The 186,229-nt window shown below is 63.4% G+C and carries 170 protein-coding genes and 1 tRNA gene (1 of these 171 running past the window's edge); 77 read left to right on the forward strand and 94 right to left on the reverse strand.

Annotation, left to right across the window (positions count from 1 at the left end; all coding sequences use genetic code 11):
* Window positions 1–432: the 5' end (the start) of a ketopantoate reductase family protein gene (locus JQ558_RS18800; protein WP_212294516.1), read on the reverse strand. It extends 630 nt beyond the left edge of the window; the window shows 432 of its 1,062 coding nt (coding positions 1–432); its start codon is at window positions 430–432; the stop codon falls past the left edge of the window.
* Window positions 433–645: 213 nt separating this feature from the next.
* Between JQ558_RS18800 and garD the strand changes: the two genes are divergently transcribed.
* A complete protein-coding gene (garD, locus tag JQ558_RS18805; protein WP_212294517.1) occupies window positions 646–2,190 on the forward strand; it encodes a galactarate dehydratase in 1,545 nt (514 codons plus the stop codon).
* A gap of 257 nt (window positions 2,191–2,447) precedes the next feature.
* A complete protein-coding gene (locus JQ558_RS18810) occupies window positions 2,448–4,889 on the forward strand; it encodes a hypothetical protein (RefSeq protein WP_249142535.1) in 2,442 nt (813 codons plus the stop codon).
* Between the two features lie 32 nt (window positions 4,890–4,921).
* Here JQ558_RS18810 and JQ558_RS18815 read toward each other — a convergent pair whose 3' ends face one another.
* The 4 genes from JQ558_RS18815 to JQ558_RS18830 all read right to left on the reverse strand — a co-directional run bounded on the left by JQ558_RS18815 (window position 4,922) and on the right by JQ558_RS18830 (window position 9,851).
* Window positions 4,922–5,560 carry a 2-dehydro-3-deoxy-6-phosphogalactonate aldolase gene (locus JQ558_RS18815; protein ID WP_212294518.1) on the reverse strand — a complete coding sequence of 213 codons (639 nt, stop codon included), beginning with the start codon at window positions 5,558–5,560 and terminating at the stop codon, window positions 4,922–4,924.
* 12 nt (window positions 5,561–5,572) lie between these two features.
* The gene (locus tag JQ558_RS18820) at window positions 5,573–6,481 is read right to left on the reverse strand and encodes a 2-dehydro-3-deoxygalactonokinase (protein ID WP_212294519.1); all 909 of its coding nucleotides are present in this window, start codon (window positions 6,479–6,481) and stop codon (window positions 5,573–5,575) included.
* Window positions 6,478–8,811, reverse strand: a complete 2,334-nt coding sequence (locus JQ558_RS18825; protein ID WP_212294520.1) for a xanthine dehydrogenase family protein molybdopterin-binding subunit — start codon at window positions 8,809–8,811, stop codon at window positions 6,478–6,480. Before JQ558_RS18825 ends, JQ558_RS18820 begins: the two co-directional genes overlap by 4 nt.
* 113 nt (window positions 8,812–8,924) lie before the next feature.
* Window positions 8,925–9,851, reverse strand: coding sequence for a DMT family transporter (locus JQ558_RS18830; RefSeq protein ID WP_212294521.1), 927 nt, complete (start codon window positions 9,849–9,851; stop codon window positions 8,925–8,927).
* Window positions 9,852–10,008: 157 nt separating this feature from the next.
* Between JQ558_RS18830 and JQ558_RS18835 the strand changes: the two genes are divergently transcribed.
* Window positions 10,009–10,383, forward strand: coding sequence for a helix-turn-helix domain-containing protein (locus JQ558_RS18835; protein WP_212210912.1), 375 nt, complete (start codon window positions 10,009–10,011; stop codon window positions 10,381–10,383).
* Between the two features lie 35 nt (window positions 10,384–10,418).
* On the opposite strand, the gene JQ558_RS18840 is transcribed toward JQ558_RS18835, so the two are convergent.
* From JQ558_RS18840 to JQ558_RS18870, 7 genes are all read right to left on the reverse strand, one after another.
* Window positions 10,419–11,729 (reverse strand): HlyD family type I secretion periplasmic adaptor subunit, encoded by a 1,311-nt coding sequence (locus JQ558_RS18840; RefSeq protein WP_212294522.1) that lies wholly within the window; start codon window positions 11,727–11,729, stop codon window positions 10,419–10,421.
* A gap of 3 nt (window positions 11,730–11,732) precedes the next feature.
* Entirely contained in the window at window positions 11,733–13,481 is a 1,749-nt protein-coding gene (locus tag JQ558_RS18845) for a type I secretion system permease/ATPase (protein ID WP_212294523.1), read from the reverse strand.
* A gap of 143 nt (window positions 13,482–13,624) precedes the next feature.
* Window positions 13,625–23,095, reverse strand: a complete 9,471-nt coding sequence (locus tag JQ558_RS18850) for a choice-of-anchor I family protein (RefSeq protein ID WP_212294524.1) — start codon at window positions 23,093–23,095, stop codon at window positions 13,625–13,627.
* A gap of 320 nt (window positions 23,096–23,415) precedes the next feature.
* Window positions 23,416–24,663, reverse strand: a complete 1,248-nt coding sequence (gene dinB, locus JQ558_RS18855; protein ID WP_212294525.1) for a DNA polymerase IV — start codon at window positions 24,661–24,663, stop codon at window positions 23,416–23,418.
* Between the two features lie 108 nt (window positions 24,664–24,771).
* Entirely contained in the window at window positions 24,772–25,971 is a 1,200-nt protein-coding gene (locus JQ558_RS18860; RefSeq protein WP_212294526.1) for an adenylate/guanylate cyclase domain-containing protein, read from the reverse strand.
* Window positions 25,972–26,096: 125 nt separating this feature from the next.
* On the reverse strand, window positions 26,097–27,107 hold the full coding sequence (gene pdxA / locus JQ558_RS18865) for a 4-hydroxythreonine-4-phosphate dehydrogenase PdxA (RefSeq protein ID WP_212274073.1): 1,011 nt from the start codon (window positions 27,105–27,107) through the stop codon (window positions 26,097–26,099).
* Window positions 27,104–28,387, reverse strand: coding sequence for a four-carbon acid sugar kinase family protein (locus JQ558_RS18870; RefSeq protein ID WP_312015004.1), 1,284 nt, complete (start codon window positions 28,385–28,387; stop codon window positions 27,104–27,106). The genes pdxA and JQ558_RS18870 overlap by 4 nt, the downstream gene beginning before the upstream one ends.
* Window positions 28,388–28,787: 400 nt before the next feature.
* Between JQ558_RS18870 and JQ558_RS18875 the strand changes: the two genes are divergently transcribed.
* Window positions 28,788–29,960: a patatin-like phospholipase family protein gene (locus JQ558_RS18875; protein ID WP_249142541.1), complete on the forward strand. Its 1,173-nt coding sequence runs from the start codon at window positions 28,788–28,790 to the stop codon at window positions 29,958–29,960.
* Window positions 29,961–30,010: 50 nt separating this feature from the next.
* Window positions 30,011–30,628 carry a PepSY domain-containing protein gene (locus tag JQ558_RS18880; RefSeq protein WP_212294528.1) on the forward strand — a complete coding sequence of 206 codons (618 nt, stop codon included), beginning with the start codon at window positions 30,011–30,013 and terminating at the stop codon, window positions 30,626–30,628.
* A gap of 127 nt (window positions 30,629–30,755) precedes the next feature.
* Here JQ558_RS18880 and JQ558_RS18885 read toward each other — a convergent pair whose 3' ends face one another.
* Both JQ558_RS18885 and JQ558_RS18890 read right to left on the reverse strand, forming a co-directional pair.
* A complete protein-coding gene (locus tag JQ558_RS18885; RefSeq protein WP_312015005.1) occupies window positions 30,756–31,454 on the reverse strand; it encodes a DUF2270 domain-containing protein in 699 nt (232 codons plus the stop codon).
* A gap of 530 nt (window positions 31,455–31,984) precedes the next feature.
* Window positions 31,985–32,061: transfer RNA gene (locus JQ558_RS18890), tRNA-Pro, on the reverse strand.
* A 62-nt stretch (window positions 32,062–32,123) separates the two neighbouring features.
* Between JQ558_RS18890 and JQ558_RS18895 the strand changes: the two genes are divergently transcribed.
* The 4 genes from JQ558_RS18895 to JQ558_RS18910 are packed head-to-tail and all read left to right on the forward strand — an operon-like array spanning window position 32,124 to window position 35,628.
* The gene (locus tag JQ558_RS18895; RefSeq protein ID WP_409410545.1) at window positions 32,124–33,122 is read left to right on the forward strand and encodes an L-threonylcarbamoyladenylate synthase; all 999 of its coding nucleotides are present in this window, start codon (window positions 32,124–32,126) and stop codon (window positions 33,120–33,122) included.
* A 26-nt stretch (window positions 33,123–33,148) separates the two neighbouring features.
* On the forward strand, window positions 33,149–34,576 hold the full coding sequence (locus tag JQ558_RS18900) for an FAD-binding oxidoreductase (RefSeq protein ID WP_212294610.1): 1,428 nt from the start codon (window positions 33,149–33,151) through the stop codon (window positions 34,574–34,576).
* A complete protein-coding gene (locus JQ558_RS18905; protein WP_212294531.1) occupies window positions 34,573–35,034 on the forward strand; it encodes a GNAT family acetyltransferase in 462 nt (153 codons plus the stop codon). The genes JQ558_RS18900 and JQ558_RS18905 overlap by 4 nt, the downstream gene beginning before the upstream one ends.
* Window positions 35,035–35,046: 12 nt before the next feature.
* Window positions 35,047–35,628, forward strand: a complete 582-nt coding sequence (locus JQ558_RS18910) for an NUDIX domain-containing protein (protein ID WP_212294532.1) — start codon at window positions 35,047–35,049, stop codon at window positions 35,626–35,628.
* A 147-nt stretch (window positions 35,629–35,775) separates the two neighbouring features.
* Here JQ558_RS18910 and JQ558_RS18915 read toward each other — a convergent pair whose 3' ends face one another.
* Window positions 35,776–36,534 (reverse strand): SOS response-associated peptidase, encoded by a 759-nt coding sequence (locus tag JQ558_RS18915; RefSeq protein WP_212294533.1) that lies wholly within the window; start codon window positions 36,532–36,534, stop codon window positions 35,776–35,778.
* Window positions 36,535–36,596: 62 nt separating this feature from the next.
* Here JQ558_RS18915 and JQ558_RS18920 point away from each other — a divergent pair, with 62 nt between their 5' ends.
* The 5 genes from JQ558_RS18920 (at window position 36,597) to JQ558_RS18940 (ending at window position 39,201) form a co-directional block, all read left to right on the forward strand.
* Window positions 36,597–37,112 (forward strand): hypothetical protein, encoded by a 516-nt coding sequence (locus JQ558_RS18920; protein ID WP_249119608.1) that lies wholly within the window; start codon window positions 36,597–36,599, stop codon window positions 37,110–37,112.
* A 90-nt stretch (window positions 37,113–37,202) separates the two neighbouring features.
* Window positions 37,203–37,622 (forward strand): NUDIX hydrolase, encoded by a 420-nt coding sequence (locus tag JQ558_RS18925; protein ID WP_212210948.1) that lies wholly within the window; start codon window positions 37,203–37,205, stop codon window positions 37,620–37,622.
* A gap of 137 nt (window positions 37,623–37,759) precedes the next feature.
* Window positions 37,760–38,137, forward strand: a complete 378-nt coding sequence (locus tag JQ558_RS18930; RefSeq protein ID WP_212210950.1) for a TIGR02301 family protein — start codon at window positions 37,760–37,762, stop codon at window positions 38,135–38,137.
* Window positions 38,127–38,843: an HAD family hydrolase gene (locus JQ558_RS18935; protein WP_212294534.1), complete on the forward strand. Its 717-nt coding sequence runs from the start codon at window positions 38,127–38,129 to the stop codon at window positions 38,841–38,843. The genes JQ558_RS18930 and JQ558_RS18935 overlap by 11 nt, the downstream gene beginning before the upstream one ends.
* A gap of 91 nt (window positions 38,844–38,934) precedes the next feature.
* Entirely contained in the window at window positions 38,935–39,201 is a 267-nt protein-coding gene (locus JQ558_RS18940; RefSeq protein WP_192735255.1) for a hypothetical protein, read from the forward strand.
* A gap of 127 nt (window positions 39,202–39,328) precedes the next feature.
* Here the strand turns inward: JQ558_RS18940 and JQ558_RS18945 are convergent, their stop codons facing one another.
* Window positions 39,329–40,663: a dihydroorotase gene (locus tag JQ558_RS18945; RefSeq protein ID WP_212294535.1), complete on the reverse strand. Its 1,335-nt coding sequence runs from the start codon at window positions 40,661–40,663 to the stop codon at window positions 39,329–39,331.
* A gap of 162 nt (window positions 40,664–40,825) precedes the next feature.
* On the opposite strand from JQ558_RS18945, the gene JQ558_RS18950 reads away from it, so the two are divergent.
* The 6 genes from JQ558_RS18950 (at window position 40,826) to JQ558_RS18975 (ending at window position 47,212) form a co-directional block, all read left to right on the forward strand.
* Window positions 40,826–41,707: a folate-binding protein YgfZ gene (locus JQ558_RS18950; protein ID WP_212294536.1), complete on the forward strand. Its 882-nt coding sequence runs from the start codon at window positions 40,826–40,828 to the stop codon at window positions 41,705–41,707.
* Window positions 41,708–41,717: 10 nt separating this feature from the next.
* Window positions 41,718–42,344, forward strand: coding sequence for a DNA-3-methyladenine glycosylase I (locus tag JQ558_RS18955; RefSeq protein WP_212210958.1), 627 nt, complete (start codon window positions 41,718–41,720; stop codon window positions 42,342–42,344).
* Entirely contained in the window at window positions 42,341–42,952 is a 612-nt protein-coding gene (locus JQ558_RS18960) for an HD family hydrolase (RefSeq protein WP_212294537.1), read from the forward strand. The genes JQ558_RS18955 and JQ558_RS18960 overlap by 4 nt, the downstream gene beginning before the upstream one ends.
* Window positions 42,953–43,218: 266 nt before the next feature.
* Complete coding sequence (locus JQ558_RS18965; protein ID WP_212294538.1) at window positions 43,219–43,407, forward strand: DUF3606 domain-containing protein; 189 nt, start codon at window positions 43,219–43,221, stop codon at window positions 43,405–43,407.
* 440 nt (window positions 43,408–43,847) lie between these two features.
* The gene (locus JQ558_RS18970) at window positions 43,848–44,354 is read left to right on the forward strand and encodes a tyrosine phosphatase family protein (RefSeq protein ID WP_212210962.1); all 507 of its coding nucleotides are present in this window, start codon (window positions 43,848–43,850) and stop codon (window positions 44,352–44,354) included.
* A gap of 137 nt (window positions 44,355–44,491) precedes the next feature.
* Entirely contained in the window at window positions 44,492–47,212 is a 2,721-nt protein-coding gene (locus tag JQ558_RS18975; protein ID WP_212294539.1) for a DUF2339 domain-containing protein, read from the forward strand.
* A 183-nt stretch (window positions 47,213–47,395) separates the two neighbouring features.
* Here JQ558_RS18975 and JQ558_RS18980 read toward each other — a convergent pair whose 3' ends face one another.
* The 6 genes from JQ558_RS18980 to ppdK form a co-directional block, all read right to left on the reverse strand.
* Window positions 47,396–47,629, reverse strand: a complete 234-nt coding sequence (locus tag JQ558_RS18980; RefSeq protein WP_212294540.1) for a DUF6894 family protein — start codon at window positions 47,627–47,629, stop codon at window positions 47,396–47,398.
* Window positions 47,630–47,767: 138 nt separating this feature from the next.
* Window positions 47,768–48,355 (reverse strand): hypothetical protein, encoded by a 588-nt coding sequence (locus JQ558_RS18985; RefSeq protein ID WP_212210968.1) that lies wholly within the window; start codon window positions 48,353–48,355, stop codon window positions 47,768–47,770.
* 164 nt (window positions 48,356–48,519) lie between these two features.
* Complete coding sequence (locus JQ558_RS18990; RefSeq protein WP_212294541.1) at window positions 48,520–49,506, reverse strand: MDR family oxidoreductase; 987 nt, start codon at window positions 49,504–49,506, stop codon at window positions 48,520–48,522.
* Between the two features lie 42 nt (window positions 49,507–49,548).
* Window positions 49,549–50,793 carry an MFS transporter gene (locus tag JQ558_RS18995; RefSeq protein ID WP_212210970.1) on the reverse strand — a complete coding sequence of 415 codons (1,245 nt, stop codon included), beginning with the start codon at window positions 50,791–50,793 and terminating at the stop codon, window positions 49,549–49,551.
* Window positions 50,794–51,135: 342 nt separating this feature from the next.
* Window positions 51,136–52,623 carry a cell wall hydrolase gene (locus JQ558_RS19000; protein WP_212294542.1) on the reverse strand — a complete coding sequence of 496 codons (1,488 nt, stop codon included), beginning with the start codon at window positions 52,621–52,623 and terminating at the stop codon, window positions 51,136–51,138.
* A 448-nt stretch (window positions 52,624–53,071) separates the two neighbouring features.
* Window positions 53,072–55,780: a pyruvate, phosphate dikinase gene (gene ppdK, locus JQ558_RS19005; protein WP_312014693.1), complete on the reverse strand. Its 2,709-nt coding sequence runs from the start codon at window positions 55,778–55,780 to the stop codon at window positions 53,072–53,074.
* Here ppdK and JQ558_RS38150 point away from each other — a divergent pair.
* Window positions 55,773–56,111, forward strand: coding sequence for a hypothetical protein (locus JQ558_RS38150; RefSeq protein ID WP_312014692.1), 339 nt, complete (start codon window positions 55,773–55,775; stop codon window positions 56,109–56,111). The two genes, ppdK and JQ558_RS38150, sit on opposite strands and share 8 nt — an antisense overlap.
* Here the strand turns inward: JQ558_RS38150 and JQ558_RS19010 are convergent, their stop codons facing one another.
* A complete protein-coding gene (locus JQ558_RS19010; RefSeq protein WP_212210978.1) occupies window positions 56,112–56,267 on the reverse strand; it encodes a DUF3096 domain-containing protein in 156 nt (51 codons plus the stop codon).
* A 234-nt stretch (window positions 56,268–56,501) separates the two neighbouring features.
* Between JQ558_RS19010 and JQ558_RS19015 the strand changes: the two genes are divergently transcribed.
* Complete coding sequence (locus tag JQ558_RS19015; protein ID WP_212210979.1) at window positions 56,502–56,861, forward strand: DUF1236 domain-containing protein; 360 nt, start codon at window positions 56,502–56,504, stop codon at window positions 56,859–56,861.
* 227 nt (window positions 56,862–57,088) lie between these two features.
* Here the strand turns inward: JQ558_RS19015 and JQ558_RS19020 are convergent, their stop codons facing one another.
* The 7 genes from JQ558_RS19020 to JQ558_RS19050 all read right to left on the reverse strand — a co-directional run bounded on the left by JQ558_RS19020 (window position 57,089) and on the right by JQ558_RS19050 (window position 63,551).
* Window positions 57,089–57,691 (reverse strand): methyltransferase domain-containing protein, encoded by a 603-nt coding sequence (locus JQ558_RS19020; protein ID WP_212294543.1) that lies wholly within the window; start codon window positions 57,689–57,691, stop codon window positions 57,089–57,091.
* Window positions 57,692–57,694: 3 nt separating this feature from the next.
* Window positions 57,695–59,899 carry a glycine--tRNA ligase subunit beta gene (gene glyS, locus JQ558_RS19025; RefSeq protein ID WP_212294544.1) on the reverse strand — a complete coding sequence of 735 codons (2,205 nt, stop codon included), beginning with the start codon at window positions 59,897–59,899 and terminating at the stop codon, window positions 57,695–57,697.
* Window positions 59,899–60,834, reverse strand: coding sequence for a glycine--tRNA ligase subunit alpha (locus JQ558_RS19030; RefSeq protein ID WP_192735210.1), 936 nt, complete (start codon window positions 60,832–60,834; stop codon window positions 59,899–59,901). The genes glyS and JQ558_RS19030 overlap by 1 nt, the downstream gene beginning before the upstream one ends.
* Window positions 60,835–61,018: 184 nt before the next feature.
* The gene (locus JQ558_RS19035) at window positions 61,019–61,210 is read right to left on the reverse strand and encodes a hypothetical protein (protein ID WP_192735211.1); all 192 of its coding nucleotides are present in this window, start codon (window positions 61,208–61,210) and stop codon (window positions 61,019–61,021) included.
* 114 nt (window positions 61,211–61,324) lie between these two features.
* Window positions 61,325–62,236: a S49 family peptidase gene (locus tag JQ558_RS19040; RefSeq protein ID WP_212294545.1), complete on the reverse strand. Its 912-nt coding sequence runs from the start codon at window positions 62,234–62,236 to the stop codon at window positions 61,325–61,327.
* Window positions 62,237–62,506: 270 nt separating this feature from the next.
* Window positions 62,507–63,286, reverse strand: coding sequence for a methyltransferase (locus tag JQ558_RS19045; protein WP_312015006.1), 780 nt, complete (start codon window positions 63,284–63,286; stop codon window positions 62,507–62,509).
* Window positions 63,287–63,323: 37 nt separating this feature from the next.
* A complete protein-coding gene (locus JQ558_RS19050; RefSeq protein WP_044540085.1) occupies window positions 63,324–63,551 on the reverse strand; it encodes a DUF2007 domain-containing protein in 228 nt (75 codons plus the stop codon).
* 133 nt (window positions 63,552–63,684) lie between these two features.
* On the opposite strand from JQ558_RS19050, the gene JQ558_RS19055 reads away from it, so the two are divergent.
* Both JQ558_RS19055 and JQ558_RS19060 read left to right on the forward strand, forming a co-directional pair.
* Window positions 63,685–64,692 carry a polyprenyl synthetase family protein gene (locus JQ558_RS19055; protein ID WP_212294546.1) on the forward strand — a complete coding sequence of 336 codons (1,008 nt, stop codon included), beginning with the start codon at window positions 63,685–63,687 and terminating at the stop codon, window positions 64,690–64,692.
* Window positions 64,693–64,809: 117 nt separating this feature from the next.
* Complete coding sequence (locus tag JQ558_RS19060) at window positions 64,810–65,442, forward strand: LysE family translocator (protein WP_212294547.1); 633 nt, start codon at window positions 64,810–64,812, stop codon at window positions 65,440–65,442.
* Here the strand turns inward: JQ558_RS19060 and JQ558_RS19065 are convergent.
* The 3 genes from JQ558_RS19065 to JQ558_RS19075 form a co-directional block, all read right to left on the reverse strand.
* Complete coding sequence (locus tag JQ558_RS19065; RefSeq protein ID WP_212294548.1) at window positions 65,439–66,323, reverse strand: 4-(cytidine 5'-diphospho)-2-C-methyl-D-erythritol kinase; 885 nt, start codon at window positions 66,321–66,323, stop codon at window positions 65,439–65,441. The two genes, JQ558_RS19060 and JQ558_RS19065, sit on opposite strands and share 4 nt — an antisense overlap.
* A gap of 39 nt (window positions 66,324–66,362) precedes the next feature.
* The gene (locus JQ558_RS19070; RefSeq protein ID WP_212294549.1) at window positions 66,363–68,144 is read right to left on the reverse strand and encodes a tetratricopeptide repeat protein; all 1,782 of its coding nucleotides are present in this window, start codon (window positions 68,142–68,144) and stop codon (window positions 66,363–66,365) included.
* Window positions 68,145–68,425: 281 nt separating this feature from the next.
* Window positions 68,426–70,087 carry an electron transfer flavoprotein-ubiquinone oxidoreductase gene (locus JQ558_RS19075; RefSeq protein ID WP_212294550.1) on the reverse strand — a complete coding sequence of 554 codons (1,662 nt, stop codon included), beginning with the start codon at window positions 70,085–70,087 and terminating at the stop codon, window positions 68,426–68,428.
* A 133-nt stretch (window positions 70,088–70,220) separates the two neighbouring features.
* Here JQ558_RS19075 and JQ558_RS19080 point away from each other — a divergent pair, with 133 nt between their 5' ends.
* On the forward strand, window positions 70,221–71,054 hold the full coding sequence (locus tag JQ558_RS19080; RefSeq protein WP_212294612.1) for a uracil-DNA glycosylase family protein: 834 nt from the start codon (window positions 70,221–70,223) through the stop codon (window positions 71,052–71,054).
* Window positions 71,055–71,151: 97 nt separating this feature from the next.
* On the opposite strand, the gene JQ558_RS19085 is transcribed toward JQ558_RS19080, so the two are convergent.
* From JQ558_RS19085 to JQ558_RS19100, 4 genes are all read right to left on the reverse strand, one after another.
* Window positions 71,152–72,660 carry a glycosyltransferase family 39 protein gene (locus JQ558_RS19085; RefSeq protein ID WP_212294551.1) on the reverse strand — a complete coding sequence of 503 codons (1,509 nt, stop codon included), beginning with the start codon at window positions 72,658–72,660 and terminating at the stop codon, window positions 71,152–71,154.
* A gap of 142 nt (window positions 72,661–72,802) precedes the next feature.
* The gene (locus tag JQ558_RS19090) at window positions 72,803–73,570 is read right to left on the reverse strand and encodes a ribonuclease HII (protein WP_212274048.1); all 768 of its coding nucleotides are present in this window, start codon (window positions 73,568–73,570) and stop codon (window positions 72,803–72,805) included.
* Between the two features lie 82 nt (window positions 73,571–73,652).
* On the reverse strand, window positions 73,653–74,102 hold the full coding sequence (locus JQ558_RS19095) for a VOC family protein (RefSeq protein ID WP_212294552.1): 450 nt from the start codon (window positions 74,100–74,102) through the stop codon (window positions 73,653–73,655).
* A 101-nt stretch (window positions 74,103–74,203) separates the two neighbouring features.
* Entirely contained in the window at window positions 74,204–75,364 is a 1,161-nt protein-coding gene (locus JQ558_RS19100) for a PA0069 family radical SAM protein (protein ID WP_212294553.1), read from the reverse strand.
* 159 nt (window positions 75,365–75,523) lie between these two features.
* On the opposite strand from JQ558_RS19100, the gene JQ558_RS19105 reads away from it, so the two are divergent.
* Window positions 75,524–76,096 (forward strand): glycosyltransferase, encoded by a 573-nt coding sequence (locus JQ558_RS19105; protein ID WP_212294554.1) that lies wholly within the window; start codon window positions 75,524–75,526, stop codon window positions 76,094–76,096.
* 131 nt (window positions 76,097–76,227) lie between these two features.
* Window positions 76,228–77,157, forward strand: a complete 930-nt coding sequence (locus tag JQ558_RS19110; protein ID WP_212294555.1) for a helix-turn-helix domain-containing GNAT family N-acetyltransferase — start codon at window positions 76,228–76,230, stop codon at window positions 77,155–77,157.
* 278 nt (window positions 77,158–77,435) lie between these two features.
* Here JQ558_RS19110 and moaB read toward each other — a convergent pair whose 3' ends face one another.
* The gene (gene moaB, locus JQ558_RS19115) at window positions 77,436–77,999 is read right to left on the reverse strand and encodes a molybdenum cofactor biosynthesis protein B (protein WP_212035440.1); all 564 of its coding nucleotides are present in this window, start codon (window positions 77,997–77,999) and stop codon (window positions 77,436–77,438) included.
* Window positions 78,000–78,173: 174 nt separating this feature from the next.
* Window positions 78,174–79,109 (reverse strand): neutral zinc metallopeptidase, encoded by a 936-nt coding sequence (locus JQ558_RS19120; protein WP_212294556.1) that lies wholly within the window; start codon window positions 79,107–79,109, stop codon window positions 78,174–78,176.
* A gap of 379 nt (window positions 79,110–79,488) precedes the next feature.
* Here JQ558_RS19120 and JQ558_RS19125 point away from each other — a divergent pair, with 379 nt between their 5' ends.
* The 3 genes from JQ558_RS19125 (at window position 79,489) to JQ558_RS19135 (ending at window position 81,998) form a co-directional block, all read left to right on the forward strand.
* Complete coding sequence (locus JQ558_RS19125; protein WP_212294557.1) at window positions 79,489–80,622, forward strand: site-specific DNA-methyltransferase; 1,134 nt, start codon at window positions 79,489–79,491, stop codon at window positions 80,620–80,622.
* 178 nt (window positions 80,623–80,800) lie between these two features.
* Window positions 80,801–81,127 carry a hypothetical protein gene (locus JQ558_RS19130; protein ID WP_212294558.1) on the forward strand — a complete coding sequence of 109 codons (327 nt, stop codon included), beginning with the start codon at window positions 80,801–80,803 and terminating at the stop codon, window positions 81,125–81,127.
* A gap of 178 nt (window positions 81,128–81,305) precedes the next feature.
* Complete coding sequence (locus tag JQ558_RS19135; RefSeq protein WP_212294559.1) at window positions 81,306–81,998, forward strand: glutathione S-transferase family protein; 693 nt, start codon at window positions 81,306–81,308, stop codon at window positions 81,996–81,998.
* A 62-nt stretch (window positions 81,999–82,060) separates the two neighbouring features.
* On the opposite strand, the gene JQ558_RS19140 is transcribed toward JQ558_RS19135, so the two are convergent.
* From JQ558_RS19140 to JQ558_RS19150, 3 genes are read right to left on the reverse strand one after another with little or no spacing between them, the layout of a single operon-like run.
* Window positions 82,061–82,462 carry a RidA family protein gene (locus JQ558_RS19140; protein ID WP_212211016.1) on the reverse strand — a complete coding sequence of 134 codons (402 nt, stop codon included), beginning with the start codon at window positions 82,460–82,462 and terminating at the stop codon, window positions 82,061–82,063.
* A 15-nt stretch (window positions 82,463–82,477) separates the two neighbouring features.
* The gene (locus JQ558_RS19145; RefSeq protein ID WP_312015007.1) at window positions 82,478–82,786 is read right to left on the reverse strand and encodes a DUF1127 domain-containing protein; all 309 of its coding nucleotides are present in this window, start codon (window positions 82,784–82,786) and stop codon (window positions 82,478–82,480) included.
* The gene (locus JQ558_RS19150; RefSeq protein WP_212211023.1) at window positions 82,713–83,135 is read right to left on the reverse strand and encodes a nuclear transport factor 2 family protein; all 423 of its coding nucleotides are present in this window, start codon (window positions 83,133–83,135) and stop codon (window positions 82,713–82,715) included. Before JQ558_RS19150 ends, JQ558_RS19145 begins: the two co-directional genes overlap by 74 nt.
* A 91-nt stretch (window positions 83,136–83,226) precedes the next feature.
* Between JQ558_RS19150 and JQ558_RS19155 the strand changes: the two genes are divergently transcribed.
* Window positions 83,227–84,150, forward strand: coding sequence for a LysR family transcriptional regulator (locus tag JQ558_RS19155; protein ID WP_212211025.1), 924 nt, complete (start codon window positions 83,227–83,229; stop codon window positions 84,148–84,150).
* Between the two features lie 150 nt (window positions 84,151–84,300).
* Here the strand turns inward: JQ558_RS19155 and JQ558_RS19160 are convergent, their stop codons facing one another.
* The 3 genes from JQ558_RS19160 to JQ558_RS19170 form a co-directional block, all read right to left on the reverse strand.
* Entirely contained in the window at window positions 84,301–84,921 is a 621-nt protein-coding gene (locus JQ558_RS19160; RefSeq protein WP_212211032.1) for a glutathione S-transferase family protein, read from the reverse strand.
* Between the two features lie 77 nt (window positions 84,922–84,998).
* The gene (locus tag JQ558_RS19165; RefSeq protein ID WP_212274035.1) at window positions 84,999–85,475 is read right to left on the reverse strand and encodes a nuclear transport factor 2 family protein; all 477 of its coding nucleotides are present in this window, start codon (window positions 85,473–85,475) and stop codon (window positions 84,999–85,001) included.
* Window positions 85,476–85,495: 20 nt separating this feature from the next.
* Window positions 85,496–86,320 (reverse strand): helix-turn-helix domain-containing protein, encoded by an 825-nt coding sequence (locus tag JQ558_RS19170; RefSeq protein ID WP_212294560.1) that lies wholly within the window; start codon window positions 86,318–86,320, stop codon window positions 85,496–85,498.
* 110 nt (window positions 86,321–86,430) lie between these two features.
* Here JQ558_RS19170 and JQ558_RS19175 point away from each other — a divergent pair, with 110 nt between their 5' ends.
* A complete protein-coding gene (locus JQ558_RS19175) occupies window positions 86,431–86,805 on the forward strand; it encodes a nuclear transport factor 2 family protein (RefSeq protein WP_212294561.1) in 375 nt (124 codons plus the stop codon).
* An 88-nt stretch (window positions 86,806–86,893) separates the two neighbouring features.
* Entirely contained in the window at window positions 86,894–88,159 is a 1,266-nt protein-coding gene (locus JQ558_RS19180) for a flavin-dependent oxidoreductase (protein ID WP_212294562.1), read from the forward strand.
* Here JQ558_RS19180 and JQ558_RS19185 read toward each other — a convergent pair.
* Together JQ558_RS19185 and mutY are read right to left on the reverse strand one after the other, a co-directional pair.
* Window positions 88,156–88,578 (reverse strand): PaaI family thioesterase, encoded by a 423-nt coding sequence (locus JQ558_RS19185; protein ID WP_212211042.1) that lies wholly within the window; start codon window positions 88,576–88,578, stop codon window positions 88,156–88,158. The two genes, JQ558_RS19180 and JQ558_RS19185, sit on opposite strands and share 4 nt — an antisense overlap.
* A 132-nt stretch (window positions 88,579–88,710) precedes the next feature.
* Window positions 88,711–89,811: an A/G-specific adenine glycosylase gene (gene mutY / locus JQ558_RS19190; RefSeq protein WP_212294563.1), complete on the reverse strand. Its 1,101-nt coding sequence runs from the start codon at window positions 89,809–89,811 to the stop codon at window positions 88,711–88,713.
* Window positions 89,812–90,032: 221 nt separating this feature from the next.
* Between mutY and JQ558_RS19195 the strand changes: the two genes are divergently transcribed.
* The 10 genes from JQ558_RS19195 (at window position 90,033) to JQ558_RS19240 (ending at window position 100,558) form a co-directional block, all read left to right on the forward strand.
* Window positions 90,033–90,320 (forward strand): HigA family addiction module antitoxin, encoded by a 288-nt coding sequence (locus JQ558_RS19195; protein ID WP_212211069.1) that lies wholly within the window; start codon window positions 90,033–90,035, stop codon window positions 90,318–90,320.
* Between the two features lie 40 nt (window positions 90,321–90,360).
* Window positions 90,361–90,840: a DUF721 domain-containing protein gene (locus JQ558_RS19200; RefSeq protein WP_212294564.1), complete on the forward strand. Its 480-nt coding sequence runs from the start codon at window positions 90,361–90,363 to the stop codon at window positions 90,838–90,840.
* A gap of 117 nt (window positions 90,841–90,957) precedes the next feature.
* A complete protein-coding gene (locus tag JQ558_RS19205; RefSeq protein WP_212294565.1) occupies window positions 90,958–91,617 on the forward strand; it encodes a DsbA family protein in 660 nt (219 codons plus the stop codon).
* A 264-nt stretch (window positions 91,618–91,881) separates the two neighbouring features.
* Entirely contained in the window at window positions 91,882–95,346 is a 3,465-nt protein-coding gene (smc, locus tag JQ558_RS19210) for a chromosome segregation protein SMC (RefSeq protein ID WP_212294566.1), read from the forward strand.
* Between the two features lie 135 nt (window positions 95,347–95,481).
* Entirely contained in the window at window positions 95,482–96,486 is a 1,005-nt protein-coding gene (locus tag JQ558_RS19215; RefSeq protein ID WP_212294567.1) for a small ribosomal subunit Rsm22 family protein, read from the forward strand.
* Window positions 96,487–96,695: 209 nt separating this feature from the next.
* Window positions 96,696–97,256: a LemA family protein gene (locus JQ558_RS19220; protein WP_212209282.1), complete on the forward strand. Its 561-nt coding sequence runs from the start codon at window positions 96,696–96,698 to the stop codon at window positions 97,254–97,256.
* Window positions 97,257–97,289: 33 nt separating this feature from the next.
* Complete coding sequence (locus JQ558_RS19225; protein ID WP_212294568.1) at window positions 97,290–98,489, forward strand: M48 family metallopeptidase; 1,200 nt, start codon at window positions 97,290–97,292, stop codon at window positions 98,487–98,489.
* Between the two features lie 157 nt (window positions 98,490–98,646).
* Window positions 98,647–99,405 (forward strand): hypothetical protein, encoded by a 759-nt coding sequence (locus JQ558_RS19230; RefSeq protein WP_212209277.1) that lies wholly within the window; start codon window positions 98,647–98,649, stop codon window positions 99,403–99,405.
* 59 nt (window positions 99,406–99,464) lie between these two features.
* Window positions 99,465–100,133, forward strand: a complete 669-nt coding sequence (locus JQ558_RS19235; RefSeq protein WP_212033234.1) for a hypothetical protein — start codon at window positions 99,465–99,467, stop codon at window positions 100,131–100,133.
* Window positions 100,134–100,225: 92 nt separating this feature from the next.
* On the forward strand, window positions 100,226–100,558 hold the full coding sequence (locus JQ558_RS19240) for a GIY-YIG nuclease family protein (protein ID WP_212274018.1): 333 nt from the start codon (window positions 100,226–100,228) through the stop codon (window positions 100,556–100,558).
* A gap of 42 nt (window positions 100,559–100,600) precedes the next feature.
* On the opposite strand, the gene JQ558_RS19245 is transcribed toward JQ558_RS19240, so the two are convergent.
* Together JQ558_RS19245 and JQ558_RS19250 are read right to left on the reverse strand one after the other, a co-directional pair.
* Window positions 100,601–101,140, reverse strand: a complete 540-nt coding sequence (locus tag JQ558_RS19245; RefSeq protein ID WP_212294569.1) for an adenine phosphoribosyltransferase — start codon at window positions 101,138–101,140, stop codon at window positions 100,601–100,603.
* 141 nt (window positions 101,141–101,281) lie between these two features.
* The gene (locus JQ558_RS19250; RefSeq protein ID WP_212294570.1) at window positions 101,282–103,444 is read right to left on the reverse strand and encodes an anthranilate synthase component I; all 2,163 of its coding nucleotides are present in this window, start codon (window positions 103,442–103,444) and stop codon (window positions 101,282–101,284) included.
* Between the two features lie 345 nt (window positions 103,445–103,789).
* Here JQ558_RS19250 and JQ558_RS19255 point away from each other — a divergent pair, with 345 nt between their 5' ends.
* Window positions 103,790–104,800 carry a VOC family protein gene (locus JQ558_RS19255; protein ID WP_212294571.1) on the forward strand — a complete coding sequence of 337 codons (1,011 nt, stop codon included), beginning with the start codon at window positions 103,790–103,792 and terminating at the stop codon, window positions 104,798–104,800.
* Window positions 104,801–104,939: 139 nt separating this feature from the next.
* Here the strand turns inward: JQ558_RS19255 and JQ558_RS19260 are convergent, their stop codons facing one another.
* The 5 genes from JQ558_RS19260 to petA form a co-directional block, all read right to left on the reverse strand.
* Complete coding sequence (locus JQ558_RS19260) at window positions 104,940–105,110, reverse strand: hypothetical protein (RefSeq protein WP_212294572.1); 171 nt, start codon at window positions 105,108–105,110, stop codon at window positions 104,940–104,942.
* A 35-nt stretch (window positions 105,111–105,145) separates the two neighbouring features.
* Window positions 105,146–106,042, reverse strand: a complete 897-nt coding sequence (locus tag JQ558_RS19265) for an NAD-dependent epimerase/dehydratase family protein (RefSeq protein ID WP_212294573.1) — start codon at window positions 106,040–106,042, stop codon at window positions 105,146–105,148.
* 174 nt (window positions 106,043–106,216) lie between these two features.
* Window positions 106,217–106,891 (reverse strand): dienelactone hydrolase family protein, encoded by a 675-nt coding sequence (locus JQ558_RS19270; RefSeq protein WP_211999025.1) that lies wholly within the window; start codon window positions 106,889–106,891, stop codon window positions 106,217–106,219.
* Between the two features lie 277 nt (window positions 106,892–107,168).
* Entirely contained in the window at window positions 107,169–109,241 is a 2,073-nt protein-coding gene (locus JQ558_RS19275) for a cytochrome c1 (protein WP_212209267.1), read from the reverse strand.
* A 65-nt stretch (window positions 109,242–109,306) separates the two neighbouring features.
* Window positions 109,307–109,837, reverse strand: coding sequence for a ubiquinol-cytochrome c reductase iron-sulfur subunit (gene petA / locus JQ558_RS19280; RefSeq protein ID WP_212209265.1), 531 nt, complete (start codon window positions 109,835–109,837; stop codon window positions 109,307–109,309).
* Window positions 109,838–110,115: 278 nt separating this feature from the next.
* Here petA and JQ558_RS19285 point away from each other — a divergent pair, with 278 nt between their 5' ends.
* From JQ558_RS19285 to JQ558_RS19310, 6 genes are all read left to right on the forward strand, one after another.
* Complete coding sequence (locus JQ558_RS19285) at window positions 110,116–110,586, forward strand: tRNA (cytidine(34)-2'-O)-methyltransferase (RefSeq protein ID WP_212294574.1); 471 nt, start codon at window positions 110,116–110,118, stop codon at window positions 110,584–110,586.
* A 21-nt stretch (window positions 110,587–110,607) separates the two neighbouring features.
* A complete protein-coding gene (queE, locus tag JQ558_RS19290) occupies window positions 110,608–111,240 on the forward strand; it encodes a 7-carboxy-7-deazaguanine synthase (RefSeq protein WP_212209293.1) in 633 nt (210 codons plus the stop codon).
* 32 nt (window positions 111,241–111,272) lie between these two features.
* Complete coding sequence (locus tag JQ558_RS19295) at window positions 111,273–111,638, forward strand: 6-carboxytetrahydropterin synthase (RefSeq protein ID WP_212274013.1); 366 nt, start codon at window positions 111,273–111,275, stop codon at window positions 111,636–111,638.
* 4 nt (window positions 111,639–111,642) lie between these two features.
* A complete protein-coding gene (gene hemF, locus JQ558_RS19300) occupies window positions 111,643–112,530 on the forward strand; it encodes an oxygen-dependent coproporphyrinogen oxidase (protein WP_212274011.1) in 888 nt (295 codons plus the stop codon).
* Window positions 112,521–113,273, forward strand: a complete 753-nt coding sequence (locus tag JQ558_RS19305; protein ID WP_249119315.1) for an HAD family hydrolase — start codon at window positions 112,521–112,523, stop codon at window positions 113,271–113,273. Before hemF ends, JQ558_RS19305 begins: the two co-directional genes overlap by 10 nt.
* Before the next feature lie 201 nt (window positions 113,274–113,474).
* Window positions 113,475–113,735: a YodC family protein gene (locus JQ558_RS19310; RefSeq protein WP_212209259.1), complete on the forward strand. Its 261-nt coding sequence runs from the start codon at window positions 113,475–113,477 to the stop codon at window positions 113,733–113,735.
* Between the two features lie 64 nt (window positions 113,736–113,799).
* Here JQ558_RS19310 and JQ558_RS19315 read toward each other — a convergent pair whose 3' ends face one another.
* The 5 genes from JQ558_RS19315 to JQ558_RS19335 are packed head-to-tail and all read right to left on the reverse strand — an operon-like array spanning window position 113,800 to window position 117,424.
* The gene (locus JQ558_RS19315) at window positions 113,800–114,570 is read right to left on the reverse strand and encodes a TSUP family transporter (RefSeq protein WP_212294575.1); all 771 of its coding nucleotides are present in this window, start codon (window positions 114,568–114,570) and stop codon (window positions 113,800–113,802) included.
* A gap of 10 nt (window positions 114,571–114,580) precedes the next feature.
* A complete protein-coding gene (locus JQ558_RS19320; protein ID WP_212274008.1) occupies window positions 114,581–115,852 on the reverse strand; it encodes a CCA tRNA nucleotidyltransferase in 1,272 nt (423 codons plus the stop codon).
* Window positions 115,849–116,127 (reverse strand): DUF6111 family protein, encoded by a 279-nt coding sequence (locus tag JQ558_RS19325; protein ID WP_212274006.1) that lies wholly within the window; start codon window positions 116,125–116,127, stop codon window positions 115,849–115,851. The genes JQ558_RS19320 and JQ558_RS19325 overlap by 4 nt, the downstream gene beginning before the upstream one ends.
* Window positions 116,124–116,786 carry a CoA pyrophosphatase gene (locus JQ558_RS19330; RefSeq protein ID WP_409363283.1) on the reverse strand — a complete coding sequence of 221 codons (663 nt, stop codon included), beginning with the start codon at window positions 116,784–116,786 and terminating at the stop codon, window positions 116,124–116,126. The genes JQ558_RS19325 and JQ558_RS19330 overlap by 4 nt, the downstream gene beginning before the upstream one ends.
* An 8-nt stretch (window positions 116,787–116,794) precedes the next feature.
* Window positions 116,795–117,424 (reverse strand): DUF1285 domain-containing protein, encoded by a 630-nt coding sequence (locus JQ558_RS19335; protein ID WP_212274005.1) that lies wholly within the window; start codon window positions 117,422–117,424, stop codon window positions 116,795–116,797.
* A 229-nt stretch (window positions 117,425–117,653) separates the two neighbouring features.
* Between JQ558_RS19335 and JQ558_RS19340 the strand changes: the two genes are divergently transcribed.
* Genes JQ558_RS19340 through JQ558_RS19355 form a run of 4 tightly spaced genes read left to right on the forward strand, consistent with a single transcriptional unit; the run spans window position 117,654 to window position 124,477 of the window.
* On the forward strand, window positions 117,654–118,655 hold the full coding sequence (locus JQ558_RS19340) for a MoxR family ATPase (RefSeq protein WP_212209252.1): 1,002 nt from the start codon (window positions 117,654–117,656) through the stop codon (window positions 118,653–118,655).
* The gene (locus JQ558_RS19345; RefSeq protein ID WP_212274003.1) at window positions 118,655–119,599 is read left to right on the forward strand and encodes a DUF58 domain-containing protein; all 945 of its coding nucleotides are present in this window, start codon (window positions 118,655–118,657) and stop codon (window positions 119,597–119,599) included. Before JQ558_RS19340 ends, JQ558_RS19345 begins: the two co-directional genes overlap by 1 nt.
* On the forward strand, window positions 119,599–122,409 hold the full coding sequence (locus tag JQ558_RS19350) for a DUF4159 domain-containing protein (protein ID WP_212294614.1): 2,811 nt from the start codon (window positions 119,599–119,601) through the stop codon (window positions 122,407–122,409). The genes JQ558_RS19345 and JQ558_RS19350 overlap by 1 nt, the downstream gene beginning before the upstream one ends.
* Before the next feature lie 4 nt (window positions 122,410–122,413).
* Entirely contained in the window at window positions 122,414–124,477 is a 2,064-nt protein-coding gene (locus tag JQ558_RS19355; protein ID WP_212294576.1) for a hypothetical protein, read from the forward strand.
* A gap of 18 nt (window positions 124,478–124,495) precedes the next feature.
* On the opposite strand, the gene zigA is transcribed toward JQ558_RS19355, so the two are convergent.
* The gene (gene zigA, locus JQ558_RS19360; RefSeq protein ID WP_212274001.1) at window positions 124,496–125,704 is read right to left on the reverse strand and encodes a zinc metallochaperone GTPase ZigA; all 1,209 of its coding nucleotides are present in this window, start codon (window positions 125,702–125,704) and stop codon (window positions 124,496–124,498) included.
* A 324-nt stretch (window positions 125,705–126,028) separates the two neighbouring features.
* Between zigA and JQ558_RS19365 the strand changes: the two genes are divergently transcribed.
* Both JQ558_RS19365 and JQ558_RS19370 read left to right on the forward strand, forming a co-directional pair.
* Window positions 126,029–126,439, forward strand: a complete 411-nt coding sequence (locus JQ558_RS19365; RefSeq protein ID WP_212274088.1) for a DUF2946 family protein — start codon at window positions 126,029–126,031, stop codon at window positions 126,437–126,439.
* Window positions 126,440–126,545: 106 nt separating this feature from the next.
* Window positions 126,546–128,924, forward strand: coding sequence for a TonB-dependent receptor (locus JQ558_RS19370; RefSeq protein ID WP_212294577.1), 2,379 nt, complete (start codon window positions 126,546–126,548; stop codon window positions 128,922–128,924).
* Between the two features lie 24 nt (window positions 128,925–128,948).
* Here JQ558_RS19370 and JQ558_RS19375 read toward each other — a convergent pair whose 3' ends face one another.
* Entirely contained in the window at window positions 128,949–129,461 is a 513-nt protein-coding gene (locus tag JQ558_RS19375; RefSeq protein WP_212209245.1) for a GNAT family N-acetyltransferase, read from the reverse strand.
* A 118-nt stretch (window positions 129,462–129,579) separates the two neighbouring features.
* A complete protein-coding gene (locus tag JQ558_RS19380) occupies window positions 129,580–130,068 on the reverse strand; it encodes an NUDIX domain-containing protein (protein ID WP_212273998.1) in 489 nt (162 codons plus the stop codon).
* Window positions 130,069–130,183: 115 nt separating this feature from the next.
* On the opposite strand from JQ558_RS19380, the gene JQ558_RS19385 reads away from it, so the two are divergent.
* Window positions 130,184–131,071 (forward strand): metallophosphoesterase, encoded by an 888-nt coding sequence (locus JQ558_RS19385; protein ID WP_212273997.1) that lies wholly within the window; start codon window positions 130,184–130,186, stop codon window positions 131,069–131,071.
* Here the strand turns inward: JQ558_RS19385 and JQ558_RS19390 are convergent.
* The 3 genes from JQ558_RS19390 to JQ558_RS19400 all read right to left on the reverse strand — a co-directional run bounded on the left by JQ558_RS19390 (window position 131,068) and on the right by JQ558_RS19400 (window position 133,693).
* Window positions 131,068–131,619: a hypothetical protein gene (locus JQ558_RS19390; RefSeq protein ID WP_212273996.1), complete on the reverse strand. Its 552-nt coding sequence runs from the start codon at window positions 131,617–131,619 to the stop codon at window positions 131,068–131,070. The two genes, JQ558_RS19385 and JQ558_RS19390, sit on opposite strands and share 4 nt — an antisense overlap.
* A gap of 203 nt (window positions 131,620–131,822) precedes the next feature.
* Window positions 131,823–132,032, reverse strand: a complete 210-nt coding sequence (locus tag JQ558_RS19395) for a hypothetical protein (RefSeq protein ID WP_108522535.1) — start codon at window positions 132,030–132,032, stop codon at window positions 131,823–131,825.
* 23 nt (window positions 132,033–132,055) lie between these two features.
* Complete coding sequence (locus JQ558_RS19400) at window positions 132,056–133,693, reverse strand: isocitrate lyase (protein WP_212294578.1); 1,638 nt, start codon at window positions 133,691–133,693, stop codon at window positions 132,056–132,058.
* A 220-nt stretch (window positions 133,694–133,913) separates the two neighbouring features.
* Between JQ558_RS19400 and JQ558_RS19405 the strand changes: the two genes are divergently transcribed.
* The gene (locus JQ558_RS19405) at window positions 133,914–135,359 is read left to right on the forward strand and encodes a short-chain fatty acyl-CoA regulator family protein (RefSeq protein ID WP_212294579.1); all 1,446 of its coding nucleotides are present in this window, start codon (window positions 133,914–133,916) and stop codon (window positions 135,357–135,359) included.
* A gap of 174 nt (window positions 135,360–135,533) precedes the next feature.
* The gene (gene sbmA / locus JQ558_RS19410; protein WP_212209240.1) at window positions 135,534–136,754 is read left to right on the forward strand and encodes a peptide antibiotic transporter SbmA; all 1,221 of its coding nucleotides are present in this window, start codon (window positions 135,534–135,536) and stop codon (window positions 136,752–136,754) included.
* A 980-nt stretch (window positions 136,755–137,734) separates the two neighbouring features.
* Here the strand turns inward: sbmA and JQ558_RS19415 are convergent.
* Together JQ558_RS19415 and JQ558_RS19420 are read right to left on the reverse strand one after the other, a co-directional pair.
* Window positions 137,735–137,995 (reverse strand): GlsB/YeaQ/YmgE family stress response membrane protein, encoded by a 261-nt coding sequence (locus tag JQ558_RS19415; RefSeq protein WP_212209239.1) that lies wholly within the window; start codon window positions 137,993–137,995, stop codon window positions 137,735–137,737.
* 24 nt (window positions 137,996–138,019) lie between these two features.
* Window positions 138,020–138,475, reverse strand: a complete 456-nt coding sequence (locus tag JQ558_RS19420) for a YidB family protein (RefSeq protein WP_212294580.1) — start codon at window positions 138,473–138,475, stop codon at window positions 138,020–138,022.
* 266 nt (window positions 138,476–138,741) lie between these two features.
* On the opposite strand from JQ558_RS19420, the gene JQ558_RS19425 reads away from it, so the two are divergent.
* From JQ558_RS19425 to JQ558_RS19440, 4 genes are all read left to right on the forward strand, one after another.
* On the forward strand, window positions 138,742–139,059 hold the full coding sequence (locus tag JQ558_RS19425) for a hypothetical protein (protein WP_212273991.1): 318 nt from the start codon (window positions 138,742–138,744) through the stop codon (window positions 139,057–139,059).
* A 12-nt stretch (window positions 139,060–139,071) separates the two neighbouring features.
* The gene (locus JQ558_RS19430; RefSeq protein ID WP_212209237.1) at window positions 139,072–139,692 is read left to right on the forward strand and encodes a hypothetical protein; all 621 of its coding nucleotides are present in this window, start codon (window positions 139,072–139,074) and stop codon (window positions 139,690–139,692) included.
* 123 nt (window positions 139,693–139,815) lie between these two features.
* A complete protein-coding gene (locus JQ558_RS19435) occupies window positions 139,816–140,238 on the forward strand; it encodes a CopG family transcriptional regulator (protein WP_212294581.1) in 423 nt (140 codons plus the stop codon).
* Window positions 140,239–140,242: 4 nt separating this feature from the next.
* Window positions 140,243–141,412 carry a PHB depolymerase family esterase gene (locus tag JQ558_RS19440; RefSeq protein ID WP_212294582.1) on the forward strand — a complete coding sequence of 390 codons (1,170 nt, stop codon included), beginning with the start codon at window positions 140,243–140,245 and terminating at the stop codon, window positions 141,410–141,412.
* Between the two features lie 319 nt (window positions 141,413–141,731).
* On the opposite strand, the gene JQ558_RS19445 is transcribed toward JQ558_RS19440, so the two are convergent.
* Window positions 141,732–142,067, reverse strand: a complete 336-nt coding sequence (locus JQ558_RS19445; RefSeq protein ID WP_212294583.1) for a hypothetical protein — start codon at window positions 142,065–142,067, stop codon at window positions 141,732–141,734.
* Between the two features lie 342 nt (window positions 142,068–142,409).
* On the opposite strand from JQ558_RS19445, the gene JQ558_RS19450 reads away from it, so the two are divergent.
* The gene (locus tag JQ558_RS19450; RefSeq protein WP_212294584.1) at window positions 142,410–143,486 is read left to right on the forward strand and encodes a flavodoxin family protein; all 1,077 of its coding nucleotides are present in this window, start codon (window positions 142,410–142,412) and stop codon (window positions 143,484–143,486) included.
* 20 nt (window positions 143,487–143,506) lie between these two features.
* Here JQ558_RS19450 and JQ558_RS19455 read toward each other — a convergent pair whose 3' ends face one another.
* Complete coding sequence (locus tag JQ558_RS19455) at window positions 143,507–144,658, reverse strand: DJ-1/PfpI family protein (RefSeq protein WP_212294585.1); 1,152 nt, start codon at window positions 144,656–144,658, stop codon at window positions 143,507–143,509.
* 318 nt (window positions 144,659–144,976) lie between these two features.
* Between JQ558_RS19455 and JQ558_RS19460 the strand changes: the two genes are divergently transcribed.
* Complete coding sequence (locus JQ558_RS19460) at window positions 144,977–145,363, forward strand: response regulator (protein ID WP_212273984.1); 387 nt, start codon at window positions 144,977–144,979, stop codon at window positions 145,361–145,363.
* An 11-nt stretch (window positions 145,364–145,374) separates the two neighbouring features.
* Here the strand turns inward: JQ558_RS19460 and JQ558_RS19465 are convergent, their stop codons facing one another.
* Complete coding sequence (locus JQ558_RS19465; protein ID WP_212294586.1) at window positions 145,375–146,508, reverse strand: mandelate racemase/muconate lactonizing enzyme family protein; 1,134 nt, start codon at window positions 146,506–146,508, stop codon at window positions 145,375–145,377.
* Window positions 146,509–146,735: 227 nt separating this feature from the next.
* Between JQ558_RS19465 and JQ558_RS19470 the strand changes: the two genes are divergently transcribed.
* From JQ558_RS19470 to JQ558_RS19485, 4 genes are all read left to right on the forward strand, one after another.
* On the forward strand, window positions 146,736–147,113 hold the full coding sequence (locus tag JQ558_RS19470; RefSeq protein WP_192738521.1) for a VOC family protein: 378 nt from the start codon (window positions 146,736–146,738) through the stop codon (window positions 147,111–147,113).
* Window positions 147,114–147,376: 263 nt separating this feature from the next.
* Entirely contained in the window at window positions 147,377–147,736 is a 360-nt protein-coding gene (locus tag JQ558_RS19475; protein ID WP_212209229.1) for a PRC-barrel domain-containing protein, read from the forward strand.
* 236 nt (window positions 147,737–147,972) lie between these two features.
* Window positions 147,973–148,260 (forward strand): hypothetical protein, encoded by a 288-nt coding sequence (locus JQ558_RS19480; RefSeq protein ID WP_212209228.1) that lies wholly within the window; start codon window positions 147,973–147,975, stop codon window positions 148,258–148,260.
* 49 nt (window positions 148,261–148,309) lie between these two features.
* On the forward strand, window positions 148,310–149,299 hold the full coding sequence (locus tag JQ558_RS19485; RefSeq protein WP_212294587.1) for a tripartite tricarboxylate transporter substrate binding protein: 990 nt from the start codon (window positions 148,310–148,312) through the stop codon (window positions 149,297–149,299).
* Window positions 149,300–149,406: 107 nt separating this feature from the next.
* Here the strand turns inward: JQ558_RS19485 and JQ558_RS19490 are convergent, their stop codons facing one another.
* The 4 genes from JQ558_RS19490 to JQ558_RS19505 all read right to left on the reverse strand — a co-directional run bounded on the left by JQ558_RS19490 (window position 149,407) and on the right by JQ558_RS19505 (window position 152,482).
* Window positions 149,407–150,150 carry an enoyl-CoA hydratase/isomerase family protein gene (locus JQ558_RS19490; protein WP_212294588.1) on the reverse strand — a complete coding sequence of 248 codons (744 nt, stop codon included), beginning with the start codon at window positions 150,148–150,150 and terminating at the stop codon, window positions 149,407–149,409.
* Window positions 150,151–150,264: 114 nt separating this feature from the next.
* Complete coding sequence (locus JQ558_RS19495; protein ID WP_212294589.1) at window positions 150,265–151,680, reverse strand: Mur ligase family protein; 1,416 nt, start codon at window positions 151,678–151,680, stop codon at window positions 150,265–150,267.
* Window positions 151,681–151,781: 101 nt separating this feature from the next.
* Entirely contained in the window at window positions 151,782–151,925 is a 144-nt protein-coding gene (locus tag JQ558_RS19500; RefSeq protein WP_212262579.1) for a hypothetical protein, read from the reverse strand.
* 131 nt (window positions 151,926–152,056) lie between these two features.
* Window positions 152,057–152,482 carry a hypothetical protein gene (locus JQ558_RS19505; protein ID WP_212209223.1) on the reverse strand — a complete coding sequence of 142 codons (426 nt, stop codon included), beginning with the start codon at window positions 152,480–152,482 and terminating at the stop codon, window positions 152,057–152,059.
* Between the two features lie 515 nt (window positions 152,483–152,997).
* On the opposite strand from JQ558_RS19505, the gene JQ558_RS19510 reads away from it, so the two are divergent.
* Window positions 152,998–154,104 carry an acyltransferase gene (locus JQ558_RS19510; protein WP_212294590.1) on the forward strand — a complete coding sequence of 369 codons (1,107 nt, stop codon included), beginning with the start codon at window positions 152,998–153,000 and terminating at the stop codon, window positions 154,102–154,104.
* 124 nt (window positions 154,105–154,228) lie between these two features.
* Here JQ558_RS19510 and JQ558_RS19515 read toward each other — a convergent pair whose 3' ends face one another.
* From JQ558_RS19515 to JQ558_RS19530, 4 genes are all read right to left on the reverse strand, one after another.
* Window positions 154,229–154,954 carry a 2-keto-4-pentenoate hydratase gene (locus tag JQ558_RS19515; RefSeq protein WP_212294591.1) on the reverse strand — a complete coding sequence of 242 codons (726 nt, stop codon included), beginning with the start codon at window positions 154,952–154,954 and terminating at the stop codon, window positions 154,229–154,231.
* A gap of 417 nt (window positions 154,955–155,371) precedes the next feature.
* On the reverse strand, window positions 155,372–157,636 hold the full coding sequence (locus tag JQ558_RS19520; RefSeq protein WP_212294592.1) for a xanthine dehydrogenase family protein molybdopterin-binding subunit: 2,265 nt from the start codon (window positions 157,634–157,636) through the stop codon (window positions 155,372–155,374).
* Window positions 157,637–157,653: 17 nt separating this feature from the next.
* Window positions 157,654–158,130, reverse strand: a complete 477-nt coding sequence (locus JQ558_RS19525; RefSeq protein WP_211997762.1) for a (2Fe-2S)-binding protein — start codon at window positions 158,128–158,130, stop codon at window positions 157,654–157,656.
* A gap of 5 nt (window positions 158,131–158,135) precedes the next feature.
* The gene (locus tag JQ558_RS19530) at window positions 158,136–159,005 is read right to left on the reverse strand and encodes a xanthine dehydrogenase family protein subunit M (protein WP_212294593.1); all 870 of its coding nucleotides are present in this window, start codon (window positions 159,003–159,005) and stop codon (window positions 158,136–158,138) included.
* A gap of 283 nt (window positions 159,006–159,288) precedes the next feature.
* Here JQ558_RS19530 and JQ558_RS19535 point away from each other — a divergent pair, with 283 nt between their 5' ends.
* From JQ558_RS19535 to JQ558_RS19550, 4 genes are all read left to right on the forward strand, one after another.
* The gene (locus tag JQ558_RS19535) at window positions 159,289–160,683 is read left to right on the forward strand and encodes a lytic murein transglycosylase (protein ID WP_409410543.1); all 1,395 of its coding nucleotides are present in this window, start codon (window positions 159,289–159,291) and stop codon (window positions 160,681–160,683) included.
* Between the two features lie 264 nt (window positions 160,684–160,947).
* A complete protein-coding gene (locus JQ558_RS19540; RefSeq protein ID WP_212294595.1) occupies window positions 160,948–161,451 on the forward strand; it encodes a DUF1993 family protein in 504 nt (167 codons plus the stop codon).
* A 97-nt stretch (window positions 161,452–161,548) separates the two neighbouring features.
* Window positions 161,549–162,409 carry an SDR family NAD(P)-dependent oxidoreductase gene (locus JQ558_RS19545; RefSeq protein ID WP_212294596.1) on the forward strand — a complete coding sequence of 287 codons (861 nt, stop codon included), beginning with the start codon at window positions 161,549–161,551 and terminating at the stop codon, window positions 162,407–162,409.
* Between the two features lie 99 nt (window positions 162,410–162,508).
* Window positions 162,509–163,609, forward strand: a complete 1,101-nt coding sequence (locus JQ558_RS19550; protein ID WP_212294597.1) for an alkene reductase — start codon at window positions 162,509–162,511, stop codon at window positions 163,607–163,609.
* A 181-nt stretch (window positions 163,610–163,790) separates the two neighbouring features.
* On the opposite strand, the gene JQ558_RS19555 is transcribed toward JQ558_RS19550, so the two are convergent.
* From JQ558_RS19555 to JQ558_RS19590, 8 genes are all read right to left on the reverse strand, one after another.
* Window positions 163,791–165,587 (reverse strand): ABC transporter substrate-binding protein, encoded by a 1,797-nt coding sequence (locus JQ558_RS19555; RefSeq protein ID WP_211997756.1) that lies wholly within the window; start codon window positions 165,585–165,587, stop codon window positions 163,791–163,793.
* Window positions 165,588–165,661: 74 nt separating this feature from the next.
* Window positions 165,662–165,988, reverse strand: a complete 327-nt coding sequence (locus tag JQ558_RS19560; protein WP_212209214.1) for a DUF2160 domain-containing protein — start codon at window positions 165,986–165,988, stop codon at window positions 165,662–165,664.
* A 69-nt stretch (window positions 165,989–166,057) separates the two neighbouring features.
* The gene (locus JQ558_RS19565; RefSeq protein ID WP_212209289.1) at window positions 166,058–166,864 is read right to left on the reverse strand and encodes a carbohydrate ABC transporter permease; all 807 of its coding nucleotides are present in this window, start codon (window positions 166,862–166,864) and stop codon (window positions 166,058–166,060) included.
* A complete protein-coding gene (locus JQ558_RS19570; RefSeq protein WP_212209213.1) occupies window positions 166,864–167,766 on the reverse strand; it encodes a carbohydrate ABC transporter permease in 903 nt (300 codons plus the stop codon). Before JQ558_RS19570 ends, JQ558_RS19565 begins: the two co-directional genes overlap by 1 nt.
* Window positions 167,766–168,851 carry an ABC transporter ATP-binding protein gene (locus JQ558_RS19575; RefSeq protein ID WP_212209212.1) on the reverse strand — a complete coding sequence of 362 codons (1,086 nt, stop codon included), beginning with the start codon at window positions 168,849–168,851 and terminating at the stop codon, window positions 167,766–167,768. Before JQ558_RS19575 ends, JQ558_RS19570 begins: the two co-directional genes overlap by 1 nt.
* Before the next feature lie 12 nt (window positions 168,852–168,863).
* Window positions 168,864–170,009 carry an ABC transporter ATP-binding protein gene (locus JQ558_RS19580; protein ID WP_212294598.1) on the reverse strand — a complete coding sequence of 382 codons (1,146 nt, stop codon included), beginning with the start codon at window positions 170,007–170,009 and terminating at the stop codon, window positions 168,864–168,866.
* Window positions 170,006–171,547, reverse strand: a complete 1,542-nt coding sequence (glpD, locus tag JQ558_RS19585) for a glycerol-3-phosphate dehydrogenase (protein ID WP_212294599.1) — start codon at window positions 171,545–171,547, stop codon at window positions 170,006–170,008. Before glpD ends, JQ558_RS19580 begins: the two co-directional genes overlap by 4 nt.
* A gap of 219 nt (window positions 171,548–171,766) precedes the next feature.
* Complete coding sequence (locus tag JQ558_RS19590) at window positions 171,767–172,084, reverse strand: helix-turn-helix domain-containing protein (protein WP_212273964.1); 318 nt, start codon at window positions 172,082–172,084, stop codon at window positions 171,767–171,769.
* 104 nt (window positions 172,085–172,188) lie between these two features.
* Here JQ558_RS19590 and JQ558_RS19595 point away from each other — a divergent pair, with 104 nt between their 5' ends.
* Window positions 172,189–172,896, forward strand: coding sequence for a glutathione S-transferase family protein (locus JQ558_RS19595; RefSeq protein ID WP_212294600.1), 708 nt, complete (start codon window positions 172,189–172,191; stop codon window positions 172,894–172,896).
* A 70-nt stretch (window positions 172,897–172,966) separates the two neighbouring features.
* Here the strand turns inward: JQ558_RS19595 and JQ558_RS19600 are convergent, their stop codons facing one another.
* A complete protein-coding gene (locus JQ558_RS19600) occupies window positions 172,967–173,350 on the reverse strand; it encodes a RidA family protein (protein WP_192738495.1) in 384 nt (127 codons plus the stop codon).
* Between the two features lie 174 nt (window positions 173,351–173,524).
* Window positions 173,525–174,355, reverse strand: a complete 831-nt coding sequence (locus JQ558_RS19605) for a DeoR/GlpR family DNA-binding transcription regulator (protein WP_212209204.1) — start codon at window positions 174,353–174,355, stop codon at window positions 173,525–173,527.
* Window positions 174,356–174,593: 238 nt separating this feature from the next.
* On the opposite strand from JQ558_RS19605, the gene JQ558_RS19610 reads away from it, so the two are divergent.
* Window positions 174,594–175,736, forward strand: coding sequence for a hypothetical protein (locus JQ558_RS19610; protein WP_212209203.1), 1,143 nt, complete (start codon window positions 174,594–174,596; stop codon window positions 175,734–175,736).
* 48 nt (window positions 175,737–175,784) lie between these two features.
* On the opposite strand, the gene JQ558_RS19615 is transcribed toward JQ558_RS19610, so the two are convergent.
* Window positions 175,785–178,514, reverse strand: a complete 2,730-nt coding sequence (locus JQ558_RS19615; RefSeq protein ID WP_212294601.1) for a bifunctional diguanylate cyclase/phosphodiesterase — start codon at window positions 178,512–178,514, stop codon at window positions 175,785–175,787.
* 235 nt (window positions 178,515–178,749) lie between these two features.
* Complete coding sequence (locus JQ558_RS19620; protein WP_212273960.1) at window positions 178,750–178,941, reverse strand: hypothetical protein; 192 nt, start codon at window positions 178,939–178,941, stop codon at window positions 178,750–178,752.
* 245 nt (window positions 178,942–179,186) lie between these two features.
* Here JQ558_RS19620 and JQ558_RS19625 point away from each other — a divergent pair, with 245 nt between their 5' ends.
* Window positions 179,187–179,621: a BA14K family protein gene (locus tag JQ558_RS19625; RefSeq protein WP_212209200.1), complete on the forward strand. Its 435-nt coding sequence runs from the start codon at window positions 179,187–179,189 to the stop codon at window positions 179,619–179,621.
* Between the two features lie 19 nt (window positions 179,622–179,640).
* Here the strand turns inward: JQ558_RS19625 and JQ558_RS19630 are convergent, their stop codons facing one another.
* Genes JQ558_RS19630 through JQ558_RS19645 form a run of 4 tightly spaced genes read right to left on the reverse strand, consistent with a single transcriptional unit; the run spans window position 179,641 to window position 185,712 of the window.
* On the reverse strand, window positions 179,641–180,066 hold the full coding sequence (locus tag JQ558_RS19630) for an acyl-CoA thioesterase (RefSeq protein ID WP_212294602.1): 426 nt from the start codon (window positions 180,064–180,066) through the stop codon (window positions 179,641–179,643).
* Window positions 180,063–182,159, reverse strand: coding sequence for a 3-hydroxyacyl-CoA dehydrogenase NAD-binding domain-containing protein (locus tag JQ558_RS19635; RefSeq protein ID WP_212294603.1), 2,097 nt, complete (start codon window positions 182,157–182,159; stop codon window positions 180,063–180,065). Before JQ558_RS19635 ends, JQ558_RS19630 begins: the two co-directional genes overlap by 4 nt.
* A 2-nt stretch (window positions 182,160–182,161) precedes the next feature.
* On the reverse strand, window positions 182,162–183,445 hold the full coding sequence (locus JQ558_RS19640; protein ID WP_212294604.1) for an acetyl-CoA C-acetyltransferase: 1,284 nt from the start codon (window positions 183,443–183,445) through the stop codon (window positions 182,162–182,164).
* Window positions 183,445–185,712 carry an acyl-CoA dehydrogenase gene (locus JQ558_RS19645; RefSeq protein WP_212294605.1) on the reverse strand — a complete coding sequence of 756 codons (2,268 nt, stop codon included), beginning with the start codon at window positions 185,710–185,712 and terminating at the stop codon, window positions 183,445–183,447. The genes JQ558_RS19640 and JQ558_RS19645 overlap by 1 nt, the downstream gene beginning before the upstream one ends.
* Window positions 185,713–186,229 lie beyond the last annotated feature (517 nt).

Genomic DNA, 186,229 nt, shown 5'->3' on the forward strand with positions numbered 1-186,229 from the left:
GCCGGGCTCCGGCAAATTGACCGTGATGCTGCTGGCGATGCACCCCAGCGTCTTGCCCCAGCCGACGATGCCGGCGATGGTTTCTTCATTCATGCAGTTCTGCAGCGACACGACATAGCCGTCCGGCGCCAGATATTGCCGGATCAGCATGGTGGCCCAGGCGGTGTCGTAGGATTTCATGCAGACGAAGGCGATGTCGACCGGCGCCTCCTTCGCAAGCTGCTGCGCGTCCGTGACGTGCAGCGCGCGTACCGGAACCGAGAATTCCGGAACATCCATCGCATGGGTGACGCGCAGGCCGTGCTTGCGCATGTGCTCGACATGCTCGGGCCAGGGATCGATGAACGTCACGTCCTCGCCCGCCTGCACCATGTGGGCGCCGGCATATCCGCCGACGGCACCGGCTCCGACGATCGCTATCTTCTTGCCCATGCTTGCCCCTTCGTTTTCTCTTTGGCGTTTCTTGGTACATTTTCTTGGCACCGAGGCTAGCGCACTGGCCCGCCCCGTCACAATGGCTGAAGGCATGCGGTAGCTGATCGCCGCCATGACATCAGGTACGTGAGTTTCATATATCAGCCAAAACGGCCTATACTTGTCCGGCCTGGCGCGGGATGCGGCAGGAGCACGCTTAAGGAGAATTGTGTGACGGGAACTGCGACGGCGCAGGCCTTTGAACCGCGCTACATCCGGCTCGACCCCAACGACAACGTTGCGATCGTGGTCAACGATCTCGGGCTGCCGGCGAAGAGCCGCTTTGCCTGCGGTCTCGAGCTGCGCACCTTCGTGCCGCAGGGCCACAAGGTGGCGCTGTCGGACATTCCCGAGGGCGAGCCGATCCGCCGCTACAACGAGGTGATCGGCACCGCGGCCCGGCCGATCCTGGCCGGCGAATGGGTCGACGAGGCGCGCATCGACATGCCGACGCCGCCGGAGCTCGACAAGCTCGAACTCGCGACCGCCGTCTCCGCCCCGCAGGCGCCGCTTGAAGGCTACACGTTCGAAGGCTTTCGCAATCCCGATGGTTCGGTTGGCACCAAGAACGTGCTGGCGATCTCGACCAGCGTGCAATGCGTCGCCGGCACGCTGCAATTTGCGATCAAGCGCATCAAGGCCGAACTGCTGCCGAAATATCCCAATGTCGATGACGTCGTCGGGCTGACGCATAATTACGGCTGCGGCGTCGCAATCAATGCGCCGCTGGCGATCGTGCCGATACGGACGCTGCAGAACCTCGCCTTGAACCCGAATTTCGGCGGCGAAGTCATGGTCGTCGGCCTCGGCTGTGAGAAGCTGGTGCCCGAGCGGCTGCTTCCGGAAGGGACAGACAGCAGCGTGGTGCGGATGCAGGACGAGGCGTTCGACGGGTTTGGCGCCATCGTCGACGCCGTCATGGAAATGGCGGACGCGCGGCTTGCCGTCCTCAACGCCCGCCGCCGCGAAACCTGCCCCGCCTCCGACCTCGTGATCGGCCTGCAATGCGGCGGCTCCGATGCGTTTTCCGGCGTGACCGCCAATCCCGCACTCGGCTTCGCCGCCGATCTGCTGGTGCGCGCAGGCGCAGCCGTGATGTTTTCCGAAGTCACCGAAGTGCGCGACGCCATTCATCTGTTGACGCGGCGCGCCGCCAATGAGGATGTCGGCCGCGCGCTGATCCAGGAAATGGACTGGTATGACGGCTACCTCGCCAAGGGCGACGCCGACCGTAGCGCCAACACCACGCCCGGCAACAAGAAGGGCGGGCTCGCCAACATCGTGGAGAAGTCACTGGGCTCGATCGTCAAATCAGGCACCAGCCCGATCGTCGACGTGCTGTCGCCGGGCGAGCGGGTGCGCACAAAAGGCATGATCTTTGCGGCCACGCCCGCCAGCGACTTCATCTGCGGCACGCTGCAGCTTGCGTCGGGAATGACATTGCAGGTGTTCACCACCGGACGCGGCACGCCCTACGGGCTCGCCGCCGCCCCCGTCATCAAGGTATCGACGCGCACCGAACTGGCGCGGCGCTGGAAGGATTTGATCGACTTCGACGCCGGCCGCATCGCCACCGGCGAAGCCACGATCGAGGAGACGGGCTGGGATCTGTTTCGCCTGATCCTCGACGTTGCGAGCGGCCGCACCAAAGTGTGGTCCGACCGCTGGGGCATTCACAACGATCTCACGCTGTTCACGCCGGGACCGGTGACGTGAGGCGCGTCCGCTTCGCCGCAAATTGCCATTAGGCCTGCGTTAACCATTGCGCCGGGAGCGATATGGGCCGTGCTTGCGCGCAAGCCATCGCGTCCGTTGCGCCCGGCGCTTCAAATCATGCGATTTATTTAAGCGAACATTACGGAATCTAGCATAGGCAAAGGGGCAGCAGCGCGCATTGGTTGGCGTCATTGAGGAGCCCTGTTTTGCAGCCCTTCCCAAAAATTACTGGCCGCCACTATTTTGCGATTTTCGTATTGGCATCGGTCACGCTATCCTACCAGATCCTGATCACGCGGTTCTTCAGCGTGATGCTGTATTACCATTTCGCGTTTGCGGCGATTTCGCTGGCGATGCTCGGGCTGACCCGCGGCGCGATGGAGGTTTACAACAACCCCACCCGCTATGCGCCCGAACGCGTCGGACCGGAATTCGCGCGCCACGCCTCCTGGTTTGCCGTCACCGGCGTCGGCGCCATGATCTGCTTTTTGTGCGCACCGGTGCTGGTACCTGTTGAGTATCTGTGGCTGGCGCTGCTAACCACGACGATCGCCTTCGTGATCCCGCTCTCCGCAAGCGGCGTCTGCATCACGCTGCTGCTCACGCGCATGCCCTATAGCGGCGGCTGGCTCTACGCGGCTGACCTCGCCGGTGCCGCCGTCGGCTGTCTCGGCATCATCTTCGTGCTGCTGGTGATCGATCCCGTCAGCGCCACGCTGGGCATCGGCGCGATGGCCGCAGGTGCCGGCTGGATGGTGGTGCGCGGCAGCGGCGACGTTCGCACACTGCGTCTCAGCGGCGCCGTCGCGCTGTCGCTGGGAGCCGCCGCGATGGTGCATGCGGCGCTGGATGTTTCCGGCAAGAGCCATCTCGGCGTGTTCTGGGCCAAGGGCACGCAACAAACCGGAACGTTGTTCGAGCGCTGGAACACCTATTCACGCGTCCGCGTGACGGCGATGGGCGAATCCGTGCCGTTCGGCTGGGGCTTTTCGCGCGCGCCGACGACCAAGATCGATCAGAAATATCTCGACATCGACGCCGATGCCGCCACCGTCATCACCCGCTTCGACGGCGACCTTGGCAAGCTCGGCTATCTGAAGGACGACGTCATCAACGGCGCTTATCTTGTGCAGCCGACGGCCGATGTCGCGGTCGTCGGCGTCGGCGGCGGCCGCGACGTTCTTTCCGCGCTGCTGTTCGGCGCCAGGAAAGTCAGCGGCATCGAGATCAATCCGGCGATTTTCGAGGTTCTCACCGACAAATTCGCGGATTTCTCCGGCCATCTCGACAAACAGCCCGGCGTATCCCTGATCAATGCCGAGGCCCGCAGCTACATCAACCATTCCTCCGACCGCTACGATCTGGTGCAGATCTCGCTGATCGACACCTGGGCGGCGACCGCCGCGGGCGGACTGACACTCACCGAGAACCGGCTCTATACCGTCGAAGCATGGGGCGATTTCTACCGCGCCCTGAAGCCGCGCGGCATGCTGTCGGTCTCGCGCTGGTACGATCCGAGTACCCACCGCGGCGAATTCTATCGCCTGGTTTCGATCGCGGCCGAAGCCCTGCAACGCAGCGGCGTTCCCGCCGCCGGACTGAAGGATCACCTGATCGCGCTCAACGTCGGCAACATCGTCAACGTAATTACGCGGCCCGATGCCTTCACCTCGGCCGAATGGCAGGCCGCGCGCACGCGACTGGAGGCCCAGGGTTTCAGGATCCTGATGGGTCCGGATGTCGCCTTCGACGCCGTGACGACAAAACTGATTTCCGGTACCGCCGATGCCGCCTACTTCGCCTCGCTGCCGGAAAACGTCACGCCGTCCACCGACGACAACCCGTTCTTCTTCTACACCGCGCGCTTTGGTGATTTCGTCGCAGCCCCGATGTCGGCGCGCACCCACAACAACACCGCGATCACCATGACGCTGGCGCTGATCGCGGTGGCGCTGGTGGCCTGTCTGTTCTACGTCGTCGGGCCGTTCATTCGCCTCGCGCGCACAACGCCGCTGGCGACGCTGACGCCGCCGGTGACGTTCTTCTGCGCGATCGGCGTCGGCTTCATGCTGATCGAGATCTCGCAGATTCAGCGACTGATGGTGTTTCTGGGCCATCCGGTCTATGGGCTCAGCGTCGTGCTGTTCACCATCCTGCTGTTCGGCGGACTAGGCAGCACCACGGTCGGCGCGCGTTCGCCCCGAACCCGCGAAGTCATCACCCGGCTGGTCGCACTGCTCGCGACGCTCGCGATTGCCGGACTGCTGACGCCAACATTGACGACCTGGGCACGCTCGGAAACCACAAGCATGCGCATCGTGCTGTCGATACTGCTGCTGGCGCCGCCCGCGTTCTGCATGGGCATGATGTTCCCGCTGGGGCTGAGCATCTGGCGCCGCCAAAGCGAGCTCCATCCGTACTTCTGGAGCGCCAACGGCATCATGTCGATGCTGGCGTCGGTGCTGGGCATGGCGCTATCGATCGAGTTCGGCATCGCCAACACCTACGCGCTCGGCGTCGCTCTCTATGTCGTCTGCGCGTTGATGATCGTTGTCGCCGGCCGCCAGATGAGCCGTATGGCGCTGTTTGCGGCAAGGCCGGCGATCAGCCCCGCGATGGTTGCGGATGCGCCGTCGATCCAGCCGAAGCAGGCCGAAACGCCGGCAGTGCCGGCGCGCACCAGCGAGGTCGCCGGCTGACGGCGATGCGGCGGACGGAGGCGTCCGCCGACCTACTTCGATTCCTGCATCGCCGCATCATAGCCGCGGATCGTTGCCCTGGCGCGTTCGGCGACTTCGGCCGCGGTCATTCCCGGCTTGTAAAGGCTGGTGCCGAGACCGAAGGCATGAATGCCGGCCTTGGTGTATTCCGCAAAATTCTTGTCGGAGATCCCGCCCACGGCGGCGATCATCAGGCCTGCGGGAAGAACGGCGCGGATCGCTGTTATCCCCGAGGCCCCAAGGGTGCCGGCCGGAAAGAATTTCAGCGCAGAAGCCCCAGCCTTCGCCGCCAGCAGCGCCTCCGTCGCGGTGAAAACGCCGGGCATCGTGACCATGCCGCGGTCCCAGGCGCTGGCAATGACTTCCGGATCGACGTTCGGGGAAACCATCAGCCGCCCGCCGACGTCATGGAGCCGCTCGACATCCTCGGGCGTCAGCACGGTGCCCGCACCGATCAGGATATCGGCAGTGGCTTTCTTCACGGCGAGCTCGATAGAGCGGAACGGATCCGGGGAGTTGAGCGGAATCTCGATCGCCGTCATGCCGTGTTCGATCAGCACGTCGACAATGCCCTCGGCCTCTTCGGGTTTCACGCCGCGCAGGATCGCAACCAGCGGACGCTTCATCGGCGGGAATGCAACAGGATTCACGCGCTTATCCTTCTACAATGTCCAGATCGCCCTGGCGGCCAAGGCAAGACCGCGTCGGACCGCATCATCTGAATCGATGGATTGGACCGCAACGGAAAGGCTGTCAAACGCCAATCGATACAGCGCCTCGAGCCTGCCTGACGAAACCAGGGTGATGTCGCGCCTCGACCGATCGCCAGCCAGTCCCGCCGCCAGTTCGAGACCGATCAGGGTTCCCGATATTTTCTCGCGGGCCGAGGCCGGGCTGCCGCCATATAGAAGCTGACCCGAGCGCACCTGGAACAACAGATTGGCCGCGAACGCAGGCGCCTCAAAGGCGGCAACGACAGCCGATTTAAAGGCTTCGGTATCCACGGCTTCGTCCGCGTTCGCCACGGCCAGCGACAGGATCGTCCCTTGCGATACGGCGCTGAAGAGTTCGCCGGTCATGAACGTGGTGAAGTGTTCGACGGTCCCACCCCGGACGCTCGCCCATTTCGAATGGGTGCCGGGCATGCAGACCAGCGCTTCCCCATCTGCGTCGAGAGCCCCGAGAAGTTGGGTTTCTTCGCCGCGCATCACGTCCGGCGCTTTGGGGTCGCGCTGCGCGATGCCTGGAAGGATGCGGATATCACGCGCCCCTCCGGGAGCCGGGACGGCACGCTGCAAGATGGATGTGAGGCTTGCCGGCGTGTCGATATATCCCGCTTCAACCCAGCCCTGCCGGGCACCCGCCATGCCGCAGATGATGACAGGCAGGTGATCGGCGGCGCCGACGGCATCGAGATGCGATTGCAACACGGCGGCAAAGCCGGTCTTGGCGGCCGCCATCATGCCTTCATCGCTGCGTCGTTCCGACAGCACGTCGCCGGCTTGATTCATCAGCCACAGCCGAAAGCTGCTGGTGCCCCAATCGACGGCGACATAGGCGGCCTGGCTCATTTCGAAATCCGTCCTGATGTTCGTGCTTTCTGAATGGCGCTCCACACCAGATACGGCGTCGCCGGCATGTCCAGTTCATCAATGCCGAGCGGCGACAAGGCGTCGAGCACGGCGTTCATGATGGTTTGCGGCGCGGCGATGCTGCCGGCCTGCCCGGTTCCCTTGACGCCCAGCGGATTCGACCTGGTCGGCGACGATTCATTCAGACCGCCGGCAAAATTCGGCAGATCCTGCGCGCGCGGCAGCGTGTAGTCCATGAAGGAGCCGCTGAGCAGCTGCCCCTCCGGGTCGAACACGATGTGCTCCAGCAGCGACTGTCCGATACCTTGCGCCACCCCGCCATGCACCTGGCTGAGAGCCACGCGGGGATTGATGAGGCGGCCGAAATCATCGACGATGGTGTAGCGATCGAGCCGCACGACGCCGGTGTCGGGATCGATCTCGACTTCCGCGACATGGCAACCGTTCGGAAAATTGTAGAGATCGGAACTGTTGGTCGCGCTTCCTTCGAGCCCCGGCGTCAATCCCTCCGGCAGATTGGCGGCATCCCGTGCGGCATCGGCTACCTTGCCGATCTCGATGGCGCGCTCGGTGGATTTCACGACAAAACGGCCATCGGCAAACACCACCTGGTCGGCGGGCGCCTGCAGCAGATGCGCTGAAATCAGCTTTCCCTTCTCGATCAGCTTTTCAATCGCCATCACCAAAGCGGTGCCGCCCATATGCATCGAACGCGCGCCGCCATGGCCGTTGCCGCCGGGCAGAAAATCCGTGTCGCCCTGCTGGAAGCGGAATGCATCGATCGGCAATCCGAGCAGGTCGGCCGCGACCTGCGGATAGGCCGTCTCATGCCCCTGCCCGTTGGACTGCGTACCGACCGCCAGCGACACCATGCCGTCGGTCTCGAACGCGGCCCGCGCCATTTCCAACGGCACACCGCGGGAGGTTTCGAGGAAGCAGGCAATCCCGAGGCCGCGCAGCAGGCCGGCTTTGTCAGATTGTTTGCGGCGCTTGCGAAAACCGTCGCGATCGGCGAGCGCGATCGCGTCGTCCAGATTGGCCTTGAAGCGGCCGCCGTCGATCTTCATGCCCATCGCGGTGCGATGCGGAAACGTGCTGACGATGTTGCGGCGGCGCAACTTGACGGCATCGATACCGGTCTTGACCGATGCGAGATTCACCAGCCGCTCGATCAGATAATTGGCCTCGGGCTTGCCGGCGCCGCGATAGGCGTCGATCGGCGGCGTGTTGGTGAAGGCGCCGCGCACCTCGTAAAATACTGACGGGATGTCATAGACGCCGCCGATCGCGCTGCCGGCGGCATTGGTGGAGCTTATGGGACCGCTGGTCGACAGATACGCGCCCATATTGGCGACCGCTTTGACTTCGAGCGCGAGAAACCGGCCATCTTTGTCGAGCGCGAGCCGCGCGCGGGAAAAGAAATCGCGGCCATGCGCCGAGCTGACGAAATCTTCTGATCGTTCGCAGACCCAGCGCACCGGGCGACCGAGCTTCCTGGCCGCCCACAGCACCAGCGCATATTCGGGATAGACGTAGTTCTTCATCCCGAATCCGCCGCCGACGTCAGGGACCACCACGCGAAGCCGTTCGAGCGGAATCTTGAAGACGGCGCCGGCGAGCACCTTGCGGGTGTCGTGAGCGGCCTGGCCGGTCACCGACAGCAGAAACTGATCCGTCTTGCGATCATGGAAGCCGATCGCCGCGCGCGTCTCCAGGGGAGCCGCCACGACGCGGCTGTTGAACAGGTCGCATTCGACGATATGCGCAGCCTCTGCCATCGCCGCGGCAACCGCCGCCGCATCGCCCTTCCGGAACAGGAAGGCGGAATTGCCCGGCGCCTCTTTCCATAACAGCGGGGCATCCGGCTTCAGCGCCGCGGTCGCCACGGTGACGCAAGGTTGCGACTTATAGGCGATGTCGACCACTTCGCCGCCCGCCACCGCCGCTTCCAGCGTCTCCGCCACAATGAGCACCACGGGATCGCCGACATGCCGCACGAAATCACGGGCCAGCGCGGGGCGCGGCGGCGCGATGATCGGCTCGGCCGCGTCGATCACCGTGACGCAGGGCAACTCGCCGATGCCATCGGCAGCGAGATCAGCTTCACAGAGGACTGCGACCACGCCGGGAAGCGCACGGGCAGCATCCAGGTTGAGCTTGATGATACGCGCGAAGGCGTGCGGCGAGCGGACCACATGGGCGTAAAGCACATCAGCCACATGATCATTGGCGACATAGCTGCCGCGCCCGGTGAGGAAGCGATGATCCTCCAGCCGGTTCAGGGACTTGCCTTGATAACGCTCGCGCAACCGCTCACCTCCTTGGCATAGAACCAAGGGTTATATTGGGCCATTGCGGGGACCGCCACCCTTCTCGCCCTGTCGAACTTGCGTTGCGGACCCTGTCGACCACTTCGCGCACTCTAGGGGGCCGAACCCGATGACGTCTGCCGGGCCCAATTCCTATTGGCCGAGACGACACCGGTGCCAATCAGGATCCCGACGAGAACGAGTGCCATCCCGGCGACCAATTCCACCGTCAGCGATTCGCCAAGCATCGCGATGCCCAGCGCCATCGCCGTGATTGGATTGAGCGTCAGGTACAAAACGGTTGTCGTCGGCGGCAGCCAGCGCAACGCCCACATGAAAAGTGAAAACTGCACAACGCCGGCGACTGTTCCAAGGAACGCCACCGCGAGCCATCCTCTTGCGCTGAGCGCCGGCAAAGCCGCGCTGCCTTGCTGGAGACCGACAACCGGCAATAAGGCAGCGACGGCGAATGCCATCGCCAATGCCGTCACGAAAATCGGCCCGTGGCGCATCAGGGTCGCGCGGCTGAAAACGGAGTAGATGGCGGCGCAGAGGACGCCCAGCAGCATCAGGGCGTCTCCGACCATGTAATCGGCATTTCCCCGCCCGAATGCAGCGGTGCCAAACGCCACCGCAATGCCGGAAAACGCCAGCACGACACCTGCCACCTTCGCGGTGGTCAGCTTCTCTCGGCCGAAGGCAGCTGCGACGATCAGGGTCTGGATCGGTATCGTCGCCAGACCAACCGCGCCACGCGCAGCCGGCACGTACTGGAGCGACGCATTGAAGGCCCAGGGAAAAAGCACAAAGAAGAGAATCCCGAACCCGGCGATCTTTGCACATTCGGATAGCGCAAGGCCGCCGCGCGGCCACATCGCCAGCAGAAACGGCGCAAAGCAGGCGATCGAGATCAGATAGCGGTAGAAAACCAGCGAGATCGGGTCGATCTCTCCAATGACGGAGCGCGTGGCTACGACGGCAGCCCCTGCGATCAAGGCGGCTGCCGCCGCGGCGGCATGGGCAAGCACAATCCTGTTCATGACGTCGCGACCTCGATCAGCCGCCCGGCGCGGCCAGTCGCTTTAAAATCGAAAGTTACACTAGCCATGACACTTTAAAAATGCAAGTCGGTCTGCTAGATTATCGAGGGGCACCGTTCCGGGCAGGTCCGGTGCCGGAAACGCGGGCACGTTCGCCATGGCAAAACATGACTTCCGATCGACATGCTCCATCGCGCGCGCGCTGGAAGTCGTGGGCGACAAGTGGACCCTGCTCATCGTTCGCGACCTGATGTGGCACGGCAAGCAGACCTTTCAGGCGCTGCAGGACAGCGCTGAACGGGTCCCCTCGAACATCCTGTCCGAACGTCTCAAGCGGCTTGCGGAATGGGGCCTGGTGAAACGCGACCCCTACCAGCAAAACCCGGTCCGATACGCCTATCAGCTGACCGACGAAGGAAAGCGCCTGGAGCCCGTCCTGCTGCAGATCATGAATTGGGGCCACGAGCACCTCGGCGGCGGGCGCTACGACCCCAAATCAGGCAAGAGCTTCAAAGCTCGAACTGGGTCTTAAACGCGCGGCAACGCCGCGCTCACCAACCGGAAGAGCTATCGTTCGCGAAAGGCGCGGGCGACCTGGTCGAACATCGGCTTGGTCAAGTAGGAGCCAACCGTCCGATCCGCTGTCTTGATGAACGCTTCGACCGGCATGCCGGGCACGAGCTTGACCTCGCCGAGGCGCGCGAGCTCTTCGGGCGCAATGGCAATGCGCGCGGTATAGTAGGTGACGCCGGTGCGCTGTTCCGTGGTCACGTCGGCCGATATCCGGCTGACGACCCCATTGATCTCCGGCGTCGTGCGCTGGCTGAAGGCGGAAAAACGCAGCGCGGCAGCCTGCCCGACCCGCACCTGATCGATGTCCTGCGGCGCCACCCTCGCCTCGACCGTCAAACGCTCGGAGTCCGGCACGATCAGCATCAATTGCTCGCCGGCACTGACGACGCCGCCGATCGTGTGGACGTTCATTTCGTGGACGGTGCCTGAAATCGGGGCCCGGATGTCGATCCGCCGCAACTGGTCTTCGGCCGCCACTTTCCGCTCGGCGTATTCACCCGCCTTGCCGTCGATTTCACGCATTTCACGGCCGACTTCGCTGGCCAATTCGCGGTCGATCTGGGTGATCTGAAGTTCGATCTCGGATACCTTGCCGCGTCCCTGCGCCGCCGCCGCGATCAGCTGTGCCCGTTCGCCATCGAGCCGGGCCGCTTCGCGCTCGAGCGCCGTCAGGCGATTGATCTGGATCAGATGCTTGCTCCAGAGTTGCCGCACCCCCTCCAGCTCACGGTTGACCAGATCCAGTTCCTGCGATTTGGCCGCCTGCTGGGCAGTGATGCCGACCGCTTCCTCGTTGAGCTGAGCGATCCGCTCGCGCAGCTGTCGCTTTTGACCAAGCCGCGTGGTGTTGCGCAGTTCGAACAGACGCTGCTCATCGGTCATCAGCTCGACAACGCTTTCCTCCTGCCGCCGGTCCTTGAACGCCGAGGGCCATGACACTTCCGCTGCGCCGTCGCGTTCGGCACGCAACCGCGCGCGGCGCGTCGTCATTTCATCCAGCGTCTTCGACACGATCTGCAGATTGGCCCGCGTCATGGTTTCGTCGAGCCGGACCAGGAGGTCGCCGGCCGTCACGGCTTTGCCATTGGTCACCGCAATTTGCCCGACGACGCCGCCGGTCGGATGCTGAACCTTCCGTGCGTTGGATTCGACCACGACACTCCCCGGCGCAATCAGGGCGCCCGAAATTTCGGTGGTTGCCGCCCATCCGCCGATGCCGCCGGTGACGAGCATGATGGCGGCCAGCCCGACCGCGATGTGTCCGCGAATGGACGAACGAGGGTCGATCAAATCAGCGTCAGACATCGCTCATCCCTGGACGGCTTGAACAACTTTGGGCGCGCTGACAGGCCCATCGCGCCGCAGCACCTTGGCCAGCACCTCGTCCTTGGGGCCGAAGGCTTGCTGTCGTCCGCCGCTCATCGCGAGCACGTGATCGACGCCCGACAGTGCGCTCGGCCGGTGCGCGACCACGATCACGATCGCGCCGCGGGCGCGGACGCCCAGGATCGCCTGCGTCAATGCCTCGTCGCCTTCGGCGTCAAGATTGGAATTCGGCTCGTCGAGCACGACCAGGAACGGGTCGCCGTAGAGCGCCCGTGCCAGCGCGACGCGCTGCTGCTGGCCGGCCGACAGCGCGGAGCCCTGCTCGCCGATCTCGGTGTCGTAACCTTGCGGCAACGACAGCACGAGCTCGTTCACGCCAGCAGCTTTCGCCGCCGCGATGATCGCCTCCGACGAGGCGTCGGGATCGAACCGCGAAATGTTCTCGGCAACGGTCCCTTCGATCAATTCGACGTCCTGCGGCAGATAGCCGATGTGGCGCCCGAGTTCATCGGGCACCCATTGGTCCAGCGTCGCGCCGTCAAGCCGGACGGCGCCACGTGCGGGCGCCCACAGTCCAACCAGAACCCGGGCCAGCGACGATTTCCCCGACGCGCTGGGGCCGATCACGCCGAGCCCGTTACCGGCCTTCAGGGCGAACGTCACCTCGTGCACGACCGCACGCTGGACGTCCGGCGGCGCCGCGCTGATATTCTCGACGCTGAGACCGCGTTGCGGCTTCGGCAACGAGGTCGGCGTTCTCAGTTCCGGCAGCAACATGAGCAGCTTGTGCAGGCGCTGGCGCGCCTGTCTGGCGCCGACGAAACTGCGCCAGTGGGAAATCGCAAGATCGACCGGTGCGAGCGCCCGCGCCGACAAAATAGACGATGCAATAATGACACCCGCGGTGGCCTGCTGGTTGATCACCAGATACGCGCCGACGGCAAGCACGCCGGACTGCAGCATCATCCGGAATGCTCGCCCCATCGCGCCAAGGCCCGCGGCAAGATCACTCGAATCGACCTGCCCGGACAGGAATTTGCGGTTCAACGACTGCCAGCGGCGCGAAATCCATCCGGTCATGCCGAGCGCCGTCAGAGCCTCGGCGTTGCGACGGCTGGTCTCCGCCAGCCGCGCGCGTTGATTGCCGATGCGATTGGCGTCAAGCGCCGACTTCTTCGCAAGCAGTTCCGACAGCAGCGTCAGCGAAACCAGGACCAGCGCGCCTGCCAGCACCGTGACCCCAATCCAGAAATGGAAGGCAAAGCAGATTGCGAGATAGAGCGGAACCCAGGGCAGATCGAAGAAGGCCGTTGGCCCCGGGCCGGACAGATAGCCGCGGACGGTATCGAGGTCGCGCAGCGGCTGGATCGACTCGCCGCGCTTTGGCGCCTGGATCGGCAACCGCATCACCGTCGCATAGACCCGATCCGACATCTCCTGGTCAAGACGGAGGCCGATCCGAACCAGTAACCGGCCGCGCAGCGCGTCCATAAACCCCTGAAAGACGTACAGGATCAGCACCAGCGCCAGCAGGCCGAGCAGCGTCGGCACGCTCCGGCTGGGCAGCACCCGGTCGTAGACTTCCATCATGAAGAGGGAGCCTGTCAGCGCCAGAATGTTGAGGATGGCGCTGAATCCGGCGATCGCAAAAAACGCCGAGCGACAATGCGCGAGCGCCTTATCCAACTCGCCGCGGGCAGCATCTGTGGGTTGTTGCCGGCTGGTGGTCAATGGTCGCGCTCACTCGTACAGCCTTGCTCGTACAGCCTTTGCTCGTACAGTCTTGGCGGTAGCCGAGAATTGTTACAGTTATCTGACAAAAAGAAATGGGGGCGCGTGCGCCCCCACTCGTATGACCAATTCGGCATGGATCATCAGGCGAAGCGGAAGTCATCCACCGTCAGCGTCGCCTTGTTGACCCCGATCAGGGTGATGCTGGACCCGTCAGCGTACTCGACCTCGGTGCCGATCTGGCTGTTGGTTACCGCGCCCGACGCCATCAACGCGTTGAAGTCGGCGAATGCGCTGGCGTCCAGCTGGAGGACATCGTCCGAGCCGGCGCCCGACTTGAAGTCGAATGCCAGATCGCGTCCGCCGCCCTGCTGGAATATGAAGGTGTCGTTGCCCAGACCGCCGAACAGCTGGTCATTGCCCTGGCCGCCGGCCAGCGTGTCGTTGCCGTCCTCACCAAACAGGATATCCCGGCCGGCCTCACCGCGCAGGGTGTCATTGCCAAGACCGCCGAACGCGAAGTCATCGCCGGTTCCGCCATTGACGATGTCGTCACCGCCCTGGCCGAAGGCAAAGTCAACCGAGCCACCCGCATTGATGAGATCGACACCATCCGTACCGAACAAGAGGTTGGTGCCGTTGGTGCCATTGATCACGTTGGCATCGGTATCTCCGTTGACCGTCAGCGTGAAGGTTCCGGTCGACACAGCGTGGGCACTGTCTTGCGCCGTATAGCTGATCGAGACGGTGGCGCTTTCGCCGGTGTTCAGGCTGTCGAACAGGTTGCCCGGATTGAACTGCAGCTGGCCGCCCGGATTGATCGAGAAAGCCGTCTGGGCGTTCGCGTTGCTCAGATTGATGCCCGAGACGCCGGTCACCTCGAAGGCCGACAAGGTCGGGGATACGCCATCCTCGACGTCGGTGTCGTTGGCCGTCAGGTCGAAGGCCATCGACTGGTTTTCGCCTACGGTCGCGACGTCGTTCACCGTGACCGGCGCATCGTTCACCGCGGTAACGGAGAAGCCGACCTTGCCGGTATCCGACCCGCCGTTGCTGTCGCTGAGGGTGTACTCAAACGAGGCCGGCCCGTTGAAGTTGGCCGTCGGCCTGAACCGGATGCCACCCGCTACGATCTCGGCCGTGCCGCCCACGACATTTGCGAGCGCGGTGATCGAGAGCGCGTCAAGGTCGGCATCGGTATCGTTGCCGAGAATGCTGGCGAACGGAATGACGAACGCCGCCGCATCTTCCGCCACCGTCGCTGCGGTGTCGTCAAGGGCCACCGGCCCGCGATTGACGATCGCACTGTTGATGCCGCTGCGATCGAACTCCTGGCCATCGGCGAAGGTCACCTTCTCGACGCCGCCGCCAACCCGCTGATCCTTCAACGTGATCACGCTGCCGTTGGACAGCTCGATCTGAGTGTCGTTGCCAAACCTGCGGAACGTAACATTCGCAGCGTTCTGATCAACGAGTGCCAGCGTATCGGTGTCGGCCGGTGTGTTCGCCGCTTCGGTAATGATGTCAGAACCGTCGCCCAGCTTGTAGGCATAAGCGTCCGAACCCGCGCCGCCGTTGACATTGTCGTTGCCAGTGCCGCCGACCAGCTTGTCGCTGCCGTCATTGCCGCGAAGCCGATCGTCGCCGGCGCCGCCCAGCACGGTGTCATTACCTGCATCACCGAAGACGAAGTCGTTGCCCTCGCCGCCCTCGACACGGTCGTTGCCGTCGCCACCCTCGATGACGTCGTCACCGCCGCCGCCCAGCACGAGATCGTCCCCACCGAGGCTGCGAACGCGATCGTCGCCGTTCTTGGCAAAGATCGAGTCCTTTCCGGCGGTGCCGGAGAGATCATCCTCACCGTCGGTTCCCATGATCGGAAGGACGGTATCGTTGCCGCCGTTTGCAACCAGATTTTGGATGCGCTGATCCTGGGCCGGGGTCGTATCGGCCTGCGCGAACGGGGTTGTGGAGAAATTTGCCGCGAAATATTCGGCCAACGCATCCTGCTCGAAGCCGTCGTCGGTGAATGTTGCAGCGCCCGTACGGGTAGCCACGTCGTCTGCCGGCAAATTATCCGGAGACAGATCGACGCGATTGGCAAAGGCCGAGTTGGCAGCGATGTACTCGGCGAACCGGAAGCCGTCAGGCCGGTTGAACCCGCCCGGGGCGTTGGGATTTGCCCCACCGATCAGGAAGCTCAGCGTCACCATACGGATCGCCGCCGGAGCATCCGCAACCACGTCACCGTTTTCGACGACGACCGCGATTACATGTTCGTTCTCGTCGACCAGCGTGACCGAGCGAACCCGGTCACCCGCAGCGCGGGTCAGATCATAGCTGAACCGAAGGCCGCCGACCTGGGCAAAGATGCCGCCCGGGTTGGAAACACCGTTTTCCAGCGCTTCGAGCAGTTGCTGTGGCGTCAGCGTGACAAGGCTGAGCGCGTTGTTGAAGCGCAGCGAATTCTCGACGTCGAGCTGGCTGACCTCTCCCGCTTCCTTGCCAACCTCGGGGTTTGCCGCAGGCGGAAGCTCGGCACCGTCGCCCTCGGAGCTGATCGAGCCGATGGAGTCGCGGATGCCACCGCCGTTCTTGATCGAAATCTGAACGGCGCTGTCGTATTCCGACTTGGCGTACCACAGGTTCGCGTCGGCGGAGAGGTTTCCGAGATTGGTTTCCTGCGAACGCACCTCACCACGCCGACCCTCAAGATAGACGTCGGTACGGCCGAAGGTGACAGCATCCTTCTGGGTGATAATGCCGTCGATTGCGGTGGTGAGATCGCGCACGATATCGCCGCGTGAACCCTCGGCGAACGGATCGATGCCGGAGCCTTCGTAAACACGGGCCAAACCCGCATCGTCAGTGGCATAGGCGCCGTTCACGCCCGGATCGAGGCTGGCGGGAATGATGTCGCCGTTGGCATCGAACTCGAGCACCAGTCGGCCGACATATTTGTAGTTCCCGTCGGTGTTGACGAGAACCGTGTTCTTGCCGCCTGCGTTGGTGATGATCTGCGCGTACTCGCCTTCGCTGACGTCGCCCGGACGGAGAACATCGTTGCTGTCAGAGAGCAGCGCGTTCGAGCCGCCGCCGATCACGACGTCGACGCCGTGCAGGAAGCTGATGAGCTTCTGCTCGTTCTTCAGCTCCTGCAGCTGCGAAACGATGATGACCTTGTTCACACCCTGGGCGATGACGGCATCGATCGCCGGCTGAATGATCGCGGCAAGCGCGATGAAGTCGGCATCGGTTTCCAGCGTGCGCGGGCCGATGATCCGGACGCCGCCGGGCGTCGTGATGTCCTCGAACACCGGAGTCGTGACACCGACCACGCCGATCTTCTCGCCGTTTTCCTCGAGAATGGTCGAGGGCGCGATGCGGCGTCCACCGCTTGCACCGACACCGAACGTCGCTTCGGTGAGCGGCGTGGTCTGGGCATTGGGCGCCAGGTCCGGCTCGCCGGCGAAGTTCAGGTTGGCGGCGAGATAGGCAAACCGGGTTCCTTCGTAGCCGCCTAGCGGGCCGGTACCGTCGGGATCTGCAAGCGGACGGATGAGGTTCTGCACATCGCGCGGGCCCGGATCGAACTCGTGGTTGCCGATAACCGAGGCCTCGATCCCGATCGTGTTCAGGATGCGGATATCGGCGCGGCCGATGCTCGGCTGGAAGAACGATGCCAGGCTCGGGTCGCTGGCCGCGTTGAAGAACGGGCTCGGAATGTAGTTGTCGCCCGACGCCAGGGTGATCGAGTTGGCAAACGTATCTTCGAGCCGGTCCACGATGGCTGCGAAGCGCGGTGCGTCGTCGATCGCCTTCAGGCCTGCCTCGAAATCCGACGCGTGCAGGATCTGAAGCTTGTAGGTTAGCGGCGCGGCGACGGTGAAGTCGAGGTCGTTCTGCGCGATGCCGCCGAACGCATTGCCGGCAACGTCGGTGATCACGCCCGAGGCCAGTGTGACGTCGTAGGCGGCTCCGGCGGCCAGATCGGCGGTCGGATTGATGGTGACAATGTTGCCGGAGATCGTGACCTGCGACGCATCGCCGATCGCGATGGTGCGGATGTCTCCCGCGCCGTTGCTGATGACGATGTTTCCGGACCCTGCCGCGACGGCTTCGTCGAATGTCAGCACGATGTTGCTGCCGGCGGCGACCGCAGTCGCGTTGTCGGCAGGCGTGGCCGCGGTGAGGACCGGCCCCGTTGCGTCAAGCAATTGCGCCGCGGTAAGCGTGCGGTCCGTAAACTCGAACCGTTCGACGTTCGTGACGGTGTCAACGCCGTCGGCGGAGCCCGCGCGGGTATCGGTGATGACGAACGAGCCACCCTGCTGGGTGATCGTGTAGTTGCTGCGCGCGCCGGTGTAGACGGCGACGTCGCCGGCCGCACCGTTGGCGCCGCCATCGACGGCGTCATTGCCGCCACCAGCGGCAATTCGATCATCGCCGCCAAGGCCGTCGATTGTGTCATTGCCCGCGAGGCTGCCGCGCACGCCAAACGTCGCAGTGTATGCGGCCTGGTCGAACACGTCGTTGCCGGCGGTGGCGATCGCAGCCGAACGGGACATCACCAGCGACGACACCGACGGATCGTGATCTGAAAGCTGGTCGATGAACTCCGAATTCATGTGCACGATATCGAACTGGGCGCTGTCATACAGGTTGTTCGAAACCAGGATGTGATCCAGCGCCTGAGCATTGCCGTCGAAAATGTAGGAATAGCGCTCGTTTTCCGGGAGCTTGCTGATCAGCTCGGAGAGCACCGCGGTACCGGGCGCGAAGACGCTGGGGGTCCCGTCAGGGTTGGCGGTGGTGCGGGTGAGCGCGCCGGTGACGAGGTCGACGACCGGGAAGAACTGGAAGTCGTTCAGATCGCCCAGCACCACGATGCGGTCATCGGTCGCCGACGCGTTGGCCAGCAGGCCATCAACAAACGCGTTGATCGTCTCCGCCTGTCCCTCGCGCTCGTTCGACGAACCGGTCTGCTGCGCGGACCCGTTGATCGGGTCGGCATAGAGCGGCAGATCCAGCAGCGTGGTGTAAAGCGGCGCCGAACCGCCCTTCGAGGAGAGATGGTTGTTGACGGTCCAGAACGTGCCGCCCTGCTCGTCGGTGTAACCTACCGGCGACCATTCCATCGGGAGCGATTTGCGCGTGGCGGTGAAGTCGGTATTGCCCTGCCCGATCTGGCCAGCGCTGGCAAAATGCTGCACCTTCACGCCGTCAGCGTCGCTGACGGTGTCGGTCAGGCCGTTGCGGGCGCTCGGAGATACCGCCAACGGGTCGTAGAGATAGGCGACACGCTGATTGCCGCCCGGGATGCCGCCGATGTTGTCGATCGGTGCGGAGTCGATCGCCACATAACGCGGTCCACCGGCAGCGACAATGGCGTCGATCAGCTGCGACAGGGTTTCCGAAGCGCTCGTGGTGCTTGAGCTGGTGGCGCCGTCATTGTCCAGCACCTCCTGCAGTGCAATGATCTCGGGTGCCTTGAGGTTGTTGACGATAGCAGCCGCGAGACCGGCGAACTTGCTCGCCGGCGTCGGCACGCCATCCACCAGTTGACCAACCGGCGCCAGGTTCTCGACGTTGAAGGTGGCCACGCGAATCCGGTCGAGATTCTCGACGATCGTGGTGGTTTCCTTCTGCAGGTTCGCCGCGGTCACCGGGCCATAGGCCTCGGTCGTGTTCACCTCATACTGGCCGTTGGCGTAGTTGACGACGCCGGTCACATCACCCAGGCGGTCGCCGGTCTGAAGGTTGGTGGGTAGCGCCACGCCGGCTTCGTCGTCCAGCTGAATGCGCTCCGGATTGAAGTCGAACACCTTGTCGGCGGGCTGCGTCGTTCCCGGCGTCGTGTCGCTGATGGTCAGGCCGCCGCGCGGATTGTTCGAGGGGTTGGCGCCGACGTTCGGGGTGACGAACTGTTCGTCAAAATTCGAGTGGAACGGCGTGGTGACGCGCACATCTTCCAGCGTGACGCGCATACCTTCCAGGGATTCCCAGAAATCCGACCCCTGGGTCACCGGGTCATAGATGCCGCCCGGAGCTGATGTATCGACGTCATCGTCACCGAGCGACACCAAAGCCGGTTTGCGTTCGAGGCCGGTCGCGAGGTTGTCGACATCGCCGACGCGCACGGCGGTCGGCAGCGCATTGCCCGTCGACAAAATGCTGGTCGTGCCTGCTACCGGGTTGAGCTGCGTCGTCGACAGCTGGTTGGTGCTGGCGAACTCGCTGACGGTTGCGGTCAATTGCACTTCCGCACCCACGACGATCCCGGCCGGGATCGTGGCGCCGGCACCGGTCCCCAGGAACACAAAGACGCCGTCCGAAGTCCGGTAGTCGCCGTCGCCGACCGCGTCCTGAATGTAGTAGCCGACCGGGTTGTTGCTGCCATTCTCCGTGCCGGAGGCGTCAATCGCCGTGACGATGCCGCGCACCGTCACCTGCTGGCCGACGAATTCCGAGCGATGTCCGGCGCCCTGAACGTCGTAGATGTGCATGGCGTCGTCGTTCTGGATCGTGCCGGTGGCGACCGCCTGGGTGGCGCTCACGGCAGCGGTGACGCCGGGCTGCGTCGTCGACGCGCCGGTCACCGTCAACGTGAAGGTCTCGTTGGCTTCGAAGGCGGCATCGCCAGCGACGTCCACGGTCACCGTCACCGACGACTCGCCGGCCGGAATGGTGGCGTTGATGGTCTTCGGCAGCGCCGCAACACCGGAGAAGTCACCGGTGTTGGCCACGGCGGATCCGAGCTGCAGCGACACGTCGACCGCACCGATGGTGCCGTTGGTGCGCTCGATCACGAACGAATAGGCGGTTGTGCCGCTGTTGCCTTCTGCGTGCGAGACGCTGGTCGACGACGAGGCGACGCGGACCTCCTGGGTATAATCGTCCGGCAGCGCGGCATAGACCGTCAGGCCCGAGCCGGTATAGGCGCCCCCTGTCGAATTCCCCTCATTGGCGGTAAGCACGAGCGCCGTCCCGGTCGGCGAATCCGCGGCGCTGATGAACTTGGTCACTTCGGGCGCATTGCCTTCGCCCACGCCCGGCGGCTTGTACCCCACGAACGATGCGTTGGCGGGATCGGTGATGTCGTAGATCATCACACCGCCCGCGCGCTCGAGGCTGACGAACGCATATGTCCGTCCGTCGATGACGCCGATATCGACGCCCTCGGGCTCCGGCCCCTTGTTGTCGGACCGGGTGTCGAAGCCGCCGCCTTCGGCGGTGTCGATGTTGTGTCGCGTCGCCAGGTCCCGCGCGATGATCGCTTCGAATTCGCCGCCGGTGTCGCGCACCTTGGTGATGGTGCCGTCGGCATTCTGCTTGAAGATCGACAGGCTGCGGCCGCCATAGGCGTAGATCTGGTCGATGTCGCCGTCGCCATCGGTGTCGCCGAGATCCTTTCGGATTCGCAGGCGGCCGAGATCGGCGTTGGCCCTCATCGCGGCTTCATCGGGATAGGCCGTGTTGTCGAGATCGATGGTGAATACGCCGCCGCTCTGTTCCGCGAGCGTCGCCTCGTCGTCGAGCAGCACGCGGGCATCGCCTTCATTGGCAGTGACGAAGTAGGTGTCGTTGCCGACCTTGAAGGTGGCGATGGCATCCGGTTGCAGCAGGCTGATGACGTCGGCGTTGCGAAGATTGATGGCCTGGCCGTTCGATGGGCCGTCCCGGTCGCTGGCATCGAACTTGTTGCCGGCCAGGGTGTGGTCGACGCCGCCCAGCGGCAGGATCGCAAGCGGCTTGGTTGCCGCCGGATTGGTCAGATCGATCACGGCGACCGCGTTGACCTCCTGCAGCGTAACGTAAGCGCGGGTGCCGTCCGGCGACACCGAAATGTATTCCGGCTCGATGTCTGCCGATGCCGTCTGGCCGGTCAACAGCGCGACGCCGGCCTGCTTCAGCACGGTCTCGTAGCCGTCGAGCAGATCGAACCCAACCGTCGTGGCAACCGTGGCCGCTGCGGCGCCGCCGGACAGATCGAGAATCGAAACGCTGCCTTCGCGATTGATCAATTGCGTGCCGCCGCCGGGCAATGTGATCTCTCCGGGCTCGCCTTCATTGGCGACCAGCAGCTTCGAACCGTCGGCGGTGAACACCACCTGATCGGGACCCGCCCCGACTTCCACGGTGTTGACGAGCGTACCGTTGGCGTCGAACAACGCGACAAAACCGTTGGCGCCGGTCAGATCGCTGGCGTAGGCGACGGCAAGCACACCGTTCTTGATCGCGACCGAGTTTGCCCCGTTGAAACCGGCGAGTGCGGTCAGGTCGATCGAGGACACGAGGTTCACGGCGCCGCTGGCGCTGATCGAAACGATATCGATGGTGTTGCCGATGGTGTTGAGCAAGTAGGCCCGGCCGGTCGACGGATCGAACGAAACCACTTCGGCGTTGGTGCCGGCGGCGGGCGCGTAATTGCCGAGGCGAACCAGCTGAACCGTATTGGTGGCGGTCGGCGTTACGGCGTCGCCCTGCAGCGACGGCGCCTGATCCAGGATCGTGATGCCCTCGATCACGTTTCCGGGGCCGGCGGCATCGTCGTTTTCGATCGTTCCGGTCGCCGTCGTTTGCGCGCCGAGCGAGGTCGAAACGGTCGCGTCGCTCTTGACGACCGTCTGAAGTGCCAGGTTGAAGTTCTCAGTCGGCTCGAACGTCGTGTCGCCATTGACCTGGACGGTTACGACCGTCGAGTTCTGGCCGGCGGCAATGCTGCCGTTGAAGGCGAACGGCGGAGGCGTTGCGCCATTGAAATCGGCGGCATCAGCCGCCGCCGAAGTCAATTGGCCGCTGAAGCTGACGTCACCAATGGTGCCGCCGGTGCGCTCCACCGTGAAGCTGAAGGCGGTCGTTCCGGCATTGCCTTCGACCTGCGAGACCGAAACAGAACCTGAGGCGAAGCCGACAATCTGCGGCGGTATGCCTGACTGGATGGTGAAGGTCACACCCGCGAGCGGAGACTGCGCATCGGTGAGGAACGGCGCATCGGGAGTGGTGCCGTCGCCATCCTGGTCGCCGCTACCGCTTTGCGCGACAAAATTGGTCGTCGTATTGAACGCGACAAGGGCGTCCGCGCGCGATGCGAACGAGCTGCCACCGAAAGCCGGGTTGTAGGCGGCGACATCGGCGCCGTCGGTCCGGGGCAGCACCAAAGCCGTGGAGCCCGCGACGAGCCCGGTGCCTGCGAGCAAGCCGCTGACATTGGCGTCGGTGAAGCCGCCATTGTTGTTGGTGACCGCAGCCAGGAAGGTGGTCGGGGCGGTGTCAGAGGTTCCGACGAAGGCGTAGATCGACTCTTCCGAGTTACCCAGCGCAAAACCTGCGCCAGTGACTGTACCGATATTGGCGGTGCGGCCGGCCACGGAGGTGTTGAGGAGTTCGACAATCGTGCCGGCAGCCAGATCGCTTCCGCCATTGGTCCAGGTCAGCCCGCCTTCGCCGGTGTTGAAAGCGCCATCAGTTCCGATTGCCAGACCGTTCCATTCTTTGTCGCTGAAACGGATGACCGTCCCCGCAGCAATCGGGTCGATGACAATGAACGCTAATCCGTCAGTTCCGTCCGCGTTGAAACCGACGAAAGCGATCGAACCGGGACCAAGAGCCATCGATAATCTCCATGATAAAAAAAGGCAAAGCAGGCCGCAGCGGCACGAGGGGCTCGCGCAGCGTTGAAGGTGGGGAATCGCGTGTTGTCGCGCGGGGCGCGTCAGCGGCCGGAATATAAACCGGCGTTAATTACAACGCGGTGACGGTTTATTAACCATCGTCCATCGTCCACCGGAAGCGCCCCGCGACGCGGCAGGCATCGTGTCGCGAGCTAACCGCTTGCAAAATCCCCGTTTTAGTTCTCAGGCGACACACCCCGTTGAGTCTGTGACGGCGCGTGCACTGCGTAGGCTTTGGGCGCGCGTTGGACGCGTGACGGTCACAGGTCCTTTTCAGCGAGTTTGCGAAACGCGTCGGGAACGGAAGAAGAGACACCCGGCGCCACCGATCCATATCCGATCGCATCCCATCCGAAGCGATCGCGGATTTTATCGACGGCATGGTCGGCCGCCGAACGCGCCATGCCTCTTTTGCTGCCGGGGCGGCGTGCTTCATCGCCAAGTCCGAGCGGGAGTTCGAGCTCCACATCCCGCTGCTCTCCAAGATGCGACACGGAAATCGCCAGGAGCGAGATGGTTTTCTCGTGAGGATGATCGGCGAGGACAGCGCGCACCAGGTCCTCGGCGACCTCGGCCAGAATCAGAGTCGCAGAGACCGGTGCGTCGAGCGTGACCGAACGCGTGACCGAGTTCAGATTGACGAAGCGAACGCGGACCGTCACAGTCCGCCCAGGCCTGGACTTGGCGCGGAGCCGGCTGCCGATTCGGTCAGCAAGGTGAAGCAGCGTGGGTCGAACAACCCGCTCTTCGGCGGGCTTCCTGCCAAGCGCCGATTGCGCTCCTGCGGATCGAGCGCGGCGGTGCGTCTTGATTTCCCGGGGGTCACGATTCCACGCCAGCGCCGAAAGCTTCGTCCCTGCCGCGGAACCAAGCACCCGCTTGAGCGAGCCTCCCGGTGTCGTTGCCAGTTGCCCGATCGTGAGCACGCCGATTTCGGCCAGCCGTGCCCGCGTCGCCGGACCGACGCCCCACATCAGCTCAACCGGCAGGTGGTGAAGAAATCCGAGCTCCGTGTCGGGATCGACAACGACGAGCCCGTCGGGTTTGGCCACTTGCGAAGCAATTTTCGCCAGATGCTTGGTGCGCGCGACACCGACCGAGATCGGAAGGCCAAGCTCGGCGCGCACGCGTTGGCGGATGGCCATCGCGATTTCGGCAGGCTGACCGAACAGATGGGTGCAGCCCGCGACGTCGGCAAAGGCCTCGTCGATGGAGATCCGTTCGACGAGCGGCGTGAAATCGCCGATCACCTTGATGGCGGCATCGCCCAGCCGTTGGTATTCCCCGAAATGTCCGCCGACAAAAATGAGCTGCGGACAGAGTTCGCACGCTTGCCGTCCCGGCATGCCGCCGCGGACCCCGAAGGCCTTGGCCTCGTAAGACGCGGCAAGCACAACCCCGCCACCGACGGCAATGGGTTTGCCGCGCAGCGAAGGATCAAGCAGCTGCTCTACCGAGGCATAGAACGCATCCAGGTCCGCATGGAGGATGGTGGCTGTCGTTGCCATCCGACCGTTCGCCCATGACGTTTTGACGAGGTTCACGCAGAGTGAACATAATGAGAACGAGGACGCCCTATGTCAAGCGATCGGAGACGCACGGGCGTAGGTCGGCATTCAGCCGTGATACGCGAACAGCTCGATTGGGTCGTTGAAGCCGCGCACCGGATGTTCGCCGACGCGTTCGAGATCGAAATCGCTCTCGACGAAGTCTGCGAACGCGCGGGACAGCAGCACCGTTTTCCCCAATTGCTTGGTGAGGGCTTCGAGGCGCGACGCCATGTTGACCGCCGGACCGATAACCGTGAAGTCGAGCCGGCTGCGCGACCCGATATTGCCGTACATGACGTCGCCGACGTGAACGCCGATGCCGTAGTTCAGCGGCGCACGGCCGGTTTCGCTGTTCTTTTCGTTCAGCGCCGTCATGGCCTGACGGGCCTCAGTCACGGCACGCAGCAGGTTTGCACAGGCCTGAGGTTCGCTGAGCGGAAAAATGGCGAGCAGACCGTCGCCGATGAATTTCAGTATTTCGCCGCCATGACGCGCGATCGGCTCCGACATCGCGTCGAAATAGCCGTTCAGGAGATCAATGACGTCATCGCGCGGCCAGTTGTCGGAGATCCGGGTGAAATCACGTAAGTCGCAGATCATGATGGCGGCGCGCACCGTGGTTCCGGTTCCTCGCCTGGTGGCACCGGCCAGAATGAGTTCGCCGGCATGCGATCCGACATAGGTTTCCAGCAGCGTACGCGCCAGCCGGTTCTTGACCCGGATCTCACTGACCAGCGCCAGCACCGGCAGCAATCTCTGCAGGGCGGCGATATGCGTGGCGTCGAAACCGCCTGGCCGGTCGGTAGCAAAGGTCACGATGTGCCGCTTGCCGAGCGTATGGTACAGCGGCCACGCCACATAGTCGCTCAAGCCTTTCGCCCGCATCTCGTCATAGACGGCGTGCTTGCGGCCGAGCGCTGGATCACGCTCGAGATTCTCGCGCACCTCGGTGACACCGTCATGGATTTCGTTGGCGGGACTGCCGATATATTCGGAACGCTCCTGGACATCGTAATCAACCCGCGCAATCTCGGCCTCGCGCATCCCGTCTTCCCACATGATCCGGGCGCCAAGCCATTGCGGATGGTGGATCAAGATATGAAGCGACGCCCGCTTGACGGGAATGTCCGCTTGCTGAAGCCGGATGCACATTTCGGCAAAAATATTGTCGATGAAGCGCTGATCGCGCGTGCCGTTGGTCAGCCAGTGCACGACGTCACCGCCGGATTGCGCTGTGACGGGATCGATATTCGACGGCGCGTCCATACTTACTCCTGAGCGGTAACGTGGATCGATGGTGCGGGATATGTGTTCCCGCTCGACAACGTCAATGGAGGCCGCCGCAATTTGCCTGCGCGATCGGGAACGCCGGCTTAATCACCCATACTTAGTCACACACGATCGCGGAGATCCGCGTCCGGCGCCAGATCGGCCGCCTGCCGCAGCGCCTCGATCAGGCTGCGCTCATCCGCGATACCCTTGCCCGCAATGTCGAAAGCCGTGCCGTGATCGACCGAGGTCCGGATCACGGGCAAGCCGACCGTGATGTTAACGCCCGCTTCCAGTCCAAGCACCTTGATGGGGCCGTGACCCTGATCGTGGTACATGGCAACAACCATGTCGTAGTCGCCGCGGCCGGCCAGGAAGAACAGCGTGTCCGCCGGCAGCGGGCCGCGCACATCCCAGCCACGGCGCTGGCAGGCATCAATCGCGGGCGCGATCTTCGCCGCTTCCTCGCCACGACCGAACAACCCGTTTTCGCCGGCATGCGGATTGATCGCACAAACACCAATTCTTGGATTAGCGATACCGGCGCGTACCAGTACGCCGTGTCCGCGCGAGATCACGCGTTCGACGAGGCCGGGCTCGATCTTCTCGATCGCATCGAGAAGACCGATATGCGTGGTGACGTGGATGACGCGCAGCTTCGATGACACCAGCATCATCGAGACTTCGGGCGTTCCGGTGAGATGCGCCAGCAATTCGGTGTGGCCCGGAAACTTGTGGCCGGCTGCGTGAAGAGCTTCTTTCGATAGCGGCGCGGTGCAGATCGCCTGCGCGTCGCCTGCCTGCACCACCTCGACGGCCTTTTCGATGCAGCGATAGGCGACCTCGCCTGCTGCTGCCGACACCTGGCCGAACGGCAAATCGTCCGGCACCAATTTCAGGTCCAGGCATTGCACGGCGCTTGCGGCAAAGTCCGCCTGCTTGGCATCGCCGAGTGCATCGACCGCAACCGACGCGCCGACAAGCCGGCCTGCCTTGCGCAGCCGGTTGGCGTCGCCGATCACGAGCGGATTGCAGATCGCCCGCGTCGCCTCCTGGGCCAGCGCCTTCATGATCACTTCGGGGCCGATGCCGGCGGGATCGCCCATCGTGATCGCAATCGTCGGGCGGCTCATGCAAAACTTCCTCTCGTTCGAACGGCGTGAAGGCGCTCGTTGATGCGTACAAGACTATCCGCGTCGCCGAATGCGCCCGCCTTGGTGACGACAGGAACGGACAGCGAGCCCAGCGTGAGGCCGAGCGACACGCCGGGCTCAATCTCGTCGGCAAGACGGATAGCGTTGACACCAAGGCCCGACAAGAGCGCTGCCGCGGTTTCGCCGCCCGTTACCGCAATCGCACCGATCACGGGCGCGGCGACTTGCAGCGCTGTCGCGAGATTGTGGGCCAGAAGCGGCCCTGCCGACATGTTTGGAGAATCGTTCAGCGATATCTCGACGAGAGCATCGCCACCATTAGCAAGACGCGCCATCACTCCGGAAGCAAGTTCCGCGCGATCGACATCATTTCCAGCCAGGGCTTTCGGCTCGACCGGAAAATATGCGGCCGTTCCCGTCTCTCTCAAGCGGCGCGCCGCGATACGGGAGGCACCGGCGAGCGAACCGACGACAGTGAGCGTTCCGAACTTGCCGGCGGGAATACGCAGCGTTTCGCTGCCGCCGCTCCGCTCCAGATACGCCAGCGCATGCGCAAGACCCGCGCTGCCGATGAAGACGCTCGCGGGCGATGCATGCAGCCCCGCCTCCGCGATCAGGGCCAGATCATTCTCGGTCTCGGCGTCACAGATGGCAACCACGGTGGCCGACCGATCCGCCATCGTTGCGAACCTGGCTCGCAGATCGCCCCCACGCACAGCGGCAAGCGTGACCTTCTCGCCGCAAATCCCGGCGGCAGCGAGAACGTCGTCGAGATCGGCGTTCGGATAGGTGTGATCGCGCCGCCATAGCTCGGTTTCTTCCAAGGCCGCGCCATGAACGAGGACTCGGCCATCGACGGTGGTGCGACCGGTCGCCGGGAAGGCTGGTGCCAGCACGCCAAATATCCGATCGGCGCCTGACTTCAAATGGGCAAGCGTCGCGGCCAGTTCCGCCGCGGGCTGTCCCCGCAACGTTGAATCGATTTTCTTGAACAGCGCACGTTCGGACATCGGCAAGCGTGCCAGCACGCCGAGATGGCGCGCCGCAGCGGCCTCGGACGAAAGACCGCGGCTTGCGACGTCATGGGCCCAAACAGCTGCCTGGCGATGCGACGGCTTTGTGGCGTCGCCCCACGTCACGACCGCCTCACGCCCCATCCTGCCGAAGGCAATGGCGCAGTCGGCGGCTCCGGTCAGATCGTCTGCAAGGATCAGCCAGTGACGGGCCATCCTTGCGCGGTCGGTGATATGCTTCGTCACTCCCAGACCCTACCCTATTTGCCGTCTGCTGCCGTGCGCAGAGGCTGGATCCTTTCATCAAACAAGGTAATTTAATACCGCAAGCTTGACCCACTATTGACTTCTGAGCCAGTCAACTTTAGTAAGTGATTACTCACTTGATTGGTTTGGATGTGTCTTATGGCGTCAAAGTGGCCCTGTCTCCGGCGATGCGGCCGGATGCGTACAAGGGAATCCGGTCCAGGCGGGAGCCGCGGCGGTCCAGCAATCGCGGGCGCCTGACGGAGCGAATGGTCGCGGCATCCCGATGGCCCGAATGGCGAAGCGACTCGCGATGCCCCGCGGGTTGCCCCTGAGCGCTCCCTTCCAATCCGGAAATGTCATGAACTGCATCGGTCTTCGGACACCCGTAGCCTTGGCCATGGTTTCAGCGCTCAGCCTTATCACCGCCGGATGTTCGTCGCTGCCGAGGACGCCGCACAGCGTTGCGGAGGCATCCTCCGCGCGCGTGCTCGGTCTGACGGATCTGCGCCGCTACGCCGACGAGCCCGCCGCCACATTCCGGCAATATCCCGCACCAGCCGTGCTGCGCGGACCGCGCACCTATCTTGCGTTATCCGGTGGCGGGGCCGACGGTGCCTATGGCGCCGGTGTGCTGATCGGCTGGACCGACACCGGCAGGCGTCCCGCGTTCTCGATCGTGTCTGGTGTCAGCACCGGCGCGCTCATCGCCCCATTCGCGTTCCTCGGTCCCGGCTATGACGCGACCTTGCGTGAGCTCTACACCAGCGGCATCGCCGAGAGCCTTCTCGACGCACCGAACCCGTTCAATGCCATCTTCGGGGCGGGCCTGTTCGGCAACGCCCGGCTGCGCGAACTGGTGGCCAAATATATCGATGCCGATTTCGTCGCGGCGGTCGCAGCCGAACATGCCAAGGGCCGGCGGCTGCTCGTCGTCACGACCAATCTCGATTCGCAGCGCACCGCGATCTGGGACATGGGGCGCATCGCCTCGCTCCGCACGCCCGCGGCGCTGAACCTGTTCCGGGACGTCGTCGCCGCATCGGCCAGCCTGCCCGTGGTGTTTCCGCCGATGCTGGTAACCGCGGAAGCCAACGGCAAGCGTTTCGAGGAGATGCATGTCGACGGCGGCGTGACCGCGCCTGTCCTGACGCTGCCGGAGGCCTACCTGCTGCACGATGCCAAGCCGGGCAAGCTGGACAATCTGCAGCTCTACATCCTGATCAACAACAAGGTAGAGCGTGAATTCAAGCTGGTTCGCAATGCCACCGTCGAAATCGCCGCGCGGTCGTCGTCGACGATGACGAAAATCCAGACCCGCTCGATTCTGTACAGCACCTATATCTTCGCCCGCCGCAACAAGTTCGGATTCAACCTGACTTACATCGAGGGCGATCAGCCGGCTTCGCCGACCTCCGGCTTCGACACCGCCTATATGCGCGCGCTGTTCCAGTACGGTTACGACAGGGCGCGCGGCAACCGTCTCTGGTCGGTCTCCCCGCCGCCCGACGAATTGGAACCTGCGCCGATGTCCGGCGTATCAATCAGGCGGCAACTCGCCAGCGGCAATTGATGTCAGCCCCGACTTTTACCCCCTGCACGTGCGAACAACGAAAGCAGCCGATGTCAAACAAGCAACGATTTGCGGTCATCCTTCTCTCCCTCCTCGCGCTTGTTCCGCCATATGCGATACCCCCGTTATCGGCCACGCAGGCCGCTCAGGAGGAAGGCGCGGAGGGCGAGCGCATTCACCAGGAGGCGGTGAACCGCGAGCTCGAGGCATTCCGTGCGGCACAGCTATCGCTGCGCCAGGCGATGGGAATCGCTGAAAAGCGGCACGCCGGTTCGAGAACCGCGGATATCAGCTTCGATGGCGCCTCGGGCTCCCCGGTTTATCGTGTCAAGACGGTCCAGGATAACCGTCTCTGGGAACATGCGATCGATGCAAAAACCGGGGACACGATCGGCGCGGAAACAGTGTCACACCTGAAGGACCTCAATCCGGATGACCGGAACAACGTCATGGCATTGCGGACCGTCCGGCAAGAGCTGTCGGACGCCGTCATCATCGCGGAACAAGTAGCGTCGGGACGAGCCATTGGCGGAAGCCTGATGGACGACAACGGGAAACTCAATTTCGTCATCGTCGTGGTGAGCGGCGGCAGCGATCTGAAGCAGGTCGTTCTCGAACCTCCGCAAGCAAAAGGCCGGGGATCGAACGCCCGCCATGGATCGCGATGATTCAATCACACCACGGCGAACACCATTCGATCCCGTCGCTGCGCGAAGGTCGTGCAGAAAAAATCTGCTGACATCGATTCGTTGCTTGCAGCCCCACCTCCAGGATCGAAAGACATGCCTGCACGCCTCACACGTGAGCATCGCCATGCGCGAGTTCGCCCTGGCGGCCACCAGTCCTCAATGCAGCGATGACGATCCAGCCGTAAAAAGCCAGCATGACCGCCGATATGATCCAGCCGGAAACCGGACCCACGCCGGCATTCCTTACCCAATCGTGGAAGGTGAGAGCCGGCGGGACCTCGCCGCTGAAGGAGGGAAAGGTCACTTTGAGCGCCCATGCGCCCAGCAGGATCAGGAATATCCAGATGTAGTTGCGTCGCAACCTTCGCGACACGGCCTCTGCCATCGACATCGCGAATGTCGGCGCCAGGAGATCGGCAGCCATGATGCGCTGCCAGTCCTCCTCCGCTTTCACGCCGGGATCAAACAGTTTGGCGTAGTAATTGCGCTCCAGCCGGCGCACGCGAGACCGATAGACGTCGAAGAAGCGATAGCGCCGCGACTCAATCATCAGCAGGAAGAATGCCAGCACCATCGCAAACATCAGCACGCTGTGGTGCGCATTCGACGTCGAAAGCGAGACCGAGAGCATCGCGGCGACTAGCGTAATGGCCCAATTGGTGGTCCGGTCGATGCGATCTCGCCATCCGGCCATGCGGGCAATCTCGGCCCGATGGAAATGAGCGAATGCAGTTATGAACTCGCTGGGAGATGAAGGAAAATAGATGCGGCCGATTTCGCGTCTTTCCGGTTCCTGCATTTTCATCTCCCTGTTTCGAATTCATCACGGCGATCGGCCGGCAACAACGGCCCATCAGCGTGTCAGGCACCGATGCATCATCGATAAGCTCGCGATCGAGATCAGCCGCATCGTACGCTTCGCTTAAGGGACGTGCAGGCCAAAATCCCGGACTTCGGTTTCGAGCCGCTGGGTGACACGACCGAACCCTTCGCGGCGTTTGCGAAAGCCCAAGCGTAGCGCTGGACAGCGGCCGTCAAGGAAGTAACACCGGGTGGGGGATGCGATGACGGCTTCATCATTGATGATGACCGCATCTTGGTGAAGAGCGCCGGTCTCGAGGACCGCATCAACGCAACGTTGATTCGCCATACGCTCGGAGAACGTCGCGTGGGTGCCCGGACTCAATGGGCTCCTGACGACCTTCTCCTGCACCATCGGGCGGGTGATGAAGACCGTCTCGTGCGCCCCGAAAATGCTGCGTGCATTTTGCGTGCAAAACCGGGATTTTTGGTCAATAAGAAGCCGCGAGAAGGTCGCGCAAGCCGTTGATTTAATGGTCGGAGTGGCAGGATTCGAACCTGCGACCCCTGCGTCCCGAACGCAGTGCTCTACCGGGCTGAGCCACACTCCGACTAAGAACGCGGCTTATAGCTGCCGGTTTCGGTCACCGCAAGGCACCGATTTGAGGAATTAATCCCTGTGAATACAAGCCCGAAAACGTCGGTTTTGCCCGCCAATGAGGCCGCGGTGGCCTCTGCCGCGCATTGTTTGCGTGAAGGCGGGCTGGTCGCCTTCCCGACCGAGACGGTTTATGGGCTGGGAGCGGATGCCACCAATGCGGCTGCAATCGCCCGGCTATACCAGGCCAAGGGCCGGCCGGCCTTCAATCCGCTGATCGCCCATGTCGACGATCTCGCCGCGGCGCGCGAGAACGGTCGCTTTGACGCGGCCGCCCTGCGGCTGGCCGAAGCGTTCTGGCCGGGTCCGCTGACGCTGGTGCTGCCCAAAACGGAGCATTGCGCGGTCGCCGACCTCGCCACTGCCGGCCTCGACACGGTCGCGATCCGGATCCCGGCGCACCCGGTGGCGCGCGACATCCTGCGCGTGTTCGGCCGGCCGGTGGTGGCGCCGTCGGCCAATCTGTCCGGGCACGTCTCGCCGACGACGGCGGCCCATGTGCAAAGCGACCTGGAGGGGCGGATTGACCTGATCGTCGATGGCGGCGCGGTCGCGGTCGGCGTCGAATCGACCATTGTCGGGATTTTCGACGAACCGATGCTGCTGCGGCCGGGCGGCCTGCCGCGCGCCGACATCGAGCGCGTGCTGGGCCGCGCGCTGAAGCAACCGCCTGCGGACGCCGAGAGCGACAGCGCCCAGCCGCTGGCGCCGGGCATGCTGGCGTCCCATTATGCTCCGAGAACACGTGTGCGGCTCGGTGCAATTCAGATCGAGCCCGGCGAAGCGCTGCTGGCGTTCGGCAGCGATGCAGTTTCGGGAATTGACGCCGCCGCCGCGGTGATGAATCTGTCCCTGCGCGGCGACCTCAGCGAGGCCGCCGCCAATCTGTTCGGCTTTCTTCGCGCGCTCGACAGCAAGGCTGCGCAAACCATCGCCGTGATGCCCATTCCCAACGACGGACTGGGCGAGGCCATCAACGACCGGCTGCGCCGCGCCGCAGTCGGGCGGGAGTGAATCGGACGGGAGTGAAAGACCAGACCATGAATATCGTGCAGCCTGCCGCGCCACAGTTTCCGCCCGAACTGATCGCGAAATTCCGCGCGATCGTCGGCGACAAATATGCGGTGACGGATGCTGCCGATATCGCGCCCTACGTCACCGAGGAGCGCGATCTGTTTCATGGGCGCTCGCCGCTGGTGTTGCGGCCGGGATCAACAGCGGAAGTCTCCGAAATCTGTAAACTCGCCACCGCGCATAAAATCGCGCTGGTTCCGCAGGGCGGCAATACCGGGCTGGTCGGCGGCCAGACGCCGCATAATGGCGAGGTCGTCGTCTCGCTGCGGCGGCTCGATAAAATCCGCGAGGTCGATGCCGCCTCCAACACCATGACCTGCGAGGCCGGGGTGGTGCTGCAGGTCGCCCAGCAGCGCGCCCGCGACGTCGACCGGCTGTTTCCGCTGTCGCTCGGCGCCGAAGGAAGCTGCACCATCGGCGGCAATCTCTCGACCAACGCGGGCGGCACGGCCGCGCTCGCCTACGGCGTGGCGCGCGAGATGGCGCTCGGCCTGGAAGTGGTCTTGGCCGACGGGCGGATCCTGAACTCGCTGTCGAAGCTGAAAAAGGACAATACCGGCTACGATCTGCGCAATCTCTTCATCGGCGCCGAAGGCACGCTCGGCATCATCACGGCGGCGACGCTAAAACTGTTCCCAAACCCGCGTGCGATCGAGACCGCCTATGTCGGCCTGCAATCGCCGGCGCAGGCGCTGAAGCTGCTCTCGATCTCGCAGAACGAGGCAGCCGGCAGCCTGACCAGCTTCGAATTGCTGGCCGATATCGCGGTGGATTTCAGCATCCGTCACGGCATCGACATTCGGGATCCCCTCGAGAGCAAGCATCCCTGGTACGTGCTGATGGAGTTGTCGTCCTCACGCGATGATGCCCGCGACGCACTGGAATCGATCCTGGCCAAGGGCATGGAAGAAGGCATCGTCGATGACGCCGTGATCGCGGCGAACCTCAGCCAGCGCTCCGCGTTCTGGAAGCTGCGCGACGAGATGTCGGCGGCGCAGAAGCCGGAAGGCGGCTCGATCAAGCACGACATCTCCGTGCCGGTCGCCGCCGTGCCCGATTTCATTGCCGAGGCCAACGCGGCCGTGGTGAAGTTGATCCCGGGCTCGCGGCCGGTGCCGTTCGGCCATCTCGGCGACGGCAACATCCATTACAATGTCAGCCAGCCGGTCGGCGGCAACACTGCGGACTTCCTGGCGCGCTGGCACGAGGTCAACGAGGTCGTGTTCGCGATCGTGCTGCGGATGGGCGGATCGATTTCCGCCGAGCACGGAATCGGCGTGCTCAAGCGCGACGAACTGCCTGACGTCAAAGACAAGGTCGCGATCGAACTGATGCGGAGCATCAAGGCGTTGCTCGATCCACTCGGCATCATGAACCCCGGCAAGGTTCTGTGAACGCATCAGCGCCTAAGCCGCTTCCGCCACTCGCCATCGCGCCGATCGCGGACGCCGACATTCCCGCCGTCGTCGCGCTGTGGCAGGCGTGCGGACTGACGCGGCCGTGGAACGATCCGGCATCCGACATCGCGCTGGCGCGGCGCGGGCCGAATTCGACCGTGCTGATCGGCCGCGACGGCGGCGCCATTGTGGCGACCGCCATGGCCGGCCATGACGGCCATCGCGGCTGGGTCTATTATGTCGCGACCGATCCGGAACGCCGCGGCCGCGGCTATGGCCGCGTCATCATGAACGCGGCTGAAGATTGGCTGCGCGCGGCCGGCATGGCCAAGGTGCAATTGATGGTCCGGCGCGAAAACGCCCAGGCCGGCGCATTCTACCAGTCGATCGGCTATGCCGAGGCACAGACGATCGTTTTCGCCAAGTGGCTCGACGGCCGCGCGCCTACGCCTTGATCAAGGAATGCCATGACCATCTCCGACCGCATCCGCATCAAAGACGAGCGTGTCCTCTCCCATGCCCGGTACCTGTTGAAGAGCATCACGCTCGACTACCGCCGCGGCAACGGCGAATGGCAGACGCAAACCCGCGAAGTCTATGATCGCGGCAACGCCGCGGCCTTGCTGCCGTATAATGTTGCCTTGCGCACCGTGGTCCTGGTGCGGCAGTTCCGTTTGGCGGCCTATGTCAACGGCCATGACGACCTCCTGGTCGAAGCCGCCGCCGGCATGCTCGACGATGCATCTCCGGAGGAACGAATCCGCGCCGAGGCCGAAGAGGAAACCGGCTATCGCCTCCACGACGTCAAGAAAGTGTTCGAGGCCTTCATGAGCCCGGGCGCGGTGACGGAGAAACTGCACTTCTTTGTCGCCGAATATGAAGCCTCGATGCGGATCGGCAGTGGCGGCGGTCTCGCCGACGAGGGCGAGGACATCGAGGTGCTGGAATTGCCGATTGATCAGGCACTCGCGATGATCGCCGATGGCCGCATCGCGGATGCCAAGACGATCATGCTGTTGCAATATGCGGCACTGAATATTTTCAGGTGAGTTGTCGCTCCGGAGTAGCTGTCGTCCCGGCCTTGCGCCGGGACCCATACTCCGCGGCGTTCGTTACTTTAGAGGTCTCTAACACCTTTGCTCTTGCCGATAGAGCACGGCGTATGGGTCCCGGCTCAAGGCCGGGACGACGCGGAGTTAGAACAAACTCCCCTGCCCTTCATCCTCCTCCGCCACCGCCGCCGCCTTGCGCACAGCCTTCGGCTTCGGCGCCTCCGCCGCACGCTCTTCTTCCGTGATCGGCAGCAGCAATTGTGCGTCGTCATTGGCGACGCGATTGACCCGCGTCGAAATCTCGTGCCAGGCGAATTCTCCTTCCGCGGGGCCGGTCAACAACGCCATGACGTCGTCGGCGTCAAAGGCCCGACCGTCGAGCCAGCGTTCGAATTCATCGGGCGCGATCGTCACGGGGACGCGGTGATGCAGCGCCGCCAGATCGCGGCTGGCCGGCGCGGTGACGATCGCAACGCTGTCGACCTCCTCGCCATTCGGCCCCATCCAGGTCTCGGCCAATGCGGCAAAGCCGACAGGCTTGCCATCGCGGCGGTGAATGAAGAACGGCCGTTTGCGGCCGCTCGAATCCTGCCATTCGTAATAGCCGTCGGCCGGGATCAGGCAGCGCCGCCGCTTGATGGCGTTCTTGAAGGCGGGCTTTTCCCGCACCGTCTCGGAGCGGGCGTTGATCAGCAGCGAGAACTTGCGTGGGTCCTTGACCCAGGCCGGCACCAGGCCCCAGCGCATCAGCCGGAAATGCCGGCCGCCATTCTCCAGCATCACCACCGGAATCGGCTGGGTCGGAGCAATATTGTACCGCGGCGGGAAATTGGGCTGCTCAACGTAGCCGAAAATCTGCCTAAGTGCCGCCGGCGGCGAGGTAATTACGAAACGTCCGCACATAATCTAACCCGAATGGGGGTACGTTTAATCCCTTTTAACCCCAGTTGTTAACACTGGAACAGATGAGCTTACCGGCCGCCACAGAAGCGCGACCCGATCGCCCGACACCGCCGCCACGCACGGGCCCCATCGATGAGGCCCGCGCCGCGCTTCTGCGCGCCGCCAACATCAATCCCCGCACCGGGCTGGCCACCGACTATCTGAATCATTTCAACGAAGCCATCATGTTGCTCGAGATGGTTCCGGATATGCCGGAATGCGCCGAGGACTTTCTGACCTGGAGTCCGCTGTCCTACGCCGAGCATTTCTGGGCTTCCAATTTCAAGGCGCGCGATCTCGCGATCGAGGCCTATGAGCTGGCCGACCCCAAGATTCGCACCGAGTTCGACAAGGTCGCCAACACCATGACCTCGATCCTGACCGCGGTAGGCTCGGCGATGCGCGAAGCCCGCCAGGACAAGACCCGCGCCACGCTCGCCGAGCAGGCCACCGGCTGGGTCAAGCCGCTGGTGGCGCAGGCTGGCGGCATCATCAATGGCGCCACCGAGGCCGACGTCGAAACCATCATGTCGAACTAAGACTCGACCTGACGGCAGTGCATTAGACCTCCGCGCATCGATCGGGCATGATCCGGCCCGAAACCGTCCACCAATTTTCCGGATCACGCCTTGGACTCCTCCCCGCCACCCATCCGCCCGCAACTCGCCGTCAGCGGCGCGATCTTTCGCGACGGCAAGGTTCTGCTGGTCCGGCGCTCGCGCTCGCCGGGCAAGGGCTTCTATTCGTTCCCCGGCGGCCGGGTCGAATTCGGCGAATCGCTGCATACGGCGCTGCATCGCGAGGTCGACGAGGAAACGGGCTTGCGAATCGAGATTTTGGAGCTGGCCGGCTGGCGCGAAGTGCTGCCGGGAACCGGCGGCGGCGGGCATTATTTGATCATGTCATTCGCGGCACGCTGGACCGCCCGGGAGCCGGTCCTGAACGACGAGCACGATGACTTTGGATGGTTCGACCCCGATGCGCTCGGCGATCTCAAGGTCACCGGCGGCCTCCTGGAGGTCATCGCAGCGGCACGGAAGCTCATTTAGGCCCGAATTGTCTCGGCTCCTTGTTTCGACGCGTTTTTTTGACGCGAACCGGCACCCACTTCGCTCGAAAACGCTATGTTCCCCGCCTTGCCACCGGCGCATTGAGGGGGCATATCGGGCGGGTTCTGGACCCCCAAATGCGCAAGCACTTTTTCGCCGTCCTCATCCTCATCTCGGCCTGCCAGCTGGCGCCCGCGCGGGCCCAGGATGGCGCCGCGCCGTTCGACCGCGATTTGCAGCGGCTGGCCGAAATCCTCGGCACGCTGCACTATTTGCGTGGCATCTGCGGCAACAATGAAGGCGCGAAATGGCGCAACGAAATGCAGGCGCTGGTCGACGCCGAAACGCCTTCGGGCGAACGCCGCGCGCGCATGATCGCCGGCTTCAACCGCGGCTATAACGGCTTTCAGCAGACCTATCGTACCTGCACGCCCGCCGCCTCGATCGCGATCCGCCGCTACATCGAGGAAGGCTCGAAAATCTCGCGCGACCTGACTGCCCGCTATGCGAACTGACCTGCCCCTCGACGCAATCTATTTCGATCTCGACGGCACGCTGACCGATCCAAAACCCGGCATCACCCGTTCGATCCAGTATGCGCTGCAAAAGCTCGACCATCACAGCGTCCCGACCGAGGACGAACTGACCTGGTGCATCGGCCCGCCGCTGCGCGCCAGTTTTGTCAGACTGCTGGGCGCGGAAGATTCCGCCGACCGCGCCGTGTCGCTGTACCGCGAGCGGTTTTCCGACGTCGGGCTGTTCGAGAACGGCGTGTATGACGGGATCAGCGAAGTGCTGACGAAGCTCCGCCAGTCCGGCCACCGGTTGTTTGTCGCCACCAGCAAGCCGCATGTGTTCGCGACGCGCATCGTCGAGCATTTCGGGCTGCGGCATCATTTCGAGCATGTGTTCGGCTCCGAACTCGACGGCACCCGTGTCGACAAGTCCGATCTCCTGGAATACGCGCTGAAGACTGCTTCGGTCGATCCGGCCAAGACGCTGATGATCGGCGACCGCAGCCACGACATGATCGGCGCCAGGAACAACGGCATGCAGGCGATCGGCGTGCTCTACGGCTATGGCAGCAGGGACGAACTGATCGGAGCCGGCGCGCGGCATGTCTGCGCCACGCCGCAGGCCATACTCGACTGCATTTCCCGGGATTTTTCTGCGGAACCCGCGAGCCCGTCAAATGCCGGGAGCGGCGTTAACCTTTCTTAAAGATGTGGCCTAGCAGGCCCTGCGGCGCATGCTACAGCTTGGCGATCAGATGCGCTCCGCTGGGGAACGCGCGCAACGTCTGTCGAGTTTCATGAGCCATCCTGCGTCCTATTCGCTTCACCGCGATCCGCTGCCCGACCACGAACAGAAGCAGGCTGCGCTCAGCTACCTCCATGAGGCCTGGGCCGAGGCGCGCCACGATGGCGTCGACGGCGACTGCCTGGCGCAGGCCAGCCTGTTCACGGCGCTGGCCGAACTGGTCTCGACCTATGGCGAGGACGCGGTGGCGAAATTCGTCGAAGGGCTTCCCGCGCGGGTGCGCAACGGCGAGTTTTCGCTGTCGCTGGCGCGGCAGTAAGCCATCACACACTCCGCTGTCGTCGCCCGCGAAGGCGGGCGACCCAGTATTCCAGAGACGTCAGCGATTGAATCGATAAGCCGCGGCGTACTGGGTCACCCGCCTTCGCGGGTGATGACAAGTGTGGCTACACCCTCAACGTCTCCAAAAACCGCACCGCCTCGCCGGTCGAGGGCGCCGTCAGTTCGCCCTGCCACATCACGCGCTTGCCGCGCACGAAGGTGCCGACGGGCCAGCCGGTCACGCGCATGCCGTCATAGGGCGTCCAGCCCGCCTTCGAGGCCACCCATTTGTTGGTGATGGTCTCAGAGCGCTTGAGATCGACGACGGTGAAGTCGGCATCATAGCCGGCGGCGATGCGGCCCTTGGTCGTGATGTTGTAGAGCCGCGCCGGACCGGCGCTGGACAGATCGACGAAGCGCGCCAGCGACAGTCGCCCGGCGTTGACGTGGTCGAGCATGACAGGCACCAGCGTCTGCACCCCCGTCATGCCCGAGGGCGACGCCGGATAGGTTTTTGACTTCTCCTCCAGCGTATGCGGCGCGTGGTCGGAGCCGAGCACGTCGATGATGCCCTGCTCGATGCCGTACCAGATGCGGTCGCGGTGATCGGCCGAGCGCACCGGCGGGTTCATCTGGGCGTGGGTGCCGAGCCGCTCGTAGCATTCGGGCGCTACCAATGTGAGATGATGCGGCGTCGCCTCGCAGGACGCGACGTCCTTGTGGTCGCGCAGATAGTCGATCTCCTGCTTGGTCGAGATATGCAGCACGTGAATCCGCTTGCCGCTCTCGCGTGCAATATTCACCAGCCGCTGCGTCGCCATCAGCGCCGCGGTCTCGTCGCGCCACACCGGATGCGAACGCGGATCGCCTTCGATGCGCAGCGACTTGCGCTCGTTGAGGCGGTATTCGTCCTCGGCATGGAAGGCGGCGCGGCGCTTGATGACCGCAAAGATCCGCCGCAGGCTTTCGTCGTCCTCGACCAGCAGCGCGCCGGTCGACGAGCCGATGAACACCTTGACGCCGGCGCAGCCCGGCGCGCGTTCCAGTTCCGGCAGATCGGCGACATTGTCGCGGGTGCCGCCGATGAAAAACGCAAAGTCGCAATGCATGCGATGATGGGCGCGCTTGATCTTGTCGCTGAAGGTCGCCTCGGTGACGGTCAGGGGATCGGTGTTCGGCATTTCGAACACCGCGGTAACCCCGCCCATCACGGCACTGCGCGATCCTGTTTCCAGATCTTCCTTCTGGGTCAGGCCCGGCTCGCGGAAATGCACCTGGGTGTCGATCACACCGGGCAGGATGTGCAGGCCCTTGCAGTCGATCGTCTCGGCGGCGGACGCCTGCCCGAGCCCGCCGATCGCGGCGATCCGGCCATTGGAAATGCCGATGTCGCGGATGGCCTCGCCGTCCTGATTGACCACGGTGCCGGATTTTAGAATGGTATCAAATCGCTGATTCATCGGTCCTCGACGCCCGTTTTAGGCTGCCTCTCGGGCTTGTTGACGGCACCTTAGCGCCTTAACTTCCCATGTGATATCCGCCACCTGTGTTTCCCCAGGAACTTGAACGAGTACTTGAACGAGAAGTTCGAGAAGAACCTCCAAAACAGGCCTTTTCAGCGCATGAAAGCAGCGTTTCTTACCGACCGGGGCGTAATCAAGGTCTCAGGCGAGGACGCCCGCAATTTCCTCAATGGCCTGGTCACGACCGACGTCACGCTGCTGCGGCCGGGCCTTGGCCGGTTCGGCGCGCTGCTGACGCCGCAGGGCAAGATCACCGCCGATTTCCTGATCACGGAGGCTCCCAGCGGCCATGGCGGCGGGTTCCTGATCGACGTGCCGCGCCCCTTGGCAAAAGGCCTCGCCGACAAGCTCGGCTTCTACAAGCTGCGTGCCAAGGTCGCGGTGGAAAACCTCTCCGACAGCCTCGGCGTGCTTGCGGTGTGGGACGGCGAACCTGACATGAAGCCCGATCTTTCGTTTGCCGACCCGCGCCACGAAACGCTCGGCTGGCGCATCCTGGTTCCCGAAGAGCTCAAGCAGAAGGTCGCCGATCTGATCGGCGCAGAGCTCGTCGATGAAGCCGCCTATGAGGTGCATCGCATCGCCATTGGCGTGCCGCGCGGTGGGCTCGATTTCATGTACAGCGACGCGTTTCCGCACGAAACCAACATGGACCGCCTGCACGGCATCGATTTCGAGAAGGGCTGTTACGTCGGGCAGGAAGTGGTGTCGCGGATGCAGCACCGCGGCACGGCGCGCACCCGCGCGGTTCGGATCACGCTGGAAGATTTCTCGCCCGAGGCCGGCATCCCCGTTGTCGCCGGCGACAAGCCGGTCGGCACCATGGGGTCGACCGCCGGCGGCCACGGCATCGCGCTGCTGCGGACCGACCGCGTCGCCGACGCGCTCGACGCCGGCCTAACGTTGTCGGCCGGCGGGCTCGCGATCCGCCTCACCGATCCAAACGACGTGCGCACGCCGCCGAAGCAGACCGTCGCATGAGAAAAATCCTATGAGCCGCTCCGCACGCCTGCACACCGACGGCAAGACCCGCTGCCCGTGGCCGGGCGAAGATCCGTTCTACATGGCCTATCACGACACCGAATGGGGCGTGCCTGAGTATGACGACCGCGCGCTGTATGAAAAGCTGATCCTCGACGGCTTTCAGGCCGGCCTTTCCTGGATCACGATCCTGCGCAAGCGCGAGAACTTTCGCAAAGCGTTCGACGATTTCCAGCCGGAGAAGATCGCGCGCTACAACGAGAAGAAAGTCCACACGCTGATGAACGATGCCGGCATCGTTCGCAACCGCGCCAAGATCGAAGGCGCCGTCAACAGCGCCAAGGGCTATCTGAAGATCATGGAAGAAGGCGCGGGCTTCTCGAAGTTTTTGTGGGACTTCGTCGACGGCAAGCCGAAGGTGAACCAGTTCAAGACCACCGCCAGCGTGCCGGCATCGACGCCGCTGTCGATCAAGATTTCCAAGGAGCTCGGCGCGCGCGGATTCAAGTTCGTCGGCCCGACCATCGTCTACGCCTTCATGCAGGCCACCGGCATGGTCAACGACCATCTGGTCACGTGCTTCTGCCACGAGACCTGCAGCGGCCAACATCGCAAGCCCCGCCTCAAGGTCAAATGACGACACGAAAATCGGCTGATGTCTCGACCCGAGCCTGGCAGCGGATGCTGTCGGGACGGCGGCTCGATCTGCTCGACCCCTCGCCGCTCGATATCGAGGTCGCCGATATCGCCCATGGCCTGGCGCGCGTCGCGCGCTGGAACGGCCAGACCAGCGGCGCGCATATTTTTTCGGTGGCGCAGCACACGCTGCTGGTGGAAGCGGTGCTGCGCGAGCAGATGCCGCGCGTCGATCTCAAATTCCGGCTTGCCGCCCTGCTGCACGACGCGCCGGAATATGTCATCGGCGACATGATCTCGCCGTTCAAGGCTGTCATCGGCGGTGATTACAAGGTGGTGGAGAAACGCCTGCTGGCGGCGATCCATATCCGCTTCGGCCTGCCGCCGGTACTGGCGGATGCCATCACGCAGGCGATCAAGGCCGCCGACCGCGGCGCGGCCTATCTCGAAGCCACCCATCTGGCAGGCTTTGCCGAAGCCGAAGCCAAACGCCTGTTCGGCAAGGATCCCGGCCTGCCCGAACCAACTGTGCGCGAATATCTGACACCATGGACCGCAGCCAAGGCCGAGAAGCAGTTTCTGGCGCGGTTTGGCGCGGTGGCATCGTAGGCGTTGCGTTCCGAACTCCATCAACGCGTCGTCCCGGCCTTGAGCTCAGATGCGCAATTGCGCATCGGGGGACCCATACCGCGTGATCTTTCAATAGAAGCTCTGTAGCAAAGACCTTCCGCAAAACTTCTTGCTGTGATTATGGGTCCCGGCTCAAGGCCGGGACGACAGCGGTGCTGTTGCACCGTGGAGGCCCTTCTTCGGCATAGTTCGCGTCAATGGGAACCGAGCGTCCATAGCGCCGTTTCATTCCGTGGAGGATGGCTATGAGCGGTCTTACGAAAAAAGAACGACCCGACCGGTCCAAGATCAACATGCGCGATCCGTGTGAGGTCAAATACTGGGCCAAGGCGCTTCGCGTATCCGAAGAGGAGCTTCAGAAGGCGGTGGAGAAGGTCGGCAATTCCGCGGCCACGGTTCGAAAGGAGCTCGGGCTCATCGGCAGTTGGCACTAGCAGCCGATGGGCTCTCGAGCTGGTTCGCTCCGGTGAGGGAAGCGCTTTTTGTCCTGATGAAAAGCGCACTCGCCGGGAACGGGTTAGATGTCAGCGCGTACCGATGCGTTGGTGTCGCAGGCAGAAACCGGAAAAATGCCCACGTCCATCATTCTCCGTTGCGTCCGGTTGACACCCAGCAAGTGCCTTTCTCAACGCTGCTTGATCGATTTGGTTCTCCGGTAGAGCGATCGGTCGATGGGTGAGTGAAATTGCCTCTCCTTGCGCCTTGCCGCATCGCAGCGTTGCAGAACAAAGAGTTCAACGGGCAACTTCGGATGATTTCGCGGCTCTGAAGTCAAAACGCCCGGCGGAACCCGCTTTGACCGGTCCCCACCCGGGCCTATAATGGCGACTCCCCAGGGACGGTCCGCAATGGACACCTCCCCAAGAGGATCGCCATGCTTCACGTCTGCTCGCTCGCCGCCCTTCCCGAAACCGTCAAGGCCACCGGCGCCAGCCATATCCTCACCGTGATGGCCAATGTCGATCAGGTGCAGCGGCCGGCCTCGGTGCTCGAGGCCAACCATCTGCGCGTGTCGATGGACGACATCACCGAGGTGATGGACGGCTTTCTGGCGCCGTCGGACGCGCATATCGAGAAGGTCTTGAACTTCGTGCGCGGCTGGGACCGCAGCGCGCCGATGGTGGTGCATTGCTATGCCGGCATCAGCCGTTCGACCGCCAGCGCCTTTGCCGCCGCCTGCATGCTCAATCCGCACCGCGACGAGATTTCGATCGCCCGGCAGATCCGCGCCGCCTCGCCGATCGCCCAGCCCAACCGGCTGATCGTCAGCCTCGCCGACAAGGCGCTGGGGCGCGACGGGCGGATGCTGCGGGCACTCGATGAGATGGGCCCGGGCAGCATGACCGTCGAGGGCCGCCCCTTCCGCGTGGATCTCGAATAATCTTCTTCGGATAACGTGCTAAAATGCCGCCTCCTAGGGGGGCGGTTTGAACTTTTTCCGGGCAAAACTGCACTCACAGCATTGCGACGGGCCGCATAGAGGCGGTTAACGTTTCTGCGTGCCCGCCTGGAGGCCTGATGCTCGACGAGTTTGTAATTCTTCCGTTCCTGTTCGCCATTGTCGCCGTTATCATTGCCGTCAAAGCGATGAACGAGATCGGGGAGTTGCGAAGGCGGCTGGACAGGATGGAAGCGGCGGCAGCGCTCGCCAGGGCCGTTCCGCCACCGCTTCCCCAGATGTTCGAGCAAGGCACCGCGCCCGCCTCTCCCGGCGTCGTGGCCGAACCGCCGCCGATCGCGCCGGAGGCTGAATGGACCCCTCCCGCCGCCGGACCGCAAACCGAAGCGCCGACCGAGACGACAGCGGAAACGGCTGACGGCCCGCCCGCCGCGCCGCCGCCGCCCTTGCCGCAACCCGATCGCGGTTTCGAGGAAACCATCGGCACCCGCTGGGTGGTGTGGATCGGCGGCCTGACGCTCGCGCTCGGCGGCTTCTTCATGGTGCGCTATTCGATCGAGGCCGGCCTGCTCGGCCCCGGAGTGCGTGTGCTGCTCGGCGGCCTGTTCGCGCTGGCGCTGCTCGCTGCCGGCGAATGGACCCGCCGCAAGGAGAGCATCTCCACGATCGAAGCGACGCCGATCGCCAACATCCCCGCGATCCTGACCGCCGCCGGCACGGCCGTGGCCTTTGCGACCGTCTACGCAGCCTATGCGCTGTACGGCTTCCTGGTGCCCGCCACCGCGTTCATCCTGCTTGGGCTGGTGGCGATGGGCACGCTGGCCGCGGCACTGCTGCACGGGCCGGCGCTGGCCGGGCTCGGCATCGCCGGAGCCTTCGTCACCCCGGTCCTGGTCTCCTCCGGCAAGCCGGACTTCTGGGCGCTCTATGTCTATCTCGCGATCGTCACCGCGGCCGCGTTCGGCCTGGCGCGGGTGCGGATGTGGCGCTGGCTCGCGGTCACCACCATCGTGTTCGCGGTGCTCTGGACGCTCCCCTGCCTGCAATGCGGACCGTCGATGGTCGCGCCGCATGTGTTCCATGTGATCGCCGGTTTCATCCTCGCCGCATTGCTTGTCGTGTGCGGCTTCATGTTCGGGCCTTCGGCGCAAGAAGGCGAGATCGAACCGATTTCGTCCGGCTCGCTCGCGGCTTATCTGTTCGGCGCGACCCTGATCGTGCTGAACAGTTCTCATGCCGACGCCGCGATGGTCGCGTTCGGCCTGCTGGTCGCCGGCAGCCTGTTTGTGGCCTGGCGCACCGAGGCCGCGGTCGGCGCGGTCGGCGCCGCCGCCGGTCTCGTCTTCATCGTGTTCGCCGAATGGGCGATCCGCGCCAACCCTGACATGCTGGTGCTGCCCGGCGGGCCGATCGCGGGCATCGGGCCGAGCGCCACGGATGGTTCTGTTTCGCTGCACCTGATCTCGGCTGCGATCTTCGCCGCCGGATTTGGTGTCGCGGGATTCCTGGCGCAGGGCCGCTCGGCCAGCGCCGTCATCCCTGTGGTCTGGTCGGCTACGGCCGTGTTCACGCCGCTCGCACTGCTGGTCGCGCTCTATGCCCGGATCGCGAATCTCGACCGCTCGATCCCTTTCGCGATCCTCGCGGTAATCCTTGCCGCCGCCTATGCTGCGGCGACCGAGATCCTGACCAAGCGCGAGGACCGTCCGGGCCTGCAGGCCTCGATCGCGCTGTTTGCCACCGGCGCGCTCGCAGCACTGGCGCTGGCGCTGACATTCGCGCTGGAAAAAGGCTGGCTCACGATCGCGCTGGCGCTGATGTCGGCAGGCACCGCCTGGATCTCGATGCAGCGCCCGATCCCGTTCCTGCGTTCGCTGGCCGCGATCCTCGCCGCCATCGTGGTGCTGCGGATCGGTTACGAACCGCGCATCGTAGGCCACGCCGTCGGCACCACGCCGATCTTCAACTGGCTGCTGTGGGGCTACGGCATTCCGGCGCTATCGTTCTGGGCCGGCAGCATCTTCCTGCGCCGCGGCGGCGACGATGCGCCGCTGCGCATCGTTGAATCCGCTGCCATCCTGTTCACGGTGCTGCTGGCGTTCATGGAAATCCGCCATGCCGTGAATAATGGCGACGTCTATCGCCCGAGCGCGGGCCTCGCCGAAGTAGCGCTGCAGGTCTGTGTCGCGCTGGCGATGGCGATCGGGCTGGAGCGGCTGCGCCTCCGCACCGGAAGTGTCGTTCACAATGCCGGCGCAATCCTGCTCACCGCCTTTGCAGGCCTGACTTCCGTGTTCGGGCTGCTGGTGCTGGAGAACCCGATGCTATGGTCGATGATCGATGTCGGCGGCGTCGTCATCAACCTGCTGCTGCTGGGCTATGCCCTGCCCGCGGTGCTGGCGCTGCTGTTGTCCTATGCGGTGGCGGGGCAGCGTCCGGTCGAATACGCCAACACGATCGCCGCAGGCGCGCTGATTCTGGCGCTGGCCTATGTGACGTTTGAAATCCGCAGGATCTATCACGGTCCGGTCATGGCCATCGGCCCGACCACGGGTGCCGAGCAATACACCTACTCGATCGCCTATCTGGCGTTCGGCGTCGTCATGCTCGGGATTGGCATCCTCTTCAACTCGCAACGCGCGCGGCTGGCGTCAGCGGTCGTGATCGCGCTGACGATCCTGAAAGCGTTCCTGATCGACATGTCGACGCTGACCGGGGTCTACCGTGCGCTGTCCTTTATGTGCCTGGGCCTGGTGCTGGTGGCGATCGGCTGGCTGTATCAGCGGATCCTGTTCCGCAGGCGGGCGGCTACGGCGCCCGCGGTGCCGACAGGGAGTTGATCGGTCAGGGCGCGCACCGAACGGAGGAACTTGCCGATCGAAACTAGAGCTTTGGTTCTGATTGAATCAGAACCAAAGCTCTAGACTCTTGTTTTGACGCGTTTTCTATCGCTGATAAGTCTACGCAATCTGCGCAAACTTGATTGCTATGCGAACCGGTATCCACTTCGCTCGAAAACGCTCCTAGGTGACGGATTCCGCCACGAGGCGGATCCTGAACACTGGCTTCTTGGATTCGTCCAGCATTTCCATCTGCCATTCGGCATTCTGCTTCATGCTGCGCGAAATGCTGCCGAGCAGGTTGCCGGACACCTTGGTCATCTCGGCCCAGGCGGCTTCGCGGCTTTCGAATTCGGAGCCCTGGTCGGATGCGCCAGCGTAGCGCCCGTTGCTGATCCGGAAAAAATACAGCGGCATAGTTGATCTCACGTATGAGCCGCCCCCAGGCCGTCATTGGCCGTCACGGTGGGCTAGACTCGCTACCAAGACGTGAAAACGCCAGCCCGTATGACTACGGGCACACTTTCCCAACTTTGGGCTTCATTTCGCCTGATATCACTCGGTGGAACGGCGCAGCTCCGGCGCGCTTTCGGCCTTCGCCGGCTCCGCCTTCACCGGCTCGAGCTTCGCGGCCTCAACCGCCGGCGTCTCGACGCGAGCCGAGACCTCCGTGCGCGAGGCGTCGGCCGAGCGTGTCTGCGCCGGCGCATGCAGCGAACGCGGCCGTGCCACCGAGCGGGCCATCAACATCTGCTGCGCGCCCTGGTGACGGAAATCGCAATAGGCGAAGCCCATGCCCGACACCGATCCCCGGAAGGAGCGGTCATCGCGCTTGTCGAGATTGAAGCACGGCTCGAACGGAAGACCCTTGATGGAAGCGCAAACCGCCTGGCCGCGGATCTGCAGCGTGTTGCCGGGCAGACGCACATGGCGGGTCGGCCCCGCGCCGCTGAATTGAATGGATCCGGCCGCCCCGAGATCGTCGAGCACGCGGCCCGCGCCGCGGGTGCCGTCGAAACAGGTGAAGGCGAAAACCTTGCCGCTCACAAACTTACGGGCTTCATCGGCATTCATCATCCCGGCCAGCGCCGGCACCACCATCGACGTGGCCGTGACGGCCCCCAACACCAAACGCGCAAGCATGCAGCAACTCCACCCTACTGAGCGCGGGCACCCGCCTTGCTAGACATGACCTCCGCGGAAACCCGGTATCCCGTTTTCCGGATCATGCAGGCCTCTTTACCCGCTGCTTACCATACGAACCGTGGCAACATTGGAGCAGCATGGTTGGTAAAGTCTGAACGCCGTTAGAGAATTTTTACCACGATTCGACCGCGGACCTCGCCCGCGAGGATTTTGGCACCGGCGCCGATGACTTGGTCCAGGCCAATTTCATGAGTAATATCAGCTAGTTTGCCGTGATCCAAATCGCTGGCAAGGCGGCTCCAGGCAAGCTTGCGCTGCTCGATCGGGCACATCACCGAATCGATGCCGAGAAGGCACACTCCGCGCAAAATGAACGGCGCCACCGACGAGGGCAGGTCCATGCCCGCCGCAAGGCCGCAGGCGGCGATAGCGCCGCCATATCTGGTCATCGAGAGCAGGTTGGCGAGCGTGGTCGACCCGACGCTGTCGATGCCGCCGGCCCAGCGCTCCTTGGCCAGCGGCTTTGCCGGGCCTGACAATTCGTTGCGGTCGATCACCTCGGCGGCGCCGAGACCTTTCAAATAATCGGTTTCCGACACCCGTCCCGTGGAAGCGATGACGTGATAGCCGAGTTTCGACAGCACGGCGGTCGCGACCGAACCGACCCCGCCCGCAGCACCTGTCACGACGACGGGGCCGCTTTTGGGCGTCAGGCCGTGCTTCTCCAGCGCCAGCACCGACAGCATCGCGGTGTAGCCGGCGGTGCCGATCGCCATCGCGTCGCGGGTCGAGATGTTGTCGGGCAGCCGCACCAGCCAGTCGCCCTTGACGCGGGCCTTCTCGGCGTAGCTGCCGAGATGGGTCTCGCCCATGCCCCAGCCGTTGCAGACCACCCTGTCGCCGGCCTTCCACTGCGGATGGGTGGATTGTTCGACGACGCCTGCGAAGTCGATGCCGGCGATCATCGGGAAGCGCCGCACCACCGGGGCCTTGCCGGTGAGAGCCAGGCCGTCCTTGTAGTTCAGAGTCGACCATTCGACGCGGACGGTGACGTCGCCTTCCATCAATTCGGCTTCGTCGAACTGCGTTAGCGCGGCGGAGGTACCCTTTTCCGCCTTGTCGATCCTGATGGCCTTGAACGTTCCCACGGCAACCTCCCCGAACTTTGTATGTCCGGGGTTTTTACCGGATCAGGCGGGCTGCGCAACCGCCCGCGCGACCGGCTGTTCCACGATCGGCAAATTGATCAACGCCGACAGCACGCCGAAGAAGATCGAGAGCCACCAAAGCGGCGTATACGACCCGAACTGCTCGAATACGATGCCGCCAAGCCATACCCCAAGGAAACCGCCTACCTGGTGGCTGACGAAGGCAAAACCATACAGCGTCGCAAACCAGCGGGTGCCGAACATGATCGCCACCAGCGCCGAGGTCGGCGGTACCGTCGAGAGCCAGGTCAGACCGGTGGCAGCGCCGAACATGATCGCCGAGAAAGTGGTGATCGGGAATGAAATGAACGCCAGGATGGTCAGTGCCCGGGCAAAATAGAGCATCGAGAGGATGTAGCGCTTCGGATATTTGTTCTGCAGCCAGCCGACGCTGAGCGAGCCGATGATGTTGAACAGGCCGATGGCGGCGACCACCCAGCCGCCGGTCTGCGCCGAGACGCCGCGATCGGACAGATAGGCCGGCAGATGCACCGTGATGAAGGCGAGCTGGAAACCGCAGGTGAAGAAGCCGAGCACCAGCAATACGTAGGAGCGGTGGCCGAACGCTTCCGCCAGCGCGGTCTTGAACGATTGCTGGTCGGCGGCGGGAACGTTGGACGACGTTGCGGGCGGTGTCGCGATCGCCAGCGACAGCGGCACGATCAACAGCATCAGCAGGGCAAACACGGTCAGCGCCGGCTGCCAGCCGAAATTATCGATCAACGCAACGCCAAAGGGCGCGAACAGGAATTGCCCGAACGAGCCGGCGGCCGTGCCGGCGCCGAGCGCCAGGCCACGCTTCTCCGGCGGTAGCAATTTGCTGAACGCCGACAGCACCAGGTTGAACGAACAGCCGGAGAGTCCAAAGCCGATCAGGACGCCGGCACCGAGATCGAGCGAGGCCGGCGTCGAAGCGTAGCGCATCAAAAGCAGTCCGCCGGCGTACAGCAGCGCGCCGATGACCATCACCCGCAGGATGCCGAAGCGGTCGGCGATCGCGCCAGCGATCGGCTGGCCCAATCCCCACAACAGGTTCTGCAGCGCCAGCGCGAGGCCGAACACGTCGCGGCCCCAGGTAAACTCCTTGCTCATGGGCTGGATGAAGAAACCAAGGCTCGATCGCGGCCCGAAACTGAGCAGCGCGATCGCGCATCCGCAGATGATGATCACCAATGGCGTCCGCCAGCTGGCTTTGGCCGGGCGAAGATTGTCTGCGGTGACAGCCATGCGTTTCCTCGATGCTTGGCGCCCGGGCCGGAGGGGACAGGCCGGGTGCGCCGGGAGGAGTTAATGCATTCGCATGGAAATCCCAAGAGCGGCGGAGAAAATTTTTCCACTGCAGGGCAGCCCTGCAAAATCGTCGAGTGCAATTTGGGGGAGCAAGCTGGTGCACGGAGCCAACCGCGCAATAACTCGTCGTCCCGGCCTTGAGCCGGGACCCATAAACACAGGACATTGTGAGCTAAGGAAGTCGTCGACCACCGTCTCAATCAGCACGGCCGCAGCGTATGGGTCCCCCGATGCGCAATTGCGCATCTGAGGTCAAGCCCGGGACGACGGATGAGAGACCTACCTTCTGAAGCTCGCCTGCTCGGCCGAGCTCTTTGCGGCTTCGGCGAGCTTGGCGGAAATTTGCGCCGTCTCCGCCGCCGTGCCCCAGCTTGGCGCGTCGCTGCCGTCGCCCCAGTTGCGGGGCCGGTAGAAGGTGTGCACGCCGGTCTTGTACATCTTCTTCATCTCGCTGACCCAGGACGGACGCACCCAATAGGCATGGTAGTGCGTCGACTTGTCGACCTCGGGCAGCCAGAGCTGGCCGTCCAGCATCGCCTTTGCGATCCGTTGCGCGCGATCCCACATGTCGGGCTCTTTGACGACGTCCTTGTTGTTGTCGCAGGCGAAGGTGAACTGGCAGGCCAGATGGCGGTGCTTGTTCTGGTAGACCACGCCACACACCGTATCCGGATATTTGCCGGAGAAGGCGCGGTTCAACACCACTTGCGCCACCGCGATCTGGCCCCGCACCGCTTCGCCGCGGGCTTCGAAATAGACAACTTCGGTCAGACATTTTTCCGACTTGGCGCGCGACTTCTCGTCGAACAGGCCGAGCCGCTCAGCCGGGGTCTTGGCGCGCTGGTTGTCGGAATTGACCTCGCCCTTCGGCGCGACGCTGACGCCCATCTCGCCGGCCTTGACCGGGCCGTCGGCGTCGACCGGCAGCGAGGCCATGATCTTCATGTCGGAATCGGCCACCACCGCGCTCGGCAGCATGATGATGGGCTCCTCGCCCGGCCGCCAGCGCTCGATGGTTTCGGGCGAGCCGAGGGAAGAGCCAAAAAACAGGCTCGAGGTCTTGAAGGAGAAATTGTCGCGCGGCGGCGCGGGCGCGAGCGCCACTTCTGGTGCTGCCGAGACGTCCTTTGGCTTACCGAGCGGCTTGTCGTCGAGCGACAAATCTTCGCGCGGCCTGGCTTCGAGTGACATCGACACATCGAATTGCGGCAGCGGCGGCGCGCGCAGCGCGGCCTGAAGTTCGGGATCGAGCGGCGCGGGCCCACCTGAAGGTAGCGTGACGGCGGTCTTCTGGCCTTTGACGGAAGCGTTTGAAGTCGAAGGATCTTCGATGGCCGGCGCGCTGCCGACGGGGATTGAACTCTCCGCAGGCGCGGACGGCGCGATGACAAGGCGATCGCCCTTCATGGTGCGATCGACCTTGGGGAAATCGGCGGCAAGATAACGCGGCGGCGGGGCGATGATCGGGTTGCGCGTCACTGCGCCGGTGATGTCGATGCCCTGATTGTCGAGGCTGGCGAGCCGAAAGGTTGCGGTCTGCGGCGAAGAGGTTCCGATCGGACGGCCGAAGCTGAAGGTCGCGACATGGATATTGCCGGCGGTGGAGAACACCCGCTTCTGCCAGCGTTCGGCCACGCCCGGCTGCCGGGCCAGCAGTGACGCGATATCCTGATATCCGATCTCGGTCGGCATCAATGCGAAGATGCAAAGACCGAGACCGAAGGACGCGAACCGCGCGCCCTTCGGCTGGTTACGCAACACATTCATCGATACGCTCTACGCAACGCTTACAAAAAACGACCGAACTCAGTACATCCGTGCAATTCGATCTTTATTGTTGGTATCGAATTTAGGTTGCCGGGGAGTTAATCGGCGTGGCCTGCGTGCACCACGCAAGATTTCGCGCGCATTTGCTGTGGCGCTTGAGAAAGCTTGGTAAACGGGAGCGCGATGAAAGTGGTAAACATCCCGTCAACGAAGATGATGAAGAAACTGTTGCGGGTTCACCGTGTTGCTACGGGGCTGGTGATCGCAGCCTAAGCCCCGTCATTGCGAGCGAAGCGAAGCAATCCATCGCACGGCATAACGGATGGATGGATTGCTTCGTCGCTGCGCTCCTCGCAATGACGAAGGGCCTGCGCGCCCAAAAACGTTCATGCCCGGGACAAGCCCGGGCATGACGACGTCTCTGTTAATTCTCAGCGTTGAGTAAAAACTACGCCTGGCTGGCGACCGTCTTGCCGAGCGCCGCTTGCGCCGCGGCGAGCCGCGCGATCGGCACGCGATAGGGCGAGCACGAGACGTAGTCGAGGCCGATCTCGTGGCAGAACGCCACCGAGGCGGGATCGCCACCATGCTCGCCGCAAATCCCGACCTTGAGATCGGGCCGCGTCTTGCGGCCGCGTGCGACGCCGATCTTGACGAGTTCACCGACGCCATCGCGGTCGACCGAGATGAACGGATCGATCTCGAGGATACCCTTCGCCACATAGGTGCCAAGGAAGCTCGCCGCGTCGTCGCGGCTGATGCCGTAGGTGGTCTGCGTCAAATCGTTGGTGCCGAAGGAGAAGAACTCGGCGGTCTGCGCCACGTCGCCGGCCATCAGGCACGCGCGCGGCAACTCGATCATGGTGCCGACCTGATAGACCAGTTTCTTGCCGGTCTCCTTCATCACCGACTGCGCGGTGGCGTCGATCCGCGCCTTGACCAGGTCGAACTCGGCCTTGGTCGCGATCAGCGGCACCATCACTTCGAGGCCGACGGCCTTGCTGGTGCGCTTCTCGGCCTCGACCGCGGCTTCGAAGATCGCGCGCGCCTGCATCTCGGCGATTTCAGGATAGGCGATCGCAAGACGGCAACCGCGGAAGCCCAGCATCGGGTTGAACTCGGCAAGATCCCTGGCACGGTCCGCGAGCTTGCGCGGATCGGTGTTCATCGCACGCGCGACTTCCTCGATCTCGGCCTGGGTGTGCGGCAGGAACTCGTGCAGCGGCGGATCGAGCAGACGGATCGTGACGGGAAGCCCCTTCATGATCTCGAACAGCTCGACGAAGTCCGCGCGCTGCATCGGCAGCAGCTTCGACAGCGCCGCGCGGCGTGACTGTTCGTCCTCGGAAAGGATCATCTCCCGCACGGTACGGATGCGGGTTTCCTCGAAGAACATGTGCTCGGTACGGCAAAGGCCGATGCCCTCGCCGCCGAACTTGATCGCGGTGCGCGCGTCTTCCGGCGTATCGGCGTTGACGCGAACGCCGAGCTTGCGAACGGCGTCGGCCCAGCCCATCAGCGTGCCGAATTCGCCCGACAGTTTCGGCTCGATCATCGGCATCCGTCCGGCCAGCACCTGGCCGACCGACCCGTCGATGGTGATGACGTCGCCGGTCTTGAAGGTGCGGGTGCCGATGCTCATGGTACCGCGGCCGTAATCGACGCGGATGGTGCCGCAGCCGGAGACGCAGGGCTTGCCCATGCCGCGCGCGACCACGGCGGCGTGCGAGGTCATGCCGCCACGGGTGGTGAGAATGCCCTCGGCGGCATGCATGCCGTGAATGTCCTCCGGGCTGGTCTCGACCCGCACCAGAATGACCTTGCGGCCATCGGCCTGCAGTTTCGCAGCTTCATCGGACGAGAACACGATTTCGCCGGAGGCGGCGCCCGGCGAAGCCGGCAGGCCGGTCGCGATGACGTCGCGCTTGGCGGCGGGATCGATGGTCGGATGCAGCAACTGGTCGAGCGAGGCGGGATCGATCCGCATCACCGCGTCCTTTTTCGAGATCAGTCCTTCATTGGCAAGCTCGACCGCAATCCGCAGCGCCGCCTTGGCGGTGCGCTTGCCGCCGCGGGTCTGCAGCATCCACAATTTGCCCTGCTCGACCGTGAACTCCATGTCCTGCATGTCGCGGTAGTGCTTTTCCAGCAGCGTGTAGATCCGCGTCAGTTCCTTGAACGCGTCGGGCATCGCGGTTTCCATCGACGCCTTGTCGGAGCCGGATTCCTGGCGCGCAAATTCGGTGATGTCCTGCGGCGTGCGGATACCCGCCACCACGTCTTCGCCCTGCGCGTTGATCAGGAATTCGCCGTACAGCTTGCTCTCGCCGGTCGAGGGATTGCGCGTGAACGCAACGCCGGTCGCCGAGGTCTCGCCCATATTGCCGAACACCATGGCCTGAATGTTGACAGCGGTGCCCCAGGATTCCGGGATGTCGTGCAGGCGGCGGTAGGTCACCGCGCGCGCGTTCATCCAGGACGAGAACACCGCACCGATCGCGCCCCACAATTGCGCGTGCGGATCCTGCGGGAAGTCCGCGCCGGTCTCGCGCGCCACCGCATCCTTGTAACGGCCGACCAGCTCGACCCAGTCGTCGCCGGTCAGATCGGTGTCGAGCGTGTAGCCCTGGCCGTCCTTGAAGGTGTCGAGGATGTCCTCGAAATGATGATGCTCGAAGCCGAGCACGACATCCGAATACATCGTGATGAAACGCCGATAGCTGTCATAGGCAAAGCGGCGGTCGCCGGACAATTCGGCGAGCGCTTCGACGGTCTCATCGTTGAGGCCGAGATTGAGCACGGTATCCATCATGCCCGGCATCGACGCGCGGCCGCCGGAGCGCACGGACACCAACAGCGGATTTTTGGGATCGCCGAACGACTTGCCGGCGAGCTTGCCGACGTGCTCCAGCGCCTTCTCGACCTGAGTCTTCAGCGCAGCCGGATAGGATTTGTCGTGGGCGTAAAAATAAGTGCAGACCGAAGTTGGAATCGTGAAGCCCGGAGGCACCGGCAGGCCGAGATTGGCCATTTCGGCGAGATTGGCGCCCTTGCCGCCGAGCAGATCGCGCAAGCCGGCTTTGCCCTCGGCCTTGCCGTCGCCAAACGTGTAGACCCACTTGCCGGATTTTACCGCTTCGACGGCCGGCTTGCTCACCTTCTTCGCCGTCTTGCTGGCAGGCTTGTTCGGAGCCTTCGCAACTACTTTGGCAGCTGCCTTGGCAACTGGCTTCGTAACCGCCTTGGGTGCCGGCTTCGCAACTGCCTTCGGTGCCGGAGCCTTCGTTAGCGTCTTGCGCGCCGAGGCCGCCGGCGCGGCTTTGCCCGGCGCCGATGACTTTGATTTCGCTACGATTTTCACAAGGTTTTTCTTGGACTTCGCAACCGCTTTGGCCATGGCAGATGACAATCCGAAAAGAGAGGAGAAGATGCGCGCCTTACACCACTTTGAGGGGTTCCGCGCAAGCCGCGAAACCCCGCTTGCCTGACTAGAAGCGCAGCATCTTGAACACGCCGAGCCCGGCCAGACCGACGATGATCAGGTAAATCGCGACGATGAAATTCAGGAACCGCGGCATGATCAGGATCAGGATTCCCGCAATCAGGGCGACGATCGGGGAAATATGCGCGGCGGTGATGGTCATTTGAAATTTCTCCGGATGATGAGGGGAAGCTCGAATCGAGGGCGGCAACTTAACCGCTGGCGCGGTTCCGGAATAGGAGACGCCTGTCGCATCAATGGGTTCCGGCGTTCGCAAAAATTGCCCGAAATTGCCGCGTTTGAGGCAGTCGTTTTTCCGGAACTATGCCGCGCGGGATGAATTGGCCCCGGATTGTACGCTGGCTAGCCGGCGTTCTTCTGCACGAGGGAGTACACTATGCAGAATAGACTACTTGCCATCGCAGCTATCGCCGGCGTGATGGCTGCACCGATCGCAGCACAGGCGCAGAGCGGCACCGTGGGTGTCGGTGGCGGCGGCACCGTGGTGATCGGCGAGCATGAGGGCATCTCCGTCAACCAACGCCCGGCGTTCCGGGAATATGTCGTGCGTGAGCGCGTGCCGACTTTCACCATTCCGGATCGCGTGACCGTGGGCGGTGTGCTGCCGGAAGCCGGCATCACCTATTACGACGTGCCGCAGACCTATGCGGCAACGCCCTATCGCTACACCGTGGTGAACGGCCAGACGGTCCTGGTCGAACCGCGTTCGCGTCGCGTCGTTCAGGTGGTCGACTAATCCCACTAGCCTGAACGACAGTCCGGGCGCCGCGCAAGCGGATGTGCGCGAGATACGACCGGACAAGAAAGCCCCGCCCGGTTTCCCCCCTGGGCGGGGCTTTTCTTTGTTTGTTTTCGTCATTCCGGGATGCGCCTCTTGGCGCAGGCCCGGAATCCATTCATCGACGTAACCTGCCGGTTAATGGATTCCGGGCTCGCGCTGCGCGCCCCGAAATGACGATTTGCCTATTCCCTGATCTCCAGGCCCGGCTTCTTGGCGACGAGACGGTGAATCTTCTTGCCCGAGGAGGCGCTGACGACCTCCTCATCGAGCAACAGCGCCGCCGACTTCAATTCCGCCAGCACCAGCGCCGCATCGAACGCCGCGTAGAGACGCCCCTGGGAATCGCGCAGGTCGGAATTGTCGGTAATCCGCCAGCTCAAATAAAGAATGCCGCTGGGCTTGACCGCGTTGAGCAGCCGGCGAACGGCGACCGCTATCTGCGCGCGATCGAGATGCATGATCACCGTCTCGCACAGCACGTTGTCGTAAGTGCCGATGCCCTTCAGGTCGGGCAGTCCGGCATGTGCGAACTTCAAACCGGGATAACGCTGCCGCGCCTCCGCCAGCAGGCCCTCCGAGGCGTCGAAACCGGTGGCGGAAAAGCCGTTGGCGTTGAGCCAGGCCACCTCGCGGCCGCAGCCGCAGCCGATATCGGCTGAACTGCCGCCGCGCACGAAGAAGCGCTCGACGATTTCGTGCAGGTCAACGGGCGCCGGCTGGTCGTGCCAGTCCCTGGCGAACGCCGCCGCATCTGAATCGTAAGCGGCCAGCGTCTTCTGATCCACGTGTCAGCCCTCGATCTTCGAAAAGTCCGCCACCGCGCGCGTCGCCGCGCGGATTTCGTTCAAGAGCTTCAGTCTGTTCTCGCGCACTTTTGGTTCATCGTCGTTGACCTTGACCTTGTCAAAGAACGCATCGACCGCCGGCCGCAGCTTCGCCATCGCGCCCATCGCGACGGCAAAATCTTCCTTGGCCACCGCAGCACCCGCCTCGCTCTTCACCTGATCGATCGCCTTCGCCAGCGCCTTTTCTTCGTCGAGCTTGTAGAGCGAGACGTCCGGCGCGCCGTCGAATCTACGCTTGTCCTTTTTCTCTTCGATCGAAAGAATGTTGCTGGCGCGTTTTGTCCCCGCGAGCAGGTTCTTGCCGTCGTCGGTGTCGAGGAATTTGCCGAGCGCCTCGACGCGGCGGACCACGGTAAGCAGATCATCTTCTTGCTGAAGCGATCGCGCAGCCTTTATGAGGTCGTGCCGCGCACCAATCGCTCGGAATTGAACTTCCAATCGATCAACGTGAAAGTCGAGGAGGCCGAATATCCGATCCCGCGCCGCTCTGCTCTCTTCCACCGTCGCTTCACCAGAAAACCCTTTGCCCTTCATATCCAGAAAGACTTCGATGTCCGCCAATTGAAATACATCGGTCAAAGAAATCTTGACCTGGTTATCGAGAATCAATCGTATCACGCCCAGCGCGGCTCTCCGCAACGCATACGGATCCTTACTTCCGGTCGGTTTCTCATCGATCGCCCAGAAACCAACCAACGTATCGATCTTGTCGGCAAGCGCCACGGCAACACTTACCGGATCGTTCGGCACCCGATCCGCCGGACCCTGCGGCTTGTAGTGATCTTCGCTTGCGGCAGCGACTGACGAATATTCGCCCTGCGCCAGCGCGTAATACTTGCCCATCAAGCCCTGCAACTCCGGAAACTCGCCGACCACCTCAGTCAGCAAGTCCGCCTTTGCAAGCCGTGCGGCACGACCGACTTTTAGGATATAATCCTGCTCGTCGGCAAAATCTTCAGGCTTGAACTGCTTGCCGTCGAAGAACGTCTCGCGCTGAGCCCACAGGAGCGGCGCGACCTTTGACGCCAGATGCTCGATCCGTCTGATACGCGCTGCCTGCGTGCCGAGCTTCTCGTGAAACACGATGTTCTCGAATTTCGGCAGGCGCTCTTCGAGCTTCGTCTTCAGGTCTGTCTCGTAGAAAAACTTCGCATCGCTCAACCGCGCGCGGATCACGCGCTCGTTGCCGGCGATGATGGCCTTGCCGCCGTCCGTCGCCTCGATGTTGGCGGTGAGGATGAATTTGTTAGTGAGCTTTCCGGTCTTGGGATCGCTGACCACAAAGCATTTTTGGTTGTTGCGGATGGTGGCGCGGATCACCTCGCCGGGGATCGACAAAAACTCTTGGTCGAACGATCCCATCAGCACGACAGGCCATTCGACGAGGCCTGACACCTCGTCGAGCAGCACCTGGTCCTCCACCAGCTCAAAGCCTTGCGCGAACGCCAGTTGCTTGGCATCGGCTAGGATGATGTCTTTGCGCGCCTGCGGGTCGAGCACGACCTTGGCGGCCTTCAGCTTGGCCTCGTAATCCTCGAAGCGGCGCACGGAGATCGCCGATGGCGCCAGGAAGCGGTGACCATAAGTGGTCTGGCCGGCCTCGATGCCGTCGATCGAGAATTTTACGATTTCCGGTTCTTCGGTCTCCGGGCCGAAGGTCGCGATGATCGAATGCAGCGGCCGCACCCAGGTCAGCGCGCCTGATTTGGCCGAGCGTTCGCCCCAGCGCATCGATTTCGGCCATGGGAAGGTGCGCACGATCACGGGCAGAATTTCCGCGATCACGTCGATCGCGGCGCGGCCGGGCTTTTCGATCAGCGCGATGTAGAAATCGCCCTTCGGGTCGCGCTGGATCTTTGCCTCGTCGAGCGAATTAAGGCCGGTCGCTTTCAGAAAACCCTGAACGGCCGCATCGGGCGCGCCGATTTTCGGACCCTTGCGTTCGGTCTTGAGATCGGGCTGCCGCGCCGGAATGCCGTGCACCGTCAGCGCCAGCCGCCGCGGCGTCACGAAGGCTTTCGCGCCCTCGTAGACCAGCCCTTCGGCGACGAGCTTGTCGGTGACCATGCGGCGCAGATCGTCGGCCGCCTTCGCCTGCATGCGCGCGGGGATTTCTTCGGAAAACAGTTCGAGCAAAAGATCAGGCATCAGGACGCCCTGCCCGCTTCGGTGTGGACCCAGGCGTCGCCGCAGGCTTTTGCGAGGTCGCGCACGCGCCCGATGTAGCTTTGCCGTTCAGTCACCGAGATCACGCCGCGGGCATCGAGCAGGTTGAAGACATGGCTCGCCTTGATGCACTGGTCATAGGCCGGCAGCGCCATCAGGTGTTCCTTCTGGTTGCTGCCACTCTTCCAGCCGGCTGCGAGATACTTCTTGCAGGCCTCTTCGGCCATCACGAACTGCTTGAACAGCATTTCGGAATCGGAATGCTCGAAATTGTGCAGGGAATATTCCTGCTCGGCCTGCAGGAACACGTCGCCATAGGTCACCTTGTCGGCGCCCTCGCGGCCGTTGAAGTTGAGGTCCATGACGTGGTCGACGCCCTGCAGGTAGCAGGCGAGCCGCTCCATCCCATAGGTGAGCTCGCCGGCCACCGGCGCGCATTCGACGCCCGCGACTTGCTGGAAATAGGTGAACTGGCTGACTTCCATGCCGTCGCACCAGCATTCCCACCCGAGACCCCAGGCACCCAGCGTCGGGCTTTCCCAATCGTCCTCGACAAAGCGGATGTCGTGCAGGCTGGAATCGAGGCCGATCGCGGCGAGCGACTTCAGGTATAATTCCTGAAGGTTCGGCGGCGATGGCTTCATGATCACCTGATACTGGTAATAGTGCTGCATCCGGTTCGGGTTTTTGCCGTAGCGGCCATCCTTGGGCCGACGCGAGGGCTGCACATAGGCGGCCCGCCACGGCTTTGGCCCGAGCGCACGCAAGGTCGTCGCGGGATGAAAGGTGCCCGCGCCCATTTCCATGTCGTAGGGCTGCAGGATCACGCAGCCCTGTTCGGCCCAGAACCGCTGCAGAGCGAGAATGAAGCCCTGGAACGAACGTTCCGGGCGCATGTGGGCAGGCAATTCGTCCATCGGCAGAATCGGTCTCGCGAGGGGGTTTTGGGCGCGCGGGACCGTATCGGCGGGGAAGCGGGGAATCAAGGCGATGTGCTGTTTCCGTCATGCCCGGCCTTGTGCCGGGCATCCACGTCTAAAAGCACGGAGAGAAGAAAGACGTGGATGGCCGGGACAAGCCCGGCCATGACGCATTTTCAAGCTACCCCGGCCGATAGGCCCCGGTGACGGGATCCCGCCGCAGGGTCGGAATTTCGCTGGTTTGCGCAGATTCCGAGACGCGGGCCAGCCTCGCTTCTTCCAGCTCCCGGTTGATCCGGACGGCAGTCTTGTAAGCCCAGCGGACCACGGCGAGCCCACCCAGGGCCCCTGCGAATGCGATCAACGGTGGCATCGGTCGATCCTTGTCGTTCACGTCGGTCACGCCCCCAATGGCTGCATTCTCGCGCAAGCCGGGCTGCGCCGCAATTCCCGCCTTTAGGACTAAATGGCGCGCCTCTCCCGGGTTCTAAAACCCGAATTTGGCCCAAATTGCCCTGGTTTCGAGCGCGGAAATCAGCTCATCCGGCAGGCTCCCGATGCCGTCGAGGGCGCCCATGGAGCCCGCCCCCGGCGACCGCCGCCCTAGCAGGCCGGACAGCATTCCGCTGGCGGGCGCGACCACGGGGGTCAGCACCTTGTCGCCGTAGCGGGTGCGCAGCGTCGAACGCAAATCGCCGATCGCATCGGCAAGGCCCAGCGACACCGAGGTTTCGCCGGCCCAATATTCGCCGGTGAACAGCGTGTCGTCCGCGCCCTTGAGGCGGCTGCCGCGGCTCTGTTTGACCAACGCAATGAAGATGGCGTGGATCTCGCGCTGGAGCGCCTTGATGCGCGCCACGTCATCGGGGTTTTCGGGGAGGAACGGATCGAGCGTCGCCTTGTGGGCGCCCGCCGTATAGAGCCGTCGCTCGACGCCGATTTTCTTGATCAGCTCCTGGAAGCCGAACGTGCCGCCGACCACGCCGATCGAACCGAGGATCGAGGACGGATCGCAGAAAATCTCGTCGCCGGCACAGGCGATCATGTAGCCGCCGGATGCGGCGACGTCCTCGACGAACACCAGCACCGGCAAATTCTTTTCGGCGGCGAGTTGCCTGATCCGCAAATAAATCTGGCGCGATTGCACCGGCGAGCCGCCGGGTGAATTGATCACGAGCGCAACCGCCTTGGCATTCTTGGTACCGAAAGCGCGCTCCAGCGTCTTGGCGACACCGGCGAGCGACATGCCCGGCCGCAGCGGCGTCACCGCGCCGATCACGCCGGACAACCGCACCACCGGCACCACCGCGACCCCGCGGCGGAATTTGGCCGGGACCCATCCCTTCAGCCGCTCGATAAGGCCCGGCAATCCCACGCGATCACTTATTTGTTCACTCATGCGGATACCTCGAATTAACCATTTTTTATCACGCCACTGTCATTAGAAGGGCTGGAACGAATTAGGGCTGGAAGGCCTTTTGCAACGTGGCCGGTACGGCTGCAATGGCGCAGCGGAGAGTGACATGAAAATCTACCTGCTGATATTGTTGATCGGCACCATCCTGACCGCGGTTCACTTCACCAACACTCCGAAACGGCAGTCGGAAACCCTTCCGCAATAGGCTTTTCCGCTTCGCCTCGCGTTCGGGACATCAGTTCTCGGCCACCTCTAGGGGGTTGCCAGCGGCAATATCCCCCTCCCCGCTAAAATCTCCTGCACCTCTTTATTGGGCACCCCTCGCTCACCATTGAGCATCAGTCCGGCATGAATTCGAGTCGGCGCGCGACCGCCCTTGATGGCGCGAACCAGGATTCGATTCGCAGGCGCCTTCACATCGCCGTGAATGGGCAAAATTTCCAGACTGCCAAAACCGTGATCGAGCGCCGCCAGCACCTCGGCAATCCCGTCGGCGCGCCAGATCAGCGTCAGCATGCCCCTGGATTTGAGGATGCGGCGGGCTGCATGAATCCAGTTTGAAAGCGTGGTGGATGTCGCGACATGCGCGATCCCGCGCGCGCGGTCCGGCGAGACCCGATGCCGCACGGAATCGTTGAACGGCGGATTCATCAACACGACATCGACGCTATCAGGATGCAAATTGACCGCGGCGTAGGCGTCGGCGGCCGCTTCGACGTCGAGCACGATGACCTCGGCGGCAAGCGCGTTCGCCTCGGCATTGGCGCGCGCCAGGCTTGCGAGATCGGCGTCGATCTCGACCAGCGCGAGATCGATTTCCCCGACGCGCCTGGCCACCGCCAGCCCTGCCGCACCAACACCGGCGCCAAGATCGGCCACACGATTGCCTGAACGTGCCGCCGTCGCCGCAGCCAACAGCATGGCATCGTGCCCGGCGCGGTGCCCCGATCTCAGTTGCCGCAAGCGCAAGGCGCCGCCGAGAAACGCGTCCTCGGTGACATCCAGATTATTGTTTTGACGCGTTTTCTTCACGCGAACCGGTTCCCACTTCGCTCGAAAACGCTATGCCTTACTCATCCGCCCGCAATTCGTGGGCAAGCCCGGCATCGGTCAGAAGCTGGCGCGCCTCGCGGTTGTCGTCTTCATGGACCAGGATGCGACGTGGCAGCACGCCGAGCGATCCCTCGATGATGCTCATGTTCTGGTCCAGCACCAGATGATGGATATTGGCGCCGTCGAGCAGCGCGCCGACCGCGGAAACCAGCACAATATCGTTGGTCCGAACCAATTCCCGCAATTTGCGCCCTCCTTAGGCTGGCCCGGTCCGAGCCCGGCCGGTACCTGTCAACCACTACGTGCCCTTGCCGCTTCAGCCTGCACTTTCTATTGTAGATAAGGATAGTGCAGATTGGCCAGATTTGGAGACCCGCGTGGCGGTTATTGTACCCTTCGAAAGCCCAAACGCTTCGATCGATGGGCTGGTCGGGCTTGTCGCCGCCGACATGGAGCGGGTCAACGCCACGATCCTGTCGCGGACCGGTTCCGAAGTGACCATGATTCCCGAGGTCGCCAACCACCTTATCTCCTCCGGGGGAAAACGGCTGCGCCCGATGCTGACGCTGGCGATGGCCGGCCTCACCGGCTATTCCGGCGACGGCCATATCAAGCTCGCCGCCTCGGTCGAGTTCATGCACACCGCAACCCTGCTCCATGACGACGTGGTCGACGAGAGCGAATTACGGCGCGGCAAATTGTCCGCGCGGATGCTGTGGGGCAATGAGGCGAGCGTGCTGGTCGGCGACTTCCTGCTCGGCCAGGCCTTCCGCATGATGGTCGAGGTCGGCTCGTTGCGGGCGCTCGACATCCTGTCTTCGGCGGCCGCCACCATCGCCGAGGGCGAGGTGATGCAGCTCGCCGCAGCAAAGAACACCGCGACCACCGAGGACGAATATCTCGCTGTGATCCGCGGCAAGACCGCGGAATTGTTCGCAGCCGCCTGCGAGGTCGGCCCCGTGATCGCCAACCGGCCGAAGGCCGAGCAGACCGCGTGCCGCTCGGTCGGCATGAATCTCGGCATCGCGTTCCAGCTGGTGGACGACGTGCTGGACTACGGCGGCAAATCGGCAAAACTCGGCAAGAACGTCGGCGACGATTTCCGCGAGGGCAAGATCACGCTGCCGGTGGTGCTGGCGTTCCGCCGCGGCAACGCCTCTGAGCGCGCGTTCTGGGTCAAGGCGCTGGAGCGCGGCGAGATCGGTAGCAACGATCTCGATCACGCCATCGGGTTGATGACCAAGCATCGCGCGCTGGAGGATACGATCAGCCGCGCCCATCATTACGGCGCGATGGCCGTCGATGCGTTGGCGCTGTTTCCGGCTTCCCCGATGAAAACCGCGCTCGAGCAGGTGGTGGCGTTCTGCCTGGCCAGGTCGCATTGATGGCTTCGCAGGCTTCGTAGGATGGGTAGAGCGCAGCGAAACCCATCACTTGCGATTTTGCGGAGAGGCGATGGGTTTCGCTTCGCTCTACCCATCCTACAGGTAGGATCGCACTAAATGAGCGGCACGAATTTTTCGCTCTTCCTGGTCGCCGCGCTGATCATCGCCTTCGTGCCTGGTCCCGGGATCTTCTACGTCGCCGCGAGGACGCTGTCGGGCGGCCGCAAGACAGGTATTGCCTCGACATTCGGGACCGCGCTTGGCGGGCTCGTGCATGTGATCGCAGGCGCGCTGGGGGTGTCCGCGATCATCCTGGCCAGCGCCGAACTTTTCACGGTGCTCAAACTTGCCGGCGCGCTCTATCTGGTCTGGCTTGGCGTCCGGACGTTTCGCGAGGGCCGACAGGCGATGGTGGAGGCGATCAGCCCGGCCGGCGCGCGACAGGCGTTTCGCGAGGGCGTGCTGGTCGAAGCCCTGAACCCAAAAACCGCGGCGTTCTTTCTGGCGTTCATTCCGCAATTCATCGATCCCGCCGGCAGTCATCCTGCGCTGCAATTCGTGGCGCTCGGCCTGATCTCGGTCTTGCTCAATACACTCGCCGATGTCGTCGTGGTGATGATGGCCGCGACCGCGCGAGCGGGCCTGGTGAGCAGACCATTTCTCGCTCAACGCCTGCGGCAGGGCTCGGGGCTGTTCATCGCCGGGCTAGGTGTTTCACTGGCGCTGGTGCGGCGGCCCGTGGCGAGCTAGCTCAACGTTCCCGCGTGCACCCACCAGCCGGGGTGCTCGCGCCGGATCTTCTCCGCGGCGCGGCCGGCGTCGGCGGTGTTTTCATAGATCGCAAAACAGGTCGCGCCCGAGCCCGACATCCGTGCCAGCCAGGCGCCATTGGTGGCGTTGAGCGCGGCGATCACCTCACCGATGACCGGCTGAATGCGCATCGCCGGCGCTTCCAGGTCGTTGGTACTGGCCGCCAGGACTTCGACCCAGTCTTCGACCGAGGCGCCGGCTTCCGGCCAGTCGATGCCCCGGAAAACGTCGGTGACGCCGACCAGCAATTCGCCGCTACGCAGGCCGAGTGCCTTGAATACGTCCTTGGTCGGAACGGGAACGCAGGGGTTGATCATCACGCACGGCATGATCGGTAGGCTGAGCGGCGTCAGGGTATCGCCGACCCCGGTCATGTCGCAGGCGCGCGACGCCAAGCAGACCGGCACGTCGGCGCCGGTCGCAAGCGCTACCTCGCGCAGCCGCTCGTCATCGAGCGATAGCCCGTTCAATTTTGCCAGCAGCCGAAGCGCGGCCGCCGCATCCGCCGAACCACCGCCGATGCCTGCCGCGACCGGCAGCACCTTGTCGAGCGTAAAACTGCCGGACTTCAGGCCCGGCACCCGCTCTGCCAGCAGGCGCGTCGCCTTCAGCACCAGATTGTCCGACGTCTCGCCGCAGGCCTGCGCCAGCGGTCCGGACATTTGCAATGTCAGCTCGGAACCCGGCGTCAGCGTCAGCCGATCGGCGCAGTCGGCAAACGCCACCACGCTTTCCAGGTCATGAAAACCGTCGGTGCGGCGGCCAACCACCCTCAAGGTCAGGTTGACCTTGGCACGCCCCTCATCAATCAACGCCAGCATAGCCGAACAAGCCCCCCAAGCCTTCGATCTAGCCGCCCTCTAACCACCCCTGCCGTCTTCTTTTTTCTTGTCGGCGGAAGCCGCAGACGACGTGTCCTCGGGCAGGCCGTTGGCGATCTTGGCCTCGATCTTCGGCAGTTCTTCCGCCTCGGGCTTCAGGTCGCGGGCGTGGGCCCACTGGAACTTGGCTTCCAGCGTGCGGCCGACGCGCCAATAGGCGTCACCGAGGTGGTCGTTGATGGTCGGATCCTCGGGCTTCAGATCGATCGCGCGCTCGAGGTTCTTCACCGCGTCCTCGAAATTGCCGATGCGGTAGAACGCCCAGCCCAGCGAGTCCACGATATAGCCGTCGTCGGGACGCTGATCGACGGCGCGCCTGATCATCTTCATGCCTTCGTCGAGATTGATGCCCTGATCGATCCAGGAATAGCCGAGATAGTTCAGCACATGCGGCTGTTCGGGCTGCAACTCGAGCGCCTTGCGCATGTCGGCCTCGGCCTTGCTCCACTGCTTGGAGCGCTCCTGGCAAATGCCGCGATAGTAATAGGTGACCCAGGTGTTCTTGTCGGTCACGCCGGGCATCACGTCGATCGCCCTGGAATAGGTCGTCGCGCAATCGGCGAACTTCTTGCGGCCGCGCTCGATATTGCCGAGCGCCATGATGGCTTCGATGTCCTTGGGGTCTTCGGCGGTGACGTCCTTGAGGATCTTGATCGCCTGCTCGCTGCGATCGGCGGCGTCGAGATTGGTGGCGAGCTGAATCTGCGCGTTGCGCTTCAGCGGCGAACTCGCCGGCATGCGCTCATAGATCTTGATCGCCATCGGCGGCTTCTTCACCGACTCATAGAGATCGGCCAGCGAGAGCAGCGCCAGCGGATGGTTGGGCTGCAGATATAGCGAGAGCTGCAGATAGACCAGCGCCAGATCCTCGCCGCCGCGGCGGGTCAGCGTGGCCCCGATGCCGTACAGCGCCTCGGCTGCACCTGCCTGCGCCGATTCGATCAGCGGCGGCATCTTCTTGCCGGCCCGCGTCTCGCGCAGCGCCTCCTGTACCAGGGGATGCCGTGGCAGCTTCTTGTCGAACGCCTCGTAGATGCCGATTGCCGCCGCCGAGTCCTTGTTGCGCGACAGCCAGCGCCCATAGGCGTCGGACACGCGCAGCATGGAATCGTCGAGCTTGTAGGCGCGCTCGAAGCGGGCGCCGGCGTCCTTTTCCTTGTTGGCGAGTTCCAGGATCATGCCGGTGTGCAGATCCTTGAAGATCGGATACCACTCCGGTCCCGTCAGCTTGTCGATATTGGCGACCGCCGCTTTGGAATCACCCGCGCCGAAGCTGGCCCAGCCCGACAACAGCGTCGCGACCAGATCGGTGATCGGTCCGCGGATCGACTGATTGATGTTGATCTGGGCGGTCGCGTATTTCTTCTGCTTCAGGTCGCGGACGCCGACGACCAGCCGGGCCACGCGATTGGATTTGTCCTGCGTCAGGATGCGGTCGGCGAGCTTGACGGCCTCGTCGATGTCGCCATCCGCGAGCGAGGAGATGAAGGCGCGGTCGAGCAGTTCGTTGTTCTTGGGATCGGTGCGCAGCGCCGAACGATAGAACGCCGCGGCCGAGCTGGCGTCGCGTTCGACGCTGGCATGACGCGCGGCCAGATAGCTGCCGGACGTGGTCAGCGATTTCAGATCGCTCTTGCTCGGAAACTGCGCCGAATTGTCGCCGGTATGCTCGGGCGTCTGCGCCAGCAGCGAGCCGGGCGCGGCAAGCGCGGCGACGGTGACAGCGGCGATGGTCCAGCGATTGAAACGAGTGGAAAGCATCACGGTTCGCCTAGCTCCAGGATTTATGGCGGAATCTTTTCGATCGCTCTCGAATGCGGACATACGCGGCGGCATCAAGGCCCAGCAACAATGCCGCTTTTGGCGTTCAACCGCAAGGATACGAGGTGGCGAATCGATCGCAGCAGGGTCCCCGTCCGCCGTCGTTCCACCCCTTTTGGCCAGCAGCCCCGGAAGACGCTTGTACTGTGGCGGTATCGTGGCCGGCGCCGGGGTTACCCGGACACCTGCGCGCCCTCCGCCAATATCTCACGTAATCGTGGTCACATCGCCTGGTAATTGGGCCCGCCGCCGCCTTCCGGCGGAACCCAGGTGATATTGCCGTTCGGGTCTTTGACGTCGCAGGTTTTGCAGTGGACGCAGTTCTGGGCGTTGATCTGGAAGCGCGGACCGGAGGCCTCCTCGACCCATTCGTAGACGCCTGCCGGGCAATAGCGGTTGGACGGACCGGCAAAGACGTCGTGCTCGGAGGTCTTCTGCAGGGTCATGTCGGCGACCTTGAGGTGGACCGGCTGGTCCTCCTCATGGTTGGTGTTGGACAGGAATACCGACGACAGCTTGTCGAAGGTCAGCTTGCCGTCCGGCTTCACCGGCGCGATCGGCGTGTGAGCCTTGGCTGGATCCAGCGTCTTGCGGTCCGGTTTGGCGTGCGACAGGGTTCCGAACAGCGAGAAGCCGAACAGCGTGTTGGTCCACATATCGAGGCCGCCGAGCGGTACGCCGATCAGGGTGCCGAACTTCGACCACAGCGGTTTGACGTTGCGGATCGGGTAGAGGTCCTTGCCGACCTGCGAACCGCGCCACGCATTCTCGTATTCGGCCAATTCATCATTGGCGCGGCCGGCGGCGAGCGCGGCCACGAGGTGTTCGGCGGCGAGCATGCCGCTGCCCATCGCGTTGTGCACGCCCTTGATGCGCGGCACGTTGACAAAGCCCGCGGCGCAACCGATCAGCGCGCCGCCCGGAAAGCTCAGCCGCGGCACCGACTGGTATCCGCCCTCGGTGATCGCGCGCGCACCATAAGCCAGCCGCTTGCCGCCTTCGAACACGGTGCGGATCGAAGGATGAGTCTTGAAACGCTGGAACTCGTCGAACGGCGACAGATAGGGGTCGTCGTAATTGAGATGCACAACGAATCCGACCGCGACCTTGTTGTCGTCGTAGTGATAGAGGAATGACCCGCCGCCGGTCGAATTGTTGAGCGGCCAGCCGAACGAATGCTGGATCAGGCCCTTCTGATGCTTGGCCGGATCGATCTCCCAGACTTCCTTCAGCCCGATGCCGAATTTCGGCGGCTCGCTGCTCGCGTCGAGCGAGAACTTCGCGATCAATTGCTTGGAGAGGCTGCCGCGCGCGCCTTCGGCGAACAGCGTGTATTTGCCGAGCAGTTCCATGCCGCGGGTGAACGAATCCTTGTGGCTGCCGTCTCTGGCGATGCCCATGTCGCCGGTCGCAATCCCGCGCACCGCGCCCTTGTCGTCGTAGAGCACTTCGGTCGCGGCAAAGCCCGGATAGATCTCGACGCCGAGCGCTTCGGCCTTCGGCGCCAGCCAACGGCACACATCGCCGAGCGAGCCGATATAGCAATGATGATTGTCCATCAGCTTCGGCATCGCGAAACCCGGCAGCCGGATCGATCCGCCGCCCGTCATCCAGTAGAAGCGGTCGTCCTTGACCTGCGTCTTCAGCGGGCAATCGGCGTCCTCGCGCCAGTCCGGAATTAGTTTGTCGAGCGAGACCGGATCGATCACGGCACCCGACAGAATATGTGCACCGACTTCGGAGCCCTTCTCCACCACGACGATATTGAGATCGGCATTGAGTTGCTTGAGACGGATCGCAGCCGCCAGGCCGGACGGCCCGGCGCCGACGATCACGACGTCAAATTCCATGGACTCACGCGGCGGTAATTCTTCGGTGCTCATGTTCTGGTCTCAGCCCAATTGAGAACGGCTCTAAGGTTCGTTTGTTTCCGATTTTTGCGCCGAGAACAACCATCGAAATGAAATCTCAGGCATTTCGCTGCCACCGAATACATCCTAGATTGGAACGATGTCCATCGCGCCCGAACCCTCCCCTACCGTTCAGCAATTGCTGGCCTTTTATCTGGAGGCCGGGGTCGATTGCGCGTTGGCCGATGAGCCGATCGACCGGCTTGCCGAGCCCGACAGCGCTACCATCGCCGCGCCACGCGAAGCCGCGCCACAAAGACTGGTGCGGGAAATGCCCGCGGCGCCGCCGGCAGTTTCGCGCAGCGAAATAGCGCCGGCGCCGGAAGCCGCCATCGCCTCGGCGCGGGAAATGGCCCGAACCGCGCCGTCATTGGAGGCGCTGCGCGCGCTGCTGGAGAATTTCGACGGCTGCGCGCTCAAGCACACCGCAACACGGCTGGTGTTCTGCGACGGCAATCCGCAGGCGCGAATCATGTTCGTCGGCGAAGCCCCCGGACGCGACGAGGACATCGAGGGGCTGCCGTTCGTCGGCCGTTCCGGCAAATTGCTCGACCGCATGATCGCGGCGATCGGGCTCGACCGCAGCAAAGCTTATATCGCCAACGTGATCCCATGGCGGCCGCCCGGCAACCGCACGCCGACGCCGCAGGAAACGCAAATCTGCCTGCCGTTCATTCAGCGGCAGATCGAGCTGGTCAATCCGGACGTGCTGGTGACGCTCGGCAACCCCTCGACGCAGACGTTGCTGTCGACCCGCGAGGGCATCATGAAGACCCGCGGCAAATGGTTCGATTACGACACCGGCACCCGCTCCATCCGCGCCATCGCGACGTTCCACCCGGCCTATCTGCTGCGCTCGCCATCGTACAAGCGGATGTCGTGGCAGGATCTGCGCGCGATCGCGAAGGAATTGGAGAAGGCAGGAACTCCCTCATCCTGAGGAGCCCGCACTTGCGGGCGTCTCGAGGGATGAGGCCCGGGTGTTGCCTCATGGTTCGAGACGCGCGAAGACGCGCTCCTCACCATGAGGATCGGGTTCAAGGCGCCTTCGGCCGCACGATCGCCCAGCCGACGCGCAGCAGCGGCTGCCTGCCATTCACCATCCATTCGAACGCGCGCGGCACTTCCGGCACGAGGCCCGGAAACCGCCGCGCGATCTCGGGAGGCGGCGCGCCTGACGTGTCCGATGCGCGCCAGAGCACGACGCCGCCGGTTTCATTGAACTTCGCGAGCGAAAGCCACGGTGTGCGTTCCGGCGTGGCGTCGAGCAACAGATGCGGCCGGCCCTTATCCATTGCGACGAAGCTCGCGAGCTGCGGATCGCCGGCCACCGCGCGCAGCCGCTGGTTGGTGCGCCGCTCAAAACTGTCGCCGAAGAAATGCGCGATCGTCCGCGCCGGCAGCGAGGTCGACACTTCGGCGCCGCTGGTCCAGGGCAGAAACAGCGTGGCCGCGATGGCCACGAAAGCCGGTGCCGCGACCGCCGCGGCCCAGACCGTGCGGAGCAGCCGCTGGCGCCGCAGATACACCAGATCGCCGGTCGCGACGATCACGGCCAGCCCCGACATCAACAGGGCAACGCCGGCGCCGCCGGTGACGCGCTCGAGGTTGAACACGCCGGCAATCAGGCTGCCAAACAGCGCCGGGGCGATCGCGAACGTGTAGACGAATTGGCGCGCCAGCGGATCGATCTGCCGCCGATAGATGATCGGCGCTTCCTCGGCCTTGCGGACAAACGCGCCGGAGTTGAGGATCACCATCAGCACGATGCCGGTCGTTGCCAGCAACAGGCCGCCGAGCAGCCCGCCCCAGTGCATCGCCCGGCCCGAGAGATCATCGATGGCAGGCAAGGGCGGCATCGCCAGCACGTCGGCGCGAACGACCCAGATCAGATAGGGCAGCACCAGTACGACGATCACCAGAAGTGCATAGAGCGGATCGAGCGACATCAAGGTGCGCCGCCCGCGCGCGGTGGCGACGGCAAATCCTGCGATCAGCAGCAACAGCCCGAGCGCGGCCGATGTCGTCAGCAGCAACAAGCCTGCCTCGATCGACCATGCGAACCAGGCGCTGCGCCGGTTCTGGCCGATCAGTCGCCAGGAATGCAGCAACAGCAGCGCCCACAGCGGGCGCGCCAGCACCAGCGGGCCGAATTCGACGCCGGGCGAGCTGAAGGCCACCACCGTCATGCTCAAGAGCACCGCGAGCACCGCCTGCTGACCACCGACGATGGCGCGCGCGAGCTGATAGAAGCCCCAGAAGGTGACGACCGCGCAGATCTGCGCCAGCAGATAGACCCCGAACACATGATTGCCGGCCGCGCGGAAGGCGATGTCGGCAAGCCAGAACGCCAGCGGCGGGCCGAACCAGGTCCCGACCTGATATTCCCTGCCGAACGCCAGAACGGTGGCGATATCGCCGGGTGGGCTGCGATAGAGCAGCATCGGCAGGATCAGCCACATTGCCGCCTGCAGCAGCACCACGAGCCAGACCACCAGCCGCGGCCGGGCGCGGATCAGTTCGACAACCAGGGAGGTGAAACGCATGAAACGTCCGAAATGCCCCAGCCGATCCCATGGGTCCGGCCTATTCGAGACCATTTGATAGAGCGCGCCAGCCGCCGAGGCAACTAGCGCGTTTTCAAGCGAGGTGGATACCGGCTCGCGTCAGGAAACGCGGCAAGGTGCGTTAGAGAGCCGCCGAGACATCCGCATCGATTTGCGTTTCGACCGTGAACAGATCGGGCTCGACCGTGCCGGGCTGATGTTTTTCGCGCGCGGCGATGACGGGCGCGAAGAAGCGGCGGTGGTGGACGCTGGGACCTAACCGGTCGAGCGCCTCGCGATGTTCCGGCACGGCGTAGCCCTTGTGGGTCTCGAAGCCGTAGCCCGGGCAATCCAGCGCCAGCGCGCACATCAGGCGGTCGCGCGTCACCTTGGCGATGATCGAAGCGGCCGCGATCGACATCACGATGCCATCACCGCCGATCACGGCGTCGCAGTCGCATGGCGCCTCGATCCGGTCGCGGCCGTCGACGAACACATATTTGGGGATTTCCGGCAAGCCCCGCACCGCGCGCGTCAGCGCCCACAGCGAGGCGCGCAGGATATTGTCGCGGTCTATACGCGCCGGCGAGGCAAAGGCGACCGCAAACGACGAGGTCGCGCAAATCTCTTCGAACAGTTCCTCACGGCGCTCCGCAGTCAGCCGCTTCGAATCGTCGATGCCTTTGGGAATTCGTTTGGGATCGAGAATCACGGCAGCGGCCACCACCGGGCCTGCCAGCGGACCACGCCCGGCCTCGTCGCAACCGGCGATCGGCCAGACGCCGCGCTTGATCAGCGCGCGCTCGCGGCGAAAGCTCGGCGGCGCCACCGCGATCACGCCGTTCGGCAGTTTTGCCTGTTTGGCGACCGATTTGGTCGCTGGTTTCTTGGACGACTTATCCCGAATCATGCCGGGATGGTGGGCAAGCACGCGCCAGCGCGCAACCTGGAACTAACCCCAATTCCCGCTATTCAGTCACGACAGGCTTCCCCTAATCCGCCAAATGCAACCGCCGGTCTTCGCCGACCTCGATGCCGGGGGCGACCACGACTTCCCAGGGATGATTGTCGGGGTCGGCGAAATATCCGGAGTAGCCGCCGTACGCCGTCTCATGCGCCGCCTTCAGCAGCGAGGCGCCCTTGGCGGTGGCAAACTCCAGCACGGTATCGACTTCCTCGCGTGAGGCGCAATTCCAAGCCAGCGTCACCCCGCGGAAGGTGCTGGGCCGCGGATGGTCCGGCAGCGTCGCGTCCTGTGCCAGTTGATCCCACGGAAACAGCGCGATCACCGGGCCGCCGGTGTCGAAGAAGGCAACCGCCTCGCCGGTCGAGCGAACTCTTCGCGCAAAACCCAGCGCTTCATAAAAGGCGATGCTGGCGCGCATGTTGGTTACGCCGAGCGTGATGACGGTCAGTCGTGGGATTGGTGGATTCTTTTTCATGCAGTTCTCCTTTCGTCATAGCGAGGAGCGCAAGCGACGAAGCAATCCCTTCTTCTTTGTCCGGACATGGATTGCTTCGCTTCACTCGCAATGACGAACACTCAGAACAAACTCAACTGCTGCCCGCTCCGCTTCGGCTTAACGAAATGATCGGTGGTCAGTTTCAGGCGCCGCTTGTTCAGTCCAAGTTTCTCGCAGGCGATTTCGAAGCGGCGTCCGATCATCCAGGCCATCGGCCCGGTTCCCTTCATCCGGGTTCCCCATTGCGAGTCGTAGTCGCGGCCGCCGCGCATGTCGCGGATCAGCGTGAAGACGTGGCGATAACGGTCGGGATAATTGGCCATCAGCCATTCGCGGAACAGATCGCGCACTTCCGGCGGCAGCCTTAGCAGCACATAACTTGCCTCTTTCGCGCCGGCATGCGCCGCGGCATCGAGGATGCGCTCGATCTCGGAATCATTCAGCGCGGGGATCACAGGCGCGACCATCACGGTTGCCGGAATGCCGGCTTCCGCCAGTTGCTTTATCGCCTCCAGCCGCTTCGGCGGAGTCGATGCCCGCGGCTCCATGGTGCGCGCGAGTTTCGGGTCGAGCGTCGTCACTGACAGTGCGACCTTGACCAGATTGCGTTTTGCCATCCGCTGGAGGATGTCGATGTCGCGCGTTACCAGCGCCGATTTGGTGACGATGCCGACCGGATGGCCGGCACGCTCCAGCACTTCGAGAATGCCGCGCATGATCTTGTATTTGCGCTCGATCGGTTGATAGGGATCCGTATTGGTGCCGATCGCGATCATCCGCGGTTCGTAGCCCGCCGCCGCCAGTTCCTTTTCCAGCAACTCCGGCGCATCGGGTTTGGCAAGCAGCTGGGTTTCAAAATCAAGCCCGGGTGACAGCCCGAGATAGGCGTGGGTCGGCCGCGCGAAGCAGTAGACGCAGCCATGCTCGCAGCCGCGATAGGGGTTGATCGAACGGTCGAAGCCGATATCGGGCGAGTCGTTGCGGGTGATGACCTTGCGCGAAGTGTCGAGCCCGACCGTGGTCTTGAACGGCGGCAGGTCTTCGAGGCTCTGCCAGCCGTCATCGAAGGCGACGCGCGCCTCGGCCTCGAAGCGGCCGCTGTCGTTGGACTGGGCGCCGCGGCCGCGCCGCCGCTCGCGTTCGATCGCGACATCAAGCTCAGGAAAAGGAGTAGCACCCGCCGGTTCGGAGGGCGCCGTGACCGGCGGGTGCTTGAGGGCATGAGAGGATGCTCGGCTCATGCCTGGAACGTAACACGTCTTTAGAACAAAGCAAGAACATCGATTGACAAATGCACACGAGAGCTGCCTCAAAAATCCGCAAGGCAAAGGCTGTTTTGAATGTGACAAGGTGATAACAAACGGCGTTTTTCACCGTCTGAGCCCCAACGAAGCCTCATTATGTTGAGCGTGATCATCCCTACTGAAGGCGTCGAACAGCCCGCCGTCGCCACCCTGGCGGCGCTGGTGCCGGGCGCCGCTGCCGGCTTGATCCGCGAAGTGGTGCTGGTCGACCGTTCCGCAAGCAGCGTGATCGAGCGGGTGGCCGACGTCGCCGGCTGCCGCTTCATGGCCTTCGAGGGGACGCGCGCTGCGGCGCTCGCCGCCGGTGCCCGCCAGGCGCGCTCACCCTGGCTGATGTTCCTGCATGCCGGCGCCGTGCTCGACTCGGGCTGGATCGAAGAGACCGCGCAATTCATCCAGAGCGTATCGAGCAGCGGCCGGCCTCGCGCCGGAATCTTCCGCTATGCCCGCTCGCCTTATGCCGATGCCGGCTTCCGCGATGGCCTCAAATTCATCGCCCGCATGATCACGGGGCCCTCGGCAGAACAGGGCCTGCTCATCGCGCACGACCATTACGACCGGCTCGGCGGCTACCGGCCAGATGTCCGCCGTTCCGAAGCCCGGCTGCTGCGCCAGCTCGGCCGGCGCTCCCGCACCTTGCTGCGCAGCCGGATCATGGTTGTCGCCTAGGCGCCTCTCCCAAGGTCAGACACAAAATCGCGAAAGCAACCCCATGCAAAGTAAACGGGGTCCGGTTCGCATCAGAATTTACTTGCTATAGTCAAATAATTATATGACAATGGCAACTATTGAGGTGCGCCATGTCCGAGAATAATTCCGATGAAGCAGTCGCGGCGGTCCGCGCCTTCAACCGCTTCTACACCCGCAAGCTCGGCGTGCTCGACCAGCAACTGATGAAGAGCCCGTTCTCGCTCAGCGAGGCACGGGTGCTGTACGAACTTGCCTATCGCGAAGACCTTTCGGCCAAGCAGATCGGCGCCGAACTCGGGCTCGACGCCGGCTATCTCAGCCGGATCGTGCAGAACTTCGACGAGAATGGCTTGATCACCCGCAAGCCGCTGCCGGCGGACCGGCGGCAATTCCAGCTCGCCCTGACGGCCAAGGGACGCCAGACCTTCGCCAAACTCGAACGCAGCATGCAGGACGACATCGGCGCAATGCTGGCCGCGTTGCCGCGCGGCGGCAGCGCGAGGCTCGTCGGCGCGATGGCCGCGATCGAGCGGCTGCTCGGCGTATCAGGGGCGGCGGCGGCGCCGGCGATCCTGCGCACCCACCGCCCCGGCGACATGGGCTGGGTGGTGCAGAGCCACGGCGCGTTCTACGCCAGCGAATATGGCTTTGACTCCTCGTTCGAAGCGCTGGTGGCGGAGATCGCGGCGAAATTCCTGACCTCGTTCGACGCCTCGCGCGAGCGTTGCTGGATTGCCGAGCTTGATGGCGTCCAGGTCGGCTCGGTGTTTGTGGTCAAGCACAGCGACGACATCGCCAAGCTGCGCCTGCTGCTGGTCGATCCGGCCGGACGCGGCCAGCGATTGGGCCAGCGGCTGGTCGCCGAATGCGTCGCCTTCGCGCGGGCGACCGGCTATCGCAGGATGACGCTGTGGACCCAGAGCATCCTGGTCGCCGCGCGCAAGATCTATCAGGACGCCGGCTTTGAGCTGGTCGCGACCGAGCCACATCGAAGTTTTGGCCAGAGCCTTGTTGGCGAGACCTGGGAACGCGAGCTGTGAAGCCGGGGCGTCGCGACACGCCGCGGCGCGTCACGTCGGACCTGCTCGCTTTTTATAAGGGAAGGGCGCACGAGCTACGTGCGGAAGCTTACCGTGACATGTGGCGTGGAGTTTGGCGTCTTTTGATCAAGATGACGCGGCCGCGCTGACGGCCACCAGCCCCGGACTCGTAGGATGGGTTGAGCTCTTCGCGAAACCCATCAATCACGCAAAGAAAAGATGATGGGTTTCGCGAAGAGCTCAACCCATCCTACGCGACACCCATCCTACGGATACGGCTAAACCGACGCGCCCTTGGCTTTCGGGCGGCGCAGATGCTCGTCGAGCCGCGGCATGATCTCGACGAAATTGCACGGGCGGGTGCGGTAATCGAGCTGGGCGGCGAGGATGCCGTCCCAGCCGTCACGGCAGGCGCCGGGCGAGCCCGGCAGGCAGAAGATGAAGGTCGCGCCGGCAACCCCGGCGGTGGCGCGGCTCTGCACCGTCGAGGCGCCGATCTTGGCGTAGCTCAGCATGTGGAACGCGGTGGAGAAACCGTCCATCCGCTTTTCGAACAGCGGCTCGACCGCCTCCGGCGTGACGTCGCGGCCGGTGAAGCCGGTGCCGCCTGTCGTGATGATGGCATCGACACCGGGATCGGCGATCCATCGGCGGATGATGACGCGGATCGCATCGACGTCGTCGACGATGATTTCGCGCGCCGCGAGGTGATGGCCGGCGGCGACCAGCCGCTCCGCCAGCGTCGCACCGGACTTGTCATCGGCAAGCGCGCGCGTGTCCGAGATCGTCAGCACGGCGATATTGAGCGGTACGAATTGCTTGGTTTCGTCGATGGAGGACATTTGAACTACCCTTTGCCTCTCACTCCGACGTCATCCTGAGGTGCGCGCTCTTGCGCGCCTCGAAGGATGGCTACGAGCGCTTTATCCTTCGAGGCTCGCCGAAGAGGCGAGCACCTCCCGAGCGAACGCAGGTGCGTTCCTCCGGGGATGACGCGTTCTACAGCATAACTCGCGCTACAACGCCCCTGCGGCAAACGTATTGCAGGACTGCACGGTGCCCTGCTTGTAGCCGGTCATGAACCATTGCTTGCGCTGCGCCGCGGAGCCGTGGGTGAATGAATCAGGCACCACCCTGCCCGTCGCCTTGCGCTGCAGCGTGTCATCGCCGATCGCGGTGGCCGTGGTCAGCGCGGCTTCGATGTCGCCGGGTTCGACGAAGCCCGGACGTTTCTTTTCCTCGCGGTTGACCCAGACGCCGGACAGGCAATCCGCCTGCAACTCGACCTTGACCTGGAGCGCGTTGGCTTCCGCCTTGCTGCCGGCCTGCTCCTGCATGCGCTGCACGCGCGGCAGAATGCCGAGCAGGTTCTGGATGTGATGGCCGGCCTCATGCGCGATGATATAGGCGGTGGTGAATTTGCAGGAGCTGCCCGAACAGCCGCGAAACTTCGTCTCGACGTCGCGGAAGAATTGGGTGTCGAGGAAGATCTGCCTGTCAGGCGGGCAGTAGAACGGCCCCATCGCCGACTGCGCCATGCCGCAGCGCCCGCCATTGGTGGCGTTGCGGAACAGCACGATGCGCGGCCCCTTGTAGGTTTGCCCGCTGGCCTGGAAGATCTCGTTCCAGCGATCGTCGATCTCGCCGAGCACGCCGGCGATCATGCTGCCCATCTCGTCCTTGGGGGCGCCTGTGGTGGCCGGGCCCGACCGGCGGTCGGTCTGGTAGGTCGGCGCCTGCTGGCTGCCGCCGGTGAGAATTTCCGCGCCGCCGATCAGGATGCGCGGGTCGATACCGAAGGCATAGCCGACCAGGCCGAGCACGATAATGGTGCCGATGCCGAGCCCGCCACCGCCGCCCATCGGAATGCCGAAGCCGCCGCCACCACCGCCACCGCTGTCGTCGCGACGGTCGTCGATAGAGTCGCTGCGGCGGAAGTCATCGTAACGCATGGCGCAAATTCCTCATCCCGGCGGATTGCCCTTGGATACCCAACGCGGCACAGACGTAAAATTTCCATTCCATTAATCAATAACCCGCCCGGCAATTATTGCCTAGCGCCGTTTCCATTCCGATTGAATCGGAACGGGGCGCCAGATTCTTGATTTGACGCGTTTTCCTGACGCGAACCGGCATCCATCCCGCATCAAGTGCGGGACAGGCCTCGCTGCAAATCGCTTTGGTGCGCTTAAACGCTAATCAGCCCCGGCAAATCTGTCCGAGCAGCAATACTGATTAAGTCGATTTTTACTTTGCCCGGTCAATGTAACGCCAGTCGGTTGTTTAGTCCCGCGTCGCCGACAGCGTCGCCTGAGTCAGAGTAATTGAGTCATGGTAGTGTCGCGTCGCGGGGCGTCTGCAAGGGCGCCCCGCACTAAATTCGAGTCCGAAGAGAGTGTTCGTATCGTCGTAGGCGATTGCGTCGCCGAGATGTCGAAGCTTCCGGCAGGCTCCGTCGATCTGGTGTTCGCAGATCCGCCGTACAATCTGCAGCTCAAGGGCGATCTCAAGCGTCCCGACGAATCGCATGTCGATGCCGTCAACAACGACTGGGACAAGTTTTCATCCTTTGCCGCCTATGACGATTTCACCCGCGCCTGGCTGCTCGCCTGCCGCCGCGTCATGAAGCCGTCGGCGACGCTGTGGGTGATCGGCTCCTACCACAACATTTTCCGCGTCGGCTCGATCATGCAGGACCTCGGCTTCTGGGTCCTCAACGATATCGTCTGGCGCAAGACCAATCCTATGCCGAATTTCCGCGGCCGCCGCTTCACCAATGCGCACGAGACCATGATCTGGGCGGCGCGCGACGAGAAAGCAAAAGGCTACACCTTCAACTATGAAGCCCTGAAGGCCGCCAACGAGGACGTGCAGGCGCGTTCCGACTGGCTGATTCCGCTTTGCACCGGCGACGAGCGTCTGAAGGGCGACGACGGCAAGAAAGTGCATCCGACCCAGAAGCCCGAGGGCCTCCTGGCGCGCGTGCTGCTGTCGTCGTCAAAGCCCGGCGATCTCGTGATCGATCCCTTCAACGGCACCGGCACGACAGGCGCCGTGGCAAAACGTCTCGGCCGCCGCTACATCGGCTTCGAGCGCGACAAGACCTATGCGGCTGCGGCCGAAGCCCGCATAGCTGCGATCGAACCGCTGCCCGAGGCGACGCTGGCGCCCTTCATGACCGCCCGCGACGCACCCCGCGTGGCGTTCTCCGAACTGATCGAGCGCGGCATGATCTCGCCCGGCACCAAACTGGTCGATTCCAAGAAGCGCCACGGCGCTTTGGTCCGCGCCGACGGCGCCATCATGCTCGGCGACAAGGTCGGCTCGATCCACCGCATCGGCGCGGTGGCCCAGGGCTCCGGCGCCTGCAACGGCTGGACCTTCTGGCACGTCGAGACCAAGAAGGGCTTGCGGCTGATCGACGAGCTGCGCGCCGAGATCCGCTCCGGAATGGCGGCGGGTTAACCCGCCGTTGCGGATTTTTTGATCCTGCCTTCAACCTGGCCATGGCGTCGCAACCCGCGAGATACCAGCCCTGCGATTTACGCTGTCTGCCGCCCCCTGTTTTGCCGTGATTCGTAGCTATATTCATTGCTTGCTTAACCCATACAGGCCGTTATTTGCGGCCACAGCGAGCCGTCCGATGCGCTCCCAATCCGATTCATTACTGGTGTTGCCACTGCTGCCGATCTTCCTGATCGGCGTGCCCCCGATCCTGCTGTTCACCTTGCTGGGCTTTGCCGGCTTCGTCATCCTCGGCGTGCTCCTGATCTGCGTCGGCCTGACCGAGCGGCTGGAAGCGAACAGCGATTTCAACCAGCAGATCATCGTCCACGGCTATGCGCGCCGGTCGGAGCGGATGATTCAGGCGTCGAACCTGCACTCGGCCATTCGCTTCGCCACCATCATCGACCTGGCGGGCGCGGGATTGATCGTTGTCGGGCTGGTGGGTTTTTTCTACCTCGGCTGATCGGCTTAGCTGAGCTGAGCGCCGCGGTGGGCATCTTTGCCGCGCCGCGCCCTGCCTCACAGACTCGTCGGTTGCGCTGCTTCGAAAAATTTGAGCATGGACATGCCGCGCTGCGGTAGGGTCACCCGCGCCCGGCTCGCAGCGCTGGCAGGCAAGAAGCAAAGGGATTTTTCCAAAAATGCTCAAATTCTATTTCAACGGCTCGCCCAACCCGACCAAGATCGCGCTCTTCCTCGAGGAAGCCGGCATCGCCTTTGAACCTGTCGCGGTCGACACCCGCAAGGGCGATCAGTTCAAGCCGGAATTTTTGAAGATCAATCCCAACGCCAAGGTGCCGGCGATCGACGACGACGGCGTGCTCGTCTTCGACAGCAACGCCATCCTGCTCTACCTCGCCGAGAAAACCGGCAATTTCCTGCCATCGAACACGCCGCAGAACCGCGCGCAGCTGCTCTCATGGCTGATGTTCGTCGCGACCGGCATCGGGCCCTATTCGGGCCAGGCGGTGCACTTCAAGCACTTTGCGCCGAAGGACCAGAACCACGACTATGCCCATAACCGCTACCAGTTCGAGGCGCAGCGCCACTACGCCGTGCTGAACGATCACCTCGCCGGCAAGAAGTATATGGTCGGCGACACCTACACCGTTGCCGACATGGCGCTGTGGGGCTGGGCGCGGATGGCCGCCTTCGTGATGAGCGACGAAGCCGCCGCGAAATACGCCAACGTCAAGCGACTGGTCGATGAGATATCGGCGCGTCCCGCGGCGGCCAAGGCGATCGCGCTGAAAGACAAGTTCACCTTCAAGGCCGAGATGGACGACGAGGCGCGCGGCAACATGTTCAAGCACCTCTCTACCAAGGCGGCCTGATCCGCAAAAAACTGGCCAAAGCAAAACGGCGCCCTTCGCGGGCGCCGTTTTCGTTTCACGCATTAGTCGATCGCCGCCACCACCTCGATTTCGATCAGCCAGCCCGGCCGCGCCAGCCGGCTGACGACCACGAGCGTGCTCGCCGGCGGCTTTTCCTTGTTCAGGTAGCGGTCGCGTATCGCCCGCATTTTCGGCAGGTCGTCCTGGCTGACCTCGGCGACGAGATAGGTGTTCAGCTTGACGATGTCGGCCATGGTGGCGCCGGCCGCGTCCAGCGCGAGCTTGAGGTTCTTGAACACCTGCTCGACCTGCGCCTCGAAATTGCCTTCGCCGACCATCTTGCCGGATGCGTCGGCCGAAACCTGACCCGCCACATAGACCAGCGTGCCCTTGTTGACCTTGGCGACGTGCGAATAGCCGGTCGGCGGCGGCAGCGTCGCCGGACTGAAGATTTCCTTGCTCATATCGATCTCCCTTTATTATTTCCGCCAGAACGGCTTGCCGACTTCGCAGCCCAGCTCGGGCCGGCACAGTCCGATATCCTCTAGTTCGCGCGCGCTCATGACAGAGAGTTGACGCCGGGAACGGCGGCGTTCCCGCCACACCCGGACGAGAGCGATGATAGCCGCGATGACCGCGCGCGTCGAACGGGGGCGTGTTCGCACCTGCTGGCGTCGATGATGCCGGTCGCCGGCGCAAACGCTGCTCAACGCGTCAACCCGCAAGCTTGCGCTCCTGCGGGAACGGCCCGAGCACGCGCTCGCACAAGGCCGAGTCGTTGTACTCACGGATTTCGCGAATCTTGCCGTTCTCGATCCGGTAGATCAGGCAATAATGGTTGTCGTAGCGCTCGCCGGCGTGGGTCACCATGTCGCCCCGCGCTTCCACCGCGACCCATTCATCGTCGGCGATGATCCGGAACGGAACGGTGCGGCGATGCTTCAACAGGGAAGAGACATAGCCGTGCAGGTCACGGAGCACGGATTCCTTGCCGTGAAAGGTCTGCGACCACGAGTACTGACCCGTGACAGTCATGGTGACGTCAGCGGCCAGGGCATCGGTGAACGAAGTCCGATCGCCGGCGGCAACGCCGGCAAAGATCGTCTCCATCAGTTTCTTGTTGGCTGCGGCGCTCATGGGGGCTTTCTCCTGTGATCTGATGATTCAGATCATCGCTCGCCCTAGCGCATTCTTCCAATCGATAGGAGATATGGTATATATTCACCCAATGAATTTGAAATCGCTTGACCTCAATCTGCTGGTCGCGCTCGACGCGCTGCTGCTTGAAGGCAATGTCAGCCGGGCCGCGATGCGGATCGGGCTGTCGCAGCCGGCCACCAGCCACGCGCTGCAGCGGCTGCGCGACCTGATCGGCGATCCTCTGCTGGTGCGCAACGGCGCCCGCATGGAGCTGACGCCGCGCGCGCTGGCGTTGCGCGGCCCGCTGGCGCAGGCGCTCGACCAGGTGCGCTCCCTGTTCATATCAGACGATTTCGACGCCGCGCGCAGCGAACGGCATTTTCGGCTGATGATGCCGGATCTCGCGGTCGAACTCCTGATGCCGCCCCTGATGGAGAAGATCACCAAACTGGCGCCGAACGCCCGGATCGACGTTGTGCCGTGGCGGGGGCCTGCGATCTTCACCGCCGAATTCGCCCGCACGCTCGATCTCGTGATCTCAATCGGCGACGCCTTTCGCGGCTTTCACCGCCAGCGCCTTTACACCGACAGTGATGCGCTGGCGGTGCGCCGCGGCCATCCCGCCGCCGCCAAACTGAAAAAGCGCGACGGATTTCTCGACGCGCGGCATGTCGCCGTCGTGATTCGCGGCCAGAGCGAGGATCTGATTGATATGTGGCTGCGGCCCAAAGGCATCGAACGCAAGATCGCGCTGGTCGTGCCCGGCTATATCGAGGCGCTGCACGTCACCGCGCGCACGGATCTGGTCGCCTTCGTGCCGCGCCGCCTGATCGGCGCATTATCGAAGCAATTGTCGCTCGCGACCATCACCCCGCCGTTCGATCCCGGGATCGACGAGCAGTTCATGTTCTACCCGACCCGCGCCCAGATGGATCCCGGCTCGATCTGGCTGCGCAACACCATGCTCGGCATCGGCCGCGAGATGGAGCGGGAGAAGAAGAAGGTCGCGTAGCAACCCTTAAACCCTCATGGTGAGGAGCACGTCTTCGCGCGTCTCGAACCATGAGGCCACAGACGGGCCTGCATCCTTCGAGACGCGGCCAAGAGGTCGCTCCTCCAGCGATGAGCTTACGCTCACGCGGGGATGAGGTTTGACAGATGCTCACACCTTCTCTTCCGCCAGCGCCTTCTGTACGGCGGGCCGGTCCTTCATGCGCTTGAAATGGTCGGCGACCTTCGGCAGTGTCGCGATGTCGACGCCGTCGCCTTCCAGCCATCCCGTCAGCGTGAACAGATAGGGGTCGCAGATCGTGTAGTTCTCGCCCATCATCCATGGGCCCTTGAGCATCTTCTGCTCGAGCAGCGCAAAGACCGCGCCCATGCTTTTCGGAAGCGTCTTCTTCATGTCGGCAAAAGAGGATTCTTCCGTGGCCCAACGGTAGCCGCGGCCCTTATGGGAATGCGCCACGTGTACCGTCGAAGACAAATAGCTGTTGATGGCCTGCACCTGCGCGAACGCAAAGGGATCATCGAGCGGCGCCAACTTCGCCTTTGGAAAACTCTGCGCGATGTAGGCCAGCATCGCCACGTTCTCGGTCAGGACGCCGCGATCGGTGACCAGCGCCGGCACGCGGCCTTTCGGATTGATCGCCAAATATTCCGGACTTTGCTGCTGGTTGGTCTTGAAGTCGATCCGCTCGGCGGTGTAGTCGGCGCCGGCTTCCGCCAGCGCGATGTGGGTGGCGAGCGCGCAGGTGCCGGGGGCAAAATAGAGCTTGAGCATGTTGATCCTCACGGGTGATGCCTCAGGTTAGCGGCGCATTGCTGCGCCGTCTATCCCAGGCGAACCCTGAGTGGGACTCACGCCGCGCGGGGCTGCAGCTTTCCCTCGATATAGACGCTGACGATGGTGTCGTCGGCGGGATAAAACTCGGGCGCCACCGCCTGGATCTGGGCCTGGATGCATTTCCACGCGCCGTTCTCGAACAGGTAGGTGTCGGTGTACATGGTCATCCCGGTCACTTCGTTGCCGTCGCTGCGACGGGTGGCCTTGTTGGTGGAGCGCACCAGCGCGACATCGCCGATGACGGTGATGAGTTCGTCGCGGACGTCCCAGTACGGGATCAGCTTCGGATCGAAGGCGGTCGCCCAGTATTTCAGATAGGTCGCCCGATCCCAGCGCTTGCCGGTCGGCCAGATGCTGATGAAGGCGGGGTGCAGGATGGCGTCGTGCGAGGCGACATCGTTGGTGACGAAATTATGGATGAAGCGGGCGTTCAACGCGCGCAATTCGTCCATTGTCTCGGCGGATTGATCCTTACGTGTAGCGAGTTGCATCGTCATCTCCTCTGGTTTTGTCAGAGCGCCATCGTGCGCGCCATCTCTGCGGTGGCGTCATCAGCCGGAAAAAAGCATTCGATCTTGATCTGTTGCAGCGCCGCGTCCGTCGGCATCGCGAGCATCGTAAAGGTGGAAAAGAACGCGAGCCGGAAATCATCTTTGGCGAGTTGCATGATCATCACGGGCGAACTGGCGTGCGAATGGCGCGGAAGGCGCCATTCGGCCGGCAGCCCGGGATAGGCCATGATCTCGTCGAACAGCCGGACGGCGGCGCGGCTGCCCTGCGCGACGTCGCGGTGCAGGATCTGGATCATCTGGCCGGCGAACTCCTCCCAGTTCACGATGAACTGCCGCAGGCCTTTTGGATGGAAAACGACGTGCATGGCGTTGTCGGCAACGCCGGCTTCCATCTGGTACGAATCGCGAAACGGCTTGAGCAGGCGCGCGGACCCCTGGTTGCGCATCCGAACGTCCCAGTGTCCGTCGACCACGATCCCCGGATAAGGTTCCTGCTGCCGCAGCATGAAATCGAGCGCCTGCTGCACCGGCTGCAGATTTTCAGCCGCCAGCCCCTTGTCGCCATAGGGCGGCACGAAGCCCGCCGCGACATGCAGAGCATTGCGCTCCTCGAGCGGCAGATCGAGCGCGCTGCCGAGCAGTTGCACCATCTCGCGGCTCGGCTGCGACCGGCCGGTTTCCAGAAAGCACAGATGCCGCGCCGACACGTTGGCATCGCTTGCCAGCTCGATCTGGGTGAGACGGCGCACGCTGCGCCAGTGCTTCAGCAGGCTGCTGAAATGCCCGGCCGTGGTATCCTGTAAACCCAGTACTGGTGTGCCCATGTGCCGCAATCTAGACCATCAGATCAGAACGGCAATTACCTCGGATGTAAGTGACAAGCCGACAACCCCTTGCGAGAGTTGGGCATGGATTTGATCGTGCGGAGAGCATCATGGACGGCAACGCAATCAAGCAAGTCGTGACGCAGTACATGGCGGCATGGAACGAGCCGGAGGCTGCCGCACGGCAGGCGTTGCTCGCGCAATGCTGGAGCGACGGCGGCGTCTATCTCGATCCCAGGGTCTCGCTGACGGGGCGGGACGAACTCGCCCGCCACATCGCCGCGATGCAGGCGTCGCGGCCGGGCGCGCGGCTGGCATTCATGAGCGGCATCGATGTGCACCACAACGTGTTCCGCATCCTCTGGCGCCTGGTGCGCGCGGACGGCAGCTGCGGCGACATCTCGATCGATTTTGGCGAGGTCGGCCCCGATGGCCGACTGGTCAAGAACATCGGCTTTTTCGGCGCGCCGCCCCCGCTGCCGTAAGATCTCGGGGGAATATCTGCCGGCTTTTCGCAGTTGCCCCCTGCCGCCCCTCATGTCATGACGCCCTTGATCTAACAGGGGCGTAGACATGACCGTACTCATCGCCGGCGGCGGCATTGGTGGGCTGACGCTGGCGCTCAGCTTGCATCAGATCGGCGTTCCCGCACGCGTCTTCGAAAGCGTGCCCGAACTGCGGCCGCTCGGCGTCGGTATCAACGTGCTGCCGCACGCGGTGCGCGAGCTGATCGAGCTTGGCCTGCACGACCGGCTCGACGCGGCCGCGGTCCGCACCAAGGAACTGGCGTATTTTTCCAAGCACGGCAAACCGATCTGGAGCGAGCCACGCGGCGTGGAAGCCGGTTACAAATGGCCGCAATTCTCGATCCACCGCGGCACGCTGCAGCAGATCCTGCTCGATGCGGCAACCGAACGGCTCGGAAAAGAGAACATTCTCACCAGCCATCATCTCACCGGCTGGACAGAAAGCGCCGATGGCGTCCGCGCCGAGTTCATCGACAAGGCGACCGGAAAAGCTGCCGGCCACCAGGACGGCGTGTTGCTGATCGCCGCCGACGGCATTCACTCGGCGATCCGCGAAAAGCTTTATCCGCAGGAAGGCCCGCCGATCTGGAACGGCCGCATCCTGTGGCGCGGCATCACCACGTCGGACGCCTTCCTGTCCGGCCGCACCATGATCATGGCCGGTCATGAAATCCTGAAATTCGTCTGCTATCCGATTTCGAAGGCGCCCGACGCGTCAGGCAAATCTAGCATCAACTGGGTGGCCGAGCGGCACATGCCGCCGACCTATCAGTGGCGCCGCGAGGACTATAACCGGACCGCAAACCTCGACGAATTCCTGCCCTGGTTCAAGGACTGGAAGTTCGACTGGCTCGACGTGCCCGGCCTGATCCGCGATTGCCCGCATGCGTACGAATATCCGCTGGTCGACCGCGATCCGATCCCGCAATGGACCTTCGGCCGCGTCACCCTGATGGGCGACGCCGCGCATCCGATGTACCCGATCGGCTCCAACGGCGCCTCGCAGGCGATTTTGGATGCCCGCGTCATCACCCGCGAAATCCTGGCGCACGGCCCGACCAACGCCGCGCTCGCAGCCTATGAGGCCGAGCGCCGGCCCGCGACCACTGACCTTGTGATGCTGAACCGGCGCAACGGGCCGGAACAGGTGATGCAGATGGTCGAGGAACGCGCCCCCGACGGCTATGAGGTCGTCACCGACGTGCTGTCGCTGCAAGAGCTGCAAGACATCGCCGCCAACTACAAGCGCGTCGCCGGTTTCCAGGTCGAAGGCCTCAACGCCAAGCCGCCGATCGTGCAGCTGGGGCGCTAACGACCTGATAGTTTCGCCGTCTCGACCAGCCGCGCGCTGGTGGTGGCCGTTGCCAAGACGGTGCCGTCTTCGGACATCAGCCTGCCCTCGACGAACGCGATGGTCTTGCCAAGCTGCGTCACGGTCGCTTCACCAACAATCTTGCCCGGCTTGGCCGGGGTTAGAAAATTCACGGTCATGGTGATGGTTGCGGTGTAGAGTTTTCCGTCGGTCATCGCGAACACCGCCGGCCCCATGGTGTCGTCAAGCATCGCCGAGAGAATGCCGCCCTGCACGAAGCCGGCCGGGTTGCAGAAATCCTTGCGGCCGTCGAAGCCGATCCGGACCCAGCCTTTCTCGGGGCGTGCATCGAGCAGGTGCCAGCCGAGCAACTTTGAGGATGGCGGGGGCGTGAGATGGTCGAGCGCGGTTGCGATCATGGGAACCTCCTGATCGCAGCGTTGTAGCCGAGGCCTGCTGACAGCATGGTGTCAGCAGCCATAGCGTTTTCGAGCGAAGTGGGTACCCGGTTCGCGTGAAGGAAACGCGTCAAATAAAGATAACACCGTTCCTTAGAGATCCAGCCCGTGCGCGATCGCCTTGCGCATCACATTGGGCAACGCTTCGCCGGCGAGCGTCGCGATCGGCACCCAGCGCATGCCCTCGGGCGCACGCGTCCGTGCGGCCACCTTCGCCGTGTAGATCACGAGCTCCAGCGGAAAATGCGTGAAGACGTGCGTCACCACGCCCACCTTGCGATGCCATTTGGCGATGCCCTTGAGCGCCGGCGCCTGCGCCAGGGCCGCCTTGTCGCCCTGTCCGGCGAGCCAGTCCGAGCCCGGCACTTCGGTCATGCCGCCGAGCAGGCCCTTTGCCGCGCGGGTGCGGACCAGCAGTTCATCGCCCCGCGTGACGACGAAGGCCGCGCCCCGGCGCAGCGGGCCGGATTTCTTCGGCGCCTTGCGTGGAAAGGTTTCCTGGTCGCCGCGCGTGAGTGCGAGGCAATCATCATTCAGCGGACACAGCACGCAAGTCGGCTTCTTCGGTGTGCAGATCGAGGAGCCGAGGTCCATCAGAGCCTGCGCGCTGTCCCCGGCGCGAGATGGACCCAGCAACGTTGCCGCGAGCTGCCGGATCAACGGTTTGGCCTGCGGCAGCGGTTCCTCGACCGCAAACAGCCGCGACACCACGCGCTCGATATTGCCGTCGACCGGCATGGTTCTGATGTCGAACGCAATCGCCGAGATCGCCGCCGCCGTGTACGGCCCGATCCCCGGCAGTGCGCGCAGGCCCTCCTCGGTATCCGGAAACACCCCGCCATGATCGCGCAGCACCGCGACCGCGCAGGCGTGCAGATTGCGCGCCCGTGAATAGTAGCCGAGCCCGGCCCACATCCGCAGCACGTCGTCGAGCGAGGCTTGGCCAAGCGCCGTCACATCGGGCCAGCGCGTCACGAACTTAAGGAAATACGGCCCGACCGTTTTGACGCCGGTCTGCTGCAGCATGATCTCGGAGAGCCAGACCCGGTAGGGATCCGCGCGCTCCCCCGCCAGCGGCCGCCACGGCAGCACGCGGCGATGGCGGTCGTACCAATCAAGCAGCAGCGCGGGGCAGCCCGGAGTTGCCTTGGGCGCATCGCGTGGTTTGATCTTGGCTGCTGCAAATGAATTCATGCGAACACTCTAACGGCTGGACACCAATCTCTCCACGTCATGCCCGCGCTTGTCGCGGGCATCCACGTCTTTCTTCTTGATGGTCCAAGACCTTCTTGATGGTCCAAGGCGTGGATGGCCGGGCATAGGCGAGCGGAAGCGACGCCGTCGTTCAGACGGCTATACCCGGCCATGACGGTGTAGCGGTTCCTGCCGAGAGCCGCGCCGTGCTAAAAGCCCCCATGGCAAAGCGCAATCCGCACCCCGGCGAAATTTTACTCGAAGAGTTCCTCAAGCCGATGGGTTTGAGCCAGAACGGCTTGGCGCGCGCCGTCCACGTCGCCCCTCGCCGCATCAACGAGATCGTGTTGGGCAAGCGCGACATCACCGCTGACACCGATCTCAGGCTCGCGCGCTATTTTGGCCTATCGGAAGGATTCTTTCTCGGGCTGCAGATGGACTACGACCTGATGCACCGGCGGCGGGAGATCGACCGTGACCTCAAGGCGATCCGCCCGCGCGCGGCATGATACCGACTGCCACCGCCCGCTAGTGGTGCTATAAGCCCCCATGGCAAAACCCGGCCCGATCTCCGCAAAACCGCTTTCCGTCCTGCTCGGCGATGTGTTTTCCGACGCCTATGCCAAGCAGGGGTTCGCCGCGCGCGAACTGGTGACGCGCTGGGCCGAGATCGCAGGCCGCGAGATCGCGGCCCATTCCGAGCCCCTGAAGATGCAATGGCCGCGGCCGGTCGAGGGCCAGCCGCAGGAGCCGGCCACCCTGGTGCTGCGGGTCGAGGGTCCGATGGCGCTCGAAATCCAGCATTCCTCGGATGTCATCCTGGAACGGGTCAACCGCTTCTTCGGCTGGAGCGCGGTCGGACGGCTGGCGCTGCGACAGGCGCCGCTGTCGCGCCGGGACCGGCCAAAACCGTCCCGCGCGCCGGACCCGAAGGCGGTCGCCGAGATCGCCAAAACCCTGTCCTCGGTGGAGGACGAGGAATTGCGCGACGCGCTGGCGCGGCTCGGTGCCTCGATCAAGCGAAATTGAGCCCGCCGTGCGCCTGCGCCGCGGCAACCTGCCATTGCCACAATTATCGTTTCAAGCTACGCGAAGGCACGTTTTTCCTACTTCTTCGGGCGTGAACGCGCCAATCGGGAGCTGACCTTGATCATCACGCGCCGCGCCTTCACCGCCGCCCTTTCGCTGACCGGGCTTGCCGCCCTCGCCGGCTTCTCGCCGCTGCGGCTGATCAATGACGCGCTGGCACAGGGCGCCGCCGCCGACGTCGCCAAGCCGCAGTCGCTGCCGGACATGGCGCTCGGCCCGGCGAATGCCTCGGTCACCATCACCGAATACGCCTCGATGTCCTGCTCGCATTGCGCAGCGTTCACCGAAAACGTTTTCCCCAAGATCAAGTCGGAATTCATCGACAGCGGCAAGATCCGTTTCGTGTTCCGCGAATTCCCGCTCGACATCAAGGCCGCCGCCGGTTCGATGCTGGCGCGCTGCATCGCCAAGGACGACGCGCCGAAATATTTCGCGGTCGTCGACCTGCTGTTCAAGCAGCAGAACGACTGGGTGTTGAAGAACACCACCGAGACGCTGATCCGGATCGGCAGGCAGGCCGGCCTCACGCAAGCGGCGGTGGAAGACTGCCTCAAGGACCAGAAGCTGCTCGACAAGATCGCCGCCGACCAGAAATACGCCGCCGAGGTGCTGAAGGTGCAGTCGACGCCGACCTTCTTCATCAATGGCGAGATGATCAAGGGCGAGCAGAGCTTCGAAGAGTTCAGCAAGCGCATCAACGCGATGCTGAAGAGCTGACCGGCGCGCAGAGCGCGCCAGGAACATCAAATCCCTGTTGAAAACCTGATTCGTCCACCGGATTCGTACGGGCCCGTAAGCCCTGCAAAAACCTCGACAAAAGGCTTGGGAAAAGCCCTCCGTCCCGTTGCCCTTCGGCCCCGGCCTCGCCATTGTCGCAGGCCATAAGAGCCGCAACGCGCGACTCGTCCACACACCGACATTGCCTTCTATGGTATTGTCACGGCAGGGAGATTCGCGCCCGGCCAACAGAGAATCGTGTTCATGAAACTCACGCGCCTCCGTCTTCATGGTTTCAAGTCGTTCGTTGAACCCACCGACTTCATGATCGAGCCGGGTCTCACCGGTGTGGTCGGGCCGAACGGCTGCGGCAAATCCAATCTGGTCGAGGCACTGCGCTGGGCGATGGGCGAGACCTCGCACAAATCGCTGCGCGCCGCCGATATGGATGCGGTGATCTTCGCCGGTTCCGGCAACCGTCCGGCGCGCAACCACGCCGAAGTGGTGATGACGATCGACAATGCCGATCGTTCGGCGCCGGCGGCAATGAACGACCGCGAGATTCTGGAAATTTCCCGACGCATCGAACGCGAAGCGGGCTCGGTCTATCGCATCAACGGCCGCGACGTCCGCGCCCGCGACGTGCAGATCCTGTTTGCGGATGCCGCCACCGGCGCGCGTTCGCCGGCGCTGGTCCACCAGGGCAAGATCGGCGAAATCATCCAGGCCAAGCCCGAACAGCGCCGCCGCGTGCTGGAAGATGCCGCCGGCGTCGCCGGGCTGCACGCCCGCCGCCATGAAGCCGAATTGCGGCTGCGAGCGGCTGAGACCAACCTCACCCGCGTCGAGGACGTGATCGGCCAGCTCTCCGGCCAGGTCGACGGGTTGAAGAAGCAGGCGCGCCAAGCGATCCGATTCCGTGAAGTCGCCGCCAAGGTGCGCAAGGCCGAGGCTACATTGTTCCACCTGCGCTGGCTCGAAGCCAATACCGACGTGGCGGAAGCGGCCCGCACCCATGACCTCAACGTGCGCGAGATGGCTGAACGGACCCGTGAACAGGCCGAAGCGGCCCGTATCCAGGCGATCCGCGCCTCCGAACTGCCGGCGCTGCGCGACGGCGAAGCCCGCGCCGCGGCCGGACTGCAACGCCTCACCAATGCGCGCGAGTTGCTCGACCGCGAGGAAGAGCGCGCGAAAGAGCGCGTCGCCGAACTCGACCGCCGCCTGACCCAGTTCACCGCCGACATCGCGCGCGAACAGCAGCAGACCTCCGATGCCGAAGTCGCATTGCAGCGGCTCGACACCGAAGATTCGGAAATCAAGGAAGAGATCAAGTCGCGCGTCGAGAAGCGCAGCGGCGTCGATGAACGCGTCTCCGAAGCGGAAGCGACGCTCGCCGCCGCCGAGCGCATGTTCTCGGAACTGACGACGGTGCTGGCCGATCTCACCGCCAAACGCAATCAACTCGAGGCTGGCGTGCGCACCCATCGCGACCGCCTCGCGCGGCTCGACCAGGAAATCGCCAACGTCCAGAGCGAGGAGCAAAAGCTCGCGCAGGAAACCGGCAATCTCGGCGACCTCGACGCGCTTGCCGGCGCGATGGAGACCGCGCAGGAAACGCTGGCCGCTTCCGAAGCCGCGGCGCAGGCCAACGAGGCCGGCCATGTCGCGGCGCGCGCACGGCTGGAAGCGTCCCGTTCGCCGCTGGCGGAAGCCGACAAGCGCGTGCAACGGCTGGAGACCGAAGCGCGCACGATCTCGAAGCTGGTCAATGGCGAGACCAAGAATTTGTGGCCGCCGATCATCGATGGCGTCACCGTCACCAAGGGCTACGAGAAGGCGATCGGCGCCGTGCTCGGCGACGACCTCGATGCGCCGATCGATCCCTCCGCGCCGATGCGCTGGACCAATGCGGGCGCAACCTTCGACGATCCGGCGTTGCCCGCGGGCGTCGAAGCGCTTGCCGCCCATGTCGAAGCCCCGACCGAACTGGCGCGGCGTCTGGCGCAGATCGGCGTCGTTGCCAAGGAGCGCGGCGCGGAACTGGTGTCTCAACTCAAGACCGGCCAGCGGCTGGTGTCGCTGGAAGGCGACGTCTGGCGCTGGGACGGCTTTGTTGCCGCCGCCCACGCCCCGACCGGCGCCGCACGGCGTCTCGCCGAACGCGCCCGCCTGGTCGATATCGAGAACGAACTGGAGCAGGCCCGCGCAGATGCTGCCGCCAAGCGGCAGGCGCTGGAAGGCGCCGAGAGCGAATTGAAGGCGGCATCGGGCGCCGAGTCTGCCGCCCGTGACGCCTGGCGTGCCGCGCAGCGCGAGGCCGATGCCGCGCGCGAACGCCATGCCGCAACCGAGCGCGAAATCAACCGCCACGCCGCACGCAAAGCGACGCTGACGGAAGCCCATACTCGCCTCGCCGCCGACCGCGCCGAAGCTGACGCCGCGCACGAGAACGCCAATGCGGCGCTGGCCGAGCTGCCGCCGAGCCTCGAGACCGAAACCAGGCTCTCCACGGTTCGCACCGACATCGAGGGCCATCGCCGCTTCGCAGCCCAAGTGCGTGCCGAAGCGCAGGCGCTGGCGCGCGAGGCTGAACTGGCCGACCGCCGTGTGCAGGCGATCCTCGCCGAGCGCACCGAATGGCAGAACCGCAAGCAAAGCGCGGCCTCGCAAGTCTCGACCATCGAAGCCCGCGTCACCGAAGTGACCGCAGAGCGTGCCGAGCTCGAAGACGCTCCGGCGCTGTTCGCCCAGAAGCGCCGCGCGCTGATCAGCGAGATCGAGTCCGCCGAAAGCGCGCGCCGCGTCGCCGCGGATGCGCTGGCCGCCGCCGAGAGCGTGATGGCGGAGACCGACCGCGAGGCAAAGGCTTCGCTGGAAGCGCTCTCCAGCGCCCGCGAGGCGTGCGCCCGCGCCGAGGAACGCATGGACGGCACCAGGCGCCGTCTCTCCGACATTGAGCGCGAAATCCACGACATGCTCGAGGTCGAGCCGCATGCCGTGGCTGGTCTCGCCGAGATCGAGCCGGGCGCGGAATTGCCGCCGCTCGCCGAGATCGAGGAAAACCTCGAAAAGCTGCGCCGCGACCGCGAGCGGCTCGGCGCGGTCAATCTGCGCGCCGAGGAAGAACTGCGTGAAGTCGAGACCCAGCACACGGCATTGACCACCGAACGCGACGACCTGGTGGAAGCCATCAAGCGGCTGCGCCAGGGCATCCAGAGCCTCAACAAGGAGGCGCGCGAACGGCTCCTGACCTCGTTCGAAACCGTCAACGAGCACTTCAAGCGGCTGTTCACCGAATTGTTCGGTGGCGGTGAAGCCGCCTTGCACCTGATCGAGAGCGAAGATCCGCTGGAAGCCGGCCTCGAAATCATCGCCAAACCGCCCGGCAAGAAGCCGCAGACGCTCTCACTGCTGTCGGGTGGCGAGCAGGCGCTGACCGCGCTGGCTCTCATCTTCGCGGTGTTCCTCACCAACCCGTCGCCGATCTGCGTGCTGGACGAAGTCGACGCGCCGCTCGACGACCACAACGTCGAGCGGTTCTGCAACCTCTTGCATGAAATGACGTCCTCGACCGAAACCCGCTTCATCATCATCACGCATAATCCGATCACGATGGCGCGGATGAACCGGCTGTTCGGCGTCACCATGGCCGAACGCGGCGTCTCGCAACTGGTCTCGGTCGGCCTCGACGATGCCGTGAAGATCCTCGACCAGCACGTGGCGTGAGATTGCGCTTTCGCCGCGACACCCAATGATGTCATCATCCGCGAAAGCGGATGATCCAGTACGCCGCGCTGCCCCTGATTATCGCAGCCGTCCCGGCGTACTGGATGCCCGCCTTCGCGGGCATGACAAGCAGAGATGACCTCACCCGACCTCCCCGCCGAACTGAAAGCCGCGCTTGACGCCAAGCTGCGCGGTTTTTCGCGCAATGACGCGGCGGAACGCTCGGCGTCGATCTCGAAAAATTACCGCGACGGCGGCGGCTCCGGCACGATCCGATCCGAGACCGACGCACTGGCCTATGCGCTGGCGCGGATGCCCGCGACCTATGCCGCGGTCACAGCAAGCCTGAATGCGCTCTGCGACGCCCGGCCGGACTTTGCGCCCAAAACCCTGCTCGACATCGGTGCCGGACCGGGCACGGCGAGCTGGGCGGCGGCGGAAGCATTTGCCTCGCTGCGAGGCTTTACCCTGCTCGACGCCAACGACGCGTTGCGCAAGCTGGCGCTCGATCTCGTCAGCGAGAGTTTTCGCCTGCGCGAACTCCATTACGAGCGGGGCGAAGCCCGCAACGCCCTGATCAAGGCTGATGCCGCCGACCTCGTCGTCGCCAGCTACATGATCGGCGAACTCAGCGCCGCCGAACAAGGTGCACTCGCCATGCTGATGTGGGAAAAGACCCGCGACACGCTGCTGGTGGTCGAGCCCGGCACGCCGGCGGGCTATGCGCGGATCATCGCGCTGCGCGAGCGCTTGATCGCGGCCGGCGCGCATGTCGCCGCCCCCTGCCCGCACGACGGAACATGTCCGCTTCAAGCACCGGACTGGTGCCATTTCACCCAACGCCTGCAACGCTCGCGCGCGCACAAGCAGGTCAAGGGCGCCGAGCTGCCATACGAAGACGAACGGTTCGCCTATGTGGCGCTGACGCGCGCGCCGTTAGCGGAGCGCCCGGTCCGGGTGTTGTCGCAGCCGGCCATCTCCAAGGTCGAAGTCATGGCCAAGCTCTGCACCCCGGGCGGTCTCGTCATCAGCCGGACGCCCCGGCGCGCCAAGGCGGATTACGCCGTTGCCCGTCGCTGGCGCTGGGGCGATGCGGTGGCGGAGCAAACGGGTCGTCCCGGCGAAGGCCGGGACCCATAGCCCCCGGCGCTAATCGTTAAGCGTTGGTCAGAGTGCTCCAACGAAAGGCCGCAGCGTATGGGTCCCGGCCTTCGCCGAGACGACGAAAGCTTGAACTTATCCATCGCTCGTTTCGACTAAACGAAGCCCCCACGTCGCGGCGGGCTGCCGCACGCCCCGGTTTTCGTCTAGGTTCCACACTTTCTTCGCCTCATCAGGAGTTGCCTGCCATGTCGACGAGCTGGATCGTTATCGGCGTCATTGTCATTCTCGTGTTGTTCGCCATCGGCGCGTATAACCGCCTGGTCGCGCTGAGCCAGCGTGTCAGCCAAGCTTTTGCCGACATCGACGTGCAGCTCAAGCAGCGCCACGACCTGATTCCGAACCTGGTCGAGACCGTAAAGGGCTACGCCAGCCACGAGCGCGGCACGCTCGACGACGTCATCAAGGCCCGCAACTCCGCGATGTCGGCGCAGGGGCCGGCGCAGATCGGCGCCGCCGAGAACCAGCTGAGCGGCGCGCTCGGCCGCCTGATCGCGCTGTCGGAGGCCTATCCGGACCTCAAGGCCAACGCCAATTTCCAGCAGCTCGCCGGCGAACTGTCCGACCTCGAAAACAAGATCGCCTCGAGCCGCCGCTTCTTCAACAACGCGGTCCAGGAATACAACACCGGCATCCAGCAGCTGCCCGCCGCGCTGTTCGCCGGCATGTTCGGCTTCACCAAAAAGGAATTCTTCGATCTCGGCGCCAGCCGCACCGAAGTCGAGGTCGTGCCGACCGTAAAGTTCTAACGGCCGCGACATTCCAGCGAGAAGCAGCACATCATGGCCGCGTACGGGCTCTACACGCATATCGTATCGAACAAGTTCCGTTCGATGCTGCTGCTCGCCGGCCTGTTCCTGCTAATCTACGTGCTGGTCTATGCCGGCGCGCTGCTCGCCGAAGTCGTGATCCGCAGCGACCGCTCGGTCGATTATTATTTGCGGGCCGCAGCGCGCGATCTGGTCACGGCCTTTCCCTATGCGACAGGCATCGCCGCGCTCTGGATCGTGATCGCCTATTTCTTCCACCAGAACATGATCGACGCCGTCACCGGCGGCGAGGACGTGACGCGAAAGCAGCAGCCGCGGCTCTATAATCTCCTGGAAAACCTCTGCATCTCGCGCGGCCTTCCGATGCCGAAGCTGAAGGTGATGGACAGCCCGGCGCTGAACGCATTCGCGAGCGGCCTCAACCGCCGGCAATACGCCATCACCGTCACCACAGGGCTGCTGAGGACGCTCAACGATCAGGAGATCGAGGCGGTGCTGGGCCATGAGCTGACCCATATCCGCAACGGCGACGTGCAGCTGATGGTGATCGCGGTCATCATCGCCGGCGTGGTCGGCTTCTTCGGCGAATTGTTCTTCCGGATGTTCACCAATTTGTCGTGGAATTCGTCCGGCGGATCGTGGTCATCCTCGTCCTCGCGTTCATCGTCCTCTTCGTCCTCGGACAGCGACAACAAGAGCTCCGGCGGTGGTGCGATCATCGTCGTCATTATCGCGGTTGTGCTGATCCTGCTGGCCTGGCTGCTGTCGCAGGTGGTCAAACTGGCGCTGTCGCGGTCGCGCGAATTGCTGGCCGACGCCGGCTCGGTCGAACTGACCAAGAACCCGGACGCCATGATCACGGCGCTGCGCAAGATCGAAAATCGGGGCGAGCTTCCCGGCGCCACCTCGGCGGTGATGGAACTGTGCTTCGACAATCCCCGCGAGGGATTTGCCGATCTGTTCGCGACCCATCCGTCTGTGGAGTCGCGGGTCAAAGCGCTGGTGCAGTACGCCGGCGGCCGCGATCCCGGCCCGCTGGCCCTGCCTGACGAGGCCGACGACGAGCCGGAGAATCAGGCGGAACCGCAGTCGGCGGATCAGCTGCCGCCCCCGGTCCCTCACGGTCCGTGGAGCGATGCCGCAGCACCCGCGGGCCTGCCGCAATCGACACGACAGGGTTCTCGCTGGGGACCCTGGGGCCGGCACAGCTGAGCCTCGGTACGGCGACATTAACGAATTACCTACGAATAACGCCGGTGCGGGCTCCAGGAATTGAATTCTCCCTTGTTTCTGCCATGTTCGCGCCCAAACAGGTATATGGGGACCTACCGATCGCTCCCGCGATCGGGGGCGCGTAGTAGGAAATTCCATGGCAAAGCCAGTCGTGATTGTGGTCGGCGCGGACAAGGGCGGGGTCGGCAAGACGACCGTGTCGCGAACGCTGCTGGATTATTTCAGCGCCAATAACGTCCCGACCCGGGCGTTCGACACCGAGTCGCCGCGCGGCACGCTGAAGCGCTTCCACCCCGACATCACCCAGATCGTCGATATGACGACGACCGCGGACCAGATGAAGATCTTCGACACGCTCAATGCCGGAACCTCGGTGACCGTGATCGACGTGCGCGCCGGACTGCTGTCGCCGGCGCTGGCCTCACTCCGCGACATCGGCTTTCTCGATGCCGCCAAGGCCGGCCAGATTACCTTTGCCGTGTTCCATATCCTGGGACCCTCGATCGCCTCGCTGGACGAAATCGCCGAGACCGCCAATTTCATGCAGGGCGCCAAATATTACCTGGTGAAGAACTTCATCAACGACACCCAGTTCTTCCAGTGGGACCAGGCGACCTACAATTCCTATTTCCACCGCATCAAGGATGCCACCGAGCTCACGATCCCCAAGCTCAACGAAATGGCCTATGAGCAGGTCGAGGTTTCCTCGGTGCCGTTCCTCAAATTCGTCGCCAACAAGGGCACCAGCGACGAAGCCGCGAACTATTCGTTCGTGCTCCGCGGCTATGTCCGGCACTGGCTCGCCAATGTCTGGAGCGAGTTCGACCGCATCAAGCTGACCGACCTGGTCGGCGGCGGCAGCGGCAAATCGAGCACCCGCAGCGGCGAAAAATAATCGCGCAAGGTGCGCGATGGGGCTGGATTAGGCGGAAAAATCGCCTGATATAGCGCGTGATGAGCCCCACGTCCGTCTACATCATCTGCTCGCCCCGCCCGCTGGTCGGCAAGACGCTGATCGCGCGGCTGCTCAGCGAATTCCTGCTGCTGAAGAACGGCACGGTGATCTCCTTCGACATCAATCTGAAGGAGCCCTCGCTGCTGGAATATCTGCCGCGCACCACCGAGACGGCCGACGTCATCGACACCTTCGGCAAGATGCAGCTGATGGACCGCCTGATCGTCAATGACAGCGTCGCCAAGGTCATCGACCTCGGTTTCCACGCCTTCGACGAGTTCTTCAAGATGATCGATGAGATCGGCTTCATGAAGGAAGCCGTGCGCCGCGGCGTCGCGCCGGTGATCCTGTTCGTGGCCGATACCGACCGCGCCTCGGCCACCGCCTACCACATGCTGAAGCAGCAAATTCCCGCGAATGCGCTGATCGCGATCGACAATGAGCACGTGGTGCGCGGCGAATTGCCCGCCGCGATGGAACGGGGACGCGTGCTCCGGATATCGGCGCTGCCGGTGTTCCTGAAGACCTATATCGACCGGCTGACCTTCTCCTTCACGGGCTATCTGCGCCAGGAAAAGGATTCCTCGACCGAACTGCATCAATGGATCCGCAGGAATTACACCAGTTTTCGGGAGCTGGAACTCAGCCTGATTCTGCAGCGGTCGTGAGGCCGGCCTCGACAATATTACCCGGGTAATATTGACCTGATCTCACCTGGCTGCTATCGCCTTCCCCGACAGCAACCCGCCCAAGGCCTCCGGTGACATCAGACAGAAAAGCCGCCATCGCCGCCTACAAGGAGCGGAAGACCATCGCGGGGATTTTCGTGATCCGCAGCAAGGCCTCGGCCGAGCAATGGGTCGGTCAGGCCCCTGACCTCGAAAAGATCCAGAACCGGATCTGGTTTTCGCTGCGCCAGGGCAGCCACACCTGCCGCAGCCTGCAGGCGGCATGGACCACGCATGGGCCCGAAAATCTGACCTTCGCGGAATGCGAGCGGTTGGAAGAGGAAGAGACGTTCTACATCAGGGACGCGCTGTTGAAAGAGCGTCTGAAGCACTGGCGCACGCAACTCGGCGCCCAGGCGGTTTAATCAAGTGTCGTCCCTGCGATCGCTCAGATGCGCAATTGCGCATCAATGCCCTTCGAACGCCATCAGTGTTCGTACCGGCACGTCCATCGCCCGCAGCTTGTCGGCGCCGCCCAGATCAGGCAGGTCGACGATGAAACAGGCCGCGACCACATTGGCGCCGATCTGGCGCAGCAGCTTCACCGCGCCTTCCGCGGTGCCGCCGGTGGCGATGAGATCGTCGACCAGGATGACCCGCTCGCCGGGCTGCACGGCGTCGGCATGCATCTCCATTTCATCGAGGCCGTATTCCAGCGAATAAGCGATCCGCACGGTGGTGTGCGGCAGCTTGCCTTTCTTGCGGATCGGCACGAAGCCGGCGGAGACCTGATGCGCCACCGCGCCGCCGAGGATGAATCCCCTCGCCTCGATGCCGGCGACCTTGTCGATCTTGCTGCCGGCCCAGGGCTGCACCAGTTCATCGACCGAACGGCGGAACGCGCGCGCATCCGCGAGCAGCGTGGTGATGTCGCGGAACAGGATGCCCTTCTTCGGGTAATCCGGAATAGTGCGGACGGTGGCCTTCAGGTCATGTTCAAACGTCATCGGTTTCTCTTTTCCTCTTCGTCATTGCGAGCCACCCGGTCGGCGCGCAGCGCCGCCGGATGACAGGCTCCGCGAAGCAATCCATGGCCGCCAAGGGGTGGATTGCTTCGTCGCAAGTGCTCCTCGCAATGACGTCCCCGTTCAATTCGTAACATGCAGCCGGAACGCGTTCTCGACAATACGCAAACCCACCTCGCCGCCGAGCGACATCAGCGATTCCGGATGAAACTGCACGCCGCCGACCGGCAGGGTCTTGTGTTCGATCGCCATCGCAACCCCATCCTCGGTGGTTGCGGTGACCTGCAACACGTCGGGAACGCTGTCGCGCTCGACATAGAGCGAGTGATAACGGCCGATCACGATCTCATTGGGCAGGTTCTGCATCAGCCGCCCGCCCCGCACCTGGACCCGCGACGGCCGGCCGTGCGCGGGCTGGCCGAGTTGCCCGAGCTGGCCGCCGAAATATTCGCCAATTGCCTGCACGCCGAGGCAGACGCCGAAGATCGGCAGCTTCTTCTCCAGCGCCGTTCCTATGGTTTTCGAGATCCCGAAATCCTCGGGCCGGCCGGGACCCGGCGACAGCACCAGCAGATCCCAGTTTTTCTGGTTTAGCATCTGCTGCGCATGAACATGCCGGACCACGGTCACGGACGCGCCGACCTGCCGGAAATAATCCGCCAGCATGTGCACGAAGCTGTCGTCGTGATCGATCAACAGCACCTTCTTGCCCGAGCCGGTCGCGTCAGGCGCGAACGCCGACAGCGGCTTCGGCGGATCGCCGCGCAGCGCCTGGAACAGGGCGGCCGCCTTGACCTGGCATTCCCGGTCTTCGGCGGCGGGATCTGAATCGAACAGACAGGTCGCGCCGACGCGCACTTCGGCGAGCCCATCCTTCATCCGGATGGTGCGGATGGTAAGCCCGGTGTTGATGCTGCCGTCGAAATTCACAGCGCCAATGGCGCCGGCATACCAGCGCCGGGACGAGCGCTCATTGTCCTCGACGAACTGCATCGCCCATAATTTCGGCGCACCCGTCACCGTCACCGCCCAGGCGTGGGTCATGAACGCATCAAGCGAGTCGAAGCCGGGGCGCAAAATGCCTTCGACATGGTCGACGGTGTGGAACAGCTTTGAGTAGGTCTCGATCTGGCGCCGCGCCAGCACCTTGATGGTGCCGGGGACGCAGACGCGCGCCTTGTCGTTGCGGTCGACGTCGGTGCACATGTTGAGCTCGAATTCGTCTTTTTCCGAATTCAGCAATTGCCGGATTTGCTCGGCATCGCCGATCGCGTCGACACCGCGCGCGATGGTGCCCGAGATCGGGCAGGTCTCGACCCGCCGTCCGTCGGAGCGCACGAACATTTCCGGCGAGGCCGCGACGAGAAACTCGCCCTCGCCGAGATTCATCAACGCGCCATAGGGCGACGGGTTGATGCGGCAGAGCCGCTGGAACACTTCGGCGGGCGAACGCTCGCACGGCTCGGCGAATAACTGCCCGGGCACCGCCTCGAACAGATCGCCGCGCGCGAATGCGGCGCGTGCGGTCTCAACCGTCGCCTGGTATTCGCCGGGCGCGTGATCGGCAAAACCCTGCCGCGGCGTCTTGGTGTAGACGCTCTCGGCGGTGTCGCGCGGCAGGCCGGCGGTGGATCTGCCGTTCCAGGCGAAATCGTAACTCAGCACCACGCCACGGCCGGTGGCGCGGTCATAGGCGAGCAGGCGATCCGGCACATACAGCACGATGTCGCGCTGGTCGGCCTCGCGCGCGCGCTTCTGCACGAGGTCCTCGATCTGAAATACGAGGTCGTAGGCGAAGGCGCCGAAAAGGCCGAGCAGCGGATCGTCATTGGCGGTGAAGCTCGCCACCAGATCGCGCACCAGCGACATCACGCTGGCGCGTCGGGTGCGCTGGTCTTCATCGACAGGCGCGGGGCCCCGGATGATATGGCCGGCGAGACGCGACGCGCTCTGCTCGGTGACGACGACGCAAGGTTCGCGCAGGACCTCGCCGAGAAAGGCGATCAGCACCTCGCCGCGCCCGTTCAGCGCGCTGAGCGCGAAATTCGCGCCCTCGGTTTCCAGCACCAGCGGCGGATCGGAAAAACCGAGGTCAAAGCTCTCGTAGCGGCCCGGCACCGTGGTGCCCGAAGACAGCACCACGCCACGGCGGCGGTCGAGCAGGTCGATCAGGTCATCGAGCCGCTTGGCGTCGCCGGAAAATTGCTCGACGGTGCGCGAGATCGCAAGACCAGTGGCGGTCCGGTATTCGCTGTGCTCGGGCAGGGAGAAGACGGTCCTGTTCATGTGATCCTCTTACGAAACTTGGTGAGGGAACGCCACACAGGACAAACGAAGGGCAAATAAACAAACCGCCGGTCGCACTGCGATGGCGACCTTCGACGATTGTTAAAATGAAATCGCACCGGCCACCTCTTTAAGAGGTGCGCCACCAAAGACGGGATGGGCGGACGGCGGTGCTCATGTCGCTTAATCACCATCCGCCGCGAGCGATGTCAAGGGAGGCCCCGGCGCCCTGGCCTGCCCAGCCGGCTATCTTTTGGGGTTTGAAACGGCCAAAATCCGCGTAGCATCCGGCCCAAGCGGCGGCGGCAACAACGCCCGAAAACAACAGGCAGGCGGAGGCAAGGGATGGCATTGCTGGGTCTGGGATACGCGGGCTTCGGATCGGATGCGCTGGAGGACTGGCGCCAGTTCGGGACCTCCCTGGTCGGCCTGCAGGCGGTCGAGCGCGGCAACTCGCTGCTCGCCTTCCGGATGGACGACCGCAAGCAGCGCATCGTCATCGACCGCGCGATGGGCGAAGGCGCGCGCTTCTTCGGCTGGGAAGTCGCCGACGCGGCGGCGTTGGACCAGCTCGCCGCCCGGCTCGAACAAGCCGGCATCACCGTCACGGTCGAGCCGCAGACGCTGGCCGATGCCCGGCGCGTGCGCGGCCTGATCTCGTTTCGCGATCCCGGCGGCAACCGGCTCGAGGCGTTTTACGGCGCCGAGATCGACGAGACGCCGTTCAGTCCGGGCCGCTCGATCTCGGGCTTTCGCACCGGTCCGCTCGGCCTCGGACATGCCGTGCTGACCGTCGAGCACATCGATCCGATGATGGCGTTCTATGTCGACGTGCTCGGCTTCGGGCTTTCCGACTACATCGAAAAGCCGTTCCGCGCCTATTTCTTTCACGTCAACGCGCGGCATCACAGCCTGGCGCTGATCGAGACCGGCAGGAACGGCATGCATCATCTGATGGTGGAATTGTTCTCGCTCGACGATGTCGGGCAATCCTACGACATCGCGATGATGCAGCCCGACCGCGTCGGCGTCACGCTCGGCCGCCACACCAACGATTTCATGACCTCGTTCTACGCCAGGACACCGTCGTCCTTCATGATCGAATGCGGCTGGGGCGGCCGCGAGATCGATCCTTCGACATGGCAGCCGGTCGAAATGCATCATGGCCCGAGCCTGTGGGGACATGAACGGGTCTGGCTGCCGCCGAAAGACCGCGAGACCGCGCGCCAGATGCGGATGCAAGCCGCCACCGAGGGCCTGCGCGCGCCGGTGCAGGTGATGGAAGGCAATTACCAGCTGATGTCCGGCACGTGCGCGTGGTGGGACGGGGTGCGGGGCGATGCCGGCTCCTCATAACGGATGTCGTCCCTGCGAACGCAGGGACCCATACGCCGCGGCCTCTGTTGCTGAAAGAGGAAGATAGCGACCAGCCTGCAAAACAATTATCGCTGGTGGCTATGGGTCCCTGCGTTCGCAGGGACGACAGAGCTATAGTTCACAGACCACACCTCTCCCAAAGTGCGGCCATCTCCTCATCGCTCGCGAACTCTCCGAGTTCGGCCTGTTCCAGCCCCTCCAGCACCGCCGACCGATGCGCTTGCGGCACGGCGAACGCACCTTCGCCGACCGCGATCGGTTCTTGGTCTGGCTGGATAGTTGGTACCATTCGAACTCACCCTCCGATCCACGCCGGGTTGCCTGCTACCGATAACAGCCTTGCTCGATCTCCTCGATCAGGCTGCGCGCCTGCGGCTTCCAGCCGAGCTGCCGTGCCCGCACCGCACGCACGCGGCTGTTGGATGCCATCGTGTTTTCAGCCGTGCCCTCGCCCCATTCGGCGACCGCCTCTTCCATCGACATTGCCGATGGCGGTCCAGCAAAACCCAGCATGCGGTTGATGGCTTCGCAAACCTCGCGCATCGAATCCTCGCCATTCTCGGCGAAGTAGAACGCGCCGGCTGGCGCCTTCTCGATCGCGAGCGCATAGAGCGTCACGAGATCGTCGATATGAACGTTCGACCAGATATTCTCGCCGGGACCGGCATGGGCCGCGTTGCCGCGTTTTTTCGCGAGCTTTATCAGGAAAGGTACCTGCACGCTGTCGCGTCCCGCCCCATGGCCGATGCCGTAGATCAGGCTCGGGCAAATGATGACGGGACGGCAGCCCTTGTCGCGATAGGACAGGATCAATTCGTTCAGCGCGACCCGCGCCGCACGCGCAGGCGATGGCGTAAACGGCGTGTCTTCATCGAACACCGCATCGGAGCGCTGGCCCCTGGACTGTGTGCCGATGATGCTCGAACCCGAGGTATGGATGAACGGCTTGCCGCTTCCGGCCAGCGCGCCAAGCAGGGCATCTACGACGCCCTTGTGATCAGCACTGGCCGCATTGATGACGATGTCGGCGGCGCGCGCCGCCTGCGCCAGGATTTCTGCGTCATCCAGCGTTCCCGATAACGGCTCGATGCCGCGGGCGCGCACCGCATCGGCCTTTTCCGGGGAACGAACCAGGCCGGTGACCTGATGTCCGGCGGCCACGAGATGAGCCGCCACCGATCCGCCGATATAACCGGACGCGCCTGTGCAGAAGATTTTCATTCTCAACCTCTATCTATCGTCATTGCCTGCAACAAACGCGAAGCGTTTGTGCAAGGGAGCGAAGCGGACGAAGCATCCATAGCGCCGCAAGCCGAAACATGGATTGCTTCGCGGAGCCTGTCATCGGGCGGCGCTTCGCGCCGACCCGTTGGCTCGCAATGACAAGGAGACGTCTTACCCTAGATGCTTCCTGAAAAACTCCGTAGCGCGGCCCCAGGCGAGCTCCGCGCACTGCCGGTCGTGCACCGACAGGCGCTGTTCATTGCCAAAGCCGTGCTCGGCGTCATAGCGGAACAGCTCCAGCGACTTGCCCGCTTCCTTCATCGCCTTTTCGAAACCGTCGACCAGCGCCGGCGTGCACCAGTCGTCCTTGTTGGCGAAGTGGCCCTGCAGCGGAATTTTCACGTCCGCCGGTTTTGCCGCCTGCTCGGGCGGGATGCCGTAGAACACCACACCGGCCGTGAGCTCCGGAATCTTGGTGGCGCCGATGATGGTGACGGCACCGCCGAGACAAAAGCCGGTCAGGCCGACCTTGGCGCCGTTCTTGGCGAGATATTGCGCGGCGCCGCGCACGGTCTGCGTCGTCGCATCCATGAAATCCAGCGAGTTCATCTCTTTGCCGGCGGCGTCCGTGTCGTGATACGGCACCACCGTGCCCTTGTAGAGATCCGGCGCCAGCGCGTCGAAGCCGGCCGCCGCGAAGCGGTCGCACATGCCCTTGATCTGGTCCTGCAGCCCCCACCATTCCTGGATCACGACCACGCCCGGCGCGTTGCCGCGCGCCGCATTGGCGAGATAGCCGGCCGCGTCCTTGCCGTCGGGACGCTTGAAAGTGATGCTGGTTCCCATGAGGTCCTCCGTATTTTTTGGGAGCGATTGGCGGCCATTTTGTCCGCAGTGGGGTCAGGAAGCAATCGGGTTGCGCAGAACTCGTGCCCCCGCATGCTGCGCAGCGCGCCGCGTTCGGCGTGGCGCGCTGCTGATCCGGGGGCCCATGACACCGCATCGAAAAGCGTGGGTCCCGGCTCTGCGGTGCATCGTGAAGAACGCTGCACCGCTTCCGGGACACGAACCCAACAAAAAAAGCCCCCGCAGGGGCTTTTCCGAATTGCGATGAACCCAGCGCTTAGTGCGCGTTGGCCCAGACCTTCTTCTTGGTGAAGTACAGCAACCCCGTGAGCAGGATCAGGAACACGAACACCTGCAGACCGAGCCGCTTGCGCGCCTCCATGTGCGGTTCCGCGGTCCACATCAGGAACGTGGTGACGTCCTTGGAGTACTGCGCGACGGTGGCCGGCGCGCCGTCGTCATAGGTCACCTGGCCGTCACTGAGCGGCTTCGGCATCTTGATGGCGTGGCCGGGGAAGTACTTGTTGTAATAGGAACCTTCTGGAAGCGAGAAGCCGGCTGGCGGCTTGTCTTCATAGCCCTGCAGCACGGCCGAAACGTAATCCGGGCCCTGCTCCTGGTACTGGGTGAAGAAGTCGACCAGGAACTGCGGAAAGCCGCGCGGGTAGGAACGCGCCTTGTTGATCAGCGACAGGTCCGGCGGAAACGCGCCGCCATTGGCGGCCCGCGCCGCATTCTCGTTCGGGAACGGTGACGGGAAATAGTCGGCCGGCCGGCCCGGCCGCTCGAACATCTCGCCCTTGTCGTCCGGACCGTCCTTGACCTTGTAATCGGACGCGAACGCTGCCGCCTGCGCCACCGAATAACCGGGACCGCCGGCTTCGGCGAGGTTGCGGAAGGCGATGTAGGACAGGCCGTGACAGGACGCGCAGACTTCCTTGTAAACCTTCAGGCCGCGCTGCAGCGCGCCGCGATCGAACTTGCCGACCGGGCCAGCGAACGACCACTTGTTTCCGGGCGGTTTTTCCTGGCCCTCCGCCGCACGAGCATGCTGCATGCCGCCGGCCAACAACCCGCCGGCGACGAGGAGCGCAAGCACCGTCGAAACCATCGGTGTCGACTTGCTTCCGGTCTTGGCCAGCACGTCGTCGGCGATCGAATTCGGCACCGGCCGCGGCGTCTCGATCCGGCTCAAGAGCGGCAGCAGGATCAGGAAATAGGCGAAGTACATGAAGGTCAGGATCCGGCCGGCGACCACGTAGATGCCTTCGGCGGGCTTGGAACCGAGCCAGCCCAGCAGCAGACAGACGACGACGAAGACCCAGAAGAACTGCTTCGCCAGCGGGCGATACTTCGAGGAGCGGGTCTTCGCGTTGTCCAGCCAGGGCAGGAAAGCCAGGATCAGGATCGCACCGAACATCGCCACCACACCGGCGAGCTTGTTCGGGATCGAGCGCAGGATCGCGTAGAACGGCAGATAGTACCATTCCGGCACGATATGCGGCGGCGTCACGCCGGGATTGGCCGGGATGTAGTTGTCGGCTTCGCCGAGATAGTTCGGCATGTAGAAGATGAACCAGGCGAAGAACAGCAGGAAGCAGGAGACGCCGAACGCATCCTTGATGGTGGCGTAGGGCGTGAAAGGCACGGTGTCCTTTTCGGTCTTGGCCTCGACGCCGGCCGGATTGTTCTGGCCCGCAACGTGCAGCGCCCAGATGTGCAGCACGACCACGCCGGCGATCACGAACGGCAACAGATAGTGCAGCGAGAAGAAGCGGTTCAGCGTCGGATTGCCGACCGAATAGCCGCCCCACAGCAGCGTCACGATGCTCTCGCCGAAATACGGCACGGCCGAGAACAGATTGGTGATGACGGTGGCGCCCCAGAAGCTCATCTGGCCCCACGGCAGCACGTAACCCATGAAGCCGGTCGCCATCATCAAGAGGTAGATGATGACGCCGAGGATCCAGAGGATTTCGCGCGGCTCCTTGTACGACCCGTAATACAGGCCGCGGAACATATGGATGTAGACGGCGAAGAAGAACATCGAGGCGCCGCAGGCGTGCATGTTGCGCAGCAGCCAGCCGTAGTTGACGTCGCGGACGATCAGTTCGACCGATTTGAAGGCGAGATCGGCATGCGGCGTGTAGTGCATCGCCAGGATCACGCCGGTCACGATCTGCAGGGCCAGCATCATCGAGAGGATGGCGCCGAAGGTCCACCAGTAGTTCAGGTTACGCGGCGTCGGATAGGCCACGAACGAGGAATGGACGAGACCCATGATCGGGAGACGCCGTTCGATCCACTTCAAGGCGGGGTTGGTCGGCTGGAAATCGGATGGTCCGCTCATTGATGCGATCCTGAGGAAGTAAAACGACGCGACGGATTAAGGTCCCGGACGGGCGTCCGGGGGCCTTAGCCGATCTGGATTTTGGTATCGGAAACGAACGTGTAGGGCGGCACCGGCAGGTTGGTCGGCGCCGGGCCCGAGCGGATGCGGCCCGAGGTGTCGTACACCGAACCGTGGCAGGGGCAGAAGAAGCCGTCGTAACTGCCCTCATGGGCGATCGGGATGCAGCCGAGATGGGTGCAGATGCCGATCACGACCAGCCACTGGTCATGGCCCGCCTTGACGCGTGCCGAGTCGGGCTGCGGATCGGGCAGGCTCGACAGCGACACCTTTTGTGCCTCTTCGATCTGCTTCTTGGTGCGGTGGCTGATGTAGATCGGCTTGCCGCGCCAGAACACCTTGATGTCCTGCCCTTCGGCAATCGGCGTCAGATCGACCTCGATCGGCGCACCGGCCGCGATCGTCGAGGCGTCCGGGTTCATCTGGGCAACGAGCGGCCACACGGTGGCAGCGGCGCCTACGGCGGCGACGGCCCCCGTTGCAACAAAAAGAAAATCACGGCGTGTCGGATGGTCCGCCGAAGACGCTGTCGTCACGATTCCAAGCCCTTTCTCATCTGCAGCCAGCGGAACCGCCCCGGAGACGCTGGAATCGCGCCCGAAAGTGGCTGCCGGCGCCCGCGGCCCCCGCGGCGGCAGAAAGACCACTTTTCCCGGCCAATCCGGGCGGAACAAGCAGTCCAGAATCGTTCTATTGGCACCCTTGCCGTAAGAGCGCAAGCCCGCTATCGGCTCGCAAGCGTGCAATGCACTAAATCCGCGTCGAGCTGTGATTATTCAGTCATTTCATCAGGGCTTCACGGGGCGTCAACATCATGCAGATTGCGCTATTCCAGCCCGATATCCCCCAGAACACCGGAACGATTCTGCGCCTGTGCGCGTGCCTGGATGTCGCGGCCCACATTATCGAGCCCGCGGGCTTTCCGGTGTCCGACCGGCATTTCCGCCGCTCCGGCATGGACTATCTCGACCATGTCGCTATTACACGCCACGACTCATGGTCAAAATTCGAACAATGGCGTAACGACGGGGGTTTCCGGCTGGTCCTGTTTACGACCAAGGGGGCCGGTTCCTATCTGGAGTACCGCTACCAGCGGGACGACGTCCTGCTGTTTGGGCGGGAATCCGCAGGGGTCCCCGACGAGGTCGCCGGCGTCGCCGATGCACGGCTGGTGATCCCGATCAAGCCGGGCCTGCGGTCGCTCAACGTCGCGATGGCGGCCGCCATGGCACTGGGCGAGGCGCTGCGGCAAAACCGGTTCCAAAACTTGATTGAGAAGGCTTGATCGGGACCTGATGGAGAGATGGTGAGTTACGCGGTCAAAGAGATCTTTCTGACCCTGCAGGGCGAAGGCGCGCATGCCGGCCGTGCGGCCGTGTTTTGTCGTTTCGCCGGCTGCAATCTCTGGACCGGCCGCGAACAGGACCGTAGCTCCGCCACCTGCAAATTCTGCGACACCGATTTCGTCGGCACCGACGGCACGCTGGGCGGCCGCTATGCCTCGGCCGATGAGCTCGCCGACACCATCGCCGCGCAATGGACCGGCGCCAACAACAACTGCTACGTCGTGCTGACCGGCGGCGAGCCGCTGCTGCAGGTGGACACGCCGTTCATCGACGCGCTGCATGCGCGCGGCTTCGAGATCGGCATCGAAACCAACGGCACCATCGAGCCGCCCGAGGGCATGGACTGGGTCTGCGTCAGCCCGAAAGCCGGCTCCGATCTCGTGGTGCGCCGGGGCCATGAATTGAAGCTGGTCTATCCGCAAGCGGATGCAGCGCCCGAGCAATTCGAAGGTCTCGCCTTCGAGCGCTTCTCGCTGCAGCCGATGGATGGACCCGACGTGGTCGAAAACACCGCACGCGCGATCGACTATTGCCTGCAGCACCCGCAATGGCGACTCAGCCTGCAGACACACAAGACACTCGGTATCAGGTAGTACTGGCATCAGATAGGATTTGAGCTTTCACAATGTGGGAACTGACGAAATCGTTTCGCTTCGAGGCCGCACATTCGCTGCCGGGAACGACCTTTGGCGCTGATAGTGAAGAGATTCACGGCCACTCGTTTCGCGCCGAAGTGACCATGCGCGGCACGCCCGATCCCGCCACGGGGATGGTGCTCGATCTCGGCCTGCTCGAACGCAGCATGGCGGAGGTCCAGAAGGCGCTCGACCACAAGCTCCTCAACAAGGTCGAGGCGCTCGGCCCGCCGACCCTGGAAAACCTGTCCCGCTTCATCTGGGAGCGGGTCCAGCACGCCGGAAAGATCACCCGCGTCAGCGTTCACCGCGACAGCTGCAACGAGAGCTGCACCTATTACGGTCCGCAAGGCTAGACCGATGGACGTCACCGTCATCGAGGATCGCAAGGCGCGGGCGCGGGGCTGGTTCGAAGCGCTGCGCGACGACATCTGCGCGGCCTTCGAGCGGCTCGAAGACGACGCACCCGCCTCACTCTATCCCGGCACCGCGGGACGCTTCGTGCGCACGCCGTGGGACCGTGCCGACCATACCGGCAAACCCGGTGGCGGCGGCGTGATGTCGATGATGTACGGACGGTTGTTCGAGAAAGTCGGCGTGCATTGCTCGACGGTGCATGGCGAATTCAGCCCCGAATTCCGCTCGCAGATTCCGGGCGCCACCGATGACCCCAGGTTCTGGGCATCCGGCATCTCCGTCATCGCGCATATGCGCAACCCGCACGTTCCTGCCGTGCACATGAACACCCGCTTCGTGGTGACGACGAAGACGTGGTTCGGCGGCGGCGCCGACCTGACGCCGGTGCTCGACCGGCGCCGCAGCCAGGAAGACGCCGACACGATCGCCTTTCACGCGGCGATGAAGCAGGCATGCAGCGGGCCGAACGGCGCTGCCGATTATGACCGATACAAGAAATGGTGCGACGAATATTTCTACCTGCCGCATCGCAAGGAAGCGCGCGGCATCGGCGGGATTTTCTATGATCACCACGATTCAGGTGACTGGGATGCCGACCTCGCTTTCACCCAGGACGTCGGCCGCGCCTTCCTGAAAATCTACCCCGAACTGGTACGGAAGAATTTCGACACCTCCTGGACACCGGCCGATCGCGAGGAGCAACTGGTGCGCCGCGGACGCTACGTCGAATTCAACCTGCTCTATGACCGCGGCACCACCTTTGGCCTGAAGACCGGCGGCAATGTCGATTCAATCCTGTCGTCGATGCCCCCCGAAGTGAAATGGCCCTGACCAGAATGGCCCTGAACAAGATGACACAGCTGCCTCGCGCCATGCTGATCGACATGGACGACACCATCCTGTCGGCCTATGGCCGCCCCGAGATCGCCTGGAACAATGTCGCGGCGGAATTTGCCGATGAGTTGGGCGCCATCACATCGCAACAGGTCGCCGCGGCGATCGTGGATTCCGGCCGGAAATTCTGGGCCGCGGCCTCAGCCGAATGGCGGCTGAAGCTCGAGGAGGCCCGACATATCGTGGTCGGCAACGGATTTGCAGCGCTTGCCGCCGCCGGCCACGCGCCGCTGTCGCAGGATCTCGCCGCACGGCTCGCCATCCGGTTCCATGCCTACCGCGAGGAAGAGATGTTCGTCTTCCCCGGCGCGCATGACGCGATCGACGCGCTGAAGGCGCACGGGGTGAAGCTGGCACTGGTGACCAACGGCGCCGCCGGTCCGCAGCGCGCCAAGGTCGAACGTTTCGCGCTGTCGCACAGGTTCGATCACATCCAGATCGAGGGCGAGCACGGCTTCGGCAAACCGGAAGAGCGCGCCTATCTGCACGCGATGGAGGCCCTCGGCGTCACCGCGCCCGAGACCTGGATGATCGGCGACAATCTGGAATGGGAAGTCGTGGCGCCGCAGCGCCTCGGCATCTACGCGATCTGGATCGACGTACACGGCGACGGCCTCCCCGCGGATTCAACGATCAAGCCCGACCGCATCATCCGCTCGCTGACCGAGTTGCTGCCTTAGAGCGTTTTCGAGCGGCGCATGCCCTCGGACTTGATCCGGGGGTGTGGATACCGGTTCGTGTGAAGAAAACGCGTCAAAACAAGAGTCTAGAGCTTCGGTTCCACCGCGCAAATCTCCACCGCGAAAACCGCCGGCCGTGATCGGCCTGTCATGACCGATCGCTAGCCTGCCCATCGCGTCAATCAGCGCGGAGGGTAGATCATGGAATTGAAGCCAGGCGATGTTGTTATCCTGAAATCCGGCGGTCACCCGCTGACGGTGGCCGAGGTCAACGACGACACGGTCGAGTGTCTGTGGATGGGCGGCGAAGGCGATCTGTTTCGCGAAACGCTTCCCAAGGCCGTGCTCGAATCCGCCGAAATCGATGATGCGGAAGATGAGGACGAGGATGAAGACGAGAGCGAAGACAACGAAGATGAGGACGACGACCACAAGAAGAAAAAGAGCAAGAAGGTAGCGTAAAGCACTCCTGCGATACCGCCGGGTCAGGATGCCCGGCGGTATCGTTTTTCCAACCGACCGCGTTCTAACCGATGAGAGACCGCGCGGCGGTTGAGATCATCACCACGCCGCCGGTGATGACGGCGGCGTCGAGGATCGCGGTGTGGACATGCACCGGCATGCGCTCGACAAAGGCCTTGGCGAGGAACGCGCCGGGAAGCGAGATCGCCCCGATCAGGATTGCAAAGGCGAGCACCTGCGCGGTGACGGCGCCGGCCAGGCCAAACACCGAAATTTTGATGATTGAGGTCGCAACCGAGATCACGGCGTCGGTGGCGATTACGGCTGCGCCTTCGAGGCCGACAGCCATCAACAGCGACAGCAGGATCACGCCGGAGCCCGAGGTGCCGCCGACCACCACGCCATAGCCGACCGCGCCGGCGCCGAGTCCGGCGTCGCTGATCCTGATATCGCGGCGCTTGGCAAAACGGCGCAGCGGCACGCTCAAAATCAACATGCTGCCGATCACCAGCGCCGCGCCGGCACCGGACAGCCGCGTATAGCCGTAAGCGCCGAGCGCCGTGGTCAACGCCGCGGCCGATATCACGATCAGCGCGCGGCGGCGGTCGGCATAGCGGACATAAGCGACGAAGCGGCTGATATTGGTGAAGATCGAGGAGATCGCGATGATCGGCACCACTGGCTCGGCGCCGATCAACGGCACCAGCACCAGCGGCATCAACGCGCCGGTGCCGTAGCCGGCAAGGCCGCCGACCACGGAAGCAAACAGCGCCACGCCGGCGACCAGCAACAGCTGCACGATCGAGATGTCGGCAAAGCTTGCGAGAATATTCACGGATGCCGTTTCACAGCCGGTGGTCGCGGGTGAAGCGGGCGACGGTCTGGTCGGCAATGGCCGACAGCGCGGGTTGATCGAGCGGAAAATCCGCCGCCAGCCAGGCGTCCTCCGCCAGTGTCAGCACGTGGCCGAGCGCCGGGCCCTCGGCAATGCCGCGCGCGATGAAATCAGCCGCCTTCAGCGGAAACTTCGGTGCGCTCCAGCGCTGCGGCAGGGTGGCAAATTCACGCCAATAGGCGGCGCGATTGTCAGCGAAGTCCTGGCTCCCCCCTGAGCGCGCCCAGGCCAGCAGCAGCCGATCACGATATTGTTCCTCGCCGAGCCGGTAGAGCCGCCGCCGTGCCCTCGCCTCGTCCATGTCGGCAAGCCGCCACCAGCGGTGACCCATGGAATCCAGCGCCTTGGCTTCCGCGTTGGTGAGACGCAGCCGCGCCGCGACACGTTTGGCGTCCTCGGTTACCGCCACCGACAGCGCGCCAAGCCTGCGTACCGGGCTCGGCGGCAGCCCCAGCATACGCTCCGCCGATATCATCGCAGCCATGGGTCCCGTGTAGGTGACGCCGCCGAAGATCGCTTGCAGAAGACCGGCATCCCCCATCGCGGTGACGGCAACCAGCGCGCCCTCGGCGACCATGATCTTCAACATTTCCATCCGCACACGTTCGGCGGAGAGACTGGCCAGTCCCGCACGCCCGCCGATGCAGGCGAGATAGCCTTCGCGGTCGGGCGCGCCCACGCCATAGACGGCGTTCATGCGGAAGAACCGCAGGATGCGCAAATAATCCTCGGCGATGCGCTGGCCGGCGTCGCCGATGAAGCGCACGCGACGAGCTGCGATATCGGCGAGCCCGCCGACATGATCGTGCACGACGCCGTCGGCATCGACGGACAGGCCGTTGATGGTGAAGTCGCGCCGCTCCGCATCGCGAACCCAGTCGCGGCCGAACGCGACCTTGGCCTTGCGGCCAAAGGTCTCGGTATCCTCGCGCAAGGTCGTGACCTCGAACGGAACGGCGTCGACCACCAGCGTCACGGTGCCATGCTCGATGCCGGTCGGCACGCATTTGATGCCCGCCGCCTTGGCGCGACGCGCCACTTCATCAGGCAGCGCTGTGGTGGCGATGTCGAGATCGCCGGACGGGATGTTCAGAAGCGCGTTGCGGACGGCGCCGCCGACCACGCGGGCTTCCTCGTTGTTACCGTTGAGCAGCGCGAGCACACGGGCAGCCGGTCCTGATTTGAGCCAGGGTGTATCGGCGAGCACGCGCACCTCGCTCATTTCCCCGCTCCAGGCTTATCTGTCCCCGGAACGAGCTTGCCGTTCTGGATATGGGCGGGAACGTAGGTCGAATCCGGCTCCCCCCCTCTGAAATGCGCGAGCAGGACGAAACTGGTGATCACCAGCAACAGCGACCCCAGCACGAGCTTGGCGACGAGATGCGCCGGCCAGGAAGATTTCGCCAGCACGCCGGAACGGGTTGCGATCAGGAACAGCGCATAGGCCGCGAACGGGATCAGGAAAATTGCAAGTTCGGTCAGTACCGGACGGATCATGCGAGATAAATCCGCTCGTACAACACCCGCAGGATGCCGGCAGTCGCGCCCCAGATGTAACGTTCGGCGAACGGCATCGCGTAATAGGAACGCTCCATGCCGCGGAATTCCTTGGAGTGGATCTGGTGGTTTTCCGGGTTCATCAGGAACGCCAGCGGCACCTCGAAGGCGTCAACGACCTCGCCCTCGTTGATGTCAAGTTTGAACCCGGGCTTCACCCGCGCCACCGTCGGCAGGATGCGAAAGCCGAATGCCGTGCCATAGAGATCGAGGTAGCCGATCGGCTCGATGAAATCGCGCTTCAGTCCGACTTCCTCGTCGGCCTCGCGCAAGGCAGCATCCATCGGCGAAGCATCGGTTGCATCGATCTTGCCGCCGGGAAACGAAATCTGGCCGGCATGGCTGCTCAGATGCTCCGAGCGCTGCGTCAGCAGCACCGTCGGCTCCGGATGATCGACCACCGGGATCAGCACCGCCGCTGGCCGCACCGGCTGTTCCTGGGCGATGATCTCGAGCATCCGATCATTGCCCTCGTCGCCGGTTCTGGGAATGATGTTCGGATCGATCAGGCCGGGCGGGACGTCGAAGTTCAGCCGCGCCTTGGTCCGCGCGAAGAATTCCGCCGAGCTGACCGCAGCCGGTTCCAACTTCTTCAGCATCGGCTCGTTCAAAGCGCGTCCCTCACCTGCTTCGCGTCGGCCATCGCGAAGAATTCGCCGCCGGATTCGATTCCGAACATTGGCTGTCCATCGACCACCCGCTCTTCCCCCATGTCAACCAGATCGTAATAGAGCGCGCGGGTCACCTTGGCCCAGAGATCGCTGCGGACGTGAAGATAGGGCATGAGGCCGCCGTCGGCAGCCATCTCGAACCGCAGCCGGTGCCCGCCGTCGCAGGGCACCCAATCGTCCACATTGGTGCGGAAGCGCAGCAGGCGGCCACCGCCCTCGCTTTGCTCGTTCTGCATTTCGACCGCCAGGAACGGCGCATCGTCGACACGGATGCCGACCTTCTCGACCGGGGTCACGAGAAAGTGCTTGCCGTCCTCGCGCTTCAGGATGGTCGAAAACAGCCGGACCAGCGCCGGCCGCCCGATTGGCGTGCCCATGTAGAACCACGTACCATCGCCGGCGATTCGCATGTCGAGATCGCCGCAAAACGGCGGATTCCACAGATGCACCGGCGGCAGGCCGCGTCCGGCGGGACTGGCTTTTGCCGCATCGGTCGCTGCGGCGGTCAGACCTTCGAGACCGGTGTTTTCACGGCCTGGTTTGCTGGTTTGCCCTTGCTTCGCCATTGTTTGCCTTAAAGCTTCTGCGGCTCAATCTGGCACGATTGGTGCACGTCCGAGAGACGTGAGCGGGAACAATATTCTCGCCATATCGTGATGCCGTTCATACCCCCATATACCGATAATGTGGGGATAGTTTAATTCAGCGAATACATGACCTTTGCGCAGGTTTAGCATGAGGTTCGTGGCATGACGACGCATTCGGCGGGGTCATGAAGCGATGAAGGAGATAGATATGCCTGGCGCAGATGGTGTCGAAAAGCTCGAGGACGGAATCGTCCGTTCGGCCGAACAGGTCGCCGGCCAGATCAAGGCCGCGAAAGAAGCCATCTCCACCGTCATTTTCGGCCAGGAGCGGGTAATCGAAAACACCCTGGTGACGATCCTGTCCGGCGGACATGCGCTCCTGATCGGCGTTCCCGGCCTCGCCAAGACCAAGCTGGTCGAAACCCTCGGCATCACCCTCGGTCTCGATGCCAAGCGCATCCAGTTCACGCCCGACCTGATGCCGTCTGACATTCTCGGCGCCGAAGTGCTGGACGAGAGCAACTCCGGCAAACGCTCGTTCCGCTTCATCTCGGGCCCGGTATTCGCGCAGCTTCTGATGGCCGACGAAATCAACCGTGCCAGCCCGCGCACCCAGTCGGCCCTGCTGCAAGCCATGCAGGAACAGCACATCACCGTTGCAGGCGCGCGGCACGATCTGCCCAAGCCGTTCCATGTGCTCGCGACCCAGAACCCGCTGGAACAGGAAGGCACCTATCCGCTGCCGGAAGCCCAGCTCGACCGCTTCCTGATGGAAATCGACGTCGACTATCCCGACCGCGACGCCGAGCGCCGCATCCTGTTCGAGACAACAGGCGCGGATGAGACGCTCGCCAAGGCCTCCATGAACGCGGAAATCCTGATCACCGCCCAGCGGCTGGTGCGCCGCCTGCCGGTCGGCGACAGCGTGGTCGAGGCCATTCTTTCGCTGGTGCGCGCCGCGCGTCCCAATCCGGATGGCGAGAGCGAGAAGCTAATCGCCTGGGGCCCCGGTCCGCGCGCCAGCCAGTCGCTGATGCTGGCGGTCCGCGCCCGCGCGCTGCTCGACGGCCGTCTTGCGCCTTCGATCGACGACGTGCTCGACCTTGCCGAACCCGTGCTCAAGCACCGCATGGCGCTGACCTTCGCGGCGCGCGCGGAAGGCCGCACCATTCCTGACGTAATCAGACAATTGAAGACGCGGATCGGTTGATGGCCGCAGAGACCAAGCACGCCAACGGGGAGATCACAGCAATCCGACGTGCCGATGGCGAAAGCCGTACGCTCGCCGCATCGCTGCCGCGTCTCGTGCTTGAAGCCCGCCGCATCGCCGCCAACGTCATTCACGGTCTGCACGGCCGCCGCCGCGCCGGTTCCGGCGAAAGTTTCTGGCAATACCGCCGCTTCGTCTCGGGCGAACCGTCGCAGAACGTCGACTGGCGCCGCTCGGCGCGCGACGATCATCTCTATGTCCGCGAGCAGGAATGGGAGGCCGCGCATACCGTATGGGTGTGGCCCGACCGCTCGCCGTCGATGGCCTTTGCCTCGAAGCAGGCGCGCGACAGCAAGCTGGAGCGCGGCCTGATCGTGACCTTCGCGCTGGCCGAACTATTGGTCGCGGGCGGCGAACGCGTTGGCATCCCCGGCCTGATGAACCCGACCGCCAGCCGCAGCGTCATCGACAAGATGGCGCAGGCGATGCTGCATGACGATGCCGCGCGCGCCAGCCTGCCGCCGTCGTTCATCCCGTCGGCGCTGGCCGAGATCGTGGTGCTGTCGGATTTCTGGTCGCCGATGAGCGAAATACGCACCATGCTCGCAGGCCTGTCGGCCTCCGGCGCGCATGGCACGCTGATCCAGATCGTCGATCCCGCCGAAGAGACCTTTCCCTATGCCGGCCGCGTCGAATTCGTCGAACCGGAAGGCGGCGGCGTCATCACCGCCGGCCGCGCCGAAAGCTGGGCCAGCGACTATGTCGCGCGCGTGGCGCTGCATCGCGACGAGATCCGGGGCGAAACCAACAAGCTCGACTGGCTGTTTTCAACCCATACCACCAGCCGCTCCGCGGCCGAACTATTGTTGTTCCTGCACTCGGGCATGATGGTAGCTAAGGGCGCGGCGCGTTCCTTGACCGTCAAAGCGGGGCGAAGCGCATGATCGCGGGCCTGCCCCTCTCCTTTGCTCAACCGCTGCTGCTGCTGGGTCTGCTGTCTCTTCCAGTGCTGTGGTGGCTGCTGCGCGTGATGCCGCCGCGTCCGAGACGGATCGAGTTTCCACCGACACGGCTGCTGTTCGACATCAAGCCCAAGGAAGAAACCCCGTCGCGGACACCGTGGTGGCTGACGCTGTTGCGCCTGACGGCAGCGGCCCTGGTGATCCTCGCCGCCGCAGGTCCGATCTGGAATCCACAGACCGCTGCCGGCGGCAGCAAGGCGCCGCTAGTGATCCTGCTCGATGACGGCTGGAGCGCAGCCTCGAGCTGGGAAACGAGGATCAAGGCCGCCGACGAGTTGATCGCCAATGCCGACAACGACCGCCGCGGCGTCGCGCTGGTGCCACTGTCCGAGCCGGCGCGCGATGTCACGCTGATGCCGGGCGGCACGGCCCGCGTCGCGCTGCGACAGCTCGCCCCAAAACCCTATTCGATCGAGCGCGTCGAAACGCTCACACCGCTCGATCGCTTCCTCAAGACCACCGGCGATGCCGAGATCGCCTGGCTGTCCGACGGCGTCGACACCGGACGCGGCGCGGAATTTTTGGAAGCGCTGGCCAAGACGGTCGGCGACCGCACGCTGACGATTTACGAGGGCGGCGCATCCCCGGCCCTGGCGCTGGTCGCCGCCGAAAACGCCGCGGCGAAGATGACGGTGAAAGTATTGCGCACCAACAGCGGCATTGCCGCCGGCGTGGTGCGTGCGGTCGACGCCAAGGGTTCGCCGATCGGCGAAGCCCGTTACGCGTTCGGCCCGCAGGACCGCGAAGCCGAAGCCGCGTTCGAGCTGCCGGTCGAGTTGCGCAACGACATCGCGCGGCTGGAAATTGCCGGCGAGCGATCCGCCGGCGCCGTGCAGTTGCTCGACAAGCGATGGCGGCGGCGCGCGATCGGCGTCGTCACCGGCGCCACCAGCGACACCGCGCAGCCGTTGCTCGCCTCGACCTTCTATCTCACCCGCGCGCTGTCGCCGTTCGCCGACGTGCGGCTCGGCGACCGCGGCGCGCCGCAGCAGGTGATTGGACAGTTCCTTGATCAACGACTCCCGATGATCGTGCTGGCCGATGTCGGCACGCTGTCGCCGGAAATCCGCGAACGCCTCAACGCCTGGATCGACCAGGGCGGCGTGCTGGTGCGTTTCGCAGGTCCTCGTCTCGCTCAGGCCGATGACGATCTGGTGCCGGTCAAACTGCGCCGCGGCGGCCGCAGCCTCGGCGGCAGCCTGACCTGGGAAAAGCCGCAGCATATGGCCTCGTTCGCCGCCGACGGTCCGTTCGCGGGCTTGCAGGTACCGAAGGACGTCACCGTCAACCGCCAGGTTCTGGCTGAACCAGATGCCGTGCTGGCAACCAAGAGCTGGGCCTCGCTGGAAGACGGCACGCCGCTGGTAACCGGCGAACATCGCGGCAAGGGCATCCTCAGCCTGTTCCATGTCGGCGCCGACTCGCGCTGGTCCGACCTGCCGATGTCCGGCAGCTTCGTCGAGATGCTGCGGCGGCTGGTCGACACGTCCGGCTACACGCAAAAGCCGGGCGCGGGCGTCGCCAGCGAAGCGACCAATGTCGAGACCGTGGCGCCGCTGCGCACGCTCGATGGGTTTGGCGCATTCGGCCCGCCGCCCTCCACCGCCAAGCCGATGCCGGCCGATTATCGCGACCGCGCCACCGCAGATCATCCGCCGGGTTTCTATGGCGCGGCCGAAGGTCCGATCGCGGTCAACACGCTGGCCTCCGCCGACCGTATCGCAGCACTCGACACGACGTCGCTGCGCGCCCGCCGCGCCAGTTACACCAACGCCGAACCGCGCGATCTCAGAGGCATCCTGTTGTCGTCATCGCTGGCGCTGTTCCTGGTCGATGCGATCGTGGTCGCCGTGCTCGGCGCGGGCCTTGCCGCGCTGTGGCGGCGGCGTGCCGCACCCGCAGCATTGCTGCTGGCGATGATCCTGGCCGCGACATCGATCGCGCCCGACCCGCTCCGCGCCGCGGACAATGACGATTTTGCGATCAAGTCGGTCTCGCAGACGCGCCTCGCTTATGTCGTCACCGGCAATGCCGATGTCGACTCGATCGTCAAGTCGGGCCTATCGGGACTGACGCTGTTTCTCGCCCAGCGCACCGCGCTGGAAGCCGGCGACCCCGTCGGCATCGATCCTGCGCGCGACGAGCTGGCGTTCTTCCCGCTGATCTACTGGCCGGTGGTACCGGGCGCGCCGAAACCGCCGCAGGACGCCATCAACCGCATCGACGCCTATATGAAGCAGGGCGGCACGGTCGTATTCGACACCCGCGACGCCATCGAGGCGCCGCCGGGAGAAAACGGCGCGTCGCAGACAGCGGGCATGCGCACCTTGCGCGAGATTCTCTCCTCGCTCGATGTGCCCGAACTCGAGCCGGTGCCGCGCGAGCACGTGCTGACCAAGACGTTTTATCTGCTGCGGGATTTTCCGGGCCGGTTCAACTCGGGTCAGACCTGGGTCGAAACCCTGCCGCGCGAGGATGACGACGAAGCCGCATCACGGCCCGCGCGCGGCGGCGACGGCGTCTCGCCGATCATCATCACCTCGAACGATCTTGCGGGGGCCTGGGCGATCCGGCCCGACGGCCAGCCGATGCTGCCGCTGACGCCGAGCGAGCCGCGCCAGCGCGAATTCGCCTTCCGCGCCGGCGTCAACATCGTGATGTACACGCTGACCGGCAACTACAAGGCCGACCAGGTGCACGCGCCTGCCCTCATCGAACGGCTGGGGCAATAACGGCATGCAGTACGGTATCGCGTTCACCCCCCTCGTTCCCACCCTCGTGCTGTGGATCGCGCTGGCCGCGATCGTCGCGATCTCGGTGCTGCTGCTGATCGGCCGCGCGCGGGGCGCTGCCGTGCGAGTCATCGCGCTGGCGCTGATCTTGCTCGCGCTCGCCAACCCTTCTTTCACGCGCGAAGACCGCGAGCCGTTGTCGTCGGTCGCCGCCGTGGTCATCGACAAGAGCCCGAGCCAGAATTTCGGCACCCGCAATGAGGAGACGGCGAAGGCGCAGGAGGCCTTGGTCGACAGCCTCAAGAAGGTCAAGGGACTGGAAGTGCGTGTCGTCGATGCCGGACAGGCCGATGGCGAAACCGACGGCACCAAGCTGTTCGGCGCGTTGTCGTCGGCGCTTTCGGATGTTCCCGTCGACCGCGTCGCCGGCGCTTTCCTGATCACCGACGGCCGCGTCCATGACATTCCCGCCAACGCCGTGGCATTGGGCTTCCAGGCGCCGGTGCATGCGCTGGTCACCGGCCGCAAGGACGAGCGCGACCGCCGCGTCGCGATTTCGGCCGCGCCAAGATTCGGCATCGTCGGCCAGCCCCAGACCATCACCTACCGGCTGGACGACCAGGGCGTCACCGGCCAGCGCGCCAGGATCGTCGTGCGCCGCGACGGCGAGGTGATCAACGAACGCACCTTGCAGAGCGGCCAAACCGCCAATGTCGATATCGACATCAAGCATGCCGGTTCCAACATCGTCGAGATCGAGGCTTCGCCGCTCGAGAACGAACTCACGCTGGTCAACAACCGCGCCGTGGTCGCGATCGAAGGTGTGCGCGACAAATTGCGGGTGCTGCTGGTGTCGGGCGAGCCACATTCCGGCGAACGCACCTGGCGCAATCTGTTGAAGTCGGACGCCAGCATCGACCTCGTGCATTTCACCATTCTGCGGCCGCCGGAGAAGCAGGACGGCACGCCGATCAACGAGTTGTCGCTGATCGCGTTTCCGACGCGCGAACTGTTCCAGCAGAAGATCAACGAGTTCCAGTTGATCATCTTCGACCGCTACGCCCGCCAGGGCGTGCTGCCGATTCCCTATTTCGAGAATATGGCGCGGTACGTGCGTGCCGGCGGCGCGGTGCTGGTGTCCGCAGGGCCGGACTACGCCTCGACCAGCAGCATCTGGCGCACCCCTTTGGATTCGGTGCTGCCGGCCGAACCCGTCGGCGTCTCCGAGAAGCCGTTTTATGCACGTCTGAGCGACATCGGTAAACGTCATCCGGTCACGCGCGGCCTCGAAGGCTCCGCCAACGAACCGCCGCGCTGGAGCCGGTTCTTCCGCACCGTGGAGACGCGCAACGCCATCACGCCCCCGGTCATGACCGGCGCCGACGGCAAGCCGCTGCTGCTGCTGTCGCGCTTCGGCGAGGGCCGCGTCGCGCTGCTGCTGTCTGACCATATCTGGCTATGGGCGCGCGGCTATGAAGGCGGCGGTCCGCATCTCGATCTGTTGCGGCGGATGTCGCATTGGCTGATGAAGCAACCCGACCTCGATGAAGAGGCCCTACGCCTGCAGATCCAGGGCAAGGACCTCGTGGTGTTGCGGCAGACCATGGCCGACAACGTCGCACCGGTAACGGTGACCTCGCCGAGCGGTGCCACGCGCGAACTGACGTTGAGCGCGAGCGATCCCGGCACCTGGCGTTCGACCCTGCCGGCAAACGAACTCGGCCTGTGGCAGGCGACCGACGGCACGCTGAAGGCGCTGATCAATGTCGGGCCGACCAACCCGAGGGAATTTTCCGAAGTCACGTCGACGATCGAAATGCTCAAGCCGCTGGCGCAAGCGACCGGCGGCGACGCGCGCCGCGTGGTCGACGGGTCAAGCATCGACCTGCCCCGCATCGTGCCGGTGCGCTCCACCAGCATCTTCCGCGGCGACGGCTGGATGGGCGTGAAGATGCGCGACGCCAGCGTCGTCAAGGGCGTCGGCGTGCTGCCGATGTTCGCCGGCCTGATCGGCCTGCTGCTGCTGCTCGGCGCGTTTGCAGCGACGTGGATCCGCGAGGGGCGCTAGAAGCAACGCGCCGAATGGCTAAGCGGCCTCATCGGCGCGCCGCCATCTGGGGAACGGATCGGGCAGACTAGCCCATTCCTCGATGTGCATGCCGGACTTTCCCGGAACAAGACATGCGTCGAGGCGCGCCGTGATGGCGTCCTGGTCCATGGCCGTGCCGATGAACACGATCTCCTGCCGGCGATCGCCGTACAGTTCGTTCCAGTTCTTCTTGAGCGACTGCCGCCAGAACGGATCGTCCGGCCAGCGGTCAGCCGGCACGTTGGCCCACCAAAAGCCCAGGCCTTCGGTTCGCACGATCGCACCGGCCTGACTCAATTCACCCAGCCATTGCGGACGCGTGGCGATCCAGAAATGGCCCTTTGCCCGGATGACTCCGGTCCAGCTTTCCCTGAGGAATTGATGAAACTTCTCCGGCGCGAACGGTCGACGCGCACGATAGACGAAGCTGCCGACGCCGTATTGTTCGGTCTCCGGCGTATGGTTGGCAAAGCCATATAGCTCCTTGAACCAGAGCGGATGTTGTTGCGCCCGCTCGAAATCGAAACGCCCGGTGTTGAGAATGCGCTCGAAGGGCGCATTGGCAAAACAGGTCTCCACGATGTCGGCTGTGGGGTTCAGCGCGCGGATGATTTTGCGAGCGGCCTCCAACTGTTCTTTGGAAGCATCGCCGATTTTGTTGAGCACCACCACGTCAGCGAATTCGATCTGCTCAACCAGCAGATCCACCATCGTCCGCTTGTCGTCAGCACCGAGCGACTCGCCGCGATCCCGGATGAAGTCGGTCGAGGAATAGTCCCGCAGCAGGTTTACCGCATCGACCACCGTCACCATGGTGTCGAGTATTGCCACGTCGGAAAGACTGTCGCCCTCCTCGGTGCGGAAATCGAACGTCGCCGCAACCGGAAGCGGTTCGGAAATGCCGGTCGATTCGATCAGGAGGTAATCGAACCGTCCGCTCTCCGCGAGCCCACGAATTTCCTTCAAGAGATCGTCGCGCAGCGTGCAGCAAATGCACCCGTTGGTCATTTCGACCAGCTTTTCATCCGTCCGCGACAGGTTCGCACCGCCATCGCGTACGAGGTCGGCGTCGATGTTGACCTCGCTCATGTCGTTCACAATCACCGCCACTTTCAGGCCGCGACGGTTGTTCAGCACGTGGTTCAGCAAAGTTGTCTTTCCAGCCCCGAGGAAGCCGGACAAGACAGTGACGGGGAGTTTTTGCATCGAGGTCAAAGAGCCTGTTCAGTTCACGGAATCCCAAACGAGGACGGCGAGGCATGGGATGATCCGCAAATATGTAATGTTATAACATAACAATCTGAACCCGGCTGGGCTGTCAACCAGGAAAATTTGAGGGACGCTAGGTGCGCTCAAATCGACGATGATCAGCTCGACCCGCATACCGTTGCGTGAATCACACACACGCCTTGAATTGCGCCGACACCCGGACCGAGCGCGGTTGACCCCGCGGACCACCGCTGATGTTATATTATTACATCGGACGGCCGAGACACCTTGGCCGCTCCGGGGGACAAGGCGTCAGTCGTCGTGAAGTGGTTCCGGAATAACGTCAAACACGGCTCGCGGCTGGCGCTGTTCGCGCTCGCGATCCAGTTTGCGCTGTCGTGCGGACATTTCCACCCGGCAGCGGCGGCGCCTGCGATCGCGACCAGCCTGACGCAGGTTGACCTCGATCATGCGCAGATCCCTGCGGTACCAGATGCGGCAGGCCAAGCCGCCCAGACGCAGCCACCGTCCAATCACGATACCGACCATCCGGCTGAGGCCTGTGCGATCTGCGCCGTCATTTCGCTGGCCAACAACGTTCTATTCTCGGCACCGCCGCTGTTGCTGCTGCCGCAGGCCATCGAGCTTCTGTACCTGACGACCGACGCCGAATTCGCGCATCTGAGCTCGGTCCATTCAGCCTTCCAGTCCCGCGCCCCTCCCGCCTCCTGACATCGATTGACTGATGCGCCCGAAGGGGATCGCCGCGTGACACGTGGCCGATCCGCCAAGGGATAATCGAATCGTCCGTCGCTTGACGGAATCAGGATCGGGACAAATGACATTCACCAAAAGACGAGCGTTCCACATCGGTGGCGCAAGCTGGCTATTTCTGTGCGCGGTCGGCAACGGCGCGATGGCCCAGGACACGGCCGCGCCATCCGCCTCGACACAACTGCCGGAAATCACCGTGACGGCGCCAAGCCCGATCGTGCGGCGAAACGTGACCCCGGCGCGAAAGCCGGCGCGCGTCGCCCGCGGCATGCCCGGCCGCAGTCGCGAACGCGATAACGAGCCGCAACCGGCCCCCGTCGCCGCGGCGCCTCAACAGGGCGTGCTTCCGGTCGTGACCGATCAGTTCGCGACCGTCACCGTCATGCCGAACGAGGAAATCCGGCGGCAAGGCGGCGGCACGCTTGGCGATCTCTTGTTCTCCAAGCCAGGGATCACCGGCTCCAGCTTTGCACCCGGAGCATCAAGCCGGCCGATCATCAGGGGTCTCGACGTCAATCGCGTCGGCATCGTCGAGAACGGCATCGGCAGCAACGGCGCCTCGGACCTCGGCGAAGATCACTTCGTTCCGATCGATCCGCTTTCGACCAACCAGATCGAGGTCATCCGCGGTCCGGCAACCCTTCGTTACGGGTCCACGGCGATCGGTGGCGTTGTCAGCGCCACCAACAACCGCATTCCGGACGCTTTGCCCGCCTGCGCGGCACCCGCATTTCAGACCTATGGGCTTCCGGTGAAGGCGCCGCTCGCCGACGCAGCGTCGCCGGGATGCGTGAACGTCGAGACCCGCACCGCGGTCAATTCGGTCGATCGCGGCGTCGAAGGCGGCATTCTGCTCGACGCCGGCGGCGGCAATGTTGCCATTCATGCCGACGCCTACGGACGCAAGTCGGGCGATTACAGCATTCCGAGCTATCCCTATCTGTTCGACCAGACCCGGCCGGTCGATGGACGCCAGCCGAATTCCGCGGCGCAGGCCACCGGCGCATCGATCGGCGGTTCGTATTTCTTCCATGGCGGCTTCATCGGCGCGGCCGTCACGCAGAACGACTCGCTCTATCACATCCCCGGCATTGACGGCGCCGATCACCTTACCCGCATCGATGCGCGCCAGACAAAATTCACGACCAAGGGCGAATACCGGCCGGACGCGGCGGCAATCGATGCGGTCCGTTTCTGGGCGGGCGCCACCGACTATAAGCACAATGAGATCGGCCTCGCCGACCCCGCGGATCTATCGACGCTGGGCGTGCGCCAGACCTTCACGAACAAGGAGCAGGAAGGCCGCGTCGAGGTGCAGCTGGCACCATTCAACGTCCGCTTCGCCGCCCTCACCACGGCTGTCGGCATCCAGGCGTCGCATCAGGAACTCACAGCACCGAGCCCGGATGATATCGGCAGTCCGCTGAATGGCTTGTGGGACCCCAACAAAAACACCAAGGTCGCCGGATACTTCTTCAACGAACTGAAATTCAGCGATACGACAAAGGCGCAGGTTGCCGGGCGTATCGAGCACGCCAACCTGACTGGAACGACGCCGGCCTTCATTCCCGATGAGTTCGACCTCAACGTCGATCCCGGCGCCATTGGCCCCGCCACGCCGCGCAACCTCAACTTCGCGCCGAAGAGCGGGAGTATCGGCCTGATTCAGAACCTTCCATGGAATCTGGTTGCGAGCATCACCGGCCAATATGTCGAGCGCGCACCCAAGCCCGCCGAGCTGTTTTCGCGCGGCGCTCACGATGCGACGGCTACTTTCGATATCGGCAATCCCAATCTGGGTATCGAGACCGCGAAATCCGTCGAAGTCGCTCTGCGACGGGCAACCGGCCCCTTGCGATTTGAAATCACCGGCTATTACACCAAGTTCAACGGCTTCATCTTTCGGCGGCTGACCGGCAACACGTGCGAAGACAGCGTGTGCCAGGCCGGCCCGGGCCTCGAGCTCAACCAGGCGATCTACTCCCAGCGCGACGCCACCTTCCGCGGCGGCGAATTCCAGTTTCAGTACGACGTGCTGCCGGTCTGGAACGGCCTGTTCGGGATCGAGGGACAATACGATATTGTCCGCGCGACCTTCGAGGACGGGACCAACGTACCGCGGATTCCACCGCAGCGGCTCGGCGGCGGCCTGTTCTATCGCGACGCCAACTGGCTGGCGCGCGTCAATCTGCTGCACGCGTTCGCTCAGAATGATGTCGCCGTGATCGCGGAAACGCCGACGCCCGGCTACAATCTGCTGAAGGCGGAGATCAGCTACAGGACCAAGCTCGATGCGTCCTGGTTCGGAGCCCGCGAGATGACGGTTGGATTGGTCGGCAACAATCTGCTGAACGAGAACATCCGCAACTCGGTCTCGTACAACAAGGACGAGGTTCTGCTGCCAGGCATCGGCGTGCGCGCTTTTGCGAACCTGAAGTTCTAGAATCCCCGCTGGAGCAGGGCGAGGTCAGCGCGCCTTGCTCCAGTCCGGGCGAATGGCACCGGAGACGCCATCGAAGGCCCCATCGACGAGTTCGGCGACCAGGAGGCGGCTGTAATCGACCGGGCCGGGCATGGTCATCCGCCCCTTCGGAACGGTCTTGAAACCGACACGGCTGTAATAGGCCTCGTCGCCGACCAGAATAACGAGGCGATGGCCTTTCGCCCTGGCATCCGCAAGGGCGCGATCGAGCAGCATGCGTCCGACGCCGCGGCTGCGGAACGGCGGCTCGACCGTCAGCGGCCCGAGCATCAGGGCGGGGGTATCGCCGATGCAAACCGGCAACTGGCGCACCGAGCCGACCATCAGTGTGCCGATCCGCGCCGTGAACGACAGATCGAGCAGATGATCGACGTGCTCGCGCAGCCGGTAGGCACTCAGCACGAAGCGGCCGGGGCCGAAGGTGCGTTCGAGCAGGCGCTCGATCGCCTGCGCGTCCTTTGGCGTTTCGGGCAATATGGTCACGGAGAGTTCGCTCATGGTGAGGCGCGGGATAGCATCTGGCGGCGGCGCGGTCCATTGCCGGCCACGCCAAATCCTGCTTCTCACCTTCCAAGGCCTGCAAGGCGAAAACGCAGCCAAATTGGCCGGACAGAAATCACCGCCAGGTCGCAATCGGCGTTTTGCCATCGAGCACTTCGGCGATCCGAAGCCGCGTCCCCTTTGTGGTCTCGGCCGGCAGCGCACCGGCGTCGTAGAAACCGCTTTCCACGATTTCGCGGTTGGGCTCCGGCAAGCGGTCCTGCCGGAACTGCCTGACGACATAGACCGCGACATGGTCGCGGGGCGATACGTGGAGGTTGAAAAACAGCCCATGCAAGGGCGGCTCGTCGGTGAGTTCGATCCGTCCCTCCTCCATGAGTTCGCGCCGCAATGCTTCGAGGAATGTCTCACCGACCTCAACCCCGCCGCCCGGCAGATGCCAGCCGGAGATATAGCTGTGTTTGACCAGAAACACCCTGTTGCCGCCGTCGAGCACGACACCGCGGACCCCGAGCGTCATGCCGCGGGCGATCCGCCAATAGAGATGCATTACCCGCCGCAGCTGCGGCTCGAAGCGTTTTCGAAGATTCTGCAGAGCGGTCACAAATACCTCAGATGCCGGACATGATGTTTGATCCTTGCGCAGATACGGTTGGCTTGCCAATACATTGCAGAGTTTCTGGCAAGGTTTCTGGCAAGGATTCCTGACGAGGTTTTTGATGGCCGCATTCACGCTGGCGCATTTGTCCGATCCGCACCTGCCGCCGCTGCCGGCGGCACGCTTTCGCGATCTCGCGGGCAAGCGCGCGCTCGGCTATCTCAACTGGACCCGCAACCGCCACAAATACCACCGCCGCGAGGTGCTCGACGCATTGGTCGCGGACATGCAGGTCCAGCAGCCCGACCATATCGCCGTCACCGGCGATCTGGTCAATCTGGCGCTGGAAGCCGAGTTCTCGCCGGCGCAGGCCTGGCTTCAAAGCGTCGGCGCGCCGCAGGAAGTCACGGTCATTCCCGGCAATCACGACGCCTATGTGCGCGCCACCCGGCATCGCTTCGCCGGAACGTTCGGCGACTATCTGCGCGGCGATGCCGGACCCAACGGCGCGACGTTTCCGTTCGTGCGCCGGCGCGGCCCGCTGGCGCTGATCGGCGTATCCTCGGCAGTGCCGACGCTGCCGCTGATGGCGACCGGCAGGCTCGGGCGGGCCCAGCTTGATGGACTGGATCAAATCCTGACGCAATTGTCGTCGGAACAGGCATTCCGGGTGTTGCTGGTCCATCACCCGCTGCATTCGGATTCCCGCATCAAGCGGCTGACGGATTCGCGGCAGCTGCGCGCGCTCTTGAAGCGCCATGGCGTGGAATTGGTGCTGCACGGGCACGACCACATCCATTCGACCATGTGGATCGAAGGCACTGACCGTCAGATTCCCGCGATCGGCGTGCCTTCGGCGTCGGCACTGGCGCACCGGCACTATCCCGCCGCCGCCTATAATCTGTTTTCGATCGAGCGCGACGGCGACCACTGGCGCTGCGTGCAGACCGTGCGCGGAATCAGCGACGACATGCGCGTGCGGCAAATCCGGCAGACCAAGCTGATCTAGAGATTTTGCAGGCTCGCAAACAGCGCGAGGCCGAACAGGGCGGCGGCGCCGAGCAGGAAGCCGAGCACGAACATCCCGAAGCCGCCGCGGCGTTTCGGCGGCTCTTCCGCTGCCGGCTCGACCATCGGGGTCGCCACCATCGCATGCTCGCGCTCGATCATGCGGCGCGCGACATAGTCGGTGACGGCATCGACGATGACGGGCACGTCATGGGATTCGGCGAGCACGATACGGCCGAAGCGGGTGTCCTGCACGAAGCGGTAGATGCGCTTGTCGCGGCCCATCAGGATATGCGCGACCACGTCGATCCACAGCCGCGGGGTCTCGCCCTGGCTGACGCCGCGGTCGAACAGGTCGACCTTTTCGGGGACCTGCGCAAACAGGGGATCGAGCGCCTCGTTCATGATCTCGAGCCGCGCCACTTCGGCGTCGCGCAGTTCGACAACGACGCCGGTGCGGTCGGCGGCCTCGATCCGCGCCTTGCGCAGCGCGTCGCGCAGCCGCGTCGGTTGCGGCTCAATAGGGGCGGTACTCTGTACATCTGACATCTTGCGGCCCGCCTTTGTCCTGAAGGGTTGGCGGCGGTTAACCTAGCAGTAACCATGTTTTCCGCAAAGGTCGTTAGTTCCCAATGACTTAGGTTTCGGTTGAAAAGCGGACGGCCCCACCCGGGATTCCGGATGGGGCCGCCTGCTCGCAGGTCCTTGGACGTTTCTTCTAGTTTATCGGCAGCAGCCGCTCAGGCCGAGGCTCAAGCAGAGACTCGGGACGGCTCTTCCACGATGGAAAAGCGCACGCCGGCCTTGTGGCGGTTCTCTTCCGAGACGACGCGCCAGGCGTCCTCGGCTTCCTTGCGGGTCTTGAACGGGCCCTGAACCTGGGCCGAGCCTTCCACGAGCTTGTGGAAGTTCATCGACCCGAACTCACCGCCGATCACCCAGAAATTGCTGCCTTTGGTCATTTGTCAGTCTCCTGTTTCCAGCGTTAGCCGAACTGGTTCATCGTGTTGTGGGCGCCGCCCGCCTTCAGAGCGGCTTCCCCGGCGAAATATTCCTTGTGCTCGTCACCGATATCGGAGCCGGCCATGTTCTGATGCTTGGCGCAGGCAATACCCTGACGGATCTCCTGGCGCTGAACATTCTTCACATAGCCCAGCATGCCCTGCTCGCCGAAATACTCCCTCGCGAGATTATCAGTCGACAGCGCTGCCGTGTGATAGGTCGGCAACGTGATCAGATGGTGGAAGATGCCGGCACGCTTGGCTGAATCGGCCTGGAAGGTGCGGATGCGCTCGTCGGCTTCAATGCCCAGCGGCGTATCGTCGTATTCCGGCTTCATCAACTCGGCGCGGTTGTACTTGCTGACATCCTTGCCGGCTTCCTTCATCGCGTCGTAGACCTGCCAACGGAAGTTGAGCGTCCAGTTGAACGACGGCGAGTTGTTGTAGGCCAGCTTCGCGTTCGGAACGACCTCGCGGATGCGGTCGACCATCTTCGCGATCTGCTCGATATGCGGCTTCTCGGTCTCGATCCACAACAGGTCGGCGCCGTTCTGCAGCGAAGTGATGCTGTCGAGCACGCAGCGGTCTTCGCCCGTGCCGGCACGGAACTGATAGAGGTTGCTGGCGAGCCGCTTCGGACGCATCATCTTGCCGTTGCGGTTGATGATGACATCGCCATTCCTGGCGTTGTCGGCGGTCACTTCCTCGCAATCCAGGAAGCTGTTGTACTGATCGCCGATGTCGCCGGGCTTGTGGCTGACAGCGATTTGCTGCGTGAGACCGGCACCCAGCGAGTCGGTGCGGGTCACGACGATGCCGTCTTCGACGCCGAGTTCGAGGAAGGCATGGCGGCACGCCCGGATCTTCGCCAGGAACACCTCGTGCGGCACAGTCACCTTGCCGTCCTGGTGGCCACACTGCTTTTCGTCGGAGACCTGGTTTTCGATCTGCAGCGCGCATGCACCTGCTTCAATCATCTTCTTTGCGAGCAGGTAGGTCGCCTCCGCATTGCCGAAACCGGCGTCGATGTCGGCGATGACAGGCACGACATGGGTCTGGAAGTTGTCGACCTTCTCGATCAGTTCCTTTTCCTTCGCGTTGTCGCCTGCCTTGCGGGCGGCGTCGATGGCGCGGAAGATGTCATTGAGCTCACGGGAGTCGGCCTGGCGGAGGAAGGTGTAGAGCTCTTCGATCAGCGCCGGCACAGAGGTCTTCTCGTGCATCGACTGGTCGGGAAGCGGTCCGAATTCGGAACGTAGCGCGGCGATCATCCAGCCGGAGAGGTAGAGATAGCGGCGATCGGTCTTGCCGCCGAAATGCTTCTTGACCGAGATCAGCTTCTGCTGCGCGATGAAGCCATGCCAGCAACCCAGCGACTGGGTGTACTTGGTCGGATCGGCGTCGTAGGCAGCCATATCGCTGCGCATCAGCGCCGCGGTGTACCGGGCGATGTCCAAGCCGGTCTTGAAGCGGTTCTGCAGACGCATCCGCGCCACGGCCTCGGCAGTGACGCCGTTCCAGGTCGGCTGGGTCTCGAGCAGCGCCTTGGCAGCGCCAAGCTCGCTCGCGTAGGAAGCGGGTCCCTTGATGGCCTGGTCGATGCCACGTGGCTGATAGTTCATTTGCTTAATCCTTTCGGTGACGACTAATTTGCCGCATTCGCCACGCTTTGCCGTAATCGACATTCATGACAGTGCATTGCAAAACGTACCGAGAGCTAAACGCCAAAATCCTGATTTCGTATAGGTAGCTTGATCTTGAATGGTGATGTCATGTAACATCTGAACTTGTCACAGATGTCATTTTGTTAATTTTGTCACAAAACCGGGCAGAAAGGCTGACATGGCGAGCGAGTCCGGAAAGAAGCTGTTTGTCGGTCCGCGGTTTCGCCGGATCCGCCAGCAGCTCGGCCTGTCGCAGACCCAGATGGCCGAAGGCCTGGAGATTTCTCCGAGCTATATCAACCTGATAGAGCGCAACCAGCGCCCGGTGACCGCCCAGCTGCTGCTCCGGCTGGCGGAGACCTATGACCTTGATTTGCGTGATCTTGCGACCGCCGACGAGGATCGCTTTTTCGCCGAACTGAACGAGATCTTCTCCGATCCCCTGTTCCGGCAAATCGACCTGCCGAAGCAGGAACTGCGCGATCTCGCTGAATTGTGCCCCGGTGTGACTCATTCCCTGCAACGGCTGTACGCCGCCTATACCGAGGCCCGCCGCGGCGAAACGCTTGTGGCGGCGCAAATGGCCGACCGCGACGAGGGAACCCGATTCGAGGCCAATCCGATCGAGCGGGTGCGCGACCTGATCGAGGCCAACCGCAATTACTTCCCCGAGCTCGAGCAGGCCGCGGAAAGCCTGCGAGACGAACTGGGCGTGCCGCCCGAGGAATTGTTTGCGGCCCTCGCCGCGCGATTGCGCGAAAAGCATTCGATCGTCACCCGCATCATGCCTGTCGACGTGATGCGCGAAACGCTGCGGCGGTTCGACCGCCATCGCCGGCAGCTGCTGGTCTCCGAACTGGTCGATGGCCCCGGCCGGGCCTTCCAGCTGGCGCTGCAGATCGGGCTGGCCGAATGCAGCGCCAGCATCGATGCCATCGTCAACCGCGCCGGCCCGCTCGACGACACGCCGCGAAGGCTCTACCGGATTACGCTGGCAAATTATTTCGCCGCCGCCACCATGATGCCCTACCAGGCGTTTCATTCCGCGGCCGAAGCGCTGAACTACGACGTGCACGTGCTGGCGCAGCGCTTCAATGCCGGCTTCGAACAGGTCTGCCATCGCCTGACCACGCTGCAGCGGCCGAACGCGCGCGGCGTGCCGTTCTTCCTGCTCCGCGTCGACAATGCCGGCAATGTTTCCAAGCGGTTTTCCTCCGGCACGTTTCCGTTCTCGAAATTCGGCGGCACCTGCCCGCTGTGGAACGTGCATTCGACCTTCGACACGCCGGACCGGCTGCTCAAGCAGGTCATCGAATTGCCAGATGGCACCCGTTACTTCTCGATCGCGCAGATGGTGCGCCGGCCGGTGGCGCCGCACCCGCAGCCGCAGCCGCGCTTTGCGATCGGTCTGGGGTGCGAAATCCGCCATGCCGCCAAACTGGTCTATGCCGCCGGCATGGACCTGGAGAAAACCGAGGGTACGCCGATCGGGGTCAACTGCCGGCTCTGCGAGCGCGAAAACTGCAGCCAGCGCGCCGAGCCGCCGATCACGCGCACCCTGATCCTGGACGAGAACACGCGGCGCGTGTCGTCGTTTGCGTTCAGTAACGCGAGAGAGTTGTGAGTGCGTCGCTCCAAGAGTTGCCGTCATACCCCGCGAAGGCGGGGTATCCAGTACACCGCGGCTTTTCGGGCGTGTCACCGGCGCCGCGGAGTACTGGATCGCCCGCATTCGTGGGCGATGACAACTGAGAATCTGTTGCCTACGTGTTGCTCCTCTGACCTGAGAGACAATTGAATGTTCGTTTCATTCTTCCCCCGCCCGAAAATCTTCTTCCTGTCGGCGATCGTCTGGACGGCGCTGGCGATGACGCTCTGGTACAGCTTCGCCAGCGAGTGGATCGGATCGTCGGGACCGGGAGGCGTCGGTGTTGCCATATTCTGGTCGGCGCGGTCGCTGTGGTTCGATCTCTACTTCGCCGTTTTCGTTGGTGCCTTCACCGCCTTCTGGATGTGGTTCGCGCCGCATCCCTGGGCGCTCTGGTCCATTCCGGGCTCCGCCCTGATCCTGTTCGCCACCTACTTTCAGGTCCAGGTCAGCGTCGCCGTCAACACCTGGTACGGCCCGTTCTACAACATGATCCAGGCCGCGCTCTCGAAATCCGCGCCGGTCACGGTCGAACAGTTCTATGCGCAATTGTCGACCTTTGCCGGCATTGCGCTGGTCGCGGTCATCGTCGGCGTGCTGACGCGGTTCTTCGTCAGCCACTACATCTTCCGCTGGCGTACCGCGATGAACGATTTCTACATCTCGAACTGGGCGCGGCTGCGCACCATCGAGGGCGCCTCGCAGCGGGTGCAGGAAGACACCATGCGATTTGCGACCATCACCGAACAGCTCGGCGTCAACTTCATCAGCGCGGTGCTGACGCTGATCGCCTTCCTGCCGGTGCTGGTGAAGCTGTCCGCCGACATCACCGAACTGCCCCTGATCGGCGCCGTTCCCTATCCGCTGGTGTTCGCTGCGATCATCTGGTCGGTCCTCGGCACCGGCGCACTGGCCCTGATCGGCATCAAGCTGCCGGGCATCGAGTTCTTCAACCAGCGCGTCGAAGCCGCCTACCGCAAGGAGCTCGTGCTGGGCGAAGACGATCCGGCCCGCGCCGATCCGCCGACGCTCGACGAGCTTTTCGCCAACATACGGAAAAACTACTTCCGGCTTTATTTGAACTTCCTGTACTTCAACATCGGCCGCATCGTCTATCTGCAGACCGACGTCGTCTTTCCCTACATCCTGCTGGGGCCGACGATCGTGGCCGGCAAGATCACGCTCGGAACCTTGAACCAGATCCTCAATGCGTTCACGCAGGTTCGAAACGCGTTTCAATATCTCATCAACTCCTGGAGCACGATTGTCGACCTGATCTCGATCTATCAGCGCCTGCGCGGCTTCGAAGCCATGATCGCCGGCGCCCCGCTGCCCGACATCGAGCATGTGAAGGAACCTGCGGGGATTTGACGGAGATGCAGCCAAAGTCTCAGTTGTCGTCCCGGCCTTGAGCCGGGACCCACGCCGCGGCAGTCATTGTTTGCAGAAGGTCTCTAACGCCAGAGCGCTTACCGATGGGCCGCGGCGTATGGGTCCCCCGATGCGCAATTGCGCATCTGAGGTCAAGCCCGGGACGACGGCGGTGTTTGTTGTTGAATGCACCATCATTCAAACGCAGCTTCGCGATCTCGCGGCGCATTGCGCCCGAGCTTTGCGAGAAATTTCCTTACCCTCGAATTCAGAGGGCGCAGGGAATGCCGGATGCGCGCTGCACCCGCGGTCTCGTGTGCGATTGTGCAACAAGATGGTGCACACGAGCATACAGGGCAGCGGAGAGCATCCGACATTCCCTGCGCAATGGCTTTACGGCTTATGACGCGCTCTCCCCGGTGAGACGGCCTCTATTGCCACCGTCGCCCCTCGGAAGCGTTAGCTCCCGAAAGGCTTGACGCCGTTACGGGCGCCAGGACCACACGCTTTCACCGTACGCTTCAGCCGCGACCGTCAATCGCAACATCAGCGTCCACCGCATCCCCGCCCCTCGTCATGACGACGGCCGACGCCCCTCTGAATGGGACGGGATGGTTATTTATGTGCAGGTGATTTGGGGTAGAAGGGAAGAGAAATATTTTCGATTTTCGGAAATTTAGGACTTGACACGATTTTTGAATATCAGAAGTGATTTGCCCGTCGCGCCAGATTGCCGCAGTCAGCTGATGCTCCAAGGAAATAGCGCCTTTTACCGAACACCGTCACGCCCGGCCTTCGCCTTCGCTAAAGCTTCGGCGGGCCGACCACTCGTGGCCCCGTCGAAGCCCTAGCGGGTGCCGGGCATCCACGTCTTGCTTCCATCAGGCAAGAAAGACGTGGATGACCGGGACATAGGCGAGCGGAAGCGACGCCGTCCTACAGACGGCTATGCCCGGCCATGTCGAAAAAGGTGACCACGCTCAGATCGCGCGGCGGCGACCTGCAACCATGCTGTAGATAAGCAGGACCACGATAGCGCCCACGACCGCGCCGATCAGGCCGGCGCCCTCGCCGGGCCGATACCAGCCGAGTGCCTGGCCGAGATACGACGCAACAAACGCCCCGACGATGCCGAGTATCGTCGTGAGGATGAACCCCGAGGGCTCGTTGTCTCCGGGCATGATGAACTTCGCTATCACGCCGGCCAGGAAGCCAATAATGATCGTCCAGATAATGCCCATATCAAAATCCTCAGTTTGTGAGCGTCAGCTCGGAAGGCGTCCGTCGGGCGTATATTTATCGACGGCAGTGGGGAGTTCGCGTGAAAGCCTTGCCAGGAGTTCCTCCTGCGACAGGCCGGTCTGCTGTTCCAGCTCGGCCAGCACATCCGCGCCGATGGCCTGTTTCAGTTGCGGGGCAGGAAGCTCCTTGTTCGGTCCCTTGCTGACCCACGACTCGGCGGCATCGCCCTGGCCGTTCTGCTTGAAGCGTTCGAGCAACTCGCCCAGCCCACCGCCCAGCAATCCGCCGACGCCGCCGCCGGCCAAAGCCCCGCTGAGATTGCCGAGCAGGCCGCCCAACGGACCTTGCTGGCCGCCGACCCCCGGCTGCGCATTGCCGGTCGCGCCTTTCAGCATCTCGGCGATCTTGTCCCTGTTCTGATAGCCCGCCAACGCGAGCAAGCCCAATAGCGCCGTCATCGATGGCATCCCGCGGGACATGTTTGTCTCCTTCGTTGAATCACTGAATCACCGCGCCTGTAACGTTCCAGTTCCTGCCGGGTTCCACGCCAGCCGTCAGATGGCATCGCCCGTCGTTTTAAAAAGATTTGTCCATTCGCGCAGCGGCGGCTCACAGGCCCGAAGGCCCGCCAACGATCATATTGACCGGTCTCGTGGCGCCGGACGAAAGACGCATAACGTCGCGACGCGAGGAACCAAAGACATAACGAGAGATTAGGCCCGCTCCTGAAACTCTGGAGAAAATTATGAAACGCTCAGTTCTTTTCGTTTGTATCGGATTGCTGGCGGCCACCACGGCCTCGGCGCAAAATCCGCCGGCGCAGCCAGGACCAAACAACAACGCGGTCAACAGCGCCGGACAAAACAACTCCAACGCTCCTGTCGCGGGTCGCAACAGTTTTACCGAAGGACAAGCCAAGTCGAAAATCGAGGATGCCGGCTACACCAACGTCACCGAACTGAAGAAGGACGACAATGGCGTGTGGCGCGGCAAGGCCAGCAAGAGCGGGTCCGCTACTGCGGTGAGCGTCGATTTTCAAGGCAACGTCAATACTGCCAAGTAAGGAACAATAAAAATGACCGTCACAATCTCTCGCCTATACGACAATCACGCTGACGCTCGGCAGGCCGTCCAACGGCTCGAAACCGCCGGCGTGCCGCACTCGGATATCAGTCTGGTCGCCAATAATTCCGACGGCTGGTTCAACACCGACAAGAAGGTGGATCGCGACCACGATGGCACCGACGACCGCGCCGAAGGTGCCGGCACGGGTGCCGGCATCGGCGCCGGCGTCGGTGGCGCAGCCGGCCTGCTGGCCGGACTAGGCTTGCTGGCGATCCCCGGACTGGGGCCCGTTGTTGCGGCGGGTTGGCTGGCCGCAACGGCGGTTGGCGCGGCCGCAGGTGCGGCGACCGGCGGGATCGTCGGCGCGCTCACGCAAGCCGGCGTTTCGGAAGCCGATGCTCACTCCTACGCCGAGGGCATTCGTCGAGGCGGCACGCTGGTGTCGGCACGCGTTGCCGATGCGGATCGTTCCCGCTTTGAGACGGCATTGAACGAATCTGCCGTCAACCTGCGCGACCGCAGCGCCGCCTGGCAGAAGACCGGGTGGAAGTCGTTCGATCCCGCCAGCAAGCCCTACGGCGCGGATGAGGTCCGAAAGGAACGCGCGCTGTACGGCGGCGGAGTTCGATAGGCGAAACCACGAGACGGCCCGCTTCGGCGGGCCGTTTTTTTGCCGAACCTAGAGGTTCTGACCTTGATTGGCGCCACAGACCATCCATATAACATCCATACAGATGGCCTATGGAGTTAAGTGATGGTGACGAGCAATGTGCAGGAGTTTCGACCTAAGCCCCCTGACACCGAAAAAATCACGATCAATCTTGGTTATGTCGACCTTGGTCATGTCGATCTAATGGTTCAGGAAGGATTCTACTCGAACCGAACTGATTTCATCCGGACGGCGATCCGGAACCAACTCGAACGTCACGCAGATGTTGTAAAGCAGTCAACGGCCCGAAAAAGTCTGGACCTCGGTCTGCGGAACTACAGCCGCGAGGACCTTGAAGCAGCGCGACGAGCCGGTGAGACACTCCACATCAATGTCCTCGGCCTTGCCAGTATCGCCCAAGACGTCACGCCCGAGCTTGCGCGCGCGACCATAGCCTCCGTCTCCGTGCTGGGAGCTTTGCATGCCAGTCCGGCGGTCAAAGCCGCTCTCGCCGACAGGATGCGGTGACGGCATGATTAGGCAGGACATCGTTCGCGAAGCCACCCGCCTCACGCGCGCGGGCCAACTCGTTGAGGCCACCGCACTCCTTCAGCGCATGCTTCGTGGGGAGAGCGCGCCAGACGCGACATGGCACAGCGGTGCGATGATCATCGACGCCAAGGCCAATGCCATTGAGGAGACGGATAGTCCACAATTGGCTGGGTCCGCATCTTCCCAACCGCGCATGCCCCGAGCGCTGCTGAATCGCGCAAAGGAGCCCTCGGGGATCGGGCTGCGAGGTGTATTGAATCGCACGCCGCTGTCCATGCCGGACATCGTGCCGGCGGGCGCGAGGTTCATCGAGGGTGCCTACAGCAATCCGGCGGGGAGTCGCGCCTACAGGCTTTTCATCCCCAGCCGCTATCAGGGACAACCGCTTCCTTTGGTCGTCATGCTTCACGGCTGCACCCAGTCACCGGACGATTTCGCCGCCGGTACCAGAATGAACTTTGCTGCAGAAGAACAAAATTGCTTCGTGGTCTATCCTGCACAGCACAGCAAGGCCAACCAGGCGAAATGCTGGAATTGGTTTCGCACGGCAGACCAGCAGCGGGACAGAGGTGAACCCTCGCTTATCGCAGGTATCACGCGTCAAATCATGCACGACTATTCGGTCGATCAAAGGCGCGTCTATGTCGGCGGCCTGTCGGCCGGGGCCGCCGCTGCGGCTATCATGGGAGCAACCTACAAAGATCTGTATGCGGCGGTTGGAATCCATTCCGGCCTCGCCTGCGGGGCCGCCACTGACATACCCTCTGCATTTGCCGCCATGCGGCAAGGTGGCAGCCCTCGTAGCGTCATTTCAGGTGACGGACCACCTGTCCCGACCATTGTTTTTCACGGCGATCGCGACACTACGGTGCATCCAAACAACGGCGACCAAATTCTCAAGTCTATGAGAACGAGGAGGACACAAGAGAAGGTGCACCGCGGGCAGGTAGCGGGAGGCCATGCCTATACCCGCACGATTCATAGCGACGCGAACGGGCGCGCAATGTTGGAGCATTGGAATGTGCACGGTGCCGGACACGCATGGTCGGGAGGCAGCCCCGCGGGCTCCTATACTGATCCGCGAGGACCCGATGCCACAAGGGAAATGCTGCGTTTTTTCCTCGGGCATTCGCTCCCGTTGCCGCCCTAGCTGAATCAAAGCAGCTGCAACGCGTCATGTTGTAAGGAAAAGAGCCCGCATTGCTGCGGGCTGCGGCTGCAGCGTGCCTAGAGCCTTTTCCGTTCCGATTGAATCGGGACGGGGCTCTAGATTCTTGATTTGACGCGTTTTCTTGACGCGAACCGGTATCCACTTCGCTGGAAAACGCTCTAAGAAAAAGCAGCAAAACAGTTGAGGCTGCTGGCGGAGCAAATCGACGAGCCGAAAACCGCAGCTGGCGCCCAAGCCGAGAGGACCGACACGAGCGCATAACCGGGAGCTATGTGTACCGCCTCGGGGGAAACGAATTCTAATCGTCGTCCGCGGCCCAGGGGACGGTGCCGCTCTTCCACTTGCCTTCGACCTTGTCGGTATCCTCGATCAGTTGATCGATGACGCTGATCGGCTTCTTGCCCGGGTTCTTCTGGCAGAATTCGTAGATCAGCGGGAGGATCTTCTTTTCGTTCATCAAATAGAGATCGACATACTGGCTGTCGCCCTCCAGCAGCGCGATGTTGGCGGCGCTCATGTAACCCTGGACCCAATAGAAGATCAGGGAGTTGGTCACATTGTTGAAGCCCTCTGCCGGATTCATGTCCCTGGCGAGCTTTTCACAGGACGCGACGCCGATCCCGTTGGTCGCCAATTGTTGTGCGCCGGCCGAAGGTGAAGAAGCAAGCCGCAACGGCCGATAGTCCGTAAGGAATGCGATTGATAGCGCTCATGGAAGCTCCCGTTTGTGCGCGCAATGGCTGCAAGTATGTTTTCCAGATTGCCCCAACAGCAGGTGCGAGTCCAACCCTCGCTCGCTCAAGGTAAGCGCTTCTGCGAGCGGCGCTTTTCCGTGCGCGAATTGGGAGTCGACCTGGCTGGAAAACGCTACGGCCGAACGACGACAAAGCTTGAACGAATGATTCAGCACTTCGGGTGATGGGAACCAGCGGGGCCGCGCAAATGTTGATAGTGCTGACAACAACTGGGATCGATCATGACCGAGCTCGATGTTCGGAAAGGGATGCCGCCCGTCAAGCTCGGCCGCGATGAATTCGAGAAACGCTACCGCCGGCGGTTTGCCGACCCGGTTTTCGCACCGCTGCAACGCGAACTCGACGCCATCATCGGTGCGGCATGGGACGCCTACGCGCACTCGCGCAAGGCGCCCGTGACGCGCAAGGCGGGTCCGGAATTTGCCGATCCCACTTACGAACTTTCCGTCGACTGGCTCGCTGCGCGTGAAGCGATCCTGGCTGCGCAGCGACGTCATGACGATGCAAATGAACAAAGGCGCATCCTGATCATCAGCGGGTCCTCGCGCAGCGAGCATACCTGCCCGGGCGAGATGTCCAAGACCTGGCGTCTCGTCAAGCTCGCCGAACCGGTGTTTTCGGGGATGGGATTTGCCGTCGACATTCTCGACCTGTCACGGCTGACGTCGGAATTCGGCCGGCAAATCCACCCTTGCAAATCCTGCGTCTCGACCTCGATGGCGCTGTGTCACTGGCCGTGCAGCTGCTATCCCAATTATGCGCTCGGGCAGACCGACGACTGGATGAACGAGATTTATCCGCAATGGGTCGCCGCGCACGGCATCATGATCATCACGCCGGTGAACTGGTATCATGTCCCGACGGCGCTGAAGGCGATGATGGATCGGCTGGTGTGCGCCGACGGCGGCAATCCCGATCCCACCTCCACGCACGGCAAGAAAGCCATCGAAGCGAAGACGCTCGAACTGAAGGGCTGGCCTTATCCGCGGCATCTCGCCGGCCGGCATTTCGGGATCGTGGCGCATGGCGACAGTGTCGGCGCTGAAACGTTGCGCCGTTCGCTTGCGGACTGGCTGACCGACATGTCGCTGATCTCGGCGGGCGGCATGGCGGAGCGGGACGGCTACATCGGCTACATGGAGCCCTACGCGACCGCGCACCAGGCCCTGGACGAAGACAAGGCGTTTCAGCAGGAAGTCGTGAACGTCGCGCAGGCGCTCGGCGCAGCGGTCAAGCTTTCGCTTGCTGGACAACTGCAAAATCCGGGTGACGGGCTGGTTGAGCCGGAGCCCAAGTAAGCGCTGTTGCTTGAGCGCGATCACCGCGCCCCGCTTTGCCTCGGATATTCCAGCTGCATCGCGACAAAGTCGGCGGTCGGCATGCCGTAGCGCGCCTCGATTGCGGCCAGCGTCTGGTCCAGCGCCTTGGCCGGCGGCGAGGCGCCGATATCAGGCAGTCGCCGCTCCGCGGGCCAGTTGGCGGCGACCTCATCGGGCACAATGCGAAGGCCGTTGCGGGTTTCCTGCGCGCCGGCGGTAGCGGCAAATGTCATTGCGCGTGAGCGGTAGGTACGTGACCAGGCGTCCGCGACGAGGGCCAGCGACACTTCGTCCATACCAGGCGAAAGTTCGATGCCAAGCTGCTCGCGATTCCAGAAGGCCAGGACATTGCGCATCGCCGTCAGCGCGAATGGGCGCGTGAACTGAAAGGCGCTGCTGTCATGACGCGCGTCCCAGTCGGCAAGGCCGATGTCTCGCCCGACGGCTTTGGCCTTGTCGCGGCCGGCGATGGCCTCGATCAGGGTCAGCGACATCGGCATCGACGCTGATATTCCCGTCGTCGTCGCAACGGCGCCGTCGACCACCAGCCGCCGATTGGCGACATAGCGGATCGACGGATGCCTGCCCTGCAATTCCTTCAGCGAATACCAATGCGTCGTCGCCCGCTTGCCGTGGAGCAATCCGGCGTCGCCGACGACTTTTGCCCCGGCACAGACCCCGATGACGATCGCGCCCTTGGCGGCCTGGCTCTGGATCCATTGCAGCGCGGACGGATCGTCGTCCCGGCTCATGGCGGGGACGATGACATAGTCGGCTCCATCAGGATGCTGCGCGTCGAAATCAGCGGTGGTCGCCTGCGGCTGCACCTTGAGCACCGGGAACAGCGACATCGGACCCGGATTGGTTGCCAGCGTCACCACATCGGCCACATCGGCGCGCCGCAGGATGCCATAGGGCATCAGATAGTCGGTGGTCTCGGTGGCGTCATTGATGCCGATGATCGCGATCAGCGGACGTTGGCGCTTCGGCGGCTTCAGCGCGGCAATGGTGGCCTCGGCCTCCTCTTTCGCGATCGGCGGCGCGGCCGCAAACGAGACCGCCGGAGGCAGCGTGAAAATCCAGCCCGCAAAGACGAGTGCGAACAGTGCCGGGACGCCGAGGCCGATCCATCTTGCAAGTCGCCAGTTCATGGTTGCTTGGCTCTGACATTCATTGCGATTTGGCGCGCAAGCTACTGCGCGCATGGCCGACCCGAAATGGCGTAAATCGCGCAAAAACAGACATGCGGCGGGAACGCCATCACCGTTCACGAATTGATGAACCAGCGCCGTACTACGGTTCCGGGGCGGCGAATAGCGCAGTGGTCAATCTCGATGCCTGTTATGCGTCCGGCAGGTCATCATCTTGCCAACGTTATGGACTGAACAGGATTCCGGTTGGTTGAACGGCGCAGGCGCCGGCGCGCCGCGCACCTTACCCAATACGGTCGATCAAGCCAGAGGTTAGCGTTGTCGGAATTGCCACTCATTCTAGTCGTCGAAGACGAGTACCCGCTGCAGGACGTCGTTGAGGCGACGCTGATGGAAGGCGGTTTTGCAACCGACATTCTGTCATCGGGCGAAGAGGCGCTGACCCTGGTCAGGGGCCGGGTCAAGAACTACCGGGCGCTCGTCACCGATGTCAGCCTGAAGGGCACGATGAACGGCTGGGACGTGGCGCGGCAGGTCAGGGAGATCGACCCGCATTGTCCGGTCATCTACATGACGGGCCTGGCTGCGGATGAATGGTCATCGCGGGGCGTGCCCAACAGCGTGCTGTTGCAGAAGCCGTTCGCGCCGGCGCAACTCGTCACAGCGGTTTCCCAGCTGCTGAATGCCGGCCCGGCAACCGCGTAGGCAACGGACCTTCACTTCACCGCAAACCGCGCGAGCGCCTCGCGGTCCACCTCGACGCCGAGTCCGGGGCCGTCGGGCACGCGGACGATGCCGCGCTCGTGTTCGATTGGCCGCTTCAGGATCGCCTGACGGATCGGATGTTCGGTGCGGTCGAACTCCAGCATTGGCTGCAACGGGGCAAGCGAGCTTGGGGTATGCGTCGGCAGCACCGCGAGCAGTTGCAGCGAGGCGGCAATCGCAATGCCGGTGCCCCAGACATGCGGGTTGTACCTGATACCAAACGCCTCGGCCATGTCGGCGATTTTCTTGCATTCGGACAGGCCGCCGGCCGCGCAGGTGTCCGGTTGAATGATGTCCATCGCACGCGAGACGAGAATGTCGCGAAAACCGAACCGGGTGAATTCGCACTCGCCGCCGGCGATCGGAATCGACAGCGCCGACTTCACTTCGCGGTAAGCAGCCAGATCCTCCGGCGGCACCGGCTCCTCGAACCATCCGATGTCGTGCGGCTCGATCATGCGGCCGAGACGGATCGCGGCCGTGGCGTCATAGGCGTGGTTGGCATCGACCATCAGGGCGATGCCGGGCCCGATCGCCTCGCGCACCGCGCGCGTCACCGCGGCGTCTTCTTCGACGCCAAAGCCGACCTTCAGCTTCACCGCCTTGAATCCTTCGGCAACGTAGCCCGCAGCCTCCTCGGCGAGGTAACGCTGCGGATCACCGGATTTGCGCCGATAGAGCCCGGTGGCGTAAGCCTGCACTTCGCTGCGAACGCGGCCGCCGAGCAACTGGTGCGCCGGGACGCCGAAATGCTTGCCCTTGATGTCCCACAGCGCGATGTCGATGCCGCTCAGCCCCTCGATGACGACGCCCTTCTGGCCGTGATCACGCAGCCTTGCGTAGACGGTCTGCCAGAGAAAATCGGTGCGCAGCGGGTCCTCGCCGATCAGCCAGGGGGCGACGCTTTTCACCACGGCCGAATTGATCGCCGCGGGGCCGTAGCATTCGCCCCAGCCGATCAGGCCGCCGTCGGTCTCGATCTCGACCAGCATGGCGGTGCGCGTGTCGTACCACGCCCGCGAATAGGCAAAGGGCTGCGACAGCGTGGCCTGCAAAATATGGGTGCGGATATCCGTGATTTTCATTGATCGTTCTCGTTTTCGGCCGCGCGCAACCTTAGCAATAGGCCGGAAAACAGGAAGCGGAAAGGCCCGGAGGTCAATGCTGCCGCCGCTTGCGAACATCGCGGCGCTGCGGCATGAAGGCGCGCCATTCACTTCCCTATTCCGGCCGGCGCTGTTACGTTCGACCTCGCAAAAAACAGGACAAAACGTCGCCGATCGCTCGGCGCAACTTTTGGGAGAAAGACGACATGTTTTCGCACGTCATGATCGGGACCAATGATCTGGAAAAGGCCAAGGTGTTTTACGACGCCTTGCTGGGCACGCTCGACATTCCGCCCGGGCGGGTCGACCGCCACCGCATCTTCTACCGCAGCAAAACCGGCACCTTCTCGGTGTCGAAGCCGATCGACGGCAAGGAAGCATGCCACGCCAATGGCGGCACCATCGGCTTTACCGCCAATTCCCCCGAACAGGCCGATGCGTTTCATGCGGCCGGCCTCGCTCATGGCGGCAAGACCTGCGAGGATCCGCCGGGCATCCGCGAAGGCAGCGGGGTGAAACTCTACATCGCCTATCTGCGCGACCCTGACGGCAACAAGCTCTGCGCGCTGCACCGCGTGGCGTGAGGCCTGACCGAAAGTCTAGCCAGGATTTTCGGCCTCGCTAACCTGAAAAAGATTTCGTCATGGCCGGGCATAGCCGTCTGGAGGACGGCGTCGCTTCCGCTCGCCTATGCCCGGCCATCCACGTCTTTCTTGCTTAGTGGAGGCCAAGGCGTGGATGCCCGGGACAAGCCCGGGCATGACGAGCCAGTCTGGCGCGTCGAATCTTCGCAGGAACAATTCGTGATTCCGCCGGTTGCTCGTTCTCAATCAATGGAGGAGCAACCATGGTTACGGAAGCAAGAGAAACCGGTTCCCTGATCGGCAGCGACAAGGTGGAAGGAACCGCCGTGTACGGCGCCGATGACACCAAGATCGGATCGATCGAGCGCGTCATGATCGACAAGATGAGCGGCAAGGTCTCGTATGCCGTGTTGAGCTTCGGCGGCTTTCTCGGAATCGGTGACGACCATTATCCGCTGCCCTGGCAGTCGCTGAAATACGACACCAATCTCGGCGGCTATCGCACCGGGATAACCGAGACGCAGCTCAAGGGCGCGCCGAGATACGGCAATGACAACGCCTGGAATTGGTCCGACCCTGCGCGCGTACGCACGGTCAACGACTATTACGGCATCGCGATGTAGCCACCGCCACCGCGCAAAGGCTGTAAAGGCCCGCTGTCAGGCGGGCCTTTTCGTTTGGCGGGACGGAAGTTCGGGACGGTTAATGACAAGCTTAAAGGATTGGCCCGAAATCGCATTGCCGAAAGCTAAATGGCCACCGGATGCGAGGACGATCTCTTAAGGAAGCTCCGGTACAGCTGCCCGATAACGACCTTCCAAACAAGACGGGTAACGGCCCGCGGCCCAGGGACCAGACGATGGACGATTCGGTTCAGATCCGCTGCCACCGCTGCAAATCGTGCTTTCGCGAAAAGGCGCGACGGCTGCAGAGCGGCTATTCCCGGCAGTGCATCAGCTGCGAAACGATGCTGTTCTTTGACGACGGCTCCGCCGACAAGAACATCCAGCGGACGCTGCGGGACGCGAGAAGAATTCGCAAGGAGCTTCGCGAAGCCGAAGCCGCGAAGTTTGCCACCTCGGCGCTGGTGTCCTCGAGCCGCGAATCCTCAAACGCAAGGTCCATGACCTCGGGTCGCGAAGATTAGGCCGGCGCTGTAAGTTGAGCTAGCATTGGCGTTCCCGGGGGGCACGCCCATGACAATTCACCGTCAAATTCAACGCCGACAATTCCTGCAGCTCACCGCCGCCGGCCTCGCCGTGCAGGCGTTTCCGCATGCCGCCGTGGCGGAGGATTACCCGTCCCGGCCGGTGCGCATCGTTGCCGGTTTTGCCGCCGGCGGCGGCGTCGACATTACGGCGCGGCTGATCGGCCAGTGGCTCAACGAGCGGCTCGGGCAATCCTTCGTGGTCGAAAACCGCACCGGCGCCGGCGGCAATATCGGCACCGAGGCCGTGGTCGGCGCCGCGCCCGACGGCTACACCCTGCTGCTGGCCACCGTGCCGAACGCGGTCAACGCCGCGCTCTACAATAATCTGAAGTTCAACTTCATCCGCGACATCGCCCCGGTCGCCGGCATCATCCGCGTGCCGATGATCATCCTGTTGCATCCCTCGATGCCGGTCAAAACCGTCCCTGAATTGATCGCCTATGCCAAGGCCAATCCGGGCAAGGTCAACATGGCCTCCGCCGGCAATGGCAGCGCGCCGCATATGGCGGGCGAGCTGTTCAAGATGATGACCGGCGTCAACATGGTGCACGTGCCCTATCGCGGCCAGGGGCCGGCGCTGACCGACCTGCTCGGCGGCGAGGTGCAGGTGCTGTTCGCGACCGCGCCGGGCACGACGGATTATATCGCGAGCGGCAGACTACGTGCGCTGGCGGTGACCACGGCGGCACGGGCGGAAGTAGCGCCGGAGCTGCCGCCGGTCGGCGATTTCGTGCCGGGCTATGAAACCAGCCAGTGGTACGGCATGTGCGCGCCCGCCAAAACACCGGCGGAAATCATCGCCAAGCTCAACAAGGAAATCAACGCGGCCATCGCCGATGTCCGCATGAAAGCCCGCCTCGCCGCGATCGGCGGCGAACCGCTGCCGGGCACGCCGGCCGATTTCGGCAAGCTGATCGCGGAAGAGACGGAGAAATGGGCCAAGGTGGTTCGGGCGGGCGGGTTGAAGCCGGATTGAGAACAGTCCGTAGGGTGGGTTCGGCGAAGCCGTAACCCACCGCAGATGTGGCCACGAAGATGGTGGGTTACGCTTCGCTAACCCACCCTACGAAGCAACAGAAAACACTACCGTCCCTTGTAAACCGCCCGACGCTTTTCCTTGACTGCGGCGGCGGCCTCGACGGCGTCTTCGCTTTCCTTGACTTCATGAAGCTGGCGCTGGGCGCGGCCGGATTGCTCGGAGGGTCCGTGCGGCAGGACGCCTTCGGTGACGAAGCGCTTCAGGGTTTTCAGCACCAAAGGCGAGAACTCGGTCATCTCGCGCGCGATCTTCAGCGCAACCTCGACCTGCTGCCCGACCGGCACCACCTCGTTGACGAGGCCGATATTCCAGGCGCGCTGCACCTCGACGATGCGGCACAGCAGCATCATCTCCATCGCGATCTTGTGCGGGATCCGCGCGGCGAGCCCTGCGATCATGCCGCCGGTAAATCCCATCCGCGCTTCCGGATAGGAGAATTTGGCATTCTCGGCCGCGACCGTGAGATCGCACATCATCGACAGCACCAGCGCGCCGCCGACGCACCAGCCGCCCACCGCCGAGATGATCGGCTTTGTCGTCTCGAACCCAACGGTCGGGATGCAGCGCCACAGTTCGGGAAAATTGCCGGTATCGGCGCCGCCGGAAAACGCCTCATTGCCGGCGCCGGTCAATACCGCGGCCTTCTGCGTCGGCGAGCGCTCGAACTCGACAAAGGCCTTCTGCAGCAACAGCGCCGTCTCGGCGCAGATGGCGTTGCGGCGCTCCGGCCGGTTGATCGTGACCAGTGTGGTGCCGTCGGCATTGTTCTCGACCAGAACTTTTTGCATGGGGCTTCCTCTTGTGACCGCGCGGCGGGGGGGCCGTTTCGCGGATCATATGTGGCGACACCGGTCCGGCCAATATCGAAGAACCCGTGAGGGGCAGGCATGCTGATCTGCGCTTCAGCCGGGATACTTCGCCTCAACGAGCTGCGGAATGGTTCGTATCAGCCCGCCAAGCTCGCCTGACGTCAGCAACAGGACAACATCATCCGGCAGCAACATGTCGCCCAATCTCGCCAATGCCTCGTCCGGGTCACTTATCGCCTCGGCATCGTAATTCGCCGCCCTGACGCGGGCGACGATTTCATCCTGGGTCAATTGGGCATGGGTGCCGGCGCCCTGCGATGCCGGCTGATAGATGAAAACCCGGGACGCACCCGCAAACACGTCGTCATAGGCTGATATCGCCGCCCGGTTTCGCCAGGTGAAGGTATGCGGCTCGAACACGATGATCAGCCTGCGATCGGGGAAATGGAGTTTTGTGGCAACGATGGCGCTCCGGGCCTTTTCGTAGGACGAGCCAAAACCTTCGTAGACCGGCACCTTCGATGCGGGCGAGAGCAATTCCATGCGGCGCTTGACGCCCAGGAATGTGCTCATGCCGGCGCTCAGCTCCTCGGGCGACAGCAGCTTCTTCTCCAGCAGCATCGCGCTGACGCCGACGATATTTTCGATGTTGTGATTGCCAAGCATGCGGGTCGAGAGGCGAATGATCTTTTCGCTGCCGCGCATCAGGTCGAAACCGGTTTCCGCGCCACGCGCGATGTTGGCGGCATGCCAGTGCGCCTTGTCGTCCAATGCATAAAAAACAATGGGACAGGCGAGGCTTCCAGCCAAGGCGCGCGCGTGAGGCTCGCTGCTGCACACCACCAGCAGCCCGTCCGAAGGCAGTGAGCCAAGCAAACTTTGAAAGGGGCTGAGATAATCCGCGTGCGTCGGAAAGACGTTGATGTGGTCGTGGGTCGCCGAGGTGAGCAGGACGTTTTTTGCGTTGTAGCGAAGGAATTTCGATCTGTTGTCCCAATTCGAGGCCGGGTATTCGTCGCCTTCGAGAACGAAGGTCGGGCCCTGCCCGCGGTGCGCGTGCCGCTCGAACCCATTGGTGATCTCGCCGATAAAATAGCTCGGGTCCCTGCTCGAGACCTTCAGGCACCACGCCAGCAGCGCAGAGCAGGTCGATTTGCCGTAGCTTCCCGCGGCCACGATCGTCTCGCAACCGGCGGTCATGTCGTGCAGCAAATCCGCAAACGATCGCACCAGCTTTCCGCTGTCCATCGCGGCGCGAACTTCTTCATTGCTGTCGGGCTGAAGCTTTGCGTTCTTGCCGATCACGATGACATCGGCATCGTCAGGAATGTTCTGTTTCCGGTATCCCGCGGCAAACGGGATCTTCTCGTTCCTGAGATAGTCGCTGACCGGCGGGTAAAAACCTTCGTCGGAGCCGCTGATCTGCACGCCCATCTGCCGGAGCAGCAGCGCGGTTGCGCTCATGCCCTTTCCGGCAATGCCAATGAAATGCGCTTTCGAGAAATTCATCTGTCCCCCTGATTCGGCGATATTAAAGCGTTTTTCAGCGAAGTGGATACCGGTTCGCTTCAAGAAAACGCGTCAAATCAAGAATCTGGGGGCCCGTCCGCCTATTCCTCTGTTGTCTGCAATTCCTCTGTCTCGACCTTATCCGACGAAGACCTGATCCGCTCCAGCAGCTGCAGGAATTCAGCGGTTTCGTCCGCGATCGATTTCGGCTGTGGCTTGGGTGGGAACGGTATCACTTCAGACATGGGCAAAATCTCCCTGGGTGCCATTCCGTGCGACATGTCCTTCTCCTGCGAAATTGGCGCGTTTCTGCGGCGCGCCGTTTCGCGCGCGCCCGGAGGCCGCCTTAAATAATTCCAATTCCACTCGGGCGCGATCAGCCCCTGGATAATCCACGCACAACGGGATGGCGGACCGGGCGCCTGGCATCGGAGCCATCGGGCAATTTTCCTGCGCGGCTACGATCGGGTTCGGGCGACTGTTCTTCGCGGGGGATCAGCGTGGCCTCGAACGGCAGGCCCGGTGCCTGTTTGGCCGTTCCCGAGCACGACGCCAGCCTGCCCTTGAATCTCCCCGCAAGTTCTACGTCAACCACGTCGAGGCCGAACAGCGTGGGCGGACCTGCGGCATGCCGCGTGGTCGTCAACGCCGCGGTGAAATGGTCGTTATCGACCTGGTAGGAGCCGCTATAGGTGAAGAAGCTGTCGCCGCCCGATATGATGCCATTTGCAAGGTGCACGATGCCGGTGCCTTCGCCACGCGAGGTCTTGAACCAAACCGCATACTGGCCGTCTCTGCGCATGAAAAAAACTCTCGCATGAGGAGAACTAACAATCGGTACCAACTAAGGGTTGGCGCATCGAACCGCTACAGAGGCGTCGCCTCGTAGTTAATGATCCAAAAAACGCGAGGCGAAAATTGTAATCGCGAGCATGAACTGATTTGCAGGCTGAATGAACATGCCGATCCGCGCGAGAAGGCGATCGCCGGTCCGACGCACGGCCTTTCGGCCGCTTCAGATGTTCACGTAAGTTAACAGAAGCCTTCGCAAATGCCGCGGCTTCCCTTCCTGGACAACACAACCGTCACGCGTGACGATATCACCGCAGGATCGACCGCCGGCCATAGCGCTGTAGCGTGCAATACATAACGGGCCCGGCGAAAGGACGTTAGCAAGTTTAGGTTGTGAAATTAAGGAGTGCGTAAACTTTCCTCAGTATTTTCCCCTATCGAACTGCCAGGGTCCCGGAAAGAACCCATGGCTGCGGCGGTTCAGTAACAACGACCGTCGCGGCTGCGCCGCACAAGGGGGCTCTGTTGGCGCTGCCGTTTCCATACAATCCAGCATTGGATGGATTGCGGGCGGTCGCAGTGCTCCTGGTCATCGCAGATCACTGCGACGTTACGGTATTCGACCAGGGCTATTTTGGCGTCGATCTGTTCTTCGTTCTGAGCGGCTTTCTGATTACGCGGCTTCTCGTGGACGAAGTCGGCGCGACGGGACGGATCGACCTGTGGAGATTCTATCTGCGCCGGTTGCTCCGTCTCACCCCGCCCCTGCTGCTGTTTCTGGCGGCGTATCTGCTGATTGCCCCCCTGCTCTGGCCGCAGCTCGACCTCATGTCGCATGTGCGCGACGCCGCGCTGGCGGCATTTTATCTGACCGACTATTCGCAGGCCTTCTGGCACAATCCGAAAGTGCTGATTCACACATGGTCGCTCTCGGTCGAAGAGCACTTTTATCTGATCTGGCCGCTCGCAGTTCTGCTGCTGGCGCGCATCGGGCCTCGCGGGCGTCTGGTCGTTCTCTTCGGCCTCTATTTGCTCGCCAGCGCATGGCGCATATACATCTATGAAACCCAGGGATGGGACGCGACGTATTATCGCTTTGATACGCGGATCGATGGCCTGATTTGCGGCGCGCTGCTGGCGACAGCCCTCCGGCACAAGGACCTGATCTCGGAAAGAGCAGCCAATGTCGCGGGCGTCGTCGCGTGGGCTGCACTCACCGTCTGCCTCTCGATCGGCTTCTGGCGTGCGCCCTGGTCGTTGGTGATCATGACCAATTTTGCCCATATCGCCGCCTCAGGCTTGCTGATCTCGGCTTCGACAAAAGAATCGAGGGTCAGTCTGGTGTTGTCTGCGCCGCCGCTGGTTGGCATCGGCCTCATCTCTTACGGCATGTATCTGTGGCATTATCCGGCAGCCATCTACCTCAGGGAGTTGTTTCCCTGGTACCTGACTGGTCCGATCGTCCTCGGTTTTTCGATCGCCATGGCTACGGTCAGCTACCTGGCTGTTGAACGGCCACTGCAACGCTATCGCCGCAGTCTCGGAGGACATCAGCGCAACGACGCGACCAAGCCCGCATCCGTGGGCGGCGAGCAGGTGCCACAGACCGCAGTTGTCGCCACGACGACGTAGCGAGCAGGTGGTCGCGCGCGACGACATTACCTTTGCCAGGATCGACCGCAGGCCTTCGCCGCCCTAACGCACCTGCACGTCGACGATGCCGATGCCCTCGAGACTGAAACGATAGCTGGCATCGCTATCCGGAAACACGGTCTTCATGACGCTGCCGGTCATCACCACCTGACCGGCTTTCAGCCCCGCCCCCCCGCGAATTGAGCTGCGTGGCAAGCCAGGCCACGGAGTTGAAGGGATGGCCGAGGATGTCGCGGCCTTGGCCCTCGCCGATATCAACGTCATCCTTTGTGGCACGTCCCATCACCGGCTCCAGGTCGGGCCATTTCGCCGCGAAGTCCGACAGCACGATGCCGCCATTCCAGGAATTATCCGATACCAGCGAAAGCACATCGAGATTGCCGTAATCGGCGTTGCGGTCTTCCACGATTTCGATGGCTGCGCAGACACCGCCGACATGCGGCGCAATCATTTCAGCGGTCACCGGCGCAGCCGTGACCGGCACATCGGATTTGATGCGAACGGCAATTTCGAATTCGAGGCCGAGCCGCCCGAAATCAGCACGACGGATCGTCGCGCCGGATCGATGCACACGGCTTGCGAGCACTACGCCGGCGATCGGATGGTCGATCCCGCAGAACTTCTGCATCGTTGCCGACGTCAGCCCGACCTTGTAGCCTACGGCGTCGCCGTGCTCACCGCGGAGCAGCGCGACATAGCTGTCCTGAATGTCGTAGGCGTCCGAGATCGTGGCGGGTTTGTCCGGCGGAGCGAGCGAGGTGAATTGCACGTTGGCCTTATGTGCCGCAAGCAGCGATTGCGCCGCGCGCCGGGCGGAGGCGTCTTCCATGGCTGGTCTCCCCTTTGTTGTTTTTCGCGTAGTTCGTAGGGTGGGTTAGCGAAGCGTAACCCACCATCTTCTTTCGTCGAAACAACTGGTGGGTATCGCTTCCGCCTTCGCTCTTTGAGCTACGGCGGACAAGTCGCTCCACCCACCCTACGCAGATATCTTGTAGCCCGCATGAGGGCAGCGACATGCGGGATTGGAAAGAAGACCCGGATGTCGCTTTCGCTCATCCGGGCTACGCCTGCTGTCTCAGCATGGATGGTGCAAATGGCGGGTCAAGAAGTATGGTGGGTAAGCGAAGCGTAACCCACCATCTTTCTTTTGTCGGAACAAGTGGTGGGTATCGCTTCCGCCTTCGCTCTTTGAGCTACGGCGGACAACTCGCTCCACCCACCCTACGGGCTTCGCAACGACGCTGGCTTACTCCGCGGCCTGCCGTGTCTCCGGCGCGTCGATCACTTCCAGCACCTTCGGCGGCGACATCGGCAAGGCGTAGAAGCGTTTGCCGAGCGCGTTGTAGATCGCATTCGCCACCGCGGCCATCACGGGGACCAGCGGCACTTCGCCGACGCCCTTGACGCCTTGCGGGTGTTTCGGGTTCGGCACCTCGACCATGATGCAGTCGATCATCGGCAGGTCCGAACACACAGGCATGCGATAGTCGAGGAAGCCGGGATTATCGACCTTGCCGTCCCTGGTGTAGATGTATTCCTCGTTCAGCGCCCAGCCGATGCCTTGCGCGACGCCGCCCTGCAGCTGGCCCTCGACATAGCCGGGATGGATGGCGCGGCCGACATCCTGCACGGCGGTGTAGCGGGTCACGCGCGCGATACCGAGATCGACGTCGACTTCGACGTCGCAGATATGCGTGCCGAAGCCGCCATCCGCGCCCGTGGTGTTGAGCTGCACGCCGGCGCCGATCGGGCCGCCCATCGCGGGCGCTTTCTCGGCGAGATCTTTTAGCGTCAGCGGCGGGAACTGGCCGGCATTCGGGCTCACCGGATGCGCCGCGCCGTCTTCCCACTTCACCGCCTCGGGATCGATCTCCCAGATTTTTGCGGCGCGTTCGCGCAAGGTCTTGATGATCTGTTCGGTCGACTGCGTCACCACGATCGAGGAAGCGAACAGCACGCGGCTGCCGCCGGTGAGGTTCGAGAAGCCGATGGTCTGCGTATCGCCGATGATGACGGAGACGCGGCGATAGTCGATGCCGAGCAGTTCGGCGCAGATGTTGGCGATGCCGGCGCGCGAGCCGCCGATATCGGGATGGCCCGTGGTGACGACGACGTTGCCGTCCTCGGTGATGTTGACCTGCGCGGAGGATTCACCGCCGGCGTTGAACCAGAAGCCGGAAGCGACGCCGCGTCCTTGAAGTTTTCCGAGCGGCGCCTTGTAGTGATCCGACGCCTTTGCCGCTTCCACCGTCTCGATGTACCCGATGCGCGGGAAGGTCGGGCCGTGCGCGGCTTTCGTTCCTTCCTTGGCGGCGTTCTTAAGGCGGAAGTCGAGCGGGTCCATCTTCAGCGCCTCGGCGACCTCGTCGAGCACGCATTCCACCGCATAGGCGCCGATCGGCGCGCCCGGCGCGCGATAGGCCGCCACTTTCGAACGGTTGGAGCAGACGTCATAGCCTTCCGACAACAGGTTCGGGATGTCGTAGGGCGTAAAACTGCAGCCGGCCGCGCCGCGGATCGGCGAGCCCGGCAGCGCCCCTGCCTGCAAATAGAAGGTGCCGTGCGCAGCGACGATCTTGCCGTCCTTGGTGGCGCCGATCTTCACCGTGCTCTTCGAGCCTGACGTGGGCCCGGTCGCGCGCATCACTTCCTCGCGCGTCATCACCATCTTCACCGGGCGGCCGGACTTTTTCGCCAGCAGCGTCGCCAGCGGCTCGAGATAGACGATGGTCTTGCCACCAAAACCGCCGCCGATCTCGGCGGGGATGGCGCGGATGTCGCTCTGCGGGATGCCGGTGAGATGGGCCGTCATCGCGCGGACCATGAACTGGCCCTGGCTGGAGCTCCAGATCGTGGTCTTGCCGTCGGGCGCGACGCTGATCAGGCAGGCATGCGGCTCGATATAGCCCTGATGCACCGGGCGCGTTGTGAAGCTGCGCTCGATGACGATGTCGGCCTTCTTGAAGCCGTCGGCGATATCACCCTTCTTGTGCTCGAGCCGGCCGGCGATGTTGGAGGGCTTGCCCTCGAACTTGTTGAACTCGTGCAGGATCGGCGCGTCGGATTTGATCGCGTCCTCGATCTCGATCACGAAAGGCAGCACTTCGTAGTCGACCTCGATCAGATTGCAGGCTTCCGCCGCGATCGCTTCTGATGTAGCGGCAACGGCCGCAATGGGGTGCCCGGGAAACAGCGCCTTTTCGCGCGCCATCACGTTGCGGCACATCCAGCGCATGTCCTGGATGCCGAGCATGACGGCGCCCTTCTCGATCGGGAAATCGACGATGTCGCGCGCGGTGACGACGGCCTTGACGCCGGGCAGCGCTTCCGCCTTCGCGGTGTTGATCGATTTGATGCGTGCATGCGCGTGCGGGCTGCGCAACACTTTGCCCCAGATCATGCCGGGCATATTGGTGTCGGCGGCGAACTGCGCGCGGCCGGTCACCTTGTCCATACCGTCTGGACGAATGGTGCGCTGGCCGATCCACTTGTTGTTGGTAACGACGGTCATGGTGCTGGCTCCGGCTGTTATTGGGCGCGCATTTCGGCCGCGGTGTCCATGACAGCGCGAACGATCTTGTCATAACCGGTGCACCGGCAGAGATTGCCGGCGAGCCAGAAGCGAACCTCTTCCTCGCTCGGCTTCGGATTCCGCTTCAGCAGCGCGTCCGATGCCACCAGCATGCCCGAGGTGCAGATGCCGCACTGAAGCGCGGCCATTTCCAGAAACTTCTGCTGCAGCGGATGCAGCTTTTCGCCCTGCGCCATGCCCTCGATGGTGCGCAGTTCGTGGCCCTCGGATTCCACCGCGAGCATCAGGCAGGAACAGATGAGGTTGTCATCGACCGTGATGCTGCAGGCGCCGCAGTCGCCGGAGGCACAGCCCTCCTTGGAGCCGGTGAGCCCGAGCGGCCCGCGCAGCGCATCGAGCATGGTGTCGTTGGGCTCGCAGAGAAACTCTGACGGTTCGCCGTTGATGGTGGTTGACACGTGGACCTTGGCCATGAAGCTTAATTCCCTTTGGCGCGTTGAGCGGCAATCGCGGTGGTGCGCTTGAGCAGCACACCGGCCACTTTGGTGCGATAAGCGATGGTGCCGCGCTTGTCGTCGATCGGACGGCAGGCGGCGGAACAGGCGGCGGCGGCCGCGTTGAGCGCGGCGTCGTCGAGCTTGCTGCCGATCAGGGCTTTGGCGGCCGCTTCAACCAGCAGCACGGTCGGCGCGACAGCGCCGAGACCGACGCGGGCGGCGGTGCAGACGCCATCCTTCAGCGTCAGGCTGACGCCGAGGCCGACCACGGCGATGTCCATTTCAGTGCGCGGGATCATGCGCAGATACGCGTCGCTCGAGCCTTTGGAACGCGGCGGCAGCGTGAAGCTGACGAGGATTTCACCGGGCTTGAAATTGGTGCGGCCCGGGCCCGCCGGCACCTGTTCCACCGGCATTTCGCGGCGGCCATCCGGCCCCTGCACCGTGACGATGGCACCGGCCGCGACCATGGCCGGCACGCTGTCGCCGGCCGGCGAGCCGTTGCAGAGATTGCCGCCGGCGGACGCCCGCCCCTGGACTTGTTTGGAGCCGATCAGGTTGACGGCCTCCAGCACGCCGGGCCAGACCTTGCCGAAACTGACATGGTCATGCAGTGCCATGCCGGAAACGGCGGCGCCGACGCGAAACCCGCCATCGGCGGTTTGCTCGATTTCCGTCATCTCGGCGATTTTCTTGATGTCGACGATCAGGCCCGGCTTCACGACGCCGGCGCGCATTTGCACCAGAAGATCGGTACCGCCGGCCAGGATGCGCCCTGCACTTCCGGCCGCGGCGAACGCCTTGATCGCTTCATCAAGCGAATTGGGCGCCAAATATCGGAGTTCCGTCATGGTTGTCCGTCATCTCCCCTTTTCTGCCCGCCCCATTTGGACGTCGGCCTATGTGGCCGGCAGTTGCGGTAGCCTACACGGGCGATGCGGGTTGGAACAGCCTCCGGGCTGCGGTTCTGGCGGCAGGCTCCTATGCAGGAAGCGGGCTTGTTCTCACATCGTCGGACGCCGGCTTGCGCCGGTTGGCCGGGGATTGGTGGACGTGGCGGCGGATTACGCTTGCACTGATGCGGCCCACAGGCTGTACAAATTGCAGTCCCTCCCACGCGAGCCGGTGAACTTGATGCCGACCCTTTCGATCAGAATTCACGTTGCGGTCACAATTTTTGCAGCCCTCGCCGTTTCCTCTGCCGCATTGTCCCAACCAGCCCCGGCTCCCGTCAGGCCCGCGCCCGCCAGGCCCGCGGCTGCGCCTCAGCCCAAACCGGTCGCGGTGCCGGGCCAGCAGCCAGCCCCGCGGCCGGTCGCAGCAAGCCCGCGGGGCGGTGCGGCGTGCCACAACGGCATGAGTTTCGATCGCTTCCTCACTGAGCTCAAGCAGAGGGCGGTGGCGGAAGGCGTCTCGCAGCGCGCGATGGCGGAAGCCGCACCCTACCTCACCTACGACCAGAGCATCGTCAATCGCGACCGCGGCCAGCGCGTGTTCGGGCAGGTATTCACCGAATTTTCGCGGAACAGGGCATCCGACGGCGCGGCGAAAAACGCGCAGGCGCGAATCCGGATGCATCAGGCGGCGTTCAATCGCGCCGAGAAGGAATATGGCGTGCCGCCGGCCGTGATCGCCGCGTTTTGGGGGCTGGAGAGCAGTTTTGGCGCCGAGCTCGGCAAGCTGCATACGCTCCCCTCGCTGGTGTCGCTGGCGTATGACTGCCGCCGCTCGGAGATGTTCCAGAAGGAGACCATCGCCGCGCTCAAGATCGTCGATCGCGGCGACCTCACGGCAAGCGAAATGATCGGATCGTGGGCCGGCGAACTCGGGCAGACGCAATTTCTGCCGACGCATTATTTCAATTATGCGGTCGACTACGACGGCGACGGCCATCGCGATCTCCTGCACAGCGCGCCCGACGTGATCGGCTCGACCGCGAACTACATCGCCAATGGGTTGAAGTGGCGGCGCGGCGAACCGTGGTTGCAGGAAGTGCGCGCGCCACAGAATCTCGCTTCAAGTTTTCCTTGGGACCAGGCCGACCTCACCATCAAGCTGCCGCGCTCGAAATGGGCGCAGCTCGGCGTCACCTTTGCCGACGGCAAGCCATTGCCGAACGACGATCTGCCGGCGTCGATGCTGTTGCCGATGGGCCGCAACGGACCGGCGTTCCTGGCCTACGCGAATTTCGCCGCCTACACCGAATGGAACAACTCGCTGATCTATTCGACCACCGCCGGTTATCTCGCGACCCGCATCGCGGGCGCCGCGCCGATGCGCCAGCCCAGCGCGCCGGTGGCGCAACTGCCGCTCAACGAGCTCAAGGAATTGCAGCACCTCCTGGTGCGCGCCGGTTTCAATGTCGGCAAGGTCGACGGCATCATGGGACAGCTCAGCCGCACCGCCGTGAAGACGATGCAGATCAAGTACGGGCTGCCGGCGGATTCCTGGCCGACCGCGGAGTTACTGGCGCGGATGCGCGGGCCGCGTGCGGAGCCGGCGGCGGCGGCGATGCCGCAGGTGAGATAGCGCCCCTCCTCATGGTGAGGAGGCGCCCTTGCGCCGTCTCGAACCATGAGGCCACAGACGGGCCTGCATCCTTCGAGACGCGGCCAAGAGGCCGCTCCTCAGGATGAGGGTCGATGAATCCTGCAGCTGGCGCGTCCGACGCCAGCCGGAAATATTTGACTACATCTCACCCCTTCCCGGCGTTGTAATTCCCTCTCCCCCGCCCCACCTGCAGCACGCAGTCTCTGCATGCCATAAAATTCCACACAACGAAAAGAGCATCACATGTCCTTTTACGACGCCACCGTTCCGGCCTATCTGCAAATCCTCGGCAGCCTCTCCGGCTTGCTCACCAAGGCAGAAGCGCATTGCGAGGCGAAGAAGATCCAGCCCGACGTGTTGCTCGGCTCGCGGCTTTATCCGGACATGCTGCCGCTCTCCAAGCAGATCCAGCTTGCCACCGATTTTGCTGTCAGGGGTTGTGCCCGCGTCACCCACAGCGAAGTGCCGTCGACACCCGATACCGAAAAGACCTTTGAAGAATTGCGCCAGCGGCTCACGAAAACCATCGACTACGTCAAGTCGTTCAAATCAGAGCAGTTCGAGGGCGCCGACACCAAAGACGTCACCTTTCCGATGGGGCCGGACAAGACCATGACGCTGAAGGGCCAGCAATTCATCTCGAACTTCTCGCTTCCGCAATTCTACTTCCATGCCGCCATCGCCCACGGCATCCTGCGCCACAATGGCGTCGAGGTCGGCAAGCGAGATTACATGGGCGCGAAGTGATCTGTTTCGTCTGGCAAGACTGGACGCCTTAGCGTCACCGGCCATGCCGTGCTAGTGCTCCCTTCAGTAAGAACAAGATGCTGAAGGGAGACCGCCGATGTCCATCACCACGCAAGCACCAAAGCAACTCGATCCCGCTGCTTCGCTTCACGCCGAAACGCTGGGCCTCGCTCCGGGTCGTGGCCGGCTGGAAGGCCGCCGCATCATCGTGGTCGGGGCCGGCCAGCGCAACATCGTCGACGAGGAGCCGCCGATTGGTAACGGCCGCGCGATGTCGGTGCTGTTCGCGCGCGAGGGTGCGCATGTGGCGTGCATCGACGTCAACAAGGAAGCCGCCGATGATACGGTCAAGCAGATCACAAGCGAAGGCGGCAGGGCGTTTACCGACGTGGTCGACGTCTCCGACGCATCAGCGATCGGGCCGGCGATCGCGCGCTGCGCGAAACAACTCGGCGGCCTCGACGGGCTCGCGTTGAATGTCGGCATTTCCTGCGGGCTGTCGTTGCCGAAGATGACGGCGGAAGCCTGGGACAAGGATTACGCCGTCAACGTGCGCAGCCACATGCTGTTCGCGCAAGCGGCGATCGAAATGATGTCGCCGGGCGGCGCGATCACGCTGACCTCGTCGATGGCGAGCCAGCGCGCCAATGGCCGCAACCCGGCCTATGAATCCTCCAAGGCCGCCCAGATCGCGCTCGGCCGCGCCATCGCACGGGCCGGCGAGGAAAAGGGCATTCGCTGCAATGTGATCGCGCCCGGCTTTATCGATTCCCCGATGGGCCGCGACGCCAGCCGCAGGCGGGCCGATCGTGCGCTCACAGTGCCGTTTGGCCGCCAGGGCACCGGCTGGGAGGTCGCCTATGCTGCGCTGTTCCTGATTTCGAATGAATCATCCTACGTCAACGCCCACACCCTGTTCCTCGACGCCGGCCATATGGCGGGGATTGTGCGGACCTAGCCTGCAGCGACCGAATGGCTTCCGAGTACCTTTGGGCATTGCGCAATCCGCCGTAATGCCCAACTCTCCCCTCATCATCCATCCATCGGAAATCCCTTCATGAGCCAGACCAAACTATTCGAGCCCTACAAGCTTGGCGGAATCTCGCTGCCGAACCGCCTCGTCATGGCGCCGCTGACCCGCAACCGCGCAGTGCCTGGCAGCTTTGTGCCGAGCGAGCTTGCCATCGACTATTACGGCCAGCGCGCTTCCGCGGGATTGCTGATCACCGAGGCCAGCCAGATCTCGCAGCAGGGCCAGGGCTATCAGGACACGCCCGGCATCTATTCGAAGGAGCAGGTTGCGGGCTGGCGCAAGGTCACCGACCGCGTCCATGAAAACGGCGGGCGCATCTTCATCCAGATCTGGCATGTCGGCCGCATCTCGCACGATTCATTGCAGCCCGGCGGCGGCAAGCCGGTGGCTCCGTCCGCGATCCGCGCCAAGGGCAAGACTTTTGTCAACGGCACCTTCACCGACATCTCCGAGCCGCGCGAGCTCGAGCTGTCGGAAATTCCAGGGATCATCGAAGACTTCAAGCGCGGCACCGAGAATGCACTCGCCGCCGGTTTCGACGGCATCGAAATCCACGGCGCCAACGGCTACCTGCTCGACCAGTTCGCCAAAGACGGCACCAACAAGCGTACCGATGCCTATGGTGGTTCAATCGAGAACCGCGCCAAATTGATGCTGGAAGTATCGAAGGCGGTGGCCGCGGTCGCCGGCCCCGAGCGCACCGGCATCCGCATTTCGCCGGTGACGCCCGCCAATGATGTCTCCGATAGCAATCCGCAGCCGCTGTTCGACCACATCGTGGATGGGCTCAACGCGTTGAAGCTGACCTACATCCATGTCGTTGAGGGCGCCACCGGCGGCCCGCGCGACATCGCACCGTTCGACTATGGTTCGTTGCGCAAGCGCTTCAAGCAGGCCTATGTCGCCAACAACGGCTACGATTTCGATCTGGCGACAAAGGTGCTCGACGCTGACGCCGCCGACCTGATCGCATTCGGAAAACCGTTCATCTCCAACCCCGATTTGGTCGAGCGCCTGCAGAAGGGCGCGCCGCTGAACGCATTCGACAAGGCGACGTTCTATGGCGGCGGCGCCAAGGGATATACGGATTATCCGACGCTCGGGGCGAAGCAGGCAGCGGAGTAGGTCTATCGGCGTCATTGCCTGCGACAAACGCAAAGCGTTTGCGCAAGGGAGCGCAGCGACGAAGCAATCCATCTATCCGTTATGCCGCACTATGGATTGCTTCGCTACGCTCGCAATGACAAGAAAAAAGGCCGGGATCGCTCCCGGCCTTCAGTTTTTGCATCACTCGTAATCGCGAGGCTTACTTGGCTTCTGCCCGCTTCGGCGGTGTTGCCGGCCACGACTTCACCAGCGTGTCGTAGTCGACGGTTTCGCCCTTCGGCTTCTCGTTCGCCAGCTTGCGCTGCGGAGCGACGTTGCCGTCCTTCTCCGACTTGGCGAACCAGAATTCGGCGGTCTCCTTCTTGTTCAGCTTCGGACCACAGGCGCCCTGCACGTTGGATTTCTCCAGACGCTCAAGCACGGAGTCCTGGGCTGCCGCCAGGGCGTCCATCGCGGCTTGCGGCGTCTTCGCACCGGACGACGCATCGCCGATGTTCTGCCACCACAATTGCGCGAGCTTCGGATAGTCAGGCACGTTGTTGCCGGTCGGGGTCCACTGCACGCGCGCGGGCGAGCGGTAGAACTCGATCAGGCCGCCGAGCTTCGGCGCACGCTCGGTGAACGACTTGTCCCAGATGTCGGATTCACGAATGAACGTGAGACCGACATGGCTCTTTTTCAGGCTCACCGTCTTGGAGGTGATGAACTGCAGATAGAGCCAGGCCGCCTTGCGGCGGTCCGCCGGGGTCGACTTCAGGAGCGTCGCCGAGCCGGCGTCCTGGTAGCCGAGCTTCATGCCTTCCTTCCAGTACGAGCCGTGCGGCGACGGCGCCATACGCCACTTCGGCGAACCGTCGGCGTTCACGACGGCAATACCGGGCTTCACCATGTCGGCGGTGAAAGCGGTGTACCAGAAGATCTGCTGGGCGATGTTGCCTTGCGCCGGTACCGGTCCGGCTTCGCCGAAGGTCATGCCTTGCGCCTGCGGCGGGGCATACTTCTTCATCCAGTCGAGATACTTGGCGATCGAATAGACCGCCGCCGGACCGTTGGTGTCACCGCCGCGCTCGACGGATGAACCCACCGGACGGCAGCCTTCCATGCGGATGCCCCATTCGTCGACCGGCTTGCCGTTCGGGATGCCCTTGTCGCCGTTGCCGGCCATCGACAGCCAGGCATCGGTGAACCGCCAGCCGAGCGAGGGATCCTTCTTGCCGTAGTCCATGTGACCATAGACCTTGGTGCCGTTGATCTCCTTGATGTCGTTGGTGAAGAACTCTGCGATGTCCTCATAGGCCGACCAGTTCACGGGAACGCCGAGATCGTAGCCATACTTGGCCTTGAACTTGGCCTTGTAGTCGGGATTGGAGAACCAGTCGTAGCGGAACCAATAGAGGTTCGCGAACTGCTGGACGGGCAGCTGATAGAGCTTGCCGTCCGGTCCCGTCGTGAAGGACTTGCCGATGAAGTCGTTGACGTCGAGATTGGGATTGGTGACGTCCTTGCCTTCGCCGGTCATGTAATCCGACAGCACGACCGTCTGGTTGTAGCGGAAGTGGGTGCCGATCAAATCGGAGTCGTTGATCCAGCCGTCATAGACGTTCTTGCCGGACTGCATCTGGGTCTGCAGCTTCTCGACCACGTCACCTTCCTGGATCAAATCGTGTTTGAGCTTGATGCCGGTGATCTCGGTGAAGGCCTTCGCCAGGGTCTTGGATTCATATTCATGCGTGGTGATGGTTTCCGACACCACGTTGATTTCCATCCCCTTGAAGGGCTGGGCGGCCTTTTCAAACCACTGCAGTTCCTTCAGCTGGTCGGCCTTCGACAGCGTCGAGGGCTGGAATTCGCTGTCGATCCAGCGCTGATTGACCGCATCGTCCGCGCGAGCAGGTGCGGCGATCGTCACGGAAGCCGCGATCAGCGCAGCCGCGCTGGTCATCGTCAGAAAGCTCTCCTTGGTCAATGGGCCGTTCCTTCCTCTAAAACGTCGCATGTTGAGTCCTCCGGTTGCAGCGACAAACAATTTTCAGGCCCGGGTTGATCCCGGATCTGTCTTTTTTCGCTTCATCAGACGGTGCGGAAAACCACCACGGCCGAAACAAGCGAAATCACGGTAGCGAGCCACAGGCTCGATATCTCAACGCCCTCTCCGATCGGCAGCGTCGCGATCGCATCGGTGCCGACAAAGGCGATCCACAACAGGTGGATGACCGCGGCGAGTACCAGCGAGATGAACAGCCGGTCGCCGCGCGTTGTCGGAATCTGCAACACGCCGACGCGCTCGGCCTCGGGATACGCCGCCGCAAGCCAGGTCATGACGCCCAGCGTCAGCGACAGCAGCACGAAGAAGATCGCGGTCGGGAGCGTCCAGGCCATCCATGCGATGTGTTCCATGGTGCGTTAGTCCTCATGCCTGCGCATGATCTTGTCCGAAAACCGGTGTCCACTTTTCGGGATCATGCGCTAAACCCGCCCGAGCGCGAAGCCGCGCGCGATGTAGTTGCGGACGAACCAGATCACCAGGGCGCCGGGGATGATGGTGAGCACGCCGGCCGCCGCCAACAGGCCCCAATCCATGCCGGCGGCCGAGACCGTTCGGGTCATGATCGCCGAGATCGGCTTGGCGTTCACCGACGTCAGCGTGCGCGCCAGCAGCAGTTCGACCCAGGAGAACATGAAGCAGAAGAAGGCCGCGACGCCGATGCCGCTCGCGATCAAGGGCACCAGGATCTTGATGAAGAAGCGCGGGAACGAGTAACCGTCGAGGAACGCCGTCTCATCGATCTCGCGTGGCACGCCCGAGACGAACCCTTCGAGGATCCAGACCGCGAGCGGGACGTTGAAGATGCAATGCGCCAGCGCCACTGCCCACGGCGTATCGAACAGATTGATCGCCGAATAGAGATTGAAGAACGGCAGCGCATAGACCGCCGCCGGCGCCATCCGGTTCGACAGCAGCCAGAAGAACAGGTGCTTATCGCCGAGAAAACGGTAGCGCGAAAAGCCGTAGGCCGCCGGCAGCGCCACCGCGATCGAGATCACGGTGTTGATCAGGACATAGGTCAGCGAGTTGATGTAGCCGGAATACCAGCTCTCGTCGGTGAAGATGCGCCTGTAGTTTTCCAGCGTCGGCTGGTGCGGCCACAGCGTCATGGTGGAGACGATCTCGGCATTGGTCTTGAAGCTCATGTTGACGAGCCAGTAGATCGGCAACAGCAGGAAGATCAGGAAGGTGATGAGGATGACGCGGCGTCCGGGAATCGAATGCATCATTCAGCTCCCTGTTTGACCGGGCGCTCGGCCCCGGCGTTTGTCATCACGGTATAGAACACCCAGCACACGATCAGGATGATGAGGTTGTAGACCAGCGAGAGTGCGGCGGCCTTGCCGAGGTCGAATTGGCCGAGCGCGATCTTGACCAGTTCGATCGAGACGAAGGTGGTCGAGTTGCCGGGACCGCCGCCGGTCACCACGAACGGCTCGGTGTAGATCATGAAACTGTCCATGAAGCGAAGCAGCACCGCGATCAGCAGTACGCGATTCATCTTCGGCAACTGGATCGCCGTGAACACCGCCCAGCGCGAGGCGCCGTCGATCTGCGCCGCCTGGTAATAGGCGTCGGGGATCGACTTAAGTCCGGCGTAGCACAACAGTGCGACCAGGCTGGTCCAGTGCCAGACATCCATCACGATGACGGTGGCCCAGGCGTCGAACTCGTTGGAGACGTAGTTGTAGTTGATGCCGAGGCTGTTCAGCGTGTAGCCGAGCAGGCCGATGTCGGGCCGTCCGAATATCTGCCAGATGGTGCCGACCACATTCCACGGAATCAATAGCGGCAGCGCCAGGATCACGAGGCAGGCGGCGACGCTCCAGCCGTCGCGCGGCATCGACAGCGCGACCACGATCCCGAGCGGCACCTCGATCGCAAGAATGATGACCGAGAACAGCAGATTGCGGCCGAGCGAGGCCAGGAACCGTCCACCGAGATCGGTCGATGGATCGAGCAGTTCCTTGAACCAGCCGACGCCGTTCCAGAAGAACTGGTTGTTGCCGAAGGTGTCCTGCATCGAATAGTTCACCACCGTCATCAGCGGCAGGATCGCGGAGAATGCGACCACCAGAAACACCGGCAGCACCAGGAACCAGGCTTTTTGGTTGATCGTCTTGTCCATCAGGCTGTCCCCTCTACCAGACGGCTGTCGGCATAGACGTGAACATGCGACGGATTGAAAACCAGTCCGGCGGTTTCGCCGGAGACCGAAAACCCCGGCGGCACGCGCGCGGCGAACTTGGCGTCGCCGATCCGCACGCGCGCGAAGCGGACACGGCCGAGATCGTCGATGCGATCGATATTGGCGGACAGCAATCCCGGCGCGGGTGCCGCGACGTCGACGAATTCCGGACGCACGCCGACTTCGATCTTCGCGCCCGGCGGCAGCTTGTCATAGCTGCGGTTCAGCGCGATCGGATGGCCGCTGATCCGGGCCTCGCGGCCCCTCACCTCGGCCGGCACGATGTTCATGCCGGGCGAGCCGATGAAGTAGCCGACGAAGGTATGCGCGGGCTTGTCGAACAGCTCGGCCGGCGTGCCGCTCTGCACCACCCTGCCGTCATGCATCACGACCACCGTATCGGCAAAGGTCAGCGCCTCGGTCTGGTCATGGGTGACGTAGATCATCGTGAGATCGAGGTCGCGATGCAGCGCCTTGAGTTTGGAGCGCAACTGCCACTTCAATTCGGGATCGATCACCGTCAGCGGCTCGTCGAACAGGATCGCGGCAACGTCTGATCGCACCAGGCCGCGGCCGAGCGAGATCTTCTGCTTGGCATCGGCGGTCAGCCGCGTTGCCTTGCGATCGAGATGCGGCGTGAGGTCGAGCAGATCGGCGATCTGCTTCACGCGCGCGTCGATTTCGGCTTTCGGGACGCCGCGGTTCTTCAAGGGGAATGCGAGGTTCTGCCCGACCGTCATGGTGTCGTAGATCACCGGAAACTGGAACACCTGCGCGATATTGCGCTTCTGGGTTGACAGCGGTGTGATATCGGCGCCGTCGAACAGTATCTGGCCGCGCGACGGCGTCACGATCCCGGAAATCAGGTTGAGCAGCGTGGTCTTGCCGCAGCCGGATGGCCCGAGCAGCGCATAGGCGCCGCCCTGCCGCCAGGTCATCGTCACCGGCTTCAGCGCAAATGATTCGGGCGCGGCGTCATTGCCGCCGTAGGAATGTGCGAGATCGACGAGGTCAATGCGGGCCATACGGCATCTCCCTCACGCGTGCTTGTTTTTGGACGCGTTTTCTTCACGCGAACCGCTATGCACTTCGCTTGAAAACGCTATGGGCTGGTTAGGCGCCGCGACCAGGCGGTCGGCAGCGTCAAACACGAAAAGATTGTCGGGATCGAGCACGGCGTCGAGCACGTGGCCCGGCTCGAACTCATGGACGCCCTGCAGCACCGCGACCCAGTTCGACGCGTCGCGGCTAAGATGCACGAAGCTTTCCGAACCGGTGATCTCCGTCACGGTGACGGTGGCCTGAAACGCGTGGCGGCCGGCGATGCCATTGGCGACTTCAAGCTGATGGGCGCGGAAGCCGACGCGATAGGGCCCATCGGCAAGCGAGGCATAAAGCCCGCTGGCTGGCGCCTGGATGCCGCCGGCATATTGCACCGTGCCGTTCTTCTTTTCGATGTGGACGATGTTGAGCGGCGGATCGGAGAACACCTGCGCCACACGCAGCGTATCGGGATGCCGGTAGACCTTCGGGGTGTCGCCGGCCTGCAGCACCTGGCCTTCCCACATGCAGACGGTGCGGCCGCCGAGCAGCAGGGCTTCGGAGGGTTCGGTGGTCGCATAGACGAAGATCGCGCCCGATGCCTCGAAGATGCGCGGCAATTCGGTGCGCAACTCCTCGCGCAGCTTGTAATCGAGATTGGCGAGCGGCTCGTCGAGCAGCACCAGATCCGCGCCCTTGACCAGCGCGCGTGCAATCGCAGTGCGCTGCTGCTGGCCGCCGGAGAGTTGCAGCGGCGTGCGGTGCAGATACGGCTCGAGCTTCAGGAGGCGCGACGCCTCCTGCACGCGCTTTTCGATTTCCGCGCGCGGCTTGCCCTGCACCCGCAACGGCGAGGCGATGTTCTCATAGACCGTCAGCGAGGGATAATTGATGAACTGCTGATAGACCATCGCGACCGAACGCTTGCGCACGTCGAAGCCGGTGACATCGTTGCCGTCGACCAGCACCCGGCCTGATCCCGGCTTGTCGAGCCCGGCGAGCAGCCGCATGATCGAGGTCTTGCCGGAAAGCGTCGGCCCGAGCAGTACGCTCAGCGTGCCGCGCTCAAGCGTCAACGACACATCGCGGATGGTCGCGATGCCGTCGACGGTTCGTGTGACGTGTTCGAGCGTGACGCTCATGTCCGTCCTCCCGCTTCACGCAGGGGGCGTTCACCGGACGCGCGATGGGCGGCCATCCATTCATCGAGGACGGCGATTTCGCCCGCGGACAGCCGCAATCCGAGCTTGGAGCGGCGCCACGCGACGTCTTCGGCGGTGCAGGCCCATTCGGCCGACATCAGGTACCTGACTTCGCTCTCCGTCAAGGTCGCGCCAAAGGACTGGCCGAGATCGGCCGCCGATTTCGCGTTGCCAAGCACCTTGCTGGCGCGGGTGCCGTAGGCATGCGCTAACCGCTTGGCATGTGCGGGAATGAGGAACGGATAGTCCCGCGTCAGTTCCGCCGTCAGCGCCGCGATTGCGGAAACATCCATGTCGCCGCCGGGCAGCGCGGCCTTGCCGGTCCAGCCTTCTTTCTTTGAACTGCGTAAATAGGGCGCCAGCCGTTCCAGTGCTTCTTCGGCCAGCCGCCGATAGGTCGTGATCTTGCCGCCATAGATCGACAGCAGCGGCGCGCCGCCGGGCGTATCGAGCTCGAAGACGTAATCGCGGGTCGCAGCTTTCGCTTCACTGGCGCCGTCGTCATAGAGCGGACGCACGCCCGAATAAGTCCAGACCACGTCCTCCGGCTTCACCGGCTTTGCCAGATACTCGCTGGCGGAGGCACAGAGATAGGCGATCTCTTCGGTGGAGGCTTTCACCTTGGCCGGGTCGCCGTCGTAATCGCGATCGGTGGTGCCGATCAGCGTGAAATCGTCCTGATAGGGAATGACGAAGATGATGCGGCCGTCGGCGTTCTGGAAAATATAGGCGCGGTCGTGGTCGTAGAGCTTGCGCACCACGATGTGCGAGCCCTGCACCAGGCGAACCTTTGCGCGCGCATTGACGCCCGATCCCGACGACAGCACCTGTTCGACCCAGGGCCCGCCCGCATTGACCAGCGCACGCGCCTGGATCGTGGTGCGTGTGCCGCTTTGCGTATCCTCGACCGTGACGTGCCAGACGCCATCGACCTGCGTAATCTCGACCGCCCGCGCGCGCGTGCGGATCTCGGCGCCGCGATCGGCCGCGTCCCGCGCCGTGAGCACGACCAGGCGCGCGTCATCGACAAAACAGTCGGAGTACTCAAAACCTTTGCTGTAGCGGTTGGCGATCAAGGGTTTTCCGACCTCGTCATGCGCGAGATCGACCGAACGTGTCGGCGGCAGCAGATGACGGCCGCCGATGTGGTCGTACAGGAACAACCCTAGCCTCAGCAGCCATGCCGGCCGCAACCCCGAATGGTGCGGCAAAACGAAACGCAGCGGGCGGATGATGTGAGGCGCGATCTGCCAGAGGATTTCGCGTTCGATCAGCGCCTCGCGCACCAAACGAAACTCGTAATATTCGAGATAGCGCAGCCCGCCATGCACCAGCTTGGTTGACCAGGACGACGTCCCACTCGCCAAGTCATTCATTTCACAAAGGAAAACGGAATTGCCCCGGCCCACCGCATCGCGCGCGATGCCGCAGCCGTTGATGCCGCCTCCGATAATGGCGAGGTCGAATATCCGATCCAACAGACGCTTCCCCGGCGATCGCCTCTTCACTTCGGCGATTTAACTTTCGGATCGGAGTTAATCACAAAGAAAAACGAAAGCAAGATGAAAACGGGAACTGGGGCGTTTTGCCCAACTTCATCGTTCGAGACGAACGCAAGGGCGCCCCGCCAGAGCCTCACTCAAAATGCAGCCGATGAAGAAGACAGGGGCTTCGTAGCGAAACTCGTGATGCCCGGCCTAGGCCGTCGTCCTCCGTCCCTCCCACCAGGCCCCCAAGGCATCGATCAGCGGCACCAGTTCGAGACCGGCCTCGGTGAGATCGTAGTCGACGCGGAGCGGGTAGCCGTCGTGGGCGGTGCGCCGCACGATCCCGGCGTCCTGCAACTTACGCAGCTCCAGCGCCAGCATTCGGTGCGACACCGTCGGATTGTCGCGCCTGAGATCGCTGAACCTTTTGGTGCCATCCTTGAGATAATAGAGCAGCAGCGTGGGCCAGCGCCCGCTGAGCACCCGCATGGTCTCTTCGATGGGGCAGCGTGAAACAGCGTCTTTCATGAGCCGGACCTGGTTACAGAATAGTGCCTAATTTACATGGGGCCGCCATCGCCTATGTACCAGTCGCGCTGCGCAGCACACCCTCCAATCACGGAAAGAAAACGATGGAACCGATTCTGCTTTACGGCTTCCCGGCGGGAAGCTCGATGGGGCTCGTCGCTGCCTTTGAACGCGTCGGCCAACCTTACCGCCTCTGCCGTGTCGACATGCTCGCCGACATGAAGAACGACGGCTATGCCCGCATTAACGGCCGTCAGGAAACGCCCGTGCTCATCACCGGCGAAGGCCGCTTGCTGACCGAGACGATGGCCATCGCCGCATGGCTCGAGGCCCGCGACATCGAACGCCGCATCAGCTTCGACCCGCACTCACCCGAAGCCGACCGCATGCACCAGCTGACGGCCTTCGTGAATACCGGCTTCACCGCCGCCTTCACCCCGCTGTGGGCGGCGTTCGAGATGGCTTCTGCCGAACCCGCGCTGCTGGCGACCTTGCGCGACTTCGGCCGCCAGGCCGTAGCCAAACGTCACGATCAGCTGGAAGCGATGATCGGCGACACCGACTTTCTCGTCGGCGATTGCCTGACGCTGGCGGATACCACGCTGATCGGCGTGGCGCGCTGGGCGGAATTCCATCAGGCCATCGACGGTGCTGCCTATCCCAGGCTGGCCGCGTTGCGCCACCGGATCGAAGCGGATGCGGACGTGCGTTACGCCCAGGCCATCGAGGACGGCGAAACGCCCGCCGGTTCGGGCGCCTGCCTCGGGCAAATCCCACTGGAGAAAATCATCAAGCGCTTCGGCGCCAGCTAGCGCATCCGCGTGACGGTCGAGGCCGTCTCCGCCACCGGCTCATCGATATCGGGGCCGGCTTGTCCATCGCCTAGCCCGCGGCGACGGCCTCGATTTCGAGCAGCCAGGCCTCGTCGAAGATTCCGGCGATGACGACGGTCAGCGCGGTTTCCCGGCTGCCAAGGACCTCGCTTCGCACCGCGCGATTGAGCATGGTGTAGCGCCGATCCGCGAGGTAGGTCCGGTGCATGACCAGATTGTCGAGCGTCATGCCGGCGGCCTTGAGCTGCGCCTCGACATTGCTCCAGGCGAGCCTGCACTGCGCTTCAAAGCCCTCGGGCACCGTGCCGTCAGCCGCGGCCGGGATTTGGCCGCTCACAAAAAGCATCCTGGTGTGACCGGCGACCTCAAGCGCCTGGCTATAACCAGTCGTCGGCACGAGGGCCGCTTCGGAATTGATGCGTCGGATTTGCATTTCGGTTCTCCCTTTTCCTGAGAGAACCTCGTGCACCGGTCGATCCAGCACAAACCATTTTTCCTGCACTGCTGGATTAGATTTTCTATTTCAAGTCAGAATTGTCGTGAAAGCCCCGGACGATGCCGGGGCCTTTTCATGCTGGAACGAAGTGAAGGTTAGTACTTTCCGCGTCTAGCGCAGCCGCGTGACCGTCAATGCCGTCTCTGCCACCGGCTCATCGATATCGGGCGCCGGCTTGTCCATCGCCTCGACCACCTCGATGCCGCGGGTATGGCAGATGTTGGCGAGGCCGGCGGGAAGCGCGGCGTCGGTCACGAAGGTCTGGATCTGGCTGAGATGGGCGATGCGCACCGGCGCGCTGCGCCTAAGCTTGGTCGAGTCGGCGACCAGCATCACGCTGCGCGCGTTCGCGATGATCGCCTGCGCGGCCTGCACTTCGCGGTAGTCGAAATCCAGCAGCGCTCCCTCCTCGTCGATCGCGGAGGCGCCGATGATGGCGTAATCGACCTTGAACTGGCCGATCAGGCTGATCGCGGTCGAACCGATCACCGCGCCGTCGGCGCGGCGCACCGCCCCGCCCGCCACGATCACCTCGATGCGCGGATGGCGATACAGCAGCATCGCTACGTTGAGGTTGTTGGTGATGACGAGCAGGTCCTCATGCGAGGTCAGCGCGCTGGCGACTTCTTCGGTCGTGGTGCCGATATTGATGAACAGCGAGCAGCCGTTCGGAATCCGCGAGGCGGCGGCAATGCCGATTGCCCGCTTCTCCTCGGCGGCGACGAAGCGGCGCGCTTCATAGGCGAGGTTCTCGACGCCGGAGGCGATGATGGCGCCGCCATGGATCCGCGTCAGCGAGCGCTGGTCGCAGAGATCGTTGAGGTCCTTGCGGATGGTCTGAGCCGAAACCTCGAAACGCTTGGCGAGATCCTCCACCATCACCCGGCCAAAGGCGCGAGCGATGTTGAGAATTTCAGTCTGGCGGTTGGACAGTCCGGCCACGGGTGGCACCTCAGGGGAAAACGTTTCTTATCGTGCGGTGGTTTGTGGTTCCGGTCAACGCGGCGCGCCCGAACATCATGGTTAACCATCTGTTTAAATGGCGTGCGAGAGGCATCATAAGCCCATTGGGATTGCGCCAGCCGCATTTTACCGGTGCGATTTTGCCGTTCTTAACGGTTTTGTGATTGCATTGCCGTCGCTGGCCCGGAAAACGGGCAGATATCGGAAAATCGCTGCGATGCGGGTCGATCGAATCTGGGAATTCCTCCAGCGGTTGAGCCCGCTGACGCGCAGCTGCCTGCTCACCGAGCTGGAGCGGCTGGAGGCGTGCGGCGTCGACATGCCGGGCACCGCAGACCTGCAGGCCAGGCTGCGGGCCGAACTGCGCCCGGACGGACCGAACGAAGCTCCAACGCCATCCAAATATTTCTTCGCGCCGCTGGAGCCGCTGGTCGTCGCGGGTGCGCCGGAGCATGCCAATACGGGCCGGATTGCGCGGAGTTCACTCGTTCCGATCTGGGAATGGATCAACCGCGATCTGCTGCCGATCATGGCCCGCGACTACGAAGACCAGATGAAGGGGTTTATCGCCTCCAACCGCCCGCGCGACGCGCAGCAGGCGGCAACGATCTTCCAGACCAAGGTCGCAAAATCGCTGGAGGGAAACCTGGCTTCGGCCGATGGCGCGGAGCGCGCACGCAGCAAGCTTGCCGCCTACACGGCTTCGCCGTCGGTCTATAGCGACCTCGTCAAGATCATGGGCGCGCTGCGCGCACGCGAGGCGCTGGCAGGATTCGGCAAAGCCTTGCCGGAAAAGATTCCCAAATTCAACGACGCGCAGGTCGACAAGGTCACGGCGCTGCTGGATGCATTCCGCAAAAAGGATCCCGCCGCGGTGCCGTTTGCACTGGCGCTGGTTGCTGGACGTCTCAAGACGCCCCGCGAGTTGCTCCGTCTTGCCACCAAACCCGCGCGCAGCCGGCGCGCAACCGACGTCGCAGCGACGCCCTATGCGATATCCGTCTCGATGGTGCTTGACCAGATCGACGACAAACGCATCGCCTTGCGCGTTGCCCTGAAGAAAAACCGTGTCGTCGACGCGCGCGACATCCTGGCCGACATCGACAAGACAGAAGCAGCGGTGCAGGCCGCCATCCGCGAACTCGCCGCCTCCGAGTGGGGCGCGCGGCTGCGCGACATCAGGAGCGCCATCGTGGCCGATGTGGAGACTGAAGTGAGCCGGTTTCCCAATGAAGTCGGCCACATCCTGCAACTGCGCGGCGCGCGCGGCAATGGATTGTTGTCCGGCCTGGCCTGGAAGGGCCGCGATGCGATCAGCGATAGCGCCGCATTCTGCAAGCGGCTGATCGGTCAGAGCTGAACGCGGCTCCGGCGCTCTTTCCCGCGCGGCCCGCGAGACGCCTTTGAGTTATGTCGCAGTGCGGATGTGGCCGGCTGCATCGCTGCGGCCCAGCAGATTGGCATAAACTTCGATCCGGCGCGGACGCCCGACCAGATAGCCCTGCATTTCATCGCATCCCTCTGATATCAGCGTCCTGAGCTGATCATTGGTCTCGACGCCTTCCGCCAGCACCGGCAGTCCAAGCCCGTGGGCGAGACCAATGACGGCGCGAACGATCGCCAGCGATCGATCGGTGCGGCCAAGACTGGCGATAAAGGACCGGTCGATCTTGATCCGGTCGAGCGGGAAGCTTTGCAGATAGGACAGCGAGGAATATCCGGTTCCGAAATCGTCCAGTGCAATGCTGACGCCCAGCCTCTTGAGGCCTTTCAGCATCAGCGTCGCACGTGCAACGTTCTCGATCAGCACGCCCTCGGTAATTTCGAGTTCGAGACGCGCCGGCGAGATACCGGTTTCGCGCAGAACATCGCCTACCATTTGCTGCAGATTGCCGCGGCGGAATTGAATCGCCGAGACGTTGACGGCGACCTGCAGCGGCGCCTTCCAGCACGCGGCTTCGCGGCATGCCTCCCGCAAGACCCACTCCCCGATCTCGACGATCAGATCGGTTTCCTCGGCGATCGGGATGAACTCCGCGGGCGGAACCAGGCCGCGTTGCGGATGCATCCAGCGCACCAGCGCTTCAAATCCGATGATCTCGCCCCTGGCATGCCGCTGCGGCTGATACTCCAGATAGAGCTCGCCGTTTGCGACGGCCGATTTCAGATCGTGTTCCAGCGCCCGGCGGTCGCGCAGCTGCTGATCCATCGTGGCGGTGAAGAACCGTATCGCCCCGCGGCCTTCGTGCTTGGCGCGATAGAGCGCCGCATCTGCGTTGGCGAACAGCGACCGCGCGTCATTGCCGTCGCGGGGATAGACCGCGATCCCGATGCTGAGATCAAGCTCGAACGAATGGCCGTCGATCTCGATATCCAGGTCCAGCGCGCCGCGCAGCCGGTCGGCGAGCAGTTCCGCACTCGATGGCAGCGGATCCTGTTCGGTGATCGCGATGAATTCGTCCCCGCCGACCCGCGCCAGGAAGGCGCCCTGTGACGCCATCTGGAGACGCCGCGAAGCTTCGCGCAGCGCCGCGTCGCCCATCGAATGCCCGAACAGATCGTTGATCTGCTTGAAGCGGTCAAAATCGATGCATAGGACCGCGAAGCTTCCGCTGCGTTCCCGGGCCGCGTCGAGCACCTTCGAAAAATGACCATCCAGCGCGGCACGGTTCGGCAGATCCGTCAGTGCGTCATGCCAGGCCAGATGCAGGATCCGTTGTTCCGCGCGCTTGCGATCGGTCATGTCGAACGCCACCGCAACGCAGGCATCGCGGCCGTTGTAGCGCAGCGGACGCGCCTCGATCGCCACCTCGATTATTCTTCCATCGGCCGTGACGTGACGGCGGGTATCATGCGCCGTCTGCATGCCCTGATGCTGGCGGAACTCGTCGCGAACCTTCCTGATGTCCTCGGGAATACGCAGATTCTCGACATTCATCGACAGCATCTGCTCGCGCGAGTAGCCGTAGTGCCGGCAGGTCGCGGCATTGACGGCCAGAAGCTCAAGCGTATTGACGTCGGCCACCCACATGGGAAGCGGATTCTCCTCGAACAACAGGCGGAACGAGGCTTCGCGACGCCTCAGATCGGTGATGTCTTCGTGCGTCGCCACCCAGCCGCGATCCGGCATCGGCCGGTGGCAAATCCGGAAAACGCGGCCATTGGCCAGTTCAACAACCGAGTCGTGCTGCTCCGCGCTGACGACAAGCTGATCGCGCCAGGCGAGGTATTCCTCCTCGGTCATCGCGGGATGGCTTCCCGCCTCGAACCGCAGATGGACGATCTCTCTGAGCGAGATACCAGGTTTGACGCTGTCCGGCGGCAAATCGTACATGTCGACGTAGCGGCGGTTACACACAATGAGCCGCTGCGCACCGTCGAAGAAGCAAAGCCCCTGCGACATGTTGTTGAGCGCCGAATCGAAACGGTCGGCGATCTCGCGCGCATTGGCTTGTTCCGTAAGGGCCGCCAGCTCGGCGCTTCGCGCCCGTTCGCCTTCGACGGCGAGGTCCGCGCGCGAGGCGACGAGATTCACCAGGTCGGCGTAGTTGGTGTTGATCATCCGGATCAACAACACCACCAGCATGCAAAGATTGATGCCGATGCAAACGTGCAGTGCTTCACCCGAGATCAGCAACCGCAGCGAGATCGGGACCGCCGAAATCAGCAGCGTGAGCCGGGCGGCGCTCGGGAAACTTCCGAGGCAGTAGGCGCTTCCGACCGACCCCAGAAAGACCAGCAGCGCCAATGGCGCGCGTGAGTCCGCCTCGACGTTGTCGAACAGCACCAGGGTCCAGACCGCGAAGACGGCGTTGAGCGCGGACGCCAGGATGCGGGTCTTGAACAGATGCTTGAGCGCCTGTTCGGCCGTCGGCACCACCTTCCGCAGCTTGATCCAGTAGATCATCCTGATCACGCTGACGAGCAGCAGCGTACCCGGCACGCCAAAGCGGAACCAGAGCGGCAGCGTGGCCGGCAAGACGTAGGAGACGCTGACGCTCTCGACGATCAGCACGGCATAGAGGACGGGAATTTGGCTCGTCAGAATGCGGAACTGCTCGATGAGCAACGCACCGCCCGCCGGTGTGGCGGCGCTGCCGATGTAAAACCACCGTCGAAGATACCTGCGAATATTCATCAGGGCGCCATACCGATTGGTCGGCAAGGCTAGCTGCGGGAAGGAAATTGCGCGTAAAAAACCTTGGTAAAGGGTGAGCTTAAAATCGTCGGAAATCAGCGCAGTTCCAACGCGCTGCGGTGTCCGTCCGGCGGTGAACCTGGTCGGTACTAATACGGACCGGAAATGCCGAATCTATGCCGCCGGCCTTGCAGCCGTTCTGAGCATCATCGTCCCACGACGACGGACGGCTGCTTCACGCGGCCAGCGTCAGATCGCCGATAGCAAGACGCCTCGCCGCGCGCTCGGCTTCGCGGGCATTGCGGAACAGCTGGCCTTCCAGCTGGTCGAAACGACGAGAGGCCGCGAAGAAGTGGTACCCGCCGGGGCCACGCACGACGATCCCGGCGGTCTGCGAACCGACTTCGATAATGTAGGTATCCGACATATTTTCCAGCCTCGATGGCATTCCGCGCAAATAACGGAGCGCCTGCCGAAATGTTCCTCAGCCCGGAAGGCGCGCCCACACGGAAACGTCATCAACGATTGTCTGGCGAATCAGCGCCCGGCAAGGCCGGTGCAATACGGATTCGTAGGAAAAACGGCCGCTCCGCAGGCTTGACCTGCGACAAAGCCGCCGCCAGTGTTCCCCGCGAATCCAGTGATTTGCGACAAACAGGCCGGAGAACGGACATGGTATCGAAATTGGCGGTTACGACGCTTCTGGCCCTCGCGATTTGCGCACCGGTCCAGCAGGCCGTGGCGCAGGATGCGATCGGCGGCGCGATCGTCGGTGGCGTGCTTGGCGGTGTCGTCGGCGGCGCCCTCGGTGGACGCGGCGGTGCGGCGGCAGGCGCCATCATCGGCGCCGGCACGGGAGCTGCGATTGCATCCCAGGGCGAGCCGCGCCCGGGCGGCTACCGCTATTACAACAACGGCTGCTATGTGGAGCAGCCCGGCGGCTGGGTCGCCGTTTCGCCGCGTTATTGCGGCATGGAAGCGCAATACGTCGCGCCGCCGCCGCAGCAGTATTATGACGATACGCCGCGCTGCATGCGCTCGCGGAGCTATGATCCGCGCCGCGGCACGTTCATCGGCCGTGACGGTTACGAGCGTCCCTGCCCATAAGATTCAGGTCCCATAAGATTCAGGTCGCGATCGGCGCGCCATCCCGCTGGATGACCTGCGGGTGGCCCTGCTCGTCGATCGAGACGTAGGTAAAATTGCCGTCGGTCACCAGGATCGACTGCCGGTCCTCGCGGCGCAGCGACCAAGCCTCGAGATGGACCGTGATCGAGGTCCGGCCGATCCGGACCAGATTGGCGTGCACCGAGACGAGGTCGCCGACATAGACGGCCTTGCGAAAATTCATCGCATCGATTGCAACCGTGACGGTGCGGGAATTCGCAATCTTGGAAGCGAACACGCCGCCGCCGATATCCATCTGGCTGAGCAGCCAGCCGCCAAAGATGTCGCCGTTGGCGTTGGTGTCGGCCGGCATCGCCAGCGTGCGGATGCAGAGATCGCCGCGCGGTTCGGTTTCGGTGCTCAGCGGAGCATGCGTCTCGGTCACTTGAAATTCTCCCAGCCGGCATCGGGGGTGAACCTGCCGCCGAATTTTTCGGTCAGCGCCCACAATGTCGAGACCACATTGTCCACGCCGCGTGTACGGGCATAATTCAGCGGGCCGCCGCGGAACGGCGCATAGCCGGTGCCGAAGATGACGGCGCCGTCGACCACATCGGCATTGTCGACGATGCCCTCGTGCAAGCAGGCGACGCAGACATTCGACATCGGCAGCATCAACCGATCGATCATTTCCGCCGATGGCTCCGTCGTGGAAGGCGCGGCCGACGACGTGTCCGCCTTGCCGTCCTTCCAGACGTAAAATCCCTTGCCGGACTTGCGGCCGAGTTCGCCCTTGGCGACCTTTTCGCGCAGCCACGCCGGCGTCGGCGGCAGGGCGTCGCCGAATTTCGAGCGCAGCATGTCGCCGACATCGAGGCAGATATCGAGGCCAACCTGGTCGGCGAGCTCGATCGGGCCCATCGGCATGCCGAATTTTTTCGCCGCAGCGTCGATGACGGATTTGTCGATCTTCTCGTCGAGCATCACCATCGCTTCGAGCATGTAGGGGGTCAGCGCGCGGTTGACGAGGAAGCCCGGCGAAGACTTGACCGGCAGCGGCAGGCGGTCGATGGCGCCGACGAACGCCAGCGCCTCCTTCAGGAGTTGCGCATCGGTGCCGTCGTGGCTGACCACTTCGACGAGCTGCAACCGTGATACCGGGTTGAAGAAATGCAGGCCGAGCAGCCGCTCCGGCTTTTGCAGACTGGTGCGCAGATCCTGCAACGGTATGCTCGACGTGTTGGTGGCAAGGATCGCGCCGGGCTTCATGATGGGCTCGAGCCCGGCATAAACCTTCTGCTTCAGCGCCAGCTTTTCCGGCACCGCCTCGATGATGAGATCGGCGCTGCGGACACCCTCGCCGCCCATGTCGGGCATCAATCGATCCAGCGCATCGCGCACGCTAGTGCGCTTGCGCAGGATCTTGCCGAACAAGTCAGACGCGCGCTTGATCGCGCCGGCGATCGGTTCGGGCTTCATGTCTGCCAGCGTCACCCGCATATCCTGACCTGCACACCAGGCCGCGATATCGCCGCCCATCGCACCGGCGCCGATGACATGAACGTGGTTGATCTTGTTGCCGCTGCCGGCGAGCTTCTTCATCTGCTCGCGCAGGAAGAACACCCGGATCAGGTTCTGCGCCGTCGGCGTCACCATCAATTTGGCGAACGAGGACTGCTCGGCGCGCAGCATGCCATATCTGTCACCGCCGTATCGTTCCCAGAGATCGATCAACGCATAGGGCGCGGGGTAATGTTCCTGCGGTGCCGCCTTGGCCGCCTCGCCGCGCATCCGCGAGGCGAGGAGTTTGCGCACCGGCTCCCAGTTCAGGACCGAGGTGAGCACGCCGGGTGCGGCGCGCTTCAGCCGTCCGAACACGGCATCCTTCACCGCGCTGCGGACGTGCCGCTCCTGCGTCACCGCGTCGACCAGACCCAGCGATTTGGCCTTGCGGGCGTCGATGGTCTTGCCGGTCAGCATCAATGGCATCGACTGCATCGGATTGACGAGCTGCGTGAAACGCACGGTGCCGCCGAGACCGGGATGCAGGCCGAGCATCACCTCGGGAAAGCCGAAGCGCGCATCATCGATCGCGATCCGCATCTGGCAGGCCAGCGCAACCTCCAGGCCACCGCCGAGGCAGAAGCCGTGGATCACGGCGACCGTCGGCAAGCGCAGCGCCTCGAGCCGGTCGATCACCTTATGCGCCCGGCCGATTTCGGTCTCGACGGCCAACACATCGCTTGCGCCGCGAAACGCGTTGACATCAGCGCCGGCGATGAAGCCGGATGTTTTCGCAGAGCGGATCACGAGGCCCGCAGGCCGTGCGCTTTCCAGCTCGCCAATCACCTTGTTGAGCTCTTCGATCAGATCAGCCGACAGCGTGTTGGCGCTGGCGCCTTCGCGGTCGAACAGCAGCCAGGCGATGCCATCGGAGTCGCGGGTCAGCTTGAAATTTTTGTACGACCCGCCCGCATCGGGTGTCGGCCCGAGTTCGAGCACGCGATCGCCGAGAACGTCCATGATCCTTGATTCCATGATCACACCGTCTCTATCAGCATCGCGCCGCCCTGCCCGCCGCCGATACATTCGGTGGCGATGCCGCGCCGTGTACCCAACCGCTTCATGGCATTGACGAGATGCAGCACGATGCGGTTGCCGCTGCAGCCGACGGGATGGCCGAGGCTGATCGCGCCGCCATCGACATTCATTTTGGTCTGGTCGATGGCACCGGCCGCACCATCGAGGCCCAGAATCTCCCTGCAGAACTTTTCGTCGTTCCAGGCTGCAAGACAGCCCAGCACCTGGGTCGCAAAGGCCTCGTTCAATTCCCAGGTTTCGATATCGCCGAGCGTCAACTCGTTGCGCTTCAACAGTTCAGTCGCCGACAGCACCGGACCGAGGCCCATGATCGAGGGATCCAGCGCCGACCATTGGCTGTCGAGGATGACGGCCTTCGGCGTCAGGCCATGCTTGGCAACGGCTTTCTCGGAAGCGAGGATCACCCAGGACGCGCCGTCGGTGATCTGCGAGGAATTGCCGGCGGTGACCTTGCCCCAGGGCCGTTCGAACACCGGCTTCAGTTTTGCCAATGTCTCGGCCGTGGAATCCGGCCGCACGCCGTCGTCATGGTCATAGAATTTGCCGTCGCGGGCAAAGGCGGTTTCGACCTCGCCCTTCAGCCAGCCCTGGCTCTGGGCATTGGCGAGCCGCTTGTGGCTCTCGGCGGCATAGGCATCGGATTGCGCGCGGGTGATGCCGAAGAGATGCCCGACCACCTCGGCGGTCTGGCCCATGTTGAGGTCGGTGATGGGATCCGTCAGCCCGCGTTCGAGGCCGATGATCGGTTTGAAATAAGACGGCCGCACCTTGAGCGCGGCCATGATCCTGGCGCCGATACCCCGGGCACCGGCAAGGCCGGCGAACCAGCGCACGCCCTGTTGCGGCCACACCAGCGGCGCGTGGCTCAGCGCCTCGGCTCCGCCGGCCAGGATCAGGTCGGAGACGCCCTCGCGGATGTAGCGGTAGCCCGTGTCGATCGACTGCATGCCGGAGCCGCAATTGATCTGCACGGTGAAGGCGACCATTTTTTCGCCCATGCCGAGCCGCAGCGCTGCGACCCGCGCCGGGTTCATCTCGTCGGCAATGACGTTGACGCAGCCCAAAAACACCTGATCGAAGGCAGTGGGCGCAAAGGGCTGCCGGGCCAATAGCGGCCGGCCGCATTGCACCGCGAGATCGACCGGGGTGAAGGGCCCGGGGCCGGAGCGCGCTTTCAGGAACGGCGTCCGGCTGCCGTCGACAATAAAAACCGGTCGCGCCATCAGCTCGCCGCCCTCTGCTCACCCAATTCCTGGAAGAATTGATGCACGTCGGCGGCTTTCCTGTAAATCGGCGACAGCGCCTCCGGCGCAAAATCGTCGACCTCGATCACTTTTGCGACAGCTTCATGCGCAGCCGCGAGCTTTTCGCCCTCGGATTGCGTGATGACGCCCTTCTGCACCGCCTCTTTCCAGTCATGCAGCCGCGCGGCGTGCAGTTGCTTCGCGGCGCCCTCTGCGGCGGTCACCAGCAGGAACGCCTTTTCCAGCCGGGCAACGCCGCGATCGTCATCGACATGTGACAAATCCGCCGTCAGCCGGTCACGCGCCGCCGATGGCGACAGCACCAGCTGTGCACAGAGATGGACGACCCGGTCTGATGGCCCGACCACCCGCGCCCCGAACGGCTGGATCAGGAATTTCAGGATGATTGCGACGAAGCGATTGGGCAGATTATTGAGGATTTCGGCGAACCGATTTTCGATGGTCTTGAAGCCGCTGGCCATGCACCATTCCAGTGCGGCGAAATCGGCTTGCTGGCGGCCTTCGTCCTGCCAGCGCTTCAGCGCGGCCGAGAGCAAATAGAGTTCGGAGAGGATATCGCCGAACCGGGCCGAGAGCATTTCCTTGCGCTTGAGCGCACCGCCCAAGGTCAACAGCGCCATGTCGGCGCAGAGCGCGAAGGCCGACGCGTAGCGCGAGAGCTGGCGATAGAATTTGGTCGCATCGCCTGCGTCCGGCGCAGGCGCGAACATGCCACCGGTCCAGTTTCGACCCCAGGCGCGGAACATGGTCTTGAAGCTATGGCCGACGTGACTCCAGAACGCCTTGTCGAAAGCATCCAGCCCCTTGGCGCGGTCTTGCTCGCCGAGCGCGTTCATCTCGTCGAGCAGATAGGGATGGGCGCGGATCGCGCCCTGCCCGAACACGATCAGATTGCGGGTCAGGATGTTGGCGCCTTCGACGGTGATGCCGACCGGCACCGAGCGATAGAGATGGCCCAAATAATTCTGCGGGCCGTCGATGACCGCCTTGCCGCCGTGGATGTCCATGGCGTCGTCGATCGCAATCCGCATCCGCTCGGTGGCGTGCAGCTTCATGATGCCGGAAATGACCGCGGGATGATGGCCCTGGTTGAGCGCCGCACAGGTCAGCCGCCGCGCGGCGTCGAGCAAATAGGCCGTGCCGGCGATGCGCGCCAGCGGCTCCTCGATGCCTTCAAATTTTGAGATGGAGATGCCGAACTGCTCGCGGATGCGGGCATAGGCGCCAGAGGTGCGCGCGGCATAGGCCGCACCGGCGGCCGACAGTGACGGCAGCGAGATGCCGCGGCCGGCGGCGAGCGCCGTCATCAGCATTTTCCAGCCCTGGCCGAGCCGCTCCTGGCCGCCGATGATGAAGTCCATCGGGATAAAGACATCGCGGCCCCAGTTCGGGCCGTTCTGGAACACCTGCATCGCCGGCAGATGGCGCTTGCCGATTTCGACGCCCGGAAGATGCGTCGGGATCAGCGCCACGGTGATGCCAAGCTCTTCCTTTGAGCCCACCAGATGATCGGGGTCGTAGGCCTTGAAGGCGAGGCCGAGCAGCGTCGCGACCGGGCCGAGCGTGATATAGCGCTTGTGCCAGTTAAGGCGCAGCCCCAACACTTCGCGGTCTTCGAACTGACCCTTGCAGATGATGCCCGTGTCGATCATCGAGGCGGCGTCGGAGCCGGCTTCCGGGCTGGTCAGCCCGAAGCAGGGAATGTCGCGGCCATCGGCCAGCCGCGGCAGCCATTGCAGCTGCTGTTCCTTGGTGCCGAAGCGCATCAAGAGTTCGCCGGGCCCAAGCGAGTTCGGCACCATCACGGTGACGGCGGCGGTGAGCGAACGCGATGAGAGTTTGCGCACCACTTCGGAATGCGCGTAGGGCGAGAAGCCGAGGCCGCCATACTCTTTGGGAATAATCATGCCGAAGAATTTGTGGCGCTTGATGAAGGCCCACGCCTCCGGCGGCAGGTCGCGCCATTCCCAATTGATCTTCCAGTCGTCGAGCATCGCGCAGAGTTCATCGACCGGACCGTGCAGGAAGGCTTCTTCTTCCGCCGTCAGCGTCGCCGGCGCGTAGCCAAGCAATTTCGACCAGTCGGGATTGCCGGTGAAGAGATCGGCGTCCCACCAGACGTCGCCGGCCTCCAGCGCCTCGCGCTCGGTGTCGGACATCGACGGCAACACGCCGCGGGCCCAGGAGAAAATCGGCTTGGTGATGAAATCGCGGCGGAAGCTCATGGCGGTCCTCATGGATCGGCGGCGCGGAAGGCTATTTTAGCGGATGATGCGGGGTTTGGGTGAACACTTCGCCTTGAAAATAGGGCGAAATTGACGCGGACGGGCGGCGGGAGATAACGGCTGTGGGGCGTGTCAGTTCCGGGAGTCTGATTGTGTACCGCTGGCCTTCTTGATCCCTCCCACACTGCCACCCCATACTAGCTGTCATCACCCGCGCAGGCGGTGATCCAGTACGCCGCGGCCTCTCGGTGTAGCATCGACGTCTCTGGGATACTGGGTCACCCGCCTGCGCGGGTGACGACACTGGATGTGTGTCTTCGTTCTCGCGACGCATTGCGCCCGAAGCTTTGCAAATCGCTTCGCCCTTCAACTCAGAGGGCGCAGGGAATGCCGGATGCGCGCTGCACCCGCGGTCTCGTGTGCGATTGTGCTAAGAAAGCTGCACACGAGCATACAGGGCAGCGGAGAGCATCCGACATTCCCTGCGCAATGGCTTTACGGCTTATGACGCGCTCTC

Origin of the sequence: Bradyrhizobium sp. AUGA SZCCT0160, assembly GCF_018130105.1 — a bacterium.
Taxonomy (GTDB): Bacteria; Pseudomonadota; Alphaproteobacteria; order Rhizobiales; family Xanthobacteraceae; genus Bradyrhizobium.

Bases quoted from the DNA above. Each gene is read 5' to 3' on its own strand.
- JQ558_RS19010 (WP_212210978.1), bottom strand. From the start codon at position 56,267: ATGACCATCACCGCCGCGCATATTTCCCCGATCGTCGCCCTGATTGCG.
- JQ558_RS19160 (WP_212211032.1), bottom strand. From the start codon at position 84,921: ATGCTCAAGCTCTATTTTGCCCCCGGCACCTGCGCGCTCGCCACCCAC.
- JQ558_RS18840 (WP_212294522.1), bottom strand. From the start codon at position 11,729: ATGTCTGACGCTGATTTGATCGACCCTCGTTCGTCCATTCGCGGACAC.
- JQ558_RS19570 (WP_212209213.1), bottom strand. From the start codon at position 167,766: ATGGACAAGACGATCAACCAAAAAGCCTGGTTCCTGGTGCTGCCGGTG.
- JQ558_RS19620 (WP_212273960.1), bottom strand. From the start codon at position 178,941: ATGTCGGATACCTACATTATCGAAGTCGGTTCGCAGACCGCCGGGATC.
- JQ558_RS19485 (WP_212294587.1), top strand. From the start codon at position 148,310: ATGACAATTCACCGTCAAATTCAACGCCGACAATTCCTGCAGCTCACC.
- JQ558_RS19265 (WP_212294573.1), bottom strand. From the start codon at position 106,042: ATGAAAATCTTCTGCACAGGCGCGTCCGGTTATATCGGCGGATCGGTG.
- JQ558_RS19515 (WP_212294591.1), bottom strand. From the start codon at position 154,954: ATGGAAGACGCCTCCGCCCGGCGCGCGGCGCAATCGCTGCTTGCGGCA.
- JQ558_RS19340 (WP_212209252.1), top strand. From the start codon at position 117,654: ATGCCTGGCGCAGATGGTGTCGAAAAGCTCGAGGACGGAATCGTCCGT.
- JQ558_RS19420 (WP_212294580.1), bottom strand. From the start codon at position 138,475: ATGTCCCGCGGGATGCCATCGATGACGGCGCTATTGGGCTTGCTCGCG.
- JQ558_RS19470 (WP_192738521.1), top strand. From the start codon at position 146,736: ATGTTTTCGCACGTCATGATCGGGACCAATGATCTGGAAAAGGCCAAG.
- JQ558_RS19575 (WP_212209212.1), bottom strand. From the start codon at position 168,851: ATGGCCCGCATTGACCTCGTCGATCTCGCACATTCCTACGGCGGCAAT.
- JQ558_RS19175 (WP_212294561.1), top strand. From the start codon at position 86,431: ATGGACGGCAACGCAATCAAGCAAGTCGTGACGCAGTACATGGCGGCA.
- JQ558_RS18820 (WP_212294519.1), bottom strand. From the start codon at position 6,481: ATGAGCCAGGCCGCCTATGTCGCCGTCGATTGGGGCACCAGCAGCTTT.
- JQ558_RS19425 (WP_212273991.1), top strand. From the start codon at position 138,742: ATGAAACGCTCAGTTCTTTTCGTTTGTATCGGATTGCTGGCGGCCACC.
- JQ558_RS19465 (WP_212294586.1), bottom strand. From the start codon at position 146,508: ATGAAAATCACGGATATCCGCACCCATATTTTGCAGGCCACGCTGTCG.
- JQ558_RS19215 (WP_212294567.1), top strand. From the start codon at position 95,482: ATGACCTCACCCGACCTCCCCGCCGAACTGAAAGCCGCGCTTGACGCC.
- glyS (WP_212294544.1), bottom strand. From the start codon at position 59,899: ATGCCTGATCTTTTGCTCGAACTGTTTTCCGAAGAAATCCCCGCGCGC.
- JQ558_RS19555 (WP_211997756.1), bottom strand. From the start codon at position 165,587: ATGCGACGTTTTAGAGGAAGGAACGGCCCATTGACCAAGGAGAGCTTT.
- smc (WP_212294566.1), top strand. From the start codon at position 91,882: ATGAAACTCACGCGCCTCCGTCTTCATGGTTTCAAGTCGTTCGTTGAA.
- JQ558_RS19320 (WP_212274008.1), bottom strand. From the start codon at position 115,852: ATGAGCGAGGTGCGCGTGCTCGCCGATACACCCTGGCTCAAATCAGGA.
- JQ558_RS18830 (WP_212294521.1), bottom strand. From the start codon at position 9,851: ATGAACAGGATTGTGCTTGCCCATGCCGCCGCGGCGGCAGCCGCCTTG.
- JQ558_RS19645 (WP_212294605.1), bottom strand. From the start codon at position 185,712: ATGAGCTTCCGCCGCGATTTCATCACCAAGCCGATTTTCTCCTGGGCC.
- JQ558_RS19580 (WP_212294598.1), bottom strand. From the start codon at position 170,009: ATGAGCGTCACGCTCGAACACGTCACACGAACCGTCGACGGCATCGCG.
- JQ558_RS19200 (WP_212294564.1), top strand. From the start codon at position 90,361: ATGGCAAAACCCGGCCCGATCTCCGCAAAACCGCTTTCCGTCCTGCTC.
- dinB (WP_212294525.1), bottom strand. From the start codon at position 24,663: ATGGCAACGACAGCCACCATCCTCCATGCGGACCTGGATGCGTTCTAT.
- JQ558_RS19250 (WP_212294570.1), bottom strand. From the start codon at position 103,444: ATGAACAGGACCGTCTTCTCCCTGCCCGAGCACAGCGAATACCGGACC.
- JQ558_RS19520 (WP_212294592.1), bottom strand. From the start codon at position 157,636: ATGACCGTCGTTACCAACAACAAGTGGATCGGCCAGCGCACCATTCGT.
- JQ558_RS19640 (WP_212294604.1), bottom strand. From the start codon at position 183,445: ATGGCGCGACCGGTTTTTATTGTCGACGGCAGCCGGACGCCGTTCCTG.
- JQ558_RS19455 (WP_212294585.1), bottom strand. From the start codon at position 144,658: ATGAACTGGCGACTTGCAAGATGGATCGGCCTCGGCGTCCCGGCACTG.
- JQ558_RS19440 (WP_212294582.1), top strand. From the start codon at position 140,243: ATGATTAGGCAGGACATCGTTCGCGAAGCCACCCGCCTCACGCGCGCG.
- JQ558_RS19535 (WP_409410543.1), top strand. From the start codon at position 159,289: ATGCCGACCCTTTCGATCAGAATTCACGTTGCGGTCACAATTTTTGCA.
- JQ558_RS19595 (WP_212294600.1), top strand. From the start codon at position 172,189: ATGGAACCGATTCTGCTTTACGGCTTCCCGGCGGGAAGCTCGATGGGG.
- JQ558_RS19565 (WP_212209289.1), bottom strand. From the start codon at position 166,864: ATGCATTCGATTCCCGGACGCCGCGTCATCCTCATCACCTTCCTGATC.
- JQ558_RS18850 (WP_212294524.1), bottom strand. From the start codon at position 23,095: ATGGCTCTTGGTCCCGGTTCGATCGCTTTCGTCGGTTTCAACGCGGAC.
- sbmA (WP_212209240.1), top strand. From the start codon at position 135,534: ATGTTCGTTTCATTCTTCCCCCGCCCGAAAATCTTCTTCCTGTCGGCG.
- JQ558_RS19065 (WP_212294548.1), bottom strand. From the start codon at position 66,323: ATGCTGGCGTTGATTGATGAGGGGCGTGCCAAGGTCAACCTGACCTTG.
- JQ558_RS19370 (WP_212294577.1), top strand. From the start codon at position 126,546: ATGACATTCACCAAAAGACGAGCGTTCCACATCGGTGGCGCAAGCTGG.
- JQ558_RS19220 (WP_212209282.1), top strand. From the start codon at position 96,696: ATGTCGACGAGCTGGATCGTTATCGGCGTCATTGTCATTCTCGTGTTG.
- JQ558_RS18880 (WP_212294528.1), top strand. From the start codon at position 30,011: ATGTCAAACAAGCAACGATTTGCGGTCATCCTTCTCTCCCTCCTCGCG.
- JQ558_RS19095 (WP_212294552.1), bottom strand. From the start codon at position 74,102: ATGAAAAAGAATCCACCAATCCCACGACTGACCGTCATCACGCTCGGC.
- JQ558_RS19170 (WP_212294560.1), bottom strand. From the start codon at position 86,320: ATGGGCACACCAGTACTGGGTTTACAGGATACCACGGCCGGGCATTTC.
- JQ558_RS19015 (WP_212210979.1), top strand. From the start codon at position 56,502: ATGCAGAATAGACTACTTGCCATCGCAGCTATCGCCGGCGTGATGGCT.
- JQ558_RS19390 (WP_212273996.1), bottom strand. From the start codon at position 131,619: ATGTCAGATGTACAGAGTACCGCCCCTATTGAGCCGCAACCGACGCGG.
- JQ558_RS19305 (WP_249119315.1), top strand. From the start codon at position 112,521: ATGGCCCTGACCAGAATGGCCCTGAACAAGATGACACAGCTGCCTCGC.
- moaB (WP_212035440.1), bottom strand. From the start codon at position 77,999: ATGTCCTCCATCGACGAAACCAAGCAATTCGTACCGCTCAATATCGCC.
- JQ558_RS18935 (WP_212294534.1), top strand. From the start codon at position 38,127: ATGCGAACTGACCTGCCCCTCGACGCAATCTATTTCGATCTCGACGGC.
- zigA (WP_212274001.1), bottom strand. From the start codon at position 125,704: ATGCAAAAACTCCCCGTCACTGTCTTGTCCGGCTTCCTCGGGGCTGGA.
- JQ558_RS19120 (WP_212294556.1), bottom strand. From the start codon at position 79,109: ATGCGTTACGATGACTTCCGCCGCAGCGACTCTATCGACGACCGTCGC.
- JQ558_RS19255 (WP_212294571.1), top strand. From the start codon at position 103,790: ATGGCATTGCTGGGTCTGGGATACGCGGGCTTCGGATCGGATGCGCTG.
- JQ558_RS19235 (WP_212033234.1), top strand. From the start codon at position 99,465: ATGAGCCCCACGTCCGTCTACATCATCTGCTCGCCCCGCCCGCTGGTC.
- JQ558_RS19035 (WP_192735211.1), bottom strand. From the start codon at position 61,210: ATGCCACCGTTGATCGCATTCGCAGGGGCCCTGGGTGGGCTCGCCGTG.
- JQ558_RS19285 (WP_212294574.1), top strand. From the start codon at position 110,116: ATGCAGATTGCGCTATTCCAGCCCGATATCCCCCAGAACACCGGAACG.
- JQ558_RS19375 (WP_212209245.1), bottom strand. From the start codon at position 129,461: ATGAGCGAACTCTCCGTGACCATATTGCCCGAAACGCCAAAGGACGCG.
- JQ558_RS19495 (WP_212294589.1), bottom strand. From the start codon at position 151,680: ATGAATTTCTCGAAAGCGCATTTCATTGGCATTGCCGGAAAGGGCATG.
- JQ558_RS19545 (WP_212294596.1), top strand. From the start codon at position 161,549: ATGTCCATCACCACGCAAGCACCAAAGCAACTCGATCCCGCTGCTTCG.
- JQ558_RS19505 (WP_212209223.1), bottom strand. From the start codon at position 152,482: ATGCGCAGAGACGGCCAGTATGCGGTTTGGTTCAAGACCTCGCGTGGC.
- JQ558_RS19500 (WP_212262579.1), bottom strand. From the start codon at position 151,925: ATGTCTGAAGTGATACCGTTCCCACCCAAGCCACAGCCGAAATCGATC.
- JQ558_RS19450 (WP_212294584.1), top strand. From the start codon at position 142,410: ATGACCGAGCTCGATGTTCGGAAAGGGATGCCGCCCGTCAAGCTCGGC.
- JQ558_RS19415 (WP_212209239.1), bottom strand. From the start codon at position 137,995: ATGGGCATTATCTGGACGATCATTATTGGCTTCCTGGCCGGCGTGATA.
- JQ558_RS18960 (WP_212294537.1), top strand. From the start codon at position 42,341: ATGACGACACGAAAATCGGCTGATGTCTCGACCCGAGCCTGGCAGCGG.
- JQ558_RS19075 (WP_212294550.1), bottom strand. From the start codon at position 70,087: ATGAGCACCGAAGAATTACCGCCGCGTGAGTCCATGGAATTTGACGTC.
- JQ558_RS18885 (WP_312015005.1), bottom strand. From the start codon at position 31,454: ATGAAAATGCAGGAACCGGAAAGACGCGAAATCGGCCGCATCTATTTT.
- JQ558_RS18875 (WP_249142541.1), top strand. From the start codon at position 28,788: ATGGTTTCAGCGCTCAGCCTTATCACCGCCGGATGTTCGTCGCTGCCG.
- JQ558_RS19530 (WP_212294593.1), bottom strand. From the start codon at position 159,005: ATGACGGAACTCCGATATTTGGCGCCCAATTCGCTTGATGAAGCGATC.
- JQ558_RS19610 (WP_212209203.1), top strand. From the start codon at position 174,594: ATGCGGGTCGATCGAATCTGGGAATTCCTCCAGCGGTTGAGCCCGCTG.
- JQ558_RS19385 (WP_212273997.1), top strand. From the start codon at position 130,184: ATGGCCGCATTCACGCTGGCGCATTTGTCCGATCCGCACCTGCCGCCG.
- JQ558_RS18975 (WP_212294539.1), top strand. From the start codon at position 44,492: ATGCTCGACGAGTTTGTAATTCTTCCGTTCCTGTTCGCCATTGTCGCC.
- pdxA (WP_212274073.1), bottom strand. From the start codon at position 27,107: ATGAGCCGCCCGACGATTGCGATCACGATGGGCGATCCCGCCGGCATC.
- JQ558_RS18835 (WP_212210912.1), top strand. From the start codon at position 10,009: ATGGCAAAACATGACTTCCGATCGACATGCTCCATCGCGCGCGCGCTG.
- JQ558_RS19040 (WP_212294545.1), bottom strand. From the start codon at position 62,236: ATGAGTGAACAAATAAGTGATCGCGTGGGATTGCCGGGCCTTATCGAG.
- JQ558_RS19325 (WP_212274006.1), bottom strand. From the start codon at position 116,127: ATGATCCGTCCGGTACTGACCGAACTTGCAATTTTCCTGATCCCGTTC.
- JQ558_RS19635 (WP_212294603.1), bottom strand. From the start codon at position 182,159: ATGGAATCAAGGATCATGGACGTTCTCGGCGATCGCGTGCTCGAACTC.
- JQ558_RS19395 (WP_108522535.1), bottom strand. From the start codon at position 132,032: ATGACCAAAGGCAGCAATTTCTGGGTGATCGGCGGTGAGTTCGGGTCG.
- JQ558_RS19195 (WP_212211069.1), top strand. From the start codon at position 90,033: ATGGCAAAGCGCAATCCGCACCCCGGCGAAATTTTACTCGAAGAGTTC.
- JQ558_RS19435 (WP_212294581.1), top strand. From the start codon at position 139,816: ATGGTGACGAGCAATGTGCAGGAGTTTCGACCTAAGCCCCCTGACACC.
- hemF (WP_212274011.1), top strand. From the start codon at position 111,643: ATGGACGTCACCGTCATCGAGGATCGCAAGGCGCGGGCGCGGGGCTGG.
- JQ558_RS19135 (WP_212294559.1), top strand. From the start codon at position 81,306: ATGCTCAAATTCTATTTCAACGGCTCGCCCAACCCGACCAAGATCGCG.
- JQ558_RS19430 (WP_212209237.1), top strand. From the start codon at position 139,072: ATGACCGTCACAATCTCTCGCCTATACGACAATCACGCTGACGCTCGG.
- JQ558_RS19070 (WP_212294549.1), bottom strand. From the start codon at position 68,144: ATGCTTTCCACTCGTTTCAATCGCTGGACCATCGCCGCTGTCACCGTC.
- JQ558_RS19110 (WP_212294555.1), top strand. From the start codon at position 76,228: ATGTCCGAGAATAATTCCGATGAAGCAGTCGCGGCGGTCCGCGCCTTC.
- JQ558_RS19230 (WP_212209277.1), top strand. From the start codon at position 98,647: ATGGCAAAGCCAGTCGTGATTGTGGTCGGCGCGGACAAGGGCGGGGTC.
- JQ558_RS19165 (WP_212274035.1), bottom strand. From the start codon at position 85,475: ATGCAACTCGCTACACGTAAGGATCAATCCGCCGAGACAATGGACGAA.
- JQ558_RS19405 (WP_212294579.1), top strand. From the start codon at position 133,914: ATGGCGAGCGAGTCCGGAAAGAAGCTGTTTGTCGGTCCGCGGTTTCGC.
- JQ558_RS19550 (WP_212294597.1), top strand. From the start codon at position 162,509: ATGAGCCAGACCAAACTATTCGAGCCCTACAAGCTTGGCGGAATCTCG.
- JQ558_RS18970 (WP_212210962.1), top strand. From the start codon at position 43,848: ATGCTTCACGTCTGCTCGCTCGCCGCCCTTCCCGAAACCGTCAAGGCC.
- JQ558_RS19030 (WP_192735210.1), bottom strand. From the start codon at position 60,834: ATGGACGAATTGCCTGCCCACATGCGCCCGGAACGTTCGTTCCAGGGC.
- JQ558_RS18945 (WP_212294535.1), bottom strand. From the start codon at position 40,663: ATGAATCAGCGATTTGATACCATTCTAAAATCCGGCACCGTGGTCAAT.
- JQ558_RS19225 (WP_212294568.1), top strand. From the start codon at position 97,290: ATGGCCGCGTACGGGCTCTACACGCATATCGTATCGAACAAGTTCCGT.
- JQ558_RS19270 (WP_211999025.1), bottom strand. From the start codon at position 106,891: ATGGGAACCAGCATCACTTTCAAGCGTCCCGACGGCAAGGACGCGGCC.
- JQ558_RS18930 (WP_212210950.1), top strand. From the start codon at position 37,760: ATGCGCAAGCACTTTTTCGCCGTCCTCATCCTCATCTCGGCCTGCCAG.
- mutY (WP_212294563.1), bottom strand. From the start codon at position 89,811: ATGAATTCATTTGCAGCAGCCAAGATCAAACCACGCGATGCGCCCAAG.
- JQ558_RS19490 (WP_212294588.1), bottom strand. From the start codon at position 150,150: ATGCAAAAAGTTCTGGTCGAGAACAATGCCGACGGCACCACACTGGTC.
- JQ558_RS19125 (WP_212294557.1), top strand. From the start codon at position 79,489: ATGGTAGTGTCGCGTCGCGGGGCGTCTGCAAGGGCGCCCCGCACTAAA.
- JQ558_RS19600 (WP_192738495.1), bottom strand. From the start codon at position 173,350: ATGCAAATCCGACGCATCAATTCCGAAGCGGCCCTCGTGCCGACGACT.
- JQ558_RS19330 (WP_409363283.1), bottom strand. From the start codon at position 116,786: ATGCTGAAGAAGTTGGAACCGGCTGCGGTCAGCTCGGCGGAATTCTTC.
- JQ558_RS18980 (WP_212294540.1), bottom strand. From the start codon at position 47,629: ATGCCGCTGTATTTTTTCCGGATCAGCAACGGGCGCTACGCTGGCGCA.
- JQ558_RS19185 (WP_212211042.1), bottom strand. From the start codon at position 88,578: ATGATCGCAACCGCGCTCGACCATCTCACGCCCCCGCCATCCTCAAAG.
- JQ558_RS19475 (WP_212209229.1), top strand. From the start codon at position 147,377: ATGGTTACGGAAGCAAGAGAAACCGGTTCCCTGATCGGCAGCGACAAG.
- JQ558_RS19155 (WP_212211025.1), top strand. From the start codon at position 83,227: ATGAATTTGAAATCGCTTGACCTCAATCTGCTGGTCGCGCTCGACGCG.
- JQ558_RS19310 (WP_212209259.1), top strand. From the start codon at position 113,475: ATGGAATTGAAGCCAGGCGATGTTGTTATCCTGAAATCCGGCGGTCAC.
- JQ558_RS18955 (WP_212210958.1), top strand. From the start codon at position 41,718: ATGAGCCGCTCCGCACGCCTGCACACCGACGGCAAGACCCGCTGCCCG.
- JQ558_RS19150 (WP_212211023.1), bottom strand. From the start codon at position 83,135: ATGAGCGCCGCAGCCAACAAGAAACTGATGGAGACGATCTTTGCCGGC.
- JQ558_RS19480 (WP_212209228.1), top strand. From the start codon at position 147,973: ATGGACGATTCGGTTCAGATCCGCTGCCACCGCTGCAAATCGTGCTTT.
- JQ558_RS18940 (WP_192735255.1), top strand. From the start codon at position 38,935: ATGAGCCATCCTGCGTCCTATTCGCTTCACCGCGATCCGCTGCCCGAC.
- JQ558_RS19000 (WP_212294542.1), bottom strand. From the start codon at position 52,623: ATGAATGTGTTGCGTAACCAGCCGAAGGGCGCGCGGTTCGCGTCCTTC.
- JQ558_RS18985 (WP_212210968.1), bottom strand. From the start codon at position 48,355: ATGCTTGCGCGTTTGGTGTTGGGGGCCGTCACGGCCACGTCGATGGTG.
- JQ558_RS18915 (WP_212294533.1), bottom strand. From the start codon at position 36,534: ATGTGCGGACGTTTCGTAATTACCTCGCCGCCGGCGGCACTTAGGCAG.
- JQ558_RS19355 (WP_212294576.1), top strand. From the start codon at position 122,414: ATGCAGTACGGTATCGCGTTCACCCCCCTCGTTCCCACCCTCGTGCTG.
- JQ558_RS19540 (WP_212294595.1), top strand. From the start codon at position 160,948: ATGTCCTTTTACGACGCCACCGTTCCGGCCTATCTGCAAATCCTCGGC.
- JQ558_RS19090 (WP_212274048.1), bottom strand. From the start codon at position 73,570: ATGATTCGGGATAAGTCGTCCAAGAAACCAGCGACCAAATCGGTCGCC.
- JQ558_RS19130 (WP_212294558.1), top strand. From the start codon at position 80,801: ATGCGCTCCCAATCCGATTCATTACTGGTGTTGCCACTGCTGCCGATC.
- JQ558_RS19345 (WP_212274003.1), top strand. From the start codon at position 118,655: ATGGCCGCAGAGACCAAGCACGCCAACGGGGAGATCACAGCAATCCGA.
- JQ558_RS19245 (WP_212294569.1), bottom strand. From the start codon at position 101,140: ATGACGTTTGAACATGACCTGAAGGCCACCGTCCGCACTATTCCGGAT.
- JQ558_RS19560 (WP_212209214.1), bottom strand. From the start codon at position 165,988: ATGGAACACATCGCATGGATGGCCTGGACGCTCCCGACCGCGATCTTC.
- JQ558_RS19140 (WP_212211016.1), bottom strand. From the start codon at position 82,462: ATGAGCAAGGAAATCTTCAGTCCGGCGACGCTGCCGCCGCCGACCGGC.
- JQ558_RS18995 (WP_212210970.1), bottom strand. From the start codon at position 50,793: ATGGCTGTCACCGCAGACAATCTTCGCCCGGCCAAAGCCAGCTGGCGG.
- JQ558_RS18910 (WP_212294532.1), top strand. From the start codon at position 35,047: ATGACCATCTCCGACCGCATCCGCATCAAAGACGAGCGTGTCCTCTCC.
- JQ558_RS19400 (WP_212294578.1), bottom strand. From the start codon at position 133,693: ATGAACTATCAGCCACGTGGCATCGACCAGGCCATCAAGGGACCCGCT.
- JQ558_RS19085 (WP_212294551.1), bottom strand. From the start codon at position 72,660: ATGCGTTTCACCTCCCTGGTTGTCGAACTGATCCGCGCCCGGCCGCGG.
- JQ558_RS18950 (WP_212294536.1), top strand. From the start codon at position 40,826: ATGAAAGCAGCGTTTCTTACCGACCGGGGCGTAATCAAGGTCTCAGGC.
- JQ558_RS18965 (WP_212294538.1), top strand. From the start codon at position 43,219: ATGAGCGGTCTTACGAAAAAAGAACGACCCGACCGGTCCAAGATCAAC.
- JQ558_RS19590 (WP_212273964.1), bottom strand. From the start codon at position 172,084: ATGAAAGACGCTGTTTCACGCTGCCCCATCGAAGAGACCATGCGGGTG.
- JQ558_RS18920 (WP_249119608.1), top strand. From the start codon at position 36,597: ATGAGCTTACCGGCCGCCACAGAAGCGCGACCCGATCGCCCGACACCG.
- JQ558_RS19105 (WP_212294554.1), top strand. From the start codon at position 75,524: ATGTTGAGCGTGATCATCCCTACTGAAGGCGTCGAACAGCCCGCCGTC.
- JQ558_RS19295 (WP_212274013.1), top strand. From the start codon at position 111,273: ATGTGGGAACTGACGAAATCGTTTCGCTTCGAGGCCGCACATTCGCTG.
- JQ558_RS19625 (WP_212209200.1), top strand. From the start codon at position 179,187: ATGGTATCGAAATTGGCGGTTACGACGCTTCTGGCCCTCGCGATTTGC.
- JQ558_RS18900 (WP_212294610.1), top strand. From the start codon at position 33,149: ATGAATATCGTGCAGCCTGCCGCGCCACAGTTTCCGCCCGAACTGATC.
- JQ558_RS19180 (WP_212294562.1), top strand. From the start codon at position 86,894: ATGACCGTACTCATCGCCGGCGGCGGCATTGGTGGGCTGACGCTGGCG.
- JQ558_RS19525 (WP_211997762.1), bottom strand. From the start codon at position 158,130: ATGGCCAAGGTCCACGTGTCAACCACCATCAACGGCGAACCGTCAGAG.
- JQ558_RS19060 (WP_212294547.1), top strand. From the start codon at position 64,810: ATGAGCGGCACGAATTTTTCGCTCTTCCTGGTCGCCGCGCTGATCATC.
- JQ558_RS19335 (WP_212274005.1), bottom strand. From the start codon at position 117,424: ATGGCGAAGCAAGGGCAAACCAGCAAACCAGGCCGTGAAAACACCGGT.
- JQ558_RS19275 (WP_212209267.1), bottom strand. From the start codon at position 109,241: ATGAGCGGACCATCCGATTTCCAGCCGACCAACCCCGCCTTGAAGTGG.
- JQ558_RS19260 (WP_212294572.1), bottom strand. From the start codon at position 105,110: ATGGTACCAACTATCCAGCCAGACCAAGAACCGATCGCGGTCGGCGAA.
- JQ558_RS19100 (WP_212294553.1), bottom strand. From the start codon at position 75,364: ATGAGCCGAGCATCCTCTCATGCCCTCAAGCACCCGCCGGTCACGGCG.
- JQ558_RS18860 (WP_212294526.1), bottom strand. From the start codon at position 25,971: ATGGACGCGCCGTCGAATATCGATCCCGTCACAGCGCAATCCGGCGGT.
- JQ558_RS19615 (WP_212294601.1), bottom strand. From the start codon at position 178,514: ATGAATATTCGCAGGTATCTTCGACGGTGGTTTTACATCGGCAGCGCC.